This window comes from Paenibacillus sepulcri (assembly GCF_042647105.1).
In the GTDB taxonomy this organism is placed as follows: domain Bacteria; phylum Bacillota; class Bacilli; order Paenibacillales; family Paenibacillaceae; genus Paenibacillus_Z; species Paenibacillus_Z sepulcri.
Window position 1 is genome coordinate 4,652,672 of sequence record NZ_JBHRUP010000001.1, and the last position, 230,686, is coordinate 4,883,357.

184 protein-coding genes, 7 pseudogenes and 1 riboswitch (2 of these 192 cut by a window edge) are annotated in these 230,686 nt (G+C 50.7%); of the genes and pseudogenes, 151 read left to right on the plus strand and 40 right to left on the minus strand.

The window, feature by feature from the left end; translation table 11 throughout:
* Both ACFOLF_RS20670 and ACFOLF_RS20675 read left to right on the plus strand, forming a co-directional pair.
* Positions 1–496, plus strand: the 3' portion of a protein-coding gene (locus ACFOLF_RS20670; protein WP_210046982.1) for an HD domain-containing protein. Its footprint begins 143 nt before the window's first position; 496 of the gene's 639 nt are visible here — the last part of the coding sequence; its start codon lies off the left edge, out of view; it ends in the stop codon at positions 494–496.
* A gap of 759 nt (positions 497–1,255) precedes the next feature.
* Positions 1,256–2,134, plus strand: coding sequence for a hypothetical protein (locus ACFOLF_RS20675; protein WP_210046981.1), 879 nt, complete (start codon positions 1,256–1,258; stop codon positions 2,132–2,134).
* A 102-nt stretch (positions 2,135–2,236) separates the two neighbouring features.
* Here the strand turns inward: ACFOLF_RS20675 and ACFOLF_RS20680 are convergent.
* Both ACFOLF_RS20680 and ACFOLF_RS20685 read right to left on the minus strand, forming a co-directional pair.
* Positions 2,237–2,302: pseudogene (locus tag ACFOLF_RS20680) on the minus strand (hypothetical protein); the annotation flags it as partial.
* A 13-nt stretch (positions 2,303–2,315) separates the two neighbouring features.
* The gene (locus tag ACFOLF_RS20685) at positions 2,316–3,005 is read right to left on the minus strand and encodes a response regulator (protein ID WP_210046980.1); all 690 of its coding nucleotides are present in this window, start codon (positions 3,003–3,005) and stop codon (positions 2,316–2,318) included.
* 409 nt (positions 3,006–3,414) lie between these two features.
* Between ACFOLF_RS20685 and ACFOLF_RS20690 the strand changes: the two genes are divergently transcribed.
* From ACFOLF_RS20690 to ACFOLF_RS20740, 11 genes are all read left to right on the plus strand, one after another.
* Positions 3,415–4,515 carry an SIS domain-containing protein gene (locus tag ACFOLF_RS20690; RefSeq protein ID WP_210046979.1) on the plus strand — a complete coding sequence of 367 codons (1,101 nt, stop codon included), beginning with the start codon at positions 3,415–3,417 and terminating at the stop codon, positions 4,513–4,515.
* Positions 4,516–4,524: 9 nt separating this feature from the next.
* On the plus strand, positions 4,525–5,481 hold the full coding sequence (locus ACFOLF_RS20695; RefSeq protein WP_210046978.1) for a BadF/BadG/BcrA/BcrD ATPase family protein: 957 nt from the start codon (positions 4,525–4,527) through the stop codon (positions 5,479–5,481).
* A 22-nt stretch (positions 5,482–5,503) separates the two neighbouring features.
* A complete protein-coding gene (locus ACFOLF_RS20700) occupies positions 5,504–6,451 on the plus strand; it encodes an ABC transporter permease (protein WP_379114603.1) in 948 nt (315 codons plus the stop codon).
* An 18-nt stretch (positions 6,452–6,469) separates the two neighbouring features.
* A complete protein-coding gene (locus ACFOLF_RS20705) occupies positions 6,470–7,354 on the plus strand; it encodes a carbohydrate ABC transporter permease (RefSeq protein WP_210046977.1) in 885 nt (294 codons plus the stop codon).
* 50 nt (positions 7,355–7,404) lie between these two features.
* Complete coding sequence (locus ACFOLF_RS20710) at positions 7,405–9,030, plus strand: ABC transporter substrate-binding protein (protein ID WP_210046976.1); 1,626 nt, start codon at positions 7,405–7,407, stop codon at positions 9,028–9,030.
* Between the two features lie 174 nt (positions 9,031–9,204).
* Positions 9,205–10,650 carry an aldehyde dehydrogenase family protein gene (locus ACFOLF_RS20715; RefSeq protein ID WP_379114605.1) on the plus strand — a complete coding sequence of 482 codons (1,446 nt, stop codon included), beginning with the start codon at positions 9,205–9,207 and terminating at the stop codon, positions 10,648–10,650.
* 13 nt (positions 10,651–10,663) lie between these two features.
* Positions 10,664–11,788, plus strand: a complete 1,125-nt coding sequence (ald, locus tag ACFOLF_RS20720; RefSeq protein ID WP_210046974.1) for an alanine dehydrogenase — start codon at positions 10,664–10,666, stop codon at positions 11,786–11,788.
* Positions 11,789–11,833: 45 nt separating this feature from the next.
* Entirely contained in the window at positions 11,834–12,895 is a 1,062-nt protein-coding gene (locus ACFOLF_RS20725) for a tartrate dehydrogenase (RefSeq protein ID WP_210046973.1), read from the plus strand.
* A gap of 63 nt (positions 12,896–12,958) precedes the next feature.
* Entirely contained in the window at positions 12,959–14,338 is a 1,380-nt protein-coding gene (locus ACFOLF_RS20730) for an aminotransferase family protein (protein ID WP_210046972.1), read from the plus strand.
* Positions 14,339–14,709: 371 nt separating this feature from the next.
* The gene (locus ACFOLF_RS20735) at positions 14,710–15,648 is read left to right on the plus strand and encodes a 3-hydroxyacyl-CoA dehydrogenase family protein (protein WP_379114607.1); all 939 of its coding nucleotides are present in this window, start codon (positions 14,710–14,712) and stop codon (positions 15,646–15,648) included.
* 181 nt (positions 15,649–15,829) lie between these two features.
* Positions 15,830–18,157: a glycoside hydrolase family 9 protein gene (locus tag ACFOLF_RS20740; protein ID WP_210046971.1), complete on the plus strand. Its 2,328-nt coding sequence runs from the start codon at positions 15,830–15,832 to the stop codon at positions 18,155–18,157.
* Between the two features lie 91 nt (positions 18,158–18,248).
* On the opposite strand, the gene ACFOLF_RS20745 is transcribed toward ACFOLF_RS20740, so the two are convergent.
* On the minus strand, positions 18,249–19,208 hold the full coding sequence (locus tag ACFOLF_RS20745) for a D-2-hydroxyacid dehydrogenase (RefSeq protein WP_210046970.1): 960 nt from the start codon (positions 19,206–19,208) through the stop codon (positions 18,249–18,251).
* A gap of 290 nt (positions 19,209–19,498) precedes the next feature.
* On the opposite strand from ACFOLF_RS20745, the gene ACFOLF_RS20750 reads away from it, so the two are divergent.
* The 20 genes and pseudogenes from ACFOLF_RS20750 (at position 19,499) to ACFOLF_RS20845 (ending at position 38,698) form a co-directional block, all read left to right on the plus strand.
* A complete protein-coding gene (locus tag ACFOLF_RS20750; RefSeq protein ID WP_210046969.1) occupies positions 19,499–20,044 on the plus strand; it encodes a DUF4364 family protein in 546 nt (181 codons plus the stop codon).
* Positions 20,041–21,141: a sialidase family protein gene (locus tag ACFOLF_RS20755; RefSeq protein ID WP_210046968.1), complete on the plus strand. Its 1,101-nt coding sequence runs from the start codon at positions 20,041–20,043 to the stop codon at positions 21,139–21,141. The genes ACFOLF_RS20750 and ACFOLF_RS20755 overlap by 4 nt, the downstream gene beginning before the upstream one ends.
* A gap of 216 nt (positions 21,142–21,357) precedes the next feature.
* Positions 21,358–22,392, plus strand: a complete 1,035-nt coding sequence (locus ACFOLF_RS20760) for an N-acetylglucosamine kinase (protein WP_210046967.1) — start codon at positions 21,358–21,360, stop codon at positions 22,390–22,392.
* Between the two features lie 791 nt (positions 22,393–23,183).
* Positions 23,184–23,822, plus strand: coding sequence for an FMN-dependent NADH-azoreductase (locus tag ACFOLF_RS20765; RefSeq protein ID WP_210046966.1), 639 nt, complete (start codon positions 23,184–23,186; stop codon positions 23,820–23,822).
* 48 nt (positions 23,823–23,870) lie between these two features.
* Positions 23,871–24,008, plus strand: a pseudogene (locus tag ACFOLF_RS20770) (phosphohydrolase); the annotation flags it as partial.
* A 409-nt stretch (positions 24,009–24,417) separates the two neighbouring features.
* Complete coding sequence (locus tag ACFOLF_RS20775; protein ID WP_210046965.1) at positions 24,418–26,427, plus strand: S-layer homology domain-containing protein; 2,010 nt, start codon at positions 24,418–24,420, stop codon at positions 26,425–26,427.
* Between the two features lie 395 nt (positions 26,428–26,822).
* The gene (locus ACFOLF_RS20780; protein WP_210046964.1) at positions 26,823–27,776 is read left to right on the plus strand and encodes a phosphotransferase enzyme family protein; all 954 of its coding nucleotides are present in this window, start codon (positions 26,823–26,825) and stop codon (positions 27,774–27,776) included.
* A gap of 368 nt (positions 27,777–28,144) precedes the next feature.
* The gene (locus ACFOLF_RS20785; protein WP_210046963.1) at positions 28,145–28,735 is read left to right on the plus strand and encodes a hypothetical protein; all 591 of its coding nucleotides are present in this window, start codon (positions 28,145–28,147) and stop codon (positions 28,733–28,735) included.
* Between the two features lie 130 nt (positions 28,736–28,865).
* Complete coding sequence (locus ACFOLF_RS20790) at positions 28,866–29,450, plus strand: hypothetical protein (protein ID WP_210046962.1); 585 nt, start codon at positions 28,866–28,868, stop codon at positions 29,448–29,450.
* A gap of 1,163 nt (positions 29,451–30,613) precedes the next feature.
* A complete protein-coding gene (locus tag ACFOLF_RS20795) occupies positions 30,614–30,859 on the plus strand; it encodes a hypothetical protein (RefSeq protein ID WP_379219494.1) in 246 nt (81 codons plus the stop codon).
* A 59-nt stretch (positions 30,860–30,918) separates the two neighbouring features.
* Complete coding sequence (locus ACFOLF_RS20800) at positions 30,919–32,247, plus strand: hypothetical protein (RefSeq protein WP_379219496.1); 1,329 nt, start codon at positions 30,919–30,921, stop codon at positions 32,245–32,247.
* Between the two features lie 773 nt (positions 32,248–33,020).
* The gene (locus ACFOLF_RS20805; protein ID WP_210046960.1) at positions 33,021–33,356 is read left to right on the plus strand and encodes a DUF1801 domain-containing protein; all 336 of its coding nucleotides are present in this window, start codon (positions 33,021–33,023) and stop codon (positions 33,354–33,356) included.
* A 27-nt stretch (positions 33,357–33,383) separates the two neighbouring features.
* Positions 33,384–33,707 (plus strand): ArsR/SmtB family transcription factor, encoded by a 324-nt coding sequence (locus ACFOLF_RS20810; RefSeq protein WP_210046959.1) that lies wholly within the window; start codon positions 33,384–33,386, stop codon positions 33,705–33,707.
* Between the two features lie 19 nt (positions 33,708–33,726).
* Positions 33,727–34,230 carry an SRPBCC family protein gene (locus ACFOLF_RS20815; RefSeq protein ID WP_210046958.1) on the plus strand — a complete coding sequence of 168 codons (504 nt, stop codon included), beginning with the start codon at positions 33,727–33,729 and terminating at the stop codon, positions 34,228–34,230.
* 844 nt (positions 34,231–35,074) lie between these two features.
* Positions 35,075–35,292: pseudogene (locus ACFOLF_RS20820) on the plus strand (TetR/AcrR family transcriptional regulator); the annotation flags it as partial.
* A complete protein-coding gene (locus ACFOLF_RS20825; RefSeq protein WP_379114615.1) occupies positions 35,290–35,508 on the plus strand; it encodes an SDR family oxidoreductase in 219 nt (72 codons plus the stop codon). The pseudogene ACFOLF_RS20820 and the gene ACFOLF_RS20825, both read left to right, overlap by 3 nt.
* Positions 35,509–35,855: 347 nt before the next feature.
* Positions 35,856–36,872, plus strand: coding sequence for an erythromycin esterase family protein (locus ACFOLF_RS20830; protein ID WP_210046955.1), 1,017 nt, complete (start codon positions 35,856–35,858; stop codon positions 36,870–36,872).
* Positions 36,873–37,158: 286 nt separating this feature from the next.
* Positions 37,159–37,482: a hypothetical protein gene (locus tag ACFOLF_RS20835; protein WP_210046954.1), complete on the plus strand. Its 324-nt coding sequence runs from the start codon at positions 37,159–37,161 to the stop codon at positions 37,480–37,482.
* A gap of 220 nt (positions 37,483–37,702) precedes the next feature.
* Positions 37,703–38,254, plus strand: a complete 552-nt coding sequence (locus ACFOLF_RS20840) for a DUF4367 domain-containing protein (RefSeq protein WP_210046953.1) — start codon at positions 37,703–37,705, stop codon at positions 38,252–38,254.
* 228 nt (positions 38,255–38,482) lie between these two features.
* On the plus strand, positions 38,483–38,698 hold the full coding sequence (locus ACFOLF_RS20845) for an NAD(P)-binding domain-containing protein (RefSeq protein ID WP_379114611.1): 216 nt from the start codon (positions 38,483–38,485) through the stop codon (positions 38,696–38,698).
* 111 nt (positions 38,699–38,809) lie between these two features.
* Here ACFOLF_RS20845 and ACFOLF_RS20850 read toward each other — a convergent pair whose 3' ends face one another.
* Positions 38,810–39,022, minus strand: a complete 213-nt coding sequence (locus tag ACFOLF_RS20850; protein WP_210046952.1) for a MerR family DNA-binding transcriptional regulator — start codon at positions 39,020–39,022, stop codon at positions 38,810–38,812.
* Between the two features lie 104 nt (positions 39,023–39,126).
* Positions 39,127–39,267 (minus strand): annotated as a pseudogene (locus ACFOLF_RS20855) (peptide-methionine (S)-S-oxide reductase); the annotation flags it as partial.
* A 162-nt stretch (positions 39,268–39,429) separates the two neighbouring features.
* Here ACFOLF_RS20855 and ACFOLF_RS20860 point away from each other — a divergent pair.
* From ACFOLF_RS20860 to ACFOLF_RS20875, 4 genes are all read left to right on the plus strand, one after another.
* Complete coding sequence (locus ACFOLF_RS20860) at positions 39,430–40,080, plus strand: peroxiredoxin-like family protein (protein ID WP_210046951.1); 651 nt, start codon at positions 39,430–39,432, stop codon at positions 40,078–40,080.
* A 491-nt stretch (positions 40,081–40,571) separates the two neighbouring features.
* Positions 40,572–41,234 (plus strand): NAD(P)H-dependent oxidoreductase, encoded by a 663-nt coding sequence (locus ACFOLF_RS20865; RefSeq protein ID WP_210046950.1) that lies wholly within the window; start codon positions 40,572–40,574, stop codon positions 41,232–41,234.
* Positions 41,235–41,550: 316 nt separating this feature from the next.
* Positions 41,551–41,817 carry an arylamine N-acetyltransferase gene (locus tag ACFOLF_RS20870; RefSeq protein WP_379114613.1) on the plus strand — a complete coding sequence of 89 codons (267 nt, stop codon included), beginning with the start codon at positions 41,551–41,553 and terminating at the stop codon, positions 41,815–41,817.
* Between the two features lie 50 nt (positions 41,818–41,867).
* On the plus strand, positions 41,868–42,506 hold the full coding sequence (locus ACFOLF_RS20875) for an FMN-dependent NADH-azoreductase (protein ID WP_210046949.1): 639 nt from the start codon (positions 41,868–41,870) through the stop codon (positions 42,504–42,506).
* A gap of 264 nt (positions 42,507–42,770) precedes the next feature.
* Here the strand turns inward: ACFOLF_RS20875 and pdxR are convergent, their stop codons facing one another.
* Positions 42,771–44,189, minus strand: a complete 1,419-nt coding sequence (gene pdxR, locus ACFOLF_RS20880) for a MocR-like pyridoxine biosynthesis transcription factor PdxR (protein ID WP_210046948.1) — start codon at positions 44,187–44,189, stop codon at positions 42,771–42,773.
* An 827-nt stretch (positions 44,190–45,016) separates the two neighbouring features.
* Here pdxR and ACFOLF_RS20885 point away from each other — a divergent pair.
* Together ACFOLF_RS20885 and ACFOLF_RS20890 are read left to right on the plus strand one after the other, a co-directional pair.
* Complete coding sequence (locus ACFOLF_RS20885; RefSeq protein ID WP_210046947.1) at positions 45,017–45,415, plus strand: hypothetical protein; 399 nt, start codon at positions 45,017–45,019, stop codon at positions 45,413–45,415.
* 89 nt (positions 45,416–45,504) lie between these two features.
* Entirely contained in the window at positions 45,505–46,206 is a 702-nt protein-coding gene (locus tag ACFOLF_RS20890; RefSeq protein ID WP_210046946.1) for a Crp/Fnr family transcriptional regulator, read from the plus strand.
* A 185-nt stretch (positions 46,207–46,391) separates the two neighbouring features.
* Here ACFOLF_RS20890 and ACFOLF_RS20895 read toward each other — a convergent pair whose 3' ends face one another.
* The gene (locus ACFOLF_RS20895) at positions 46,392–46,580 is read right to left on the minus strand and encodes a hypothetical protein (protein ID WP_379219498.1); all 189 of its coding nucleotides are present in this window, start codon (positions 46,578–46,580) and stop codon (positions 46,392–46,394) included.
* Positions 46,581–46,733: 153 nt separating this feature from the next.
* On the opposite strand from ACFOLF_RS20895, the gene ACFOLF_RS20900 reads away from it, so the two are divergent.
* The gene (locus ACFOLF_RS20900) at positions 46,734–47,075 is read left to right on the plus strand and encodes an MmcQ/YjbR family DNA-binding protein (protein ID WP_210046944.1); all 342 of its coding nucleotides are present in this window, start codon (positions 46,734–46,736) and stop codon (positions 47,073–47,075) included.
* A gap of 354 nt (positions 47,076–47,429) precedes the next feature.
* Here the strand turns inward: ACFOLF_RS20900 and ACFOLF_RS38000 are convergent.
* Positions 47,430–47,609: pseudogene (locus ACFOLF_RS38000) on the minus strand (hypothetical protein); the annotation flags it as partial.
* Between the two features lie 216 nt (positions 47,610–47,825).
* Here ACFOLF_RS38000 and ACFOLF_RS20905 point away from each other — a divergent pair.
* Complete coding sequence (locus tag ACFOLF_RS20905) at positions 47,826–48,446, plus strand: NAD(P)-dependent oxidoreductase (protein ID WP_210046943.1); 621 nt, start codon at positions 47,826–47,828, stop codon at positions 48,444–48,446.
* 244 nt (positions 48,447–48,690) lie between these two features.
* Here the strand turns inward: ACFOLF_RS20905 and ACFOLF_RS20910 are convergent, their stop codons facing one another.
* On the minus strand, positions 48,691–49,893 hold the full coding sequence (locus tag ACFOLF_RS20910; RefSeq protein ID WP_379219501.1) for an IS110 family transposase: 1,203 nt from the start codon (positions 49,891–49,893) through the stop codon (positions 48,691–48,693).
* 512 nt (positions 49,894–50,405) lie between these two features.
* On the opposite strand from ACFOLF_RS20910, the gene ACFOLF_RS20915 reads away from it, so the two are divergent.
* The 7 genes from ACFOLF_RS20915 (at position 50,406) to ACFOLF_RS20945 (ending at position 56,869) form a co-directional block, all read left to right on the plus strand.
* The gene (locus ACFOLF_RS20915) at positions 50,406–50,942 is read left to right on the plus strand and encodes a dihydrofolate reductase family protein (protein ID WP_210047216.1); all 537 of its coding nucleotides are present in this window, start codon (positions 50,406–50,408) and stop codon (positions 50,940–50,942) included.
* Positions 50,943–51,238: 296 nt separating this feature from the next.
* Positions 51,239–51,316: riboswitch (ZMP/ZTP riboswitch) on the plus strand.
* Positions 51,317–51,366: 50 nt separating this feature from the next.
* Positions 51,367–51,648: an IMP cyclohydrolase gene (locus ACFOLF_RS20920; RefSeq protein ID WP_210047215.1), complete on the plus strand. Its 282-nt coding sequence runs from the start codon at positions 51,367–51,369 to the stop codon at positions 51,646–51,648.
* A 63-nt stretch (positions 51,649–51,711) separates the two neighbouring features.
* A protein-coding gene (locus tag ACFOLF_RS20925) for an IS3 family transposase (RefSeq protein WP_210047218.1) occupies positions 51,712–52,832 on the plus strand; the annotation gives its coding sequence in 2 pieces (ribosomal slippage) (positions 51,712–51,961 and positions 51,961–52,832; 1,122 coding nt in all).
* Between the two features lie 36 nt (positions 52,833–52,868).
* Positions 52,869–53,267: a DUF3888 domain-containing protein gene (locus ACFOLF_RS20930; RefSeq protein ID WP_379114511.1), complete on the plus strand. Its 399-nt coding sequence runs from the start codon at positions 52,869–52,871 to the stop codon at positions 53,265–53,267.
* 647 nt (positions 53,268–53,914) lie between these two features.
* On the plus strand, positions 53,915–55,207 hold the full coding sequence (ltrA, locus tag ACFOLF_RS20935) for a group II intron reverse transcriptase/maturase (RefSeq protein WP_379219503.1): 1,293 nt from the start codon (positions 53,915–53,917) through the stop codon (positions 55,205–55,207).
* A gap of 440 nt (positions 55,208–55,647) precedes the next feature.
* On the plus strand, positions 55,648–56,223 hold the full coding sequence (locus tag ACFOLF_RS20940; protein WP_210046782.1) for a hypothetical protein: 576 nt from the start codon (positions 55,648–55,650) through the stop codon (positions 56,221–56,223).
* A gap of 298 nt (positions 56,224–56,521) precedes the next feature.
* Positions 56,522–56,869, plus strand: a complete 348-nt coding sequence (locus ACFOLF_RS20945) for a hypothetical protein (protein ID WP_210046781.1) — start codon at positions 56,522–56,524, stop codon at positions 56,867–56,869.
* A gap of 516 nt (positions 56,870–57,385) precedes the next feature.
* Here ACFOLF_RS20945 and ACFOLF_RS20950 read toward each other — a convergent pair.
* Positions 57,386–57,772: a hypothetical protein gene (locus tag ACFOLF_RS20950; protein WP_379219505.1), complete on the minus strand. Its 387-nt coding sequence runs from the start codon at positions 57,770–57,772 to the stop codon at positions 57,386–57,388.
* Between the two features lie 309 nt (positions 57,773–58,081).
* Between ACFOLF_RS20950 and ACFOLF_RS20955 the strand changes: the two genes are divergently transcribed.
* Genes ACFOLF_RS20955 through ACFOLF_RS20965 form a run of 3 tightly spaced genes read left to right on the plus strand, consistent with a single transcriptional unit; the run spans position 58,082 to position 59,947 of the window.
* Complete coding sequence (locus tag ACFOLF_RS20955) at positions 58,082–58,936, plus strand: ABC transporter ATP-binding protein (protein WP_210046780.1); 855 nt, start codon at positions 58,082–58,084, stop codon at positions 58,934–58,936.
* Entirely contained in the window at positions 58,929–59,585 is a 657-nt protein-coding gene (locus tag ACFOLF_RS20960) for an ABC-2 transporter permease (RefSeq protein WP_210046779.1), read from the plus strand. The genes ACFOLF_RS20955 and ACFOLF_RS20960 overlap by 8 nt, the downstream gene beginning before the upstream one ends.
* Positions 59,582–59,947, plus strand: coding sequence for a GntR family transcriptional regulator (locus tag ACFOLF_RS20965; RefSeq protein ID WP_210046778.1), 366 nt, complete (start codon positions 59,582–59,584; stop codon positions 59,945–59,947). The genes ACFOLF_RS20960 and ACFOLF_RS20965 overlap by 4 nt, the downstream gene beginning before the upstream one ends.
* A 137-nt stretch (positions 59,948–60,084) precedes the next feature.
* Here ACFOLF_RS20965 and ACFOLF_RS20970 read toward each other — a convergent pair whose 3' ends face one another.
* Complete coding sequence (locus ACFOLF_RS20970) at positions 60,085–60,972, minus strand: ketopantoate reductase family protein (protein ID WP_210046777.1); 888 nt, start codon at positions 60,970–60,972, stop codon at positions 60,085–60,087.
* A 315-nt stretch (positions 60,973–61,287) separates the two neighbouring features.
* Between ACFOLF_RS20970 and ACFOLF_RS20975 the strand changes: the two genes are divergently transcribed.
* A complete protein-coding gene (locus ACFOLF_RS20975; protein ID WP_210046776.1) occupies positions 61,288–61,773 on the plus strand; it encodes a DinB family protein in 486 nt (161 codons plus the stop codon).
* 66 nt (positions 61,774–61,839) lie between these two features.
* Here the strand turns inward: ACFOLF_RS20975 and ACFOLF_RS20980 are convergent, their stop codons facing one another.
* The gene (locus ACFOLF_RS20980; RefSeq protein WP_210046775.1) at positions 61,840–62,289 is read right to left on the minus strand and encodes a DUF1569 domain-containing protein; all 450 of its coding nucleotides are present in this window, start codon (positions 62,287–62,289) and stop codon (positions 61,840–61,842) included.
* A 234-nt stretch (positions 62,290–62,523) separates the two neighbouring features.
* Between ACFOLF_RS20980 and ACFOLF_RS20985 the strand changes: the two genes are divergently transcribed.
* The 5 genes from ACFOLF_RS20985 (at position 62,524) to ACFOLF_RS21005 (ending at position 66,226) form a co-directional block, all read left to right on the plus strand.
* Positions 62,524–62,694 (plus strand): hypothetical protein, encoded by a 171-nt coding sequence (locus ACFOLF_RS20985; RefSeq protein WP_210046774.1) that lies wholly within the window; start codon positions 62,524–62,526, stop codon positions 62,692–62,694.
* Positions 62,695–62,793: 99 nt separating this feature from the next.
* Positions 62,794–62,985, plus strand: a complete 192-nt coding sequence (locus ACFOLF_RS20990; RefSeq protein WP_210046773.1) for a hypothetical protein — start codon at positions 62,794–62,796, stop codon at positions 62,983–62,985.
* A gap of 239 nt (positions 62,986–63,224) precedes the next feature.
* Positions 63,225–63,872, plus strand: coding sequence for a pyroglutamyl-peptidase I (gene pcp / locus ACFOLF_RS20995; RefSeq protein ID WP_210046772.1), 648 nt, complete (start codon positions 63,225–63,227; stop codon positions 63,870–63,872).
* A 49-nt stretch (positions 63,873–63,921) separates the two neighbouring features.
* On the plus strand, positions 63,922–64,728 hold the full coding sequence (locus ACFOLF_RS21000; protein ID WP_210046771.1) for a DUF6597 domain-containing transcriptional factor: 807 nt from the start codon (positions 63,922–63,924) through the stop codon (positions 64,726–64,728).
* 88 nt (positions 64,729–64,816) lie between these two features.
* On the plus strand, positions 64,817–66,226 hold the full coding sequence (locus tag ACFOLF_RS21005; protein WP_210046770.1) for an MFS transporter: 1,410 nt from the start codon (positions 64,817–64,819) through the stop codon (positions 66,224–66,226).
* A 218-nt stretch (positions 66,227–66,444) separates the two neighbouring features.
* Here ACFOLF_RS21005 and ACFOLF_RS21010 read toward each other — a convergent pair whose 3' ends face one another.
* Positions 66,445–67,257 carry a DUF6492 family protein gene (locus ACFOLF_RS21010; protein WP_210046769.1) on the minus strand — a complete coding sequence of 271 codons (813 nt, stop codon included), beginning with the start codon at positions 67,255–67,257 and terminating at the stop codon, positions 66,445–66,447.
* A 498-nt stretch (positions 67,258–67,755) separates the two neighbouring features.
* On the opposite strand from ACFOLF_RS21010, the gene ACFOLF_RS21015 reads away from it, so the two are divergent.
* The 8 genes from ACFOLF_RS21015 to ACFOLF_RS21050 all read left to right on the plus strand — a co-directional run bounded on the left by ACFOLF_RS21015 (position 67,756) and on the right by ACFOLF_RS21050 (position 79,501).
* Entirely contained in the window at positions 67,756–68,670 is a 915-nt protein-coding gene (locus tag ACFOLF_RS21015) for an ABC transporter permease (protein ID WP_210046787.1), read from the plus strand.
* 13 nt (positions 68,671–68,683) lie between these two features.
* Complete coding sequence (locus ACFOLF_RS21020; protein ID WP_210046768.1) at positions 68,684–69,559, plus strand: carbohydrate ABC transporter permease; 876 nt, start codon at positions 68,684–68,686, stop codon at positions 69,557–69,559.
* 76 nt (positions 69,560–69,635) lie between these two features.
* Positions 69,636–71,195, plus strand: a complete 1,560-nt coding sequence (locus ACFOLF_RS21025; RefSeq protein WP_210046767.1) for an extracellular solute-binding protein — start codon at positions 69,636–69,638, stop codon at positions 71,193–71,195.
* A 63-nt stretch (positions 71,196–71,258) separates the two neighbouring features.
* A complete protein-coding gene (locus tag ACFOLF_RS21030) occupies positions 71,259–72,512 on the plus strand; it encodes an FAD-dependent oxidoreductase (RefSeq protein ID WP_210046766.1) in 1,254 nt (417 codons plus the stop codon).
* A 58-nt stretch (positions 72,513–72,570) separates the two neighbouring features.
* Positions 72,571–74,208: a response regulator gene (locus tag ACFOLF_RS21035; RefSeq protein ID WP_210046765.1), complete on the plus strand. Its 1,638-nt coding sequence runs from the start codon at positions 72,571–72,573 to the stop codon at positions 74,206–74,208.
* Positions 74,201–76,069, plus strand: coding sequence for a cache domain-containing sensor histidine kinase (locus ACFOLF_RS21040; protein WP_210046764.1), 1,869 nt, complete (start codon positions 74,201–74,203; stop codon positions 76,067–76,069). The genes ACFOLF_RS21035 and ACFOLF_RS21040 overlap by 8 nt, the downstream gene beginning before the upstream one ends.
* Before the next feature lie 1,196 nt (positions 76,070–77,265).
* Positions 77,266–78,210, plus strand: a complete 945-nt coding sequence (locus ACFOLF_RS21045) for a helix-turn-helix transcriptional regulator (protein WP_210046763.1) — start codon at positions 77,266–77,268, stop codon at positions 78,208–78,210.
* A 103-nt stretch (positions 78,211–78,313) separates the two neighbouring features.
* Positions 78,314–79,501: an epoxide hydrolase family protein gene (locus tag ACFOLF_RS21050; RefSeq protein ID WP_210046762.1), complete on the plus strand. Its 1,188-nt coding sequence runs from the start codon at positions 78,314–78,316 to the stop codon at positions 79,499–79,501.
* A 264-nt stretch (positions 79,502–79,765) separates the two neighbouring features.
* Here ACFOLF_RS21050 and ACFOLF_RS21055 read toward each other — a convergent pair whose 3' ends face one another.
* Positions 79,766–80,281: a sensor histidine kinase gene (locus ACFOLF_RS21055; RefSeq protein ID WP_210046761.1), complete on the minus strand. Its 516-nt coding sequence runs from the start codon at positions 80,279–80,281 to the stop codon at positions 79,766–79,768.
* 77 nt (positions 80,282–80,358) lie between these two features.
* Complete coding sequence (locus ACFOLF_RS21060; RefSeq protein WP_379114389.1) at positions 80,359–80,484, minus strand: histidine kinase dimerization/phospho-acceptor domain-containing protein; 126 nt, start codon at positions 80,482–80,484, stop codon at positions 80,359–80,361.
* Between the two features lie 81 nt (positions 80,485–80,565).
* On the opposite strand from ACFOLF_RS21060, the gene ACFOLF_RS21065 reads away from it, so the two are divergent.
* Positions 80,566–81,255, plus strand: coding sequence for an S-layer homology domain-containing protein (locus tag ACFOLF_RS21065; protein ID WP_210046760.1), 690 nt, complete (start codon positions 80,566–80,568; stop codon positions 81,253–81,255).
* Positions 81,256–81,330: 75 nt separating this feature from the next.
* Here ACFOLF_RS21065 and ACFOLF_RS21070 read toward each other — a convergent pair whose 3' ends face one another.
* Entirely contained in the window at positions 81,331–82,224 is an 894-nt protein-coding gene (locus ACFOLF_RS21070; RefSeq protein WP_210046759.1) for a carbohydrate ABC transporter permease, read from the minus strand.
* A 20-nt stretch (positions 82,225–82,244) separates the two neighbouring features.
* Positions 82,245–83,126 (minus strand): ABC transporter permease, encoded by an 882-nt coding sequence (locus ACFOLF_RS21075; protein WP_379114394.1) that lies wholly within the window; start codon positions 83,124–83,126, stop codon positions 82,245–82,247.
* Positions 83,127–83,399: 273 nt separating this feature from the next.
* Here ACFOLF_RS21075 and ACFOLF_RS21080 point away from each other — a divergent pair, with 273 nt between their 5' ends.
* The 5 genes from ACFOLF_RS21080 (at position 83,400) to ACFOLF_RS21100 (ending at position 93,004) form a co-directional block, all read left to right on the plus strand.
* Positions 83,400–84,956, plus strand: a complete 1,557-nt coding sequence (locus ACFOLF_RS21080; protein WP_210046757.1) for a response regulator transcription factor — start codon at positions 83,400–83,402, stop codon at positions 84,954–84,956.
* Positions 84,931–86,706 (plus strand): sensor histidine kinase, encoded by a 1,776-nt coding sequence (locus ACFOLF_RS21085; RefSeq protein WP_210046756.1) that lies wholly within the window; start codon positions 84,931–84,933, stop codon positions 86,704–86,706. Before ACFOLF_RS21080 ends, ACFOLF_RS21085 begins: the two co-directional genes overlap by 26 nt.
* A 160-nt stretch (positions 86,707–86,866) precedes the next feature.
* Positions 86,867–88,507, plus strand: a complete 1,641-nt coding sequence (locus ACFOLF_RS21090; protein WP_379114385.1) for an ABC transporter substrate-binding protein — start codon at positions 86,867–86,869, stop codon at positions 88,505–88,507.
* Positions 88,508–88,555: 48 nt separating this feature from the next.
* Positions 88,556–91,642, plus strand: coding sequence for a discoidin domain-containing protein (locus ACFOLF_RS21095; RefSeq protein ID WP_210046755.1), 3,087 nt, complete (start codon positions 88,556–88,558; stop codon positions 91,640–91,642).
* Between the two features lie 393 nt (positions 91,643–92,035).
* Positions 92,036–93,004, plus strand: coding sequence for a DUF1835 domain-containing protein (locus ACFOLF_RS21100; RefSeq protein WP_379114383.1), 969 nt, complete (start codon positions 92,036–92,038; stop codon positions 93,002–93,004).
* An 89-nt stretch (positions 93,005–93,093) separates the two neighbouring features.
* Here ACFOLF_RS21100 and ACFOLF_RS21105 read toward each other — a convergent pair whose 3' ends face one another.
* The gene (locus ACFOLF_RS21105; protein ID WP_210046754.1) at positions 93,094–94,521 is read right to left on the minus strand and encodes an aldehyde dehydrogenase family protein; all 1,428 of its coding nucleotides are present in this window, start codon (positions 94,519–94,521) and stop codon (positions 93,094–93,096) included.
* A gap of 64 nt (positions 94,522–94,585) precedes the next feature.
* Positions 94,586–95,764 carry an MFS transporter gene (locus ACFOLF_RS21110; RefSeq protein WP_210046753.1) on the minus strand — a complete coding sequence of 393 codons (1,179 nt, stop codon included), beginning with the start codon at positions 95,762–95,764 and terminating at the stop codon, positions 94,586–94,588.
* Between the two features lie 232 nt (positions 95,765–95,996).
* On the opposite strand from ACFOLF_RS21110, the gene ACFOLF_RS21115 reads away from it, so the two are divergent.
* The 4 genes from ACFOLF_RS21115 to ACFOLF_RS21130 all read left to right on the plus strand — a co-directional run bounded on the left by ACFOLF_RS21115 (position 95,997) and on the right by ACFOLF_RS21130 (position 99,994).
* Positions 95,997–96,665: a TetR/AcrR family transcriptional regulator gene (locus ACFOLF_RS21115; protein WP_210046752.1), complete on the plus strand. Its 669-nt coding sequence runs from the start codon at positions 95,997–95,999 to the stop codon at positions 96,663–96,665.
* A gap of 94 nt (positions 96,666–96,759) precedes the next feature.
* Positions 96,760–97,116, plus strand: coding sequence for a hypothetical protein (locus tag ACFOLF_RS21120; protein ID WP_210046751.1), 357 nt, complete (start codon positions 96,760–96,762; stop codon positions 97,114–97,116).
* Positions 97,117–97,142: 26 nt separating this feature from the next.
* On the plus strand, positions 97,143–99,272 hold the full coding sequence (gene secD / locus ACFOLF_RS21125) for a protein translocase subunit SecD (RefSeq protein ID WP_210046750.1): 2,130 nt from the start codon (positions 97,143–97,145) through the stop codon (positions 99,270–99,272).
* A gap of 209 nt (positions 99,273–99,481) precedes the next feature.
* Positions 99,482–99,994 (plus strand): CBO0543 family protein, encoded by a 513-nt coding sequence (locus tag ACFOLF_RS21130; RefSeq protein WP_210046749.1) that lies wholly within the window; start codon positions 99,482–99,484, stop codon positions 99,992–99,994.
* 265 nt (positions 99,995–100,259) lie between these two features.
* On the opposite strand, the gene ACFOLF_RS21135 is transcribed toward ACFOLF_RS21130, so the two are convergent.
* Positions 100,260–101,132: an aldo/keto reductase gene (locus ACFOLF_RS21135; protein ID WP_210046748.1), complete on the minus strand. Its 873-nt coding sequence runs from the start codon at positions 101,130–101,132 to the stop codon at positions 100,260–100,262.
* Between the two features lie 168 nt (positions 101,133–101,300).
* Between ACFOLF_RS21135 and ACFOLF_RS21140 the strand changes: the two genes are divergently transcribed.
* The 3 genes from ACFOLF_RS21140 (at position 101,301) to ACFOLF_RS21150 (ending at position 106,447) form a co-directional block, all read left to right on the plus strand.
* Positions 101,301–102,572, plus strand: a complete 1,272-nt coding sequence (locus ACFOLF_RS21140; RefSeq protein ID WP_210046747.1) for an ATP-binding protein — start codon at positions 101,301–101,303, stop codon at positions 102,570–102,572.
* Between the two features lie 216 nt (positions 102,573–102,788).
* A complete protein-coding gene (locus ACFOLF_RS21145) occupies positions 102,789–104,903 on the plus strand; it encodes an alpha-galactosidase (RefSeq protein ID WP_210046746.1) in 2,115 nt (704 codons plus the stop codon).
* 641 nt (positions 104,904–105,544) lie between these two features.
* Complete coding sequence (locus ACFOLF_RS21150; protein WP_210046745.1) at positions 105,545–106,447, plus strand: DUF4380 domain-containing protein; 903 nt, start codon at positions 105,545–105,547, stop codon at positions 106,445–106,447.
* 4 nt (positions 106,448–106,451) lie between these two features.
* On the opposite strand, the gene ACFOLF_RS21155 is transcribed toward ACFOLF_RS21150, so the two are convergent.
* The gene (locus ACFOLF_RS21155) at positions 106,452–107,333 is read right to left on the minus strand and encodes a helix-turn-helix domain-containing protein (protein WP_210046744.1); all 882 of its coding nucleotides are present in this window, start codon (positions 107,331–107,333) and stop codon (positions 106,452–106,454) included.
* Between the two features lie 260 nt (positions 107,334–107,593).
* On the opposite strand from ACFOLF_RS21155, the gene ACFOLF_RS21160 reads away from it, so the two are divergent.
* Both ACFOLF_RS21160 and ACFOLF_RS21165 read left to right on the plus strand, forming a co-directional pair.
* On the plus strand, positions 107,594–108,982 hold the full coding sequence (locus ACFOLF_RS21160) for a sialate O-acetylesterase (protein WP_210046743.1): 1,389 nt from the start codon (positions 107,594–107,596) through the stop codon (positions 108,980–108,982).
* A 200-nt stretch (positions 108,983–109,182) separates the two neighbouring features.
* Complete coding sequence (locus ACFOLF_RS21165; RefSeq protein WP_379219629.1) at positions 109,183–109,320, plus strand: transposase domain-containing protein; 138 nt, start codon at positions 109,183–109,185, stop codon at positions 109,318–109,320.
* Positions 109,321–109,510: 190 nt separating this feature from the next.
* Here the strand turns inward: ACFOLF_RS21165 and ACFOLF_RS21170 are convergent, their stop codons facing one another.
* Positions 109,511–110,425, minus strand: a complete 915-nt coding sequence (locus ACFOLF_RS21170; protein WP_210046742.1) for an AraC family transcriptional regulator — start codon at positions 110,423–110,425, stop codon at positions 109,511–109,513.
* 196 nt (positions 110,426–110,621) lie between these two features.
* On the opposite strand from ACFOLF_RS21170, the gene ACFOLF_RS21175 reads away from it, so the two are divergent.
* From ACFOLF_RS21175 to ACFOLF_RS21315, 29 genes are all read left to right on the plus strand, one after another.
* Complete coding sequence (locus ACFOLF_RS21175; protein ID WP_210046741.1) at positions 110,622–111,635, plus strand: aldo/keto reductase; 1,014 nt, start codon at positions 110,622–110,624, stop codon at positions 111,633–111,635.
* A gap of 144 nt (positions 111,636–111,779) precedes the next feature.
* Positions 111,780–113,051: an IS110 family transposase gene (locus ACFOLF_RS21180; RefSeq protein ID WP_379219508.1), complete on the plus strand. Its 1,272-nt coding sequence runs from the start codon at positions 111,780–111,782 to the stop codon at positions 113,049–113,051.
* A 740-nt stretch (positions 113,052–113,791) separates the two neighbouring features.
* Positions 113,792–115,492, plus strand: coding sequence for a sensor histidine kinase (locus tag ACFOLF_RS21185; protein WP_210046276.1), 1,701 nt, complete (start codon positions 113,792–113,794; stop codon positions 115,490–115,492).
* A complete protein-coding gene (locus ACFOLF_RS21190) occupies positions 115,489–116,901 on the plus strand; it encodes a response regulator transcription factor (RefSeq protein ID WP_210046270.1) in 1,413 nt (470 codons plus the stop codon). The genes ACFOLF_RS21185 and ACFOLF_RS21190 overlap by 4 nt, the downstream gene beginning before the upstream one ends.
* Before the next feature lie 244 nt (positions 116,902–117,145).
* On the plus strand, positions 117,146–118,855 hold the full coding sequence (locus tag ACFOLF_RS21195; RefSeq protein ID WP_379114499.1) for an extracellular solute-binding protein: 1,710 nt from the start codon (positions 117,146–117,148) through the stop codon (positions 118,853–118,855).
* A 77-nt stretch (positions 118,856–118,932) separates the two neighbouring features.
* Positions 118,933–119,823: an ABC transporter permease gene (locus ACFOLF_RS21200; protein WP_210046269.1), complete on the plus strand. Its 891-nt coding sequence runs from the start codon at positions 118,933–118,935 to the stop codon at positions 119,821–119,823.
* 18 nt (positions 119,824–119,841) lie between these two features.
* On the plus strand, positions 119,842–120,732 hold the full coding sequence (locus ACFOLF_RS21205) for a carbohydrate ABC transporter permease (RefSeq protein ID WP_210046268.1): 891 nt from the start codon (positions 119,842–119,844) through the stop codon (positions 120,730–120,732).
* Between the two features lie 38 nt (positions 120,733–120,770).
* Positions 120,771–121,652: a sugar phosphate isomerase/epimerase family protein gene (locus ACFOLF_RS21210; RefSeq protein ID WP_210046267.1), complete on the plus strand. Its 882-nt coding sequence runs from the start codon at positions 120,771–120,773 to the stop codon at positions 121,650–121,652.
* Between the two features lie 41 nt (positions 121,653–121,693).
* Positions 121,694–122,704, plus strand: coding sequence for a Gfo/Idh/MocA family protein (locus ACFOLF_RS21215; RefSeq protein ID WP_210046266.1), 1,011 nt, complete (start codon positions 121,694–121,696; stop codon positions 122,702–122,704).
* 54 nt (positions 122,705–122,758) lie between these two features.
* Positions 122,759–123,925, plus strand: a complete 1,167-nt coding sequence (locus tag ACFOLF_RS21220; protein WP_210046265.1) for a Gfo/Idh/MocA family protein — start codon at positions 122,759–122,761, stop codon at positions 123,923–123,925.
* Between the two features lie 48 nt (positions 123,926–123,973).
* Positions 123,974–124,429: a VOC family protein gene (locus tag ACFOLF_RS21225; RefSeq protein WP_210046264.1), complete on the plus strand. Its 456-nt coding sequence runs from the start codon at positions 123,974–123,976 to the stop codon at positions 124,427–124,429.
* Positions 124,430–124,457: 28 nt separating this feature from the next.
* Complete coding sequence (locus tag ACFOLF_RS21230; protein WP_210046263.1) at positions 124,458–124,934, plus strand: VOC family protein; 477 nt, start codon at positions 124,458–124,460, stop codon at positions 124,932–124,934.
* A gap of 57 nt (positions 124,935–124,991) precedes the next feature.
* Positions 124,992–125,657 carry a ThuA domain-containing protein gene (locus ACFOLF_RS21235; protein ID WP_210046262.1) on the plus strand — a complete coding sequence of 222 codons (666 nt, stop codon included), beginning with the start codon at positions 124,992–124,994 and terminating at the stop codon, positions 125,655–125,657.
* A 311-nt stretch (positions 125,658–125,968) separates the two neighbouring features.
* Positions 125,969–126,280, plus strand: coding sequence for a tetratricopeptide repeat protein (locus ACFOLF_RS21240; protein ID WP_379114501.1), 312 nt, complete (start codon positions 125,969–125,971; stop codon positions 126,278–126,280).
* Between the two features lie 421 nt (positions 126,281–126,701).
* A protein-coding gene (locus tag ACFOLF_RS21245; RefSeq protein ID WP_379219510.1) for an IS3 family transposase occupies positions 126,702–127,848 on the plus strand; the annotation gives its coding sequence in 2 pieces (ribosomal slippage) (positions 126,702–126,971 and positions 126,973–127,848; 1,146 coding nt in all).
* Positions 127,849–128,531: 683 nt separating this feature from the next.
* Complete coding sequence (locus tag ACFOLF_RS21250; RefSeq protein WP_210046259.1) at positions 128,532–130,439, plus strand: fibronectin type III domain-containing protein; 1,908 nt, start codon at positions 128,532–128,534, stop codon at positions 130,437–130,439.
* Between the two features lie 61 nt (positions 130,440–130,500).
* Complete coding sequence (locus ACFOLF_RS21255) at positions 130,501–131,268, plus strand: hypothetical protein (protein ID WP_210046258.1); 768 nt, start codon at positions 130,501–130,503, stop codon at positions 131,266–131,268.
* Positions 131,269–136,659 (plus strand): polymorphic toxin-type HINT domain-containing protein, encoded by a 5,391-nt coding sequence (locus ACFOLF_RS21260; RefSeq protein WP_379114622.1) that lies wholly within the window; start codon positions 131,269–131,271, stop codon positions 136,657–136,659.
* A 10-nt stretch (positions 136,660–136,669) separates the two neighbouring features.
* Positions 136,670–136,933 carry a hypothetical protein gene (locus ACFOLF_RS21265; protein ID WP_210046257.1) on the plus strand — a complete coding sequence of 88 codons (264 nt, stop codon included), beginning with the start codon at positions 136,670–136,672 and terminating at the stop codon, positions 136,931–136,933.
* Positions 136,934–137,212: 279 nt separating this feature from the next.
* Complete coding sequence (locus tag ACFOLF_RS21270; RefSeq protein WP_210046256.1) at positions 137,213–137,500, plus strand: hypothetical protein; 288 nt, start codon at positions 137,213–137,215, stop codon at positions 137,498–137,500.
* Positions 137,501–137,893: 393 nt separating this feature from the next.
* Positions 137,894–138,412 carry an RHS repeat-associated core domain-containing protein gene (locus ACFOLF_RS21275; protein ID WP_379114634.1) on the plus strand — a complete coding sequence of 173 codons (519 nt, stop codon included), beginning with the start codon at positions 137,894–137,896 and terminating at the stop codon, positions 138,410–138,412.
* A 65-nt stretch (positions 138,413–138,477) separates the two neighbouring features.
* A complete protein-coding gene (locus ACFOLF_RS21280) occupies positions 138,478–139,269 on the plus strand; it encodes a polymorphic toxin-type HINT domain-containing protein (RefSeq protein WP_210046254.1) in 792 nt (263 codons plus the stop codon).
* An 11-nt stretch (positions 139,270–139,280) separates the two neighbouring features.
* Positions 139,281–139,712, plus strand: coding sequence for a hypothetical protein (locus ACFOLF_RS21285; protein ID WP_210046253.1), 432 nt, complete (start codon positions 139,281–139,283; stop codon positions 139,710–139,712).
* 255 nt (positions 139,713–139,967) lie between these two features.
* Positions 139,968–140,408, plus strand: a complete 441-nt coding sequence (locus ACFOLF_RS21290) for a hypothetical protein (RefSeq protein ID WP_210046252.1) — start codon at positions 139,968–139,970, stop codon at positions 140,406–140,408.
* Positions 140,374–140,637 carry an RHS repeat-associated core domain-containing protein gene (locus tag ACFOLF_RS21295; RefSeq protein ID WP_210046251.1) on the plus strand — a complete coding sequence of 88 codons (264 nt, stop codon included), beginning with the start codon at positions 140,374–140,376 and terminating at the stop codon, positions 140,635–140,637. Before ACFOLF_RS21290 ends, ACFOLF_RS21295 begins: the two co-directional genes overlap by 35 nt.
* A gap of 325 nt (positions 140,638–140,962) precedes the next feature.
* Positions 140,963–144,052: a hybrid sensor histidine kinase/response regulator gene (locus ACFOLF_RS21300; protein ID WP_210046250.1), complete on the plus strand. Its 3,090-nt coding sequence runs from the start codon at positions 140,963–140,965 to the stop codon at positions 144,050–144,052.
* A 34-nt stretch (positions 144,053–144,086) separates the two neighbouring features.
* Positions 144,087–145,229, plus strand: coding sequence for a response regulator (locus ACFOLF_RS21305; RefSeq protein ID WP_210046249.1), 1,143 nt, complete (start codon positions 144,087–144,089; stop codon positions 145,227–145,229).
* A gap of 135 nt (positions 145,230–145,364) precedes the next feature.
* On the plus strand, positions 145,365–145,769 hold the full coding sequence (locus ACFOLF_RS21310; RefSeq protein ID WP_379114624.1) for a VOC family protein: 405 nt from the start codon (positions 145,365–145,367) through the stop codon (positions 145,767–145,769).
* 51 nt (positions 145,770–145,820) lie between these two features.
* Complete coding sequence (locus tag ACFOLF_RS21315) at positions 145,821–146,561, plus strand: aminoglycoside adenylyltransferase domain-containing protein (RefSeq protein ID WP_379114626.1); 741 nt, start codon at positions 145,821–145,823, stop codon at positions 146,559–146,561.
* A 93-nt stretch (positions 146,562–146,654) separates the two neighbouring features.
* On the opposite strand, the gene ACFOLF_RS21320 is transcribed toward ACFOLF_RS21315, so the two are convergent.
* Positions 146,655–147,269 (minus strand): M15 family metallopeptidase, encoded by a 615-nt coding sequence (locus tag ACFOLF_RS21320; protein WP_379114628.1) that lies wholly within the window; start codon positions 147,267–147,269, stop codon positions 146,655–146,657.
* 241 nt (positions 147,270–147,510) lie between these two features.
* Here ACFOLF_RS21320 and ACFOLF_RS21325 point away from each other — a divergent pair, with 241 nt between their 5' ends.
* A complete protein-coding gene (locus tag ACFOLF_RS21325) occupies positions 147,511–148,605 on the plus strand; it encodes an AbrB family transcriptional regulator (RefSeq protein WP_210046248.1) in 1,095 nt (364 codons plus the stop codon).
* A 329-nt stretch (positions 148,606–148,934) separates the two neighbouring features.
* Positions 148,935–151,571 carry a PAS domain S-box protein gene (locus ACFOLF_RS21330; RefSeq protein WP_210046247.1) on the plus strand — a complete coding sequence of 879 codons (2,637 nt, stop codon included), beginning with the start codon at positions 148,935–148,937 and terminating at the stop codon, positions 151,569–151,571.
* A gap of 67 nt (positions 151,572–151,638) precedes the next feature.
* Here the strand turns inward: ACFOLF_RS21330 and ACFOLF_RS21335 are convergent, their stop codons facing one another.
* The 6 genes from ACFOLF_RS21335 to ACFOLF_RS21360 all read right to left on the minus strand — a co-directional run bounded on the left by ACFOLF_RS21335 (position 151,639) and on the right by ACFOLF_RS21360 (position 159,585).
* Positions 151,639–152,517, minus strand: a complete 879-nt coding sequence (locus ACFOLF_RS21335) for a tetratricopeptide repeat protein (RefSeq protein WP_210046246.1) — start codon at positions 152,515–152,517, stop codon at positions 151,639–151,641.
* Positions 152,518–152,534: 17 nt separating this feature from the next.
* Entirely contained in the window at positions 152,535–153,485 is a 951-nt protein-coding gene (locus ACFOLF_RS21340) for an ATP-binding protein (protein ID WP_210046245.1), read from the minus strand.
* Between the two features lie 36 nt (positions 153,486–153,521).
* Entirely contained in the window at positions 153,522–155,270 is a 1,749-nt protein-coding gene (locus ACFOLF_RS21345; protein ID WP_210046244.1) for a SulP family inorganic anion transporter, read from the minus strand.
* A 179-nt stretch (positions 155,271–155,449) separates the two neighbouring features.
* Positions 155,450–155,785, minus strand: a complete 336-nt coding sequence (locus ACFOLF_RS21350; RefSeq protein WP_210046243.1) for an ArsR/SmtB family transcription factor — start codon at positions 155,783–155,785, stop codon at positions 155,450–155,452.
* 418 nt (positions 155,786–156,203) lie between these two features.
* On the minus strand, positions 156,204–158,003 hold the full coding sequence (locus tag ACFOLF_RS21355) for a sensor histidine kinase (RefSeq protein WP_210046242.1): 1,800 nt from the start codon (positions 158,001–158,003) through the stop codon (positions 156,204–156,206).
* A gap of 13 nt (positions 158,004–158,016) precedes the next feature.
* On the minus strand, positions 158,017–159,585 hold the full coding sequence (locus tag ACFOLF_RS21360; protein ID WP_210046241.1) for a response regulator: 1,569 nt from the start codon (positions 159,583–159,585) through the stop codon (positions 158,017–158,019).
* A 208-nt stretch (positions 159,586–159,793) separates the two neighbouring features.
* Here ACFOLF_RS21360 and ACFOLF_RS21365 point away from each other — a divergent pair, with 208 nt between their 5' ends.
* The 7 genes from ACFOLF_RS21365 (at position 159,794) to ACFOLF_RS21395 (ending at position 171,956) form a co-directional block, all read left to right on the plus strand.
* Positions 159,794–160,765 (plus strand): ABC transporter permease, encoded by a 972-nt coding sequence (locus ACFOLF_RS21365; RefSeq protein ID WP_210046240.1) that lies wholly within the window; start codon positions 159,794–159,796, stop codon positions 160,763–160,765.
* Positions 160,766–160,857: 92 nt separating this feature from the next.
* Entirely contained in the window at positions 160,858–161,748 is an 891-nt protein-coding gene (locus ACFOLF_RS21370) for a carbohydrate ABC transporter permease (RefSeq protein WP_210046239.1), read from the plus strand.
* A gap of 250 nt (positions 161,749–161,998) precedes the next feature.
* Positions 161,999–163,636: an extracellular solute-binding protein gene (locus ACFOLF_RS21375; RefSeq protein WP_210046238.1), complete on the plus strand. Its 1,638-nt coding sequence runs from the start codon at positions 161,999–162,001 to the stop codon at positions 163,634–163,636.
* Between the two features lie 103 nt (positions 163,637–163,739).
* Positions 163,740–165,806, plus strand: a complete 2,067-nt coding sequence (locus ACFOLF_RS21380; protein ID WP_210046237.1) for an alpha-galactosidase — start codon at positions 163,740–163,742, stop codon at positions 165,804–165,806.
* 270 nt (positions 165,807–166,076) lie between these two features.
* Complete coding sequence (locus tag ACFOLF_RS21385; RefSeq protein WP_210046236.1) at positions 166,077–170,615, plus strand: S-layer homology domain-containing protein; 4,539 nt, start codon at positions 166,077–166,079, stop codon at positions 170,613–170,615.
* Between the two features lie 156 nt (positions 170,616–170,771).
* Positions 170,772–171,194: a VOC family protein gene (locus ACFOLF_RS21390; RefSeq protein ID WP_210046235.1), complete on the plus strand. Its 423-nt coding sequence runs from the start codon at positions 170,772–170,774 to the stop codon at positions 171,192–171,194.
* Between the two features lie 189 nt (positions 171,195–171,383).
* Positions 171,384–171,956, plus strand: a complete 573-nt coding sequence (locus tag ACFOLF_RS21395; RefSeq protein ID WP_210046234.1) for a TetR/AcrR family transcriptional regulator — start codon at positions 171,384–171,386, stop codon at positions 171,954–171,956.
* A gap of 468 nt (positions 171,957–172,424) precedes the next feature.
* Here ACFOLF_RS21395 and ACFOLF_RS21400 read toward each other — a convergent pair whose 3' ends face one another.
* A complete protein-coding gene (locus ACFOLF_RS21400) occupies positions 172,425–172,604 on the minus strand; it encodes a hypothetical protein (RefSeq protein WP_210046233.1) in 180 nt (59 codons plus the stop codon).
* Between the two features lie 254 nt (positions 172,605–172,858).
* Between ACFOLF_RS21400 and ACFOLF_RS21405 the strand changes: the two genes are divergently transcribed.
* Positions 172,859–174,010, plus strand: a complete 1,152-nt coding sequence (locus tag ACFOLF_RS21405; RefSeq protein ID WP_210046232.1) for an acyltransferase — start codon at positions 172,859–172,861, stop codon at positions 174,008–174,010.
* Positions 174,011–174,125: 115 nt separating this feature from the next.
* Here ACFOLF_RS21405 and ACFOLF_RS21410 read toward each other — a convergent pair whose 3' ends face one another.
* Positions 174,126–175,025, minus strand: a complete 900-nt coding sequence (locus ACFOLF_RS21410) for a helix-turn-helix domain-containing protein (protein WP_210046231.1) — start codon at positions 175,023–175,025, stop codon at positions 174,126–174,128.
* A gap of 163 nt (positions 175,026–175,188) precedes the next feature.
* On the opposite strand from ACFOLF_RS21410, the gene ACFOLF_RS21415 reads away from it, so the two are divergent.
* From ACFOLF_RS21415 to ACFOLF_RS21450, 8 genes are all read left to right on the plus strand, one after another.
* Positions 175,189–176,796 carry a hypothetical protein gene (locus ACFOLF_RS21415; protein ID WP_210046230.1) on the plus strand — a complete coding sequence of 536 codons (1,608 nt, stop codon included), beginning with the start codon at positions 175,189–175,191 and terminating at the stop codon, positions 176,794–176,796.
* Between the two features lie 380 nt (positions 176,797–177,176).
* Positions 177,177–178,628 carry an MDR family MFS transporter gene (locus ACFOLF_RS21420; protein WP_379114636.1) on the plus strand — a complete coding sequence of 484 codons (1,452 nt, stop codon included), beginning with the start codon at positions 177,177–177,179 and terminating at the stop codon, positions 178,626–178,628.
* 708 nt (positions 178,629–179,336) lie between these two features.
* Positions 179,337–181,070 carry a hypothetical protein gene (locus ACFOLF_RS21425; RefSeq protein ID WP_210046228.1) on the plus strand — a complete coding sequence of 578 codons (1,734 nt, stop codon included), beginning with the start codon at positions 179,337–179,339 and terminating at the stop codon, positions 181,068–181,070.
* A complete protein-coding gene (locus ACFOLF_RS21430) occupies positions 181,064–183,331 on the plus strand; it encodes a four-carbon acid sugar kinase family protein (RefSeq protein ID WP_210046227.1) in 2,268 nt (755 codons plus the stop codon). The genes ACFOLF_RS21425 and ACFOLF_RS21430 overlap by 7 nt, the downstream gene beginning before the upstream one ends.
* Positions 183,328–186,537 carry a glycoside hydrolase family 2 TIM barrel-domain containing protein gene (locus ACFOLF_RS21435; RefSeq protein WP_210046226.1) on the plus strand — a complete coding sequence of 1,070 codons (3,210 nt, stop codon included), beginning with the start codon at positions 183,328–183,330 and terminating at the stop codon, positions 186,535–186,537. The genes ACFOLF_RS21430 and ACFOLF_RS21435 overlap by 4 nt, the downstream gene beginning before the upstream one ends.
* A 35-nt stretch (positions 186,538–186,572) precedes the next feature.
* Positions 186,573–188,621: a beta-galactosidase gene (locus ACFOLF_RS21440; RefSeq protein WP_210046225.1), complete on the plus strand. Its 2,049-nt coding sequence runs from the start codon at positions 186,573–186,575 to the stop codon at positions 188,619–188,621.
* A 41-nt stretch (positions 188,622–188,662) separates the two neighbouring features.
* Complete coding sequence (locus ACFOLF_RS21445; RefSeq protein ID WP_379114630.1) at positions 188,663–191,338, plus strand: glycoside hydrolase family 95 protein; 2,676 nt, start codon at positions 188,663–188,665, stop codon at positions 191,336–191,338.
* 268 nt (positions 191,339–191,606) lie between these two features.
* Positions 191,607–194,411, plus strand: coding sequence for an alpha-L-rhamnosidase (locus ACFOLF_RS21450; protein WP_210046223.1), 2,805 nt, complete (start codon positions 191,607–191,609; stop codon positions 194,409–194,411).
* Positions 194,412–194,633: 222 nt separating this feature from the next.
* Here ACFOLF_RS21450 and ACFOLF_RS21455 read toward each other — a convergent pair whose 3' ends face one another.
* Positions 194,634–195,281: a hypothetical protein gene (locus ACFOLF_RS21455; protein WP_210046222.1), complete on the minus strand. Its 648-nt coding sequence runs from the start codon at positions 195,279–195,281 to the stop codon at positions 194,634–194,636.
* 314 nt (positions 195,282–195,595) lie between these two features.
* Between ACFOLF_RS21455 and ACFOLF_RS21460 the strand changes: the two genes are divergently transcribed.
* Together ACFOLF_RS21460 and fosB are read left to right on the plus strand one after the other, a co-directional pair.
* Entirely contained in the window at positions 195,596–196,357 is a 762-nt protein-coding gene (locus tag ACFOLF_RS21460) for a GNAT family N-acetyltransferase (RefSeq protein ID WP_210046221.1), read from the plus strand.
* Between the two features lie 73 nt (positions 196,358–196,430).
* Entirely contained in the window at positions 196,431–196,841 is a 411-nt protein-coding gene (fosB, locus tag ACFOLF_RS21465) for a metallothiol transferase FosB (protein ID WP_379114638.1), read from the plus strand.
* 89 nt (positions 196,842–196,930) lie between these two features.
* On the opposite strand, the gene ACFOLF_RS21470 is transcribed toward fosB, so the two are convergent.
* Both ACFOLF_RS21470 and ACFOLF_RS21475 read right to left on the minus strand, forming a co-directional pair.
* Positions 196,931–197,386 (minus strand): GNAT family N-acetyltransferase, encoded by a 456-nt coding sequence (locus tag ACFOLF_RS21470; protein WP_210046219.1) that lies wholly within the window; start codon positions 197,384–197,386, stop codon positions 196,931–196,933.
* Positions 197,387–197,451: 65 nt separating this feature from the next.
* On the minus strand, positions 197,452–197,610 hold the full coding sequence (locus ACFOLF_RS21475; RefSeq protein ID WP_210046218.1) for a hypothetical protein: 159 nt from the start codon (positions 197,608–197,610) through the stop codon (positions 197,452–197,454).
* 266 nt (positions 197,611–197,876) lie between these two features.
* Here ACFOLF_RS21475 and ACFOLF_RS21480 point away from each other — a divergent pair.
* From ACFOLF_RS21480 to ACFOLF_RS21540, 13 genes and pseudogenes are all read left to right on the plus strand, one after another.
* A pseudogene (locus tag ACFOLF_RS21480) lies at positions 197,877–198,206 on the plus strand (DUF6262 family protein).
* A gap of 85 nt (positions 198,207–198,291) precedes the next feature.
* Positions 198,292–198,738 (plus strand): MarR family transcriptional regulator, encoded by a 447-nt coding sequence (locus tag ACFOLF_RS21485; protein ID WP_379114632.1) that lies wholly within the window; start codon positions 198,292–198,294, stop codon positions 198,736–198,738.
* A 75-nt stretch (positions 198,739–198,813) separates the two neighbouring features.
* Entirely contained in the window at positions 198,814–200,040 is a 1,227-nt protein-coding gene (locus ACFOLF_RS21490) for an epoxide hydrolase family protein (RefSeq protein WP_210046217.1), read from the plus strand.
* A gap of 243 nt (positions 200,041–200,283) precedes the next feature.
* A protein-coding gene (locus ACFOLF_RS21495; protein WP_379114518.1) for an IS3 family transposase occupies positions 200,284–201,434 on the plus strand; the annotation gives its coding sequence in 2 pieces (ribosomal slippage) (positions 200,284–200,536 and positions 200,536–201,434; 1,152 coding nt in all).
* Between the two features lie 130 nt (positions 201,435–201,564).
* Positions 201,565–201,735 (plus strand): hypothetical protein, encoded by a 171-nt coding sequence (locus tag ACFOLF_RS21500; protein ID WP_210045844.1) that lies wholly within the window; start codon positions 201,565–201,567, stop codon positions 201,733–201,735.
* A 226-nt stretch (positions 201,736–201,961) separates the two neighbouring features.
* A complete protein-coding gene (locus tag ACFOLF_RS21505) occupies positions 201,962–205,816 on the plus strand; it encodes a hypothetical protein (protein ID WP_210045843.1) in 3,855 nt (1,284 codons plus the stop codon).
* An 83-nt stretch (positions 205,817–205,899) separates the two neighbouring features.
* On the plus strand, positions 205,900–207,168 hold the full coding sequence (locus ACFOLF_RS21510) for a ribulose-bisphosphate carboxylase large subunit family protein (protein WP_210045842.1): 1,269 nt from the start codon (positions 205,900–205,902) through the stop codon (positions 207,166–207,168).
* A 449-nt stretch (positions 207,169–207,617) separates the two neighbouring features.
* Positions 207,618–208,610, plus strand: coding sequence for an ABC transporter permease (locus ACFOLF_RS21515; protein ID WP_379113715.1), 993 nt, complete (start codon positions 207,618–207,620; stop codon positions 208,608–208,610).
* 27 nt (positions 208,611–208,637) lie between these two features.
* Positions 208,638–209,519: a carbohydrate ABC transporter permease gene (locus ACFOLF_RS21520; RefSeq protein ID WP_379113713.1), complete on the plus strand. Its 882-nt coding sequence runs from the start codon at positions 208,638–208,640 to the stop codon at positions 209,517–209,519.
* A gap of 194 nt (positions 209,520–209,713) precedes the next feature.
* Positions 209,714–211,309 carry an extracellular solute-binding protein gene (locus ACFOLF_RS21525; protein ID WP_210045840.1) on the plus strand — a complete coding sequence of 532 codons (1,596 nt, stop codon included), beginning with the start codon at positions 209,714–209,716 and terminating at the stop codon, positions 211,307–211,309.
* Between the two features lie 131 nt (positions 211,310–211,440).
* Positions 211,441–213,294: a sensor histidine kinase gene (locus tag ACFOLF_RS21530; RefSeq protein ID WP_210045839.1), complete on the plus strand. Its 1,854-nt coding sequence runs from the start codon at positions 211,441–211,443 to the stop codon at positions 213,292–213,294.
* Positions 213,266–214,060 (plus strand): response regulator transcription factor, encoded by a 795-nt coding sequence (locus tag ACFOLF_RS21535; protein WP_210045838.1) that lies wholly within the window; start codon positions 213,266–213,268, stop codon positions 214,058–214,060. The genes ACFOLF_RS21530 and ACFOLF_RS21535 overlap by 29 nt, the downstream gene beginning before the upstream one ends.
* A gap of 115 nt (positions 214,061–214,175) precedes the next feature.
* Positions 214,176–215,054: an ROK family protein gene (locus ACFOLF_RS21540; protein ID WP_210045837.1), complete on the plus strand. Its 879-nt coding sequence runs from the start codon at positions 214,176–214,178 to the stop codon at positions 215,052–215,054.
* Positions 215,055–215,271: 217 nt separating this feature from the next.
* Here ACFOLF_RS21540 and ACFOLF_RS21545 read toward each other — a convergent pair whose 3' ends face one another.
* Positions 215,272–215,700 carry an SRPBCC family protein gene (locus ACFOLF_RS21545; RefSeq protein WP_210045836.1) on the minus strand — a complete coding sequence of 143 codons (429 nt, stop codon included), beginning with the start codon at positions 215,698–215,700 and terminating at the stop codon, positions 215,272–215,274.
* 245 nt (positions 215,701–215,945) lie between these two features.
* Complete coding sequence (locus ACFOLF_RS21550) at positions 215,946–216,140, minus strand: hypothetical protein (protein WP_379113709.1); 195 nt, start codon at positions 216,138–216,140, stop codon at positions 215,946–215,948.
* Positions 216,141–216,330: 190 nt separating this feature from the next.
* On the opposite strand from ACFOLF_RS21550, the pseudogene ACFOLF_RS21555 reads away from it, so the two are divergent.
* Positions 216,331–216,462 (plus strand): annotated as a pseudogene (locus tag ACFOLF_RS21555) (IS110 family transposase); the annotation flags it as partial.
* Positions 216,463–216,615: 153 nt separating this feature from the next.
* Here ACFOLF_RS21555 and ACFOLF_RS21560 read toward each other — a convergent pair.
* Both ACFOLF_RS21560 and ACFOLF_RS21565 read right to left on the minus strand, forming a co-directional pair.
* Positions 216,616–217,083, minus strand: a complete 468-nt coding sequence (locus ACFOLF_RS21560) for a phage tail protein (RefSeq protein WP_210045850.1) — start codon at positions 217,081–217,083, stop codon at positions 216,616–216,618.
* 198 nt (positions 217,084–217,281) lie between these two features.
* A complete protein-coding gene (locus ACFOLF_RS21565; RefSeq protein ID WP_210045849.1) occupies positions 217,282–217,611 on the minus strand; it encodes an ArsR/SmtB family transcription factor in 330 nt (109 codons plus the stop codon).
* 214 nt (positions 217,612–217,825) lie between these two features.
* Between ACFOLF_RS21565 and ACFOLF_RS21570 the strand changes: the two genes are divergently transcribed.
* From ACFOLF_RS21570 to ACFOLF_RS21585, 4 genes are all read left to right on the plus strand, one after another.
* Complete coding sequence (locus ACFOLF_RS21570) at positions 217,826–218,248, plus strand: DoxX family protein (protein WP_210045835.1); 423 nt, start codon at positions 217,826–217,828, stop codon at positions 218,246–218,248.
* Positions 218,249–218,467: 219 nt separating this feature from the next.
* A complete protein-coding gene (locus ACFOLF_RS21575) occupies positions 218,468–218,923 on the plus strand; it encodes a carboxymuconolactone decarboxylase family protein (RefSeq protein WP_210045834.1) in 456 nt (151 codons plus the stop codon).
* Between the two features lie 98 nt (positions 218,924–219,021).
* Positions 219,022–219,351 carry an ArsR/SmtB family transcription factor gene (locus ACFOLF_RS21580; protein WP_210045833.1) on the plus strand — a complete coding sequence of 110 codons (330 nt, stop codon included), beginning with the start codon at positions 219,022–219,024 and terminating at the stop codon, positions 219,349–219,351.
* Positions 219,348–219,746, plus strand: a complete 399-nt coding sequence (locus ACFOLF_RS21585) for an SRPBCC family protein (RefSeq protein ID WP_210045832.1) — start codon at positions 219,348–219,350, stop codon at positions 219,744–219,746. Before ACFOLF_RS21580 ends, ACFOLF_RS21585 begins: the two co-directional genes overlap by 4 nt.
* A 205-nt stretch (positions 219,747–219,951) precedes the next feature.
* Here ACFOLF_RS21585 and ACFOLF_RS21590 read toward each other — a convergent pair whose 3' ends face one another.
* Together ACFOLF_RS21590 and ACFOLF_RS21595 are read right to left on the minus strand one after the other, a co-directional pair.
* A complete protein-coding gene (locus ACFOLF_RS21590; protein WP_210045831.1) occupies positions 219,952–223,266 on the minus strand; it encodes a fibronectin type III domain-containing protein in 3,315 nt (1,104 codons plus the stop codon).
* Positions 223,267–223,699: 433 nt separating this feature from the next.
* Positions 223,700–224,245, minus strand: coding sequence for a superoxide dismutase family protein (locus tag ACFOLF_RS21595; protein ID WP_210045830.1), 546 nt, complete (start codon positions 224,243–224,245; stop codon positions 223,700–223,702).
* Between the two features lie 543 nt (positions 224,246–224,788).
* Between ACFOLF_RS21595 and ACFOLF_RS21600 the strand changes: the two genes are divergently transcribed.
* The 4 genes from ACFOLF_RS21600 to ACFOLF_RS21615 form a co-directional block, all read left to right on the plus strand.
* Positions 224,789–225,907 (plus strand): sensor histidine kinase, encoded by a 1,119-nt coding sequence (locus ACFOLF_RS21600; RefSeq protein WP_210045829.1) that lies wholly within the window; start codon positions 224,789–224,791, stop codon positions 225,905–225,907.
* A 377-nt stretch (positions 225,908–226,284) separates the two neighbouring features.
* Complete coding sequence (locus tag ACFOLF_RS21605) at positions 226,285–227,658, plus strand: aspartate aminotransferase family protein (RefSeq protein WP_210045828.1); 1,374 nt, start codon at positions 226,285–226,287, stop codon at positions 227,656–227,658.
* A 15-nt stretch (positions 227,659–227,673) separates the two neighbouring features.
* The gene (locus tag ACFOLF_RS21610) at positions 227,674–229,107 is read left to right on the plus strand and encodes an MDR family MFS transporter (RefSeq protein ID WP_210045827.1); all 1,434 of its coding nucleotides are present in this window, start codon (positions 227,674–227,676) and stop codon (positions 229,105–229,107) included.
* Positions 229,108–229,128: 21 nt separating this feature from the next.
* A protein-coding gene (locus ACFOLF_RS21615) for an IucA/IucC family protein (protein WP_210045826.1) crosses the window boundary here: on the plus strand, positions 229,129–230,686 show its 5' portion. 269 nt of this gene lie beyond the right edge of the window; the window shows 1,558 of its 1,827 coding nt (coding positions 1–1,558); it begins with the start codon at positions 229,129–229,131; the stop codon falls past the right edge of the window.

Genomic DNA, 230,686 nt, shown 5'->3' on the forward strand with positions numbered 1-230,686 from the left:
TAATCAAATGAAATACGATTCTGAATTGCTTTATATCAGTTCGCTTTTCCACGATCTCGGCCTTACCCCCGCATTCCGAAGCACGGACAAACGCTTTGAGGTCGACGGGGCTAATGCTGCCCGCGATTTTCTTAAAAGTCGCGGCGTCCCGGAAGATTCCATTCGGCTTGTATGGGACGCTGTTGCCCTGCATACATCCATCGGAATCGTCGAATATAAGGAAACCGAAGCGGCGCTTATGAATTTTGGCGTCGGTTATGATGTGGTCGGGAAGAACTTCGATTTCATCTCAGCAGAAGCGCGGCAGCAAGTCGTCGAGGCTTTTCCTCGCAACCAGTTCAAACACGACATCTTACATGCATTCTTGGAAGGCTTCAAGCACAAACCGGAAACCACCTACGGAACGATTAACGCCGACGTGTGCGAACTGCTTCTTCCGGGATTTGAGCGTCCCAACTTTTGCCATCATGTCCTTCATTCCCCATGGGATGAGTAATTGACTTGAATGATCGGTTGCCTTTTTTTGTTCAATAAAACAGCAGCAGTCCAGGACTTTTTTTCTCGTCCATGGCTGCTGCTGTTTCGTTTTTTGAGTCAGTCTAATACTTATTTTCGGAGTCTCACGGTGTTGTAATTAGAAGAACGCGCGGATTCAATACGTTCAGTCTCGATAATATATCTGTTCCTTACTGCCCATAGGTCAGCGATCCGGGTTGTTGGATTGCTTCCGAAATATATCCAGCTCATATTCCATAACGTTTTCCATCTCCTTTCAATTGCAATGAGGTGTGTTGTGGTTTAACACCCGCGCACTTCAAACGCCTCCTCAAATATGTACCGGAAAATATCTGATTACAGTAAAGTGAACCTGCCAGTGTCAAGCATATAAAAAAAATTCTTATTCACAATCCTAAACACAGCGAAAATAATCATCCTCGACATTATGGGTTATGTCGTGTTATTTTTTTCAAATTACTGTACATTTTGTTATGTACACTTCGCAATTAATATTTCTTTAAGGCTCGAAAGGAGAAAAGAATATGGGCAAGAGAACAGAATTCCTTTATATGTCCGAACCAGATGTCATCAAAGCTGGTGTCTGGATGCGAAAATGGCATTCCGTGTTGATATGGATGGTCACCACAACCCCATTTTGACTCGGATGGAGAGTCCGATTTCATGGTAACCCTGTATTCTACTATCTTATGCAAAGAAGGTTTTATCACAAAAGTAAGAATAAAAAGGAGCAGAAGTGATGTTTGAAATAAAATCAGATCGTTTGCGTGTTGAGATTGCGCACCCGAATGAAGCTCCAAATATAACTACGCGTTTCGACCGGGCGGGATTTATAACCGAAATCGTGCTTGATGAAGTGCATCGTTTTTGCGCCACGGAGCCTAATAATCTCTCCCATCCGTCTTCCGGTGGACGCGGGCTTTGCAGCGAATATTTATTCGATGTCAGCGCAGAGGCAAAGATAGGTGAGCCTTTTCCCAAATTCGGCGTCGGTCTTTTGAAGAAGTTCGAAAACGCACCGTATAAGTTCTGGGAAAGATACGAAGTCGAGCAGTACCGCGTTCGTGTTGAGGAAAGTAAGGCCAGCGCCAGATTCATAACGGAACCGCGACTTTGTATTGGCTATGCAATAAGCCAAAAGAAAGATATATGGGTTAAGGATAACATGCTCATCATGCAAATCACGGTTAAGAACGAAGGAGAAAAGCCGATAAGCATCCGCGAATATTGCCATAATTTCCTTTCAATAAACTCAATGGCTCTTGGGCCGGATTACAAGATACGAATGGATTCGATCAAAGATATGGGGAAAGACGTGCTAAACGGGCATATAAAAGGTGATGGACATGGATTTACCTTTGCGCAATATTCACCTTCACCTGCCTCTGCAAAGGTGACGCTGGAAGAGATACAAATAGGCAGCCCCAAAATATTTGAATGGTCGATGATAAATGAAGCCTCCGGCGCCCGTGTAGACGTAAAGGACGAGATTGATATCTGCGGCATGACGATGTGGTGCGCAGATCATATAGTAAGCGTAGAAACCTTTCACAAGCTGGAGCTTGCGCCGGGTCAAAGCAATACATGGCAGCGCACCTGGATTTTTGACAACATATAAAAGAACTATTGCCCTTTATCGGTTTTCATTGGTCCACCTCTCTTGTTACTGGGATTCTGAACTGTACCCCGTCAAGTAGACAGTACAAAAAATAAAGAACGCTTAAGCGGCCTTGGTCCTGAATTCCATGGGACTGAGGCCGTTTAATTTTGCTTGTAATCGCTCGTAATTTGCCCTGCTTCTATTTGTCTATCAGCAAAAAGAACCCTGTATGCTCAATGGTTTCCAGCAACTCTACAACACTCTTTTTGTCAAATTTCCTTAAAAGGTTTGAAATATGGGTCTTCAATGTCGTCATTTCAGTAAAACGGACTTCGGCTATTTCCTTATACTTCATGCCGGATCGCAACAAGTGCAGTATATCCATTTCTGACGGGGTGAGTTTCAGAATTACCTGAATAGTATATGAAAGGTTCTCTTGGGCGTTTTTCAACTGGATATATTCCTTCCTCAAATACTCTGCGGCTTCCGGGTGTATGATAGAGCGGTTTTGCGCAGCCCGTATTATGGTGTCGGGTAAGTCGGGTTCAGAGACGCCTTTTATGAGGTAGTCGGACGCGCCGAATAGAAACGCATTGGAGATGTAATAGTCGGAATTCTGGACTGTATAGATGATAACTTTGGTATTTGGCCGCAGCTTGATTATCTCGCGCATAGCATAAAGCCCCGCGAGTCTGGACTCTATTTCAATATCCATTACCGCAACGTCAGGGGCGTTATTGGCGGCGAAAGCCACCGCTTCATACCCGTTACCAACAGAACCAACCAAAACAATAGCCGGATTGTTAGCCATAATGCGTGTTAGCTTATTCCGCGTTTGTTCCGAGCCGTCCACAATTAGAACTTTTATAGGGTTAACAGTCGTCTTCATGAGATCACCTCCTGACGAAGTTGTGTAGGCAGCAGGTTGCGCTAGATAAAGAGAGTAAACGAATCTGGAAGCGTTTACAGGAAGGATGGACGATTTGAAGGCGGGATGGCTCCAAAATAAATTCTATTCTATTAATATAGATCCAAAAAGTCTAATGAAAATTCATACTTGACAAGTAGAAGTTAGCATAAAATTCCAATTAATAATGCTTTAATTAGGCCAAATGCACAAAACATGCTCAATATTATCAGTCTATTAACATCAAAGCCAGTGAAAAACTTAACCAGTGAAAAACTTAATAGTTCTTGGAGATAAGGGTATGATCGCAAGTTTTTTCATCCTTTACAATAAAGTCGGTTGAAAATTAAGATGAAATCATGAAATTCAACCAATCGAAAGGACGATTCTTATGGAACAGGCAATGCAGCAGTATCATGATATGTTGCGGGAGATGTACAGATATTATCGCAGCCAGCCTTCATATATGGAGAGACTGCTTTCTGGAAGAAAGGAAATAGTTGGGGGTTTCGCACATTTTTATAACGAACAGAAACCGGATCGGATTTACCTGATTGGAAGCGGTTCCAGCCTGAATGCCTGCAAAGCGGCAAGTGAATATATGGAAACTATCCTGGGGGTGGAAATAACCTGCGCGCCGCCCAGCAATCCGCCGGTCATCCGAGGTTCGCGCCCGCTTGTTCTGGCGGTCTCTCAGGGCGGCAAGTCGTCTAACACCGTGGCTTTGCTGGAAGAGCTGCGAGGCGGAGTCCAGACCGTATCGTTTACAGCGGGCGTTGACAATCCCGTTGCGCGCATAGCAGATTTTTCTGTAGACATCTCGGTGGGCGACGAGACTGTGGGCCCCAAAACCAGAGGGGTTACAGGAACGGTGCTTTGCCTATACCTTGCCACGCTCGAAGCTGCGCTGTTATGCGGGAATTTAAGCGAGGCGGGGTATGGCAAAGAAATCGGACTGCTGGAAGAAACGATAGGATATGGCGAGCAAAACTTGGAGGCGTGCGAGGACTTTTACCGCGCTCATCTAGACGATCTGAAAACAGCTCGGCATTTCCTGTTTGTGGGTAAGGGACCGGCGGCGGCCGTGGGCGAGGAAGACGCGCTGAAAGTGTTGGAAACCCTTTGCTTACCCAGCGCCGGATATGAGTTTGAGGAATTCTTGCATGGCCCGCCTATTTGTATAAATGAGGAAACTGCCTTATTCCTCTTTAATTCTGGAGACAAAGACAGCGTCCGGATGAAAAAAATGGCGGACATCACTCGCAAGGCCAGCAAAAACAGTTACATTATTGATCGAACCGGTTCCATGCAGGGAGATCATATACTTCGGTTGAACGCGGGAGACAGTAAATTCATGTCGCCGTTCGTGGATATTTATTTTGGACAGCTTATATCGTCGCTGCTAACCCAGGAACTGGGGATAGTCCGCCACCCTGCCATACGTTCAATAACTTCTGATATGGACACTAAGACATCGGATTCGGGGAAGTGATGGTTCTGTATGAAATACGTAATCGGCGTAGATGACGGAATGACAAAATATGTAATTAAAGCAATGGATTTGGAAGGGAGGACGCTGGCGGAAAAATCGAGAGGCGCGATCAACCGCAAAATAGTAGGAGAGAAAAAAGCCGAACGCTTAGTATCCGAAGTGACCGAAGCTCTTTTGAATGATTTCGGCGCTAAAATAGAAGACTGCAAATGCGTTGTTGTCGGCGCGGTGGGCATTGATTCGTCCGGAGACCTTTTAGTCGTAGAGAGTTTTTACGCAGCACTGGGCTTTCCTTGTCCCATCTTCTGTATGAACGACGGAAAGGTAGCGCTATACGGGGCGACGGGAGGCGTCGGCGTCGTGGCAATTTCAAGCGCGGGTTCTATTGTGGTCGGTCGGAATGAAACGGGAAAAATAACGCGCTCAGGAGGATATCCTCTCACCATTATGGGCAACGAAGGCTCCGCTCAGTGGCTCGCCGTTATGGCCCTTAAGCATATGTCAAGGTGGGTGGATGAAAGCGTTCCCACGACAAAATTGGTTATGAATATGATCGAACACTTCCACGGATTTGACTCAAACAAACTGATTAAGTGCGCAAACAGCCTCCGACGCAATCTGATTAAGCCTGAAATGGCTTCTCTGGTATATAGCGCGGCAATCGATGGCGACGAGGCTGCCGTGGATATTTTGCGCAAAGGTGCCATGGAACTCGTCAATGTGTCGCGGGAGGTGGTTCAGAAGCTGGAATTTGAAAAAGAATCCGCTTTTGTGTGTGGAATGTGGGGTAGCGTATTTCATGATTCGGCGATCTTTGCGGATGAGTACAGGCGGCTCTTTTTGCAGGAATACCCTAATTCCAGCCTGGTATGTCCACAGGTTGACGGCGCGGACAGCGCGGCCCAGATGGCTTTGGATTATTTAGGCGGCGGAATACCGTTTATAACTGAGCTAGAGGAAAAATAACCAATAGGAGGAGGCCAGAGTATTGAGCACCTCATTTACGGAAAGAACGCAAACGCAAAAATTCAGAAACCTTTTGAGATTGATTTGGAAGTACAGGATGGTTTACACCTTATTGGCTCCGGGCCTTATCTGGTACATCATTTTTGTTTACGGACCCATGGGTGGACTTACCTTAGCTTTCAAAAGCTATCGGGTGAGCGGCGGAATATGGGGCAGTCCGTGGGTTGGCATGGAGAACTTCAAATATATATTTGTGGATCAGGCGTTTATACGTTCAGTAGTTCGTACCTTGGAAATCAACTTGGGAAGAATGGTCTTTCAGTTCCCGATGGCAATTGTGATTGCCCTTCTTTTAAATGAAGTGATTTTCCTAAGGATGAAAAAAAGTTTGCAAACGATACTCACGTTTCCGCATTTTTTATCATGGGTGGTACTATCAAGCGTCCTGATTACTGTTTTGTCTTACGACGGGTTTGTTAACGGCATGATTAAGACGTTTGGCCTTAAATCTTTTAATTTTTTAGGAAATGAATCCATTTTTGTCCCCTTGCTGTACATTACTGAGATCTGGAAGAGTTCAGGCTGGGGGGCAATCATCTACCTGGCGGCCATATCTGGCATTGATGCAGAGCAATACGAGGCCGCGGCCATTGATGGGGTAAACCGGTTTCAAAGAATGTTCCACATTACGCTGCCCGGTATTATGCCCACGATCATTGTTATGTTTATCCTCACCATGGGCGGTCTGATGTCCACGGGATTCGATCAGATTTTCAATCTGAGCAATGACGCGGTACGCGGCGTAGCTGAAACTTTGGATATGTATATTTATAAAATCTCATTCCAAAGCGCGCCGGATTTTTCTTACTCAACGGCGGTAAGCCTTTTCCGTTCCGTAATTAATATGGCATTATTATTGGCGGCTGACCGCATCGCAAAGCTGATGGGTAAAGATGGCTTAATGGGCTAGAGAGGAGGCGAGGGTCATATGAAATCAACTAAAAGCTTGAAAAGAAAGACGATAGGCGATTATCTTATTCCTGCTATTTTGATTATATGGGGATTAATAGTTTTGTTTCCGTTTTTCAGCGTTGTCGTCATTTCCTTTACATCAGAGGCCGAATACATTAAAACCCCGTTGCTTCTCTTCCCAATGGAACCGACGCTGGAATCGTATAAACGGATATTTGAGGATGGGCGTATCGCGAGCGGTTATTTTACTACATTTAAGCTCCTGGCAATGTCGTTGCCGCTCAGTTTATTTCTTACCACAAGTTTTGCTTACGGGATGAGCCGCAAAAATTTTCCCGGGCGCAAATTCATCTTCTACTTTGTGTTGATCGCTATGATTTTTGACGGCGGAATCATCCCTTTGTATATGCTAATGAAGGATCTGCACCTGGTGCCCAATAATTTATGGGCTGTTGTTCTGGCAAACACAGTGAGTACCTTTTACATGATTCTCATGCACAATTTTTTCAAAGCCCTGCCTGATTCGCTTATGGAATCAGCGAGGATAGACGGAGCGGGGGAATGGCGGATTCTTGCCAATATTGTTTTGCCGCTGTCCGCGCCCGTACTTGCCACAATAACCTTGTTCTACACAGTGGACCGCTGGAATGAATGGTTTCACCCTATGCTTTTTTTGCAAAGAGGGGAGCTTCAACCGCTGCAACTGGTGCTGCGAAGCATTGTAATCGATGCGCAAATGGACATGGTGAAAACCGGCGGGAACACGATCGAGCTGGCGTCAAATTTCGCTATGGGAGTAAAAACGGCCGCTATCATATGTACCATGCTTCCGGTTATGCTGTTCTTCCCGTTCCTGCAAAAATACTTTGTGAAGGGTATTATGGTCGGCGCGGTAAAATAACAATATTGCGCCGAATTGTAATATATAAAAAAAAGGGAGGATAATTTTTTATGAAAAAAACAAAAACACTCACGTCTCTGCTTGTGACGGTCATGCTGGCCGGTGTTGTTTCAGCATGTTCGTCAAATGAGACCGCATCCCCGGCCGCATCCGCACCGGCGCCGTCGGGAGCCACGGGGCAAGAACAAAATAAGTATGCCGAGCATATGACAATTTCGTATGCCGTCGGCAGTAATAACCTTGACGTAAACGACGATGATTTTTCAAAAATTTGGAAGGATAAGTTCAACTTTGACTGGGAAATCAGGCCGGTAGCATCCAATAACAACAGTGAAACATTTCGCATCTGGATCAATTCCGGCGATATGGCCGATATCGGGAGCTGGAACTATAATCATTCAGAGTATGTATCCTATGTAAAGCAGGGACTGCTTAAGGAATTGCCTGAAGGCTGGCGTGAGAAGTGGCCGAACCTCGCCGCGTCCCAAGATGCGACAGGAATTGCCAAATATGTTTCGGATCAAGTGGGCAGTGACAATATTCTGTTTAAGCCTATCATGGGTGACAACTATCCGCTTGACACGCTGATCGACAACTCGGGAATGTGGTACCGCGCAGATTGGTTCCGTGCCGTTGGCGCCGAAGTAAAGGATTCTTACAGCATTACTGAACTCATGGATATCGCGATGAAGGTCAAGCAACAGGATCCCGGCAAAGTAGGCAAGGCGCTGATTCCTATTATCTTTCCCACATCGGACCTTCCTCATCTCTTCATACACCCCAACGCTACACACTACCGGGATGTCTCTCAGTTCTACCAGGACGCTGACGGAGTGTTTCATTGGGGACTCGCCGATCCAGATATCCTGGTAGGATTGAAGCTGTGGCGGCAGGCCTATGACGAGGGGCTGTTGCATCCTGAATTCTACAATCTGCCAGGCGGAAGGGAAACGGAAGCGCAACTGAGTACCGCCGGCGTTGCTGCGATGAATGCCTCCTCGGGTATGGGCTCCGTGGGCACCCGGCAGGCCAGCTTTATGAGCACGAATTTAGACGTTGATCCTGACGAGGCGTTGAACTTTGCGTTTATTACGGATGACAAGGGCGCTTATCGGGGCAGTGAAGCCCCCAACTTCGCCGGTAGTCTTATATTCAACCCGAAACTGGATGATGCCAAGTTTGAACGGATACTCGACATTCTCGACGAGTCCGCTTCCGAGGAAGGGCAGAAACTCATTAACATGGGTATTGAAGGCACTGACTGGGAAACAAAGCCCGACGGCACGATTACTAACTTGAACGGGGACATCCAAATTTCCGACAAATACAAGAGTATCCAGGACTTATGGCCCAACCTGGTCCGTCTGCGCGACGATTATCAGTTGGTTAATCCGACATTGCCGCAGATTTGGCGCGATAAAGGCCTCAATCAGTATATGGAGAAAGCCAAGGTCATTGATTTCAATAATCCCGAGATTTTTGCGAAACTCGACCCGGACGTATACTTTTATAATTCACCCGCGCGTACCCGCGCTGTCATGGACCTCAATGCAGAATTAGCGGGAATTGTTCTGAAGGGACCTGATGTAGAGGCCAACTGGAAAGCTTGGGTCAAAGCAAAGATGCCACTGATTCAGCCTGTTCTGGATGAGCTTACCGCGATGAAGAAAAAATAGGAGGTAAAGAGAAAGGTCAAAAACACCATCCCATTTGATTGATCCGGTAAAACAGACAATAAACAAGAAGCCCCCGGTTGCAGGATAATAAACCTGCAACTGGGGGTAATGTTGGCATGAAAATTGTTGCTATGTATGGTGGAACGGCCAACTACCCCGAAGGGACGATGTGGAGTGAGCGGAAGAAAGAAGTTATTCATTGATGGCAGGTGGGTTGAAGCTCAAAACTACGAGAGTCTCAAGTCGCCCTACTCAGAGGAGACGATCGCTGAAATTCCTCAAGCTACGATACTGGAGACCGAATCTGCTATCGCCGCCGCCGATCGTGCCGCTAAGGTCATGGCTGCGATGTCGAGCCATCAGAGAGCCGAAATTTTGGGTAAAGTTACATCGCTCCTGACCGAGCGAGCCGAGGAGGCAGCCCGGCTGATCGCCGCGGAAGCCGCCAAACCGCTTGCCATGGCCCGCGCGGAAGTGCAGCGTACCATCATGACCTATAAGTTTTCCTCGGAGGAAGCAAGGCGCATTCACGGTGAGCAATTCGCGGTTGACGCCGCGCCTGGCGGGGAAAACCGGACAGCCTACACCGTCAGGGAGCCGCTGGGAGCCGTCGGCGCCATTACGCCATTCAACTTTCCGATGAATCTTGTCGCCCATAAGGTCGGGCCTGCGATTGCAGCCGGCAATTCGGTCGTTTTGAAACCCGCTTCGCAAACCCCGTTAAGTTCGTTTTTCGTGGCGGAATTGTTTGCTGAAGCCGGTCTTCCCGACGGAGCATTAAATGTTGTGACGGGGAGTGGAAGGACAGTTGGCGACAAGATCGTGACGGACCCGCGTATCAAAGCCGTGACGTTTACGGGAAGTCCGGAAGTCGGAATGGAAATTCGCAGCAGAGCGGGGTTAAAGCGGGCGACCTTGGAACTCGGCTCGAATTCGGCGTTGATCGTCGATCGGGACGTTGACATCGACGAAATTATTGCCCGTTGCGTCATCAGCTCGTTCAGTTTCCAGGGGCAGGTGTGCATTTCGCTGCAGCGGATTTACGTTCATGAAGCGATTTACGACACGTTTGTCAACAAGTTCGTAGAAACGACACACAAGCTGACCATCGGAGACCCGCTGGACGAAAGGACCGATCTTTCCGCCTTGATCAGCCGGAAAGACGTCGAGCGAACGTTGAGCTGGATTGAGGAAGCCAAACAGAACGGTGCGGTGATCGCCACAGGGGGAACCGCTGAACGCAATATTGTTCTGCCTACGGTTTTGCTCGGAGTCGATCCGAAGACGAAAGTTTCCTGCCAGGAAGCTTTTGCGCCTGTCGTGCTAATCAATAAGGTGAAATCCGTTGAGGAGGCCGTGAATTACATCAACGACTCGCGCTTCGGACTGCAAGCCGGCATTTATACCTCGAACATGCATAATGCTTTCAGCGCGGCAAAAACACTGCATGTCGGAGGTGTGATGCTCAACGATACACCTTCTTTTCGGGTGGACCAAATGCCCTACGGCGGCGTGAAAGACAGCGGCATGGGCCGCGAGGGAGTCAAATATGCCGTTGAGGAATTGACGGAAATGAAGTTGATCGTGATTAACCATAATATAACGCACGCCCGTCAATGAGAGGGGATTCACCATGATTATCGGGATTCCAAAAGAAATCAAAAATAATGAGAACCGTGTCGCCATTACGCCATCCGGAGTGTTGAGCTTGGTCGGACGAGGTCATCAGGTATTCGTCGAGTCGGGCGCCGGAGCGGGCAGTGGTTTTGCGGATGAGGATTATTCGAAGGCCGGAGCGCAGATCGCGGCGGCGTCCGATGTTTGGTCGCAGGCGGAGATGATTCTCAAGGTCAAGGAGCCGCTGCCGTCGGAGTACATGTATTTTCGAAAAGGGCTGATTCTGTTCACGTATTTGCATTTGGCAGCCGAGCGCAAGCTTGCCCAAGCTCTCGTGGATAGCGGCGTTACCGCTGTTGCGTATGAAACGGTGGAGACAGGCGGGAGGTTGCCGCTGCTTACCCCAATGAGCGAAGTGGCCGGCAGAATGTCGGTGCAGATCGGCGCGCAATTTTTGGAAAAGCCGCACGGAGGAATCGGAATTTTATTGTCCGGCATCCCGGGAGTCAAACGCGGCAAGGTGACAATTGTCGGCGGCGGCGTCGTCGGAACGAATGCGGCCAAAATCGCGATCGGGCTCGGCGGAGACGTCACAATTATCGATTCCAATCCTGATCGGCTTCGCGCGTTGGATGATCTGTTCGGAAAATCCGTGAACACGGTGATCTCGAATCCGGCGAACATCGCGGAATGCGTGAAGGAGTCGGATCTGGTCATCGGAGCGGTACTCATTCCCGGTGCGAAAGCTCCCAGACTCGTCTCGGAAGAAATGGTCAAGACGATGAAACCCGGCTCCGTCATCGTCGACGTCGCCGTAGACCAGGGAGGTATTTTTGAAACGGTCGACAGCGTGACGACGCATGACAATCCTACTTATATCAAGCACGGCGTTGTTCATTACGCGGTCGCCAACATGCCGGGTGCGGTGTCGCGGACTTCCACCATCGGACTTACCAACGTTACGATGCCTTATGTCCTGGAAATCGCGGACAAGGGATTGGCAAGCGCGGTGAACGGGAATCCTGCCTTGGCCAAAGGCTTGAATGTAACGGAAGGACAGGTCACCTGCGCTCCGGTCGCAAGAGAGCTCGGCTTCCCTTACGTTCCTTACGAGAAGATACTGCTGGTAAACACCAAATAAACCGGATCCCAGGGAAATAGGGAGCGGGAGTGGAGGGTTAACAACGTGAACGTTTTAGAAATCGCCGTCCTGCCGGGCGACGGCATCGGCAAGGAAGTGATGCCGGAAGCGCTCGAAGTGCTGCGCTGCATCGCACAGATTCACGGCGGTATTCGTTTCGATTTTGTCGAGTTTCCGTGGAACTGCGAATACTACTGCGAGACGGGCAAAATGATGCCGGATGACGGGTTGGACACACTTGCGGGCTTCAATGGCATTTTTCTCGGTGCGGTCGGCGATCCTCGGCTCGTGCCGGATCACATCTCGCTCTGGGGATTGCTGCTCAAAATCCGCAAAGGCTTCCGCCAGACGATCAATCTCCGCCCGGCCAAGCAATTAAAAGGCGTCGCATCGCCGCTGGTGAACCCCAAAAACTTCGACCTGATTGTCGTTCGGGAGAACAGCGAAGGAGAATACAGCGAGATTGGCGGGAGGATTCATCAAGGCGAGGATGAAGTCGCGATCCAGAACGCAGTATTTACACGCAAAGGGTCCGAAGCGGCGATGCGCTATGCCTTCGAGTTGGCGCAGAAAAGAAGCGGACATGTGACGAGTGCAACCAAGTCGAACGGGATTTATCATACGATGCCGTTCTGGGATCAGATTTTCAAGGAAGTGCAAACCGACTATCCTGAAGTGAAAACCAGCTCGTATCATATCGATGCGCTTGCCGCGTTTTTTGTCAGCCGTCCGCAGCTGTTCGATGTGGTGGTGGCCAGCAACTTGTTCGGCGATATTTTGACCGATCTTGGGGGAGCCATTATGGGAAGCATCGGAATCGCCCCTTCCATCAATATCAATTTGGACGGCAAATATCCGTCCATGTTCGAGCCGGTACACGGTTCCGCGCCTGATATATACGGCAAAGGCATCGCAAATCCCGTCGGCCAGATTTGGACGGCGAAGATGATGCTCGATTATTTTGGCGAAGAGGAACTCGGAACCGCGCTTCTTCAGGTCATCGAAGATGTCATGGAAAGCGGGATTCGTACGGCGGATGTCGGCGGAACGGCATCGACGCAAGAGGTCGGGGACGCGATTCGGGAAAGACTTCATCGTTTGAATTAAAGAGAGCAGCAATGGGTTAAATTGTACCCTTTTCATTATAAATTCGGCGTGAGGAGAAGAAAGATGGCTGATAATCAACGATTGATGGAACTGGATCGTAAGCATATTTTGCATCCGACCAGCCCGATTAAGGATCATTACGAACAGGGACCGTCTGTCATCATGCAGCGGGGCGAAGGCATTTATGTGTACGATACCGAAGGAAAACAGTATCTCGACGGGTTATCCTCCCTATGGAACGTCAATGTGGGCCACGGGAGGCAGGAACTGGCGCAAGCGGCTATGGAGCAAATGAGCAAGTTGGCCTACAGCCACTCCTTCAACCGGTTTTCCCATGAGCCAGCCATCCTGCTGGCCGAGAAAATAGCGTCTCTCGCGCCCGCCGACTTGAACGTCTGCCATTTCACATCGGGCGGCTCGGAATCGAACGATACTGTATTTAAATTGATTCGCCATTATTTCAAATTGAAGGGCGAGACGAACCGCTATAAAATCATCGCCCGCTATCGCGCCTACCATGGCGTGACGATGGGCGCGACGAGCGCAACCGGCATCCCGGTATTCCGCCAGATGGGCGGACCGCTCGCCGATGGATTCGTGCAAGCGGGCGCTCCATACAGCTATCGCTGCGACAAGTGCGAATCTTGCGCCGAAGGCGGCGCCGCCTGCGCGGTGCAAAGTATGGAGGAGGCGATTCTCCGGGAAGGTCCTGACACAGTGGCGGCGGTTATTGTCGAACCGATTCAGGGAGCAGGCGGGGTCATCGTTCCGCCGCCCGGCTACATGAAAGAAATCCGCCGTCTTTGCGACAAGTACGGCATTCTGATGATCGCCGACGAGGTCATTACCGGCTTCGGACGAACCGGGAAATGGTTCGGCATGGAGCACGAGGGTGTGGTTGCCGACCTGATGACGTTCGCGAAAGGGATTACGAGCGGGTACGTTCCGCTTGGCGGCGTGATTTTGAACGACGGCTTGCATAAGGAACTTGCGGAGCTGTCCACCGCGGTATTGCCTCATGGATATACCTATAGCGGACATCCGACCGCTTGCGCAGTGGCGCTTAAAAATCTGGAGATCATCGAACGGGAAAATCTGGTCGCGAATGCTGCCGCCATGGGCCAAGTTCTTAGCGCCGGGCTGGAGCAGTTGAAGCGGGATTCGGATATTGTAGGCAACGTCACGTACCGGGGGCTGCTCGCTTCGGTTGAGCTCGTCGAAGACAAGGCGGACAAACGGGCGTTTCCGGCAGCCAAGAAGGCTGCGCAGCTCGTATTCGACAAGGCGAAGGAAAAAGGTCTGATCACGCGCGCGATCACGATCGATAATACGGACATCATAGCCCTATGTCCTCCTTTGACCATTCAGAAGGATCAGGTGGAGTCGCTCATAGACATCCTGGCGACATCGATAGCGGATGCACGGAAGGAATTGTTGGGTTGATAGCCGAAATCCCATGCGCATGATTCGTACAAAATCTATTACATGCGCGCCGGGGAACGGACGGGCTTGGCTTTCAGCCGCTCGTCCTGTTCGCCAGGAGAAAAACATTTTGGCACGATTTCTTGAAATATAAGAGAGTATAAAATTCCGTCATACTTTGCTTCTATTTTTGATGAAGAAACTAACTCTTTCGCCAGAGGACGGCAGAGCCGTTTCTTCTTAACCTTATAGAATTTATAAGTTTCACATTTATTCATTTCTATAAGGTCTGAGGGAAGAAACTTACTGTGCCACCAAAGGACGGCGACAGCCGTTTCTTCTTGCGTACTTGAACATGTAGTATTTGGAAGAAGCAAGGAGGGGGAACGGACTTGGGAGAAACCTTAAGCGTGCTGGGCGCAGGGCTGATGGGCCATTCCATCGCGCTGACGGCGGCATGGGCCGGTTTTTCGGTCGTTTTGCAGGGGAACAGTGAAGCCGGGCTGGCGCGCGCGGACAAAGGAATTTGCGACAAGCTGGCGTTGCTGGCCGACAACGGTCTGATCAAGCAGGAGGACATTGCGACGATGCGCGGGCGCATCCGCACAACGGTTTCGGTGCCGGACGCTGTAGCGAACGCGAGCTTCGTTATCGAGTCGATTCCCGAGCAGCTGGAGCTGAAGCGGCAGCTTTACGAGCAGCTGGATGCGTTGTGCGATGAAAGCGTTGTATTGGCGAGCAATACGTCCGGGCTGAGCCCGACGGCGATTGCCGAGCGGATGAAGCGGCCGGAGCGGATGGTCGTCACACACTTTTGGAATCCTGCGCATTTGCTGCCTCTCGTCGAGGTCGTACGCGGGGAGAAAACCGACGACAAGACGGCGGATCGGGCGATGCAGCTGCTGCGGGCTATGGACAAAAAACCGATTCTCGTGAAAAAGGATGTGCTCGGATCGGTCGGTAACCGGCTTCAGTATGCGCTGTTCCGGGAGGCGCAGTATATTTTGGAGCAGGGCATCGCCAGCATGGAGGATATCGACGCCGCCGTGACGTACAGCCTCGGGCGCCGGCTCCCCATAACCGGTCCATTCATGACGGCCGACATGGGCGGTCTTGAAGTGTTTGACGCCATTTCGGGCTATTTGTTCGCCGATTTGAGCAAGGCCGATCAATCGCTCGACGCTATGCGCGCGCTGGTTGACAGCGGCAAGTACGGGCTAAAAACCGGCGCCGGCTTTTACGAGTGGGACGAAGCGTTTTCCGCGCAAATGACCAAGGCCCGGGAGCAGGAGCTCATTCGGTACTTGAAGCGGGATATGGGGCTGGAATAGCCTGAATTTCGAATGAATCATTCTAACCACTGAAACCCGATTAACGTTGTTGTTGTGCAACAATACCGCAATGATCCGATTTCGCCGAATCAATGGGCCGTTTTTCTCACGAACGGCCCGATTGATCGCCCTTTTGAAACGTATGACCGGATTTAACAAAAAAAGGAAGGTGGTTTTACAAATGTATCAACCCCTACTCGATCAGCTCAAGGAGAGTCGGTACATCCGCAGGTCCATGAAAGTGGACGAATCGGATTCCGCTTATGAACGCTGGCGCAAGAAGCCCATTTTGAAGTCCCGTGAGCTTCAACTGTGCGAAAATTTTGATACCCTGATCCAAAAGGGCCCAGGCACCATACACAGGGATTTTACAAACACCATATCCGGCAAGGGAAGCGTCCGGCTGGACACACCCACTTCAACCGCCGTCAAAAGACCAAACAACCGCAGATATGATGAACCCGGCATATTATTTCCGCTGCAGCACGAAAACCTCTATGAGTACAACCGCATCTCACTGTGGGTCTATGTGGACTCTCCCGGCTTTTCCAACCAATTTGTCCTGGTGGCACTGCACAATGAGGGTGAGCACATCATGCCCGTGCCCGGCCGTTTTGAGGGCATGCATCACGCTGACATGACGCCCGGCCAGTGGACACAGATTATCTGGGAGCTCCCCGATATCTACCGCGACAATGTCACCGGCATCTCGGTATACACTTTCCTGCCCGGCTCACCCATGAATGCCTCGGACAGCATGTCCCTTTATATTGACGATTTGCGGATTGAAATGGTAGAGCCCGAAAAGAGCCGCGGCTGGGACCTTCCATCAGGTACCATAGCATACTGTCACAGCGGCTACCTGAGTGATGCGCGCAAACAGGCGCTGGTACAGGGCTCCGATGCAGAAACCTTTTCATTGGCCGATGACAAGGGTAAAACCGTGTATACCGGCAAAGTAACGGCTTGCGAAAACGGCTTTGGCCTTGTGGATTTCTCCGGTTTTAAAACACCCGGCTTCTATACTATTACTGCAGGGGATTTCACTTCCAAAGCCTTTCCCATCGGTCCGGACGCATTTCTCGCCGCCGCCTGGAAAAGCCTTAGCTTCTTCTTCACCGAGCGCTGCGGCTTCGAAGTACCGGAGCTTCACATCGAATGCCACCTCGATACCTTCTGCAAACACCCCGACGGGCGCACTATACCTGTACATGGCGGCTGGCACGATGCTGCAGATTTATCGCAGGCTATAGATAAAACCGCAGATGTCATTGTCGCCATGCTGGACCTCGGCGACGCCACCCGTGAAACGCAGCCGGACCTTTCCGAGCGCGTACTGGAGGAAGCCCGCTGGGGACTGAACTGGGCGATGCGCACCCGTTTTGGCGACGGCTACCGTCATACCAGCCTCACTAAGGGCATCTGGACCAAGAATTACCGCGGCGATAAGGACGACATGACGGGGGAGGCAAAGAATACCGCCATTCATAACTACACCGCCGCCTATACCTGCGCCTACGGCGCACCGTTTTACAAATGGGACAGGAATTTCTACGACTGGTGTGTCAAGTGCGCCAGTGAAGACTTTTTCTTTGCCGAAGATACGATTGCAGCTTCGAACGATAACAGTTTGATGTCTGAGCGTATCGCAGTGGCCACTTCCGCCGCTGCCATGCTCTACCGCGTGACTGGTGAGACACGCTTTCTTGACGCGGCGGCGAACCGTGCGCGACAGCTGGCCCAATGCCAGCAGCTGGAGCGCAGGACGGACTTTTCCCTGCCGCTGCACGGCTACTTCTACGAAGATCGTGATAAAACAAGGCCCATCAGCTTTTACCACCGCAGTTATGAGCATTTCTTCATGAAGGGCTTCACACTGCTGCTCGTCGACGCGCCGGATCACCCGGATGCGGGGTTGTGGAGGCAGTGCGTGGATGCTTACACCGACTACATCAAGGAAACCGCACACGTAATGGAGCCCTACGGCATATTGCCGGCAGGCGTATACGAAGTCGGCAACACCGATTATTCCAAGATGTCGCACGAGGGGTCAAAGGACATTGGCGGTCCGACGATCGAAGAATATAATGCGCAGGTGAAAAACGGGATCAAGCTGAACGAAAACACATATCTGCGCAGATTCCCGGTGTCCTACCAGTTCCGTGGCTTTCATGCGACCTTACTGAGCAAGGCCAAAAACGTTTTCACCCTGGCAAGGTTCCTTGGCGACCGCGAGCTTTATGACATAGCGGCCAGGCAACTGGAATATGTTCTGGGCTTCAACCCCTTCGCCATGAGCACCATGTATGGAGAAGGCTATGATTATCCTCTGCTCTACGGCGGCTTTGCAGGCCAACCTGTGGGCGCAGTGCCTGTCGGCTTCGAGACTTTCGAAAACGAAGACGAGCCATACATGCCCATGCAAAACAACTGCACCTATAAAGAAGTATGGGTGTGTAGCACTGCGCGCGTGATGTGGAGTATTGCAGAGGTTTACAAGGGCATCTGATTCTTTATTTCCGCCATAAGCGTCAAATCCGGCACACGGGATCTATTCGACTTCCAGCGCGTGCTTCCGGGCGGCAAGGGTCGGCTCGCCATTACACGCGATATCCCGTTTCAGTGTCAACACGGTTAAGCAGGGGTTCGCCCGCCTGCAGATGGAGCAGGTTTTCAAACCAGACCTCGATGATGGAAGGATAGATTTCACCGAATTCGTCACCGCCGGCGCAATGGGGAGTGATCATCGCTGTTTTGATATTCCACAAGCGATGGCTTTTAGGAAGAGGCTCCGGCTCCACCACGTCGAGGCCAGCGCCCGCCAGCGCGCCGCTTTCCAAGGCGTCGCAGAGCGCCTCGGTGTCGACGGCTGAACCCCGTCCCACATTGAGCAGGAAAGCCCCTTGCTTCATCTTCGCGATGCGCTCGCGGCTGAATAAGCGCTCCGTGTCCGGGTGATTCGGCAGACACAGAGCTACAATGTCGCATTGCGGCAGGATGTCGTCAATCTGATCCATACGATACAGAGCTTCCAGATAATCGGGTTTTTTGTCGACTTGCCGGCGAATGCCGAAAACCCTCGCGCCCAGCGCGTGCATTTTTTGAGCATAGCGGGCGCCGATATCGCCGATGCCGACGACCAGCGCGGAAGAGCGCGCTACGATCCCGATGCGTCCCAGATGACTCCAACTGCGCTCATGCTGGTGATCGCGGTACAGGTGAAGCTTGCGCATGAGGACGAGCGTATGGGCAAGCAGAAATTCGGAGATGGCAAGCCCGTAAGCGCCGGAGCAGTTGCACAGCAAAGCGCCCTTCGGCAACACGCCCGGCTGCATATACTGGTCATGCCCGGCTGTCTGGAGCTGCAGCCATTCCAATCTCTCACATAGGGAAAGCTGCTCTTCGTTGGGGTTCCCCCAGATATAGGAGGCTCGTTTGAGCGCTTCTTCCGAAGGAGGCTGCTTCTCGCAGTAAACGATATCGAGCCCGGGCGCTTGCGCCTCCAGTTTAGCGCGAAATTCAGGTAAAAAGGTCATCATGACAAGCAGGGTCTTTTTCATCCGTACATTCCTCCCATGCTGTTGCTAATGGAGCGAGCTTTGTCCGGCAATTCCGGAAAAGGGCATATCTCATTTTTTACACTTTAACTAAAAATTTTCAGATAATAAAGAATGATAAAATTTCCTACCAAATCGGTTTTTTTTTCGATGGGAGTGAATTTATTCATCCTCGACTGAGCGGGCGTGTATGCCTATAATTGCGGCAAGGCCAATATGCCTATGATTACAACCATAGGGGAGGAATGCTATGCGTGCCCCAACCGTTGTCAACAAAGAAAGGATGGATCGTCATGTCGAGCCAAGAATCGTATGTCCTGTGCGCATTGGCGCAGATGGATCAGCTGAGTGTGGGAGAGCTTTCACGTTTTTTATTTGAAACAAGCCTTGTCGCGGAAACCGATCTCAAGCTGCCGCTTACCTCTCTCAAGGAGCAGGGACTTGTTTGCCAGGCCGTGAATTTGCGTGGCGTCGTCTACGAAATCACGGACGCCGGCCGGACCTTGGTGAGCGGCGACGCGGCGCTTGCGCGGATAAAAGCGGACGTAGCCGCCAAAAGCGCGGAGTACAAGCGCGTCTTTGAGCAGGAGAAAGACTATATTGCCCAGTACACCGAGTCGTCCACCGGGGTTGTTCCCGTGTTCCTTTCCATCCGCGACGGCTCAAGGATTGTCCTTAAAATTAATATTATCGTCAGGGATATCGACACCGCGAAAAAAATATGTTCCGGATGGATGAGCAACTCTGGGCGCGCATTTGACGCCGTATGGCAGGCCATCGCCGGGGATGAGCCGGATCCGGGCTTTTGGACAAGTCGGCCGGAGGAGGGGAAGGCATGAAACTACCCGTCTGGAAGGAGGAGCTCCCTTACCCCCAACCATCCGAAATGCCTTATCCCAGCGGCATGACAAGGATACTCGCGCACGATGGACGGCGCGATCTGTTGCCCTTTCTTCACGATTGCACGATCACCTCGCACGGCGGCAAATTGTATTTGGGCTGGTATAACTCCACCGACGCGGAAATCTGCGGTTCTTCCCTGATCCGGGGGCGCTATTCCGAGGACGGAGGGGAAAGCTGGTCGGAGGTATTCAACGTGGTGGGTGAGATCGGCAGCGCCGAAGAGCACTTTGTGCCGGCGAGCTTTTTTGTGCACGAAGACAAACTGTTTTCTCTGATCACCGAGATGGGCGGCAAGAATCTGTCGATTTCCCTTGACCTGTTCGAGGCTCCGCAGTCTTCTCTTGACGATTGGCGAAGAATCTCCGTCATATCCGGGGGGTTCCTTAGCAATTCTCCCCCAATCCTGATGGATACGGGCGATTACATTGCCGGCGTCTGGATGCCGCTGAAGGGGGAAACTCCCGCTTTTCCGGCAGTGCTCATCAGCCAGGGCTCGGATATCGCGAAGCCGTGGCGTTGCTCTTTCTTGTATGATCCGCTCGCTCCAGGCGCCGTGAAGATCAGGTGCCCCGAAATTACTTTGGTCGTGCAAGGAAGCACTGTCACCGCTTATGTCCGAAATGACGAGGGCAAGCATGGCGATCCCACAAGCGGAGCGTCTTTTGTCTTTACGAGCGGGGATTACGGTGAGAGCTGGTCAAAGCCGGCCAAAATTACCATGCCGGTCGGAAACTGCAAAATGTTCGCAGGCATCCTGTCCGATGGCAGGCGCTACATGATTTACAACAACGATCAGGGCTACTTTAAACGCGGTCTGCTCTGCATGGCTCTCACCGAACCGGGAGAGGTGGAATACACAAAAGTCTATAAGTTATTCGAAGGCGGGGCTGCGGAATTCGATGGCCGGGGGGGGATTTGGTTTTATCCCTGCGCCTGCGAGCAGGAAGGATTCCTGTATATCGCCTGTACCATGCAGGAGCATGATGGCGTAAGAAGCGCCGTCATCGCTAAAATCCCATTGGACTCGATGTAAGCGCCCAGCCTGAATTCGATAAAAAAACGCCCTCAAAAACCGTCTTGGGCGGTTTGGGGGCTTGTCTCTATAGTTAAGAAACCGCCGTACTGGCTTTGTCGCATCATCCGCTTATCTGCAGACTATGATGTGGCGGAAGAACTGTTAAAGCGTGTGTTGGAGGCTAACCGCGCATACCTGCCGAACTTTTTCAGTAAATAAAATGGAGTGTTAATCATGTCATTGATATTAGCTGTTGATCTAGGTGGAACGAAAGCCCATGCTATCATCGCCGACCACCAGGGCAATATTTTGGGCTTTGGAGACGACAAGGAATGGATATATCAAGCGCTGGAAAGGCGGATATTTAAAATGGTACGTATCCGTTTCGCCGCGGACAAAGCTCTCGCCGACGCAGGATTGCCCATGTCAAAAATAGATCGGGTATCCGCCAACTGTTCCGGAGCGGACTGGTCGTTTGAATTTCCCCTTGGAGTCAGACATCTTCGCGAGACTTTGGGCGTCCAGAATGTTTCTTACTTTAATGACTGCATAGGCGCGCTTAGGGGCGGCACTGAGATTATCGGGCGCGATTGCGCAGTCATCTGCTTGGGCTCAGGCGCCAACTGCGCGGTCTATAACAAGGACGGTCAGAGTTATGAGTATGCCTATTACTTAAAGAACATACATCAGGGCGGCGACGCCATAGGCCGCTTCATTGTGGACGCTGTGGTGGACGCCAGCGCCGGCCTTGCGCCGGAAACCGAACTAACGCGCCTTTTGCTGGATTTTACGGGTTTTTCCTCCGTAGAGGAGTTTTATATGCTCTGTACGACGGGCCGAACCGAAGACGAGCCTCCCAAACAGCCGGTGTATAAGGAATTCTGCCCGTTGCTTTTTGAGGCCATACGTCTCGGAGACGCCGTGTCGCTGCAGTACATTGATCAATTTTGCGCCGCTTTGGCTAATTATGTGGTGGTTGCCGCAAAAAAACTGAATATCGTTGACAGGCCGCTGCCTGTGGTCATTTCGGGAGGCGTGTGTAAGGGCGACAACATCATTCAGGAACTTATTGAAAAACACCTCAAGGGAAAAATACCCGGGGCATACTGTATAAACGCACGGTTCGAACCGGTAGTCGGGGCGCTGTTAATGGATCTGGATCGCATTTATCCGCAGGGTATACCCGAAGACGTTATGAAAACGCTTGAGCATTGCTGCACCGAACGGAAGCTATTCCGGGATATCGGATATGCGGAGTCGGTAGGATAAAATAGAATCGAGAATCAATCATTGGGTAATAAGAAGAGCAGGGCAGTTTTTTCATATTCTGCCCTGCTTCTATTTCGAATTGTCTATCAGCTGGAGCACCGACATCTTCCTTACGTGTTGCCGGTCCCCAGCAGTTTCAGCGTTCGTCGTTTGGAATGGCTTGCACTGTCATCTGATATGGGCGAGTCATTTTTGTTGGTTTGAATAAAGAAGGTGGCAATTGGAAATCCAATTGCCACCTTCTTTATTCTTAAGTTTAAGATTACAACATAGGGTACGGATAAAGTTCAGAGCGGGGGTGCCGATTTCGCCATTAAAACCTGAATTCCAGGGACTTAGTGCATCGTTCAGCGCAGCTTTTCGCGCTGGAGATATCGCCGCCATTGTTGAATTACTTAGAGTGAAGACGCCATCTTGCTGACAGACGGCGGCGGCAAAGTAAGAGCTGCCTTTAACCCGATTATTGGCCGGAATCGCGTCCAGGCTTTGCTGACCTATTCCATTTCTAACTATCTCCGGGATGGGACTATCAAGAAGGTAGTGGTCCAACGGCCATGACAGTTTTATGGTGATGTTTGATGGTAAACCGTTCGCCGTTTACTCCCTCGCTTTAAATCCTGACGGTTCGGCCATTTCTCGTGTATATGTCATGATGAATCCGGACAAACTTCAAGGTGCTGTCCGTTTGCTTGAAAGGCAATCCTAAATTTTTTATAGATCATTGTCACAGATATGTTCCTTCAGTTGTCTTCTTTGATGTACAAACTAAAAACAAAGGGAGAAACCATTCAATGAGCAAACTGCTAGTCATTAATGCACACCCAGAAGTGGACTCTACTTCTTCATTTAGTCTAAATGTATTAAATTACTTCTTGAAAATCTATAAAGAGCATCATTCTAATGACGAGGTTATTGAACAAATAAACGTATATAATGACGTTATACCCATGATAGACCAAACTGTTTTAAGCGCATGGGGACAAAGAAATGGAGAAGAGTTAACAATCGAAGAGCAAGAAGTAACCGGGCGTATGAACGAGGTATTGCAACAATTTAAAAGCGCAAATAAATATGTAATCGCATATCCAATGCATAACTTTAATATTCCGTCAAAATTAAAAGATTATATGGATAATATTATGATTGCAAGGGAAACATTCAAGTACACCGAAAATGGGTCAGTGGGTCTTCTTAAGGATGGACGCAGTATGATTGTCATACAAGGAAGTGGAGCAATTTATACCAATAATGACTGGTATACCGAAGTTGAATACTCACATAAGTACTTGAAGTCGATGTTTAATTTTCTTGGTATTGAGGATTATGAAATACTTCGGGTTCAAGGAACCTCTATATTAGATAAAGATGAAGTCTTACAGAAAGCATATAAAGAAGCCGAAGAAGCAGCTTCAAAATTTGCAATCAAATGACAAAATCAAATTTTAGTAGTTAACGAATGAATAAGGGGGAAGTTGTCGATGACGAATTTAATCGCTGAAATAAAGATTCCTGATAGTAAACTAGCCGTTGAAGCGGCTGAATTATTGCGTGAGCATGGCGACGACCTTCTGTGGAACCACTCGAACCGGGTATTTCTATTTGCGGCTTTGAAGGGTTGAAAGATCGGCTGCCTTTGTTAACGGGCAGAATTGTCGAAAAAAGCCCCGATTGAACTGTGAAGAGACTGGCGATGGGGACTCGTTGAATGAACCAGGCCAACGATGAAACGACGTTAAATGTTCTTGTCGTTAAACATTGGACTGGTCATCGAAACAGAGAGAAGGCAGACCCTCTGAGGGTCTGCCTTTTGATTTCAGCTGACCGTTACGCGCTCCAAAAGGATCACTCCGAAAATGCTGGAAGAGATCGATCATTATTTATACGGCTTGAAACGCTTTTGAAGCGCTCCCTCCTTTAGGATGAATCAAAAGGGGGATTTTTTATTTAGTCCGAATACAATCGCCAAGCTTGATGTCGTTGTCTGTACGGTCGGCTGTTCAATACATGACGGAAGGATGAATCTGCATGAAGGTCAAGCGGTTAAGATGGCTGCTCTTCTTGTCGGCTGCGGCATCGATTTCCGGATCGCTCCCCTCAGCTGCGGCGGCGGAGGAGGGGAAGCTCCAGGTAAAGTCTGAACGGGCTGAACCCAATTTGATCGAATCCATCACTAAACCGTATCCTTCCTTGTTAAACGGCAATCCTCAGGGCATCGTCAGATGGGAAAAGAAAATGGGCAGCAACCTGACCGCTTCTCCGGTCATCGGTCCGGACAAAACGATCTATGCGGGCACGAAAGACTATAAATTGTACGCGATCGGCCCGGACGGAACGCAAAAGTGGGAGATTCAACTGGAGGATTATCCGAAAGACATCTCCGTCTCCGAATCGGACAGCACTATCTACGTGAATGCAAACAATATTCATAAATTGTACGCCATTGATCCCGCCGGGACGAAGAAATGGGAATTCATAAGAGGAGGATCGGGTCTTGTTCCCCTACTTTCAAGATCGTTTTCCGCGCCGGCAATCGGGGCGGATGGGACGGTCTTTGTAGGCGGATCCGATGATACGAAGCTGTATGCCGTCAATCCGGATGGGACGAAGAAATGGGAATTTGTTACGGGAGGCTCCGTAGCCTCCCCCGCGGTAGGGCCGGACGGCACGATTTATGCGGGAACGACCGACGGCAATCTTTATGCGATCAAACCGAATGGCTTGAAGAAATGGAGCTATCAAACAAATCAGCCCATATATCAAGGTCCTGTAATCGGAGACGACGGAACGATTTATGTGAATTCGTTTAAAAATTTTTACGGAGCTATGCTTTACAGCATCAGTCCCAACGGTACGAAAAATTGGAGCTACAATTACGAGCTGTACAGCTCTCCGGCCATCGGAACGGACGGCACGCTTTATGCCGGCAACTACAAGCAGCTGATGGCCATCCATTCGGACGGGACGATCAAATGGGCGTTGGGGACCGGAAATAATAAAGTCAGAACGACTCCGGCGATCGGCGCGGACGGCACGATTTATGCGGGAGCCGACAACTCGATGCTGTACGCGGTGGATTCTTCGGGGAAATTAAAGTGGGAAAAAAATGCGAACGGTTTCGGGGCGTTCGATCCTACTGTCGGAAGCGACAACACGGTTTATACGGCATCGTTTGATTCTTTGTTCGCGCTCGGTACCGTCGCCGCAAGCAGCGTAGGACTAAGCGAGCGGACTATGACTCTGCAGGCGGGCGACAGCGCGACGTTGACGGCAAACGTCGTCCCGGAAGACGCCGTAAACAAGCGGGTGCGATGGAGCAGCAGCGACGATACGGTGGCTGCGGTGGATCAAGCGGGGAAGGTGACGGGAATCGGACCGGGCACGGCCAAAATAACCGTCAAGACGGAGGATGGAGGATTCACCTTCGACTGCATCGTGACGGTAACCGCAAGACCGGAAAGTAAGCCTCCGGCTGGGGAAGAACCTGTCGTCGTTCCGGGATTTATCGATATTTCGGGCCATTGGGCGAGTACGGAAATCGCCGAAGCGGCGGCGCTCGGAATCGTGAACGGGTATCCGGACGACACGTTCCGGCCGGATAACCGCGTAACCCGTGCCGAATTTGCGGTCATGCTTATGAATGGGTTGATGCCGGCAGCGGAAGGTTCGCCGCTTTTCTTTGCGGATAAGGAGGATATCGGAGTCTGGGCAGCCCGACCGGTCGCTCAGGCGGTGCAGCTCGGCATCATAAGCGGCTATGAGGACGGCACGTTCCGGCCGAACGCGAACATTACGCACGCGGAGATGATTGCAATGGTCATGCGCGGATCCGGACTCCCAATGAGCCCTTCGCAGCACACCGGCTACGCCGACGATGCGGATATTCCGGATTGGGCGAAAGCCGCTGCAGCCACGGCCGGAGAAAACGGCATCATCGCTGCCGGGAGCATTGCGGACAACAATTTCGCGCCGCAGGTTTTGTCCACCCGAGCGGAAGCTGCATCGGCTATTGTCCGGATGCTCAGGATCAGAGCCTAGTACTTAATCTCTAACCAGCCGTCGCAAGATGACAGTTGCATATTGACCGGAGAGCCGCCGAAAGAGGCGGCTTTTTTGTGCGCAGAAAGCCCGCCTCCGTCAGGTATTTAAAAATGTCTTGACAGATCGAACGCCGAAACTCTAATTATGTTGTATACAACAACCAAATCGAAGGAGTCGTCCGAGAATGCCTGATTTGCCTAAACTGGATAATTCCATATTTATGGGATAAAGTTGAATAAAACAGCGGCAATCTAAAACCTTATTTTCCTCGAACAACAGGGATCGGAGCGGCTATTTGCCGCTTACTTGCCAATCATGGAGTTTTTTAGACTAATGATATAAGTGCTATGAGATATTTAAATTTAACTATACAGTAAGGGATGAATGGAGCTATGCGTAATTCACCGAGGATTTCAGAGGAACACCTTCGATCCTGTCTAAAGGAGCAGTATGATTTGACTCCCGCCACACTTGAGTTTCTTCCGCTGGGACTTGATTACAGCTCCGCAGTTTATCATGTGGTTAGCGAGCAGGGAACTGCCTATCTGCTCAAAGTCACGTCCAGGCCTTTATACGAACCACAATATCTGGTTCCCCGATATCTCAACGAACAAGGGATTACATGTGTCGTGGCTCCCATTTCTACCAGGAGCGGTACCCTGTGGACTCATTCAGAGGATTGGACTGTCGTTATCTATCCCTTTATCAATGGGGAGTCGAGCTTCAAAGGGATGTCAGCCGAGCAGTGGAATAAGTTGGGGACCATCTTTAAACGGATTCACCAGATCATTTTGCCTCCTGAAGGATTTAAGTCGCTCCGGCAGGAGACCTTTGATCCGACGGAATATGTTCGATGGATACGAACCTTTGAGGATCAACTTGCACTCTTTGAAGGCGGAAGTACATTGGAGCGTACACTTCATGCTTCTTGGGTAGAGCATAGGTTGATGATACACACGAAGTTGACCTCATTGGAAAAGCTGGCAGGGTTGCTCCAATCGCGAACAATCCCGTATGTAATATGTCACGCGGATCTGCATCCGGCCAATTTGATCCGAGATCAGTCTGGGCAAGTGTTTGTAATCGATTGGGACGAGGTGATGTTCGCTCCCAAAGAGCGTGATTTCATCTTTGTCAGTCATCCACATGACCAGGCATTTTTTCGGGGGTACGGAGCCGTAGAGGTTGATGAGAAGGCGCTCACCTACTACCGCTTGGAAAGGGTCCTTCAGGATCTAATTGAGTGTGCTCGAAACGTGTGGATCAGGGATGATTTAGGGGAAGAAACCAAGGCGGATGCCATCAAGTTGTTTCAAGGTATCTTGGCGGAGGAAGCAGCTTGGTAGACCGTAGTATTCATGCCGGTCAGTGATCGGCAGCCGCGTTACGCAAGAGGGCAGATTTGCTCAACAAGATTTTTAATATAGCCACCAATTAATGCATATTGGTTCTTTTGGAAATTTACGGGCGAACAAGGCGACAAATCGGGATTGGGATAAAGTTATTGTCAACCAGTAAATAAGGTGCGAGTGGGTGCGAGTTGTTACGTGCTGAAGGGTCGAGTGGGGCTAAGTTGTTGCGGCAAAGTTACACTTTTGGGAGAAGTAATTCGCGACCCTCCATCAGGTCCTGACTAATCTCCTATCCCCCAAAATCCTTCATATGGTAAAATGGGGCGGTGCTGTAAAATGGGCCGGATAGGAGTGTGCCAGCCATGGACACGAGTAGACTTAAATCCTTGCGCGTGAAACAAATCATTTTCATCAATGCATGTGTTTGCATCCTCATCCCATTATCCGGCGGTCTCTTACTTGTTCTGGAGCCGTCGCCTTCGGACATTTTTCTTGTAGGCGCTTTTTTGTATGGGGCCTTGTTGCTTTTTGAATTTTGGAGCCTCTTTTTTCCGAAGCATCTGCTCTTCATGCACGGCCCCCGGTTTATGCGTGAAATTGCAGAATATGAACGGGAAAAGTTAGGCAAGAAGCAAGATCGAAAAGGGCGGATTGTGAGACTATTTGCCTTTACGTTCTTACTAGGGAATCAATTAGTGGCCTTTACCCGCATAAGGAATGACAATCCCATGCAAATTCGGGATGCGTCCGGGTTTTGGATGATTATGGCTATTCTAGTTTTAACCTTTACCTTATTGGGTAACGCTGCCATCCTATACCGCATTCACAAAATCGATAAAACAGAGCCGGGGCAATTCCGCTGGTTTACGCTTAAATCGTTGGCACTGGGAGTTATCTTAGGTCTGGTCTCCGTGGTCCTTTTGAGTGTGGGGTTCGGAATCGTGTTGAATTAGCGGAGAGTTATTACGACGGATACGATAGTACAATGCTGAAGGACTGCCGCGCGCAGCCCTTCGCTACGATAACGGGCAGTAGAGCGTGGTGGAAAGACTATTTATCATTATTGTGATAAGGGTCACCGTAATGTATCTAAGCACAAAGTTTATTTTGACCAGAATATTTATATCAGCATATAAAGACAAAGCCACTCTTGCCAATGGAGTGGTTTCTTTGGATAGAACTTCTCTCTTATTTCATATTACTCTGGTGGAGCAGGCAAAATATAAGAGCCTATCACTACAAGTAAGAGATGAAAAAATTATTATCGATGGGAGCTTATTTATGACAGTTTATGAGCAAGTGGTCTATTGCTGGCCTTTTTGGCGTTATAACGAACCAAATAGGCTACGAGTGATATTCAACCGCTATGTCGGCAAACAGCTAATGAGGCAAACCGCCTGCGCGCTCAAACATATTGGAGTGCATAAGACAGCGAAGATGCCGCATGCAGCCCGGCAAGAGTTTCCAATACGAATACATCTTGCATTGCATTCGGGATCAGCGGTCGCGCCTTTGCCTCTCTGCGGAGTTAGCTTTTTTAATACACGCTCAAGTTTAGTAAATAGTCGTTTAAGGGCAAGTTGGAGCGATTTATCGATGCTGATCTTTAATGTTGTGCCGTCTTTGAATCTTATTTTTTTTGTACGGGTGCAAGAGCAACCACATTGACAGCCGCTTTCAAGTCTAACGGGAACGATTGCTTTCTTATTAATGAATCCTCTAGCAGTGATATTGCTGTTCTTATCTTGGAGAATGATGTTGGCACTGGAGACGCCGTTCACTTGTTTACCAAAGGAAGCAGTGAGTCTGCTGCTTGTGCGATTCAGAGATTGTATTTTGAATGTTACTAAGTTACATGCATTCTGCGTAATGTTTAGGATGATGTCGGAGACACCTCGACTGGCGTTTAAAACCAATTCGATGTTCGCGCTTAAGATGCCTTCTTGCTTGGATTTTATGCTTGCTGTTGCAAAAAGGGTGGTCGTTCCGTTGACTGTGCGTAGCAGTCCGGGCATAGCTATCACTCCCTCAATTCGATTGGTGTGTACTCTCACAACATATGTGGAACCAAAAGAATCGGTGTGGGTGAATAACTAGAAAGCCCTAGCCACTAATAGCAATAGGATCAGACGTCCCAATAAGTAGAATAGCAATTCTAATGAAATTTATCGCAAATTGTGAAGTGATTGTATATGGAACAATAAGCGAAAGAAAAGGGAGTTGAAGTATCTCATCATTGATACCTTTTATCTTTGTGAAGATCTAAAAAGAGCAGCTCGCTGCGCGGACGCTTGCTTGGTGGGATCAGCAGCATGCTCGAGCTCGGACATCTTGAATATTGTTTACAAACGCCTAATCTTTTCTAGAAATAGTTTTTAGTCTAGCCCAATAGCCAGTTATTTGTCCATACCTAAATTAAACAACTCACGTACACTGAACCATCTTATAGGGAGGTGTAGTTATTGGGTTGTCCCGATAAAAAAAAACGTTGTAAAAAGAAAACCATAATTGTGTATCATCCAAAAGAAAAAAAAAGAAACGTCGTCTTCGAGTAATTAAAAAGATAGTTTGTAAAAAGTGTCCTCCGCCTAAAGGACGGCAATTACTTCGAGGACTTGCGGGAGCAATTGCAGAAGCTGGGCCTCAAGGACTCGCAGGAGCACTTGGACCTGAAGGACTAGCAGGACTTGCAGGAGCAATTGGCGCACTTGGACCCGAAGGACTTGCAGGAGCACTTGGACCTGAAGGACTAGCAGGACTTGCAGGAGCAATTGGCGCACTTGGACCCGGAGGACTTGCAGGAGCACTTGGACCTGAAGGACTAGCAGGACTTGCAGGAGCAATTGGTGCAGATGGACTGGCAGGACCAGCAGGACCAGCAGGACCAGCAGGGATTCAGGGAGAAGCAGGGCCAGCAGGGACTCAGGGAGAAGCAGGGCCAGCAGGGATTCAGGGAGAGCAAGGGCCAGCAGGGCCGGCTGGACCTCAAGGGTCGCAGGGAGAGCAAGGACCGTCTGGAGTGGGCTCTAGTTTATTCTCAGCACAAGCGAACGATACAATCTCCCTCCTTCCAGTAAATACGGTAGTCTCTCTCGAGCTCCCGCCTTTATCGACGGTTGAAGGGGAGAGCATCAAATTGGATTCCACATTCAGATTGTTCTTCATCACTTCAAACTCTACTGCCCATACACTTGATGTTTCCTATATTTTACGACGATTAGGTACTTTACCGACCTTGCTTACAAGTGCACCTATCAATCGTGTCAGACAATTTAGTACTGCTACCACAACGAGTGATACCTATTTTCCCAATATCACATGGCTGGATAGTCCTCCTCCCGGAATTCACAATTACCGAATTGAAATAATGGCGACCGCTTCTGTTAATATAACGACCTTACAAGTGACGAACCGGGCTTTGAATGCTGTTGCTCAAATCACTTCGGATCCTTTTAATATTTATGTAAGAGCGGGTTCCTTTGGGGGTAATGGAAGCCTGGAAGCTCCTTTCGGAACCATCGAGGAAGGAATCACTGCTGTGGCACAAGGTGGTACCGTATATGTCCTAGAGGGTATTTACAACATAGCCACTCAGCTCATCATTTCCAAGTCATTATCTTTAAACGGAACTTTAGCAGCTTCCACTCCACAGATCGTATTCGATCCCTCAACGAACCTGAATGGACTCGTCATCCAAGCTGATCAGGTTATGATCGACAGCTTGCATATTATAAGCAATAGGGCAGTAACAGGAGATAACGCAGTGTTTAGAGTCCCGCTCAGGACGCTGGCGCAGCTATACAATAATATAACGATTCGGAATAGTATAATCGAAGGGACAACACGTAGTGGATATATTTGGGCGGAAAATATGACATTGGATAACAATGAATTCATTCATAATGCTGTTAATACCCAAGGGTTGAGATTTCAAATGGTAAGAGGGACAACGAATATCCTCAATAATACGTTTAGGGGAGGAAGTACCAGTATAGGAGCTATCGTATTTGAACCTAATATAGCTTCATATACGGTATCAGGCATAATAAATGTAACAGGCAACACGATGACCAGATTTACTCAGTTCGTAAACTTTTTCTGTATTATTGAAGGTCCGACTAGTTTAATTATTCAGAACAACAGCGTAGATCATGAAGATCGTTCGGGTAGCTCCATTATTTTATTTGCTAGAGTGAATTACGCTCTAATGAATAATATTCTGATCCAAAACAATTCCATTGTGAATATCTTTCCAACAAGACTTGCTGTATATTTTGCAGGAGGGGGAACGTTTATTCCTTCGGCAAATCAAATAAAAGTATACACGAATACTTTTAACTTTCCCAACGGGTACGGAAGTCCGACCGACACAGTAGATCCGGTATTTCCGGTAGGCTATAGTAATGCTTCTCCACCGGGCATGAGCTTAGGTGCATTTGATTTGCAAGGAAACGTGAATGTTTGAAAGTGGCTAGCTGCCTTAATTTAATTGGTAAAATATTGATACATTACTCATAAAATGAACTCTCCAGACATGGGGAGTTCTTATATTTTTATTCATGTGTTTGCGGGTGGTGAAAGAGCGCCATTTCTGACCTTGAAACAAGCGGAATCGACTTCAATAATTCGCTTAAAGGTACTGCTATTGACACAAAGATAATTCGTTCCTTGTCTATACAACTAAAACTTCCAGCAGCAAGCAGCAACTCCAAAATTGCTAAAATGACCGTTAAAGCTCAGAGTTTATCCGGGAAAGATATGTCTGAAAGGTACTGAAGATCTGCATCCTACTTTACCTGTTTTAAAATCCTAACAGAGCTAGAACTGCTGTAAAAGCCGGTGCAACATTTGAATGTGCTTGGAACAATATAGATTTGTCGGGAGGGTCCCTTGAATATATTTTTGCCGCCGGAAAACCACAGGCTGATCTTTAATAAAAAAGAAGGTTTTCGCATAAAAGTGAGAACCTTCTTTTTAGATGTTACTGGAAATTAATTCCCATAGATATGGTAAAAAAGTTCCTGTAAAATCGTAGTCCAATATTTACTAAGCCAACGGACACGATAATGGAGTGGCTGCCGCGGCAGCCTTTCAGAAGTCCGGGCACTACGCGGGGGAGAAGTTCAGGTTGAATCAGCATAAATAAGGAAAAATTTATATATTCCTTGACAGGAATATTCCGGAAGTGGTATATTTACTCCATAAGCAATGAACTATCCAATAGGAGGAAAAAACAAAATGAATCAGGAAGTTACGGCCTACATCGAAAATCTGCCGAAATGGCAGGGTGGATTCAGTTCGACCCTGAGGGACATGGTTCATGAGACGATTCCGGAAGCCGAGGAACGCATTCAGTACAAGAAACCTCATTTTCTGAAAAACGGACAGTATGCAGCGGTTATTTCGCCTTCAAAGGACGCCATTGCGTTCATGATCATGAATGCAAACGGCATCGACTTTCCGAAGGGATTTGAAGGGCCTGCCGAACGGAAGTGGATCAAATTGCGTGAAGGCGACACTCCGGATCTTGCCTTGCTGTCGGGGCTTCTGAAGCAAGCCTCCAGCACACTGTAACAGAAATCATCTCATCGGGAGGGGCCAATGAATACGACAACCTTGAACGCGCTCGCGGAACCCAACCGATTGCAGATCATCGAACTGTTGCGCGAAGGTTCGCTTACGGTCGGGGAAATAGCGGATCGGTTGCAACTTCGGCAACCTCAGGCCTCCAAACATCTGAAAATCTTGAGCGAAGCAGGTCTTGTTGAAGTACGGGTGGACGCCAACCGGCGAATCTACCGACTGCGCCCGGAACCCTTAATAGAGATGGATGATTGGCTTGAATCATTTCGCGGCATGTGGGAAGAACGCTTTGAACGTCTATCCGATTATCTCATTCATTTGAAAAGAACGAATCATCCCTAAATCCCAAGGAGGAAATCTAATGAACAACCAACAACAAGGACTTTTATTAAAACGTGAGTTTAACGCCCCTCGTGAACTGGTATTTAAGGTGTGGACCGATCCGGCGCATTTTGGCAATTGGTGGGGACCCAAGGGTTTCTCGCTTGAAGTGGGAAAGATGGACGTCCGTCCCGGCGGTATGTTCCTTGGCTGCCAGAAGTCTCCAGATGGGCAGCACGCCATGTGGGGCAAGTTCGTTTACCAGGAAGTGCAGGCGCCGGAGAAACTGGTATGGGTCCAATCCTTTTCCGATGAAGAGGGGAACACCGTTCGCGCCCCGTTCAATCCGAACTGGCCGCTTGAGATTCTGAATATTCTAACGCTCGAAGAAAGCGAGGGAATGACGGTTTTGACGCTGCAGGGCGGACCGCTCAATGCCTCTGCTGAGGAACAGGAAGCATTCGACGCGATGGCACCGATGGTTGCACAAGGGTTCGAAGGCACGTTCGAGCAACTTGCCAATTACCTGGCTAGTCAACAGTAAGCAGATACAAATTGGTGAGACGGAAGCCTCGGGGGAATTACTCCGAGGCTTTTTCATTTGCCTCTTCTCAATTTATCTTCAGGAAAGTGAGTTTACAGGTATTGAAGATGGTTTTATTAATAAGTGGGTCCATATGGATGAATTAGATAATTATCATATAGTCCCTGAATTCGTTATGCCAGAGTTGAGAGTTTTAGATATAAGCGAAGGTATTAAACACATAACAAATAGAGGAGTAAGAACTTAGTTTAAATAATGGGGAACCAAGTAGAGTCACGTTTACTATGAACTTGGTTAAATAAACAAACTGGGCACGATAGCGTAGCGAAGGGCTGCCGCGCGGCAGCCCTTCGCTACGCTATCGCCGAATACTGTAAATTATTAATCTACATTAAAGGATTTTGCGATTGAGACGTAAGGAAGCAGCCATCAAATCGAGGCTGCAGCGCGCAAAGTGCCGAGTTGCCCGCCTATCGTTCACTGCGAAGGGCTAGCTGAGGCAGTAGCGCAGTCCTGTTTCGATTCTCATTGTGTCCATTATTGTAAATGTAATTGGTGCACTTATTTACAGTAAATTACGGCAAAAAACCGCTAGACCTGTTATTTATTACAGTATGATCACCATCGGGACTGCACTATTGCTTTCATGGTATGATTGGGCAAATCCTATAGAACCGCAAATCACAGGTGTAGCTAACACGATTCATGCACTCGTCACTGGAATTTCCATCGCTTGGATTCCTACATGGGTAAACAAAAATTCCCATAAAAAATAAATTGGTGGTCAAAACATGAATAGAAGAAAAACCAAATGGTTTATCTTTTTACCTTTTATTCTCCCAAACTTTTTCGCCACTTCAGCAGCAAGCAGAATCTTCTCGAAACTGCATTTGACCGGTTATCATGAAATTATGAATCGCAATCGAAAAAATGATTCTGATCAGCATCAAGGAAGAGGGTAATATGCCCGGGTTTCGAGAAAGAACACAGCAGCACCGACGACAATTAATCGAAGTCTTAACGAATTATTTTACGATTATGTCCGAGAAGGGCAAAATGATGGCCAACGTCATTGCGCCCGGAAAGACCGAAACAGATGCATCAGCACACATACCGGAGACGAAGCAAATGAAACAAGCTTTGGTTAACATGACCCCGCTTGGTCGGATCGCTCAACCGGAGGATGTCGGGAATGTGATTTCATTCTTTGCTGGGGAAGCTAGCGGTTTTGTTACAGGTTCTTACACGCCAGTTAATGGAGGCATGTTGATGGAATAGCTTTTATCCGATCCTATTTATTTCTGGTGAATGATTTCAAAAAAATGATCCCTTGCGTATTTCTTACCCGTATAACTTAACTACTATGAAGGATAATATCATGAAGCGAAAGCACACATTTATAGCACGATAAAATTGAGAGGATGATCTCCATTGGGAAAGTACGAGCCAACGCAGACGCGGCTGGGGAAGCGGTGACCCAGTGGATCAGGAGTCACGCCCACCCTATCACCACAATTGATCCCCAGGCGCCGCTCACCGATCTGGAGCCACATGCCCAAATGCTACGTGGCGCTACAGTCGTCGGTTTTGGAGAGTCGACACGTGGCGCCCGTAGCGCTCACCAAATGTATTTTATCAAACACCGATTCCTGAGATTCCTAGTCGAACACCTGGGCTTCCGCTCGCTGGTTCTGGAAACGGACTGGACTATAGGCATCCATCTTGATGAGTACCTATGCACGGGCAGGGGCGACCCACAAGCGTTGCTTGCCGCTACCTGGGGACCTTTACAGACCAATGAGATTCTCGATGCCATTCGGTGGATGCGCTTTTACAACCTACAACACCCGACCGATACTATCCGAGTTGTCGGGGGGTACTTCGGTGCTGGGCATACGCAGGCCTACGACGCCGTAGCTGACTACGTAAGGTGTACCATGCCAGAACGGCTGGACGAGCTCGAGACCTACTTTTCGGTGCTTCGCCCCACTGTTGGAATAGACGAGCATATCGAGTGGTACTCCAGCCAGCGGGACAAACAGCTGTTCATCGACCACGCCCAACTGGCCTACCAGCTAGTAGCCGATCTTCCGACCCAAGCTGGCCACGCACTCGCGCTCCAGCATGCCCGATTCATCGTTGGATTCTATGAGTACCAGGGCCTCGTCAGCCTCGACCTCGACCTCGACCAGCGAATTGCGAAGAGCGTCATCTGGTGGCATGAACACACAGGGGATAAGGTTGTTTATTGGGGAGGGATCGCACACACAGCCAACGGCAGCCTACTTGCGACGGGGCATAGCGCTGGTAGCTATCTGCGAGGACACTTCGGATCGGGTTACGCATCCATCGGTCTGACATTCCATCATGGCTCGGGGGCGGATCCCATCCCGTTCCCGTCCTCAGAGTTTGCAGAAGCAGTCCTGGGTGAGGTGGGTCTGGATACGTACCTCCTGGATCTGCACGCCGGTCAGCCGGACTCTGTCCAGGACTGGCTAAACGCCCCAACCAAGACGCGTGTGATAGGTCCCTACTACGATCCTGAGAAGGACTCTTTATTCCACATGTACGGGTCACTCGCCAACTGGTTCGATATCATCATTCATACTCAGGAGATTACACCCGCCCGTCCACTTGCATAGATGAACAGACAGCACGGTAAAGTATTTAAAAATGGGGAGGTAGCTTATACTGACTGATACCACTGATATCATCCGGTTTATTAAATGGGCAGTTGAAAGAAATCGTAATGTGATCCTAATTACGAAGAGACAAGACGAGGCGATCAGGGGAATAGCAGGAGAGTTGATTGGTAATATATTATCACTTAATTTCGAGGGTAAAGAAATAAAGATTAATATTGATGAGGTTTCAGAAATTTTTATTCCTAACTGAGGGCAGGAAAGCGTTGAAAGAAGGAGATGCTTGATGAGGAAATACGCCTTTCCAATACCTAGCGCTAATCATAAAATTCAAAAGGTCATGATTTATGAAACAACAAAAAATGGAGTGTATCTGTATCTATATCTAACACAAAAAGATCTGCCATCGCATAATGATTTCTGGTTTGATGATTTGCAAGATGCTGAAAATTTTAGCAAGGCATCTTTTCACACTGATGACTCCGACTGGATTATGATTGACGATCCCAATGAAGGCTGCCAAGACGATCTAATTAGACCAATTCGGCGGCATAAAGATAATTCTTATGAATTACTTGAGGATGGCGTTTGGAAAAAAATCGAGTTATAAAATACAACAAGTTCCCAATGAGCATGAGACATTATTGAACTAACGGGTACGATAGCTCAATCAGGGAGGACCATTTTGGTCCTCCCTATTTTCCATTCCAACCCGAAAAAGATGTCATAAGGAGGGCGGAGAAAACAGGTATCATTAAGCTAACAGGCAGGAGAGTGAATATGGGATTGTCTGGTAATAATACACCTAATCAAAATTTAGGTGGGATAATATGAGAAGGATTTTTTGTGCGTTGTTTGTAGTGGTAATGTGTTTAACCAGTTTTGGGGTATATGCACAGGAAAGTCCTCTTCACACATCGAAATACCACAAACTAGATAAGGCTACATTAAACAAAGTTAAACAGAAATCTGCTTTCATATTACTAGTTCCTGAAAACATCCCTAACGATTGGACAGTAGAACTTAAATATCCTTATCCGTTGGACATCACCAAGCCAATCCAAAGCGTCAGGTTACATTACTTTGATAAAAAAGAAAACTTTATGTTTGGGATTGAACAACACAAAGCGATGGGATACAAAATTAAAAAAGAAACCTTAGATATACGTAATAACACAAGGACAATTGTCGAAGAAGATTTCAGATTTGATGTGAGTGGCGAAATTATTAATTTTGGGGGCATGGAAGCACGGTTTACCCCTTGGGCGAATCACTCAATTGGCGGATTTTTACGATGGGTTCAAGAAGGTACTTATATTGAAATGGAAAGCCTTGAATTGACCAAAGAGCATATGATTGAAGTAGCCAAGTCGGTAAAATGACAAAGGCTCCATCATTCAGCTAACGGATCACGATAGCGAGCATTCGTGAGAAAACTTAATCGTACCGAGGGAGCTAAATGATGACATAACGGCAGCCGGCCAGAAGGACCGGCTGCCGTTTCTCAAATAATGGGCAGAAAATTTCTCATTAATTCATCAAAAGAATAAGTTGACTTTGACTCAGTGTCAATCTTTTAAGATAAGGGGGAAAGGAGATGAGATATCAGAATGAAAGAGATTGAACAAAGTGAGATTAAGGAAAGCTATGATTCGAACACAGCGATAGTTAACCTCCAGCCAGTGAGCGTCATCGGATTAGGCATGATGGGCTCGGCTCTTGCCCAAACGTTCCTTAAGGAAGGACATCAGACGACCGTCTGGAATCGTACGCAATCGTGGTGTCGCGGAAGGCTACGGTACCGATGGACTTTCAAGGTTAGTTGAGCTTATCCGCAATCCAGTTTCGGTTTAACCGATTACCAACATCTTGTCTGAATTTTACGAAAAAGAACAGGTCCACAAAATGGACCTGTTCTTTTTCGTAACCTTTTTCGCTTATATAGTTTTGCTTAATTGTTCGGCGGAACCGATCGCCGTGCTTATCATCGTTCTCTTTACTCTCATTTGTTCAATGCGTTGTTCCAGAACCTCGTCGAATTCTCGATAATCATTATCTAAACGCCTTGCAGTCAGCAACTTTTTCTTTTCGTAATATCGGATAGATCGGGCACTGACACCAGTCTCTTTCGAAAGCTGGCTTATTTTCATTGGATAGCCCCTTCCATTATGATGTTACCAATCTTATTATATAGAAGCTCTTGTCGTCCGACAGCGGGCAACACTCGCGAAGAAGGCGACGCTCGCCGTTTTATATAAGTCGGGTTCAGCTTGTGGCCTCCCGTATAGCCGGAGACGACCGAAACGATGCACGGCATTTCCTCGAACGGAGATACCATACACCAAAAGCAGCCGCCGGCAAAAATCGCGCGTTCCTGCTCGAGGTTAAAATATATCGCTCAACGCGGTCGCCAAACGCTTCCACGGCGATGTTGGCGTCTTGTTCTTCTTTATTCCGTATTTCAAAATATGATGGAGAACTGTAATCTACTTCACAGAACTCCGATTTTTTTAGAATTATAATCAAGCTATCATTCAATATTGGAGGTTTCAGAACGATGAGCAACCAAAATTTAACCGAACAGCTGGAGGCGGCCACACAGCAGTTTAAGGCCAATTCTCCGATTGAAGCGCAGATCAAGCTCAGTCAAATGATCGAGGAACTTCAGAAATCGGGGATCGCTTCCGGGAAGCAACCAGGCGAGAAGGCGGTGGACTTTAAATTAACAAACGCACTAGGCCGGGATGTGATTTTATTTGAAGAACTCGCGAAAGGACCGGTTGTGCTGGTCTTCTATCGCGGCGGATGGTGTCCTTTTTGCAATATGCAATTAAAGGCTTACCAGCAGATATTGCCGGAAATCCAGGCGATGGGAGCGCAGCTTATAGCGATTAGCCCGCAAAAACCGGATCATTCGTTATCCCTTCAGGAAAAGGAAGGATTGGAATTTCAAGTCCTTAGCGATCCGAACGGCTTGGTAACGGCCAAGTACAATCTGCTCTTCGATGTTCCGCCGGGAGTAAGGGAACTCATGGAAGGTATCGGACTCGATCTTGCGGAGTACAACAATACCTCGAAATGGGTTTTGCCGGTTCCGGCTACTTTCATGATTGATGAGAGCGCCATTATTCGCTCCTCCTATGTCAATCCGAATTTCATGCAGCGTCAAAGCCCGGAGGAAATTTTGCGAGAGCTAAAAAAGCTGTAACGATTTTTGCATCATTCATTTGTGAGCAGAATAATCGATTATGGTAAAAACAAGTCTGAAGAAGCGAGGCTTTAAATTGGATATCACATGTATGATTATCTTGCCGTACGAAAAGACTTGACATCTCCATATATGCTGGTGATACAAGCGTTGTCGAAAAGCTTGTTCAGGGACCGGTAGAGGACGCGACCAGCCATATCGGCCAATTGACGCTGCTTCGCAGATTGGCAGGAAGTCCGGTTGCGTACATCAATTATTTGCAAGCAACGATTTAAAGGATGGATGGCTAAGGCAGACGGACATAGATTCCTGTGTTGGCTCTTAAAAAGCGTATACGATTCGTGAAGCCTGCAACAAAACGGCTTGAAGAGATCAATGCGTGGGCGGAGCGAGCGGCTGAAGCGGATTAATGAGGCAGACGCAGGCGGCTGTTGTACATGGGGAAGCTGTGCATCTGTATTAAATGTTAGTTAAGAAGGAGAGAATATATCATGACAATGACCAAGAAAGAAATTTTGGAAGTTCATCGTTTTCGGCATGCAACCAAAGAATTCGATCCTAGCAAAACCATCTCCGACGACGACTTTGAATTTATTTTGGAAACGGGCCGGCTCTCGCCCAGCTCGTTTAGCACTGAGCCGTGGAGATTTGTTGTTGTTCAAAACGAACAGCTTCGGAACAAAATAAAAAACTCTTCGTATGGAGCGGCAAGCAAACTGCCGGAGGCCAGTCATTTCGTCATTATTCTGGCCCGGACGCCACTGGATATAAGATATGACTCCGCCTACCTGAAGGAGCAGCAGTCCAAAGACCTTCCGAAGGAACACCTGACAAGGCTGCTTGAAATACTTGAAGAGTTCCAGAGACATGATTTCAAGCTCCTGGATCATGAACGCTTTCTTACCGATTGGGCCGTCAAGCAGACGTATATACCGCTTGCGAACATGATGACGGCTGCGGCGCAAATCGGCATTGACTCATGTCCGATCGAAGGCTTTGACATTGAGAAAATGAATCAGCTGTTGGACGAGGAAGGGCTGCTGGAGAACGGACACTTTACCATCTCGGTCATGATTGCCTTCGGTTACCGCAAAAAAGAGCCGGGACCGAAAACACGCAGACCGTTTGATGATGTTGTGAAGTGGGTCAAATAAATATAATATGGCGGCATGTGTATGGTTCGCAAGCATGTCCGACAAGACCGATTTCGGTAAGGACTCAGGGATAGTGACCGGGCCTCGTGGATCATCGTCAGCCGCGAGGCCCTTGTTATTCGCAGGATCGTTATTTACTTGCATAATACACGAACACATGTAATCAAAATCTGTATTTTATATAATAGTCTTCATATATGATGTTCCACATTATATAAGTTAGTTAGTTAGTGTCTAACGACACAAATCCTCAGACATAAATGACACAAATGTTGGGACATTCCAACAATCATCCTTTTTAAAAACCCTTCGCGTGGTGCTCACGAGAGGGGGCAATTACGACCGGGACGCGCAGCGTTATTTGACCCTGGGACGAAGTCATATCTCCTTTCTCCTCGTCTACGAAGGGCGGCTCTACCTGCTCGACACGGGATTCGGAGCGTATTTGCCGCTGATGCCGGTTCCGTTAATCGGAGACACCGTCGACGGCCCGCGTTATCGCGATTACTCCGTTCGCGCTTCGGCCTGCAGCCGTGATGCCGCGTGCTGGAAACTTTCGCTTCCTTCCTCTCGCTTACGATGACGCACTCGGCCATTACCGCTCATCCCATTACAAACCTAGGAGGCAGCAACATGACGCAATTATTGTATATTACCGCTACCCCCAAGTCGCCGGACCATTCGGTCGGCCTGCAGGTCGGGCGGGCGTTTCTTCAAGCCTATCGGGAAGCTCAGCCGGACGACGACGTACGCGTATTCGATGTCTACCAAGAAGCGTTCCAGACGGTCGACGGCGATGTCGTGCGGGCATGGGAGAAATTGAGAAAAGAACGCCTTGACTTCTCCGAGCTGAGTCCCGTGGAACGGCAGAAAGTTAATGCCCTTAACGACATTACCGAAATGGCGATGCGCGCCGATAAATACGTGTTCGTCTCCCCCATGTGGAATTGGGGCATTCCCCCTCGGCTCAAGGCGTTCATCGACGCCTTCGTCATCGTCGGCAAAACGTTCCATTACACGGAACGCGGGCCGGTCGGCCTGCTGCGCGACAAAAAAGCGCTGCACATCCAGTCTAGCGGCGGGATTTACTCCGCAGGGCCGGCAGCGGCCATGGATCACAGCCATCCCTATCTGCGCCTGGTGCTCGGCATCGTCGGGATTCGCGACATACATGCGCTGTACGTGGAAGGCCATGATTTTCAACCTGAGCGCGCGAAAGAGATCGTCCGGGCAGCAATGGAACAGGCCGTCAAGCTTGCCAAGGCCTGGTAACGCGCCGGACGCGAAAAATCCCCCTCGAGGGGATTTTTTGTCCTTTGGCGTCACATCGAGCCCAGCCATCTCGTCTTGTTTGCAAAGAAGCAGAAAAGAGGTAATAACTTCTTTACCTTCTCAATAAAAGATTCCCAATTCCCTGAATTCGAAAACCCAATCCCCCATTCTACATCTCGTAGTGCCTTTCTTAATTGAATAAGTTTATCGATTTCGGTCTGTTTAAGATTGTTTAGCGGTTTGGTCATATCATCATGTGGAAAATCATTTAGGCTGTCTTAAGACACTCGCAATCGCCTTGGTGCCCTCTAAAATGTTGATTTCTTCCACATTGCCAAATCCCATAATAAGTCGATCTTCGTACCTTCCTTTAACGATGGTGTATTTTTCTGCTGGATATACTTTAATATGAAGTTCCTCAAGTTGAGCGACTACTTGGGAGTCGCATAGGCTTCCGGCCATTTCCGCAACCAAATGCAGGCCTGCGGCATCCCCGGATATTTTCACTCTGCTGCCGAAAATGTTGGACAAACCGGCGATGAGACATTTTCGTCTTTTGCTGTAAATGCGCTTCATACGGGCGATGTGGTGTTCCAGGTGGCGTTCGGTGATAAATCTCGCCAAAGTGATTTGCGGCAAGATCGGACAGTGCATGTCTGTCAGCTGCTTTAAACGAAGAAGCGGAGTTAGCAGCTCATGCGGAACTACCATATAACCAATACGCAACGCAGGAAACAAGTTTTTACTGAAAGTCCCGACATAGACGATACGTTCCGAGTCGAGCTCTCGTAGGGCATGTACCGGCATTCCTGTATAACGGAATTCGCTGTCGTAATCATCTTCGATAATATAACATCCGGTTTGTCGGGCGTAATCTATAAGCTGAATGCGCCGCCCGATGGAAAGAATGCTGCCTAAAGGAAATTGATGTGAAGGAGTGACGAACACGCATTTGGGGTGCCGATGAGTCGGCATGTCGTCAACGCGCAGGCCATGCTCATCTACGGGAACCGGTATAATATCAGCACCTGTCGATGCAAAAATATTTTGAATGAAGGTGGCGCTAGGATCTTCTATGACTACTGCGTCCCCCGGTTTCAATAAAAGCCGGGACAGCATGGATATGGCTTGAGTCGCTCCGGCGGTTATGATCACCTGTGAAGGCTGACACCGAATCCCCTTGGTATGCAGCAAAAGCCGACAAATATTCGTGCGAAGCTGCCAATGGCCTGCAGGATCATCGTCATAGCCAAATTCTCCTGAATGAGTATTTGCATATGCGGCAATGGCGGTTTCTTTCCATCTCTTGAAAGGGATGTGCTCCAAAGCCGGAAAACTTGGACGAAAATCAATGCCTTGGAAGCGAGCCGGGGGTTCCGCAACAGTCCCTTCACCGGAAGAATCGATTCCTTGGAGCTGAGAAGGGAATTGTCGTTTACTTCCGCCCAAATCAACGACATAGCTGCCAGAGCCTTGACGGCCCTCCAAGTACCCTTCGGCGATTAGCTGTTCAAACACGTCCACGATGAGTGCCCGCGATACTCCGAATTCGTTTGCCAAATCCCGCGTCGATGGGAGCTTAACGCCGGCTGCATAGACACCTTGAAATATCTGTTCGCGCAGTAAGGAATAGATTTGTTTGGTTTTCGATTCATTTGTAGCAGACAACGTGCGTCGGGGCATAAAGCAAGCCTCCTTCATTTCAAAATAAGTGGTATGCTGATTTTCGAATAAAAGTGGATCTGATTGAGTCCAATTTTTCATGCTAAGATGGATATTGTCAATACAAAGTTCAGAAAGAAGACGAAACCGATGAACCTTCGAACCTTGTTTATTCGGACCCGTGAACGGAATGTTCGAAACAGTGAAGCAAACTCACAGCCTCAGGGAATACCGTCGAAGGCGGCCGACTGGCTTCCGATCGCAGCCCTCTTTATGGCATCTCTGAATCTGAGGCTACGTTTAGTTCAATCGCGCCCATACTAGAGGTCATTCGAAGAGATCTGGGCATGAATGCATTTGCAGCCAGTTTATTAACCTCTATCCCGGTTCTTTGCATGGTCTTTCTTTCGCCGCTATCCATTCGACTCGGCAAACATATTGGCTTTGAACGGGGGATGCCTGTTCACTGGTTATGATAACGGGAGGCACGCTTTTGCGTATGGTCGCGCATTCCGCTTCTTACCACCGTTTTGACAGGTGTTGGCGTAGCTGTGATGGGGCCTCTAATATCCGGATTTATCAAAAAGCATTTTTTCCGCAACATTCCAATGATGATCGCCTTATACTCTATGGCCTTGTTGCTGGGGGCCGGCTCTGGGCGCCAGCTTGTCCGCTCCTATTCAAATGAAATTACACTCATGGCAAACGGCGTTTGCTTTTTGGGCGCTGCTCGCGGTCGCGGCTGTTCCGGTGTGGTATGCAGTAGTTAAATAGCAAGTCTATTCTCCAATCGTGGGGGCTGCGGAATCGTCTCAAACGTCGGCGTTGCCGTGAGGCAATAAAAAGGCATGGCTGTTAACCTTCCATTCTGGACTTATGACTTTGGTTTTTTATTCCTTGATGGGATGGTTGCCGCCTATGATGGAAAGTGCGGGGTACTCACGCTTTTACGCGGGAATGCTACTGACGATGTTTGCCTTGATTCAAATACCGGGCGGGCTGGTGGTTCAGATGCTGCTGAAACGCTTCCCTTCCCGCTTGGTCTGGCTTCTTTCAGCCTCATTTCTGCAGCTAATCGGGCTGATCATAACTTCTCCCCTTATGCCATGCCTTATACATGGAAGCTGTCGAATACCAGAGCGGCGTCTACCGGGTTTGCATTTTCGAATATTCGGAAGTCGATTGCCGGAATGGTCCAGGAAAGCATGGCGCGACTGGGCATTGGAATAAACGGCTGCAACATTTAAATATTTACGAAACAACCTATGGGAGAAGCATGGCAACTTATCAAGAATCCGTATCCGTTGGCTAACACCATTTGGAGGCTCGATATTCAATGAACAAGCTCTGGTATTTATCGCAAATCAGCATTTTTGAAGAAATGTCGCAAGAAGAGATGAGAGAGATCGATCAGTTAGATACCATCCATCATTTCAATTGGATCACAAAAAACACATTGGTCCAAACCCCGGAGTCCACCCGCGAGGGACTCTATTTCGTCAAGGAGGGCAAGCTTAGACTCTATAAACTGAACGACAGCGGAAAACAGTTCACGCTTGGCATTCTCACAAAAGGAAATATATTCGGAGAGTTAAATTCATTCTCGTTCGGAACCAGCCGGGTTTATATTGAAACACTGGAATCGTCACTTCTTTGCACCATGTTCGAGCCTCAGTTCGAACGGCTGATGATCAATCGGCCTCAGCTCGCGCTCAAATTTCTTAAAGCACTCAGTGACCGGTTAAAGGAGCGGGAGGATCAATTGGAACAGCTTGCGCTTCATGGTCTTAGAAAACGCGTGATCCATCTCCTTTCCACACTGAGCGAAAAATTCGGCGTCATTCAAGACGGATATGCGCTGATCGATCTGCCTCTTTCCCATCAAGAGATTGCCAATATGCTCGGTGCTAGCCGCGAAGCGGTCAGTGGCGTGATGAGCGAGCTTGCCAAGGAGGGCGTCGTTAAGACTTCACGCCTGTCTGTTCAACTTGCTGTTACAATACTTGAAGAAAATATTCCTCAAAACTCTACACATTGACATGCAAAGACCACCGGTGGTCTTTGCTTTTACTTTAAGGACATATGTCGTAAATTGCCATTTTAGTTCCCATGTCCGAAGCCGGAAATAAACGGGCCTCGCGGCTGACGATGATCCACGAGGCCTGGTCACTGTCCCTGAGCCCTTACGGACGAACGCGGATGATCGTCTTTCCCTTGATCCGCTCATTCGGGTTGAAAAGCAGCGACGGCATCGTCGAGGGTCGCGATTTTGCCGATGTTTGTCCACATCCGACCATCCCGGACCCGCTGGACGATATCACCCAGTTGCGCGCGATCGGCCTCGACGACGAAATCAACCGCCAAGCACTCGGCCGGCTGTGCCTCGGGCGGGCCGGCGATGGTCACCAGCATTCCGCCGGCGCAAACCAGACCCGCGGACCTCTTCCCGATTTCGCCACCAGATCACGTCGAAAACCAGATCGACGCCGCCGGACGTCTTCCAGCGATGCTTGCCGACGGTTGGCGTGGACTATACGATCTCATTTACGAAGGAGATGATCCGGTTTGAATAATAATATCATCGAATACTGTCTTAACAAAAAAGGTGCGATTAAGGATTATCCCTTGGGGGGACCCGATCCATTCGCGATAAAAATTGCAGGTAAAATATTCGCTCTTTTTTATGAGGAAAAAGGGTACTTGAACCTAAAATGCGACCCGGTGATTGCGGAAAACTTGAGAGAGCAGCATGAGGAGGTTCGACCGGCGTATCATATGAACAAACAGCACTGGAATACGATTATTCTCGAGGGTTCTTTGCCAGAGTCGGATATCTTTGCAATGATTGACCAATCTTACGATTTGGTTGTTAACAGCCTTCCTAAGAGCATCCGGGAGTCTATTTAGTTTTACAATTGTTGGATATCTATCATACAAATGTGTTTCCTCATTTTTACATGACGAAGGCTGCGCTCCCGTTTCTCAAGGCAGGAAGGGGCAGATCCGTGTAAACCGCGGATTTCTTCATTTTCACGATACAAGTTTTTGTCCAATGCGCTCGACAAGAACTTGCATATCGTTAACCGAAAGGACAAAAACTGCGCCGAAACGAAAGATTTTTATATTTATCCACGTCGCAGTATAGCGTGACTTACTTTCCCTCTCATCTTGCTTATTGCGACAGACCGATCCGGATGGATCGCCACCTTTTGATGTGCGAGAAGCCTCTCCCTGCGCTCCTGGCAGGGAGAGGAGAGACACCTAACAATAACTAAAAAATTTATCATAAAAATGAACCTCCACTGCCTTTGTCAATTCCTTGCTTGTGTCCCAATCCACAAACTCCCCTGTACGGAATGGATTACAGTAGCCTTTACGATGACCATCGAAGTTTTGCTGTTCGTTCGAAATCCCGGATAGCGTTCCCCTAACGACTGCATAGACAGCCTTTCGTGTTCAGTGAAAATAAAGTATTAGACTGGGAAAATAAAGTTGTAGACTGAAAAATAAAGTATTAGACTCAAGGGACGGCGCTCAACTAACGGGCAGCATTCGTTAAACCTTATTGAACAAAAGCTCCCATTAGTTGAAAAAGACGATATAATAACTTTTAAAGTATAGAGTAATATTTGTATTTGCAAGAGGAGGTTCGTTCTCATGAATATTTTAATTTTAGGTGCAACTGGACGAGTTGGAGGTCAAATAGTTACTTATGCCCTTCATGACAGACATCATGTTACTGTATTAGTTCGTACTCCAGAGAAGATTCAAATAAATAATGGAAATTTAACGATTATTCAAGGTAATGTTTTAAATAAAGATGATATCATACGTGCAACACATGGGATTGATGTAGTTATTAGTGCACTAAATACTGATGGGACAACTACTCTATCAGAAAGTATGCCTCTAATTATCGAAGCAATGCAAAACGAAGGTATACAACGAATTATAACTATAGGAACTGCTGGTATCCTGCAAAGTAGAACCACCCCAGATTCACTGCGTTATCAGTCAAGTGAATCAAAGCGTAAGTTAGTCCGTGCAGCAAAAGAACATCATAAAGTTTACGATATGCTAAAACAATCAACACTCGAATGGACTATTGTCTGTCCTACGTATTTGCCGGATGGAGAAAGTGTAGGTAAATATCGTGTAGACCGTAATTTTTTGCCGGAAGGTGGTATTGAAATATCCGTGTCGGATACAGCAGAATTTACATATAGCCAGATAAAAAGTAGCGATTTTATAAAATCACGTGTGGGTATCGCCTACTAATACTATAAAAGAAAGACTTTCTTTGGTGGAGTGATCAAGGGAGAGTATGTACTACAGAAGGTTATAAGAGAAGATTACTTAATGAAAAACAGGCCAAATTTGATTAAGCTAAAACCAGCTAATAGCTTGTCAAGATTTCTCTCTTAAGTTTTAGAAGAAAAAGCACTATACTGAAAAATGGGCATGGTTAAGAGCCCTCCTTATGAGCATTGGAAGGTTTTGGTCTTAATGGAAAGTGTGGTTCTTAAGCTAAATCAAGGAAGGACTCTTTCTTGGTTAAAATGGCATAGATCCAGTGAAGGAGCTTGTTTATACAGGCAACAACGGCGACTCGGTATGGTTTTCCTTCTTCACGCTTCTTATCGTAGTATTCACGAAGCTTTTTATTCCGGGAATTCTTTAACCCACATATGACCGCAAGATACAGGCTATGCCTCAGCTGCTTGGAGCCACGTTTCGTGATGCGATTGGTGGTGGCGGTAAACTTCCCTGACGAAAAGACACTAGGGTCTACACCTGCAAAGGCAACTACTTTCTTGGCGTGATTAAACCGGTTGATCTCCCCGATTTCAGACAAAACCGTTGCCGCGATGTTGCTGCCGATCCCGGGTATTGACTGGATAATTCTAAATTCCTCAACTTCTTTAGCGAGAGCATCGATCTTCTTTTCAAGGTGGGACAGATGCTCTTGGTATTGAAGGAGGAGGTTGATGTATAACCCAATGCTAACGAGATGGCTGCTGTAGGCTGTCTCCTGGAAAGGGTTATTCACCGCTGCTTTTAGAATGGTCTTGGCCTTTTCGCTAGCCCAGTTCTCGGAGCGTCTAGGGCAAAGACACGCGATTCTGTCCGTGAGTTTCGTTAATCCGGCCCCAAGAATCATTTTGGATGTTGGAAACTCCCTTAGGACAGATAAGGAAACAGTGGAGTACAAGTCCCCGAAAATCCCTCTATAATCGGGGAAGACTTGGTCTAATACGGCCTGAAAGTGAAGCTTAGCCTGAACATACATATGGGTAATGGATTCGTGCTGACGTGTCAGGTGACGAAGGTTGAGCAGCCCAATACCTCTTTGTTTTTGGGTTTCAAACTCCTCTTTGTAATAAAGCTCGCACAGTTGGTAGGCATCCACAGCATCAGTTTTCACCTTGCGAAGACTGGATTTCTTCGCTTGATGAGAAATAAGCGGATTGATCACAAGGTACAAGAACTCGTTTGACTCGAGAAACTGTACGACAGCTTGATGATAATGCCCCGTTGATTCCAATATGAAAACAGGGGTAGAGCCCGTTTTATTACGGACATCTTGGATGGTGCCCAGCAAATCTTTAAACCCTTCAAGCGTATGGAGGAACCGAAAGCTCCTGCCATAGGGTTGCCCTTTACTTAAAAATGCTTGTCCTTCACTTTGCCCTTTTGAAATATCCAGGCCAATTACTGGATTCATGATATTCTCCTTTCAGAAGTGGAATGGCCGGTAACCCCTATACGGCTTGCAGTTCCACAGCATCGCTTGTTATGCGAGATCCAAGTCTCAACCAGCCTAAACATGGTTTCCACAAGTAGGGGGCGAACAGTTTTAGCGACGGGATTTCCTCCCACGGATACGATCGTTCTGCCCCGGCTACCGATACATACACCGAGTAAAGCAAAGTGGTCAACCAGTAAAAACTGGCTGATCTCATAATACGACGGGTACGATAGTTCAACGCATTTTGGAGCAGTCTGCCAGTGGCAGCTGCTCCATTTTTCATTACGCAAACGGGCAGAATTGTTTAATTTACCATCCTTCGTTAAATTAAATTTGTATTCGGTCAGGCCAGAACTGTGCACATTAGCAATCCATGAGAAACCGGACATGCTGTTGGATGATAAAATGTAGACATAGAGGAGGCTGCATATGGAACGTGTAATCTTGATGATGAATGTGCGAGAAAACCAGGGAGGAGAGTCAGTCGCATGGCAAAGATCGTTTTCGCATTGAACCAGTCTCTGGACGGATTCGTCGACCACGACCACACGGCATTTCAGCCCGACCCCGTGCTATTCCGTCATTTCATCGACGACGTGCGCGGCCTGGCGGGCAGCCTGTACGGGCGCCGCATGTACGAGACCATGCGGTATTGGGACGGAGACCATTTTGAATGGGATGCGCCGGAACGGGAATACGCAGCGGCGTGGCAAAGCAAACCGAAGTGGGTGGTGTCGAGGACGTTAAAGTCCGTCGGTCCGAACGCTTCTCTGATCGAGGGCGACCTCGCAGCGGCCATACGTGGGCTGAAGGCTCAGCATGAAGGGGAGATTGAAGTTGCCGGGCCGGAGTTGGCCCACAGTCTAACGGAGCTCGGTCTCGTTGATGAGTATCGACTCTATCTCCATCCAGTCGTGCTGGGTCACGGCAAGCCGTTCTTCGCCGGTCCGAGGCCGCAGCTGCGCCTTGTGGCAAGCGATCGAATTGGCGAGAAGGTGATCAGGTTGACCTACGTTCCAGCTTAGTTGTGCGTTTGACCCAGCGGCCTAAAGGGCACGTTACTTTAATAGGGATTCTCCGGCTGTAGCGGCAGTCAGAGGATCCCTTATTCTTTAAAATTTGTTCAGTTATGCGAAATGACATAGTTATTTATGGAATTGACGATTGACCTAACTGGGTACGATAGTTGAACACCAAAAGGGCTGTCATGTGACAGCCCCTCGCTCATAACTGGCAGTAGACTTGGTAGCCGTTGGTGTTGGTTAAGCCATTATCATAATTGATTTTAATAGCAGTAATTGCTAATATAGGAAGTAATTTAGAACTTATATGTGACTGGCGAAGCATGGGGACCCATGAGGAAGCATATAAGTTGGAGTCGTACGCCTGGGCAGAGGTAAGGGGAATTTCCCCTTACCTCTTTATGTTTACTCGAGAGGAGCAAGGGCAGTGAAAACAGTTCAACACGATTTGTTTGATAAGCCTTATCCCGGAAGAACGCTTATCGTAGGAATGACTCCTTCCAGGTCGCATTATGTACAGGTGTATTGGATTATGGGGAGAAGCGTAAACAGCCGAAACCGCGGTTTTGAAATAGATGGATGGAGCGTAAAGAACAAAGCATTTGATCCCGCCCAAATGGAAGATCCATCACTTATTATTTATTATCCTATTCGACATTGGGAGAACGTGCACATTGTCTCGAATGGTGATTGGATCGTCTACACTTAGTTGGACAGAAAAAATAAGGGCTTGTAGAATGAACCTATCATTATGAAGGAGCGGATCTCTACAATGCCAAAACAAGAACGACGTACCTTTACTCCAGCATTCAAAAAACAACTGGTGGAGCTCTATAAAAATGGGAAGTCCAGAGCGGCGATTGTGGAGGAATATGACCTCACAGCCTCTGCTTTAGACCGCTGGATCAAACAAGATGAGACAAGCGGTTCCTTCAAGGAGAAGGACAATCGCTCGTCAGACGAGAACGAATTGATCGCTTTACGAAAAGAGAACCAGCGTCTGAAAATGGAAGTGGATATTTTAAAGCAAGCAGCGCTGATCATGGGACGAAAGTAGCTATCATCCGGAATAACCGTGATAAATACTCGGTATCAGCAATGTGCGACGTCCTGCAAATTGCAAGAAGTACGTATTACTACGACGCGAAAGAACAATTGAACGAAGACGATATAACCGAAGCGATTGTAGAGATATTCCACAATAACCGAAAAGCTTACGGTACACGAAAGATTAAGGTTAAGCTCCAGGAACGCGGAATCGTCGTTTCCAGACGTAGAATTGGAAGGATTATGAAAGAGCAAGGGCTAGTCTCGACCTACACAGTGGCTCAATATAAGCCCCATAAAACCACTCCTAATGAAGCAACAACAGAGAATGTTTTGGGCCGCGAATTCGAGCAGGAGGAAGCAAAGCGCTTCGTTGTCAGTGATCTGACTTATGTGAAGGTTCAGAACAGGTGGCATTACATCTGTGTGCTGCTCGACTTGTTCAATCGAGAGATCATTGGCCACAGTGCAGGTCCGAATAAAGACGCTGCTCTGATTTCCCGCGCCTTTGCGAGCGTCCAGGGCGATTTGCGTTATATTCAATGGTTTCATACGGACCGTGGCAGCGAGTTTAAAAATCAAAAGATAGACGAGCTTCTAGGTACCTTTGAAATCGGCCGATCTCTAAGTGCGAAAGGCTGTCCATACGACAATGCTGTAGCCGAAGCCACCTACAAAATCATGAAAACAGAGTTCGTAAACCAGATGAACTTCCAGAGCCTTCGTCACTTGGAACTGGAATTAAACGATTATGTTAATTGGTTCAACAAGCATCGCATTCATGGAACATTAGGCTATATGACGCCTATTCAGTATCGCCAAGAAGCCCTTAAAAAGGTTGTCTGATTTACTGTTGACAATCCAACCATGAGGTATAAAACCATGACAAAAAGAAATTTAGTTTTCGGAATTTTACTGATTTCGCTCATTTCATTTGGATATTCAACCTATGCATTCCAGTTTGACGATCCATGTCAACGGACGATCCTTACTGTTTTGGCCCCAAAAATTCAAGAAGAAATAAATAAATACTACAAAAACAAGCTTACAGTATCTCCAACATTTGCTCCTTATCTTGGTGGTAATCGTGTTGAATTCAAAACGTTCACTTCACATATTGATGTGAACGTAACACTGATCCCTTATGTTGGTCCACATCTTGACGTTGGCAAGGACATGATTAAATTTCAAATAGATAATAATGGAAACGTTGAAGTTATAAATTATAATCATATTGAGGACTATAAACTATTACCTAACTGGCAACACATAATTAAGTAAGAAGTTGAGCTGAAGGGTACTACGTTAGTAAAGGAGGAGCTTTTCATGCAGACACAGCTCATCTTCGTTAAAGTTACGGGCACGTTAGTGAGGAGCTTGCCATGTGGCAGCTCCTTTTTCGTTTGGCGTGCCCAGAAGCACGCATTATCTAGTTGGTGAAAGTCCAACCAAGGGAGGGACCAAGCCACCCTTGTAGCTAGGATGCTTGCGCATGGCGAAATCTGTGCGTAAAAGCGCATCGACAAAGTACTTGTCGGAGACAAGGCGAGCAACATACCAGGCCGTAACATGAAGTGAATCCTGCCGCATCGTCAAAAAGGCCTCGCGAGAGGAAAAAGGGGAAGCCGAGTCTTGCAAACGTAGACGAAGGCCAAGGAAGCTGTGCAGAACTTGGAACAACAGCGAAGGATCTCCCGGTGTAATGGGATCGGCATGGTAGGAAAGATAATGCAGTGAACTGGGGAGACCCTCCCCTGCACGAAAGTTTTTTTTTCGTAGCGAGAGACTCTATAAGTCAAAAAGACGAAGTGAGCCATCTGCAGGAAGGGAGTCCGAGGGGTGCATAGTACCGAAGAATGCAGGACAACACAACCTGCGGGAGGGAAGGCGCCCTGCTTTGTTCAAGCTTTTCAAGGAGGTACGAGTGAGTGATTGCCAAATGGCTAACGACACCTAGGGAAAAAGTTCAACAACTCCAAGAGAAGCTAGGTCATGCTGCCAAGATCAGCAAGCGTAGAAAATTTCATGCACTGTACGACAAGGTTCATCGACTGGATGTCCTTCAGGAAGCGTGGCGAAGAGTGAGGGCAAATAAGGGTGCGGCAGGCGTAGACGGTGAGACCATGGCTGATATTGCAAAGATAGGTGAAGATCAATTCGTCGCACAATGCCAAGAACAACTGTTGAAGAATAGCTACCGTCCCCAGCCCGTTCGTCGCCACTACATTCCGAAGAAAGATGGACGAAAACGTCCGCTGGGCATTCCGACGGTGAGAGACCGCGTCGTACAAATGGCAACGAAACGGATTGTCGAACCGATCTTTGAAGCCGATTTTCAGGAATGCTCGTATGGCTTTCGACCAAAGCGCGGCGCAAAACAAGCGCTCGAGCGAATCCGCAAAGCATGCAACCGTAAAGGCAATTGGGTGGTCGACGTGGACATCCAAGGCTACTTCGACAACATGAACCAAGAGAAACGGATGAAGCTGGTGGAAATGAGAATCAGCGACAGACGTATACTCAAGCTGATCCGGCAATGGCTCGGAGCAGGCGTGATGGAGGAAGGGCAAGTAAGACGGACCGACCTTGGCACGCCGCAAGGCGGCGTGATATCGCCGTTACTTGCGAACATCTACCTGAACTACTTCGATCTATTGTGGGAGAAACATGGCAAAGGAGTCGGAGAATTGACGCGGTATGCAGACGATTTCGTCGTGGTATGCAAGACAAGGAAGGACGCGCAACATGCGTTTAAGCTTATACAAACGATTATGGCGCGATTGGAACTGACCTTGCATCCGGAGAAAACGCGGATTGTGGGGCTATGGACGGGAGAAGAAGGCTTTGACTTCCTCGGCATGCACCACCGGAAGACAAAAGCGGAAACGGGACAGAAACGTGTGTATTACACGACCCAACAATGGCTCTGCGTAAAAGCAGAGAAGCATGTACGGGAAGTCGTAAAAGAACGACTCGCTCCGCCTAAGATGCGGCACGTTTCGTTCGAAGAACACGTGAGATGGCTCAACCTGAGAATACAAGGCTGGAAGAACTATTATGCGACGCCGTACAGCACGAAGTGGATGACGAAGCTAGATTGGTACATTCGGCAACGGCTAACGAAGTGGTACGCTAAGAAGCGCCAGCGTAGCAACTGGCGCAGTTCCGGACAAGAAGTGAAGTTACTTAGCCACATGCATAGATTAAAGGCGCTTGCGTAAATTGCATGCACATGAATGACGAACATCGGAAAGCCGTATGAGGGAAAACCTCACGTACGGTTTGATGAGGAGGGGCAGAAATTATTCAGTCCCTTACTCTAGTTGAAGTAATGGGCAGGATAAGGTAACAAATCGTCGAATACACCTACAAACAAAAAGAAAGGATGAGTCGGATAAGCATTCATCATTTCGAAGTCTTAATGGCACGCTTTAAGAATAAAGAATTTGGAATCGAAGAACTACAAAGTAGAAATTCATTAAAAGAAGCTTAACTAGAATGTCAGGATGATAGCACGCTGCCGCGCGACAGCGCTTCACTAAGTAACGGGACACGAGAGTTTAACAATACTTTAAGACGAGGCTGCTACAATCGATCGGCAGCCTCGTTTTGATTATGGGAAGGATCGTTATCAGCATACCAAAATACTGGAGTGGATTCTATGAACACACAAGAACGGGTTGTTCCCGTGCTGAATATCATTGGACCTGTTGGCATAGGAAAGTCGAGTACCGCAGAGGCCATATCAGAAATTCTGGGGCATGACTATACTCTTCCGCATGCGGTAGTCGACCTTGATTATGTAAGGCATGCATATCCTGCGCCAAGAGAAGATCCTTTCAACATGGAGCTTGGGTTTAAGAATCTTGCTGCTGTCTGGAATAACTATCGCTCTATTGGGGCCAAGTGTCTAATCATCCCAAGTGTCATGGAAAGCAGAGAACATCTGGACAAACTGCGAATGTCAGTACCAGGAGCGGATCTATTCGTAGTTCGCCTTGTTGCATCACTTGAAGTCAACCATGCTCGGATACGTGGTAGGGAAAAGACCATCGATTCACTAAATTGGCATCTACAACGTTCAACCCAACTCAATAAGGAACTCGCCCAAAAGAAATTGGAGCATGTGATTGTAGACACTGAGAGTAAGCTGCCATCTGACATTGGTCGAGAAATCATCCGCAAATGGGGGATCGTTGAGTGGCATGGTTCAACGTTTGCGCAAGAAGAGGAATAGTCGGACAATCGTTTATCTGGTAACGGTAGGTAGAAACTGGACTATCGAGAGATTTTACGATAACGAAACCGTTCAATCAACTGGTATGTTGATAATTGAAGTAATGAGGCAGATTACGTTAACGAAAAAACCGGCACAATATGTGCCGGTTAACCAATAATGCCAGATAGGATGCTCCCAATAAAAGTCATAAATACATAATAGTCTAAAAAAAGATCCCTTCGGACTATAGTAATATAAAGGAAATGAGATCGGAGTAATATATTGGAAAATACGGCCGATTCGAGGAGACGGATACATGGGTGCTAAGAATGAGGTTATTGCGGGAGATTACGAGAAAAAGAAAGTGATGGTTACAGCGAAAGGTGCAATAATCGTCCTTGGATTTACAACAAGGGTTTACTTAGACAAGACAACTATTGAAGAATATGAAGTAATGGATGAATCGCATACGACTAGTGCAGTAAGTGCTGTCGGGCGTGGACTTGTGGGTTCATTCCTGCTGGGTCCAGTGGGATTATTGGTAGGACTATCCGCCAAGAAGAAAGGAACTCATGTCCTGGCGGTAAAGTTTAAAGATGGTAAAAAAAGCATGATTGAAGTCGATGAAAAGATTTACAAAAAAATTATGACTGTAATGTTTTGATTTGATAAACGAAACGCCCCGTAAAGGGGCGTTTTTGTTTGGTTATAGGACATGGTTTTTCGGTAGAGGCAAGAAGCCCAGCAAAATGTTGCAAGGCTTATAGAAGAAGTAATCTTTCAACTTTATTCTCGTATTGGGATCTGCATACAATTTCATCCACATGATTTGGAAAAAACTGAAGGCTTCCCATAGTTAGTCAGCTGAATAATGACTGCCGTTAATCAACTATCGGGCAGGTCGATAAACTAATTTGAATTAAATTTTGATTGAATATCAGGTCGATGATGATATAAATGTGATCACGTTAGTATAGCAGATTTATTCTCCTTTTCAGGAAAAATTTCGTCTCAATAGATGTCCATAATGAAGAAGAAACTCCAAAGCGGTGAGGGAGGAAAGTTTTATGAGGGGCAATTATTAGGTTCTGTGTTTTTTGCTGACACTGTCTTTAAAGAGCGAGGGTGATCAACCCAAATAACGGCACGATAGCGAACGGGTTCAGATGAACAGAGAACGTCACAGGGTTATCACAGCTTCCTTCCGGACGTCAACGAAATTAAGTTTTTTAGCTCCTTCAGTTCCGATTAGACTTCCTATAGTTGCAATTATCGTGCTTGAGATAACTATCTTTAAAAGATAATATATTCCAGTACCAACAAAAATGTCAAAAATAATAATTTTTTTAATTGTTGAACCTTTAATCGTATAAAATACAATTAGTTTTTTGTTTATTTTCAATTTTAATATCACTGTAATAATAATTTTTTTAATTGTTGAATCTTTGATTGTATAAAATAAAATTAGTTTTTTATTTAGGTTCAATTTTATCATCACCTTCATTCTTTTTCTTAAGTTATGATAATAAAAGGTTGTCTTATTCTTGAGTCGAGATGGTTTATTCATTCCTCCTTAGCTTTTTCAGTTAACGAAAACTTCTTGTTCGGGCTGGAAAAAGCAGCCGAAATAAATTGCCCCCCTTTTCTTGGCTATCCACCTGGTTGATAGAGTCCCTCATGAAAAAATCGAGCAGCACAAGCAAGAGGCTCATCAGAAAAAAGCATCTTCACTGATGCTAAACCCCATCCTAAAAAGTTGTACATATATTCACGATCATTGCCGTAGGCAAAGTTCGGTTAGGGTGCATTGACTTAACAAACCTCTCGTGATATATTGTGCATGAACAACATACACAATATAACAAGGAGGTACTGTATGCTGGCATTAGACATTCGAAATTTAAATAAGAAGTATCAAAATTTTCAGTTAAAAGATGTATCGTTTCAGCTTGAAAAGGGTTATATTATGGGATTTATCGGTGCCAATGGCGCAGGAAAAACAACCACAATCAAATCGATCTTGAATATGGTTCATATTGATAGCGGTGAGGTCCGTATTCTGGGCAAGAATATGGCCGAACACGAATTGGAATTGAAACAGGAAATCGGCTGGGCATTTGGCGGCATCGATTTTTATATGCGAAGCAAAATGAAAACACTGACCGATGTGATTAAGAAATTTTTTAAAAATTGGGATGATGAAACGTATTACAACTATCTGAGAAGATTCAAATTGGATGAAAACAAAAAAATTGCCGATTTGTCGACGGGAATGAAAGTAAAGTACACTTTGGCCCTAGCCTTATCCCATGGCGCGAAGCTGCTCATCCTCGATGAACCAACAAGCGGACTCGATCCGGTCGCAAGAGATGATCTGTTGGATATTTTTCAAGAGCTCGTCATAGATGGCGAAATCAGTATTCTTTTCTCCACTCACATTACATCCGACTTGGAAAAATGCGCGGACTTTATTACCTTTATCGAAAGCGGGCAAATCATCAACAGTTCTGAGAAAGACGAATTTATGGAGTCCTATCGCTTGCTGAACGGTGAAGAGAGCCAACTGAACCAGGTGAAGGAAAAGTTGATTTCCTACAAAACAAATTCGTTCGGCTTTACGGGATTGCTTCACTCCCGAGACTTCGATCCCTCTTCCGGCATTAAAGCAACCACGCCGAGTCTCGAGGAAATCATGATTTATTTCGCGAAAAAGGAGGATATGTATGGTTAACTTGGTGATGAAGGATTTAAAATTAGGCGTAAATCCTATGTTTTTCGTATTCCCGTTTCTCATAGGCGCATTAATGCTTGTTCCCGGTTGGTTATATTTTCTCGTTCCTCTGTATTTTTGCTGGATCACGATACCGAATATGTTTGGTGGATTTCGGATTCAGAACGATTTGATCTTTACCTCGATGATGCCTGTAACCAAAAAAGACATGGTGAAAGCAAGGGTGTCCGTTATCGTCATCCTGGAATTATTGCATATTGTGATTGCCATGATCTATGGCTTGATAACGATTCGCTTATACCCGAATCTGACCTACTATTTCTTCGGACCATACATGGGTTTTTGGGGACTATGTTTTGTCATGCTTGCGATCTTCAACATTATCTTTATCTCCATGTATTACAGGACAGCGTATAAATATGGTGCGGCAACGACCGCATCAATTGCGTCCGCTATGCTTTTTGCCGGAATTGCACAATGGTTGGGAATCCAGAATTCTTATTTAGCTGACATTTTCTATGGTGCCGGTGTTGACAATATGGCCCTTCAAACTTCCATCCTGATCGCGGGAATCGTGATATTTATTGCATTCACCATGCTTGCTTATCGAATTGCGATTAAACGGTTCCTAAAAGTGGAAATACAATGAACGTAGCTATTTCGAACACATCTGAGAAACCGATTTATCAGCAGCTTTTCGAACAAATCAGTGCCCAAATTCTGAAAGGCGAGTTAGAAAGCGGCTATTGCTTACCGCCAATTCGTCAAGCGGCCCAGGAGCTTCGTATTAGTGTCATCACCGTAAAGAAAGCTTGGGAAGAACTCGAACGACGTGGTTTGATCAATACAGTAACGGGTAAAGGGTGTTTTGTAGCCGAATTCTCATCCAATGAGATGCTGCAAATACGCAACGACATGATCTTGAAGCAAATGGTTAGCGACACTTCATACTACAAATCCTTTGGCCTCACCATAGATGAAGTTTTTGAGCTGTTGAAGAAGATTTATTAACAGCCTCCCCGATGCATAGCTGAAAGATAAGTTATATAAAAGACTAGAAGCATCCCTCTAAATAAGTATCAGACTCCCCCAAAAAATGTAACTGCGGCGGACTAGGACTTGAAAAAAGTCTTAGACTGCCGCTGTTTCTATTGTGTGTATTTGCTATGAAACATCTCATCCAATAACAGTATTTCTGTTTTTTTGCTGACAGCATGGTTTCCAAGCTTAACATCAATCACAAAGTCATTGCTCAGCATCTGGCGGTACCGGGAAATAATATCTTTCTCAGGCAATTCTCCCATCGACTTCGTCTCGGGCGGGATTACCGGGATTCCGGCTTGCTCGACCAGGCGAAGATTTTGTTTAAGATCTGCGGCGACCTTGCTTAGAATGCTTTCACTTCTTGCTGTCTCTATATCCACCATTCCGTCATTCGTATAGAAATGCTTGTTGACTGCAGCGAGCGCAGCATGTGAAACATGGAATGCTTGAATGTCCTTCTGTATTTCATAATGCAAATCCGCTGTTTCAAATATTTTGGCAAGCTCCTTCACTCTTTCGGTCGTTTGTCCATTTATTTCACCAAAATAGGTTCCTTGGTGAGTTTTGGAACCGAATTGGGCGTATAGAACATCTTCTTTGATATCTCCGCCTGCACCCGGGAATCCTGGAAGTAACCGATCACCCACGATTTCAAGCCAGGGGTCATACCCAATGGTGTTGGTCAAGGTGATTATGGTTTGGCTCTGATTATTCTTGATCGCAGACAGGGCAGATTCTGTCTGATCATATCGCACAGGAACAAAGATGAAATCATAGATGTCGTCGTTTGCAAGCTTCTCTATTGTCTTGATCGATATTTGCTTTATCATTCCATTATCGTTGTATCGCAGTCCGTTCCTTTTAAGTGCATCCAGCCTCTTTCCTCGGGCCAGCATTGTGACGTCCAGTCCCGACTGTGCAAATCTGAGTGCGTATACACTGCCAATCACACCGGCGCCAACTATCAAAAGTCTATGTTGTTTGATGTTCAATTTTGTCCTTCCTTTCAACTAACTAGTCACAGTTGTTTAAGCAACATCTGTCTGATACGATAATAGTACGGCATGGTGAGGATTTCAACCGGCAGAGTAAGTAAAACGTTGCATAGACAACAAATTTTGATATTTGATGTTTAAGAAGGGAGATAGATATGGTAAATCAGGAAGATCAATTTCGGCCATGACAGGCTCAGCGATCTATGGCGCTGCCCATTATTGGTTAATTGTTGGAGAAAATGATCGAGCCGATTTACTGAATAATCAGCGTGGGGCAGGAGTTAATTTCTACATTAGAAAGGAAGATGCAGGGTGGAGCTATTATTCAAGCAATACGATTATGTAAGACGTACACGGGGGATCCTGTTTAGCTACTGTGAGAAAATGACAGACGGTGAATACATAACGGAAATTGAGCAGTTCGGGCGTGGGTCGATTCGTGAAACACATTTCCATGTTGCGGAATGCTACGCTTTTTGGCTCGGTGAGTTCGGTATGGGGCGCTCTTGCGATTGGAGATTGGAAACGGTTGTGGATGTGGCCGCGATGCGAAGTGTATTTGCGGATGTCGATCAATTGGTTATCGAATTTCTGGAACGCTTCGCGCTTGAATCGGATTTGCAAATTGAAGGTCAGTTCAATGGACAAAAGTTTACGGCTACACCGATCTGGCTTTTCACACAAACCGTGACACACGAGTTTCATCACAAGGGGCAAATTGCCACAATGGGACGGATGAAAGGATATATCCCGCCGGACCTGGATTTGATCATGACGGATGGATTGGCGGATAACTAAAGACCAGCCAAGCATATTAATTAACGGGTACGATAGCTCAGAGATGAAAATTTTATATCTAAATGACTAAACGCCAAACTGTTTTAAATGATGATCCAGGTGCTTGTAAATTCCGATTCCCCATTGCTCGGGAGTAAGTTTTCCGAAAAAGGGATGGGGATGAGTGGAACACCTTTCCGGCCCATTATTCTGGAATGCTATAATATTTTGTTTCAGTATTTCTTTTTCTTGTTCAAACTCTTTTTCTTCTGCAATCAAAATAGTTGGAATAGTGGACATATTGCGGGGTAGTGGCTTGTCGTTATAAAAAAGTGGTTTCACAAACCCTCCTATTAATACCCCTAACCAACCTCTCGGTGGAAAAGAATTTCCCATTGGAATGTCTTGGAATGATGTGCAGTGAGCCAGCATTTGGGCAACATTCATTTGTCCCCATTGCGATTGTGATTGCGGGCTTAATTTATCGATACGGGTTAAAATTTCCATTGAATGTGTATGATTAAAAATATTCCTCATTATTGTAAATCCCCTTATTTAGAGTATTTCACTCCGTATTTTAAGTACTATAATCCCATTATATCTTATGCTTTTTCTGTGATTTCTTTTCGATTGCTTTCTTTTGAAAAATGAAGTGAGAGGTGTGAGGACTCTAGAAAACACCGTATCTTTTCCAGATTGCTGTTCGTTTATAAGTTATAGGGTTTGATCCATTGATTCATCAAAATATTTTGATTAATGAGGTGAACGAATATGATCAATATATTTTCTGCCGAGTATCTGATGTTCCAGAATCAATTGGAGATTGAAAAAGAGGCGAAGCAAGCCTGGAAATGGATGAACGGAAAAGAAAAAGACTTGCAGCCCGTCGTTCCCGGGAGCGTCCCGTTGGAAAATATGACTAGACGCTCCCCCCATGGTTGATGTGACAATTGTCATGCCATATTCATGATAACTGCTACTAATCTGCGAATAGGCGATGCGTTAAGATAAGTACATAAGAAAAACGAGGGAGTGTTCAGAATGATCGGAAAAGCAGGCATGATTTGCGGACTATGTATGATTGCAGTGGGAGAAATCGGCGGACTATTGGGAGCAAGAGAACAAGGTTACGAAATAGGCTCTGCCGCATGCGTAATCATTATGGGGGTTGCGGTCCTGCTGAATCAGAAGCAGCGTCATGGCAGTCGCAACCGTAATCGTAACCGCGTTTAAAAATGGACATCAAACCCGATTCAAGAGATCCGATTCATGTCCATTTACTTGGCAAAGGAGCAGCTGTGCTGCTCCTTTGTCTTGCTCCTATTGTTTATGATTGGTCTGTCCGCAGAGAAAATAGTGTATGATTGAGGTACTATGAACATGTATCCTGCTGATGCTTGGTGGTCCCGCAATATGCTGCGAGATGCGCAGAGATAAGTATAACATTGAAGCCAGACTGTGGAGGGAATGGGATGAGTAGAGTGCTGCTAACCGGCTTTGATCCGTTTGGCGGGGAAGCGATTAACCCTGCTTGGGAAGCGGTCAGCCATTTTCACCTTAAGATGTACGAAGGATTTGAGGTGGAGGTCAGGCAAATACCGACGGTGTTCAAAAAATCAATTTATGCACTCAGGCAGATGCTTCTGGATGTAAAGCCGGATGTTGTCATCTGTATCGGACAAGCCGGCGGTCGAAGCGATATCGCGGTCGAACGAGTGGCGATCAATATTGACGATGCCCGCATCCCGGACAACGAGGGAAATCAACCGATCGATGAGCAAATTGTCGTAGACGGTCCGGCAGCGTATTGGTCATCCCTGCCGGTAAAGGCGATTGCAGCACATATACGCCAAGCCGGAATACCAGCCTCTGTATCTCAAAGCGCGGGTACTTTTGTATGCAACCATCTATTTTATGGACTCCAGCATATGATCGCAACGGAATTTGCTAATATTCGAGGCGGCTTCATTCATATACCTTATCTGCCTGTCCAAACTGTCGCACGGCCGCAATTGCCAAGCATGAGCCTGGACGTTATGGTGAAAGCAATTGAAATTGCCGCAAGCATAAGTGTGCAGTACGATAGCGATATTGCCGCTGCTGATGGTCAGCTTTATTAAATTAACGGATTCATATCTAGTGGTTAGTCAGGGAGGTGCTTCAGCGGAGATGACGAGTGATTATCGTCCTATTCAATCGCCTATATTTCAGCAGGAGCCGGAGCACCCCGGTTACAGGTACCGGGAATATGCTCCGTGCGAGCAACTGGCATCGCATGTCAGTTGCTATTGGACCATTGACTTTCATGCTGATGTCGATAATCAATTACACCGGATCATTCCGGATGGCTGCGTGGATATTATTGTGGACCGCCGGTCGCCGGCCCCCCGGAAGGCCGCCTTTGTCGAAGGACTGATGGATCAATTTGAAGTCTTGCATATTTCCGATGCCAGATCTTTGTTTGGCATTCGTTTTTTTTCGGAATCCGCGCAGTCCATTCTGAAATTCCCCGTCTCCGCATTTATCGGACAGCATGTCTTCCTGGAGGAGATATGGGGAGTTGAAGGGCTGTATGTGGTTGAGGAGATATTAGCTGCCGGTACAGCCTCAGACATGATTGAAATCATGGAACGCAAGCTGCGATATTTATTAGGCTCCAGCAGCATTTCACCTAATTCCCTGCTGCTCGCAAGTATGAAATATATGTATGCTTTTAAGGGGAGTATTTCAACATCGGAGCTGGCGGACAAGCTTAGCTTCAGCGAACGGCATCTAAGAAGGACCTTTGCTCAGGAGCTTGGACTCAGCCCGAAGGAAATGCTGGGAATTGTTCGATTTCAAAGCATCCTGCAGGAGCTTTGCACCGGCGCATATTCAAGCTTTTCGGACATTGCAGTCAAATACGGCTACTATGATCAATCGCATTTTATTAAAAGCTTCAAGCGTTATTACGGGATACTGCCCAAACAAGTGTAGAAAGGACTGAGGAAGTCCGTTTTTTACTATTTTGACGGCCTGGAAAAGTCTAAGATAGGCATTGAAACCAGTCCAAAGGGGGCATTCAATGTCGATATCCACGATTACATCTCAACCGGGTGAAGCTGACATAAGGCGGATTATGCCTTGGCTCCTCTATGTCATCTTTTTCTCCGTTTTGAATGAAACGGTATTTAATGTGTCTACACCGAGTATTGCAGCGCAGTTTCATTTACTTCCTTCCCAAGTCAGTTGGGTAGTGACCATCTTTATTCTTTTCTTTGGGATCGGCTCTATTGTGTTTGGCAGGCTTAGCGACATGTTCAGCCCGAAGCATCTTATGGTGATTGGAATCGCCATTTATGTCGCGAGTTCTGTTCTCGGTTTTATTTTTCATGACAATTACAGCACGGTTATTCTCTTTCGTGCCATTCAGGGACTGGGGGCCTCAGCCATCCCGGCAATAAACAACACGATCATTACCCGCTATTTTACGGCCACAGGCCGCAAGAAAATGTTCGGTTTGGTGACATCGGCATTCTCCTTCGGCGTTGCGGCAGGACCTGTACTCGGCGGATACATTACCGGTCTCGTACACTGGGCGTACTTATTTTTAATTCCGGTATTTACGCTTGCGGCCATCCCCTTTTTCTTGAAAATTCTTCCCGTCGAGGAGAAGAAGCAAGGGAAATTCGATCTTCTTGGCGCTGTTCTTATGAGTTTGACGGTCTCAGGATTAATGTTGTTTTTGACACGATTGAATGTGGCGTACCTTGCGGGTAGTCTCGCTGCAGGCATTTGGTTTGCCATTCATGTCCGGGTACGAGCGAATCCATTTCTTGAGACTGCGCTCTTTAGAAATCCCTTGTACAGAATCGGTGTTATTATCGGATTTCTAATGTTCAGCGCCATTATGACGATGATGTTCCTACTGCCGTTGATGCTGTCCCAGATATACGCTTTAAGTGCCGAGACAATAGGCGTGATCATGTTTCCTGGCGCAATCTGCGCAGCGTTGTGCGGGAAAATAGCTGGCGATATCGTTGTGAAAAGAGGGGCCAGGTATGTTACGTTCACCGGTTTGGGGCTGATCTCTCTGGGCTTCGCACTGATTTGGATTAGCATTGATCAATGGGTATGGTGGATAGCGGCGGCCTTGGTGGTCATGAACACGGGGTATGCTTTTGCTCAAACGTCCATAACCGAAAGCGTGTCCTCAACGCTTCACAGGGATCAGATTGGAATCGGCATGGGAATATTCAGTCTCGGCATGTTTATTGCGCAAGCGCTGGGAACAGCTGTCGCGGCTAAACTGCTGGATGGCTCCTTTCTGACATTTCAGCTTCACCCGTTCGTTGTGGGAAAACAGCCGTTGTTGTTTGTCAATTTAACGCTATTAATGATTTTGGTTATACTCTGCAATTCGTTTATGTATTTCTTATTTTCACGGCGTGCAAGTCAAACCTCCTCTCTAGGAGCTGAGAGTCACGGCAATTAAATTCGATAAGACCGGCATCGCGCTGGAGCCCGGATATGATCAAGGCTGGCCTGATTTTCCATGGTTGATCAGGCCAGCCTTTGTCACATATTCCTTTGAAATAGCCACTGATCTCTCAAGCAACAACTTCGCAAATCCTCTTACTTACCGTCGGATAACCCGAGGTTCGGCATGCACCGGCGGCTTGATTCCTGAACGCCCTTGCTTTACAGCACGGCCTAATTTTTCGCAGGCTGCTTGCTTTCCGTCCGGATATAGTCTTTTCTTTTATGAAAAGAAAGCGAACGGTAGCTGCCTGCCAGCTTGCTGATTTTCGATTGGGACAGGTCTGACGGGCTGGAGAACAGACTTCTGTTCAGCGCGCTCTTCAAACGGACTTTCCCGGGATTGAGCGAATACACATAGTTGCCGTAAGTCTCGAACTCGGAAAACCCGAATTGCTTTTTGCGGTTGATGCTTGCGATGATCGCTTTGTACCACTTCTTTCCGTGCCTTTCCTCGATCCTGTTCTTCAGCGACTCGAGCTTCTCCTTGTCAAACATCATATAGTGCGTCACGAAGGAGCGGGGACGGGGAGCCTTCTTCCCAAGGAGCTTGCGGTAGGTGACGAAATACTCCGGCTGGCTCCACCCCCGGCAATAAAACACTTGTTTGCTGTCCACGTAGAATCGGTGAGGCCTGATAAGCACAGTGTCGGCATCCATGACCAAATAATGCTGTTGACCTACGAAGGAGCTGCTCCCCAGCTTTAATAGCTGCTGGTACAACCAACCGGACCTTTCCCATTTCTTGGAGTGATAAACGATATGTTTTTTTCGAAGGGGGAGGACGGTGTCTTCATGAACAAAAGTGCAGCCTTTGCGCTTGCAGACAGCTTTGATCTTTTTGTTTTCGGGCGCCACGACGAAGATCTGGCCGATAGGATGCGCCACATGCTTCCTTACGCCCTCGATCACGTGAGGAAGAGTACCCAAATCTTTGGCAATAGCCGGAATGACGACGTCGATTTTGATTCCATCGCCCGATGGCACCTGAGAATCCGCTCCTTTTCATTTGTCCGATGTGTTTGTTCTCCATTTATATATGCCGGAGGCAACCATTCTGGAAGGGGCTAATGAGGGGATTTCGGATCGTAAGCTATCTTCTCGGGGGCCATTTATAAGCAGACGAAAAACCACCTGCCTAATGGATTATGAATACCTGAACCTGCTGTCTGTGCTTGAAACGATTAAATGAAGGGCGAATAAACAGGATAAATGAAAGCCGACTTTTCTCCAGCAGAAGAGCGGCTTTTTCTTAACCCTACAGAATGTATAAGTTTCACTTGCTGCGCCGCCAAAAAACGGTTTCAGCCGTTTCTTCTTACCCTATAAAGATCTATAAAACACTATACAATACCACCAGAAATCGATGGATTGCCTTCTACTCAGGCGGGAGCCGGTTATTTAAAATAAAGACATAACAGACAGAAGAAGGTGATGGATTTGAGTAAGGCCGACATCTCGATCGATAGCAAGCCTGCCGTCAGCATGGGAAAGAGAGGCGGCCGCCTGCGGCTGATCCGCGGGAATCTCGACATGTATGCGCTGCTGCTTCCGGGAATTATCTTTTTGCTATTGTTTAAATACGCGCCTATGTATGGGATTGTGATCGCCTTTCAGGATTTCAATATTTTTAGCGGCATTTCGGGCAGCGAGTGGGTGGGACTTGCGCAATTCGAGAAGCTGATTCATTCGGATGAGTTTCTGCAGGTGCTTGCCAATACGCTGCTGATCAGTCTGTACAAGATCGTAATCCTGTTTCCGATTCCGATCGTGATCGCACTGCTTCTGAATGAAGTAAGGCGGATGTTCTTCAAGCGCACGATCCAGACCATTATTTATTTGCCGCATTTTCTGTCGTGGGTTATTATTTCGGGCTTGTTCATCAACATTCTTTCGCCTTCGGGGGGATTCGTCAACGAGATTATCCGTTCGCTCGGCGGACAGCCCATTTCCTTCATGACCGACAATCAATTATTCCGCAGCGTGGTTGTATTCACGGCAGGCTGGAAGGAAATCGGGTGGAACGCTATTGTCTTCATAGCCGCCATCGCGGGCATCGAGCAGGAACAATACGAGGCGGCTGCCATCGATGGCGCGGGCCGGATCAGACAGATGCTGTCCATCACCCTGCCGGGCATCATGCCGATTATTATACTCATGCTCATTCTTCGCATCGGCAGCCTGCTGGAAGCCGGGACCGAACAAATTTTGACCATGTACAACCCTCTCGTCTACAAGAGCGGGGACGTAATCGGAACGTACGTATACCGCATGGGTCTGGGGCAGCAGGATTACAGCTTCAGCACGGCCGTTGGCCTGTTCAATTCCGCAGTCGGCTTCCTGCTGATTATGGGCGGGAATATGCTCAGTCGAAAATTTCTTCAGCGAAGCATCTGGTAGGGGGTTAGATACTGTGCACAGCAAAAAAATCGGAGACTATGCGCTGGATGGCGGGATTTATATCATCCTGATCGTCATGGGGCTCGCGACACTGCTCCCCTTCGCGAATGTGCTGTCAAAGTCGATAAGCGAAGAGTGGGCAATCGTGTCAGGCAAAGTCGGGATTATTCCGGTGGGGTTTCAGCTCGATACGCTGCATTATGTCGCAACCTCCGGTCAATTCCTTCATTCATTGCTCATTTCGGCGCTTATTACCGTGATCGGAACGCTGTCGTCCCTGCTGATCACGGCGCTGACGGCCTATCCGCTGTCGAAACGGGAGCTTCCCGGTATGGGTGTTCTCATTGTCTTGTTTATCTTCACGATGATGTTCAACGGAGGCATCATTCCGAATTATTTGCTCATCCGCCAATTGGGCTTGATTAACAATCTGGGTGCGCTTATTCTGCCGGCCTTGATCAGCGTATTCAATTTGCTTGTCATCAAAAGCTACTTCGAGAATCTTCCTTCGAGCCTGGAGGAATCCGCCAAGCTGGAAGGAGCGCGGAATTATACCATCCTGTTCCGGATTATCCTTCCGCTGAGCGGACCTGTGCTGGCGACGATCGGACTCTTCTACGCCGTTTATTTCTGGAATGATTATTTCAATCCGATGCTCTATATCAACAGCTCTTCGCTCAAGCCGCTGCAGTTATATCTGCAGGACATCGTCATGAATGCCGATACATCCTCGGCCTTGAACAAGAGCGCCGATGATATGATGAACGTTCCGGCGGAAGGGATCAGATCGGCGACGGTCATTGCGTCGACCATTCCCATTCTGCTGGTCTATCCTTTCCTGCAGAAATATTTTATCAAAGGCGTATTAATCGGTTCTGTCAAAGGGTAAGCGCACTTTTGCATTAACGCTTTCAGGGATTTTGTGAAAGTTTAATGATATATAATAAATTCAGGGGGGTTTTACAATGCGAAAAGGATCCAGGTTAATCATGGTTATGGTCATGGCTGCATTTATCATTGCGGCTATGGCAGCCTGCTCGTCGAACAACGGCGGGGGGAACGCTTCGGGGGATTCGAATACGGGGGCAGATGCGGGCAGTGAAGGAAGCACAGCCGGTAATGACAAGGAGTCCAAGCCAACGTTGAAGCGGTTGGACGTCTGGCAGAACGAAGACTACAACACCTATCCCGTTGCCAAAATGCTGGAGGAGAAGACGGGATATAAAGTGCAATACGACATGCTGCCGCAGGATAAGCCATCCGAGAAGCTTAATCTGCTTATGGCTTCAGGCGAACCGTACGATCTTGTCACCACTTCCAGCGATATGGCGCTCTACTCGGATTATGCCCAGAAGGGGGCGCTGGTCGATCTGACCCCGCTCATCGAGCAATTCGGTCCTAATATCAAAACATCGATTTCGCAGCAATCCATAGATGCCCTCAAGGTCGACGGCAAGTTATACGCGATTCCGACGTCGATCACCTATCCCGTAAACAGCAGCATTCTGATCCGTACGGACTGGCTGGAGAAGCTGGGCCTGCAGATGCCGACAACGACAGACGAGCTGGTCACCGTTCTTAAGGCTTTCAAGGAGAAGGATCCGGGGGGCAACGGAGATCAGAATGTGCCGCTTACGATCAGGGGGGACCTTCCGATGCTCGATAATATCGTAGGCGCGTTCGGCATGCCGAATACCTGGAACGATGTGGACGGACAGCTGGTTCCAAGGCTCCTCGACCCGGCTTACAAGGATTATATCGCCTATACGTCCGATCTTTACAAGCAAGGCCTGCTTGACAAGGAGTTCGTCGCCAACAAAGATGCAACCGCCAAAGAGAAGTTCTCAAGCGGCAAAGCCGGCGCCATTATTGTCCATTGGGCCGACATTCCGACGATCTCCGATGCGATGATCAAGAATCTTCCGGATGCGAAATTCGCTTATGTTCCGGCTTTGAAGGGACCGGCAGGAAAAGCGGGCTTCGCGGCTAATGCGGGCTTCGACCGGCTGACCTTCATTCCGAAAGCCTCCAAGCATCCGGAGGACGCGATCAAATGGATCAACGCAGGTCTGGATGCAGAGACGTTCAAGGATATGGCTATCGGGGAAGAAGGCAAGCACTATACGTTTGAGAACGGCGCTTATACGCCAATCCTGCCGATCTTCACTGATGAACGCAATCTGGCGAACAACTATATGGCGGGAACGGACGAGACCAATTATCCCTTGTACTGGCAGGCCCGCGTCCGCAAAAATCCGGTTATGTTCGAGGCATTCGATTTCCTGAACAACCAGCAGCCTGATGAGGTCAAGATCCCGAATAAGCTTGGTCTTGCGCCGTTTATGCCGGAATACGCCAAGAACAATCTTCAATTGGAATCCATGGTCGGCGATTACACGGTGAAGCTTATCGCGGGTGCCGAATCCTTGTCCGGACTGGAAGCATTCCAGGCCAAATATAAAGCGGCCGGAGAAGAAGCAAGCGCGAAAGAAATCAACGATTGGTACGCGACTCTACAAAAATAACAGAATAGGCGGCGGCAGGTGGTTAGCAGCTTGCCGCTTCCTTTCATTGGAGGAGACTTGGCTATGAATAACACGGAATATTCATTCAAGCGTCAAATTGATACGTATCTGCATGCGGAGGTCATTGTAATCGGCGGCGGTCCTGCGGGCACGGCTGCGGCGATCAGCGCGGCGCGATGCGGCAAGAAGGTCGTACTGCTGGAGAAATCGGCGCAGCTTGGCGGCATGGGGACGCTCGCCAATGTCAGCATATTTATGCCTGTAGGCAATGTAACCGGAATTTACCGGGAGATTATCTCGGAGACGATGGCGGAATATCTGCCGCCGGATCATGATCAGTCCATTGCGCCGCAGTATTCGCCATTCCTGCTCCGGCAGTATTTGAACGGGAAAATGAAAAAGGAACAGGTGCAGGTCTTTTACCATTGCGAATTCATCGGAATGATTCAGGAGGGCAGCCGGATCCGGGCGGTTATCGTATCGACCAGGGAAGGATTGAAGGCTTTCGAGGGAGATTGCTTCATCGATTGTACAGGCGACGCCAGGGCAGCGATCGATGCGGGTGTCCCCTATCACGCCGGCCGGGAAGAAGACGGCTTGACGCAGCCGATGACTTTGATGTTCACCATGCAAAATACCGGCAAGCCCGTCACGCCCGTATTGCCGGAAGGATGCTATGATTACGGGGATGTGTCGGATCTGCCGCAGGGACGAAGATTGTATTGGGAGCAAAATAACGATGGCACGCTGCTGGTCAATATGTCGCGTGTCAAAGCGAACGGCGCCAAAATCGAGGATGTCAATTATGCGGAGACCGAAGCGCTGAAGCAGGTGTTCTCCATTGCGTATTACTTGCAGAAAACCGGATTCGAAACCTATGCCTTATCCCATATTGCCCCGCAGACCGGAGTCCGGGAAACGAATCAAATCGAGGGACTCTATACGCTGACCGAGTATGATGTGGTGAGCGGAGCCCGCTTCCCGGATGTGGTCGCGCAGACCAATTACGAGATCGATATTCATAGTCCCGATGCGAAGAAAACAACGGATGAGCGTAAAGTCAGCGGATATGATATACCCTATCGGTGCATGGTACCCGACGCAATCGACAATCTGCTCGTGGCGGGAAGAGCGATCTCCGCAACGCATGTTGCCATGTCCTCCATGCGCGTACAAGCGACTTGTTATGCGCTGGGGCAGGCTGCAGGCGCTGCGGCTGCCGTTTCGCTGGACGAATCCAGCTCGATGAGAAATATTTCAATAGACAAATTGCATGAAATATTAGAACATCAAGGAGTCAGATTTTTGCGGAAATAAGAGTCCGAACGAGTGACGGGAGCGGAAGCGCAAATGAGCGGGAAAGGAGGACAGAGCGTTGTACAAATTGCTGATCGTGGATGACGAGCCGACGGTGAGATCCGGCTTGCAGACCTATTTCAACTGGTCCTCCTTCGGTATTGAAGTGATGGGCGAAGCGGACGATGGGGACGTTGCGCTGGAAATGATCGGGATGGAGCAGCCCGATCTTATCTTGACGGACGTTCGCATGCCGAACATGGATGGGATCACGTTGTCCCGGCAAATCTCCGCGCATTATCCCCAGTGTAAAATTATTTTTGTCAGCGGTCATGATGATGCCGATTATTTGAAATCCGCTTTGAAAGTAAGCGCGGTCGATTACATCTTCAAACCGGTCAATCTGCAGGAGCTCAGCGCGGTGATGAAGCGGGTCGTCGCGGATCTGGATGCGGAGCGGGCGGAGCAGCGGCTTAAACAGGACCTGCAGGTCAAGCTGAAGGAGGGCATGCCGCTGCTGCGGGAGAAGTTTCTGCTGTCGCTGATCGATAACAGCGTGCCGAAGCTGGAGCTTGGCGAGCGGCTTGAATTTCTCGGGCTGGACTTGCCCGTCGAGGCTTCCTATTGGGTAATCGTCATCTCCGTCGATGACTTGGCCGAAGTGATGGCGAGCCGTTCGGAGCGGGATCGCCAGCTGCTTTGGTATTCGGTGCTGAACATATGCCAGGAGCTGATCGCTACCCACCTCGGCGGGTATGCCTTCGAACACCGAAACGGCGAATTCGTCGGTGTTTTGCGGATGGACATGGAAGGCGATAACGCTCCGGATGCGGCGGAAGCGTTGTTCGCGTTAGCCGGAGATATCCGCGATAACCTGGAACGCTGGCTTAAAATCAGCGTTACGATCGGGATTAGCGACAGGGTGGCCGCTCTGTCCCACCTGGCTCACTCCTACAAGCAGGCCCGCGAGGCGGCTGACCATAAATGGTATCTGGGCAAAAACCGGATTATCACGATGGACAGCCTGGAAATCCCCGAGACGGATGCCAGCAGTATCAACAGGTATGATCTGGCTCATAATGAGCTGCTCATTTCGGCATTGAAGGCTGCCGATCCGGACAAGCTGCGGGAGGTTCTCGACCATATATTCACGGACTTGAGCCGCAACCGGCGGGACGGATTGAAATACGGACGCAATGTATGTCTGCAGATCGTGCTTGCGGTAGGGCAGCTTCTGCTGGAGCTCAATGCGCAATCCTCCGAGCTGGAAGGGGCCGAATCCCTGCTGTGGGAAGCGTTGTTCGAGCAGGAGACGCTTGGCGAGATGCGGCAGCTGATTGAATCGCATTTGTCCGCGGTTTGCGAACGTATCCGTGAGAAGCGGACGGGCAAAGTGGCTAATCTGGTTGAACGGGTACGGACAATTATTGAACAAAGCTATGCGGACGGCGGTTTGACCGTGGCCGATATCGGCAAGGCGGTGTATTTGACGCCAACCTATGTCAGCCTGTTGTTTAAACAGGAGACCGGACAGACCGTTAACGAATATTTGACTCAGGTCAGGGTGGATAAAGCGAAGGAGCTGCTGCGCGATCCCCAGTACAAGTTTTACGATATCTGCTATGCGATCGGGTATACGGATCCGAGCTACTTCACCAAGCTGTTCAAGAAAGCAACGGGAGTAACGCCGAGCGTTTACCGGGACAATTATGTATAAAGCCGTCAAAACCATCCTGCGTCTGCTGGCAGGCGCAGCCGCTCTGCTCCGCCGCCTCGTCCGCCGCTTCACGATTCCCCGCCAATGGCTGCTGGCTTATCTGCTGCTGATCGTGGTTCCGGCGGCCGTCTTCCTGTACGGCTATTACGAGCGCTCGGCCATGATTCTGAAGGGCGAAGTGGTGCGGACGATGCAGCAGGCGCTGAAGCAGGCGGGCAGCAATCTCTCTTACCGGCTGGAGCATATTCAGGATTTGAGCGACGCCGCATTCATGAATTCCAATCTCCATTCCTACCTGTCTGTTGGAGCCGATGACCAATCGATTGCCATTCAACTGCAGGTCATCAAGGACTTGAGGTATCTGGTCGATACGGTACAGCTGAATACCGACGTGTTCCATGTTCGGCTGTTTGTCGACAAATCAAAGCTTTATGCGGGAGAGAAGATCAATTTTTTCGCACTGGACAGCTTGAAGGGAAGACCTTGGTACTCCGACATCATCGAGGCCAATGGAGGAATCGTGTGGACGGGCGATTACAAGGAAACCTACCTGGATGTGGGCGATGTGAATATATTTTCCTCTGCCCGCATGCTCCGGGACCCCAATCACTACGATAAGGTATCTGGCGTGCTGATGGTCGATGTGAAGGAGAATCTGGTGTCGGATATTCTATCGGCTCTCCAGTTCTCGCCGGGCACGCAGGTATATCTTGTGGATTCCAGCGGTTCCGTGGTCTATCACCCTGACAAGACACGGATTGGCACGGTCATTGACCGGTCCATATTGGACCTGTTGAAGCAGGGAAGCGAAGGCATCGGCTCGCTCAAGCTGGATGCGGAGGTCAATGACGTGATGTATACGACACTTCCTTCAACCGGCTGGAAGCTGGTTGCCCAAGGAACCGAATCCCAGCTGTCGCAGCGCGCGGTCAAGCTGACGCAAAGGTCGGAATGGACTTCGCTTCTGGAGTATATCGCGTTGTTTCTCCTGCTGCCTTTTGTCCTGCTGACTATCATCGTGCGGGGAATGAACCGCAGGGTGAATCATGTCATTACCGTCATCCGCAAGGAGGGGACGGAAAGTCTGAAGGATCTCTCGCCCGTAAACGGCGATTTTCACATGCTCGAACGAAGCGTCGATCATCTGATCATCCGGGTGCGTACGCTTGTCGAAGAGAAGTACAAGGCTCAAATTCATGAACGCGAGGCGCAGCTGCAGGCGCTGCAGGCCCAGATCAATCCTCATTTTCTCTACAATACGCTCGATACGATCAACTGGATCGCGATCGGCAAGGGAGCAGCGGACATCAGCCAGATGATCGACAGCCTGGCCAAATATTTCCGGCTCAGTCTGAACAAGGGCAAGAATATCGTCAGCGTGGAGGACGAGCTCCGACTGGCCCAGGTGTATCTGGAAATTCAGCAGAGCCGGTTTCCGGATACGTTCGATTTTCAGCTGGAGATCCAGCCGGGGCTGGATGCTTATCTGATGCCGAAGCTGATCCTTCAGCCTATCGTCGAGAATGCGCTGCTGCACGGGATCCGCAAAGCCAAGGGAAAACGCGGCGCCATCGTTATCTCCGTCAGAGAGGATAGCGGGGATCTCCTCTTTACCGTGTCCGACAACGGTATCGGTATGGACGAGCGGCTGTCGCGGCAGCTTCTAATGGAGGCGATGCCCGAAGCCAGGAACGACGGTTCCGGAAGCGGCAGCTCCTATGGTCTGTTTAATGTTAATGAGCGTATTAAGCTGTATGCCGGAGATCATTATGGGATCAGCATCTCTTCGCAGCCTGGCGCAGGGACTACGGTTACTGTTCGTTTGAAGGCTGAGTGTGAAGAACTGACGAGACAGAGCTGAAGGTCAATTGGAACGGGAAGATGGATTAGATTCCTTTTCCAATTCAGCAAATGTTTTGGAAGGATAGGGTAATAAAAAAACAGATCACCCATGATTTGAACTGCACCCGTCAGTAGACAGCACAAAAAATAAATTCAGTTAAGCGGCCTGGGTCCTGAATTCCATCGGACCTCTTCCGGTGCTTTCTTTCTTCCGTCCTCGACCGTCCTTTAATGCATCCTGACCGCCTGCTTCAAACTTCTTGACCACTGGTACACTTTGCTGGTAGGAGACCTGGAGCTGGCCCGCCGCCCGAATGCCAATTTCACGGCGTTCTAGTCTTCAAGGATCGCGAGTTTCTCTGACGCACTGGATATCCCGTTACTCATGAAAAAAACTCCCCCTGCCATAGCAGGTTTTGATTATTTCACCTGTCTACCGTACGGGGAGCATATCAACGTTGTGGGTGTCCTTTTTCTTTTTTCATGGGCACTTGCTCGAACGCTTGCAAGATATAACTTAAGACTTGCCGTTACAGACAGCGCGGAGGAGCATATCAGAGTGAAATGTAGGTATTTCGCTTACTGGGCATGATAGCACAATGGTGAAGGGCAGCCGCACGGCTGCCCTTCACCACGCTAACGAGCAGAATAATGCAATAAATTAAAGCCTAAAAGAGTATAATATTGGTAGATAAATGACTTGAAAATTGGGGTCTTTAAGCGTTCAACAAATATTAAAAAGATAGATATGCAGCGATTAGTTAATTTATAATTAGCGTAATAAAGACCCACAACGAGGCAACCGACATTAACCGGCTGCCTTTTCCACGTTAAGCGCTCCCAGAAGCACGCGTCTTCTAGCCGGTGAAAGTCCGGCGCGGGAAGGACCAAGCCCCCGCGTAGCTAGGATACTTATGTACGGCGAAATCTGTACGTAAAAGCGTATCGACGAAAGTACCTGTCAGAGACAGGGCGAGCAACCAGCCAAGCCGTAACATGAAGTGAATCCCTGCCGCATTGTCAGAAAAGCCTCGCAAGAGGGAAAAGAGGAAGCCGAATCCCGTTAATGTGGATGAAAGCCACGGAAGCTGTTTGAACTAGCGGTCAGTACTGGCTGATAACGTGCCTTTTTCAATAAAACTTATTGGCTGTGTCTTGATCATTTAAGATGATATTTGAATTCATGGTTTCTACTCGGCAGGAGGGGGGATAACAGTGAAACTTGAACGACTTATGGCCATTACTATCCTTCTATTAAACCGCAAACGCGTACAGGCCCAGGAATTGGCTGATCGTCTGGAGGTTTCATTGCGTACGATTTACCGCGATTTGGAATCATTGAATCTAGCAGGAATTCCAATTGTTTCGTACACGGGAGCGGAAGGCGGATTCGAAATCATGGAAAACTTTCGCTTGGATCGGCAGATGCTTTCATTCGATGAGCTTATAGCCCTCTCTACAGCTTTGCGGGGTCTTCATTCCTCGCAAGCATTTGGCAAGCAAAATTTGGACGGACTGCTCGATAAAGTTGGCGCATTGGTCTCGAAGGCAGAACAAGGTCGTATGGTTGATGCTGATCAGGTCATCATAGACCTAAATCCGTGGAAAAGCAGCTCTTCCGAACGAAATAAGTATGACAAGCTACATAAAGCCATAAGTGATAAAAGGCTGATCCGTTTTACTTATACCGACGGACAAGGGAAAGAAACAGAACGTTGTATTGAACCTATGGGGCTAGTGCTCAAGGGATACACGTGGTATCTTCACGGTTATTGCTTAAACCGAGACGATTACCGCATGTTCAGGCTTTCGCGGATCCGGAATCTGCTAGTTCTTCAGGATACGTTCCAGCGTCGATTGGCGACGCAGTCTGAATTGAATGAAAATTGGGGTCCGGAGCGCCATTCCAAGATGGTCGATCTGGTGCTTAGGTTTAGAAGATCAGCTAAGGTTCTAGCACAGGATCATTTTGATGCGGATGAAATTGAACGACAACCCGATGGCTCGCTTATCGTTCGGGTCAGATACCCGGATAATGATTGGCTAATCGGCTTTTTACTTCATTTTAGAACGGATTTGTTCATTCTTGAGCCCTCGTATATAGCTGCAGCTGTACGGGAAGGTGCTTTGGAGATATCGAAACTTTATACCGATCGTTGACATACAGTTGTCAACAAGCATGGTTTATTATGAGTTTAAAGAGAGAGAACACATGAGTCAGTACACTGACAAATACAAAGAAGTTAGAGGAGGCTTTCCAAAAATGACTCATTCAGAACAACAAGGTGTGCGCAGCAGTGCCCACCAAGGCACCGAGATCACGCCTTTCCGCATCGATGTTCCACAGGCTGACCTTAATGAATTGCGAGACCGTTTAACCCGCACCCGTTGGCCGGATGCTTTGCCCGGTGTGGGCTGGGAATATGGTGTTCCGGTTGATTATCTCAAGGAACTTGCGGAATACTGGAGATCCCAATATGACTGGCGTAAGCATGAAGAATCTCTGAATCAATTTCCGCAGTTCACCACCACTATCGATGGACAGAATATCCACTTCCTGCATGTACGTTCCCCGGAACCTGATGCATTGCCGCTGATCATAACGCATGGTTGGCCTGGTTCGATCGTAGAGTTCATGAACATTATCGGACCACTCGCGGATCCCCGTGCTCATGGGGGTATCCCGACAGACGCTTTCCATGTAGTTGTACCTTCGCTACCCGGCTTTGGTTTTTCTGGTCCGACAACCGATGGTGGATGGAACATAAGCCGCGTTGCCAAAGCATGGGCCGAACTGATGCGTCGTCTGGGATACGAACGTTATGGGGCCCAAGGCGGGGACACCGGATCGCTCGTCTCTCCAGAGCTCGGGCGATTTGTGCCTGACTGTGTCATTGGGGTACATGCAAACGGGCTTACAACATTCCCGTCCGGAGATCCTGCAGAGTCGATTGACCTAACTGAAATCGAACAAGCGCGCTTCAATACGTTGACAGAACAAAGCAATGAGACAGCGGGTTATGCGATTATACAATCTACACGACCTCAGACGCTTGCCTATGGTCTGACTGACTCGCCCGTCGGTCAGCTTGCTTGGATAGTTGAGAAGTTCAAGGAATGGACAGATCCAGCAGCAAATCTTCCGGAAGATGCCGTTGATCTCGACCTTTTGCTAACTAATGTCACATTGTATTGGTTGACCGGAACTGCAGGGTCATCAGCACGGATTTATAAAGAGGAGGCGAAATCCTGGGGCAAGCCTGCTCAGCGTTCTACGGTTCCTACCGGTGTTGCGGTTTTTCCGAACGACTCATCGATCCGAGGTATTGTCGAACGCGAGCATAATGTCGTGTACTGGTCGGAATTCGATCGTGGCGGTCACTTTGCGGCAATGGAAGCACCTGATCTTCTAGTTAATGACATTCGAAGGTTTTTTGGTCAATTTCGCTAAGACTACCCGGAATGTGGTCATGCAGCTCGAATCTGACATTTGAACATTCGAAATTAATTATTAGGGCGAAAGGATAAATAATATGAATCTCAGGGGAAAGCTGCTGTCGATACCGGTGATGCTAGAGGAATTGGAAGTGCTGAAAGAGGTTTTGCTAAAAAGAGACTTGTATTATGTGTAAAAAATACGATATACGATATTTTAAATTCTTATCGCAAGTGGAATGAACTGTATGCGGAGCACATGAAGCACTATTATCCAAATTCATCTTTCTAGGGCGCCTGATGGCGCTATTCTTTTGTCCAAGTCCGAAGCTAGCCCAAGCATGCCATGGTGTGATTCCGTTATTTCCTTGACGATCGAGAGCCCAATGCCGAGCCCTTCACCTTTTCTTCCGCCGTCGGCACGATAGAATCGCTCAAAGATACGCTCGTATTCCTCCTGGGGGATGCCTTTCCCCCGGTCTTTGACTGTCAGGAGCACATCCTCTCCTTCCTCTGCCAGTCCAATCCCCAGGTAATGTCCCTCTTCACCGTAACGGATGGCATTGTCCAGCAAGTTACGCAAAGCGCGTTCGATCAACTGCGCGTCAATTACAGCCACAACATCCACTTCTTCGATATCCGCCTCCAACACGACGTTTTTGCCGTCCAGGAACAAGAGATAATCGGTAGCGACCTTTCGCATAAGTTCCGACAGGATATGCGGGGCCAACTGAAGCGGAGGCATATGCTGCTCATGCCGGGCGATGTTCAACAGCTGATCAAGCAGCTTGTCCATGCAGCGGGAGCGCTGCAGGACGATTCTAGCCCCGGACTGAAGCTCTTTTCGTCGTTGTATGAGCCGGTGCGGATCGTTTAGGCATAACCCAGAATCATGGTCAAAGGCGTCCGCAAATCGTGTGACAAGTTTGACAGCAGCAGTCTTCGCCGGTTTTCAAACTGTTCGATTTGGGCAGCCTGGCTCCGTACGCGCTTGGCCATCGAATTGTAGTGACGGGTCAGCTGGCCGGTTTCGTCCTTCGATTTATCCTCCAGAACGATGACGTCACTTCGGATTCCGACTTGGTTCAGCGCGTTGTTCAGTTTCCGGATGCGCCGGTCGGTCGAAGAGAAGAACCACAGGGAGAGAAGATAGGGCAGCGGTACTTCGACAAACCAGTAGTGCTGACTGTTGTTATTGAGCCTAGCAGCTTACAGCCAAACCAACAGCCCGCAATATTCTGTTTTGACGAAACGAAGCGGACTTGGATTGAAGCCGGTGGCAAAGTAACCGGTAACGAGATCAGCGCAGAGCTGGATGATGTTGCGAAATTCGCGGTCTTCGTCGTCGACAACGAGAAGGTTAAGCCAACTCTGGAAACGGATTTCAGCGATATTGCGGGAAATTGGGCTGAATCAAACATTAAATATGCATCAAGCATCGGTTTGGTCAAAGGCTATGCCGACGGCATATTTAAACCGGGCAAAACCGCAACGCGGGCGGAATTCGCAGTCATGCTCATGAATGCGTTGAAGCTTCCGCAAGCAGACGGTGAGCCGGCCTTTACCGATAGGGCACAAATCGGATCCTGGGCGCGGGAAGAAGTTGCTCAGGCGCTTGGAGCGGGTATCATAAAGGGATACATGGATGGCTCCTTCCGTCCGAATGTCGAGATTGCACGTACCGAGCGCGTTTATTGTGGATCGCTTTTGCACCAAAGATATCCAAATTCAAAAATTCAAACAGCTTCCTCGATAAGTGACAAGCGGTAAATATGCTTGTAACACTTACGAGTATCGAAAGACGTTTTCGCATGCGCAGCTTGTCTTTTTCACCGGACTTTTTAATCAGCTTTTAATAGCCCCCATCATGATCCCCTTGACAAAAAACCGCTGGATAAATGGATAGACAAGCACGATCGGCAGGGTTGCCACCATCGTGACGGCCATCCGGATGCTTTCACCGGAAACGGGAATCCGCTTGGTGCTGTTGGCCATCTGCTCCGCTTCCGAGACCATGGAGCCGGTCTGGAACTGGTTCAGGATTTTGACCAGGATGGCCTGCAGCGTTTTTAACTCGGGCTTGTACGTATAGATGTAGGAATCATACCAGGCGTTCCAATGGCCGATCCCGATAAACAGGGCAATGGTCGCAAGTACGGGAACGCAGAGCGGAAGGATGATGCGGACGAAGATTTGCAGGTCGTTGGCGCCGTCGATTTTGGCGGACTCTTCAAGCTCGGAAGGCAGCTGCTCGATATAGGTGCGCACCAGAATCATCAGGAACACACCAATCAGTCCGGGGAATATGAACACCCAGAAGGAATCGATCAGCCCGAGCGACTTGATGATCATATAGGTAGGAATCAGGCCCCCGCCGAAGTACATGGTGAAGATAAACAGAAGCGTGAAGAAGCGCCAGCCGATCAGCTCGCGTTTGCTGAGCGAATAGGCCATCATGCAGATGCAAAGGACGGAAAGCGGCGTACCGACAACGGTCCGCAGCACAGTCACCTTCACGGAGCTGATCAGCTCCGAGTTCCGGAATATGGTCTGATAGCTGTCCAGGGTAAACACCCGCGGCCACAGATATAATCCCCCGCGAACGGAATCGGTCGCATCGTTCAGGGACACCACAAGGATGTTCCAGAAGGGGTAGAACGTAATCAGGAAAATAACCAGCATATAGGCGTAAACCGAAATATCGAAGAGCTTATCCGGGATTGTCTTTTTTTCTGTCATGCGGCTGTACCTGCTTTCTGTTAAAATAGCGACTGGTTATTGAGCTTCTTGGAAGAGAAATTCACGATGACCACAAGGATGAAAGCAACGACAGAGCTGAACAGGCCGACCGCCGAGGCATAGGAGAACATGGAATTCTGAAGACCATACCGGAAGGAATAGGTCGAGAGCACATCGGAGTACTCCTGATTGAGTCCGTTCCCCAGCAGATAATGCTGATCGAATCCCGCATTGAGCACGCCGCCCAGCGAGAGGATGAGCAGAATGACAATCGTCGGCTTCAAGTGCGGCAGAGTCACATAAATAATCTGTTTGAACCGTCCGGCTCCGTCTACCTTGGCGGCTTCATAAAGCTCCAGATTAATGGAGGAGATAGCGGCGAGATAGATGATGGAGCTGTAGCCCATCTCCTTCCACGTATTCCCGAAGGCTACGATCCACCAGAAATATTTGCCCTCCTGCAGAAACAGGATGCTCTTGTCGGTCAAATGCAGCAGCTGGAGCAGCTTGTTGACGATTCCGTCCGAGGACAGCACAGTCACGACGATATTGGCGGCGATAACCCACGAGATAAAATGCGGGAGGTAGGATACAGTCTGCATCGTTTTCTTGAACATGGCGTTCTTGATTTCATTCAGGGCGATGGCAATAATGATCGGTGCCGGAAAGGACACCAGCAGCGTTAGCAGCGTGGAGGCCAGCGTATTTCGCATGATGATATAGAAATCGCCGTTATTGAAGAAATAATCAAACCAGTACATGCCAACGAATTCACTGTGAAACAGCGAGCTCCAGAAGTTTCCCAGCGATGGCTGATAATTGACGAACGCCATATAAAGCCCCGCCATCGGCAGATAAGCGAAGAGGACGGCCCAGATCAGGGCCGGAAGCAGCATGATCATGAGGTATCTTTGCTCGATCAGCCGGCGTTTCACGGTTTTTTTTGAGACGTATTCTTTTGAGCCAACCTTGACGGCTGTTTCCATGTGCGCACCCCGTTCTATCGTAATGTGAAAATTATACGGGCTGGTTGTTGCCGCCTCAATATAACAATGTGCAGATCTATGCGGGAAAACGTCTTACATAAGGGGAAATGGCAGGTTATGGCTTCAAGGCGTGAAGGGGCAATAGTATAATAGGAGAGCTTTTAATTGATTCACGAGGAGGGATGCGAATTGTTGACCATATTTCTTGTGGATGACGAAACGATTGAGCTGGACCTGATGGAGAATCACATCGACTGGGCAAGCATGGGCATTCAAGTTGTTGGCACAGCAAGGAACGGCAGGAAAGCCTGGGAGCAGATTCAGCGCCTGCAGCCGGATATTGTGCTGACGGATGTCAGGATGCCGGTTATGGACGGGCTCCGTCTCGCTGCATTGATTCAGGAGAAGCTGGGTTGGATTCAGCTTGTTTTTCTAAGCGGGCATGATGAATTTACCTATGTGAAGTCTGCGATTGAGTCCGGCGCGGTCGGGTATCTTCTGAAGCCGATTGACCGGAAGGAGCTGTTTGCCGTCATGGACAGGAGCAGACAGGAGGTGGAGAAAATAAAGCTGCTCCGCCGCTCCCGGCAGCTGCTTGCCGCACAGCAGCTGTCGGAGGTGTTGACCGCTGGGGACAGCGAAATCCGGGAGCAGGCCTGGCGTGCGCTGTCCGGCATGGATGCGGAATATCGGGACCGGATTTATGTAACCGCTCTTATCAGCCTGGACGGCTATCCCCTTTATCCGGAAGCTCCTGCGCCGCTGCAGAAGGCGGTCAGCATGGCGGACCAGACGATTCAATCGCTGTTGGACAGCCGCCAGATGGGAGGAATGGCCGTCAGGAAGCAGGAGCATGAATGGCTGCTGATCATCGAATATAGGGAGGGTGTGAATAATGAACCATTCTGGCAGGACATGTCGTCCGCCATTCGCGGGGCAATGGATTGGACGGCGACCATCGGCATTTGTGATACGGCAGCCCTGCTGAATCAGGGTTACCGCATGTTCAAGGAAGCGGAGAAAGCGGTGGGAGAACGGTTCTATCGGGGGTATGGCGGCATTATCCGTGCCGGTCAGGTTCAGAGTGGGCTTGATGCGGATATGGATATCGAAGATGAGCCGAGTCTGCAAAAGATGAATCTCGCTGACGGAGAGCCGCTGCGGGAGGACATCGGTCAATATTTTGACAGGATGGCCAGAGTGCGTCTGAGCAAAAACGGGGTTCTCCGCGCCGCTGCGGCTCTGCTCGACAAGATTGCCTGGGAGCTCGCCAAATATGGGGCGGCAGCCGGCCTGGAGGTTGGCGATTTGAACAGCTGGAACCAACGGGTCAGGAATATGGATACCATTAATGGGATTAAGGAGTTTATTCAGGGGCTGACCGGCAGAATCTCCGGGTACCTTGCTGACAGGCAGCAGGACCGGCATGCGCTGCTGGTGCAGAAAGTGGTGCATGTGATCGAAACGGAATATTTCGAATCGCTGACGATCGAGTATTTGGCGGGCAAGGTGTATCTGTCCCCCAACTATTTGAGAGTGCTGTTCAAGGAAAAGAAGGGATGCACGATCCATGAATATTTGACCCGGATCCGGCTTCAGAAGGCGGTGGAGCTGCTGGGGGACAAAACGCTGAGGATTCATGATGTCGCCCGCAAAGTCGGCTATGACAATACCTCGTATTTTTGTTCGTTTTTCTATAAAACGCAAGGGGTCACACCGAATGAATATCGTAAAAAGTTTCTATAGGCTTGCATCCACCCTGTACCTGAGCCTGGTTAACAAACGCTTCAGAAGCAAGCTGTTTCTCGTCTTTCTGCTCGTTACGATCGTGCCGATTTCCTTTTTTGTAATCTATTCCTATCTCACGATCAAGGAGCAGCTGGTTCATCAGGCGGTTGAGAATGTTGGAAGCACCATTGACCAGATCAACAATAATATCGAAAACAAGCTTGATCTGTACTACCAGATATCCACCTTAATTTATATGGACACCGATCTGCGCAATTATTTGCTTTACCGGTATAAGAAGAACGATTTATCCTATCTGGACGCCTACGATTATATCAACAAGCTGCTGTACAAGGTCATGGCCATGAATCCAAGCCTGAAGGCAATCACCATCTACACGGACAATGAAACCCTTCATTCCGACGGTTATTTCATCAAGCATATGGATGAGCTGCCGGAGACGCTGACTACGCAGTCGATGCAGGCGGAGGGGCGGATTACCAACTTCTATCCCGATCAGAAATCAGCCAAGGAAAGAGTCGTCACTCTGGCGCGCTCCCTGAATTACTTGAGCCTGAATTTCCCTTACGGCATCCTCACGATGGAGATTACAGAGCGGGAATTCTTCTCGCTTATCGAGAAGGAGAACAAGAACAAAACGATCTTAGTGGCCGACGAACAAGGCAATTTGATTACCACGAATACCAAGCCGTCGAAGATCCTGAACATCGCGGAAGTGATCCCCCAAGCGCTGTCCCACACAGCCAGCAGTACCCTGAATAGTGAAATGAGCGGCGGCAAAAAGGCCATGGTTATTCAAAAACCGCTGATGAACGGGTGGAGGACGGTTGTCCTGCTTCCTTATGACGAGCTGCTGGAGCAGGCCCGGAATGCCTCCCGGAAAATGCTGTACATCTCGCTGGGCTGCATTATTGCCGCTGCTCTCCTGATCTATGGGACCAGCCAGCTCATGACCAAGCGCTTTGAAGCGCTGCTTCACCAAATCCGCAAGGTGGAGCGGGGGAATTTCGATCTGTCCTTCCGGTCCATGGGCCATGACGAGGTCGGACAGCTGTCTTTTGCCTTGAACAAAATGGCCATGACCATACAGGATTTGATCAATGACGTCTACAAGAAGGAAATTGCGCAGAAGGAAGCGGAGATGGACAGCCTCCAGGCGCAGATCACCCCCCATTTTCTCTATAACACACTAGCTTCCATATCGGCGCTCGCGGTTACCAACAACAATATGCAGGGGCATCTCATGGCGGATGATCTGGCCAAGTTCTACCGGATCTCGCTCAACAAAGGCAAGAAGCGGATTACGATCGAACAGGAAATTATGCTCACCCGGCATTATCTGTCCATTCAGAAGACCCGGTTCGATGGCTTGTTCACGGTCCATTATTTGCTGGATGAATCACTCCTGCGTTTTACCACGGTCAAATTAATTCTGCAGCCTTTTATCGAGAACTGCATCAATCACGCGATCTGGGATGATGAGTCCGGCATTACAATCATTATCAGGCTGATGCCCGACGGAGATGATCTGGTATTCTCTGTTATCGACGATGGTATGGGCATGCCCGCGCATGTCCTGCAGAGGCTCGCGCAGAAAACCGATCAGCCCGCGGGCTACGGTATTTATAATGTGGATAAAAGAATCAAGCTTGCCTACGGGGAGCGCTATGGCGTGGACATCTACAGCAGGCTCGGGATTGGCACCGCGGTGAGCATTCGCCTGCCGAAGACAGTCACGTTTACATGAAAGGCGTTTTCCGTTACGTTTCATCACTTTGTTATATAGAAAGCGGAGGATCGGCTGTCTACAATTAAGCTAAGTTATAGCGCAATTCATGATGGGCCAGGGATACTGCTCATGGGAAAATTGAAATCGCTATCATATCTTAAGGGGGAACTGATCAGCAATGAAGAAGAAAGAGTATTACCGGTTGACTGTCATGATTCTTGTATTATTCTCGTTACTGGTAGGATGCGGCAGCAACAGCACGCCGCTTACAGAAGCAACGGATGCGCAGGGCACGAATGAAGAGGCGGCCGGGGCAGGCGGAGAACAACCGGCCGTTACCTTCACGTTCTTCGACCGGAATGTCGGAGATGCGTTCGATAATCCGGTCGCCCAGGAAATCACGAAGAAAACCGGCGTTTCCCTGGAAATTCAGCAGCCGACCGGCAATCCTGCGGAGAAGCTGAACCTGATGCTGGCGAGCAATGATCTGCCGGACCTCATGTCGATTGCGCGCGGCGATGTGCTCGACAAATATATTGTGGCCGGCGCCCTTGTTCCGCTCGACGATCTTATCGAAAAGTATGGACCCAACATCAAGAAAATGTACGGCGACATGCTCAACAAGACCCGGCATACCGATGGTAAAAACTATTATCTGGCTAACTGGTACGGACTTGAGCAGTACCCGGTATTCGGCTTTCTGATGAGAATGGATGTGATGAAGGAGCTTGGAGCCGGAGCCAAGGCCGACAACGGGGAGCCCTTCACCACGGAAGAGTTCGTGGACCTGCTCAGGAAATTCAAGGAGAAATACCCGAATGTGAATGGCAAGCCATCAACGGCGATGACCTTGAACGGGGAGAATATGGGAGCCATCACCGGAACCTTCAAGGGGATGTTCGGGATTATGCCGTTCTATGAAACCGATGGCCAGCTCAAAAGCGATGTGAAGGATCCGAAATACCTGGACATGATTAAATTTATGAATGCCTTGTACAGGGAGGGCTTGATCGATACCGAGTGGGCGACAAACAAGACGCAGCAGTACGAACAGAAATTGTCCTCGGGCGCCGTGTTTGCGACAGCCGACGCATTCTGGAATCTGGGCAAGCCCAACACGATATTGAAGGAGGCGGCAGCAGATCCGTCCAAAGCGGAAGAGAGCCAGTTCTATCCGTATAAAGTGGTTGCTCCGGGCGTGGATCCCGCCAAAACAACCTACGGACCCAAAAACTCGCTTGGCTGGGACGGCATTGCTATTTCCAAAAGCAATAAAGATCCCGTCAGCGCCATCAAGTTCCTGGATTATTTGGCAAGCGAAGAAGGCCAGTACCTGTTGATGTGGGGAGTGGAGGGCACGCATTGGGATATGAAGGACGGCAAGCATGTGCCAAGACCCGAGGTTCTGGAAGGCTTCAAGAAGGATTGGGCCGGATATTCGACGGATACCGGAATCCGGAAGTGGACATGGGCAATCAAGAATGGTCCAGGCGAGGATGGAACGCCATATGACCTGATTGGCCGTTATGAGACGGATGCTGTAGCAAAGCTGGCAATCAAGAACCTGGCTGACACTTCGTTCGACACCGCCCTGTACGACAATCTGGGTCCGAGCGGCGGCACGCCGGAGGTGATCAAGCAGCAGAAGGTGAACGAAACCGTCTCGAAGTATTTCCCGCGAATGGTGATGGCTCCTTCCGAAGCGGAGGCAGCGTCCCTGTACGACAAAATGATGAAAGAACTGGAGACGGCGGGGCTGTCGGCCATTGAGAAGATATACACGGATAATTACAACAAGCGTAAAGAGCTGTGGAAATAATCTGATATTAAAGATGTAATGATTTCAATAAATCCTGGGAGGGTACTCATGCATAGAATGGGTCTGGTCAAAGCAATTGTGGTCGTCCTGCTATTTGTGACAGGAATTACGATAATGCCTGAAGTCAATTTGGCCAAGTCCAAAATGGCAATCGAGCAGAAGAATGGAATTGTAAAAGCTACAAATGGGCAATACACGCTCACCTATGACTTGTCGACTGGCCTTGGGAATGTGGCTTGGGGAGACAGGACAGTCATACGGGATTTCAACTCCAATTATCAGCTCATAGGCAAAGAGACCAGAATCCGCTCCAGCGATCCGGGCAAACGCACAGCCGAGTGGGGGAAGATCCCAAGCGACGGCTACGGCCGAAATGGCATGCAATTAACGCTCCGCAACGCGCTGGATTCCGGTTCTACAATCGCGCTGACGGTTTATCTCTATCCGGATAGCTCCTATTTTCTGACCGATATGAATGTAACTGGTCCGGCTGCCCAGAGCATTGATATTCTAGAGCCTGTGTCTTCCTCCTACCTGGATATTGGAGCAGGGATGGATAAGCGCATATTTACCACTCCATATACGAATAACTTTGATTTTGGAGTAGCGCCGGTTAATGACTTTGGCGGCAGCCAGAACGGCGCAGACCGCTTCGAGGGTGAGCAGCTGAAGTGGGAACCCTTCAACGGGGTCAGCCACTGGGTATCCGCCGTTTTCGACAATAATGCCAAACAGGGATTTATCGGTGGCGCAGCGACCGTCAAGAATTGGAAAAGCAGTCAGCGCCTCGGGCAGGCAGCGGCAGCAAACGGACCGCTCACCTCTTACAGCCTCTATAATTGGGGCGGCTCTCAAAGCGGAGAAATTGTTTCCTCGGACCGATTCTTTCTGGGCTTTTACGGTGATTATCAAGCCGGCTTGGAAGAATACGGAACCGTATACGATATCGGAGAGCCTCGCATGAAATGGAACGGCGATGTGCCGATGGGATATAACACCTATTATTCCCACTATAATTATGCGTCTGCGGAAGCATTGGAAGGTATGGTGGATTATATGGCGGAGCATCTGAAGCCGCTCGGTTATGAATATTTTAATTTGGACGGGGGGTTCCAGCCTTCCTCCGAGGTTCCTTTCGATGAAGGGATGCAGCAGTTTGCCGATTATGTACACAGCAAGGGGCTCAAGGTAGGCGGCTATCAGACGCCGTTCACCATTTATGACGCCTGGCTGGATTTGCCCGTTGAAGGGACCTCGTATACTCACCGGGATATTTGCCTCAGGGATGAGAACGGGCAGTTGATCAGAACCTATCTGGGCACATATGCGATGGATGTTTCGCATCCTGCCGCTCAAACGGCAATACGTAATGCCATTCAGAAATATATCGACTGGGGCTTCGACTACCTCAAGTTGGATTTTATCGATATGGGTATGTATGAAGGTAAACATTATGACGAAACGGTAAATGGCGTTCAGGCTTACCGGATCGGTATGGGGATAATCCGTGATACCGTCCTCGCGGCCAAACGGCCCATTTACATCAATGAGTCCATTGCTCCACTGCTTCCTGCGGCGTTCGCACATGGAAGAAGATCTGCTTGCGATACGACGATCGGCGTCGATGGTTATTCGGGAATTGAACGCCAGGCGTTCAACACGGCCGCTTCCTGGTGGACCAACGGAACGCTTTATGAGTATAACGATCCCGATATGATCATTCCGGAGAACTTTGCCCAAGGCTTCTGGAATAAGTATGGCCAGAATGACGGGAAGCTGCTGGCGACGACTGTTGCGCTTGGCGGTGGGCATTGGCTGATTGGCGATAATATTCCTTTTCTGTCGGAAGAGAGATTGGGTATTCTGGAAAATAAGGAGCTTTTGAGGATTGTGGGCAAAGGTCAAGCGGCCAAACCGGTTAAGATGACCAATGTGTATCATAAAGGAGAGCATTCCCCATCGGCTGTTTATGTGAAGGATGACCGGGGTGGCATCCTTGTCGGTCTATCCAATTGGAACAGTAAGGAAGAGGCGCAAATCCAGGTTGATTTTGCCGATCTGGGCCTGCGAGGGAATGAGAAATACACGTTAAACGAGGTCTATTCCGGAAGAACGCTGGGCAAGGCGTCCGGGAAGCTCTCTTACACGCTTCCGCCTGGCGGTACGGCGATTATTAGAATAGAGAAAGGCGGATCCGGCAGGGACGAAGATGATGCGCCTGTGAATCTTGCTTTGGGCAAACAGGTCAACGTGTCCTCTACCTGGAGTGATGCGGGATATGAAGCGGCTAATATGACCGACGGACAAGTGTCGACGAGATGGAGCGCCGCCGACGGGCATAAGAACGATGAATGGTCAGAGATCGATTTTGGCAGGGCAACTTCCGTGAACCAGGTTGTGATCAAGGAATACCGGGATACCAATTTTCAGATTGCTAATTACGCATTGCAGTACTGGGACGGCGAGAAGTACGTTGATCTGACGAAAGGCTATACGGTCGGTGATAATAAGGTGATTACTTTCAAGACCGTATCCACAAGCAAACTTAGATTGTACATAACGACCAGTTACATTATCCCGTCGATTAATGAAATTGAAGCCTATTACATCAAAGGAGGCAGCGGCTCTGTCATTGATCAGGACAACAGCAATGCGGGATATGAAAGTTATTCGGACGTCCGTGCCGGTGTTCAGCGGATGCAGGTGTTCGAGCTGAATAAGAGCGATCTGCCGAAGCTCGATGTATACATTTATGAGAGCTACGTGAATGCCGTTCCGGCGGATGCGTATTACTTCGATATTGTCACCCTGGATGAGAACGATAACCCGGAGAAGACCCTGTTCTCCGCTTCGCTTCCGGCGTATAACATCCCTGGGAGCGTAAGTCCGTATTCGATCTATCCCAAGCTGGATAATTTGGATACCACAAGGAAATACGGGCTTATCTTGAAATCGCCAAAATCCGTGAACACACCATCCACGGACAACAACTACGGCTTTGCGTACACCGACGATGATACGTATCCGGATGGATATGAGAAGCTCTCACTGGATGGCGGCCTTACCTGGGCAGCCGAAAATGACGGGAAGCGGGATTTGATCTTTACGCTCTACTCGAACGGTAAAGGCAATTAAGCAGCGTGCTTAAACGTTGTGCAGATTTATAAGACAAAAGACAGGCGGCGGATGTTGGACATCGGCCGCCTGTCTTTGTTAACTTTTCTTTGACCGGGCAAGCCTCATAAAGAATAGACTTCATTCAACCGCACGCAGAGTTTAAAGTTAATGAAAAGAATTTTGAGGTGCTTCCAGGCCAGGTTCAGAAGAAGTTGTTATTGTGCATATTATTATGTGAGGCAGGTTCAGCTCGCAATAGAGGAATTGGCAGAACCGTTAGAGAATAAGAAATCTGGTCCGCATTGGCGACACCCGGTTAATGGCTCTGCACGAGGTTCGTCCCCTGGGACAACATTGGACGATGCTTGAGTTAAATCATAAATTAGAATACGGGGGAAGGTGAACAAGAAGATGATTCCGTCAAGGCGCATGCTGCATATTGTGAACGGAGATGCCACAGCGGATAAGCTGAAACAGGGTGTCGTGCAGGGAGATATCCTCGTATGGCGGGAGTTGTATACGTTCGGACCCGTGTTCCGCGATATGAGCGAACGGGGGAACCGGGCGGAACGTGCCGGATATTTGGAACGGACGCTGGGAATCCCTCGGGAGGAATATATCCGGAGCAGCGAGGAGCAGGAGGCGGCTTTGCAGGAATTCCACAGATACGACGAGGTGATCCTGTGGTTCGAGCACGATCTGTTCGACCAGACGATGCTTGGCTGCTTGCTGCATTGGTTCGCCCGGCAGGCACAGGCAGCAACGAAAATCAGTTTGCTGTGCGTAGGCTCATTTCCGGGTATTGAGGTGTTCCGGGGACTCGGGCAGCTGTCGCCTTCCCAATTAGCAGCCTTATCGGGCACATGGCAGCCGGTCGGACCAAGGGAGCTGGAGCTGGGCAGCCGGTTATGGGAAGCCTACGCTTCGCCGGAGCTTACGGAACATACCCGGTTTCTGGAGGAGGATACGTCTGCACTGCCTTTCTCCCGGGCGGCGTTCGAGGCACATTTGTCCAGGCTGCCATCTGCCGGCAACGGGCTTGGAATTGTGGAGCAAACCACGCTGGAATATATTGAAAAGGGGATCCATTCCCCATACGAGCTGTTTCGTGAGGTCGGCGATAGGTTGAATTTTCTCGGGATGGGCGATCTGGAATACTGGCATCGCCTTGCGGTTATGGCGGAGGAGCCTGGTCCCCTGCTGCATATTGAGGGGAAGGCGGTATTTCCAAAATACCGGCAGGAGAATCCGGATTTCGGTGAATGTATGCTGCTGCTGACGGAACGGGGACGGCGTGTACGGGCTGGTGAACAGCATTGGTCTTCGCCGGGAGACGAGTGGTATGGCGGTCTGCATCTGCAGAGGAATTCACTCTTGTGACTGCGGGATATTAGAGAAGCAGAACCGGATTCAAATAAACAAGCAGCCGGAACCTCAGGAAACAGGTTCCGGCTGCTTATCGTTCACCTTTATACGAGATCGTAACCCGTGATGGATTTGGGCTCCAGGCACTCTTCCAGTCCGTACACGCCATATTCCCTGCCGATCCCGGATTGCTTGGAGCCGCCGAACGGAGCCTTCATCTCGGGGCCGGCTCCATTGATCATGACGATGCCTGATGAAATCCGGGAAGCGATTTGATTGGCTTTATCCAGGCTGGAGGAGCTGATATAAGCCGCCAGTCCATAGCTGGTATCATTGGCCATTTCTATCGCTTCTTCTTCTGTTGTATACGTTAAAATAGAAAGCACCGGTCCGAATATTTCCTCTCTGGCAATGGTCATGTCCATGGTGACATTAGCAAAAACGGTCGGTTTTACAAAGTAACCCTGCTCAAGCCCCTCCGGATGCCCTTCGCCGCCGATAACAAGTTCCGCTCCTTCTTCCATGCCAAGCTTGATATACCGCTGCACATTGTTGTACTGCTTCCCGGTTACCATGGGGCCGATTACCGTATCCTTCTCCCGGGGGTCGCCTACCTTGATCGCTTCAACAGCCGCCTTGGCGAGCCTCTTCACTTCTTCAAGGCGGTGCCGGGGAACAATCAGCCGGGAGCCGGCAATACAGGATTGTCCGCTGTTGCCGTAAGCGATCTTGACGGCAAGCGGAACGGCTTTGTTGAAATCAGCGTCATCCAGGATGATATTCGGCGATTTGCCGCCCAGCTCCAGCGTCAATCTTTTCATCGTATCGATGACGCCATGCCGAATGATTTTCCCGACATGGGTGGACCCTGTGAAAGAGATCATTGCAATATCCGGATGGCGGGTTAGTTCTGCCCCCACCACATCGCCTGTTCCGTTAATGATATTAATGACACCGGCCGGAATATCCGCTTGGTCCAAAGATTCCATTAACAGCTGTGTCTGAATCGCGCTAAGCTCGCTCGGCTTGATGACCACCGTACAGCCGGCAGCGATGGCGGAGGCCAGCTTGGCGGCAATCTGGGAGTAGCTCGCATTCCATGGCGTAATGATGCCGATGACGCCCACCGGCTCAAGAACGACCTTCGCCTTGCCCATATATTGAACGAATTCAAACTCCTCCAGCGCCTCCTTCGTACGAAGAAAATCCGCCGCGGCGAGATTGACGCGTCCGATGGCCGCATTCAGCGGGGCGCCGTATTCTTCGATATTGCCTTGAATCAGTGCCTCCGAATTGGCCATTACCGCATCATGCAATCTTTGCAGCATCTGACTGCGTTCTTCCACGCTTGTTCTTGAAAAGCTCTTAAAGGCCTGCTTCGCAGCTGCAATCGCGTCCTGTGTATCCTTCACATTGCCCAAGGTTACGCGGCCGATCATTTCTTTGGTTGAGGGATTGATGAGGTCCAGTACATCCGTGCCCTGAGGGCTCACGAATTGTCCATTTATATAGAATTGATTGAGTGTTTTCATTTGATCATGCTCCCTTATGCTTGATTCTTATTGTTTGGTGGAGTGCCTGCCGTATCCATAATAATTAATTTTCTAATGAAGCAGCCGGCTGCTGGTCCCGTCTTGCTCTTACGAACAGCAGGGAAATGATCATGGATACGCCCATTGCGGCTGCCAATAGCATGAACGTTCCTCTGGTCGAAGAAAGATGGAACAGCGATTGAACGCCCTTCATGAACAGCGGACACATAAACTGGAGAAAATAATTGCAGGCCAGCAGTATGGAAAAAGCGCTCGTCATCCGCTCTTTGGGCACTATCTCGGCTGTCTTGTTGAACATCATCGGGAAGAACAATCCTTCCGCAAAGCCGATCAATAATACCGCAATCGCGGCCGTCAACACGGAATGCGCCAGGCTTTCCACCAGGAAGCCAAGCCCAAATACGACAAAAGCGAACGGAACAAGGACTCTGCCTAACAGCTGGGTCAGCGAAGTAATGGCAAGTCCGGCACCAAAGGTTCCGATTAGGGAAAGCGCGGATAAATATCCGACCGTCGATGCGGTTCCGATCCCATTCTCAGCCAGGTACAGCGACAAGCTCGTCGGAATGGTGAAGTACAGCATAATGTGAAGTCCGCTGCCCAGCGCAATGGCGTAGAACAGACGCGGAAGCTTCACCGCAGGCCGGCCGCTGCCCTGTGCGGGCCTCTGAACCGGAGGGAATTTGGGAATGAACAGCAGCACCAGAATAAGGAGCAGAACGGCATAGGAATAGCTGAAAAATACGCTTCTCCATCCATACGCTGCGATGAAGCCGCCGATCGTAAGGAAGATCGCGCCGCCGATTCCGTTCACCGCCGTAACCAATCCGTTCATTCTGGAACGTTCCTTGCCCTGAAAATTCTCGGCAATCAGGGCATTGAACGTCGGAGAGATCAATCCGATGCTCAGACCGAGAAGCGCCCGGAAGACCAGAATGCCGGTAATTGAATTCAGGAAGGCCGGTCCCACACCGCCAATGAGATACAGGACCAGGCCGAATATAAGAATGTTTTTCCTGGAAAACCTTCTGGATAAATAACCGGCCATGAATAAGGTCGGCAAGATAAATAAGGAAGACAACGTGACGACCCATTGAATGAGCAGCGCGCTGGTATCCGGAAAATCAACCTTGAGCAGTTTGATCGCCGGTGCCGCGAGCATGGGGGCGAACGCTGCCGTTATGGACAAGCTGAGCAAAGCCATTCGGGTGCTTGGTTTCACTTTTATCCTTCTTTCCATGATTTTGTTTTCTCATGATGCAGACATGAACCGGATTCCCTTCATCCCGCCATGAATATCACTCCTCAGCTTTGAACTTCGTAATGAGGATAACATTATTTTATTATAAAGTAAACAAAAAGAATCTAAATTGTCTATTATGTAATTGTTGTATATACTATAGCAGGGGATTGTGTATAATATAAGGATAGGAATCAGAGGAGGATAAACGAATATGGATGAAACGGAAAATCATCAAAGTAAAACGAGGACCAAAATGCTGAAGAAGCTGAATGCGGTCATTGTCAAAGAGGGCTTTCAACAACTAAAGATGGATGATATTGCGAAAAGCATGGACGTAAGCCGGGCTACCATGTACAAATATTTTTCTTCCAAAGAGGAAGTCATCGAGGGTGTCGTAGGCACTTATGAGGATTATATAAACAAACTGTTGATTCCGGCTTCCGAGGTTGCGGAGCCGTCGTTCGGCACCCGGTTTCAGCAGCAGTTCGAGCAATCCGTCATGCTGGCCGGTAACATTACGGATGTGTTTCTGAAGGAGCTGCAGGCCATCTACCCCGATCTGTACGATCGTCTTAAGGATGTCATGCATCAGCGCGAACAGAAGATTCTGGAGTTTTATGAGGATGGCATGACGCAGGGGATATTTAACCGGATGAATCCGAAATTTATTTTGCTTCAGGATAATGTTCTGCTTCGGGAAATAATCGATTTCAAATACCTGCTGATCAACCAGGTGTCGCTGCAGCAGGTTCTTCATGACTACTACATGTTCAAGAAAGTTCAATTATTTCAGGCGGACAAACTGTCCACGGTGGATGATTCACAGATCAGCCCGATTATTGATTATATCGTTCAGAAGTTCAACCGTGCTTTGTTCTGACGCTTTACCAGAAGGATGAGGGGGAAATCCAAAATAGACAACCGGATATCCCCATGATATAATCCCCCTTAACCCAAATGAAGGAGGTGAGCCTATGATCAGAAAAAGATTAATGCTGTTTATTTTACTTGCCGCCTTCATCGCTGCTGTCTTTCTAAGTCCGCCCCGGCATGAAGCAACCGCCCATCTGGACAATTCCCCTCAGTTCGAGTGGGCTATGGATACCTATTCCAACGGCGCCATTGAAGCGCCGGCAGTCAAGAATGTTCTCCCCCTGCTTCCGACCATCCCCTTCATGATCATGATGATGGTATTATTCGCTGTCTTTGCCCTCCGCATCGGTCTCAAATCCCACATACGTTCGGCAGTCCCCATTCTTCGGCTTCTCTACATCCTTAACCCCATTAAATTTAAATCCAACTATTTAGCATCCATCCCTGTTCTTCTATAACTATAGAATGAAAGGGAGTATTTGATTTGCGCAAAAATAGAAGATCGTTTGTACCGTTTGCCATGGCGGTATTGTTTTTGGTGACGTTTATGGGCTGGGCAGCCCCCAAGGCGGCGGGAAATATCAAGCTGGGTCTCGATCTGAAAGGCGGCTTCGAAATCCTGTATCAGGTCGAGCCTCTTGACGCCCATCAGAAGGTAACGAAGGAATTGCTGCTGGCAACCGAGCGCATGGTAGAGAAGCGGATCAATATAAGTAAGGTTGCCGAGCCGGAAATCACCATCGAAGGTACGGACCGCATCCGGGCCAGAATAGCCGGAGTCGCAGACCAAACGAAGCTGCGCGAGCTGATCGGCCAGCCGGCATATCTGACGTTCAAGGACGGCCAGGACCGGATCGTGCTGGATGGCGGCGACTTGGCCCCGAATGGCGCAAGCATCGGGCATGATCAGCTGAACCGTCCCGTGGTCAATGTGAAATTCAGCGACCCTGCCAAGCTGAGGACCGTAACGAAGGACAATCTGGGCAAGCCGCTGTCGATTCTATTGGATGACAAAGTCGTCTCCACGGCGGTTGTTCAAGCGGTAATCAGCGGCGGCAGCTCCTCGATTTCAAGTGAGGACCTGGATTCTGCGACAGAGCTGAAGGATCTGCTGAACGCTGGTTCCCTGCCGGCGAAGCTTATCGAGAAGCAGGTCAATTCCGTTTCGGCAAGTCTTGGGGAGGAAGCGCTGCACCGAACGTTAGTTGCGGGATATGCGGCTTCCGCGATCATCGTCATCTTCATGCTGATCGTATACCGTTTGGCCGGTATCATTGCCAATCTTACGCTGCTGCTGTTTGCCTTTATCTGCCTCGTGCTTCTTGATTGGATGAATGCGGCGATGACGCTGTCCGGTATCGCCGGGTTCATATTGGCCGTCGGCATGGCTGTCGATGCCAATATCATTACGTACGAGAGGATCAAGGAAGAGTTAAGAGAGGGCAAAAGTATCCGCTCGGCCAGCCGCAGCGGGGCGAAATCATCGTTCGCCACCATTCTGGATTCCCACGCCACCACCTTTATCGCCGCGTTGGTTCTGATGATGATCGGCACGAATGCGGTCAAAGGGTTTGCCATCGTTCTCATGATGACGATCCTGGTGAGTCTCGTTACGAATGTATTCGGTTCCCGTCTCCTGCTGTGGCTGCTCCTGAAGGACAATGCGATTAAGCGCACCGAGTGGTTTGGGGTCAGTCTGAAACGGGCGGCATACAAAGCGGTTAAGCCGCTGCCTGATCTCGTGAAGCGAAGAAACTGGTATCTGGGCTTCTCGACTGTGGTGCTTATTGTTGGCCTGATTGCCATAATGGGCAGAGGGCTTAATCCAGGAGTCGATTTTCAATCGGGGACAAGGCTGGATCTCTATATAGGCAGCCCCTTCCAGACAAGCGATATTGCAGCGGTTATTCACGAGGAAATCCCGTCCGCCACGATGAAGCCGGTCGTAAAATACGGAACGGACGGCCTTGCCGCAACAACCACCTTCAGCAAGCCGATTCCCGCCGGTCAGTTGAACGCGGTAGAGGACAAGCTGCAGGAAAGGTACGGCGCTCAAGTGAGCAAGCAGGAATCTACGGTCGATCCTGTCATTGCCGCCGAGATGGTGAAGAAGGCCTGCTACGCCATACTGATAGCCTCAGCGGGTATCGTATTGTACACGGGACTTCGCTTTCACTACTTATTCGGCATTGCGTGCATTATCGCGCTTGCCCATGATATTTTGATTCCGGTCGCGTTGTTTTCCGCCCTCCGGCTTGAGATCGATCTGACCTTCATAGCGGCGGTTCTGACGATTGTCGGCTATTCGCTCAACGATACGATCGTGATTTTCGACCGGATTCGAACGAATATGAAGCAGACGAAGCTCACATCGGCCCGCGAGCTGGAGGAGCTGGTGAACAGGAGCCTGTGGCAGACGATGAGGCGTTCCCTGTATACGGTCCTGACCGTGTTCATCGCCGCTGTCGGTTTGTTATGGCTCGGCGGGGAAAGCATTCACCTGTTCTCGCTTGCGCTTCTATTCGGATTGGTGAGCGGCGCTTACTCGTCCATTTTTATTGCCGCGCAGGTCTGGCTGATCTTGTATAAACGCAGATTTCTCCCAGCGGGTTAGCACCGATCCCCCGCGGCGCACCCCGCCGCGGGGGGCTTTTTGGAGTTTGGAATCAGGCGGCAATCAAAACCGAAGGGCTATTCTTTTATTGCTGCTGACTACTGTTTGACCCTTAGCAGCAAATTTTACATACCGCCTTGCAGATGACTTTTTCTTCATGCGGACTAAAAAAAAACCAGTATGGGAATGTTGATTACTAGGTGATATATATGATGCGAATCGTGTACGTTCTTGTGCTTTGGGTCGTGGCTTTTTACAAAAGCAATTGGAGGGATTGGAAAAAGTACCAACCCACCATTTTGTTCATGGTTGCATCAAGCTTCTTGGTTCATCTTTTAACCTATAGCTATCTGTTGTGGGACCTCAGCTCTGAATTGGGCAGCCATTTAATTAATGATTTGTTGTTGACCATTTTTGCATATCCGCCAATGGTGCTGATTTACCTGACCAACTTTCCATTCAACAAAAAAGTGATAACCAAAGGGATGTACGTTATTCTTTGGGTGTTTATATATACGGTAATGGAAGCCATACAATATGGGCTGGAGAATATCCGGTATCATCACGGATGGAACCTCTGGAAGTCCATATTGTTTGATTTCGTGTTATTTCCGATGCTGGTTATACATCATGTCAGGCCGCTGATAGCTTACGTTCTATTCCTTGTCGGAACGATCCTGTTTATATTGATTTATGGAATCCCCATTTCCTCGTTTAAATAAGGAAAGTAAGCTTGCTTCCCTGTCTGCAGTCTGTCGGAGCTATCCCTGACGGGTTTACCGAAAACAGAGAATTAATTAATCCCCCCAATTATTCATGCGTATAACAATGAATACTCTTAATCGTTAAAATGAAGCCTGTTCATGCTTCACCTCCCATTATGTTTTTCGCAGGCAGTCACAGTGAAGACAAATAAAACCGGTATCTGCGGGCGATAGCCGCGAATACCGGTCATTTTGGAGAATATGAAATACCCTGGGCAAAATGTTACGGCTTCACAATGTTTGATAACGTATTAAACTCTTCATCGCTCAGCGTGATAGCAGCGGCCGCAATGTTCTCCTCCACATGCGCGACTGTCGAAGTGCCTGGAATAGGCAGCATGACAGGCGAGCGCTTCAGCAGCCAGGCCAGAGCCAGCTGGGAAGGAAGGGCATTATGCTGCTTGGCGATAGCGTCGAGCGGTCCGCCTTCTCTGGCTAATGCGCCTGTTGCCAGCGGAAACCAAGGGATGAATGCAATGTTGTTTGCCTCTGCGTAGTCCAGTACAGCCTCGGAATCCCGTTTGGCCAGGTTGTACAGATTTTGCACGGAAGTGATTTTGGCGAACTCGCTGGCTGCCTTGATCTGCTCGACGCTCACTTCGCTCAGACCGATGTGGCGGATCTTGCCTTCCTGCTGCAGCAGGGCCAGCTCGCCGATTTGTTCAGCTAATGGAACCTTGGCGTCTATGCGGTGCAATTGAAACAGGTCGATCCGCTCAAGACCCAGATGGCGCAGACTCAGCTCAACCTGCTGCCGCAAATATTCGGGACGCCCTACCGGACGCCAATCGCCGGGGCCTGACCGCGTGAGGCCTGCCTTGGTAGCAATGATTACGCCGTCCGCATAAGGATGGAGGGCTTTCTTGATGAGCATTTCGGAAACGAAGGGACCGTAGGAGTCGGCTGTGTCAATGAAATTCACTCCGAGCTCCACAGCGCGCTGAAGAACGCGTACGGCTTCGGCCGGATCCTTCGGATCTCCCCATACTCCGGGGCCGGTTATCTGCATCGCTCCATACCCCAAACGGTTGACCGGCAGATCGCCTCCAATGGCATAGGCGCCGGACGCAGCAGCTGAAACATTCAGATCAGACATGAACCATCCTCCTCAAATTTAAAAATAATAGTACCTATACTTGGTATAGCTTATATAGTCATTTTTTGCAAATTTTTTTCGCGAAAAATCGGGGCAGAGACTCCTGATTTAAGCAAGATTTCTTGCCTGTTTATGTTACACTGTCTAGTAGAAGGGGGTTGAACAGCTGTGGTAAAAATTCGAATCACATCCAGAGGCATCAAAAAAACACTGCAAAAATTTGACTATTTACAAGCGATCGCGGAATATGTCTGGAACGGATTTGACGCGAGGGCGACGATTGTCGAAATTAAAGCTGTATGGAACGCTTTGGGCGGTATGGAGAGATTGATCATATCGGATAACGGAGAGGGCATCGACAGAACCGTTTTGGAACGGAAATTCACGCCTTTCTATGAATCCGAGAAGCAGATCGATCCGAACAACAGGGTGCGGATGAGCTCTGCGATGCATGGCAAGAATGGAATCGGCCGATTGACCTTCCACAGCTTCTGCTCCCAGGCGACATGGAATACGACTTATAAAGCAGGTCCAGTCAATCAGACCTACTCCATTCATATAGCATCTGAAAGTCTGGATTCCTATACGCTGACCGGCAATGCAGAGGGCAAGGCGAAAACAGGAACCTCGGTCACATTCGACCATATCCACAAGGAAATCGACTTGACGGAGTTGAAACAATTTCTGAGCAAGGAGTTCGGCTGGTTTCTTGAGCTTCATGCGGGCAAGAAGTTCGGTATCATCATGGAAACGGGCGAATACCTGGATTATTCCGGCATTATCGGCGCGAAGGAGAATATCGAGCTTGCGCATCCCGCGACCAAAACCAAATTCGCCGTCAAATATATCCGCTGGACAGAGAGAATCAACAACGAATATTCCAGACTCTATTTTCTGGACTCCAGGAAGAGGGAGAAGTACAAGCAGCCCACCAGCTTCAACAATAAAGGGGACTCCTTCTATCACAGCGTCTACATCCAAAGCAAGCTGTTTGACGACTTCGACTTTATGAGCGAAGAACAATACGGGCAGCAGGAAATGGCATTTGGTTTAAGCCGGAAAAGCGAGGCCTTCCAATATCTGCTGGAGGAAATCAACCATTTGATCAGCGGAAAGCGCAAGCCGTTCCTCAAAAGCCATTCCGATCTGATCATTTCCGAACTGATCGCGTCGGACGCATTTCCCGCCTTCAAGGATACGCCGGAGGACAGCGCGCGCCAAGAAGAGCTGAAGCATGTCATTCAAGAGCTTTACCGGGTAGAACCCCGAATCTTCGCCCGCTTGAATCCGGAGCAAAAAAAGGTGATCGTCCATATGTTGAATTTGATTATGGAGACCGCAGACCGCGAACGGTTCTATCATGTTCTGAATGACATTATTAAATTGGAAGGCCCGGAGCGGCAGGAACTGGCCGAGCTGTTGAAGTCCAATATCGGTTAATGCTGCAGGAGTCCAACAAGCAGAACCGTCCCAGGCAGATCCCGGGCGGCTCTGCTTTTATTTATACCGGGACCTCAGCCGAGAATAATCCATCCTGAACCGAACATTGTGAATTGCCCCGGAGGCCGCTCTATTCTATGGTGTACTTGTGGGACAATGTCAGCAAGCCAAACGACAAATCTATGTCTATCATAATCCAAAATTGAGGTGAAAGCGTTGCCGATATCCGTTCATGAAGGTTTATTTGAAATTCAAACCCGGCAGACCTCCTATGTATTCGGGGTCAACGAGCAGGGAATCCTCCAGCATTTGTATTGGGGAAAGACGATTGCAGCGCAGGAATGCGCTTACCGTCTCCGTTCCAGATCGCACAGCTCGTTTGACGCTCAGGTGGAACGGGAGTACGAGGAATACAGCTTCTGGGGCGGCGTCGGTTATGTCGAGCCGACGCTGAAGGTACGTTTCTCCGATCACGTCAGAGATTTGAAAATGGTATACGAGGGCTATCGCATTGTAACCGATAATGGGGTCGAGGAGCTGATCCTGACCCTGAAAGACGCTCATTACGATCTGCTGGTCCATCTCCATTACAAGGTAATAGCGGAATGGGATATGATCGAACGCTATGCGGAAGCGGTTAATGCCGGCAAAACGGCGATTGTCATCGAAAATATGCAATCGGCCGCGTGGGCTGTGCCTTATTTGCCGCAATACCGGATGACCCATGTTACCGGAAGATGGTCGGGCGAGTATCAGCTCAGAGACACCGTTCTCTCCGAAGGCAAGAAAACGATTGAATCCAGAAGGGGCTTCACGGGCCCGCATGCCAATCCATGGTTTGCTATCGACGACGGCACCGCCACAGAGACGGCAGGCAATGTCTGGTTCGGCGCGCTCGGCTGGAGCGGCAACTGGAAAATAGTCGCGGAGAAGAGCAGCTTCAATCATGTAAGGGTGACGGGCGGCATTAATGATTTTGACAGTGAATGGCTGCTCCAGCCTGGAGAGACGTTCACGGCGCCGGTGTTCGTTGGCGGGTATACGCCATCGGGCTTCGGGGAGATGAGCCGCAGCTTTCACCGGTATCAGCGGGAATATGTCCTGCCTGGAGCCGCGACACGCAAGGTGCTGTACAACTCATGGGAAGCGACGACCTTCGATGTGAATGTGAAGGAGCAAATTGAGCTTGCGCAAAAAGCGGCGAAGATGGGCGTCGAGCGCTTTGTCGTCGATGACGGCTGGTTCGGCAAGCGCGACAGCGACCGGGCGGGTCTGGGCGACTGGTATGTTAATCCGCAGAAGTTTCCTGAAGGATTGGGCGCCTTGATTGAGAAGGTCAAGGAATTGGGAATGGATTTCGGTATCTGGGTGGAGCCCGAGTCCGTCAATCCGGACAGCGAGCTGTACCGGCAGCATCCGGAGTGGGTATACCATTTTCCGACACGGACCGGCTCGCAGCTTCGCAACCAGCTGCTTCTGAATATAGCCAAGCCCGAGGTAAAGCAGTTCATTATCGGTTTCATGACGGAGCTGCTCAGCTCTCATCCGATCTCCTTCATCAAATGGGATATGAACCGGACCATTACGGAGCCGGGACTTCACGGCTTCCCGGCCGGGCAGCAGAAGGAAATCTGGATCAGACATGTGCAAAGCCTGTATGAGATCTGGGCGGAGCTGCGGGAGAAATTCCCTCACGTCGAATTTGAGACCTGCGCCGGAGGCGGGGCCCGGATTGATTTTGGCATGCTGCGATTTGCCGATCAGGCATGGCCGAGCGATAACACCGATGCGTTCGACAGGCTGAGCATTCAGGAGGGTTTCTCCTACGTCTACAGCCCTCAGGTCATGATGTGCTGGGTAACGGATTCGCCCAATGGCATGAACGGCCGCAAGCTTCCGCTCTCATTCCGGTTCCACAGCGCCATGACAGGCTCGCTTGGCATCGGCGGCAATCTGAAGGAATGGTCGGAGGAGGAAATTGAGGAGGCCGGCGGTCATATCCAGCGGTACAAGGAGATCAGGCATCTCGTTCAAAAAGGCAGGCAGTACCGTCTGGCTTCATTACGCAAGTCCCCGCAAGCGGCTGTACAGTACGTGAGCGACGACCGGACGGAAAGCATTGTTTTTGCATTTCTGCATGCTCAGAATTTCGGCGGACGGCTTCCGGATCTGAAGCTGGATGGCCTTGCGGAGCATAAAATCTACGACATCGAGGGTATCGGCGATGAAGTCCTGCAATTGCACGGGAGCACCTTGATGAATGCGGGCCTTCCGCTTCCCCTGCGCGGCGATTTCGACAGTGTGCTGATCTCGCTGAAAGCGCGGGAGTAAGCTTGCAGGAGCCGGCGTGTAGTCGACGGATCGCCGTCATGCAAACGAAACGCGGCGCACTGGGAGCTGCGTGCAGCCCGGCGGTAATGGCTGCTGCATTCGGCACTTTCGCAAAGAGCCACACACTGCGTGCTTCGCGTATTGCATGACAAGCCGACCAGACCATATGGATTGACGTTTAGGGCCGGAAATGGCGCTGCCGCTTTTATCAGTCTCCCCTGGCGTGAGCTGAGGGACTACCCAGGTTTAGAGGCAGACAATTGTATACTGGAAGAAGGTTATTCCGTGCTGGAGCGCATAAACGGTGGATACCGGCCGCTGCAGCACGGTTTTTCCTTGTTATAGAGGAAATGGAGAGCTGGCGGGGGATGGAAGTTATCTGGAGGAAGGTTATTCCGTGCTGGAGCGCATAAACGGTGGGTACTGGCCGCTGCAGTACGGTTTTTCCCTGTTATAGAGGAAATGGGCCGCTCCCGCGCCGATCTCAGAAGAACGCCGGACTGCGGAAGGTTTTCTGCGCCGGAACAGCGAAATGTTAGAGAAGCGTATGCATATGGAACGGACATCTGGAAAACACGCGGCGCATGCAGCGGCACTTATATGATTGCAGCAGCTATATCTGCAGAGAGGCGGTTCATTCCATGATTATTGTGATGGAAAGGGAAAGCATGGGTTTTCTTTCAATCTCCATTCAAACGGAACATTATGATTTGGCGATCGTACCCGGCATCGGCGGGCGTATCATGGAATTTGGCTCGGATGGCGTCAATCTGCTCTATCAGAACGGGAGTCTGGCGGGTTACCGCCCCCGCTATGAAGCTGAGAATGCGGAAGAAATGCATGAACTGCGCGAGAGGAGCCCGCAGCTGCTTTATGGCGGAGAGAAAACATGGCTTGCTCCCCAAAGCGACTGGGTTGGCGTCCCGTATGCGGATTTGGATCACGGCGAGTACAGCTGGGAAGTGCAGCGGAATGAACAGGCTGTCCGGATCGTTCTGACGAGCCCCATATGCCGTGAGACGCAGCTGCAAATTATCCGCACTGTCACATGCGTGAACGGCATGCCGTCGATCGGCATCGAGCAGAAGCTGATCAACCATGGAACGGTTCCGGTAACCAAAGGCTTGTGGCAGGTGACCATGCTGAATCGCAGCGGAATTGTGGATATCCCGGACGGGCCACTGCTCGGTTCGAGGCAGCCGCTGCCCTTGTTGGACGAACACAATGCGGCAGCCGTTCATGGCACGGATGGCTGGAGGATGGTCATGGACAATGACCGGCTGTATAAGCTCGGCTTTATGACGGATGGGGGGCGGGCAGCCGCACGGCATCAGGCCGCGAACGGCAAAACATATACTTTGACCAAAACCTATGCGGTTGAGCCGGAGCAAGTTTACCCCCATCATACGGTCGTCGAAGTGTATAATGCCAGCGACTATCCATATTATGAGCTCGAGATTCACAGCCCGGCGTACACCCTCCAGCCAGGGGAGAGCGAATCATTCACGATAAACTGGGAGCTTGCCGTCGATACCCTGCACTGAACGCTTAGCCTTTTAGCTTGTTCCGATATTCCGTTGGCGACAAGCCGATCATTTTTTTGAACAGACGGGAGAAGTAGTAGGGGTCCTGGAAGCCAAGCGACAGGCCTATATCCTTTATGCTTCTGTCCGTCAGGTCGAGCAGCTGTCCGGCACGCTGAATCTTCATCCGCAAATAATAGTCGATCGGCGCAAAGCCGGTCGATTGTTTGAATAAATGGTTCAAATGCTGCTTGGAAATCCGGGTATGGGCAACCAATTCTTCGAGCGACAAATTGGATTCCAGCTGCTCCTTCATATATTGAATGGCCTGCTCGATATACCGCTCCGATTTCTCCTCGCCTGCCCCTGCCTTCATTAATCCGACAAAGCTGAGATAATATCTGACCGTTTGCGAAACATGGACCTGATGGTCCATGGAATACGGCTTGGATGACAGGATATCGTAGCATTGCCCGAATAAATCCAGCAGCTTGACGGAATGGCTTAGCCCAAGCCGCAGCGGCCCTGCTTCCATACTGAAGTTGGAGAAGAAGGCCCCGGCATCCTCCCCCATCAGATGAAACCAGTAAATGCTCCATGGATTGTTTTCATCTGCCCCATAGGAATGAGGCGTATCGGCAGGGATGACGGTGAGCGTCTGCTCGGTGACCCGCATCGCCTTGTGTGATCCGCTTTGGATCCATCCTTCGCCGCCCGCGCAGTAGATCAGAATATGCATGCTGCAGCCGGAGGGCCTGTCCCGGTAATGGTGGCGCGCCCGCGGGAAGTAGCCGATATCCGTTATATACAGCTGCCTGATCAAGGGATGAGCCACCATCTCTTTCAGGATATAAGGGGGCAGGACAATGATTTTCTCCGCTTCAAATCCATCCGCCTTCCTCAGCATCTTAGCAGAAAGCCTCCCTTCGATACATAAGCTTTGTTTGAATTTTACCGAATATAATCCATCATGTACAGGGGCCTGCCATTCGGCAGGCTGTTTCTTTAATCTTTAGAGAGGTTAACATTTGGTTTCACCTTTACTGATATTCCGAAGTGAAGAACCTAGCGGCAGGATTAACAAAAATCATGCGGAATATAGATCTTTAACAGCATGAGATATTGACACAGCTAATGGTTGAACAGGGGAAGGGGAGAGCTTGGAAGATGGCCATTCAATTGGAAATTTCGGGACCGAATGCGCACCGGGTATACCAGCGTGACGATCAGGACCAGGCGGATATTGCTTTCTCGGTCAAGGTGCCGCAGGGAGTGGAGGGGCTTGTGGAAGGCCGGATATCTGCCGGTCCATGGAGGAGTCTGGGGTCGGCCAGCCAGCCGGAATTCTCAGCTGCTCTGGAACGGGTGCCGGCAGGCGAGCATGAGATCTATGTTCGTATCGTATCTCCCGAGACAGGAGAACTGCTCGTAGAAGGAGATATTGGTCCGGTCTATGTAGGTGATCTGTGGGTATTGGCGGGGCAATCGAATATGGAAGGCTGCGGAAGATTGATACATGTAGAGGAGCCTCAGCCGGGCGTCAGCTGTTTCTATATGGGAGACCGCTGGGATCTGGCTGTGGAGCCGCTTTGCTGGCTGCTGGAATCGCCCGACCCTGTACATTGGACGCCATTGCCTGAGGGAATGGGTGTTTCCGAAGAGAAGCGCAAAGAATATATCAGGATGGCCCGCAGAGACAGAGTGCATGGAAGCGGACTTGGACTGCCGTTCGGCAAAATGATGCTGCGTCACACCGGCGTTCCCGTTGGGCTGCTCATGGTAGCGCATGGCGGAACCTCAATGAGCCAATGGGATGCCGCGCTCGCAGGCGAAGGCGGCCGTTCCTTATATGGCGCCATGCTGCGGGTCATTCGCGAGGCCGGAGGCAAGGTGCGGGGATGCCTGTGGTATCAGGGAGAGAGCGACGCTACTGAAGCGGATTCAGAGCTTTACTACGACCGGATGACGGAATGGGTGGCCAGCCTTAGACGCGATCTGGGAGATCCGGAGCTGCCGTTCATCTACGCACAGATATCTGTTGTGACCAATTGGTCCTTCGAGCAGGGATGGAACCGGGTACAGGACGATCAGGTCCGTCTTGAATCTGTGCTGGGCCGCGCAGCGGTTGTTCCGACCATCGACGCTTCGCTGGCTGACTTTATTCATCCGGATGCCGCCTCCCTGCGGGATATTGGGCACCGTATGGCGTGGGCGGCTCTCCGGCTCGTTGATGGCCGGAGCCCGGCCGAACCGGGTCCACGGTTTGCGTGGGCGGATTGGAATGAGCAGCGCACGGAGCTGACGATTACGTTCAGCGGAGTCAATGGAAGGCTGCAGAAGGTTGAACGCGTTTTTTCCTTCCAGCTGACAAACGGTGAAGAGCGGCTGCCGCTGGAGGGGCATCTGGATGAAGCTGCAGAGCGGGTCATCCTCACGCTGGAGCGGCCTGCACCGGATTCCTGCCAATTATGGCATGGCCGCGGCACCAACCCTGCGGTTAATGTGCGGGATGAAAAGGGAATACCGCTGCTTGTTTTTGGGCCGCTGCCTGTCTAGATTTACGACTGTCAAGTCTACAGCGCTTCTATCTATCCCGGCAGCCGCAGCGCAGAGCGCAGACTGCTGCCGGGAGATGCATGTGTGCAATGCGGCCGTTTGTCCACATGTTTCCACGCCGCTCCAAGCTTCAGCATGAGCATTTAAGATGACATGACGGGAGTTGTTCCGCAAGCAGTCGAACCCCGATATACAGCATTATCAAGACGGCGAAGGAAAACGGACTGCATCCGTTCCGGTACCTCAAGTATCTGTTCGGGCAATTTCCGAGAGCTTCCGGATTCCCGGGCTCCGAGCGCACTGGTACCCTATATGCCCTGCTCCTCAATTTTCTTTAATCCATATGCATCATTCACTGGCTTCCATTTGACTACGGATGGGGCTTATTTGACGCTTACCTGCTTAATCTTCTTGATTTAATAACGGTCATGTGGAATTCATTCCCATGGGAAAACGTTTTATTATTAAAACTTGAATATGATTCCTAGTCGGAGAACAAGATCTTCTATCTTTTGCTGTAATAAAATCCTACTCCTTTCGCAGCCGCTTAATATCGCTGATCGGGGGGAGGCCGAACAGGCGGGCATACTCGCGGCTGAATTGGGAGGGGCTTTCGTAGCCGACTTGAAAGGCGACGTCCGCGGCGTCCGCAGATTCGGACAATAAAAGGCGGCGTGCTTCCTGCAGCTGCAATTGCTTCTGATATTGCAGCGGGCTCATGGCGGTGACCTCTTTGAAATGCCGATGCAGAGAGGAAGGCGCCATGTTGGCGATTGAGGCGAGCTCTTCGATACGCAAAGGAGCGGTGTAATTCTGCTTAATCCGCTGCACGACGCTTGCAATCCGGTTTGAGCTGCTGCCGCTCATGGCGATCTGTTTCAGCGCATTTCCCTGCCCTCCGCTTAAGACCCGATATAAAATTTCTCGTATAATAAGCGGCGAGAGTACCGGTACATCCTCCGGATTGTCTAACAGACGGACAAGCCGGATAGCGGCATCCAAGAGGGAAGCGCTCATTTTGTCTACAAACAAAGCTCGCTGTGAATCTCCCTTGGCAGGAACCTGCTGATCCGAATCGTTCATCAAGTCAAGGACATCTTTCGGGTCAAATTTGAGCTGGACGCATAAATAGGGAGCTTCCGGCGTTGCCTGAATGACTTGTGCGGAAACAGGTAAAACCAAGGATACAACCAAATAGCTGGAGGGACCATACGTATAGCTCTCTCCCCCCAGTATGACAACTTTGGTGCCTTGGGCGACGAAGCAGATGGTCGGCTCATGGACGGAGAACGAAGGGAATGTCGTAACCGAGTTGCGTATCACGGAAAGCGAAGGAATGACTGTCGGGTGAACCCCGTCCCTACCTGTATTATTTTCGATAAGCTGGGCCAACTCTGTCTGATATGGAACCAGGGGATCTTGGTGAGCAGATGGACTCGGCATGACTTTCCCTCCTTATTTCTTTATCGGCATTATACCCCCTTTGGGAGGCGGAACAAAGCTGATTGAGAGGATCAGGCAATGATTTGCGATCATTTGGCTATCTTCCCGCACCTCAACTGACTCATAATCAAGTTGTAAGGAAGGAGGAATCTTCAACACAGAGATTCCAGGTTCGCAAATAAAGGAGGCCAAACATATGAAATACAGAATTCTCGGGGCAACCAGCATGTCGGTTAGCGAGTACGCTCTTGGAACGATGATGCTCGGAGCAATGGGTAACAGCGACCATGACGAATCGGTGCGCATGATCCACACGGCCATGGATGCCGGTATCAACTTTATTGACACAGCTGACGTATACTCCAAGGGCGAGTCCGAGGAGATTGTCGGCAAGGCGCTTAAGGGAAAGCGCGATAAGGTGGTGCTGGCAACGAAGTTCGGCTTACCGATGGGGCAGGATGCCAACCAGAGCGGGGGCGCGCGGCGTTGGATCATCCGCGCGGTCGAGGATAGTTTGCGGCGGCTCGGCACTGACTACATCGACCTCTACCAGATGCATCGTCCAGATCCGAATACGGACATCGGTGAGACTCTCTCAGCTCTCTCCGATCTAATTCGTTCAGGCAAGGTGCGCGCTATTGGTTCTTCCACTTTTCCGGCAGAACAGATCGTCGAGGCACAATGGGCCGCAGATAAGCACGGACATCACCGCTTCCTCACGGAGCAGCCGAGGTACTCAATCCTCAATAGAACGAATGAATCGGCTGTGCTCCCCTCGACGCAGTGCTATGGAATGGGTGTCCTGTCCTACGGGCCGCTGGGAAGCGGCTGGTTGTCAGGACGGGTGGACCCAACTACGGGCAACCGCGCATCGCTGCAAACGCGTGCCTTCGACCTCTCGATACCGGGAAATCAAGTGAAATTGGCCGCTGTCCGGCAGCTCACTCAACTTGCCGCAGAGACGGAAATGCCGTTAGCACACCTGGCAATCGCGTTTGTCCTGTCACATCCGGCTATAACGTCCGTTCTTATTGGCCCACGGACGCTAGAGCAGCTCGAGGATCTTTTGGCGGGCGCGGACGCGGTACTGAACGAGGATATCCTTGATCGGATTGACGAAATCGTTCCACCCGGCACCGATCTCAACGTAGCAGACAATACCTTCTTGATGAATCCGGCCATAGAAGACAAGCGTCTGCGCCGCAGATAAACGAATTCTTGAGGTCATTACAACGATAGCATTCCTGTAGAGCATTAAATTACTGCTTTGCAAAAAAACGAGCGCCTCGGTACGATGGGAGTACGCAACGGGTCATAGCCCTTTAAATCCCATCATCCAGGAGGACGCTCTACTATGAAGTTTAAATCGCAGGACAAACAAAATCAACTCCTTGAAAAAATGACGGCCCAACATCTAGTCGTTGGGATTGACATCGCCCAGCAAACGCATGTCGCACGAGCTGTGAACTTTCGAGGTATTGTGCTTGGTAATCCCCTATCCTTCTCGAATGATGAGGAAGGTTTTCACAATCTTCTTCGGTGGATCCAGACGCTACAATCTGCCCATGCTTTAACGGCGGCCATTGTTGGCATGGAGCCTACCGGACACTACTGGCTTAACGTATCCAAGTGGCTTGCCGAACGTCAGTTTGAGGTCGTTCTCGTCAATCCGCATCTTGTAAAGAAGAACAAAGAAAACCGCGACAACACGCCCTCAAAGAGCGATAAAAAGGATGCTCTGGTCATCGCCGACATGGTCAAAAACGGATACTACTCCTTCATTCGTACAACACCAGCAGCCTTTGAAGAACGACGTGTCTTTCTCTCCAATCGCGACTTTGTCGTGAAGAGACTCGTTAGTGCGAAGAACCAAATTCATCGCTGGGTCGACGTGGTTTTCCCTGAGCTGCGGCAAGTCTTCACGAACATCATGTGCACCGGTTCATTGGCCACACTTCGTCTTTTTCCAACGCCCGATGACATGTGTACCTTACAGCCCCAAGATGTCATACAAGGTTGGAAATCACTCATGAAACGGCATGCTGGTGAGCGAAAAGCCCGAACCCTTATCGCTCTTGCTAGCCGTTCTGTGGGTTCTAAGCAGGCCTTGCATGCCTACAAGCTTCACTTGAAGCAGCTTCTCGATGAGTACGATCTTGCTTGCCTGCAGCTAGAAACGGTAGAGACGGAGATTGTTGCCGTTTTAGAACGGATTCCATTTGCGAAATTTATGCTTGCTGTCAAAGGGATCAGCGCCATTTCACTGGCTGGTATTCTAGGCGAGGCGGGGGATTTAAGTGGCTTTGTTCACGGGAATGCCTTACTGCGACATGCCGGTCTCAACCTCGCAGAAGCAAGTTCAGGCAAATGGACCGGACAAATGAAGATTAGTAAACGAGGACGATCCCGACTCCGACGTTTCATCTTCATGATGACGATGAGTTTAGTTGCGAACAATCCGGAGTTTAAAGCGATGCATGCCTACAATGTGCAGGTGAAGAAGATGAAGAAAATGAGGTCCATTATGAAGTTGTGTGGCAAGTTAGCGAGAATATTAGTTGGAATGGCTCGCAGCGGCGAAGCCTACAACCCTCCTAAAACCATGCCAATCCAGCTAGCAGCTTAATCGATACCTACCGTTTCGTTGCACGAATTTTGGCTTATTCGCGGGATTTCAAAGAAAGCACGGCGTACCGGATACATTGAACCAAAGGGCACCGACCCGTAACGATAGCAAGACCGGCCTCCACCCCTTGGATAGGCGTAACGAAGGAATGAAAGGGCATCGACCCGTTGAGGCATGGGAGTGAGAACCTCCAGGGACGGCGTGGAGAATACGTGCAGGATATGGAAGAACATGGGGGGAATAGTCTCCCCCTCTATTTCCTCACGCCTCCATGTTGTCCAGGTCTATGAAGTGGTCACCCGAGCGTCCTTCATACATATCTATCAAGGGTGAAATCCTGCGAATAAGCGAGCATTCGTGAGAAAACTTAATCGTACCGAGGGAGTTCAATTAGCCGCCCTATCATGGGCGGTTTTTTTGAGGTTAAAATCAACAAACAAACGACGATCCCGATCTACCCAACCAGATACTTTTAGAACAGATTCGAAAATGCATTCTGCATAAATTGGGAACCATCTAATGCAGGGGCACTTCTTTAGCGGCAGACCCGGGAGAATCTCTTTTTTTATACCAGCATCATCAACGATTATTTCTATCCATGGGGGCCGGCACAACTGTAAGGATCATCCATCCTGTGTTGCGCGGTTTGTCGAATCGTGACATGATTAAGAAAAAGCGACAGAGCCAAAGCGAGGGCACAAGCCATGAAACGAACGATGAAACGTATCACCAGCGGATCCATGACGCTAAAAAAAAGAATAATCATTCTCTTCCTGATCAGCTCCCTGCTCCCCTTCATTTTTGTGTTTTTTATCTCCTACCACACGATATACTCCATTCTTACCAATAAAATCCAGGATGGCATTCAAAGCAATCTCAGGCAGGTCGAATACTCTCTGGAGAATGCGATCGGGAACTTGAATTCCGTATCCGAGCAGCTCGCGTTCAAGGGAACGATCGGCAGGGAGCTGGAAATTTTGTTAACCTCGGGCAACGCGTATGAGCGGTCGCAAATGACTACTCAAATCAACAGCGAGCTTAATCTGATTACCTTCACGAATACGAATGTCGGTCTCACGATGTATTACTTTCAAAAGGACGGGCTCCATCAGTTTGAAACTTCTGGCGTCAAGCCGGATTTTGATCCGAAGCGTCTGCCGCTCTTGGCCGAATATTACGGCATCACCTATTACGGCCCGCATGTCAGCTACGACCGCTTTAATAATAAATATGTGCTGTCTGCTATGCGGAAGGTGGATCTGCCAAGCCGGAATGACGTTTATGTTTATATCGAGAGCAATTTTAAATTGACGGAAAGCATTCTGGATAACGGGGAAAATGCCCAGCATGCTTTTTATCTCTTTTTAGATAATAACCATAAAATTACATATAGCGAGATTCCTGAGGAATTTCCGATAAACTCTGTATTCACCAGTGATACAGCTGTCAAATCGCATGGTCTGCATAACGAGTATTATTGGTTTGATGAAACCAGCAACCAGGGCTGGAGCATCGTGTCGGTTATTTCCAATGCGGACTACAACAAAGAAATGAACAAATGGTTTCTGCAAACCATCGTTTCTTCCCTTTTCTTCCTGGGGGTCAGTGTGCTCATGGCGTGGCTGCTGTGGAAAATGGTCTATCGTCCGTTATCGAATTTCAACAAGGAAATCAAGCTGATGACGAGCAACAAGACGCCGTCTCTCCTTGTTCGGACGAGAATTCCGGAATTTGACCAGCTGTTGGATCAGTTCCGCGATATGAAGACGCAGATCTGGGATTTGTTCGTGGAGGTTCAGCAGAAGGAGAAAAGGAGAGCCGATCTGGAGGTGGAAAAGCTGCTCTATCAGATTAATCCGCATTTTCTGATGAACACCCTCGATACGGTGCACTGGCTTGCCGTTATGAACGGGCAGAACGAAATCGACCGGATTATTTCTTCCCTGAATAAGCTGCTGCATTATAATCTCGGCAAGCTGGGGCAGTCCTCCACGATACGCGATGAAGTCGATGCGCTTAAGCAATATTTGATCCTGCAGAAAATCCGCTATGATTTTGAATTCCAGGTTGATATCGAGGTGGATCAAAGCCTGCTCGACATGCCGATACCGCGCTTCATTCTGCAGCCGCTTGTGGAAAATTCCCTCTACCATGGCTTCAGCGACAACGGGGTTATCCAGGTCCGCGTAAAGGCGCAGGAAATGATTGAGATTTCCATCCAGGACAACGGGTCAGGGATGACCCAGGAGGCCATCAACAAGCTGCTCCACAGTGAACAGATGGAACGGGAGAAGGTAGGCATGGGCATCGGCATGAATTACGTGAAGCGGATGCTTGAGGTTTATTACAACGGCAAAGCGCGGATACATATCGAGAGCGCGCCTGGACAAGGGACGAGCATTTACTTGAGTTTGCCGATATTGAAGGAGGATACGCTGTGATCCGGATATTAGTCGTAGACGACGAAAAATTGGTAAGACAGGGCATTATAACGTCATTGCCGTGGGCGGAGTTTGGAATGCAGGTAGTGGGTGAAGCCAAAAACGGCGAGAAGGCCATCGAATTTCTGGAGCAGAACGAGGTGGATTTGATGCTCACGGACCTCGCCATGCCCGTTATGTCGGGAATTGAGCTGATGCGGATTGTCCGCAAGCGCTATCCGAATCTGTATATTATTGTCCTGACGCTGCATCAGGATTTTGAATATATCCAGGAGGCGCTGCGGCTTGGTGCAATCGACTATATTGCCAAAGTGGAGCTGGCGCAGGACCGGTTCTCCGAGATACTGGCGCGTATTCATGCGCGGATCAAAGAGGAACAGCAGAAAGGCAAACAGTCCGCCGCGGGGCCGGCTTCCGATGAAACCATCGGGGTGGATTTGGGTTATGCGCTGCTTTCCCCGGAGGCGCAGGCAGACCTGGCTTGGATCCATTCGCTTTATCCGGAGCTCTCAGGCAGCAGCCCGGACGAGCAGCAGTGGATCCGGTATCCGGCCGATAAACGGGAGAATGACGCGATGTTCGCCGTATTGACGGAGGCTGTTCAGAACCGGGAGAACTGGGTGCTTCTATGTCTGGAAGGATTGCGGGGCATCGAGAAGACGGAGGTGCAGCGGGCGCTGCTCGCATACAGGAAGCATCTCTTATTTTACGATTATCATCCGGAGGACAAGCTGATCCGGCGGTCCCTTCGTGAGCTGCAGGAGAAGGAGAGGCTGCCGGACGGTTATGATCGCGAAATCGCAGAAGCAGCCGAGCAGTGGTCGGCGCTTGGCTGGATACACAATGATGAGCGGTTTGCCGTGCTTCTGGACAGGCTCAAATCGATGAAGCTGCCTCCATCCAGGCTCATGCTTTTTCTGCGCAAGCTGACGGATGAATGGAATGAATTGTACAGCTCGATCCTCCCGTCCGGACTGGTGCTTCCGGAGGGATTTTATTCCTGGCATGAAGCCAATGAATGGTTCAGGCAAATTCGGAAAACGATAAGTAGGACATTGGGCGCACCTCATTATTCCCAGGAGGTCCAGGATGCGGTTATGAGAGCCGTGCAATTGATTCAGGAGCAGCTGAGCGGGCAGCTGTATGCCGCCGATATCGCCAAGCGGGTCAATATGAGCCGCAGCTATTTCAGCCAATGCTTCAGGGATATTATCGGGAAGACGTTCAATGAGTACGTGCGCCAAGCCAGAGTGGACAAGGCCAAAGAGTATTTGGTGCATACGAACATGCCGATTCTGTGGGTGGCGGAAAAAACGGGCTATCTGGACGGGAAATATTTCAGCACGGTGTTCCGCGAGCAGACCGGCGAGCTGCCAAGCGCCTTCCGCAAAACGCACCGCAAGGAATAGGGCTGAAAAAGGTGTCGATTTCACTCCTATACCGCATATCCATCCTTCAAACCTCTACCTGGGGGGACATTTGTCCGACAAGCAGGGTAGAGGTTTGTCCGAAAAGGGTGAAAAATGGCATCCGGCAGGGAGGGAAACCGTTCATTTCTCCCCCTTATCACACAACCGCTCCCTGTCTAAACTGGGGCTTTGGATGTGATACATTTATCATGCAAGTTGACGACTACTCGGAAAGAAGGGGAGCATGTTGAGAAACAAAAGAAAAGGCATAGCTACGCTGACGCTGCTTTTGGCATTTGTACTGGTGATCAGCGCCTGCAGTCAGTCGAATTCGAACACATCTTCGAACAACGGTGGAAATCAGACGGGGAATGCACCGGCTGCACCGGCGGATCCATTCGGAAAATACACAGAGCCGGTTACCCTGGCTGTCGGACAAAAGGTAGATCCGGCGGACAAATCGCTGCCGGCCGGCGACACGCCGGATAATAACCAGTTCACCCGATACATCAAAGACAACTTGAATATCGACGTGTCCAATGCCTTTACGGCATCGCCAACCAACTATGATCAGAAAGTCAGCCTTTCCATCTCAAGCAACGACCTGCCGGACGCCATGGTGGTCAATGCCCAGCAAATGCGCCTTATGTACGATAACGGTCAGCTGGCTGACTTGACGGAGGCTTTTAATTCGAATGCATCGCCGGCACTGAAGCGCGTTCTGGAAGAATCGAACAAGCGCGCGATGGATACCGTTACATTTGACGGCAAAATCATGGCGCTGCCACAGGCGGAGGATGCCGGTATCCACGAGATGTGGATCCGTAAGGATTGGCTCGACAAGCTCGGCCTTGAGCCTCCCAAAACGATGGCGGATCTGGAGAAAGTGGCAGACGCTTTCACCAACCAGGATCCTGACGGCAATGGCAAAAAAGATACGATCGGCATCGCCGGACCATCCAGCAGCGGTAAAATGTATGCGAACTTCCTGGATTCCGCGAACAATCTCTACGGCTTCGATCCGATTTTCTCGGCCTATGGCGCATACCCCGGTTACTGGGTAAAAGATGCGGACGGCAATCCGGCCTATGGCTCGACGCTGCCGCAAACGAAAGAAGCGCTCGGCAAGCTTAGAGATCTGTATTCCAAAGGATTGATCGATCCGCAAATGGCGATCCGCACCGATTCCGGCGAGTCGATCGTCAGCGGTCAAACGGGTATGTTCTTCGCTCCTTGGTGGATGGGTTACGGTCCGCTCACGGATGCCGTTAAACAAAATCCGAAAGCGAACTGGCAAGCTTACGCGCTGCCGCTTGATGCGCAAGGACAATTCAGCCCGCATCTGAGCGCGCCGGCCGGTCAATTCGTAGTCGTGTCCAAAGATTATAAAAATCCCGAAGCCGTCATCAAGCTGCAAAATCTGCTGCTTCGCGACGAAAGCAAATTTGATTTGACCAAAGGTTCAATCGGCTTCTACCCTGTCCGTCTTGCTCTTGGACCTTCCGACGAATCGGAATTTACCGTTCAAGCGGTACGCGATGTGCTTTCCGGAGCGAAAACGCCGGAGGACTTTGCGGACAAACCGGAGTACAAGCTGCTGCAGGGAGATTTGACGAATATCAAAAAAGTAAAAATCGAGCCTTACGACAAGATGGATATCCAATACTGGAATCCAACGGCCGATATGGGCGCCTGGACCCGTCTGTATTCGATCATGGTCGGCGTTGCGCCTAACGTGGACGTGCAGATGAACCGGGTAAGCAGTCTGCTCTACTCGCAGACGAACTCGATGGAGACCAAATGGGTCAACCTGAAGAAAATGGAAGATGAAACCTTCCTGAAAATCGTCGTCGGCGGAGCTCCGCTCGACACCTTCGATAAATTCGTAACCGATTGGAAAAAACAAGGCGGAGATCAAATTACCGCCGAGGTTGCCGAAGCAGTCAAGGAATAAAGAGGATGACCAGGGGGGCTTGAGTCACAAGCCCCCCTATATTCCCGGCCATATGAATACTTGGGGAGGGATAACCAGTGAATACCAAAGGGTTTGCCAAGCATTATTACGCTATGCTTCTGCCGGGATTTATATGGCTTGGAGTATTCAGTATTTTTCCCATGTTCGGGATTATCATCGCTTTTGAGCATTACAATCCCGTCAAGGGAATGCTCGGCTCGGAATGGGTCGGTCTGGAAAATTTCCGTTACATGTTTACGCTCAGCGACACCAGAAGCATCTTTTTCAACACGATCTTCATTGCTTTTATGAAGATAATAGCCAATCTGATTGTCCCGCTTGTTTTTGCTTTGCTGCTTAATGAGCTGCGTATTACCGTGCTTAAAAAATGGGTGCAGACCATTGTTTATCTGCCTCACTTTCTGTCATGGGTTATTCTTGGAGGCATTGTATTGGATTTGTTCTCCTTTGACGGTCCCATCAATGGCATATTGTCTGTCTTCGGTCTGAAAGCAACCAATTTCTTCGCCAGTGCGCCGCTGTTCCCTTTTCTCGCGGTAGGCACAGATGTCTGGAAGGAATTCGGCTTCAATATGATTATTTATTTGGCAGCCCTGACCGGCATCAATCCCTCTTTGTATGAAGCAGCGGGGATCGACGGAGCGTCGCGGATGCGCCGTTTGTGGCATGTGACGCTGCCGGGCATACGCACAACCGCTGCCCTGCTTGCTGTACTGGGCCTCGGGAATGTTCTGAATGCGGGGTTTGACCAAATTTTCAACTTATATAATCCTCTTGTGTATTCGTCGGGGGACATCATCGATACCTGGGTTTACCGCACAGGGCTGCTGAATTTGCAGTATGAGCTTGCGACCGCCGTAGGGCTGCTCAAATCCCTGATCGGGTTCATTCTTATTGCCATCTCGTATGTAGCGGCCTACAAGTGGGCCAATTACCGGATTTTCTAAGAGAGGAGGCTGGCGGAAATGGTCAAAGATACGACAGCCGGTTCAAAAATATTCGATGTGCTGATTGTGATTATTCTTGTCGTAGTCGCTCTCACCTGCATACTCCCGCTATGGTATACGCTGGCGATATCGTTCAGTACCAAATCCGCTGCGGCGGGAGGGCAAGTCTCATTATGGCCGGTCGGCTTTAATTTGAACTCCTACAAGCAGCTGCTGCAGGACAACCAGTTCTTCGTTTCCTTCTGGACGTCGATCAAGCGTGTCGTGCTGGGGGCGGGCCTGAATTTACTGGTCGTGCCGTTGATGGCTTATCCGCTGTCGAAGACAATCAAGGATTTCAGGCTGCGGAACTTTCTCATGTGGGCCATGATCTTCACCATGCTGTTCAACGGCGGCTTGATTCCGCTGTACCTGACGATCAAGCAGCTCGGTCTGTTCAACAGCATCTGGTCGCTGGTTCTCGTCGGAGGGGCGCAAACCCTGGTGTTCAACGTGATTCTGGCCATGAACTTCTTCCGCAATCTGCCCAAGGAACTGGACGAGGCGGCTCTTGTGGACGGAGCGGGCCCCTGGTATATCCTGCTCAAAGTATATGTTCCGCTGTCCGCGCCTGTACTGGCTACCGTATCGCTGTTCAGCATCGTGTATCACTGGAATGAGTTTTTATACGGACTGGTCTTCATGACGCGCGAGCAGTATTATCCGCTGCAGACGTATATCCAGCAGGTCGTTGTCATGCTGGATCCGTCGACCATGTCCACGGATCAGCTGCAGCGGTTGAGCCAGCTGTCCAACAAGACCTTGAACGCGGCAAAAATTTTCATCGCGATGATCCCGGTTCTGGTCGTTTACCCGTTCCTGCAGCGCTTCTTCATTCACGGCATCACGCTGGGCTCAGTCAAGGAATAAGCCGGCGCTATCAAATTACTTAAAGGAGTCTTATTCATATGAAACAAATTCGGATCGGCACCCTTGTTGGCGGCGGGGACGCAGTTCGCGTCCTGCCGCAAATTCTTCCTCATGGCTTTGAATCATTCAGTCTTACCTTCTGGCAGTCGACCAATGGTCTGGACTTGTCCGAGACCGCCAAGCGGGTTAAGGAAATTCTGGCGGAGAAGGGCGTTCCCATCTCCAGCCTCGGCATCTTCGGCAATCCGCTCACAGGCGAAGGAGACAACGCCGATACGCTGGCCAGCTGGGAACGGCTGATCGACCATGCGCATGAATTCGGAACGGATCTGGTAGCGGGCTTCACCGGGCGTATGCCGGGTACGATCGACGACTCTCTTCCGCGTTACACGGAAGTGTTCGGGGAATTGGCGAAACGCGCGGCGGACAAGGGAGTCAAGCTGGCTTTTGAAAACTGCGATATGGGCGGCACATGGGAAAGCGGAGACTGGAATATCGCGCATAATCCGACGGCATGGGAAAGAATGTTCAACGCCCTTCCTGCGGAAAATATCGGACTTCAATGGGAACCGACCCATCAAATGGTCAGCCTGATCGATCCGATCCCGCAGCTGCGGAAATGGGTAGGGAAAATCTTCAATGTGCACGGCAAGGATGCCACAATCGCTTGGGATGTCGTACGCGAATACGGCATTCATGGACCGAAACCGTTCGTATGGCACCGTACGCCAGGCTTCGGCGACACCAATTGGACGGATGTCATTTCGATTCTCCGGCAGCACGGATACGAGGGCAGCATTGATATCGAAGGCTGGCATGATCCGGTGTACCGCGATGATTGGGAGATGACGGGACAGGTACACGCGCTTAACTATCTGAAAAACTGCCGTGGCGGCGACTTTATTCCAAATCCGTCATAGACATCATACCTGAATATTATGAATAGAAAGAGGTGAGCGGTATGGCGCTTCATAAAGTTGTGGTTGCCGGCTGTGGTGGAATGGCCAACGAGTGGCTTGACTACGCCGCACAGCGGGAAAATGTTGAAATTGTAGGGCTTGTGGACCTCTTCGAGGAAGCAGCCAAGAAAATGGCGCAGAAGCGCGGATTGAATGTTCCGACATTCACGGATTTATCCACGGCTCTCAGCCAAACGGGTGCGAATCTGGTATTTGACGTCACGATTCCTGCCAGCCACAAGCAGATTGCGACAACTGCGCTGCAGGCTGGCGCCCATGTATTCGGAGAGAAGCCGATGGCGGAAACATTGGCAGACGCACAGGAAGTTCTGGCTGTGGCGAGCGGGTCCGGCAAGCGGTATTCCGTTATGCAGAACCGCCGTTATTTGAAGCATATCCGCGCCTTGTCCAGCTTTCTGGCATCCGGTGCGATCGGAACAGTCGGCTCGCTTCACGCTGATTTCTTTCTCGGACCGCATTTCGGCGGCTTCCGTGAGACGATGGCAAGCCCACTGATCCTGGATATGGCGATTCATACGTTCGACCAGGCACGCTTCCTGAGCGGAGCTGATCCGGTGTCGGTCTACTGCCACGAATATAATCCGGCAGGTTCATGGTACGCAGGCAATGCTTCGGCCATCTGCATCTTCGAAATGAGCGACGGTTCGGTATTCTCGTACCGCGGTTCATGGAGCGCTCAAGGCGCAGGAACCTCATGGGAGTCCGATTGGCGCGTTACAGGAAGCCAAGGGACGGCCAAATGGGATGGGGACAATCGTCCTGTCGCAGAGGTTGTCGAGGGCGAAGAAGGCTTTATCCGTCCGGGCAAACTAGTGGAAGTGCCGGATATCTGGACGGGCCGGGAAGGCCATTTTGGCTGCCTGGACAATATGTTCGAGGCGCTGGAGCAGGATCGTCCTGCCGAAACGGATTGTACGGACAACATCAAGAGCGTATCGATGGTCTTCGGCGCGCTGGAAAGCGCAAGAACCGGCCAGAAGGTTATGCTTTAATTAACGATAGAAGACGAGAGAGATTTATAGATAGGCGGAATGGAGGCATGAAGCATGAAATCGATACGAGTTGGAATGATCGGTTATAAATTTATGGGTAAGGCGCACAGCCATGCGTATCGCGATTTGCCGATGTTTTTTCCGGATTCTCCGGCTCCGGTCATGAAGGCGATCTGCGGCAGGGACGAGCAGGGCGTACAGCAGGCGGCGAAGCAGTTCGGCTGGGAGCATGCGGTTACGGATTGGCGCGAGCTGGTCAAGCGGGAGGATATCGACCTGGTCGATATCAATGCCCCGAGCGACGCGCACAAGGAAATTGCCATTGCGGCAGCGCAGGCTGGCAAGCATCTGTTCTGCGAGAAGCCGCTCGCACTGACACTGTCCGACGCGAGAGAGATGCTGCAGGCGGCGGAAGCGGCCGGCGTCAAGCATATGGTTGGCTTCAATTACCGCTTTGCACCGGCTATCCGCTTGGCGAAGAAGCTGATTGCCGAAGGCAGAATCGGCAAAATTCATCATTTTCGCGCGACCTTCCTGCAGGATTGGCTGGTTGATCCGGCGTTCCCGCTCGTTTGGCGGCTGAAGAAGGAAGTGGCGGGCTCCGGCTCGCACGGCGATCTCGGCGCGCATCTAATTGATCTGGCCCGGTACCTGGTAGGCGAGATTAACGAGGTGGTCGGAATGAACGAGACCTTCGTCAAGGAGCGTCCAATCGCCGAGTCCATGACCGGCCTGAGCGCGCAAGGAAATACGGATGGCCCCATGGGCGAAGTCACGGTGGATGACGCCACGCTGTTTATGGCCCGGTTTGCAAGCGGAGCTCTGGGCAGCTTTGAAGCAAGCCGCTTTGCCGCAGGTCACCGCTGCACGAATGCGTTTGAAATCAACGGCAGCAAAGGAAGCGTTCGTTTCGACTTTGAGCGCATGAATGAGCTGGAGGTTTATTTTACCGACGATGCGGATGATGTGCAGGGCTTCCGGCGCGTGCTTGCAACTGACCCCGCCCATGATTATATGGACGCCTGGTGGCCGCCCGGCCATACGATCGGCTTCGAGCATACGTTCATTCATGAAATCCTGGAGCTGATGGACGCCATTCATGATGACCGCCAGCCAGAACCGAATTTCGTGGACGGCATTAAATGTCAGGAAATTCTTGAAGCTGTTGACGTATCCATCGCAGAGCGGCGCTGGGTATCCATCAGCGAGCTTCAGGTGTGACAGGCTGCCTGCCTGCCGCAAATTCGATCAACCTAAAGGAGATCTATCATGGATAAAAATATATTGGGCACGAATGTGGTTGCGCAAATCGGAATCCTGGTCCATGACATTGAAGCGACTTCCAAGGCGTATGCCGACTTCCTCGGCATCGAGACGCCGAAGTGGTTCTGGACGGATACGGTTGATGTGGCGCAGACGGAATATAACGGCGTTTCTTCGGAAGCCCGTTCGAAGCTGGCATTTTTCGATATGGGTTCGCTGCAGCTGGAGCTGATCGAGCCCGATCACAATCCGAGCACCTGGCGCGATTACCTGAATGAGCATGGCGAAGGCGCCCATCATATCGCTTTTGTCGTCAAGGGCATGAAGGAAAAGATTGCGGTCATGGAGAAAAACGGCATGCCGCTGCAGCAGAAGGGCGAATATACAGGCGGACGCTACGCCTATATGGATACGTCGAAGCAATTGAAAATCCTGCTGGAGCTGCTCGAGAACGATAACTAAACCTGACGCCCGGAAAAGAGGATTAGTCATGGAACATATCGAAAATAATAACTTGTTGAAAGTCGGCATCGTAGTCGACGATATCGAGAAGGCGCTCAAAGCCTACTGCGGGCTGTTCGGATTGGCAATGCCGGAGATTCAGACGCCCGATCCGAATTCGGTTCAGGAGCACACGGATAACTCCTACACCTGGTACAGAGGCGAATATATTACAGCCAGAACGAAATTCGCCAATCTGCAAATGGGTCCTGTAACCGTCGAATTGATGGAGCCATTCGATGAGCCGAACCCCTGGAACGAATTCAAACAAAAGCATGGTCCCGGCGTTCACTTTATCACCTTTACGGTCAACGGCTTCCAGCAGCATATCAACTTCCTTGAAGGACAAGGAATCCCGCTGGCCCACAAAGGCGAATATGGCTCGGGGCGGTACGGCTACTTCGATACGGAATCGCTTCTTGGCGTAGTGCTGGGACTGCAGGAGCTTGGACCGAAGCAGGATTAAACATTCCGCAAAGGCGGGTCTTCCGGCGATCCGGCCGTGAAAGGTTGTGTCTTGAGTATGACGAAACGAATAACGGCAATCGTCGGCGACTTTTATCATGATGAGGCGCTCGCCAGGGAATCACTGGAGAAAGCGTTTGGAGCGGCTGCATCAAGTGGAGAGTGGACGCTTGATTTTACGGGAACGGACCGGATCCTGCAGGTGCTGGAAGAGGGCCCTGCGGTGATCGTCCTGTTCAAGGAAAACCGTCTCAATCCGCAGGATGAACAGGTTGATATGTGGATGGACGGGGCGGTATCGGCGGCAATCGAGCGCTACGTCCAGGGCGGCGGAGCATGGCTGGCCTGGCATGCGGGGCTTGCTTCCTATGCTGAGGATTCCGAATATATCCGGATGTTGAGGGGATACTTCATCTCCCACCCGCCGCAAAACAAGGAAGTGCGTTACATACCGGTGAATACAGCCGATACCGGCTGGTCGGCGGAAGGCTTCCAATTTCTCGATGAGCATTATTTTGTGAGCTGCGCCGAGGAGAGCACCGGGGTATTCCTGCGCTCGGAGTCCGAGGACGGTTCGTCAATCGGCGGCTGGCGTCATCTGCACGGCGAAGGAAAAGTATGCTGCCTCGCGCCTGCGCACCGGCGGGAAGGTCTGCTGGCAGCGCCATTTCTGGAGCTTCTGGGGAACTGCCTGAAATGGTGCGCGGAGCCGGGAAAAGAATAATAGATTTGAATGCGATAAGAAATCGCTTCGGGTACACGGCAGTTAAAAGCCTTCGTGTGTCCGTGGCGTTTTTTTTAATTATCAGGCGATAGTGAAGGCAGTCCGCGAACCCCTTGGAAGAGAGGTACGTCAAACCATGCGAAGTTATGAAGATGTTTATAATGATGCAGAGAATAATTATGTCTGTAGAAATTACCAAATTTCACTAAAGCTATTTGAAGAGGCCTTGGCTATAAGAAACACTGGAGATTGTTTGAATTATATGGGCTGCTGCTACTTAAAAGCTAGGAGACTTAAATTATGCAAAAGATATATTTGAGAAACTAATTGTTCAGAATCCAAATTGGGAACGACCGTTATTTAATTTGGGTAGAGTGGAATTAAAGCAGGGGAACCACAAAGCAGCATTGGAAAGTTTTCAAGTTGCAGCTAAAATTGACCCTGTCAGCGAGGATGCTTTTTACTATTTGGGTGTGTATTATTTCCAAATATCCGACTATAAAATGGAAAAAACCTATTATGAGAAATCCTTAGCTATAAATAACGAGCAGTCGGAGACGCATTTAAACTTGGGTCTTAGTTATTTCAGGTTAAAGGATTATGATAGCGTTAAAAGAATTTGATATTGCTTATGCAATGGATTCTGACTAGAGATATGGTCGATCTGGAGATCATGTATGACATCGCCCATTGTTACTACAAACTTAACGATATAAACAACTCTGCGCTTTGGGGAAATCGCGTACTTCTAATTGAGCCTGAGCATAAATATACAACCCGATTGATAAAACATATTAATCGTTTAAACACGAATCATAATTAAACACACCATTGAATTAGATCGAAACAAATCAGCCACATGCGAGTGAAATAATTACTCCGGTGGTTCTTTTCTGTGATAATGTCATCCCATACCGGGTTGTTCGTAGGATAACGATAGACAGAGGCATCCGCGTAAGTGTGGATGATGCAAAAGTGTGACCCGTATCAAGCAATATAATGCTACATAGAAACTAGACAGCGAAAAAGGAGTATCTTAGTTGTATGAAGCCAACAAGAAGGAAGTTCACTCCGGAAGAAAAAGCGCGTCTAGTGCTGGAAATTCTGAAAGAAGAAAAGTCTGTCTCTCAGCTTGCAACCGAGCATGGCATCCATGCCAATGTCCTCACCCGGTGGAAGACGGAAGCGATCCAGAACCTCGCTCAGTTGTTCGTAGACGATCGGAAAGGCATCACGAAAATGAAACTGGATTATGAACAGCAGATCAGTGAACTCTACGCCGAAGTTGGGAAACTCTCCACGCAATTGTCGTGGATTAAAAAAAAATCTGGTCTCTAACTGGTCACGAGAAGAGCGCCTCGAACTCCTGGACTGGCAGAACCCTGAGCTGGCCATTACCGTGCAAGCCGAGCTATTAGGCCTCAACCGTAGCAGCCTGTACGACAAGCCGGTACCTCCATCTACGGAGGAGATACGCCTCAAGCACCGGATTGACGAGCTTTACACTGCGCATTCGTTTCTGGGCTACCGAAAGATTGCTGCCATTATGAACCGGGAAGGAGATTGTATTCACGAGAACACCGTAAGATGCTACATGCGAGAAATGGGAATCATGGCGATCTTCCCTGGTCCAAACCTGAGTAAGCGCGATCTGCAGCATCGCATTTATCCCTATCTGCTGCGTAAGTTGAACATCACTCGACCTGACCACGTTTGGTCTGTGGATATCACTTACATACGCATGAAACAAGGCTGGCTGTATCTTTATGCCGTTATGGACTGGTATTCCAGATACATCGTTGACTGGCAACTTGATCAATCCCTAGAAATCGGTTTCGTGTTGGAGACCATGAGACGATCATTGGCGCGTCGTAAGCCTGAAATTATCAACAGCGATCAAGGGAGCCATTTTACCAGTCCCCCGTATATCGACTTGCTGAAGGAGAACGGCGTCAGGATCAGCATGGACGGCAAGGGCCGTGCCACCGATAACATTGTCATTGAGCGCTTCTGGCGTAGTTTGAAATACAATGAGATCTATATTCACGACTACAACAGCCCGCGAGAAACAAGGCGCGGCGTGGAACGTTACATCCAATTGCACAATCATTATCTGCCGCATCAATCGCTTCAAAATCATACGCCGGAAGCTGTGTACAACCGAGCGGTCGTTTTCAAATCCAACAAGTGAATAAACAAAGCTCCCGCGCCTTCGCTTGGGCTGTGTCCTCCACCCATGGACATCTTCGCGCGGGGGATCTCATGATTACTATTTCCAGTTAAGAGCGATATCCAAACGATGAGGAAGAACGAAAGAGCGACACCTTGTGCATGATTTCACACCTTAAAAATCTAAAAAAGCTGTCTTGACATCTTGTAGCACCATACAAAGCTCCGGGTGGATGGGCATCAGTGTAAGCAGACAGGTTGGTTGTCAATTAGGCGGCGGGCATAGAGATTGGTGTCTGCTGCAGTTATGAAGATGGAGATTCTTTGTGCCATTATTGCATAAAAAGCTTAATTCCGGACCTCTGATCCATCTGAGGTCCGGTTTGTTTGCCATAAGCCGCCATAATTCCATGTTCTTTTTGTAAAAGATCAAAACCCTTTAAAGGGAGATTGAGAAAATAAAGTCGAATTCGACATAAAAATACAAAATAAACCATTGTTCGCTATTTATACGATTTGACAAGTGTGATATAGTCTGAATGGATTAATTATGTTAGATATTATAACATAAAAGGTTCGATTATAAGTGTATCTTGTGTCATACTATCTGACTGATAAAGGTGCCTATAGCACGTATGGAGGGTTGAAAAATTAGGTCCGGTCTTTTATAGTTAAAAATTTCTGAAACAGTGAGGGTGGAGAAAAATGAGAAAAAAGGTACTAGCTATTTGTTCTCTTATGCTTCTATTTAGTTCCGTAATGATTCCAAATACATATGCAAGTTTGGAACAATTAAGTGAATCTAAAAAAGTGAATCTCGCAAGTGCGACAACCACAACGGTTTCGAACAATAATACCGCCGCAAACAGCATTTCTTCCACTTCGGGGCAGTTCGCTAAATATGAAAAAATGCTTAACGGCAAAAAGATCAAAAAAGAAATTATTTCAAAAAGAGAATTAAACGAGAAGCAATTTGAACTGGAAGATGGAAGCTTGGTTGAAGTTGTATCCTCCCACGATATTCATTTTATTGACGCTCAGGGAAAGCTGGCGGAGATCGATCCGAGAATTACCAAAACTGACGTACTTCCGGATAATCAAAGCCAGGCGTCAAAAGCGAATTCGACAGGAAACATGAAAAAGACGGTTCCTTCTTTCAAGACAAAATCCCTGCCTTTCAATTTGAGCATTCCTTCTGATTTTCTGGAAGGATATTCAATTGGTTCCCAAGATGCCAAGTTGAAATTTATTCCCGTGGGTGCCAGATCATCCATCGGACAGTGGAATGAAGCTGCTCAAACAAAAGTCTCGTATACGAATGTTTGGCCAAGCACCAATGTGGAATTGGAGGCAACCGACTGGGGGATAAAAGAAAGCATCATTCTTAAAGATGGAAAATCGCCAACCCGTTTTACATTTGAGGTAATGGGACAGTTGGACCAAGAACTTAATGGGAAGAAAGCTACATTGCTCCCGGCCTGGCTCAAGGATGCAACCGGCAAAATGATAGATGTGGAGCAGACATTAAGAACCGAGAACGACAAGAAGTTTCTTGATATGTCGTTCGATCCCACTTCTTTGACCTACCCGATTCTTATTGATCCGAGTGTATACGAGCAAGAGGAAGAATTTTATGATAGTGGCTCATTTGAGGTTAACTTGGATCCAACAAAAACAGTGGGCAGTACGGACATCTTTATTCGTCCATTACTCGAATCTCTTTTCGACTTCCATCTTACTGCCGGAACGATAGAATTTTACTCTTATTCACTTGAACCTGGGCTTGAATATCATGCAGTTGGAGGCGTGAATTCGTTATCTCTGCCGTATTATAACATCGTTGATTTCTATTATAATCTCGGAAATCGGATGACCGGGCCAGTTGGTTCCTCTTTTGGGTTCGGGAGTAGAGGGCAGATTTATGTCGTGGTAACCTATTTGGACGCTAATCCTCCGGATACAACGCCTCCAACAACTCCTACTAACTTGGCAGTAACACGTAATGAATTACATTGGACAGCATCAAGCGATAATATAGGGGTAGCAGGGTATGAGATTTATAATGGAACCGAGCGGATAGGGAGTTCTGGCAGAAATACGTATATTTTGGCTGGCTTGTCTTCAAACACAGTCTATAATCTTACGGTCAAGGCGAGGGATGCGGCTGGGAATGTATCTGGTGCAAGTAACACGGTAACTTACATGATAGATACCCAACGGCCAACAGCCCCTGCCAACTTGGTAGTAAAGCCTCACTCCCCAACAAGCGTCACATTGCAATGGACAGCATCCACCGATAACGTCGGGGTAACAGGATACAACATCTATAGTTATAGTGGAAGCACGTTGGTAGGGGAATCCAGCACGAATACATATACGGTGACAGGGTTGAACCCCAACGCCTCGTATAACTTTTCCGTGAAAGCAAAGGATATGGCAGGGAATTTATCTCCTGAAAGTAATGTTGTTTCTGCCAGGCCTTACATGGAAGTGGCATATCATTACGATGAATCAAATCGACTAGACTTCATCGTATTATCAACTGGCGAAATTCTAGATTATACCTATGATGCTAATGGGAATTTAATTAGAATTCAGAAAACCACTCCATAATCTTCATAACGGCATATCACTGCCGGATATCTTATATTAATCATGATTGGGGAGATTGGGAATGAACAAAATAAAAAACATGAACCGCAAACTGATTACACTTATTTTGGTACTCATGATTGCGGCTTCAAACCTGGTGGGCTTAGCATTTGCAAAAAGTAATCAGGCAGGAGAAAAGACGGTGGAGTTAGCTGGAAACGGAATTCAAGAGGCTATGCCCATCGTTCCGGATCAGTCGGAGGATCTCGATTCTGTTGTCAATGTCGTATATGATCCACAGAATGAGGCTGTTATTAGCCAAAACAAATTTCAAAGCAACGAGAATCGAATGAAAAGATTACATCGCGAAGATCAATTCAATTACAGTAAAAAAGATATTGAAGAATTATTATTGGGAGGCGCAACAGTGGAAGACATCTACGCCTCGGATAAAATAGGAAATGAATGGTTAATCAATCCAAAAGATTTAATTGAGCTCAAAAAACAAGGAAACCAATCTTGGGAGGACATGGAAACAGAAGTGAAGAAAGAAAAGGAAAACCAACTTGCTGTTTTATTGACAAAAAACCCGAAATTAGAAATCGTATTAGGGCAATCGGCTATGAACACAGCTGAGAAGCTGGCACTCGTTCAGGCCGCAGATCAAAAAGGAGAGGCATCGATGAAGCAAATCATGGCTGCTTATGCGTCAGAAGGCTTGCAGGGACTCTCCCAACTTCACGATATAACGATTAATCCGGATCTTGATCATACGGGCAGCGTCCCGGATCATGTTTATCAGGAAAATCAATTTCCAGTAGTCGTTGGTCAACAGTCGGGAGGGAAATAAATGAAAACTTGGATTTCAGTCCTATATGCAAGTATTGTTTTTGTTCTGGCTGTCCTATTTTTCCCCAATCAAACACTGGCAGCCGTTAATGTTTCGGATGTCAATAGCGTATTGGATGGACTGATTACACAACAACAAATTAATCAAACCAATAAACCTCAATATTCTGATTTTAATGGTTCCAATGAGCTTGTTGATCCGAATACGGGTAAACTAACGTGGAAACGAACAGATATACAGCTACCCGGTCGGGACGGACTCGACCTCAATATTGGAATCATGTACGATTCTAACAACGCTTTTTCCTACATGAGGAACTCTAGTTCGAACGGATTTATAAAAAAGTATAACTATTTGAATTCTCGGTATGATTTAGGGATAGGGTGGTCCTTTCAATTTCCATCCATTCAACTTGCAGATGGTTATCTGTATTATCATAAAGGTGACGGTGCTGTATATCGCATTGAATTTAACTCCACTAATAGTCTTGAGATGTATACTCATTTGGTTGGGTATCAAGGAAAAGATATAAAATTAATGCAGGATCAAGGATCATTTAATAATGGTCAGGCAACATCGACGTATTATCTTGAGTACGCCGACAAGAAGAGAGAATACTTCGCATCTGATGGTCGTGTGCTCGGAATTGTGGATCGTTTTGGAAACAAGCTGGTATTTCAACATGCCGACCGTCAAATGTATGATGGCCAAACGTATAAAGTCATTTCCTCCATCACGGATACTTTGGGGCGAGTGGTTACGTTTACGTATGATAGCACCTTACAAACAACCGGTTCCTTTAATGGCGAGCAACTTGTTGTGGCTGTCAAAGATTTGAACGGAAACGTAAATCAATCCGTAACGTACATGAAATGGCGCAACCCCCTAATATTTAATGGTAACCCGGATGGGTTTTCTCCTTATTTATGGTCTGTTGAAAATCAGAATCATCAATTCACTTACTATAATTACGAACTGACATCAGGATCCTTTGATTATACATCGAAGTATTATAGTAACTATACCGCTTCCAATACCTATAAAAAATTAATCAAAGTGACCTCTCCACGTTCTACATCCACCTATGAGTACGAGAAAGCCACACGAAATATAGGCGGAAGCGGGATTGCAGAAGAATTCAGAGTGACCAAGCGCTATGACCAGTTATTTAAAAATGGTGCGGCTGTCGGAGATTACAATCATGTTAATTACACGTATGAAGGAGATTACACAGGATATCCTATTGTTACCATTACGGATAATGCTCTGTATTCCAGTACTTCAACCATACAAAGTGCATCTGAATCCAATGGGATTTCGAATAAAACAGTCTTTAATGGAAAAGGGCAGACACTATCAACAGAAGTAAGAGCAGCAAATGGTGAAAAAAAGGTGACCACCAATTATGAATTCCATTCCATTTTTACTTCATTACCGCTCAGGACTCAACTGGCGGATTATGGAATCGGGGATAACGACAGCTCGGCAAACAAGTTATTTATTCTGCGACAATATACGGACTGGGGTGAGTTACAAAGTGAAACACAGCCGTTAACGCAAGCGCAACTGGATGATAGCAATGTGAGGACAAAATACACAACCACCTATACGTATGAGCCGACGTATTACTTTCTCCAGAAGAAAACGTGGTATCAAAACCTTACTATGTCTACGCCGTTATCAGAAACGTATGATTACTACTCAAACGGCAGGCTTAAGAGTGTCGCCAACGCCAATAATGAAATCACTTCCTATTGTTATGATACCCTGGATGCCAATAACAATCTAATTTCTAATTGTTCGGATCCCAATATTCAAATCGCAGGCAAGGTTAATAAAGTAAAAATATCGAAAGCATTGGAAAATGGCAAAGTTTCGGTTAGTGAAACGAGTTTTGGACCCGAAACGCAGTACGCATATCCTAGTGAGGCGGTCAGCTATTTTACCACTGTTAATGGTTCCGGACAAAGTGTTACTCAGGCGGTTAAAACGATCACAAATTATGATCCCGCTACAGGACTACTTAAAGATGAATCGGATGGAAATGGACGCAAGACCTCCTATACGTATGATCTTTTAGGAAGAGAGCTGACCATTACCTATCCGACGTTTACCAATTTAAGTGGTGAACAGTATGACGTAACCGATTCCTATATTTATTTGGATAATCGCGTGAATACTAATTTTGATTCGGAAAACTTGGGTACAAGTTCCTTGTCTGTGCACTCCTACCGCGATTATACGCGCAAATCAACAGGAGCTTTAACAAGATTGTCAGAGGAATATTCCTATTATAACGGATTGGGCGCAATGATTTTTGGGCAACAATACGACTCTACTAAAGCGCAATGGTTAATTACCCAGTATCACTATGATGACATCGCTCGCCCTGTCTATTCGATTGATCCTATGTCCAATACAGCAACCGTATCCTACAACGTTTGGGGCGATCAGAAGGAAGGAACAGATTCGTACGGCAATTTATATATTTCGGAGAATAACCTAAAGGCACGTCGGAATATCAATTATTTGGTTGCCACTAATGATGTACAAGCGTATCGCAGCAATACGTCCCAAGCGAGTTTGAAGTCGAATTATGTGGAGCAGGAGTTTGACCCCCTGGGAAATCTTGTTTTGACCCGAGCCTATAAAGATTGGCCCAGTCAAGGTCAACCGGTTACCGAATTATATGCCTATGATATCGTTGGCAACTTAACAACGTATACCGACCCCAAGAGAAACCTGAACAATGAAGGCGTAACAAATAAAAATACGTACGATGCCCTGAATCGGTTATCGAAGGTGAAAGACGCCCTGGGACAAATCACAAATTATACGTATGATGGAAATAGTCAACTGACGAATATGACCGTACAAAGCAACGAATCGGACGCACCTAAAACCATTTCCACCAGGGTGTTTACGGAAAATGGGCTGCTGGCTTCCAAAACGGATCCGAATGCCAGCTCGACTTCCTATTCGTACAATAATTTAGGTCAGCTTCAGCAAAGCCGCGACCGGAACGGCTCCGTCTTTAGCTATGAATATGATGAGCAATACCGTCAAAAGCTTCTCACGGTGAGTAATAATGGAAATACGCAGCAGATGAGATCCATTATTGGAAGTAATGGCATTATGGCCGATACCTTCGAGAAGTATACGAATGGCACGAAAACCAGCTCCATGACCACGGGCATCGATAATTTGAAACGAATGAAATCGATTGCGATACAAGGGACAAACTATAGCGCCCAATTGGGGATCAGCTATGATGCGGATAGCCGAGTTTCCTCCCTCGTCGGCAATAATACGGCGGTCAACTACAAATACAATAAGTTGCGTCTTGACAGCGTGCAAACCGATGGACAAACCGTGATGAATGACGGAGTTTCCGCGAATGTGAAATACACCTATTATCCAAATGGCAAAATCGAAACCATCTCTTATCCGCCACTTGCCGACGGAAGCGTACTCGTGACGCGTTACACCTATGACGCGCTCAATAATCTGCGTACGATGACGAATAAAAAGGGAGACACTCTCCTATCGTCTTATACCTATGCATACGATGTAAATGGTAATGTCGTGAGTGCAGGTCAAACGGTGATCAACCAGGGGGCAACATTAAGTGAATATACGTATGATAAATTGAACCGGCTCGCTACGGTGTCGCGGACGGATCGGAGCATCGCAAACTACGCGTATGATCTCAAGGGGAACCGCCTTACCTTTAATAGCACCGAAATACCTGTCCTTAACGAGATGAATTACACCTATGATCTGTTCAATACCCTAACCAGTGTGAGCAAGGGTGGAGCGACGACGTCATTTGATTATAGTCCGGATGGGATGAGATATAAGAAATCAACGGGAACCAGTACGACCCAGTACCGCTATAATCAAAATGGAGAGGTGATAGCCGAAGCCAATGGAAGTAATCAGACGACCGCGACCTATGTAAGAGGCGATCGTTTGCTGGTGAAGAAGGAGATAGCCAGTGCGAAGGAGTATTACTATTTATATAATGGTCATGGCGATGTTGTCCAGATTATTGATCGAAATGGTACGGTCATGAACGCCTACACCTATGATGAGTGGGGCAATATGATGCAGCAATCGGAAACGATTCCTAATTCATTTAAATATGCGGGCGAAGTCTACGATAATGAAACTGGACTGTATTATTTGCGAGCCCGTTACTATGACCCGAGTATGGGGAGATTCATTAATGAAGATGCGTACGAGGGGCAGATAACGAACCCGCTGAGTTTGAATCTGTATACGTATGTGCAGAATAATCCGCTGGGCTTTGTCGATCCGAGCGGGAATGATCGCCGCGAAATCGAGCTTATGTTAAACCATGCGGATGAGTTTGAAAAAGATTTAAAGAAGACGTTCAAAGGAATATATAAAAATGATACGAATCAATATACGTATCTGTATAATATGGCAGCGGGGAAAAATGGAGTCAATGAGGGGCAACAAAAGTGGGCAAGGTCGCAATTATTAGGCTCATTAGATGCAGGGCAAGCGAACTTTGATAGAAAGATTGGCTACGCTAGCTTGGCGCTTGATTTGGTATCCGGTGTGAGCCCCGCAAAAGCTGGAGTAGCGACAACGAGCAAAGTATTGAGTAAGGCCGGAAAAGTAGTAGCCGCTTGTAATTGTTTTACGGCAGGAACAAAGGTTCTTACAGACGAAGGGGAGAAGAATATCGAAGACATTCAAGTCGGAGATAAGGTTCTTTCCAAGGATGAAGAGACTGGTGAGGTAGCGTACAAAGAGGTTACGGCTACGTTCAACCATGAGACGGACGAGATTTACAAGATTTCCGTGGGCGGTCAGACGATAGAATCGACCTTTAACCATCCGTTCTATGTGCAGGGCAAGGGATGGACGTTTGTTAAAGACCTCGAGGTTGGAAACTTGCTTGTACAGAGTGATGGGAATACACTCAAGATAGACAGTATTGAGCTGGAGCATAAGCAGGTTACGGTTTACAACATGACAGTGGATGAGTTCCATACTTACTTTGTTAGTGACCTTGGGATTTGGGTGCATAATACCAATTGCGATATACTTGATTGGAGTATAATTAGCAAAAAAGGAGAAACAAGAGTAGACCATGTTGGGAAACATTCCGTGGAGAATACTGCTCGGGATAACCACGGGGTATTTGTTGATAACCCTACATCTGTTTTAAATGAGGCTTGGAGTAAAAGAAGTGGCATAATACCAACTGTGGATGGTAACGTTGAAATATGGCGAATTCCTTATCCGAATGCAGGCTTAGCAGGTGGTAAAAATGATTATGGAGATATTCTAAATTATGTTGAAATAATCACTGAAAAGGGAACAAACAAAATCATTACGGGATATCCTGCCAAATAGGAGTTGAAAAATGTATCTACAACAGTATCCAATATCTACTTGTCCCATTTGTAAGCAAGGATGGGTAGTAATTGTAAAAGAAGTCGTTTCAAATAAATATTTTGTTAATTGCAATGATTGTGAAACAGAATGGGAAAATCCAGAGAGTTTTTTGATGAAAGAAAGTGGCACTCACTTTAAATTCGGCAGAGTAATTGAACCAGAGGAAGTAGAAGTTAAAGCCATTGGATGGGAAAAATATGTAAGTAAAGAGTTGAAAAGTAGAATCACATAAGCACTTAACCTTGAGGGCGGACATCCTCAAGGTTTTTCTTTTATCCCCAATGTAGAGTGAATCGGGCGGCTGAATCCAATGAAGCATAACCTACATTATACCAGTACAAAATTCTTCAATTCCTTAGTACGGCTCACGCCTCTCAAGTTTTTTTGTTTGCCGCTGTAGTGCAACAATACAAGTAACCACTAATAGGAGAGGCCAAAGTCTGCCAGACCCAAAAGGAACCAATATTACACATCTTGATACCAAGAAATAAAGTTTGGAGGTGAACTAAGTTTGTTAGATTTAGTAAAACAATTTATAGAGAAACTAATAGCTGGATTTGATAAAACCATTACAATTGAAAGCGAAGTTATGTACGGTAATTCAAAATTGGAATATGCATTGTCCACAGAACATTATATGGCATCTATTTCAGTATTGTCGGACTTTACTTATGATTTCTTTGCAATGGAAATAATTTCTGGTGAGGATCCTTTATTGCTAAATATGAAACAATTTGACAGTATCGAAAATTTATTTACAGAACTGACCAAAGATATTATCAGTTTTTCAGACTTATAAAATGATAACTCTGACTGGTGGCTGTCCCAAAAGTAAGTAACTCAACTTCCGGTGCGATCAAACATAGGTTGTGAAGTTTAGCAGGTGTTAAGCGTAGACAGCCAGGTAAGCAAAATAAGCGTCAAATAGCCCCCACTTGGTAGCATGGTAGGGGCTGTTTGACGCTTATTCTGGAACAGGGCAGACACGGTCGACCGAACTAAATACCTAACCAGTGTGAGCAAGGGTGGAGCGACGACGTCATTTGATTATAGTCCGGATGGGATGAGGTATAAGAAATCATCGGGATCTAGTACAACCCAGTACCGTTATAATCAAAATGGTGAGGTGATAGCAGAAGCCAATGGAAGTAATCAGACGACCACGACCTATGTAAGAGGCGATCGTTTGCTGGTGAAGAAGGATATAGCCAGTGCAAAAGAGTATTACTATTTATATAATGGTCATGGCGACGTTGTCCAGATCATCGATCGAAATGGTGCGGTCGTGAATGCCTACACGTATGATGAGTGGGGCAATATTACGCAGCAATCGGAAACGATTCCCAACTCATTTAAGTATGCGTGCGAAATCTACGATAATGAGACCGGGCTGTATTATTTGCGAGCCCGTTACTATGACCCAAGTATGGGGAGATTCATTAATGAAGCGTACGAGGGTCAGGTAACGAATCCGCTGAGTTTAAATCTTTACACGTATGTGCAGAATAATCCGCTGGGCTTTGTCGATCCGAGCGGAAATGACCGCTGCGAAATCGAGCTTATGTTAAAACATGCGAATGAGTTCGAAAAGGATTTAAAGAAGACGTTCAAAGGAATATATAAAAATGATACGAATCAATATACGTATCTGTATAATATGGCAGCTTGGAAAATGAGGGGCAACAGAAGTGGGCAAAGTCGCAATTATTAGGCTCATTAGATGCAGGGCAAGCGAACTAGGATAACAAGGTTGGCTACGTTAGCGCGGCGCTTGATATGGTATCCGGTGTGGGGGCTGCAAAAGCTGGAGCAGCTACAACGAGCAAAGTATTAAGTAAGGCCGGTAAAGTAGTAGCAGCTTGTAATTGTTTTACTGCAGGAACAAAAGTTCTTACAGACGAAGGGGAGAAACCTATTGAGCAAATCGAGGTAGGTGACAAAGTCCTAGCCAAAGACGATAAGACAGGCGAGATGGCTTACAAGGAAGTTGAATGGCTTTTCCAACGTGATGTTGAAGAAACGTATAATATTACTGTTGGAGGTGAAGTCATTACGACAACCGATGAGCATCCATTTTGCATTGTCGGCAAAGGCTGGGTGGAATCAAAAAACCTTAAGGTAGACGATGTTCTGACAAATTCGGATGGCAAAGAAATAGCCATTGAGAATATTCGGGTTAAGAAGGAACATAAGACCGTTTATAATTTTATGGTCAAAGACTTCCACACCTATTTTGTCTCCAACCTTGGAATATGGACTCATAATGCTTGTAAGCCTATAAATTTACCATCTTACAAGAGTGTTGTAATTGACATGGAACATATTATCTCTGGTCATACTAAGGACGGTTTTCGTGCAACACAAAGTAAATTAAAAGACTTATTTCCTGATAATATGAATGATTCACAAATCGAAAAGGCTGTTCGAGATGCTTACTCGAATTCGAGTAAATTACAAACACAAGGCGACCGTGTTCTTGTTAGAGGTCAGTCAAATGGTCTAACGATTGAGATATGGGTAAATAAAAGTACAAAAATAATTGAAACGGCTTACCCCGTTTTTAAGTAGGAGGTGGGAAGTTGATTAGCATTGTAGTTGATGAATCTAGTCTTGAAATAAACAACCGAAAATCAATTACTGGTGAAATTTATCTCCAATTTGGGGATTCGTTTTTTCCTGAATCTAACTGGAACGATTTTATAGTGGTTGTCTTGACATGGTGGAATAAGTCCATAAGAATTCTTGAAAATTCTTCAGTTGGTGTCTCACAGGATTTTAATTTTATGGATGGTCCATTTTATGTGAGAGGAGTAAAAAAAGATAGCAAGCAAATCTCACTAAGTTTTAATCGAAGAAATAAGGCTGGCTTGGAAGTAATTGCATCATTAGACACAGAAATTGATTCTTTGAAAAAAACAATTGCAGAGGCTTCAATAAAGGTACTAAAAGAAATGCATGCTAAAAACTGGGCAACTGATGATATTGAAGAGTTAAAAAAGCATATACAATAACAGCTTTTTCGATGTATGACCTTGAGGATGCAAAAATTACTCGAGGTCTTTTTTTATCCATCAGTGTCGGTTGAATCAGTGGGTAAGCCCAACAGAACGGAACCCTCATAAGCCCCCGTATGATATTTTCAATATTTTGTTTGTATGTAAAGAGTTTTGAAAAATGTCCCTCTTTGTAACAATACTCTGACGAATAAAAAGGGAGACACTCTCCTATCGTCCTATACCTATGCATACGATGTAAATGGTAATGTCGTGAGTGCGGCTCAAACGGTGATCAACCAGGGGACAAAATCAAGTGACTATACGTATGATAAATTGAACCGGCTCGCTACGGTGTCGCGGACGGATCGGAGCATCGCAAGCTATGTGTATGATCTCAGGGGGAACCGCCTTACCTTTAATAGCACCGAAATACCAGTTTATAACGAAGAGATGAATTACACCTATGATCTGTTCAACACCTTAACCCGTGTGAGCAAAGGTGGAGCGACGACATCATTTGATTATTGCCCGGATGGGATGAGGTATAAGAAATCAACGGGAACCAGTACGACCCAGTACCGTTATAATCAAAATGGTGAAGTGATTGCGGATGCCAATGGAAGTAATCAGACGACAGCAACCTATGTAAGAGGCGATCGTTTGCTGATGAAGAAGGATGCAGCAATCGGAAACGATTCCCAATTCATTTAAATATGCGGGAGAAATCTACGATAATGAAACCGGCTTATATTATTTGCGAGCCAGTTACTATGACCCAACTATGGGGAGATTCGTTAATGAGGATGCCTACGAGGGTCAGGTAACGAACCCGCTGAGTTTGAATCTGTGCACGTATGTGCAGAATAATCCGCTGAGCTTTGTCGATCCGAGCGGGAATGATCCCCGTGAAATCGAGCTTATGTTAAACCAAGGCGGATGAGTTCGAAAAAGATTTAAAGAAGACGTTCAAAGGAATCTATAAAAATGATTAAGGTTTGAATGATAGGAGGCCACATGCGAGCGAAGTAAATTCTCCATGTGGTTTTTGTTTGCTTAACCGGGATTAAAGCTGACGATTATATCCCTCATAAGTCAACGATTGTCTCAACCAATGCTTCGGATAAAAGGCAGTCAACCTCATAGCGTTTCCCGATTGTTTTGCAATCATATCTGGTGTGTCCACTAAGGCTGTGGTACCCTAAATATTAACACAAGCGGTATCTTTTACGGATGTGAACAATTGTGGTTATGGAGCTGCCTAAAGAATGAAGAATCAAATGATCGGCATCGTCACGGGCATCCTGTTCGTTCTCATATTACCCATATTCTGGTTTGTCCATCTGATGCTGGAGGAACAAGGACAGGTGCATGCGGAAGCAGGCATTATGGACCTTTCGAGTTGGCAGTTTGACAAGGACGGTCTGGTGAGTCTTGGCGGAGAATGGGAGTTTTACCGTGGACAGCTGCTGGAGCCGGCTGATTTTGAGGACGGGGTCAAGCCGGAAAATCCGGTCAAGGCGCAAATACCGGGAGCATGGAATGATTATCTGTCAGAGAACGGTGAAGAGGCCGCGACAGGCTACGGCACTTTCCGCCTGCGCATTCGTTTGCCGGACACGGAGACGGGAACGGATTTGTACGGCATACATACGACGAATATAAGGATGGCCAACCGGATCTTCATCAACAGCCGCGAGGTCGGAAACAGCGGCGATCCGGGGGCGCTGAACCGGAAGGGCGGGCAGGGCAATATTCCCTATGTAGGGTTTGCCGAGGTAGAGGGGAATATGGCGGATATCCTGGTTCAGGTATCCAACTACAGCTATGCGACGGGCGGTATGATCTATCCGATTCTCTTCGGCGACCAGACTGCCATCGTTGTGAGCAGAGAGTGGAAGATGACCGCCGATCTTGCCGCTGCTGTAGGCATGTCGATTCTGGCTTTATATTTTCTGGTCATCTATCGCGCACGGAGGGGAGAGGAGCAGGGACTGCTTTTTATCGGCGCATTTTGCGTCAGCGCGCTGGTCTATGTACTGACCCATGGGGAAAAGCTGGTGGCGAATCTGCTGCCCGGACTTTCCTATGAGCTCGTGATGAAGCTGCAGGCCACTTCCCCGGTAATCGCCTATTATTGCTTGTTCCGTTACGGTCTCGCATTCGGCACGGGGAAATTCCATGCCAGGTTTTATCTTGCCATCAACATCCTGATGGGGGTTCTGCTGCTCATCAATCTCGTCATTCCTATAGGGCTGTTTGCCGTTGGCAGTGTTATGATGACGGCATTCTCGCAAATTGTGCTTCTCTACGGCATCTATCACCTGATCCAGGGCATTCGCCACCGGAGAGAGGATGCGCATTATATTCTGCTCAGCATGGCGAGCATTCTGGTTCTTGTGTCCGTAAGCTGCCTGAATGTCCTTGGCCTGCTGGACGATCAGGTGTTTGTTCCCTATGAGATGCTGATGTTTATTATTTTACAGGCGTTTCTGATGGCCCGGCGATTTGAGAAAACCTTCATTGAGGTCAGACAGCTGTCCCGGAGACTGCTTACCATTGACGGCTTGCGCGATGAATTTCTGGCCAACACCTCGCATGAGCTTCGCACGCCGCTGCATGGCATCATCAACATGGCGGACTCCTTGCTGGAGGGAGCTGGAGGGGTGCTGAGCAGCAAACAGAGCCGGGACCTGGCTACGATCGCCGCAACGGGAAGAAGCCTGAGCTTCCTGATCAACGATATCCTCGATTTTGCGAAGCTGAAGAACGGGGAAGTCATTCTCTACCGCCAGGAAGTGGATTTGCCTTCTGTCGTTCAATCGGTGCTGGAGGTCATTGCGCATCTGGCCGGGGTCAAGGATGTCCGCTTCATTCAGGATTGGCCGGAGAATTTGATGCTTCTGGATACCGACGAGGAGAGGCTTCGGCAAATCCTCTACAACCTGCTGGGCAATGCGGTGAAATATACGCCAAGGGGAGAAATCCGCATCTCGGCGCGGGCGCAAGGAGCCTATGTGAGGGTGGAGGTGGCCGATACAGGCGCGGGAATTCCGAAGGAACGGCTTGAGGATATATTTCAAGCCTACGATCAGGGCAGCCATGCCGGGAGCCGGGAGTATGGAGGCACAGGGCTTGGACTGAGCATCACCAAAAGGCTGGTCGAGCTAGGAGGCGGTCAGATCGGCGTGGAATCGGATTCGGGGCAGGGCGCTGTATTCCATTTCACCCTGCCAGCCGCTTCCCGTACCAGATCCTCCCTCATGGCGGGAGATGCCCGTCAGGAAGCGGCGGCTTCCTTGTCACCGGACCTGGAGTCGGATGCCGCGCTGCCGGCCCCGGCCATGAGCAAGGTGAAAGAACCGGCGAACAACAAAGGCACCATTCTGGTTGTGGACGACAATCCGGTTAACCTGCAGGTGCTGGAAAATCTGCTGAGCATCACCGGCTACAAGGTCATTACGGCTTATGACGGGGAAGAAGCGCTGGCCGTGATCGCCGCCACTCCGCATCTGGATCTGGTCATCACGGACTGGATTATGCCGGGGATGTCGGGGATTGAGCTGTGCCGGGCGATCCGCATCCGCTGCTCGCTGTTCGAGCTGCCGGTGCTGATGCTCACGGCAAGGAGCCGGGCGGAGGATGTTCAGGCAGGCTTTCAGGCGGGGGCAAATGATTTTCTGAGCAAGCCGGTGGAAGCGGGCGAGCTCAGAGCCCGTGTCGGTACCCTGCTGAAGCTGCGCAAGTCGGTCCAGCAGGCCATTCGCACAGAGATGGCGTTTCTCCAGGCACAGATCAAGCCTCATTTTCTCTATAATGCGCTGAATACCACGATTGCCGTATGTCCCGACGATCCCGAAAAAGCCATGCAGCTGTTAATTGAGCTGAGCCGCTATCTGCGGGGCAGCTTCGACTTTCAGAATCGGGAACAGCTGGCACCGCTGCACAAGGAGCTGGAGCTGATTCAATCTTATCTGTATCTGGAGAAAGCCCGATTCGAGGAACGGCTTCAGGTCGAATACGATATCGATGAGCAGAGCCGGACCCTTGTCCCCCCTCTGAGCATCCAGCCGATTGTGGAGAATGCCGTCAGGCACGGCATTATGCAGCAGGCGGATGGTGGAACGATCAGGATTGCCATTCAAGAGACGGAGCATGCCTTGAAGGTGTCCGTCACTGATGACGGTGTCGGCATCGCGCCAGACAGACTCGGCTCCCTTCTGATGGAATCGAAGAAAGGTGGCGTTGGCTTGATCAATATTCACAGCCGCCTGCTGACGCTTTATGGCAAAGGACTGCGCATCGACAGTGAATGGGGGCGCGGCACGACGGTTTCATTTGAAGTGCCGAAACCGTAATCTGGCATATACATTACAGCAGGGAGTGAGACTCATGCGCGCGATATTGATTGATGATGAGAGGCCGGCTCTCATTCAACTGGAACGGCTGATCCGCAGCGACGGCCGCGTTGAAATGACGGGTGCTTACCTGACCGCACAGGCCGGGCTTGAGCATATAGGCAGGGAGAAAGTGGACATTGTCTTCCTGGATATCGGGATGCCGGAAATGAACGGACTGGATGCTGCGGAACGTATACAGGAGCTTGATCGCAGCATCCGGATTATTTACGTGACTGCGTATGCCGATTATGCCCTGGAGGCATTCGACCTGAATGCGCTGGATTATTTGTTGAAGCCGATAGATCCCAGCCGTTTTTCCAAGACCATGGATCGGATATGCGCGTATTTAAGCGGCAGGGAGAGCCATCAGGAGGATAAGCCCGCGATGGAGGGTCCCACAGTGCTGTGCTTTAAGCGCCTGGAATTGAGCAAAGGCCGGCAAGCAGGGGACAGGCTCAAATTCCGCACGCTGAAATCCCAGGAGCTGTTGGCCTATCTGCTGCACCGCAAAGGCGAGTGGATCCCCAAGCAGCAGCTCACGGAAACGCTCTGGGCAGGCTACGAGCAGGATAAGGCCGTGACTCATCTGCATACCTCCATCTATCGAATCCGCAAGCTGCTCAAGGAACAGGGAATCCAAGCCTCCGTGGAGTTCGCCCTCGAGAGCTATGCTCTGTTTGGGGAGGGGATCATTACGGATGTCGAGCAATTCGAAAGCATACTGGATGGACAGACGGGCATAGACAGGCAGAACCAGACTCAGTTCGATTACGCGCTGAAGCTGTACCGCGGCGAATATCTGGAGGAACACGACTATGAATGGGCCAAGACCAGGAGCAGCTGGCTGCAGATTCTGTTTATACAGGGCACATTGGATATGGCGCGTTACGAGCTCTCAACGGGGCAGGCGCTCCAGGCGCTTCACCGGCTGCAGGAGGCGAAGGAGAGGGAGCCTTATGACAGAGAGCTCTGTCTGCTTATCCTGAAGGCTTATTCCCAGCTCAAGGATTACAGGGAAATGAGAGACTATTACGAATCGTACAGACAGCTGCTCCGCCTGGATCTGGGCATCGAGCCGGATCAACAGGTTACCGAGCAGTACCAGCAGCTGCAGGTAGTCCACCATAGCCCCTGATAGAAGAGCTTTCCCGGCGAACTTGCAGGTTGGCACGATAACGGATATCCATGCGCAGGGAGCAGATCCAGTAAGCGATTGCGGTAATCTTTGTGATAAGATGATGATAAGCGAGATTACAAGGGGGATGAAATCATGAACCAGCAAATTTTCGGGATTGAAGGCATTCATCATGTCAGCTTGATTGTGACCGATCTTGAGCGGGCGAAGGCTTTCTATGAAGAAATCATCGGCTTGCAGGAAATGCAGCGGCCGCCGTTTGATTTTCCCGGTGCATGGTATTCGGTCGGAGAGACTGGCCAGCAGCTCCACCTGATTGTGCACGATGGCGAGACGCTGCGGACCCGCACCATCGATACGCGCGACGGTCATTTTGCCATCCGCGTTAATGATTATCAGCAGACAATCGACTGGCTCAAGCGCCAAAATATCGAGCATAAAGCCAACCCGAACAGCATTACCGGCTTTGCCCAGATCTTCCTGCTCGATCCGGACCGCAATATCATTGAACTCAACGCCGCGCGCCAGCCGGAATTGTGAGCTTCAGGACGAGGGCCAGGGAGGGGATCCAGGCTGGATATTCCGTATGATTTGAACAGGATCGCAGCGCTGTTTAAAGAAGCCATGAAAGATAATCTGACCGGCGTTTATTTGCACGGTTCACTGGCTATGGGATGCTTTAACCCGGGCCGCAGCGACATCGATCTGCTGGTGGTTGCCAGGAAGAAGCTTTCCGTGGAGAATCGCAAACAGATCGTCCGGAAGATATTAGCCCTTAACGATGAGCTGCCCGGTGCAGGCGGAATCGAGCTGAGTGTTGTCCTGGAATCGGAGCTGACAGACTTTGTTTACCCCACTCCCGTAGAACTCCATTACTCTGAATTCCACCGGGAAAAGTATCAAACGGATGAAAACTACAGCTGCAGCGATTACGTTGACTATGATCTGGCCGCACAGTATGCGGTTGCTTACGATCGGGGGACGGCATTGTACGGCCAGCCGCTTCGAGCGTTGTTCCAGCCTGTCGGGCGCCAGTATTATGCGGCATCCATTCTTTATGATATTGAGAACGCCTACGAACATATCGTGGAAAACCCGGTATACATGACCTTGAACCTCTGCAGAGTATTGTACTTTCTCCAGGAAGGCGTCATATCCTCCAAGAAAGAAGGCGGAGACTGGGGGATAAAGACGCTTACCGGCGCATATCACCCGTTAATTCAGCAATGCCTGGATGTTTATGCCGGATTAACGGACAGCATCGAAGCGGGAAGATCAGAATTAACGGAATTCGCTGCCTATATGAGCATCGAAATACAGAAAGCTGTCTGATGCTGAAGCGGGGCGCAGAATGATCATGTTCCGCCATGCGGGATCGTTGTATTCGTCACCATGGCGGCGATCATCGGTTTCAAGCAGCCTTATTCATTCCTGGGGCGGCCGCCCGCCCCTTCTCAGCTCCTGAATGGAGTAGCCGAAATCCATTTGCAGATGCGGATAATCCCGGAATTCCTCCCAATCTCCTCCCCAGGTGAAGCCAAGCCCCTTGGCGATGTCCACCACTTCCAGCCAATCAGGGCTGCCGCTGCCGTTCCCGTCATACTCCAGATCCCAGATTACGTCATTATCCTTGGTGCGCAGGGCAAAATCGATCGCCAGACCATAATTGTGGTAGGACTCCCCACCCTTCACATTCGTTACGACCTGTCCGCTGCTGCCCCGTCCCTGCCGGTACAGCGCATTCTGCTCCTCGTTTGTACGAAGGCCGTCCGTAATCAGAATCGCAATTCCGATTTTCGCGGCTGCCGCGATCAGGTCAGCCTGTTTGGCTGCAACGATGGGATGCAGCGAGGTCACATCCGGCGCTGGCGAGGGCCATAACCGCTCAATTATTTCAGTGCCCTTCCACAGGCTAACGGCAGTTACTGCCAAAATTAACCACATCAACATTCTGCGGCGTTTAGCTTTGTTTCTTGCTCTCACACCCGGCTTTCGGAGTCTCTCCGGCTGCCGGGTACGTGCGAGATCATTTTGCGGCATCTTTTCGGTTCTCCTGTCCCCATACTGCAACCGTTGGCCAGCGGGCTTGCCGCAGCCCGGTTGTCAGTAATCTTCTACTGCCTCATTCTATCATACTGGACGGATCAGCTGTCTCTTTGTTATGATGCCAGTAGGTTTTGAATCGTTTCGCAGTTTCTGGTATACGGACATATTTAAAACCATCGCGCAGGAACAGGCGGTGGTTTTTTGCATGATATTACAGACAGGCGGGGTACATAACATGAATAAAAGCAACCGTTCACGAATATTGACCGCATTCATTACCGCTGCTGCCGGAGGGCTGCTGTTCAAGCTGCTGCATATCCCGATCCCCTGGCTGCTCGGGCCGATGATCGCCGTCCTGATCGGCTCGAATCTGATGAAGGAGCGTTACGCATGGCCCGGCTTCTTCCGGAATACGGGGATGATTATCGTCGGCTACACGATCGGCTTGTCCCTGACCGCCGCAGCGCTGCGCCAGATGTACCATCAGCTTCCGATCATGCTGCTGATGACGGTGCTGCTTCTGGCTTTGTGCGCAGGCATTGCCTGGCTCGTATGCAAGCTGTCCGGCATTAATTACAAGACGGCGCTGCTGGGCTGCATCCCGGGAGGGCTGACGCAGGTTATCGCCCTGGCGGAGGAGACAGAGGGCGTCAACATTACGATCGTGACGGTCACGCAGGTTATCCGGCTGATGATGATTGTGCTGTGCATTCCGGTGATCATCTTCAGCTCCATCATGGGACAGACTCATGCAGCAGTTTCCGGCGGGGGGCCAGTGTCTGCTGCCTTTGCAAGCTGGAGCGGACTGTTTCCGAATCTGATTCTATTTGCGGCTGCCTGCACGGTATGCGCGATAGCGGGGAATAGAATTAAATTTCCGACAGCTTTCCTGCTGGGGCCGGCTATCGCAACAGCCATTCTCCAGTTCGCCGGCCTTGACGGCCCCCTGCTTCCTTCGCCGCTCATTAATGCCGCTCAGCTGCTGATCGGAACGTATGTCGGCCTGCTGCTGAAGCCGGGCCAGCTGCCGAGCAAGCTGCGGACATTGACCCTTGCTGTTGGAGGGGGCGTCCTGCTGTTGATCGGGGCCTGCGGACTCAGTTTTCTTCTCACCAAGCTTGAGCCCATCTCTATCTCGACGGGGCTGCTGAGCCTAGCTCCCGGGGGAATGGACCAGATGGGCATTATCGCCCACGAGATCAATGCTGATCTTTCGATGGTGGCCGGTTACCAGCTATTCCGCACATTTTTCATCTTTTTCGCGGTGCCGCCGCTAATCCGGATGATCTTTCATTACAGCGCGGAGAGACAGAAGCGGCTGAGCGAATAGGAAGCGGTAATGCGGCAAACAGCCTGTCCTTCGTGGACAGGTTTTTTTTGATGCAAGGAAGGTTGAAATCCCATCACACGCTGCTTGTATTTCAGAGATATGCTTCATCGCCACAGGATGGAAACAGCCGGGCCTGCAGGTGCGCTAATAGGAGAACAGGGAAATAAACCTGTCCATCAAATGTGCAAGGAATATAACCGTTTAAGATCGAATAAGAGAAATAGGCTGGGCTTTTTTTGCTGTTTTTCGTATGAGGCGATGGTTCTGTTTATAACAATATGGTGAAACGAAATTATAGAATGGAAATGGATCGCGGGGGGGAGCTTGGGATGCAGAAGGTGCAAATCGATCATGTTGCGTTATTCGAACAAATTCATACACATGCGCCAATAGGTGTAGCAGTGATGTCCATTGGTGGAAAGTGGCTCAAGGTCAATCCTGCCTTCTGCAGTCTCACCGGTTACACGGAAAACGAGTTGACAGGACTTACTTCTGCGGATATCGCCCATCCGGAAGACATAGAGACGGAAGCGTTGGGAATCCGGACGCTGCTCGAAGGGGATTCGACTGTATTCGAAATGGAGAAACGATATAGAACGCGCGGCGGCGGTTCGGTTTGGACCTCTACGCAGCTGTCGCTCGCAGGAGACGAGAGGGATAATAAGCCTTTATATATTTTATGCTATATTCAGGAAACATCCCGGAGTAAGGCCAACGCCGCTGAACAAGGAATGATGGAGGCCGGTGAGCTGTACAGGCTGATAACTGAACATGCATGGGATATTATCAGCTGCAGCAATTCGGACGGCATCATTCAATACTGTTCTCCATCGGTCCGTGAGCTGCTTGGCTACGAGCCGGAAGAAGTAATAGGACAAAGCAATATTGAACTCTATCACCCGCAGGATCTGGAATCGATTCAAGCCTCGGCTTTTGCGGATAATGGCATATTCACCTACCGGATCCGCCACAAGGACGGCCATTACCTATGGTTTGAAACCACAACGACCATAATCAGGGACGAGCAGGGCCGGATCCGGAATATTTTTGGAATCAGCCGGGACATCTCCGAGAGGAAGAACACCGAGGAAAATTTGGCGGAGGCTCAGCGCATTGCAGCTCTTGGCAGCTGGGACTGGGATATCATCCAGCAGGAAATCAGGTTTTCCGACCAGCTATACAGGATATTGAACCTGGACATCGGCGGTTTGCCTGACGACCTGTTATCGCTGTTTCATCCTGAGGATCGGGAGCTGATTCCCAGACATCTGCAGGAAGCTATGAAAAGCGACAGCTATAGTGCGGAGTTCCGCAGTCTGCAGCCTGACGGATCGGTCAAATACTTGAATACGCGCGTATCGGTTACTTTCGACGAGAGCGGCGCACCTGTCAAGATGAACGGGATTACCCAGGATATTACAGAGAGCAAAAAGATAGAACTGAAGCTGCAGGAAAGCATTGAACGATATACATCATTAAAGAAATATAACCATGATGCCGTGCTTTCTCTTGATTTGGAAGGCAATATTATCAATACCAATGCCATGGCCGAGAAGCTTACCGGGTACAGCATTCAAGAGATGATCGGCATGAAGGTGTCCGTCTTTATCGGCGCCGACAAATTAAGCCGCATCCTTTCTGACGAAATAATGGCCGAACGGCAAATTAATGCCTTTAATCATAAAGATGGCCACAGTACCGAGGTTCTGACGACATTGGCGCCGATCATCATCAATAAGAAGAATGTGGGCTGGTATATTATTGCGAAGGATATTACGGAGCAGAGGAAGCTGCTGATCGCCAAGGAGGCGGCAGAGAACACGAACAAAGCCAAAAGTGAATTTCTGGCCATGATGAGCCATGAAATCCGCACGCCGATGAACGGAGTGATCGGGATGACCGATCTTCTTCTGGAATCCACCAGCCTGGATGAGAAGCAGCAGGAGTATGTCCAAATCATCAGCAAAAGCGGCAATACCCTGCTCAATATTATCAATGATATTCTGGATTTTTCAAAAATTGAATCAGGCAGGACGGAAATGCTGGAGATCCCTTTCAATATTATGGACTGCCTGAATGAAACACTCGGCATCCTGCTGCCCAGAGCCCAGGAGAAGAATCTCGAAATCCACACCTACTTCAGGAACAAATGGCCTGAGACACTGATTGGCGATCCCGAGCGGCTCAAGCAGGTGCTGATGAATCTCATCGGGAATGCTGTTAAATTTACGGATAACGGCAGCATCGCGGTTTCCATTGAAAGATTGACGGACGATGACGATCAGGTCCGGCTTAAATTTGTGATCAAGGATACGGGGATCGGAATCCCGCAGGAGAAAATCAAGCATTTGTTCGAGCCCTTCTACAGGGTGGATGATTTCATGATCCGCAAAACCGAAGGAACGGGGCTGGGACTTGCGATCAGCAAGAAGCTTATCGGACTATTGGGCGGGGAAATCTGGGTCGAGCAGGCTGAGCCGCAGGGGACTGTTTTTGCTTTTACCGTACGGCTGCGCAAGGCCGGGCAGCAGACCTCCCTTCAGCTGCAGGGGTCCGAATCGGAGGGCAATGCGCAGGGAAGCAACCAGCAGGCTCTGAACATCCTGATTGCTGAAGACAATAAGGTCAATCAGCTGGTCCTGCAGAAAATGCTTGAATCGCAGGGTCACCTGACAAGCATAGCGGTTAATGGCAGCGAGGTTGTCCAAATGGCTGAGGCAGGCAGCTACGATATTATTTTTATGGATGTGCAGATGCCGGTCATGAACGGGCTGGAAGCGGCGGAAATGATCAAGAGAACGCTGCCGCCGGAGAGTTGCCCTTATATTATTGCGGTCACGGCAAACGCACTGAAGGGCGATCAGGAGAAGTGCCTGGCCGCCGGCATGGATGCCTATATGAGCAAACCGATCAAGAGCGCTACAATTGCGGAATTCATTGAAGTGGCGAGAAGGAAAACCTCATAACCAGAATGAAAGGCCCGGTCAAATGGCAGCTAATCCCTTTGACCGGGCCTTTCCATTTGCCTCAATATCATTTTCCCCGCTGCGAGGGAGACCGGCGGAAGCCAAACACCTTGAGATGAACAAGCCACTTGCTGGTCCAGTAAGAGAGAACATGCAGCAGGATGAGCAGCAGAATCAGCGGCTTGAACAGCACAAAAGCAATGAACCACAGAAGAAGCAGCTGCCATCTCTTCAATCGGGTCACAAACCGGGGCAGCAGCAGGATGCGGTAGAACCAATAGGATTTTTGCAGCATTTCCAGATACTCGGTGCGCGACTGTTTATTATCGGGATCAAGTCGGACGGCGGCATTCATCCGCTCTACCGCCTGTTTGTGCTCGCCGCGCCGATCCGCCGCCCAGCCCGTGTACAGAAGCACCTCGATATTCTCCGGTTCTTCCCGCAGAGCGGTCGTCTCTGAATCCCTCGAGGCATCATGCTTGCCTGTTAAGGCAAGGGTATAGGCATGAACGGCGTAGTTAATCGCCGAATGATGAAGGGCGATGGCCTGCTCCAGCAGGACGCGGGCCTCCTCATACTTGCCATGCATAATCAGATACTGCCCCTTCAGCCGGTAAATATAATCCTCCTCCGGAAACATCCGCAGCATCTCGGAGCTTACCTGCAGGAATTTCTTCCACTCCCTGCGTTCGTAGGCAATGACGAGCATGATCCGCCAAGGGAGCTCGAATTCGGGGTCGCGCTTCAAAGCCTCTTCGCACCAATGGAGAGCTTTGCCGGTATCGGTAAACTGGTAGACGAAGGCCAGCATGCCGAGCGCCACGGAATCATCCGGAGCACTCCGGACCCAATCCTCGGCTTCGGTCAGCGCTTCCTTATAGCGTTCCCAAGCGACCAGCTGATTGATTTTCTGAAGGGTTTGCGTTTGCATTCGATAAGGCTGCACAGCGTCTGCACCTCCCGTCAGCGAAGCCGGTGCTGCTTCATATAATCCAGGACGACCTGATAATCTTTGTTGGAATCGCTGAAGGTGGCGTAATTCTTGGCCGTCTGGAACCACTCCAGGGTGGTCGGCTTGCGGCTTTTCAGGCTTTGCGCCATATCCTCGTTGGTTATCGGCTGAATGCTGCCCGCCTTCAGGGACCGGTGCAGTGCAAGCTGCGTGGCATCGTCGACCAGCTGGTTCAGATCCGCGCCGGAGAAATGGGTCGTCTGCCCGGCAAGCTTGCGGATATCAAGCTCCTGCTGCGGCTTGCCGGCTGTCTTCAGCTGGAGAATGGTGGCGCGCTCTTCAGCGCCTGGCGGCGAGACGAAGGAAAGCTGGTTGAAGCGGCCGGGACGGCGGAGAGCGGTATCCAGATACCAGGGCGTGTTCGTCGCTCCAATAACGAATACCTGATCATTAAACGACTCCAGTCCATCCAGCTCCAGCAGCAGCTGATTGACCAGCATCCGCTCGTGATGCTGCCGCATCTGGTGCCGGCTGCCGCCGAGAGCGTCGAGCTCATCGATGAACAGCACGCAGGGCTTCTCCTGCCGGGCTCTCTCGAACAGATCATGCAGATTATGCTCGCTTTCGCCGATATACATGGATAAAATGGCTTGAAGCTCGAGATGGATGAAGTTCGCGTTGATTTCGCCGGCAACCGCGCGGGCCAGGAAGGTTTTGCCGCAGCCGGGAGGACCGTAGAGCAGCAGGCTTCCGCCGGCCTGCTTGCCGAAGGCCTCGAACATTTCGGGCTGCTGCAGCGGCAGCACAAAATTCATGCGGATATTCTGCTTGACCTCTTCCAGCCCGCCTACATCGTCGAATGTCGTCTTGGGCTGTTCGGTCTCAATGAGCGATTGCTTGTCTTTATCAAAATGAATCACTTTCAATTTGGGGCGTTCGCTTCGCTTTCCGTCATCAGACATGAGAAAATAGCTCCTCTCTTGGTGTGCGGCTACCCCTTATTTTAGCTCATGCGACCGCTCAATAACAGCCATGCCGCCTCCTTGCGATAATTTGCCGCATTCACGAAAAGCAAAATGGCTGCAGCCGACACATCTGCCAGCATCCAGTTGGGTCAAAGCATAATCAATCGCTTCGCCCGTATGCCGGAATAGATGAGTGGCGCCGATTCGCGCAGCCAGACCGGTCTTCTCCAATAGCTTCATAGGCTGCGGCCGGGTACCCGACAAAAGAACCCGGCCGCCTGAACGCTCGAACCGGCTCACCAGGCGGGCCAGATTATATTCGCCGGTCGTATCCATAAAAGGGACCTTGCCCATGCGCAGAAGCAGAATCCGGGGCCCTGCCTCCATACCCGCCATGAGCGACTCTTCGAATAAATGGGCGGCGCCGAAGAAGAGCGGACCATCTACCGTGTAGATGCTGATTTGGGGGCAGTCATGGCCATCCGACACCATATAGGCCTTCACCTTCCCGTGCCTGGCGAGCGGGTCTGGCAGCATCTTGGAAACGTCCAGATTCTGGCTCATCCGCTTCACGAAGAGAATGACGGCCAGCAGGAGCCCCACCTCAACGGCGGTTGTCAAATCCGTAAATACGGTCAGCGCAAAAGTAAGGGCAAGAACGAGGGAATCACTTGTTCTTGTCCGGAGGACATGGGCAAATTCATGCCGCTCGCTCATATTCCACGCCACCAGCATCAGAATGGGGGCCATGCTGGCCAGTGGAATTTCCGAGGCGTAGGGGGCGAATAAAACAAGCACCAGCAGCACGACAATGCCGTGCACAACGCCGGAGAAAGGGGATACGGCCCCGCTTCGGATATTGGTCGCCGTCCGGGCAATAGCCCCGGTTGCCGGAATGCCCCCGAACAGCGGGGTGATCATATTGGCGATTCCTTGCCCGATCAGCTCGCGATTGCTGTTATGGCGGCTGCCGGTCATGCCGTCGGCAACGACTGCCGACAGCAGCGACTCGATGCTTCCGAGCATCGCGATAATAAAGGCCGGCCGGAGCAGAGCTTCTATTCGATCCCATGTCATGTCCGGCAGATGAAACTGAGGCAGCGCACTTGGGATGGCCCCGAAGGAGGAGCCGATGGTCGCGACATGTCCGGGGAAGCATACAGCCGCAATGACCGTGGAGATAAGAATGCCCAACAGGGAAGCCGGAACCTTCGGCATCCATTTGGGCGCAAGCAGAAGCACCGCCAGGCAAATCGCCGCCGTCAGGACGCTGTAAAGATTGACAGTCCCCAAATGCAGGAGGATTTCCTTCATGTTCGGCACGAAATTCTCATGTTTTGCGATCCCGCTCAGGCCCAGAAAATTGGCAATCTGGCCGCTGAAAATAATAACGGCGATCCCCGAGGTAAAGCCGATGGTCACAGGGCGGGGGATGTAACGGATGAGCGCGCCAAGCTTGAATATTCCCATGAGCACAAGAATCATCCCGGCCATGAAACCGGCGAGGAGCAGATCCTCATAGCCATACTGCATGACAATGGCGAAAAGGATGGGGATAAAGGCGCCGGTTGGGCCTCCAATCTGAAATTTGGAGCCGCCGCACAAGGAAATGATGATACCGGCGACAATGGTCGTATAGATGCCGTACTCCGGCTTGACGCCAGCGGCAATAGCAAACGCCATCCCCAGCGGAATGGCGATTATGCCCACAATCAGACCTGAAACAAGATCCTTGCGGAGGGCGGCTGCATGATAGCCCTCGAACCTTCCTGACCATCTCATCCTGATACCTTCTTTTCTTCATATATTTGATTATTTGAATATATACAGGATGAATGGTACTCCTTGTGGAGAGATGCTGTCAAACATGAAATTCCGCTGCTTTTTACGAAAGCGCATGGAAAGAAACAAAAAAACAAGGGTATCCTGAATCATGCTCAGGAATGCCCTTGTTCTGTCGGTCAAGTCTCTTTTCGAATATCTTCCAGCAGCGAGATGGCATCCACAAGGTGGTTGTCAAAAATCCGCTTCGTCACGGCGAGCAGATCCTTGATCAGCGGATCTCTTAAGGAATAGATGACCGAGGTGCCATCCTTAATGCCATAAACCACATTTTTATTCCGCAGCACCGACAATTGCTGGGATACGGCGGAACCCTCCGAGCCCAGAATGCTCTGCAGCTCGTTTACGTTTTTATTTCCTTCGCACAAGGCTTCCAGAATCCGGATTCTCATGGGATGAGCCAGCGCTTTATAGAAATCGGCTTTAAATTGTTGGATATTCTGGTGGTGATTCATTGCAGCCCTGCCCCTTCACCCGATAAACTTTTGAAGATATGAATATAATAGCATAGTTTATCAAGGGGGAGCATCAAGAGAACCGGTTGGCGCTGTCTTCAGCGGCGATGCAGCAAGGTTTTTCCGGGATGGAGTGGCGAAACCCGAGGGGGTGGTGCTTGTAAGCAGGTTTTTACCTTGCTGGAGCTGTCGATTGGGCCAAGTTCGCCGTTGATTCAGCGTGCAGCAAGGTTTTTTCGGGTTGCAGTGGCGAAACCCGAGGATATGGTGCGTGTAAGCAGGTTTTTACCTTGCTGGAGCTGTCGATTGGGCCAAGTTCGCCGTTGATTCAGCGTGCAGCAAGGTTTTTCCGGGATGCGGATCTGCACGGTCATGCAGCGCCGCATCGCGCGCTGGAAGCTGTCAGCTCTGCCCGCTGCTACAACGGCCCGCTGACGGGAATGCGGATCTGCACGGTCGTGCCGATGCCGAGACGGCTGAAGATATGCACGCCGTAGTGTTCGCCGAACGTCATCCGGATGCGGCGGTCGACGTTGCGGATACCGTAACCGGATTTGTCCTCCTCATTCCCTCCGCCGCGCACGAAAGCAAGTCTCTCCGGGCGCATGCCCATGCCATCGTCTATCACCTCCAGCACAAGCGTGCCGCCCTGCGTCCTGGCCCGGATAATAATGTTGAGCGGCGCCTCGTCATCCCAAATGGCATGGTTGATGGAGTTCTCGATGAAGGGCTGCAGCGCGAGCTTGACAACCGGGTAAGGCGATACCGATTCGTCGATATCATAGTGAATATTGAGCATTCCCTCGAACCGCAGCTGCTGTATGGCTACATAGGCCTGGGTCAGCTTCAGCTCCTCGCCAAAGCTGATGATCGTCTTTCCTTTATTGAGGGAAATCCGGTAGAATTTGCCCAGATTCGTCACCATCTTGTGAATCCGGGCATCCTCGCTAAGCATCGCTAGAGCGGAAATGGAGGCCAGCGTGTTGTACAAAAAGTGGGGATTGATCTGCGCCTGCAGCATACTCATCTCCGCTTCCTTCTTGGCGATTTCCTTCTTGTAGACAACGGTGATCATTTCCTTCAGTCGGCGGGACATCTTCAGCATGGCGAAGGCCAGCTGTCCGACCTCGTCATGGCCCATGAACGTGTCAGGCATGCTGAAATCCTCACGCTCAATGCGGCGGGTCAGCTGGAGCAGCGTCTCGATGCGTTTGGTAATTAACCGCGCTGTCAGATAGATGAGCAGTATGGCGAGCCCGACGATGAATACAGCCAGCGTGAACAACCGGGAAAAAGCCAGTTTGACGTTTTTAATCAGGCTGTCGTAGGAGACGATAGAGACCGTCCTCCATCCGCTGCCGATGCTGTTGTAGACCACATATACGCGCTCCCCCTTGTAATGCCCCATGAAGCTTCCATCGGGCTCCGCGCTCCAATTCCCCTGAACAAGCCCGGCCAGCGGCTGATTGAGAAGCGTCTTGTCGCGGGCAGAGACAATTGCACCCTCCTCGGAGACGATGAACAGCTCCTTGTTCTTGTTTTCTTTCTCAATCAGCGCGTAAATATCGGCCTCCGGGATCTCCATGGTCAAATAGCCGTAGGGATAATTAAGGCTGTTGTTATCGAGCAGACGCGCGAGTACGACCCGGGCTGGCTTGCGCTCCTCGATTCCCTTTACAACCTGATCGTCAGGCGGATTGGTCGCTGTCATGACGGTGAATGTGACGCTTCCGTAGGATTTGCTGACAGGCTCGTACCACGGGCTGCGCCTCATCTTCTCATCCGCTTTGCGCAGGAACACATTATCTGCCGGAATGGTTTCATTATGCGTATAGATGGTCATGCTCATAATCTCGTTATTGGTGGTAAGTATATTCTTGAAGGTGCTGTTGATATAGGAATAGGCGTCGATAAGCGAGCTTTCGCTGGAATAGGTTTGAATCAGAATATCGCGCAGGCGCGGGTCCAGATATAAGGAAGAGGAGACCTTGGCGTAAGCGTCCAGCTTCGTTCTCAGGTTGGCGCTGATCTGGTCGGTCGTGACCGCCATGGAGGCATACGTCTGCCGGGTCAGCTCGGCTTTCATCGTTCCATAGGAATAGAAGGCGAAGAATAGGAGCGGCGCGACCGCAACCAGCGCGAAGACGGCGAACAGCTTGTTGCGAAAGCGAATATTCAGAAAAGGCCGGGTAAGGACGCGCTGAAGCCCGCGGAGCAAGAAGCATTCCTCCTCAAATTTGTTTACGGTAATGATTCGGCGTCATCCCGGTGGTCCGTTGGAAAACCGAGCAGAAATAGGAAACATTCTCATAGCCGACTCTGCCTGCGACTTCATGGATTTTGAGCGATTTGTCCGAGAGCAGCATGGAAGCCCGCTCCATTCTGCGGTCTGTAATCGCCTCGAGAATCGTCTTGCCGGTCTTGTCCTTGAAGATCGACCGGATATAATTCGGCGACAGATATACTTCTTTGGCAATCTCTTCGACGGTAAGGGAAGTCGAGTAGGAGCGGTCGATAATCTCCTGCACATGCCTGGCCACATGCTGGTGCCGGTCCTTGTCCTTGTCTGCCAGCGCCATAGCAAGCGTACTGCATACGTGGAGAATATGTGCTTCAATTTCTTCCAGCGTAGTACAGTCGTTCATGATGATCCACTCGCTGTTGAAGGGGCGGTGCTGCTCCTTGAAGGCTCCGGCAAAATGCTGCTCGACAGCCGTAACCAGCCGGACGGCGGCGCTGCGGGCAAGCTGGGGATGAATATGGCGCTCCCTCAGATCGGCGGTGAAGCGCTTAATTTCCAATTCCGCTTCATCCGGCAGCATCAGGCCGATCAGGCGCCGCAGCGTCTCGAGGCTGCCGCCGATCTCGACCTCCCCCATGACCGTGCCGCGGAGCTCCTCTGCAGACAGCAGCGCTCCGCTGCCATAATAGAAGCTTTGCCCTGATGCGCTGCGGGCTTCCTTCACCAGTTCCCCCGCATCCTCCAGCCGTTCGCCCGGACGGGACAGCCCGATGGTCAGGGCGAGCGGGAATTCCTCGCCGATTGTCTTCTGGAGCTGCCGCAGCGGCTCCGGATCACCGTCAAGCAAAGAAGCGGGGAGCAGGGCGACGAAAGCGCCATATCCCCAGTCGATCAGCTCGCCCGCAAATCCCATGGCCTGGAGCTGGCTGCGAATGGAAACACGGACGCTGCGCTCAAGCGGCCCCAGGACGTCCGGCCCTGTAGAGGGCGCCGCCAGTTCAGAGGGAGAGGCTCCGGCGGTTTGCATATAGACTGCCGCGTACCTCCACCTGAGCGGCAGCCTGCGGTCGAGCTCGGCAAGCTGGCGGGCAAGCTGCGCCCGGCCCTGCTCCGATTCCTCCAGCAGCAGCTCGCGCAGCAGCTTCTCCTTCGCCAGCGACTCCGAACGGGCGGCCAGCCTGGCCTCCTGGCATTTGAGCTTCACCTTCTCCATCAGTTGGGCGAGCTCATCGAGATCGACAGGCTTCAGCAAATAGCCGGTCGCTTCCACTGCAAGGGCGCTTTTAATATATTGAAACTCGTCATGCCCGCTTAAGAATACGATGGATATCTGCTTGTGCAGCCCTTTGGCGCGTCTGGCAAATTCCAGTCCGTCCATAATGGGCATCCGGACATCCGTCAGAATGATGTCAGGCAACAGCTGCTGCGTAAGCTCCAGAGCCTCGCGGCCGTTCTTTGCCGTTCCAACCACGCGGATATCCATATCAGACCAGGGAACACAGTCAGTAAGCGCTTGCAATTCCATTTTCTCATCGTCAACAAGCAGAATCTTATACAAGGGAAGACCACGTCCTTTGCCGCAGAAATAGGATAACAGCTGAATTTAATTGTAGTCGGTCTGACGCATTTCAACAATCATCCGGCTGGAATTCCGTTATTTTGGACTATGAATCGGAGAATTCTGGCATATAATCCTCCCCGCTGCTGAATTTATAATGAGGGTACTTCAAGGGCGAATGCGACTTGGCACAAAAGGAGGAATTGGCATGAGAGCCTACGCGGACGCACAAATGCCGGGTAAACCAACCCAAACGCGAGGACGTTCATGGAAGCGCTTGCGGCAGCAAAAGTGGCTGTGGCTGATGATTTTGCCCGCGTTTATCTGCACGCTGCTGTTCTCGTACGGCCCGATGTTCGGACTGTACATGGCGTTCATTAATTACCAGCCGGGAGGCGCTTCCTTCTTCGGCTCGTTCTTCCACAGCGACTTTGTGGGGCTGCAGTGGTTTGAATATTTTCTGAATAACGGCGACTTCCGCATTATTCTGCGAAATACGCTGGCCCAGAGCCTGCTCAGTCTGCTGCTCGGCTTTCCGGCACCGATTATTCTGGCGCTGGCAATCAACGAGGTGAGGCAGCGGGCTTTCAAACGGGTGGTGCAGACCGTATCCTATCTGCCGCATTTCATCTCCTGGGTCATCGCCGCGAATATTATCGTGACCCTGCTCGCCTCGGACGGTCTCCTGAACAAGGTGCTTGTGCTGCTCCATGTGACGAATGAGCCGATCGCTTTTTTCCAGAACGGGCATTATTTCTGGTGGATTATCGCTTCCTCCAACACCTGGAAGGATATGGGCTTCAACGCCATCATGTATTTGGCTGCGATTGCTTCCATCAATCCGGAGCTGTATGAGGCGGGCAGAGTGGACGGGGGAAGCAGGTGGCGCCTGATGCTGCATATTACGCTGCCGTCTTTGCGGCCGACCATCGTCATTCTGATGATTCTTGCGGTGGGCGGCGTGCTGAATGCGGGATTCGACCAGCAGTATCTGCTGCAGAACGATACGATCCTCCAGTATTCGGATGTTATCGATACCTACACGTACCGGTATGGATTGCAGAACAGCATGTTCTCCTATGGAGCGGCTGTGGGGCTGTTCAAATCCGTTGTCGCTTTTATGCTGGTGCTGATGGTGAACAATATCGCCAAGCGGGTCAACGATCAGTCGCTGTTTTAAATCTACGGGAATCACTTGAAAGATCCTCTTGAATACGAACGATATGGGGAGGACACCCGTACTTGCCGCCCGGCAGAGAAAGGAGTACAAGCATGGAAAGCAAAAGCATGGGAGACAGGGTCTATATCTCGGTTGTTTATCTCTTCTTGCTGGTTGTGCTGTTTGCGACCTTCTATCCGTTTTGGAACATATTGGTTTTGTCGGTCAACAGCGCGTCCGATACGATTAAAGGCGGCATCTATTTTTGGCCCAGAGAGTTCTCCTTCACCAGCTACAAGCAAATTCTGACCGATTCCGAGATTCTGAACGCCATCGTCGTGACGGTGGCGCGGACGGTCATCGGAACGCCGCTTACGGTGCTGGTCATCAGTCTGCTGTCTTACCCGTTAAGCAAGCGTGATCTGTTCATGCGCAGGCCCATTACGCTTTATTTTATCTTCACGATGTATTTTGGCGGCGGCCTTATTCCGTATTATATGGTTCTGAAAAGCCTGCATCTGATCGACACGTTCTGGGTCTATATCGCCCCGGGGCTGATGAATGTGTTCTATATGATTCTTGTGCGGACCTTCATCGAGCAGCTGCCCAAGGAACTGGACGAGTCGGCCAAAATCGACGGAGCCAACGACGTGCAGACGTTTATCAAAATCATTTTGCCGCTGACGATGCCGGTGCTGGCTACGATTGCCCTGTTCACAGCCATTGGACACTGGAATGCCTGGTTCGATTCCTATGTCTTCACGTACAAGTCCAGCCTGAAGACGCTGCAGGCCGTGCTGGTCAAGATTCTCAACCAATACCAGACCGGCAGCATGGTATCGGATGCGCAGAAGACGGCGGATTCCGCCAAACGGCTGGCGGTCTCCCCGGATACGATCCGGATGGCAGCCACCATGGTGGCAACGCTGCCCATCGTGCTTGTTTATCCCTTCCTGCAGCGGTATTTCGTGAAGGGCATGACGCTGGGCGCGGTGAAAAGCTGACGGTCCGCGTAATGAAAGCACGCAGCCGCAGGGAAGGAACTCACGCTGCCGCCAAAGGTCGGCACAGCCGTTTCTTCTTGCCCTTATAGAATGTATTAGCTTCCCTTTTATCCATTTCTATAAGGTTTATGGGAAGAAACTCACACTGCCGCCAAAGGTCGGCACAGCGTTTCTTCTTACCAGGCAGCACATTCCGGGCCTGGTGCACCGGATCTATGAAACTCACATTTGAATGTAGGGGGAAAAGAACATGAAGAAGAAAACAGCATCCATTCTGATGATGCTGGCGCTTGCCGGCTCACTGCTCGCAGGCTGCGGCAACAGCGGCAGCAACGGAGGAAGCAATGGCGAGGCCGCCAATAACGCAAATGCCGGAAGTCAAAACACAGGCGGGGATACCGCCAAAATTTCGGAGCCGCTTACGCTCACATTCTTTGACAAAAACACGGGCGATGCTTTTACGAATGAAGTCGCCAAGGAAATTACCAAGCGGACCGGCGTAACGGTGGAAATCCAGCAGCCGACCGGCAACCCGGCGGAGAAATTAAATCTCATGCTTGCCAGCAACGATCTGCCGGATATTGTGCTCCTGGACCGGGGCAGCGACATTGTGAACAAATATATCGCCGCTGGCGCGATCATTCCCCTGGATGATCTGATTAAGAAATTCGGTCCGGATGTGCAGTCGCAGTATGGCGATGTGCTCAAGAAAACCCGCTATACGGATGGCAAGAACTATTATCTCTCCAACTGGTACGGCATGGATACCGATCCCGTGCTCGGGATGAACATCCGCAAGGACGTCCTGACGGAGCTGGCCCCGGATAAGGCGGAGGGCGGACAGCCGTTCACAACGGATGAATTTACACAGCTGCTCAAGGATTATAAGGCCGCTCATCCGTCCGTCGACGGCAAACCGACGATTCCGCTTACCTTCAATGCCGAGAATATGGGAGCCGTGCTGGGAACCTTCAAAGGGATGTGGGGCTTGAAAACCTATTATGAGGACGCCGGCAAGCTGAGATTCGATGTCGAGGACCCGAAATACCGGGAACTGATTATGTACATGAATGATTTATACCGTCAAGGATTAGTCGACCGCGATTGGGCGGTCAGCAAGACGCAGACCTGGGAGCAGAAGCTGTCCAACGGCATCGTGTTCTCGACGCCTGGCGCTTATTGGGATGTGGGCAACGCCAATAATGCGCTGAAAAAAACCGGCGGCGAAGATATGCAGATGATGGCCTACAAGGTTGTAGCTCCGGGTGTGGACCCCGCCAAAACCACATTTGGGCCGCGCAGCCCCCTTGGTTGGGACGCCATCGCCATTACGAAGAACAACAAGCATCCGGAAGAGACGATGAAATTCATGAACTATCTGGCGAGCGACGAAGGACAGTACCTGCTGATGTGGGGAATCGAGGGCGTGCACTGGGATATGAAGGACGGCAAGCATACGCCGCGGCAGGAAACGCTTGAAGGTCTCCAGAACGATAACCCGGACGATCCAATGAAGAAAGCGGGCATCCGCAAATGGACCTGGTTCATCAAGAACGGCGCCGGCAGCGATGGTACGCCGTACGGCCTGGGACAATACAACCGCAATATAATCGATAAAATGGCGATCAAGAACCTGGCCGATACCGTATTTGACTCGTCGCCGTACGATAATCTGGGACCGCAGGGCGGAACGCCGGAATCGCTCAATTACCAGAAGGTTCAGGATGTCATCAAGCAAAGCATCACCAAGATCATTATCGCAGGCGATGCAGCGACGGCCAACTCCATGTACGATGCGATGCTGGACCAGATCAAGACGGCCGGCGGCGAGAAGGTCGAAGCGATCATCACGGATAATTACAACAAGCGCATGGAATTGTGGAAGTAAGCTGCTGTTTTAGAAGGGTCGGCGATGAACCGGCGGGGAACATTTTGTTCACCAGCTTCCAGGAAGCGGCAGAGATCAAACAAAGGCAGAGGAGGTACGCCAAATGAACACCCGGCTTATTCGGATAGAGACGGAAGCGGACAAAACGTCGGTATCGCTGGATAACGGCATCCTGACATTGACGGTTGATCTTGGGAGCGGAAAATATGGCATACGCTGGAGGGACGGCTCCAGGCTGATAGGAATAGACTCGGGCTTTAGTCTGGATGGATCCATCCGCCGCGCGTCGGAGTATGAATCCCGCCAACTGAATGCAGCGGCAGCTGATGAGGTTTCCGATGCCATCGGCACAGGGCGGTGCTTGACGGTTCTGCATACGGGGGAGGGCCTCCCCCTGCTTCGCCAGCAGTTCACGGTGTATGAGGAGCAAGCGTATATCACCGTGAAGCTGGAGGTCGATGCGGAATCCGGCGGCAATCTGGAATCGAACTATATGGCCCCCGTCCTTGCGGATGCCTCATCAGGACCGTTCATGTCGCTTGGGCTGCCGGAGGGTCACGCTCTGCAGGCGCTGCTTGTCCCTTTCGATAACGACAAATGGGTGCGTTATGAATCGGTTTCGATGCCGGGAGAGATGGAAGGCTATGAAGCGACGGCCCTCTATGATCCTGCATCGGGCAAAGGCATGGTGATGGGCTCGGTTACGCACGATACATGGAAGACGGGTCTGCGGGTAAGGAGCGCCGCCGCCGGATGCGTGGAGAGCCTGGAGATTTATGGCGGCGCGGCGGGCGAGCTTAGCCGGGACTCCATCCCGCATGGAGCCATTGCGGGAGCGATGCTTGAATCGCCGGTTATTCTGCTCGGCTCCTTCGGGAGCTACCGCGGCGGATTGGAGGCATTCGGGCATGCCAATGCCGCCTTTGCGCCTGCGCTTCCATGGGAGCATGGCGTGCCTTTCGGATGGAACAGCTGGTCCGCCGTCGGGGGAAAGCTGGATTACGATGTATACAGCAAAACGTCGGATTTTCTCCGGAAGCTGCAGGACAATGGATTTAATAAGGAAGGAACCGTCTATGTAAACTTCGATTCCTTCTGGAATAACCTGACGCCGGAGCAGCTGGAAGCCGCTGTGCGGCAGGTGAAGGATAACGGGCAGAAAGCCGGTATCTATTGGACTCCGTTCGCGTTCTGGGGCACCGGCTTCGAGCGCGAGGTGGAAGGAACGGAAGGCCGCTTTACGTATAACGATATGCTGCTGCGGGACAGGGAGGGAAATCTGCTGCCGAGCCTGGATGGCGGGCTGGCGATTGATCCGACCCATCCCGGCAACCGGCTGCGGACGGATTATCATTTGAAGCGCTTCGTGGAGTGGGGCTTCGACTATGTGAAGCTTGATTTTCTGGGACATGGCGCGCTGGAGGGCAGCCATCACAATCCGGATATCCGTACGGGAATTCAAGCCTATAATTTCGGAATGGATTATATCGTGCGAAGCCTCGACCCGCAGAAGATAGGCAGGCCCTTCCATATCAATCTGTCCATCGCGCCGATCTTTCCCCATATCTACGGCCACAGCCGGCGCATATCCTGCGATGCCTTCGGAACGCTGGCGGATACCGAATATATGCTCAATTCGCTGACCTACGGGTGGTGGATGAACGGAACCATTTACCGCTATAACGATCCGGACCATACGGTGCTGTATCAGAGCTTCAATCAGGAACCTACCTCGTACCACGAGGGGCGCAGCCGACTCAACGCTTCCGTCATAGCCGGCACCCTGATGATGATGGGGGATGATTTCCGCAAGGAGGAAGCCTGCCTCCGGGCGGAGGAATGGCTGGCGAATCAGGATATCGTGGCGCTCGCGGGCCTCGGCGAGACCTTCCTTCCGCTAGTGGAGGCAGAAGGCCCGGCAGCGGCGAACGTCTTCGGGCTGGTCCGGTCCGAGGGCGGGAAAGACTGCATCTATCTGGCTGTCTTTAACTTCCAGACCGATGCTGCGGCAGAGATTACGGTTCCGTCCGGCGGGATCGGGCGTTGGGAAGAAGATACGCCGTATACGCTCAAGGACTTATGGTCAGGCGCTGCCTGGGCTGCCCGGGGCGGAGTTCGCATTGAACTGGAGCCTGCCGAATCCCGGCTGGTCAAGCTGATGCTGGAGTAAGGGTTTCTCTCTGTTTGTATCGAAGGATCGAACGAATGGCCTTTTTTAAAGAATGGAGAGCAGACCGGCTAGAGGTCTGTTTCTCCTATTTCCGCCCCTATCCGGCTGTTGTATGCAGTTAGAGGCTGAAGGATGTGATTGGCCAAAATATCATTATTCGCATGGTTTGGTCTGAAACCATGTATGATTCGCGGGCTGCCTGACGGCGGGCGAAAACGCAAACGCACACAGCGAGTTCTATTTTATAGAAGCGAGGGAGAGGAATTAATAATGAAGAAAACGCTTTCGTGGATGCTTGTTCTGACGCTTATATTCGGCATTATGCAAACGGCTGCTGCTGCGGACAATGAACCGCTGGAGCAAGATCCGGCTATCGGCGCTGCAGACGGCACATCGGGGGAAGAAGCTGCCTTAATCATGGATACGCCGGCTCAGTCAGCCGCTGGTTCTGTTACACAGATGACCTATGAAGCGGAGGCTTCGGGCAATACGCTTGGAGGCAATGCGGGCGTAAGCAATTGCACGGCCTGCTCCGGCGGGAAGAAGGTAGGCAATCTGTATGGAGGCGGCAGCCTGCGTATCAACAATATTAACGTGTCGGAAGCGGGGCCTTATTATGTGGTTTTTACTTACATATCCGGAGATCCCAGAAGTGCGGATATCAGCGTGAACGATGGCGCGTCCCAGCATGTGGAGTTCCCAAAGACCGCGGATTGGGATACGACGGCCCAGATGCGGCTGACGCTTGATTTGGCCGCAGGCAGCAATCATATTGATTTGTCCGACGGAGGCGGCTACGCGCCCGATTTTGACAAAATCGATATTTCCCCGGCTTCGCTCGGCTATGAAGGCGAAGCGGCAGGAAATACCTTTGCGGGGAATGCCTCGATCTCAGACTGCGCAAGCTGCTCGGGCGGCAAGAAAGCAGGGAACCTGTATCAGGGAGCTTCTGTGCAGTTTAACGACATCGTCGTTCCGGAGGAGGGCGCCTATGATCTGACGTTCGCCTATATTTCCGGAGATCCGCGTTCTGCCGATGTGAGTGTGAACGGGGGGCCGGCCCAGACGATCTTGTTCGCCAGCACAGCGGATTGGAACACGGTTGGAACCCAGACGATTACGGTGACATTGGCAGCAGGAACGAATACGCTCCTGTTCTCGGACGGAGGGAGCTATGCCCCCGATTTGGACCGGATTATCGTCTCGCCAGGCACCGGAAGAGATGTATTGCCCTGTGAGAAAGCGCCGGAGACAAGCTTGCCGCTTGGCGCCCCTGTTGCCAGCAAAACGGAAGGGTCCATCGTCATTACCGAATATGCCGGCGCGGTCGTCGTGCAGAACGGCGATTATACGATGACGTATCGAACGGACAGCGGACTTGCGGAGTATGCATGGAACGGACGTGTGATCGTCCGGGGGGTATACAGCAAATCCGGGGATAATATCAGCAGCTGCTACAGCAGCCACAGCTTCTCCATGTCCGATGTGCAGCCGGTTCAGGACGGCTTCGGCAGCGGGGCGAAGATCAAGCTGGCCAACACGGAAGCCGGCAAGCCAACGCTTAATCAGTGGTATATGTTTTATCCCGATCAGCCCTTCTTCTTCGCACAGCTGGAAGCGGTCTCCGATTCGGCTATCGCGACCAATTACATGGCTCCTGTGATCACCAATACGACCGGCGGCGTGGATATTGGCAGCTATGGGGATGGCCGGGTGCTGGCTCTTCCTTATGACAATGATATGTGGATTCGTTCACAGGCCGTGCCGATCAATTCGGAGGACACCAGCTATGAGGTATCGGCCATCTATGATAACGAGACCCGCGAGGGGCTGGTCGTCGGCTCGGTGAAGCATGATGTCTGGAAGACGGGCATTCATTTTATCGGCAGCAATGACCGCCTGAACAGCCTTGAATTATTCGGCGGGGTCTCCTCGGCCAAGACGCATGATTCGCAGCCGCACGGCAGCTTGTCCGGCACGAGTCTGTGGTCGCCGCAAGCTTTCGTCGGTCTCTACGACGATTACCGGACGGGCATGGAGGAATACGGGAAGGCGAATGCCGTCATCACTCCGCCGCTTTCCTTCAGCAGCGCCGTTCCGGATGCCGTTCCGATGGGCTGGAACAGCTGGGCGGCGTATGCCGACAAGCTCAGCTATCAGGACGTGCTGGACACCTCGGATTATATCAAGCAGAATTTGCAGGATAAAGGCTTGTCCAACGACAATACCACTTATGTCAACATGGATTCCTATTGGGATAATCTGTCGGATGAGCAGTTGGCCGATGCGGTCGCCCATATCCGGGCCAACGGGCAGAAAGCCGGCATCTATTGGGGTCCGTTCGTTTATTGGGGCGACAATATGAGCCAAAAGGTCGAGGGATCCGATTATACCTACGGCGACATTCTGCTGCGCGATTCCTCCGGTCAGCTGCTGCCCAAGCTCGACGGCGCTTACGCGGTTGATCCGACCCATCCGGGGGCGAAGGAGCGGATGGATTATTATTTGAACAAATTCAAATCGCTGGGCTTTGAATATATCAAGCTGGATTTTCTGACCCATGGCTCATTGGAAGGCTCACATTATGATCCGCTGGTAGAGACGGGAACCCAGGCGTATAACATGGGCATGGCCTATGTCAACTCGCTGGTGGCGGACAGCATGTTCATCAGCACTTCGATTGCGCCGATGTTCCCGAGCCAGTACGCACACAGCCGGAGAATCGCTACCGATACCTTCGGCAGCATCTCGGATACGGAATTTGAGCTGAACGCGTTAACCTATGGCTGGTGGCAGAATGGAACCATTTATCCCTATATGGACCCCGATCATATGGCATTGACACGGGCCGGATCGCTGGAGGAAGCCCGTTCAAGAGTGAATTCCGCTGTTATTACAGGTACGGTATTCCTGGATTCGGACGATTTCCATGATGCCAAAGCGCAGGAGTACGGCGAAGCGCTGCTGACCAATACGGATGTGCTGAACCTGGCCAGGAAAGGAGAAGCGTTCCGTTCCGTGGAGGGAAATACGGGCTCCAAAGCCTCCGATACCTTCGTGCTGAATGATAACGGCACCTATTATCTTGCCGTATTCAACTACAGCGGCTCTGCGACGGAGAAGACGGTCGACCTGGCAAGGGCAGGTCTTGCGGGTGATGTGGCCTATGAAACGCTGAATCTCTGGAACGGCGAGACGTCGCAGACAGAAGGGACGCTTCTGGTGAATTTGGAAGCCATGGCCTCCAAGCTGTTCCGATTGTCGGCGCCGGATTCAGGCGATGATAACGGAGACGGTGACGGCGGAACTGGAGGTGACCCTGGAGATGGTGGAGATGGAGGGAACGGGGGTGACCCTGGAGATGGTGGAGATGGAGGGAACGGGGGGAACCCTGGAGATGGAGGAAATGGCGGGAACGGGGGGAACCCTGGAGATGGTGGAAATGGAGGGAACGGAGGTGACCCAGGAGATGGCGGAAATGGCGGAAATGGGGGGAACCCTGGAGATGGCGGAAATGGCGGAAATGAGGGGAACCCTGGAGATGGAGGGAACGGGGGTGACCCTGGAACTGGAGGGGGTGACGGGAACGGCGGCGGAATGACAGGAGCACCCGTCGTAACCGCCGGTGGTTTACCGGCTGGGGATATGTCGAATGCGGTGACGACCGATTCTGATAGCGGCGACATTCTTCGTATGTCGCTCTCCGAGGCCAAGGCCCTTGAGGCTCTCAAGGCGGCAGGGAGTATAAGCGCCTTTGTTATTTCGCTCCCATCTCAGGAAGACCGGCGCGGCTTGACAGCCGAGATTCCTGACGGTATTATACAAGCGGCCTTGGAGCAGGGAGGCGCTGACGCTTCCTTGCTCGTGAAGAGCATGTATGGAGACTATAAGCTGCCGCTCAAAGCGCTGCAGCTTCCGGATGGCGCAATACTGCAAATTAAAATCGCTTACGCAGACGAGACTGCCGCCGCGGCGATCCGCTCAGCGCTTCCGGCCGGTTTCAAGCTGGGGCATGCCGTCGATTTTGCCATTCTGGCTGTAGATGCCTCCGGCGGGATCATCGACGAGAATCCGTTGAAGGAAACGTATGTGGAGCATGTGATTCACGGGGGAAGCGGCAGCGGTGGAGCAGCCGTCAGGCTGTCAAGTGAAGGCGGACTGGTTCCTGTGCTTGCATCGTTCTCTTCACAGGCGGATGATAGCGGCGAAGTGACCGTGCGCAGCCGGGATAACGGCGTATATGCTGTCATATCGGGGACGAAGTCTTTTGCGGATATTCAAGGGCATTGGGCTCAAAGGGAAATCGAGAATTTGGCTTCGCGTCTGATTGCAAACGGGATCACAGAGAACTCTTATGCTCCGGCTGAAAATGTAAACCGTGCGGAGTTCGCGGCGCTGCTGGTCCGGGCCATTGGTCTCGGGGATCTGGAAGGAAGGGCTTCTTTCACGGATCTGCAGCAGGATGACTGGTTCGCCGCTGCTGCGGGAGCGGCAGCCTCTATGGGTCTGGTGAACGGTTATGAGGACGGTACATTCCGGCCCCAGGCACCGGTGACGCGGCAGGAGATGGCGGTTATGCTTGCCAGGGCCGCGGCCTTCATTGACCGAACCCTTCCTTCAGGAGATGGTCTTACCGGTTTCTCTGATGAACCTGCTGCGGCGGATTGGGCACGGGAGGCACTGTCAGCCATGGTAGAGTCCGGTGTTATGCAGGGAGACTTGGAGGGTCGGATTCTTCCTGAAGCTGCGGCGGCAAGAGCAGATACGGCTGTTATGCTGAAGCGCTTTCTGGATTTCATCAATAAGTAAATATAATGAAGCTATGAGGGGGGCGGCGGTGTGCTGCATCCCTCGTTTTCATTGAGAAAAAGTGTCAAAAGTACAATTGATGATGCACCGTAAATGATATAAGATGAGGTTATCAAACTTGCAAAACTAGCAATCCAAAAAAAAGGAGCTGGGCAAATGGCTGTTGATGTGTATTTGAATTTTAATGGTAATTGTCGGGAAGCAGCAGAGTTTTACTCGGAGGTTTTTGGAGCGGAAAAGCCTAAATTTATGACTTTCGGAGAAACGCCGCCGAGCCCGGAATATCCGCTTCCGGAGGAAGCCAAAAATTTGATCATGCATACGAGGCTTAATATTTATGGAAGCAATGTAATGTTCTCCGATGTATTTCCCGGCATGCCGTTTGTTCAAGGCAACAACATCAGTCTGGCCATCGTCGTCGACAGCCAGGAGAAACTCCAATCCGCGTTCGATCAACTCAAAGAAGGCGGCAAAGTGGAAATGGAGCTTCAAGAAACATTCTGGAGCAAATACTACGGCAGCGTGGTGGACAAGTTCGGCATCCACTGGCAATTTAATCTTGGAATAGGTGAATGGTAAAATAACGTTTTTATACAAGCTTTTTGGACAACCTCTGTGCTTCCGGCGCAGGGGTTTGTCTTTTATATAAGGTTGTTCTGCCTTTAATGGGCTTGAATTTTAACCATACTAAGGAATATGGCAGCATTGAGCATACCGCCATGTACAGCATGACTTGACTTTAATCAAACGGTCATTCACTATAAGAGCATGAGACACAAAGACGAGAACAAGAACGAAGCGATCTTTCAAGCCACAATTGAATTGTTGAACGAAATAGGGTTTTCAGACATTTCGATGTCCAAAATCGCCAAGCGGGCGAATGTCTCGTCTGCGACGATTTATGTTTATTTTGAGAATAAGGAGGATATGCTCGGCAAGCTTTATGTCAAAGTCAAAGAGAAGATGAGCAGGCAGCTGATTCATGATATTGATGACAGCATGCCCACACGGCAGATATGTGAGCAGTTCATGAGAAATTCCATGCGGTTCATTCTGGAGAACAGGGATTATTTCTTCTTTCTGGAGCAGTTCTCAACCTCGCCGCTTGTAGATAAATTATATCTTGATGATACGGCATCGATGTTCACAGCGATACACGAGTTTGTCGAGAAGGGGAAGCGAAACGGTGAGCTAAAGCCGCTGCCGACACTTTTTCTGCTGAGCTATTGCTATTTTCCTGTCACACAGCTGGCCAAAGCCCATTTTAAAGGGGAGTTTGAAGCGGATGAGGAAAATTTGCAGCAAATAGTACGCATGAGCTGGGATGCCATTAAAGCTTAATGGCATCTTTTTTTGTAAGAAAATAGCCGATCTGCCGACTGCCGCAGCTATGCTCGATACCTGTTTTTCGTATGTGGAATAACCTGAGTTAAAGAAAGAGTGCAGACGGCGCTGGGGAACACGCCATTACAAGTCCAGCTTACACTGCCTTTATTCCTTCATAGATATAAAAGACGGCTCGGGTGCAATGCCCCGAACCGTCTTTTGGCTTCTTTATGGGTTTGCTAGAAGACATCCCTACGAGCCGTACAATACAATTTCAGCTGTCTGTGAACGTTCCGAGCTGAGCGTAATGCGCAGGTAACGCGTCGAAATCGACACAGGATGTCTGCTCCATTCCCCGTACATCTTCATTTCATGCCGTTTGTGCCAACGGGAAGCAGCAAGGTCGTACCGCTTGCGGCATTGGAAATAGCGGAGACGAGATTCGCGTCGTCCTTTGTTTTCATGGCCAAGTAATACCTGGTATCACCGGGAAGCGGAACGGTCAGCGATTGGCTGGTTCCCGCTGCTGCAGGCAGGGGAATGTTCTTTAACCGGGATGGTGCTTGCAAAATTGGCGTCCGTGATGGGCGCGGTGCTGACACGAATGTCGTAAGAAGCCGCCGTGCCCGTCGTTCCGTCGTCGCCCGGCGCCGTCCAGATCACTGCAGGGACGACACCGTTGCCGAGCCGGCCTCCAGATTGCCGACCGCGGCAGGGGCGGTCACATCGTCATCGGCGTATTTGGCAGGCTGAATACAAGAATGTTTCGTGTTCGGCGCTACTATTTTATCTTTTTGCCTGATCGTAAAGACGGCGGGGGGCATGCTTCCATGGGGGAGCCCTGTCCGGAAAGGCCTAATATGTTAAACTGATAGAGGAATGGAAGTGCTTATGCAGTCCCCCTGGAAGGAGTTTACATGAAGAAACCAAGAATAGATGAAATCGAAATGCTGCGGGGAATGGCGTTTCTGGCGGTCGTGATGCAGCATGCCCTCGCCCACTATTTTCCCATGACGGACACGCGTCTGGAGGATGGAGTGATTCTCGGTCTGCTGCTGCTGCTGTCCAAGTTCGCCGTTCCGCTGTTCGTGTTCATTACCGGGCTCGTGCTCTTCTACAATTATGACGGAGACATTCGCTATGGCGCGTTTATCCGCAAGCGGTTCAAGGATGTCATCCTGCCTTATATTCCATGGGCCGTTCTATATGCCGTGACATTCCAGCGGCTCAATCTCTACGAGGCAGGCTCGCTGCCGAAGCTCGGGATGATGATTTTTACGGGAAAAGCGTCCTATCACCTATGGTATATCGTCATGATTGCCCAATTTTACTTGCTGTTTCCGCTTCTCCAGCGAATGGTCAGGAGGTGGAAGCCAAAGTCGGTCCGGACAGCCGCGATAATCGTTCTGGCTCTGGGACTGCTTTACGTGTGGCTGATGGATCAGGGCGGCGCTGTCTACCGCTCGGCGGATGCATGGGATATCCCTTTTCTGAGCGCGTTCTTCACTGCCTATCTCGATCGCAACGCACTGATGTTTTTCTTTTATTTTGCGCTTGGAGCGGCGGCGGGCCTGTATCTGGATCATTGGCGTGCATGGCTCATCCGCTGCCGTCACTACCTGACCGCCTTGTATGCGCTCATGGTTTGCTGGATGCTTTATGTGGTCGTATCTCATTTCAAGCTGTATCCGGACGTTATTATCCGCTATGATGACTTGTCGCTTCTAAGGCCAGAGATGGCCGTGTTCCTCACGGTTTCGGTGCTTGCCGTATATGCGGCCTCGATCAGCTTCATGAAGAATGCACCCGTCTGGCTGCGGCAGATGCTCACCCTGGCGGGCATCTACTCGTATATCGCGTATCTTGCGCATGCTTATATGCTGAGGTACACCGAGCGCGCGGCGGACTGGCTGCTTCCCGGCGGCTCCATTACGCTGCGGACGCTGACAGCCTTTGCGCTCAGCGCAGTCGTCTCGGTGGCGCTTGCTTACCTGCTGCGTCTGATCGTTCAGGGAATAAAAGCTTCCCGCCGGCATGGCAGGAAGGCAGGCCAGCCGTTATCCTTCTGAATAACGCAAGTATACGCCAAGAAGAGCAGCTTCCCCTCTCAGGGGAATGCTGCTCTTCTTGTACCGGGCTTTGGTGAAGGGATTCGGAAAGAATGCTCATGCCGGTCGATCAGCTTCATTTGACTTCGAGGGGAGTCAAATAGATCAAATCGTCCCGGCGCTTCCTGCGGAATTCGCCCGGAGGCGAGCCCGTCCATTTCGCGAACTGGCGGATGAAGCTCTGCACATTGTCATATCCGACGCGCCGTGCAATCTGCTCGATGGAGCCCTGCGTGTTCAGCAAAAGCTGCATGGCCTCCTGCTGGCGGAGGATGGAGAAGTAATCCCGCGGCGACATCTGGTACATCTGCTGAAAAACGCGGTAGCAGTGCCTGCGGGTAAAGCCCAGCTTGAGCGCAATTTCCTCCAGCCAATTGGCGGACCATGCATGCTCCTCATCCTGGGGGGAGGCAATCAGGGTCTCGATTTCCCTGGCAATTTGTACAGGCAGGTTGCCGGCGAGTTTTGCCGCGTGATCGCTGTTCAGCCTGGTGAAGGAATCCTCAAGCTGCTCCAGCAGCGTATAGAGTCTGTGAAATATGGAGATTCTGGAAGCACCGTCCAGCAGAAGCTGCAGAATCGCCTGTACATCCGGCAGAATCTGCCGGTTAAGCGTCCCGCCCTCCGGATAATAGATTTGGGATGAGCCGCCGAGCAGCTGCAGAAATACAGGATCATCGATCTGGATATGCATCACAAAATATTTTAAAGGAGCGGGCTCATCCGCGCTGAAGGCGTGCAGCTGCATAGGCGGAATAATCAGCAAATCGCCGCTGCGCTGCCTGTATTCCCCGTTTCTGGTATGAACGGTCTGGCAGCCTTCCAGCACGAGATTGATTTCGACCATCCGGTGATGAAGATGCCGCTGGCAGGACCAGGGTCTCGTTACTTCCCCCGTGTGGGCGCCGTACAGGTAAATCTCCGATTTGCTGTTGGGAAAGGCGTACGCGAATTTTTTGTCCCCGTCCGGATTCATAACGCACCCCCAAATGTCACAATTGGTTAACTATTCTCTCCCCGGCAGGCGGCCTTTCGTTATTACTTCCTCATGCAAAGGATTCTATACTACTTATAGGAACGATTACAAGAATACTGCCTTTCCTATGGGAAGGACAACGGGCAACGGGGAGCTGGAAGCTATGGCATTGGCAATAAGAAGAGAACCGGATATGATTCTGGTCGAAACGGATAACGGCTGGCAAACGGCTAATCGCAGCGGCGACGGGATCTGGAGCGGCGGCGGAGTTGAAATAACGCTGCACAGCAGGAATGATTCTTGCTCTGTCGGGCTGTCTGCGCCGCTGCTGGCGGTTAAGACGGTCAGGCTGTATTGGAAACAGAATGTGACAGGAAGGCTTGCCGTTCTGGGCGACCATTGGGAGCGGGCGTATGGCGATCTGGAGTGGAGAGGAATCGTGCCGGAGCGCGTCATGCCCTGGTATTTTCTTACGAATGACGGCATTGTGACTAACGGTTACGGCGTCAAGACCGGGACGGCATCCTTATGCTATTGGCAGTTTGATCAGGATGGCATTACGTTGTCGGCGGATGTCCGCTGCGGCAGCGAGGGGGTTCAGTTGGGCGTGCGCAAGCTTGTGGCGGCCGAAATCGTCGGTTATGAGGGAAAAGAAGGGGAAAGCGCATTTGCCGCGGCAAGCCGCTTCTGCTCCGTGATGTGCGAGAATCCTGTGCTGCCGGACCAGCCCGTATATGGCGGGAACAACTGGTATTACGCTTACGGGAACAGCTCCCACGCGGAGATTCTGGAGGATTCCAAATTCATGGCGTCCCTGTCTTCTTCCAGCATAAACCGTCCCTATATGGTCATTGATGACGGCTGGCAGCTGGCCAGCGGCGGCGGAGCCTGCAACGGCGGGCCGTGGAGAGGCAATTCCCTCTTCCCCGAGATGGACCGGCTCGCGCATGAAATGAAGGATGCCGGCGTGAAGCCGGGCATCTGGTTCCGTCCGCTGCTGACCAGTGAAACAGTCCCGGATGAATGGCTCCGGTACAGCGCCAATAACGGGTATGTGCTGGATCCCAGCGTGCCGGATGTGCTGAACGATATTGCCGAATCCGTCGCCAGGATGGTGTCATGGGGCTTTGAGCTGATCAAGCATGACTTCTCCACCTTCGACATGCTGGGCCAGTGGGGCTTCCAGATGAAGTCGAAGACAAATGCTCTGCCGCAGCCTTTTCACGACCGTTCCAGGACAACGGCCGAGATCATTCTGGAGCTGTACCGCGTTCTGGCCCGGGCCTCCGGCGGCAGCGTCGTCATCGGCTGCAATACGATCAGCCATCTGTCGGCGGGATTATTCGAAGTGCAGCGGACGGGGGATGACACGAGCGGGAAGCTGTGGGAGCGGACCCGGTATATGGGCATCAATACGCTGGCGTTCCGCATGCCGCAGCATGGAACATTCTACAGCCATGATGCGGATTGCATCGGCATTACCGAACAGGTGCCATGGGAGCTGAACCGCCAGTGGCTGGAGCTGCTGGCGGAAAGCGGCACGCCGCTGTTCGTCTCGGCATCGCCTTCCGCCGTAACGAAGCAGCAGCAGCTTGAGCTTCGCGCGGCCTTTGAGTTGGCCGCACGGCCTCTTGCACCTGGCGAGCCGCTGGACTGGATGGAGACGACCTGCCCGCGCCGCTGGCTGCTTGGCGGGAAGGAAACCCGTTTCCAGTGGAACCAGGTATCCGCTGAGCTGCAGTCCGACATCGACAATATCTGGTGGAAATAAGTACAAAAAAAGGACTGTGCGGGGTGCAGCTGGAACTCCTATCAGCAATGATAGCTATAGGACATCAAAGAGATTATTGAGCGCCAGCATGGAACGGTCGGGGTGGAGAGCGAGCAGGGGAGAGGGAGCTCTCTTACTTCATAATGCCTGTAACCGCGGATGAACAGCATAAAGGGCAAGAGGGCTGCGGTTCTCGTCTCCCCTAAAGCCCAAAAAGATCAAAAGGGAGCTTCTACAGCCGGAGGGAGGTCCGGACTTGTAAAACTTTATCAAATTAGCCCGGGGGCGGTTGTTGAGTAAATAATGGAAAGGTTATAATATTAAGGATTGGGTTGGATAGATGTATATATAGAGGAGGAACTGTATTGAACTCGTCAGGTTTGGAGTCAAAACCGGCTTCCGTGGATCTGAGCGGAATCAGGAGAGGGCCGATTATAACCGCCCTCATTATCGGTGCGTTTGTGGCGATTTTGAACGAGACGCTGCTCAGCAACGCCCTTCCCGATCTGATGCGGGAATTCGGCATTGAGCTGTCGACCATTCAATGGCTGTCCACGGCTTATATGCTCGTAATCGGCGTACTGGTACCGGTTACTGCGCTGCTGCAGCAGTGGTTTACGACCAGGCAGATGTTTTTGTCGGCGATGATTTTATTTCTTGTGGGTACCCTGGTTTGTTCAATATCGTCTACCTTCGGGGTGCTTCTGGTCGGGCGGGTTATTCAGGCGATGGGAACGGGCCTGCTGCTTCCGATTATGATGAATACGATTCTGGCGATCTATCCCCCGGATAAACGGGGAGGGGCGATGGGGCTCATGGGTCTTGTAATCATGTCAGCGCCCGCGATCGGACCGACACTGTCCGGGCTGATCATCGATTCTCTGGATTGGCGCTGGCTGTTCTATCTCGTCCTTCCATTGACGGCTTTCTCCATCGTGTTCGCTGCGGTGTATTTGAAGAATGTATCGGATATAACCAAGCCCAAGGTGGATATTCTCTCCATCATTATCTCCACCATCGGCTTCGGCGGACTTGTGTATGGCTTCAGTAAAGCGGGCGGGGGCTCATGGTCCGATCCTGAAGTCTACTGGACGATCATTATCGGATGTGTTGCGCTCGCGCTGTTCGTCTGGCGTCAGCTGACCATGAAGGAACCGCTGCTGGATCTGCGGGCTTTCAAATTTCCCATGTTTTCATTGGTTGTCGTCCTGCTGCTTGTGCTGATGATGACGATGTTCTCCACGCTGACGCTGCTGCCGCAGTTCCTGCAAAGCGTCCTATTAATGTCTGCCTTGACATCGGGGCTTGTGATGATGCCGGGAAGTATTCTCAATGGCATCATGGCGCCGGTCTCCGGAGTCCTGTTTGATAAATACGGACCAAGATTGCTTGTTGTGCCGGGTCTTGTGCTTGTTGTCGCGTCTCTGGCGCTGTTTATGGGCATCCACATGGGTACCTCGACAGGCTATATTATTTTGAGTCATATTATTATGCTGGTCGGCATTTCACTTGTGATGATGCCTGCACAGACAACGGGCCTCAACCAGCTGCCGCGCCACCTCTACCCTCACGGAACGGCAATTCTCAACACGCTGCAGCAGGTTGCCGGGGCTGTCGGTACGGCCTTATTTATCAGCATTCTGGCATCGGGAACGAAGAAGTATCTGAGCTCTCATGATGCGACCGCACCGGACGCAGCCGCTCTAGGTCTGGTTGCGGGTCTGCAGAATGCCTTTCTGATCGGCTTAATAGTCGCCGTAATCGCATTAGTCCTGGGGTTCTTCCTCAAGCGCACGAAAGCGCCGGAGGAAGACCAGCAGCAAGCGGCTTGACGAAGCAGAAGACTATGGCCGCCAATATGGGGCAGCCGGCTTCCAGGCCGGCATGAGCGGGACAGCGGTCCGCTTCGAATGCCCGCCATATTTCCGCAAGACGAGCGCCCCGGGTTCATGATCCCGGGGCGCTTTGTTATATTGTCCATTCCAACGCGGTAGAGGCGGAGCTTCATGAGCTGCCCTTCGGCTTTTGTACTGCTCGTTGGCTTCCGAGGCGCTGCTGGCGGTACGTGCGGGCTACCAAACCTATACCGGGCGAGCCCGAAATTTCCGGCTCGCCCGGTATGGCGAATAACCTTCAGTCCCGCGTTACAGCTGGGAATGGAGGTTTTTCTTTTACAGATAAGAGGATTAAAACGGAGACCGACAATGCCAAACTTGGACATTTGGGCGCAGCCTTCTTTATCCTTCAGGAATCGTGGTTCCTCCATTTGTGGATAAGTTGTGTATAAAATGGGGATAAGTTGCTTGATTTCTCTATTGATGGCGGCAGAGTATGCTGCCGGGATTCCCCGTGTTGCTCCCCGGCTGGGGCAGGCTCGTCCCAGATACCGTATTGCCTTCCCAATCCTGAACGCGAAGCATTCGCCGTATCGTTAAGAATGAGCATAAAAACCTTAATTTTGATCTATTTTTTTACGCTGCGGGTTGCGTTACGATTAAAATGTAATCGCTATCATCAAAAATGCGGAAGGGGCATGCGGGATGAGTCAACCAAGCCAACACCAAATACCGGACACGCTGCTGCTGGAAGAGCGGGCCAGGCATGTTTTGAACGCCATTATCGGAATGGCGGATGAAGATTATAACTATATTCCGTTCTTTAATGCGGATTTTGTGTCCAAACCGGCTTTTATGACCCATGGCGACTGGGACTACGGCTCCAGCCACGGGCGTCTGATCGATTCGGTTACGCTTGCGCGGCATATGACCGGAGAAATGTTCGGCGAGGACGTGGAGCGTCACTATAAAGAAAATCTGCTCAGCTTCTTCAAGGAGGACGGGCTGAGCTACCGTCAGGTCAGTAGGCAGGGGAACTGGGGAGAAGCGGCCAATCTGATCGACCAGCGGGCCGTCATTCTGTCCTTGACGACATGGTATATGGCGACAGGCGATCCAGCGGTGCAGGAAGCGGCGGACAAGCATGTTGCCGCTTTGAAACGGATTGCCGTCAAGGAGAAGGATGTCTGGTATTACCCGGCATCCGAGCACCTGGAGACCGGCTGGCCTTCGAGAAATGCGGTGCAGATCCGTCTTGCGCCGGACCCGGCTTCATTCTGCGGGCGGCTGATGATGCCCTTGCTGAAATACCACGAGATAACCGGAAATCCGGACGCCCTTGAGCTATGTGAATATTTCACGGCCTTAATCATTAAGCGCAGCGGCGTCTATAACGAGGACGGAAGCTTCAATTCTTCGCTGGCCTACCGCAGCGGGCATTTTCATACCCGGATCGGCACGCTTGACGCGCTGGCGCGCTTTGGCCGTTATACCGGGGATGCTTCGATCATCGCTTTTGTGAAGAAGAGCTATGATTGGGCCCTGACCAAATGCACGCGCTTCGGATGGACGCCGGGCGATTTGCAGGAGCAGGCCTATGAGCATGAAACCTGCTCGCTGGTTGATTTGATTTCCACCGGCATTACGCTTGCGCACTGCGGCTACACCCATTACTGGGGAGTGGTGGAGCGGTTCATCCGCAATCATCTGACGGAATCCCAGCTGCTTGACCTCGATTGGGTGGAGGAAGCGGACAACAAGGATGGCGACATACTTGGGAAAAAGACTTTCTACAAAGTCGCGCAGCGCACGCGCGGCGCGTTCGCCGGTTATTCGGCGCCCAACGATTTCTGCTGCGACGTGAATCACGGCCGGGGCCACACCAGCGATTTGCAGCTGTGCTGCATCGGATCGGGCACAAGAGGATTGTTCATGGGCTGGAGCAATATTATTACCGAGGATAAAGGCACCGTACGGGTCAATCTGCTGCTCAGCCGCGGGTCCCGTCTCCTTGATGTGAGCAGCTATCTTCCCCATGAAGGCAGGCTCGAGCTTAAGATTCATCAGGATATCGCCAATCTGGAAGTGCGGATTCCCGAATGGGCCGGCTACAACCAGGTGAAGGCGGAGTGGTCCGGAAGCGGGGAGGGGCGCATTACAGCCGGCAATCAGCCGGGGGTCTGGATCAAGGATTGCTTCTTCCGTCTGGGCAGGGCAAGCGCCGGGGATACCATCGTCATTACCTTCCCGCTCAGCCGCTATCGCACGACCGAGCACGCTGTAGGCCAGCAGTTTGAGGTGCAGTGGCAGGGAGACGATGTCATCCATATTTCGCCGGAGGGCAGCTACCACCCGCTGTATAATCACCGGAAAATCCATGACAAGGCCCCGATGCGGGAAGGCGACTACCGCCGGCCGGACACCGAATTGGTATGGTAAGTCCTGCGCGGGAGAAAGCGGTCAGGCTGGCCTATTACGGCGATGATTTTACCGGCTCGACCGACGCGCTGGAAGCGCTGACGCTGGCGGGATTGCGGACGGTGCTGTTTCTTGATCTTCCGACGCGTGAGATGCTGGACCAGGAATTTGCGGACATTGAGGCATTCGGCATTGCCGGTACCGCGCGTGCGCTCACTCCGGAGCAGATGGAGGCGGAGCTGCCGGATATATTCCGCTTCATGGCGGAATCGGGTGCCGCTGTCTGCCATTACAAGACCTGCTCGACCTTCGATTCCTCTCCAGGAATCGGCAGTATCGGCAAAGCGGTGGAGCTGGCTCGCCGGACCTTCTGCGCCCAGCGGTATGTGCCGCTTGTCGTCGGCGTTCCGGCATTGAAGCGGTATACCGTCTTCGGCCAGCATTTTGCCGCGGTGCATGGCATCGCGCATCGGCTGGACCGTCATCCCGTAATGTCCCGGCATCCGGTGACGCCGATGGATGAAGCCGATCTGCTCCGGCATCTCGCCGCGCAGACAACGGCGCGCAGCGCGCTCGTGGATATTCTGGAGCAAGGCGATTCTGCGGATGCCCTGGAGGAGGCTGTCGAAAGGAAGCTGGAAGAGCACCCGGAGATAATTTTGTTCGATGTGCTGGATCAGGAGCGTCTGGCCCGGGTCGGCGGGCTGATGTGGAAGGAAGCCGCCCGCGGACCGCTGTTTGCGGCTGGCTCGTCCGGCGTGGAATATGCGCTGTCCGCCTATTGGCAGGCTTCGGGACCGGCATCCGGGGAGAAAGCCTTCTCTGCCGGGTCGGCAGGCGGCTCCGTCCCCCATCAAGCGCCGCAATGTACGTCGGGCGCGGAGTCTGCCGGAGCGGCGGAATCGGCGCCTGTTGGAGCGGTCGACGGGACGTCCGCTGGACTTGCGGAACCGGTGGCTCCTGAAGCGGCGGAACCGATCCTCGTTGTCTCCGGCAGCTGCTCGTCGATGACGCAAATGCAGATCGATTATGCGCTGGCATCCGGCTTTGCCGGCATCAGGATCGATCCGGGCGAATGGATAGACGGCAGCGGAAGCGGGGCGGCATCCTCGCGCATTGCGTCAGAGGCGCTCCGTCTCCTGCGCAAGGGAACGAGCGTGATCGTCTATTCCGCCAAAGGCCCCGGCGATGCCAGCATCGCCCGGACGAAATCAGGCCTGCATGCCGCCGGCAGAAACAGCCGGGATACCGGGACGATGATCGGCGAGGCGCTGGGACGCATCTGCCGCGCCGTCATGATGGGGAAGCGGCTGCTGCGGCGTATCGCGGTGGCGGGAGGGGATACATCCGGTTATGTAATGAAGCAGCTCGACATCTGCGCGCTGGAAATGACGGGGCAGATCGCTCCGGGCGTGCCGCTCTGCCGGACCTATTCCCATAACTCCCCATTCGCCGGATTGGAGCTGGCCTTGAAGGGCGGCCAGATGGGCGGCGAGGATTTCTTCGTCAAGGTCAGGAAATGGGCGGGAATAACGGGAGTTGAATCGTATGAACCGGTACCAAATCATGCGGAATGCATGTCGTCCGCTGACCGTGAAGGACTTAAGGGAGGGACTATTTTGAAAACAGTGGTGGCGGTATATACCGGTCAGGGATTGGCCGAGCCGATGAAACGGATCTATGAGGAGCAGTTGCCGGGGTGCAGAGTCGTGACCATCGTTGATGACAGTCTGATCTACGATGTCGTCCAGGCGGGAGGAGTAACTCCTGCGGTCACCCGGCGGCTGATTCAATATTACCAGAACGGAGCGGAGATGGGCGCTGACGTCATTTTCAATACCTGCTCGTCCGTGGGGGAGGTGGCCGATCTCGCCCGCAGCATGATAAATGTGCCGATCGTCAAGATCGATGACGCGATGACGCTTGAAGCGGCGGCGAAGTATGAACGGATCGGCGTGCTCGCCACGCTGCCGACGACGCTTGAGCCGACGAAGCGGCTGATCCGCAGGCAGGCGGAGCTTCTGGGCAGAGAAGTCGCCATTATCGATGGTCTGGCGGACGGCGCTTATGACGCGCTGGTAAGCGGAGAGCCGGAGCGGCATGATGCCATTCTGCTGGATACCGCGAGATGGGTGGCAGGACAGGCGGACGTCCTGGTGCTGGCGCAGGGCTCGATGGCGCGGATGGAGAAGGAGCTTGGCGCAATCGGCATTCCGGTGCTGTCAAGCCCGCTGCGCGGCGTACTTGCGGTTAAGAAGCTTCTGGAGGTGCCAAAGCCATGACAACTGAACCGGCAGCGGCAAACAGGCAGCCCGACTGGTCCAATCTGAATGTCCTGGAACGAAATACGGTCGCTCCGCATGCTGATTTGCTTCCCTATGCCGACTGGGAGTCGGCGCTTGAGCCTGACCGCGGGACAACACCATATGTGCGGCTGCTTAACGGGAATTGGCAGTTCCATTATGCGGAATCGCCGCAGGCCGCGCCGGAAGGCTTCGAGGCCGACGGCTATGACGCGGCGGGATGGGATACGATTCCCGTGCCGGGCAACTGGCAGCTGCATGGGTATGGACACCCTCACTACAGCAGCTGCCCCTACCCGTTTCCGGTCGATCCGCCGCATGTGCCGCAGGAAAATCCCGTCGCCTGCTACCGCACGGGATTTATACGGCCGGACGGCTGGGACGGGCGGCGCATCCATCTGGTGTTCGAAGGCGTGGATTCCGCTTTTCACCTATGGGTGAACGGGGAGGAAGCCGGCTACAGCCAGGGGAGCCATCTGCACTCCGAATTCGATATCACGGATATGCTCCGTCAGGGGGAGAATGCGCTTGCGGTGCGCGTCTATCAATGGTCGGACGGCAGCTATCTGGAAAGTCAGGACAAGTGGCGGATGAGCGGGATTTTCCGCGATGTTTACCTGATGGCGCTGCCGGCTGTGCGCGTCTCGGACGTTTATGTGCAGACCCGGTTCGACGACCGTTACGAGGATGCCGTACTGGATATACGGATCGATGCGGAGAGCTTAACCGGCGTTTCCGCCGACGGTTATGAGCTGCGGGCGACCTTGCTTGATGCGGTCCGCGGGGTTGTTTTTGACCGCAGCAGTCCCCTGCCGCTGCCCTTATCCGGCGGCGGCCAGTGCCGGTTCCATATTGAGGAGACTGTGAAGTCGCCGCTGCAGTGGACGGCGGAGACACCGAATCTGTATACGCTGCTGCTCACGCTGTATGACGGGGAGAACCGGCTGCAGGAAGTGAAGCGGATTGCAGTTGGATTCCGGGATGTGCAGACCAGGGACGGCCGTCTGCTCGTCAACGGGAGGTCCGTTATTATTAAGGGCGTTAACCGCAATGAATTCGATCCCCGGCTAGGGTTCGTTACGACATGGGAAGCGATGGTGCAGGATATTACGCTGATGAAGCTCCACAACATCAATACCGTCCGCCTGTCCCATTACCCCAACGACCGGCGGTGGCTGGATCTGTGCGACCGCTACGGCATGTATGCAATTGACGAAACAGATCTGGAGACGCACGGCATCCGCTTCATCGAGAATACGGCCTATAAGGAATCGAGCGCCGCTGAATTTTTTGCCGGCGAGAGCTGGCTGTCGAAGCAGCCGGAGTGGCGGGAGGCGTATGTGCAGCGGGCCAGACGGATGGTGGAGAAGGACAAGAACCATCCTTCGGTCATCATCTGGTCGCTGGGCAATGAATCCGGCTACGGGCCGAACCATGATGCGATGGCCGAATGGGTCAGGCAGGCCGATCCTACCCGGCCGATTCACTATGAGCGGGCTTATGAAGCGCCGATGGTGGATATCGTAAGCTCCATGTATCCTTCCGTGGAGACGATCATCAAGGAAGGGCAAAAAAGCGACAAACGCCCTTTTCTGATGTGCGAGTTCGGTCACGCCATGGGCAATGCCGTCGGCAATATGCAGGAATATTGGGAGGCCATTTACGCCTATCCGCGACTGATCGGAGGTCTGATCTGGGAATGGCAGGACCATGGAATCGTCCGGCAGACGGAAACCGGCGGGGAGTGGACCGCCTACGGCGGAGATTTCGGAGAGGAGCCGCACAGCGGGCATTTCTGCATCGACGGTCTGGTCTTTCCGGACCGCGCGCTGAAGGCGTCGATTCTGGAGTACAAGAAGGCGATCGAGCCTGTGAAAATCAAAGCCGCCGACGCGGGGTCCGGTCAATTCAAGGTGATTAACCGTTATGACTTTCTGACCCTGGAGCATCTGCACGGTCAGTGGCAGCTGATGCGCGACGGCGAAATAATGGAACAGGGCTCGCTGCCTGTTCTCAAAACAGCGGCAGGAGAGGAAGAGGACGTATCCGTGCCGCTGAACCTGGCATCCATGGTAGCTGACGGCGAATACTGGCTGCATATCCGTTTCTCGCTTGCGGACAATACGGTGTGGGCGGAATCCGGCCATGAGGTGGCCTGGGCCGATCTGCCGATCGGAACAGTGAGCGCGGCCAAGTCGGATCATGCCCGGCATGCGGCGGCAGCAACGGACCAGGAGGCACGGCGGACAGCCGCACCGCCGCTGTCCGTTGGCCGTACGCCGCTGCGCCTGACATCGTCGGATCAAGGGGTGTCGGTGCAGGGAGCGGATTTCTCCCTCGTTTTCAACAAGCTGACAGGCGGATTGGATTCCTGGACCTTCCGAAATATGCCGCTGCTGCTGTCGGGACCCAGGATCAATCTGTGGCGCGCGCCGATTGACAACGACGTCAATCTCGCGAAGGCGTGGCGCAAAGCGGGCTACGACAGGCTCGTCACGATGTTCAGGAATATGACGGTGGAGACGACCGGCGGGCATACCGTTCGCATTGTGACGGATGCCGCGGCCGGGGCGAGAGGGGAGTTAGTCGCCTTTCGTACGCGCATGGTTTATACGATCCACGGCAGTGGCGACCTGCAGATCGAAGCGTCGATCGATCCGCGGGAGGGGCTTCCGCCACTGCCGCGCTTCGGCCTGGAGCTTGCCATGCCGGCCGGATTCGGGCAGTTCTCGTGGTTCGGAAGAGGCCCGCATGAATGCTATTCCGACCGCAAGGAGAGCGGCAAGCTTGGTGTTTACAGCGGAACGGTAGAGGAGCAGTACGTACCTTACATCAAGCCGCAGGAGAACGGCAACAAATCCGATGTCCGCTGGTCCGCCGTCACGGACAGGAGCGGCACGGGTCTGCTGTTCGCCGGCGGGAAACTGTTCGATACGAGCGTGCATCATTATTCGACCGGGGATCTCACCATGACGAAGCATCGGCATAAGCTGACCCGTCTGGATGAGACGATCGTAAAGCTGGACGCGGCGCAAAGCGGAATCGGCAATCACAGCTGCGGGTATGCGCCGACTCTGGAGCAGTACTTGATCAGACCGGAGCCTATGGCGTTCAAGCTCCGTCTGAAGCCTTTCTCCATGAATGAGTCGTCTCCCATGCGGCTGAGCAGGACAGAGCCCGTCTAAAGAGGGCAATCTCCAGATAAGGATGTGATCTGCGTTTGTTCAAGGGCAAAATAAACAAAATCCTCTATGGCGGGGATTATAATCCCGAGCAGTGGCCCAGGGAAGTATGGGATGAGGATATGCGGCTGTTCAAGCTGGCCGGTGTCGATATCGCTACGGTGAATGTCTTCTCCTGGGCGCTCAATCAGCCGGATGAGGAAACGTATTGCTTCGATTGGCTCGATGACGTGATGGATATGCTTCACCGCAATAGCGTATGGGCATGCCTGGCTACAGGCACGGCCGCCCATCCCGCCTGGATGGCCAAGCGCTACCCGGACGTGCTGCTGGTCGATTTTGAAGGCAGGAAGCGAAAATTCGGCAGACGCCACAATTCATGTCCGAACAGCCCCACTTACCGCCAATACTCCACGAGGATGGCGAGCAAGCTGGCCGAACGGTACAAGAATCATCCGGCGCTGCTGCTGTGGCATGTCAATAATGAATATGGGCTCCGCTGCTATTGCGACAACTGCGAGCAGGCGTTCCGCGTATGGCTCAAGCGGCGCTACGGCTCTCTTGATGCGCTGAACGCCGCATGGAATACCCGTTTCTGGGGCCACACCTTCTATGACTGGGACGAAATCGTACTGCCCAGCCTGCTGAGCGAGCATCTGAGCGCAAGGGATGTGGACCAAACGGCATTCCAGGGCATCTCGCTCGATTATGACCGATTCATGTCCGACAGCTTGCTGGGCACTTATCTGGATGAATATCATGCAATCAAAACGATCATTCCGGACGCGGTCGTGACGACGAATCTGCAGAGCAACGGGGCCTACAAGCCGCTGGATTATTTTAAATGGGCACCTCATCTGGATATCGCCGCGCTGGACTGCTATCCGACGAACGATATGCCGATGAGCGTCGTGGCGATGCGGCATGATCTGATGCGCGGCTTGAAGAACGGTGATTCTTATCTGCTGATGGAGCAGAGCCCGAGCCAATTGAACTGGAAGCCGTACAACGCGCTTAAGCGTCCCGGCGTCATGCGTCTGTGGAGCTATCAGGCGATTGCGCGCGGCGCGGACAGCGTGATGTTCTTCCAGATGCGCCGCTCGGCCGGCGCGTTCGAGAAGTTCCATGGCGCGGTGATCGATCATGCGGGCCATGAGCATACGCGCGTCTTCCGCGAATGCGCAGAGCTGGGCGGCGAGCTGCAGGAGCTCGGCGGCAAGCTGCTGGGGGCCCGTGTGGAAGCCGGGGTGGCTCTCCTGTTCGATTGGGAAAACTGGTGGGCGCTTGAGCATTCCAGCGGTCCGAGCGCCGGATTGAAATATTTGAGCGAAATGCAGAGCTATTATGATGCGTTCTATGGACAGAACATTCAGGTCGATCTGGTCGGCACGGATGCCGATTTGAGCCGGTACGGGCTCGTCATTGCGCCGGTGCTGTATATGGTCAAGCCGGGTGTCGCGGACAAGCTGAAGCGGTACACAGAGGGAGGCGGAATCTTCGTCACGACCTTCTTCAGCGGCATTGTCGGGGAAAGCGATCTGGTTGCCGCAGGCGGTTATCCCGGGGAGCTGCGGGAGCTGCTCGGCCTCTGGGTGGAGGAGATCGACGCCCTGTTCCCGGAGCAGCATAACCGGATCGTAATGAAAGAGCCGCTCGGCAGTCTCGGCGGAGATTATGCATGCGGTCTCTTATGCGATCTGCTGCATCCGGAAGGAGCCGAAGTATTGGCCGAATACGGAGAAGAATTTTACCGGGGGATGCCTGTCCTGACCCGCAACCGGTACGGGCAGGGAGAAGCCTGGTATGTGGCGAGCAGCCCGGATGCATCGTTCCTGCGGGACCTGGCGGGGAGCTTATGCGCGATGCGGGGAATCAAGCCGCTTCTGGAGGCGGCCGAGGGGATCGAGGTCAGCCGCAGGGTGAAGGATGGACGGGCATTTCTGTTCATTTTGAATCATAACCATGCCGCTGGCGCCGTTGATCTGGGCCCTCTGGAGCAAACTGAGCTGCTGAGCGGAACAACGATGAACGGCACAGTCACGCTTCAGCCGAAGGATGTGCTGATTCTGGAAGGTCCGGCTCTGTAAGTACCCGAAAGTGAGAGAATGATTAGGAGGCAATGGAACCGATGGACGCATTAAATTCGAAGCTCTGGTACCGCACGCCTGCGGGTGAGTGGGAAGAAGCGCTGCCGGTCGGCAACGGTCGGCTGGGCGGCATGGTATACGGCGGCATCAAACGGGAACGCATCCAGCTTAATGAGGACACATTATGGTCCGGCCATCCCACCGACGGCAACAATGCCGAAGCTTCGCGCTATCTGGACGAGGCCCGGCGATTGATCTTTGAGGAGCGGTATGCCGATGCGCAAACGCTGATCGAGGAGCATATGCTCGGCCCATGGGGCGAATCGTACCAGGCCATGGGCCATCTGGAGATTGAGCTGGGACACGGCGTCCAGGTGGAGGCATACAGGCGGGAGCTGGATTTGAAAGAAGCGGTCTGCCGCACCAGTTATGAATACAGCGGTGTCACTTACACCCGCGAAACCTTCGTGTCGGCCGACGATCAGGTTATGGTTGTGCGGCTTGAGGCGGATAAGCCGGGCAAGCTCAGCCTGGAGGCTTCGCTGAACAGTCCGCTGCCCTTCCGGGTGAGCAGGAGAAGCCAGGGCGGCATCCTGCTCGGGGGACAAGCCCCGGACCATGTGGAACCGAACTTCATCCAGGCGGATGAGGTGGTATTCGACCGCGGCGGCGATGGGATGACTTTCGAAATTCATCTGCAGGCATTGAACGAGGGCGGCAGGCTGGAGGTGCATGGCGGACGCATCTTCATCCGGGATGCCCATTGTGTCACGCTGCTGCTGACGGCGGATACGAGCTACAACGGCTTTGACAAGGACCCGGTAAGGGAGGGGCGGGACCCCGGCATCCGCTGCAGCCGGTGGCTGGACGCAGCTGCGCAGCTTTCCTATGCGGAGCTGCGCAGCCGCCACATCAGGGAGCACCGGCGTTATTACGACCGCGCCGACCTGACGCTGGATGCTCCCGGCCGGAGCGATCTGCCGACGGATGAGCGGATCAAGGCGCTACGGGCGGGGGGAGCAGATGAGCAGCTGGCCGCCTTGTTCTTCCGCTACGGGCGGTATCTGCTGATCGCAAGCTCCCGTCCCGGCACGCAGGCAGCCACGCTTCAGGGGATCTGGAACCCGATGACCCGCCCGCCCTGGACCTGCAATTACACGGTGAATATCAATGTGCAGATGAACTACTGGCTGGCCGAAACCGGCAATCTCAGCGAGTGCCACACACCGCTGTTCGATATGATCGGGGAGCTCGCTGTGACGGGAGGCAGAACGGCGCAGGTCCACTATAATTGCGGGGGCTGGGCATCCAATCACGGCATCGATTTGTGGCGGTCGGCTGCCCCTTCCGGCGGTCCGACCAAGGGCTCGGCAAGCTGGGCGTTCTGGCCGATGGCCGGTCCCTGGCTTTGTCAGCATCTGTGGGAGCATTACAAATTCGGCGGGGACCTTGCTTTTCTGGAGGACCGGGCTTATCCCCTTATGAAGGGCGCGGCCCGCTTCTGTCTGGATTGGCTTGTCGAGGACGGCGGAGGACATCTGGTGAGCAGCCCGTCCACCTCTCCGGAAAATTCCTTCATCGGTCCGGATGGCCGCAAGTCGGCGGTAAGCATGAGCTCGACGATGGATCGTTCGCTGATCCGGGAGCTGTTCACGAACTGCATCGAGGCCAGCATTGCGCTGGATACCGACGAAGACTTCCGCGAGTCGCTGAAGGAGGCCCGTGGCAGGCTTCATCCGCTGCGAATCGGCCGTCACGGCCAGCTCCAGGAATGGCTGGAGGATTTCGAGGAAGCGGAGCCGGGGCACCGCCACACGGCCCACCTGTACGGGTTTCATCCGGGAAGCGAGATTACGCCGCGCGTCCGGCCGGAGCTGGCGGAAGCCTGCCGCGTCGCCCTGGAGCGCCGCGCGGTTTATGAAGGGGAAGATACCATCGGCTGGTGCTTCGCCTGGCTGATTAATCAATATGCCCGTCTGGAGGACGGAGAGAAAGCGCACGGCTATCTGGTCAAGCTGCTGATGAACCCGTTTCCCAATCTGCTCAACGCCCACCGTCATCCGAAGCTGAGCTGGTATCCCACCACGCTGGAGGCCAATTACGGCGCGGCGGCCGGCATCGCCGAGCTGCTGCTGCAAAGCCATGACGGCAGCATTGATCTGCTTCCCGCGCTTCCGAAGGCATGGCCGGCAGGCCGGATCATCGGGCTTCGCGCCCGCGGCGGCTTCGAGCTGGACATCGAATGGACCGGCGGCCGCTTGACCCGGGCAGCGGTCCGTTCACGCTCCGGCGGAGAATGCCGCATCCGGGCGAATATGCCGCTCAGGCTGGCGGGAGCAGGACCGGCGGCCGAATCGGGAGGACCTGACCGGTCAGAAGGAGCTGCGGAATCAGGACAGCCCGCAGAGTCCGGGCAGTTTGCGGAGTCGGAACGCACCGTATTGTCAGAACAGTACACAGAGTCCGGACAGTCCGCGGAGTCGGGGCACATAGCACTGACTGGACAGCCCGCAGAGCCTGGGAAGTTCTCGGAGTCGGGACACATAGCAGAGCCCGGGCAGTCCGCGGAGTTGGGACACTCCGCATTGTCAGGTCAATATGCGGAATCGGAGCAGTCATGGGGCCGTAAACAGCCCTTAGAGGACGGCAGCCGTACGGGCGCCCTCCTTGTTTTTGATACCCGGGCCGGACAATCCTATGAAATTATGCCCGGCTAGAAGAAGGTAGGTCTGCGGATTCTTATGCAGGAGGAACGGCCGCTCGATTGGAAGGTCAAAATCGCTGAAGCTGAGTACCGGATCGCTGGTTAGTTCGTGAATAAACCGGGCGTGGAAACCACCGGTAAGAGACATGATCCGGGAGCGTTCCCATCAGGAGTTACGCTTCAATGTGGGCCATGCTTCCGGAACTATCAGTTGCTGCGGCCCGTGGACGCCGCCAGGGAAGCGCTGAAACGAAACGAATGACAGGGGAAGGAACGGGTCGATGAATATTGTGGGATTAAAGGTTGAGGGCAGGGAGCATCCGCTTGGCGTCGATTGTTTGACACCGGGCTTCGGGTGGTCTTACAGGAGCCAGGGAGAGCGTTCCGTGATTCAGTCGGCCTACCGGATACGCGTCTATAAGATTCAGGAGCAGGAAGAAGCCGAGGTCTGGGATTCGGGCAGGCAGCCCGGCCGCCGGCATACCTGTATTGCGTATTCGGGAGCTCCGCTGGAATCCGCAACACGGTACTATTGGCGGGTAAAGGTGTGGGACCGGGAGGGCAACCTGTGGGAGAGCGCCCTCTCCTGGTGGGAAACCGGCCTGCTTCACGCGCATGACTGGAAGGCCCGTTGGATCGGAGCGCCTGAGGGGATGACGGCACCAGACTCTCCGCTGCCTCTGCTGCGGCGGGAATTCGCCGTCCGCAAGCCGCTGAGAAGGGCAAGGGCTTATGTAAGCGGACTTGGACATTACGAGCTGCGGCTGAACGGTGCAAAGATTGGCGACCGCGAGCTGGAGCCGGGCTGGACGCATTACGACAGAACCTGCTTGTATTCGGTATACGATATTACCGACCAGCTCGCCATAGGCGTCAATGCGGCGGGGATGATGCTGGGGAATGGCTTCTACAACGTCAGCGGCGGACGTTACACGAAGTTCAAGAATTCGTTCGGCCTGCCCAAATGCCTCGTCCAGCTGGAGCTGTATTATACCGACGGCACGAACGATACCGTGGCAAGCGACGGGAGCTGGAGCGCATGCGAGGGACCAATCACCTTCGCCTGCATATACGGGGGTGAAGATTACGACGCCCGCCGCGAGCAGGCGGGCTGGGATCGTCCCGGCTTCGCCGCCGCCGCCGGGGGCAAGGGCTGGGCAGCGGCGGCGGAAACGGCTGCACCGCTCGGGACATTGCGGGTACAGCAGGCGCAGCCGCTGAAGGTCAAGTGCCGTTTTCGGCCTGAGAAGGCGACGCAGACAGCTCCCGGCGTGTGGCTGATCGATCTGGGCCAGAATTTCTCCGGCTGGACCGAGATTGCCGTCTCCGGCCCGGCCGGAGCAGAGATCATCTTGACGCCATGCGAACGTCTGAAGGGCAGCGGTCCGGATCAGCGGATGTCCGGAGCTCCTTACAGACTGACGTATACCCTGAAGGGGGAGGGCGTGGAAGTATGGCGGCCGCGTTTTACCTATTATGGGTTTCGTTATGTGCAGGTAGAAGGCGCAGAGCCGCTCCCGGACGGTCCCGAAGACACCGGCACCGTTACTGACTTGGCGGATGCCGCGGAGCCGGGCATGGATCAGGCATTGCGGCGCGGAGCGGCGCTGGCATCGGGGAGGGCTGTGCTGCTTGGAATCGAGGGCCAGATGATATATCCGGATGTCGCCGAAAAGGGCAGCTTCGAATGTTCAGATCATATGATCAACCGGATTCACGAGATTATCAATTGGGCTGTTCTAAGCAATATGAAGAGCGTATTTACGGATTGTCCACACCGCGAGAAGCTGGGCTGGCTGGAACAGCTGCACCTGATGGGGCCGTCTGTCATGTACAATTATGATGTGGAGACCATCTTCTCCAAGGTGATGGAGGATATTCGCGATGCGCAGCAGCCAAGCGGCATGATTCCGACCACCGCTCCCGAATATATCGTTTTTCAGCCGCCGTGGGATATGTTCAGAGATTCCGTCTCCTGGGGGGCGGCGTATATTATCTCGAACTGGGATCTGCTGCTTCAATACGGCAATCCGGGAAGCATGCGGACGCATTACCCCGGCATGAAGCGTTATGCCGAGTATATGGCTTCGAAAATGGTGGATGGCCTGATTATGCATGGCCTGGGCGATTGGTACGATGTCGGGGAGGACGGGCCGGGATTTGCCCAAAATACGCCGGTGCCGCTTGTCGAGACGGCCATTTTCTATCAAATGGCTGCGATCCTGGAGGAGATGGCGGGCATATTGGATCAGCAGGAGGATGGCGCATATTTCCAACAATTGAAGCTTGCGCTCGCGCAGGCATTCAATGCGGAATATTTTAATCCGGACACCGGTCATTATGCCGGCGGCAGCCAGACGGCGAATGCTCTGCCGCTTGTTCTCGGGCTGGCCGAAGCGGATAACCGCGAAGGGATACTGGGTGCTATTGTACGGGATATCGAGGAGAGGGGCTGGCATACCAATGCCGGGGATGTCGGCCACCGCTACGTGCTCAAGGCGCTGTCGGACAATGGGCGTTCCGATATTATCTACCGGATGACCAGGCAGACCGACCATCCGAGCTACGGCTATCAGATCGCGAACGGGGCGACGACGCTGACAGAGGCCTGGGACGGTCCGACGGTCGGCAAATCGCAGAACCATTTTATGCTCGGACATATTGAGGGATGGTTCTATCAAGGGCTGGCAGGAATCACGACCCGGTTCGACCGTGAGGAGCAAGCGTTCCGGATCACGGTGAAGCCTGCCGTAGTAGGAGATTTGAGCCATGTCAGCGGACACTGCTTTACGCCTGCCGGCCAGACTGCAGTACGGTGGGAACGCTGCGGAGAGAACGGATTCCGGATGACCGTGGACATCCCCGTGAACACGGATGCGCTGGTCTATGTGCCGGCTGTTTCCGCCGAATCCGCCAGGGAGACGGGAAGGGATGGTAATCCTGCTGCGCGGGAAGTTACGCAGGTCAGCTACGAAGACGGATACGCCTTGTATGCCGTCGGCTCGGGTACGTATATCTTCGAGAGCATCATAACAGCGGCACAGCCGCATCGGATGGAACAAAGCGGGCATTCATTTAGCCCATAAAATATTAACCGTCTGGGCCAGCATATTCGTTGCAAGCCGCCTTGGATGGAGAGCGTTTTCGCATCATGCGGGGACGCTTGTTTTTTGCCGGAGACAGCGATTTATTCGCTCCACGGGAATTCTTAACAGCTGGAATCCCGCAAGGATCGCATGACGGCGGTCGGCTTTATGTCATTTTCATTAGTCCCAAGGTACGGTCTGATCTCCTCTGGTTGTTTGAGATCATTCATCTTCATATCGCAAAGTAAAAATGAGTGCCCATTCGAGTTTGCTTAACGATTCCGGGGAGAGGTCCGCGGATTGTATTGCGTTGTTGCTCGATGCCTGCATGCCCCATAGATGAACAGGTTCACCGGCAATGAATGTACGCGGTTCATTATTAAAGATTAATCCCCGTGCAGTCAACTGCTTCTCCCGGGGAATGGTATAGGTTACGAGGCCTGAACCGGAGTCGTATAGAGTACCGACTTTAATCGTGCTAAATTCGTCCTGTCCCTCGATGGAAACGTTGTCGATTGAAATAATGACTTCGATCTCGCCGCTCTTTCGGGCATCCGAACTGAAGAACAAATCACCGATAGAGCCGGCTGAAGCGGCTATCCTGCCATTTTTCCATATATCGATATCCAGTTTTGCATGTGGTTTATTTCCTTCATAGCGTAATTTAAATGCTCCGGACATGTAGCCCAGAAAGGGCTGAAATTTTGCTCCGTCGCCCTTGAACAGATCAACAGGAGTCATTGTTAATTCAGCAGGTCCCGTGGGCTCGGGCGTTTCAGCTTCTACCCCTTGCGCACAGCCTGATATCGACAAGGCCAGTATGCTTATGATCATAACGATGCAGAAAGCTTTAAATTTGCTGATCATCATTGAACCTCCGCCCCCTGGATAACGTCAGTTTAATTTACCACGGAGGGGTATTCCTTACAATGGTAAAATTGGAATTTGGAGTTTTCGGGCTTCGTCCCAATAAACTGCTGCACGTCAGCTGTCGTATCCGGCACGAATTGCTGCGGAGCAATAAGAGCTTGCATGATTAATTTATGGTGTGTTCCATGACAGAATGGGAATAAAATGAAACCAATTGCATGGCACCAACTATGCATTCAACATTATTGAATTTACAATAAAAGCTATAGGCAACGAAGCTGCTATTGCGGAATGAAGATGAAAAGGGGTGCAATATGATCGCTTCCCACAGGGAATCAGCCATACAAACCATTCAAACTGTGCTGTCAGCAGATCTTTCTTGCAGCGAGTCTGATTTTCTTGCTGAAGGGGTATCCGTTCACAAAGCTGAGATAAGAGAGGGGAGGTTTCGTTTTCCGATTCGCGAACATGTGTTAAGCATTGTAACAATGGGCAGAGGAGTCGTTGTTTCATGTAATCCTGAACGATTAGAATGGGCAAGACAAAGTTTTATGCAGCTCGCACGCGGGCAGATATTTTCCACGCAATCCATTGCCAAAATGGGTGATTATGTGCAAAAAGATCATCAGCATATAGCCGGACCTGTTCAGAAATATGTTTGTTCCATCGATGATTTTACAGGCTTTAATATTCCGCAGGGAATAACCGTTTCAACTTATGACCGCAACGACGTCACAAATCTCTACGAGCATCAGAATTTTAGAAATGCGCTCTCCTATCAAGCGGACAGCTCCCGTCCTGATATGCTGGCGTCGATTGCCGAGTGTGACGGAAAGATTGTAGGCATCGCCGGAGCGTCCAGGGATTGTGAGCGAATGTGGCAGATCGGTGTGGATGTCGTACCCGAATACCAAGGTCTGGGGATTGGCAAAGCCATTGTCGGCACCCTGACTAAGGCGATATTAAATGAGGGTATACTACCCTATTATTCAACCGAGATTAGCAATCTCCAGTCCAGTCAGCTGGCAGTTAGTTTAGGTTACTGGCCAGCCTGGATTCACTTATATGCCCGGTAACAAACAAACATCATGATAGTGACTCCAACGAATACGAAGTGCGAAGGAGCGGACAATATTGAAAATTGGAAGCATGAATCATTTGCTTTTTTCTGTTGCCGATTTAGAGCAATCCATTCCATTTTATAAGGATGTATTTGGTGCAAAGTTATTGGTCAAAGGCAGCAAGCTGGCTTATTTTGATTTGAACGGACTATGGTTGGCATTAAATGTGGAGGACGATATTCCGCGAAATGAAATCCAGTACTCCTATACGCATGTAGCTTTTAGCGTGGAAAGCGAAGATTTTGATGCCGCGGTAAAAAAACTTGAAGATCTGGGTGTAAATATTCTCGCAGGCCGCAAACGGGATGAGAGGGATAAAAGGTCAGTTTATTTCACTGACCCTGATGGGCATAAATTTGAATTCCATACGGGAACGCTGCACGACAGGCTTTCCTATTACAAAAACGATAAATCGCACATGATTTTTTATGAGGAATAAACCTGGACTCCCTGCAGCAGACAGATTTAAGAATAATCGGATTGCAGGAGCAACTCGTCGATCACCACTGAGATTGCTCCACTTGGCGCTTATAATTCCTTTGTCATAAATACACTGTTCGGGTCTTCTATGTAATCCGAGAATGGCTCGCAATATTGAAATCCCAAACTTTCATAGAGTCTTCTGGCCGGGTCGAAAGCATCCATTGAGCCCGTTTCCAGACTTAGCCGCTGATAGCCGCGCTGCCTGGCTTCTTCCATGATACGTTCAAGGATTCTCCTTGCCACGCCCTTTCTCAGATGCGCCGCAGAGGTCCGCATTGATTTTATCTCTCCATGCCGGCCATCCAGCTCCTTAAGCGCCCCGCAGCCAAGCAATTCGTTGTCTTCCCATGCGCTCCAGAAGGTGATTTCCGGTTTCTTCAATCCTTCAAGATTCAGGGCATGGATGCTCTCCGGCGGGGAATGAAGCGTCATACTCTGAAGATGCTCCCCGATTAATGCAGCCACTTCGTACCCGGTCAGGTCATCCGGTTTAATCTCCATAAAAAATCACTCCGCAGTCTCTATGATTATTTGACAGGTAATCCGCATCTGCAAGCTCCATAACGCTAACGCTCTTCGGAAGACGGATTGATGGGGCGGAAGACCGTCCAGCCCGTATCCTGATGGCTAGAGCTTTGGCTGCTGTCCGGCTCCCTGTGGCCGCAGCCGGCAATGGCTGCCATGACGGTTATTACGGCTAAACCCATGAATATTCTTCGTTTCATAGTATCCACCTCAAATAAATTATCCCACAGATTTGAACGGTAAAGCAACAGAAATGCCGCTTTACTGCCCGTTCCTGGTACACGCCTGATGCCCCCAAGCATTAATGGACTTGTGCAGTAACCTTACATCCCAGCGATCTTTTTCCCATTCTTTACGGGTGTCTGTTAATTGCAAGAACTTTGAAAGAAACAATCGCAAATAGCCCGCCAAATGTGTTTTTCGTGTAACCTCGGCACGAAATGCATGTTTTTGAATCTGAGCCCATCTGAAGAGCATCCATGCCAAACGGAAGGCAAGCACCTTAGAGAAGGTAGATCAGGCGATTTCACGCCGCTAACGAGTTAACAAGAGCATCAATTTCAATAGCGTATCAGAAGAATCGGGTGTCTCGAAAGCGAGTTTATATAACCATTCAGATATCCGCCAGAGGATTAAATACTTACGCTGTCAACAATCACAAGCACCTACTCCGAAGCAAATAAAGCGTGAGATGAACGATGCGAATAAGGATGTACTCGTCGAAACGTTAAAACGCAAAATCAAAGCACTGGGTGACACAAGTAGAGAACATGATTTCGTTGAAATGGGGGCGTAAACCCAACGTCTTTAAGCTGGTTTGGAGTCTTGGCCAACTAAATTTACATTAGAAACTTATATAAATTTGTGATATAGTTTTATTCATGGAACCTAAAAATAACCTGACTGAGTTGAACGTTAGCGACTTCGCTATGGTGTTCGAGGATTTAACGAGGATTTTCATTCGGTTGCCGTCAATTGAAAAACTAAGCTTCACTACACTTTCCGTCCTGCACACGTTGTCCCTCAAGAGTCCCATGCGACTTACTGAGTTGACAGTTAATGAGCAAGTTACGCAGTCGGCAATCACACAGTTGGTGACCCGACTTGAACGAGCCGGGCTCGTCGAGCGCCGACCAGATCCAAATGATGGCCGAGTCGTTCAAGTGCATATTACCGCGCTGGGGGCAAATGTTATTGATTCGCGTCGTTTAAATCGCATGACGCAGCTCTCGAAATTCAGTGAAGGGCTCACTCAGGAGGAAAAACGGGCAATTGCATCCGCAATTCCCGCATTGAGGCGTCTGGTCGAACTGGGAACCGATTCGTAGTCTCAGTCGCGGTTGCATTTCCGTTGTTCATACCCGAGTGACGGACGAAACAAACGAATACAAGGAGGAACACTTATGACAACAGCTCCTTTCGTGCTTGAACCGAGTCCGATCTACGTATCGGATGAGTTACTTGCTGATCTTCAAAATCGTTTAAAGTCCACCAGATGGCCTCTCGATGCCGGTAATGATGACTGGTTTTACGGTGTTAGTCGGAACTACCTTGAGAAACTCGTCGACTACTGGATTAACGAGTTTGACTGGCGCAAATCCGAGAAGGCGATCAACGCCTACGAACACTATAAAGTAAATGTTGACGGAGTTCCTGTGCACTTTATGCGTAAACCTGGCGTGGGGCCTAAACCTGTACCATTGATCCTGTCCCATGGCTGGCCATGGACGTTCTGGCATTGGTCCAAGGTCATTGATCCACTAGCGGACCCTGGAGCATTCGGGGGCGATCCGGCTGAAGCATTCGACGTAATCGTGCCCTCACTTCCTGGCTTTGGATTCTCGACGCCACTGCCAAACAACCCAGACATGAACTTTTGGAAAATTGCCGATCTCTGGCATACGCTCATGACCGATACTCTCGGCTATGCGAAATACGCGGCAGGGGGATGCGATGTAGGTGCTCTCGTGACCGGTCAACTGGGACACAAATATAGTGACGAGCTCTACGCAATACATATCGGGTCTGCTCTAAAGCTGAATTTTTTTAACGGGGATCGCGCCTGGGATTTTGCCGGAGGACGTCCTCTACCTGATAATATCCCTGAGAGTATTCGATCTAAGATAATGGAATTTGATCGCCGCTTTGCATCGCACCTCGCCGTACACGTTCTTGATCCCGGCACACTCGCATTCGGACTGTGCGACTCGCCAGTTGGAATGCTTGCATGGATCTTGGAACGATGGGTGAAGTGGAGTGACAATAAAGGCAACGTCGAGAATGTCTTTACTAAGGACGACATCCTTACACACGCAACAATCTTCTGGGTAAACAACGCCATCGAAACCTCGATGCGCGTCTATGCGAACAATAACCGATATCCATGGACACCCGATCATAGTCGCTCGCCTGTCATTGAGGCACCAACCGGTATAACCTTTGTGGGCTACGAAAATCCGCCGGGAATTACGACCGACAATCGCGTTCAAAACTTTCTCGACAGCGATCGCGCTCCTTGGTACAACCACGTCAACATTTCCTCTCATGAGCAGGGAGGACACTTCATCCCTTGGGAAATTCCAGACAAGTGGGTTGAGGATTTGCGCCGCACCTTCCGAGGACGTCGATAAAAGATTCAACAGATCAAGCCTTCAATAACGGATCGCGGTTCTTTGGTCGTTTGCGATAATTAAACATAAAGGGTTCCTTATATTAGTCATGCATAATATGTAGAACCCTTTATGTTATTTACAAGCAAAAAGAAGTCGGTGCAGCCGTATGAATTATTCCCGCACTTGACGAAATGAAGTTAGACTGAGTAGTAGACACAGATTATACTAGATTCAAATAGATGAGCGGAGGACACTGTGTCTATGAAACAGATCAAGTATGATGAAGCGTACAAGAAGCAAACAGTTAAATATATAAAGGAGAGTGGGAAGTCGGTAGCAGAGATCGGTCGCGAGTTGAAGATTAATGCAAATACATTATATGGCTGGGAGAAAAGGTATGGCAGTGAGCCGGAAATCGTTGCTGTACAAGCCCTAGTCCCAGAAGATCAGAGAATAAAAGAGATGCAAAAATACATTCGTGATCTTCAAGAGGAGAACGAAATCTTAAAAAAGGCGATGCACTTCTTTGCGAAAGACCGTCGGTAAGATATACGTTCATCCACGAACACCGCTCCGAGTACCGATTGGAGAAGATGTGCTGCATAATGAAAGTCTCTCGTAGCGGCTATTACAAATGGCTAGGGCGCCCTGAGAGTGAACGTAAGCGTCAGCACAAGGAATGGACGGAACAAATCAAGGAAGTATACGATGAGAATAGGCAACTTTATGGAAGCCCGAAAATCACCGAACGGTTGCATCAACAGGGTGTCAAAATCTCTCGTCGTACCGTTACTCGTATCATGAAGGAGAATGGAATACGGTCCAAGACCGTAAAGAAATACAAAGCGACAACCAATTCTAAGCACTCCCTACCGGTTCAAGAAAATGTAATGAACCAAGAGTTTACTGCAAGTAAACCGAATGAGAAGTGGGTTACAGATATTACATATATCCCCACTGATGAGGGTTGGCTTTATTTGGCGAGCGTACTCGATCTATACTCACGTAAGATTGTCGGCTGGCACATGAGTGAACGGATGACGAAAGAGCTTGTACTACAGGCATTGAGACAGGCCCACGGTCGTCAACAGCCAAGTACAGGATTGTTGCACCACTCGGATCGCGGAAGTCAGTACGCATCCCATGATTACCAGAAGCAACTCAACACATATGAAATGACCGGTAGCATGAGTCGCAAGGGAAACTGTTACGATAACGCCTGCATCGAGTCATTTCACAGCGTTCTAAAGAAAGAACTGATTTATCTCAATAAATACCAAACGCGCGAAGAAGCGAAAAAGAGTATCTTTGAATACATCGAAGTTTTTTACAACAACCAACGTATCCATTCTACGATAGGGTATAACACGCCTTCTGACTACGAACGTATGTACCCCGGTCAGGCAGCGTAAGAAAAAAATCTGTGTCTACTATCTTGACAGAGGTCCAAAATGTACACGTCAGTATCGGCAGCTTATCGGGCCGCTGGAATAAAATGCAAGCCATCTTCTCATACTAAGGGAGAAAATGGAGGTGAATGATATGAATGAAAATAACGCCGATCCAAAAACACAGCGAGCAGATAATCGTACGGATAAGCATGACAATCAACAGAATGACGATAATGCCACTGAAGATAATCAGACGCTGACAAGCGATAATGCTGCCGATAAAGTGCCAAGCCTGAATGGTGTTTTCAAAAATAAAGTTTAATCTTCAGCAGGCTTCAAAATGGCTGATCAGGGTGTTAGAGACCTGATCAGCCATTTTTTTTTGCAGTTATTCTCCCTTTTAGTTTGTAAGATAGGATTTCCACCAATTCAATACCGGCCTCCTCATTAAAAATCAGCATGAGAATATGAAAATCGTTCTCTATAATCTCCTTTCGGGAAGCGCTAACATAATAAATAGTTAACTATGGAAAGCGAGGCTTTTATCGATGAGTTTAGAGCAGATGCAGCAGCGTTTTGCCAAGGCTGATCCCCGTTATGGGCCTGTGCCGTTCTGGTGGTGGAGCGGCGAGGAGGTAACCGAGGAGAGAGTGCGCTGGCAGCTTCAGAAATTTCATGCCGGGGGCATGCGGAATATCGGGATTATTCAGCTTGCCCCGACAGGCCCGCAGTACGGCTCCGTCGGCGATCAGCCGGTGTTCTTCAGCGAAGATTGGTGGAGGTTGTTCGAGGTGGCGCTGCGGGAAGCGGAGCGCCTGGGCATGTATTTGTGGTTCTATGATCAGATCGGGTTCTCCGGCGCCAATCTGCTGGCCCGCATCGTAGCCGATCAGCCGCAGCTTGCCGGCTATCAGCTGCGCCGGTTTCAGTCGGCCGATGAGATTCCCGAAGGCTCCATGCAATTGACCGAGCAGGGCGGCTATATTTATGCGGCGGTCAGGCAGGGCTTCAACTGGCTCGATCCGGAGGCGGCGGGCCTGCTCATTGACCGCATTCACGGGGAATTCGAGCGGCGTTTCCCGCATGACCTCGGCAGGACGCTGGCCGGCAGCTTTCAGGATGAACTGCCGCCGCTGCCGCTGTGGACGCCGGAAGTATCCGAAGCCTACCGCAAGCGGTATGGAGAAGAGCTTACGCCTTTTATTCCGGCGTTGTTCGAAGACGCACCAGGCGCGGAAACGGTGCGCAGAAGGGTCTACCGCCTGGCCGCGGAGCTTGCGGAGCAATCGTTCTTCATCCCGGTCGGTTCCTGGCATGAGAAGCATAATATGCTCATTGGCTGCGATCAGGCGGGCCCGGCCAGACGCGTCGAGGTCCACGGAGCGCAGCGGCTGTACCTCGATTATTTTCGGACGCACCGCTGGTACAACTCGGCCGGAGCGGATATGGACGGCGAGATCAAGCCGCATTCCTCGATGGTTCACCTGCATGGCGGCAAGCGGGTATGGCTGGAGGCGTTTCATTCCAGCGGATGGGGCGGCACGCTCGAAGAGACGATGCATTGGCTTGTCCCCTGGTTCCAGGCTGGCGCTACGCTGTACAGCCCGCATGCTGTGTATTACAGTACGCGGGGCGGCTGGTGGGAATGGGCGCCGCCGGATACGGGCTGGAGGCAGCCGTATTATGAGCATTATCCGGTATTCGCCGATACTGTCAGCCGGGTATGCGGCCTGCTCAGTGAAGGAACGCATATAGCGGATGTGGCGGTCCACTATCCTTCCTATGCGGTATGCGGGCTGATGACGCTGGAGGATGGCGGCAGGGATGAGCATCCGATGGCTGTATCCAACCGGGTTCCGAATGATGCGGTCGGCCGCATCGATCAGGTGTACAAGAAGCTGACCGGCAGGTGGAACCGCAAGGAGCTTGACGATGTGGGTGAGCTTCGCAGAATCCGCCGGGATTACGATATCGTCGACGATTCCGCGCTTGCCAAGGGAACCTGCGACGGGAATCAGCTTGCCATAGCCGGAGAACGCTTCTCGGTCGTCATGCTGTGCGGAACGACCGTAATGGATGAAGAAGCCAAGCGGAAGCTGGAGGAATGGATCGTCCAGGGCGGCTGGGTCGTTGCGGTTGACGTCCCCGAAGGGGAGAGGCAGCTTGCGGGCGCAGATTATGTGGATACGCCGGAAGAGGCGGCTTTGCTGATCGATGAGCGACTGCCCAAGCGGATTATAGGGGACGGCATGACGCTGCAGCGGCAAACGGACGATGCGGATATTTTCCTGCTGCTGCCGCCGGAAGGCCTGCTGGCGATGCATCAACCGGCCGGGCCGGACGCGGTCATGCCGGGTACGGCGCCATATCGGCTGCGCACAGCCGGTGAGCCAGAGCTGTGGGATCCGGTGACCGGCAGACGCAGGCCGCTTCCCCATAAACGTGCCGGAGAATGGGTCGAGCTGGATATTCCATTCACTGATTGGCCTGCTGCTCTGATTGTTTCGATGCTGGAGAAGGGTTCCCGGACGGTTCTGGAAAATCGTGCGGAATCGGGCGGCCAGCCGGCCCGTTCCGTGAGCCTGAGGGCCGCTGATCCCGACGAAGCGATACCGGATGGAACAGGCCGGGAGCTGGACGGCCCTTGGAATGTTACGGCCGTACCGACGCTGGATAACCGCTATGGCGATTTCGACCTGCATGACGGGCAGACGGCACTTCTTGGCATTGAGCGCCGGCAGTTCAGGGTTAGTCTGGAGCGCGGCGGATCTGAAGGCGAGCAGGCGGGCTGGCAGCGGCCGGAATACGACGACTCGGCATGGCTCGACAGGCTGTGGAGCGAATCGGCCTACTGGCTGGCCTGCAAAGGAGACCGCTTCCGGGAGGATTCCGCCTGGCCTGTGGTCTATAGCCAAACATTCGGCGATCTGTCCTTCCGTACCTGGGCCGGAAGAATGGGCAGAGTTCCGCGCCGCTATCTGAATCTTGGACGGGCCGGGAAGGGCGAGATCGTCTGGGCGCGGACGCATGTCATTGCGCTGGAAGCCGGACGGTACTGGATTCGGGCGGAGAGCAATGCGGAATTGACCTGCGGCGTGAACGGCCTGGTCATTGAATTTGCCGGCGGCCCCGAGGAGCAGACGGCCTGGGTTGAGCTGGATTCAGGCAGCAATGAGCTGCTGATCCGGGCAGCGGCGCTTTCCTCAGGATTGATCCGGGCCGGAATTGAAGTGAACAGGCAGGCGGGGCAGCCATTGCCCAAATATGTCTATGTGCAGAGCCCGAATTTGAAATCGGCGCTGGCCACCCAATTGAACTGCCCGCCTGATCGTCCAGTGCGGCAGGTCCGGATCGAGTTCGCGGCACGGGGCCGGGCCGCTCTCTATGTGAACGGCAGCATCATTACCGAGCATGGCGACTTCAATCCGTATATCCGCCAGGGACAGGAAGAATTGGATGTCACCCGGTGGTGGCGCAGCGGACTCAATGGGGTCGGAATAACGCTGCCCGAGGGCCGCGGGGAAGTGCTGATAGACGGCATTATCGATTATGAGGACGGGGGAAGGACGGTATTCTGCACCGGGCCGGACTGGCGCGACGAACAAGGACAGCCGCCGCTTGTCTACCATGAAGCGGTGCTGCAGTTCGCCGAGACGGAGACGCTCTGGATCGCGCCGCGTCCCCATCCGCTTAAAGGCGTGGGTTGGCTGATGCCGGATTCCGTTCCGGTGAGCGAGCCCCTGCCGTTTCATGCCGATTCCTCCGCGATCGGCAGACCGGTGTGGATCCGCTTCCCTCTTCCGGCGGGAGCGGACCAAATGGAGCTGCGCCATACCGGACGGGCGCGGATTTGGCTGAACGGCTCAGAGATTGCGCTGCGCGGCGGCAAAGCGGTTTTCCCTCCGCAGTCTGCCGGAGCATGCGTTGCCGTCCGCATCGAGCCGGACGGCGCCGAATCCGAAGCGGCGGTGCTGACAGCGCCGATCCGCTTCCGCACCTCGCAGGTGCGCGGCGAGCTGGGGGACTGGCGCACAGCGCTTTGTTTGCCGCATCATAGCGGCGTAGTGGAATATGAGCATGCCTTCCACACGGACAAGCAGGGCGTATTCACCCTTGACCTCGGACATGTCCGGGGGACGGCGGAGGTGTGGGTTGACGGCAGGACTGCCGGCGTTCGTTTATGGCGGCCATACCGGTATGCCTGCGGCAGTCTGGAAGCGGGTCCGCACCGGCTGCGCATACGCGTGACCAACACCCTTGGCACCTACTATGAAACCGGCCGGCCATCCAGCGTAGTCGGAGCGAACAACGCCATCATGTACTGGACCCGTAAGGATGAATCCGCATGGCAGCCGATCTTCCCATCCGGAGGATTGTATGGACCGGTGAGAATCAGTGAGTAGCGGTCTGACTTGAGATGCCCCGGGAGCGGTGCCTGCTTTACGCCGCTCCCATCCAACGATTATGAAGAGAGGAGAGTCCATCATTGAAGCAAAGTCGGGAACGCGTAGTCGCGGTGTATCTGGTGGAAACGCCGTATTCCCTGGAGCACACCGCCGGGATATTGGCAGGCGAGCAGTCGACGGGCACCTTCACGGCGGTGCCGGGAGAAACGGATGATCTGAAGCGCGAGTTTGGCGCAGTAGTGGAAGGCATACGTCCGCTCGAAATTGTGGATGTGCCGTCACTGCCGGGCGCGAGTGTTCCGGCCGGTCACAGCGGCGGCTACCGCAGGGGAGAAGTGAGGATTTCCTTCCCACTCCATAATTTCGGCCCGTCCATCCCCAATCTGATGACGGCGGTGGCCGGAAACCTGTATGAGCTGCAGGAATTGTCCGGGCTTCGTCTTCTCGATCTCGAGCTGCCCGAAGCCTTCGTCCGTGCCTACCGCGGACCCCGGTTCGGCATTGAAGGGACAAGGGAATTGTGCGGCGTATCCGGCAGGCCGATTATCGGGACCATCGTCAAGCCTTCTGTCGGGCTGCCGATGGAGGCGCTCGGCCGGCTGATTACGGAGCTTGCCTTATCCGGACTGGATTTCATCAAGGACGATGAGCTGAACGCGGACCCTCCTTATGCGCCGTTCGCGCTGAAGGTGGAGACGGTGATGGATGCGGTCCGGCGCGCGGCGGACCGGACGGGCAAGCAGGTCATGTACGCCTTCAACATTACGGGGGATATGGACCAGATGCGCCGCAATCACGACCAGGTGGTTCAATCGGGAGGCAGCTGCGTGATGGCAAGCATCAACAGCATCGGTTTCACAGCCCTGACCGAGCTGAGCCGGTACAGCGAGGTGCCCATTCATGGGCACCGCAACCAGTGGGGAATGCTGACCCGCTGTCCTCAGCTGGGTATGGATTTTCGCGTTTACCAGAAGCTGGCCCGCCTTGCCGGAGCCGATCATATCCATGTGAACGGCTTGCGCAGCAAGTTTTACGAGAGCGACCAGTCCGTCATTCATTCGATCCGCTCCTGTCTGACGCCGCTTGGGGATAGCCGGCTGCCAATGCCGGTTATTTCTTCCGGGCAGTGGGCCGGGACGGCGGTTGATACTTACGCTGCGACCGGCACCGTCGATGTAATGCATCTGGCGGGTGGAGGCATTCTGGCGCATCCGGACGGACCGACGGCGGGAGTGAAAAGCATGAAGCTCGGGTGGGAGGCGGCTGTAAAGGGAGAGTCGTTGGCTGAGTATGCGGCCAGACATCCCGTTCTGCAGCGCGCCGTCGACAAATTCGGCGCCAAATCATGAAGGAGCGGCGCCCCAGCAAGGAAAATCCTGCTTCTAAGCACGCTGTCTTCGGGATTTGCCCCTGTAAGCGGGAAAAATCGTGCTGCGGCCCTGGGCCAGGGCCAGTCAGGCTGCAAGCGGCACTCCAGCAAGGAAAATCCTGCTTCTAAGCACGCTGCTCTCGGGATTTGACCTGTAAGCGGGAAAAACCGTGCTGCGGCCCTGAGCCCGGGCCAGTCAGGCTGCAAACGGCACTCCAGCAGTGATCCTTAAACTAGTCAGAGGGCAGCCTATTTACCGGCTCGCTTCACTCCTTGCGCAGGTCATCTCATGCTGGAAGCGGTTTCTTAGAAATCGACATGCTTTTCTTATTTTTCTTCAATTTCGCATCAAAGCCAGCCTCTGTAAGATAGAGGTACAGCATGGCAGCGGTTTCAAATTATTGTGGCTTCGGAAAGGAGAGGAAGGCCTTGAGCGCAGAATTAAAACAATCCCCCTTGATAACCGCCTCCTCGCAATCGGCTTCCTCCGGTTCGGTCTGGAGGCGTTTGAAAAAAGAGAAATATCCGCAGATCTTCGTTTGGATCGGGATTCTCCTGCTTGTCATTTTTCATTTCCTGCCTCTATTCGGGATTCTGATGGCCTTCAAGGATTATTCGGTCACGGATGGCATCCGCGGCATTTTCACAAGTCCGTGGGTCGGGTTCAAATATTTCGAGGAGTTTTATAACGACTACCAGTTTCACAATATCGTACGCAACACATTGGCGCTTAGCCTGCTTAAATTGGTTTTTACCTTCCCGGTCCCGATCCTGTTTGCGCTGATGCTCAATGAGGTCAGAATTCACTGGTTCAAGCGGGCCGTACAGACTGTCAGCTATTTGCCGCATTTTATTTCCTGGGTTGTCGTATACGGGTTTATCGTCGTTTTCCTTTCCGGAGAATCCGGCATGGTCAATCATTTTCTCATGTCGGTGGGCATTATCGATGAACCGATCGGCTTCCTGACCAACCCGGATCATTTCTGGGGCTTGGCGGTGGGAAGCGCGATCTGGAAGGAAATGGGCTGGTGGACGATTATTTTTCTCGCTGCGGTATCGGGAATCGATCCCTCCCTGTACGAGGCGGCGCAGATTGACGGGGCTGGCCGGTTATCGCGGATTTGGCATGTAACCCTCCCCGGCATTAAGGGAACGATTGTCGTCGTCCTGATTCTTGCCCTGGGAAGTCTGCTTGGCGGAGGGCTGGTCGGTTCGAATTTCGAACAGGCGTTTCTGCTGGGGAATCCGCTTAATGCCGACAAATCGGAAATTTTGCAAACGTACGCGTTTCGGATGGGGCTTGCGCAGGGGCGTTATTCCTTCGCAACCGCCATTGATCTGATCCAATCCGTTATTTCAATAGTATTGATTCTCTCAAGCAACTTCATCGCGAAGAAAACGACGCAATCGGGTCTGTTCTGACCGCTTAACGAGAAAGGAGGCAGCATCTTGGCTAAACGCACCTTGGAGGACTGGCTGGTTGACAGCGTTAACTATATATTGATGGTCCTTGTTTTTCTCATCACCTTCTACCCGTTTTTCTACCTGCTTGTCGTTTCCTTCAACAAGGGGATGGATACGGCCCTCGGCGGCGTTTATTTTTGGCCGCGGGCCTTTACCCTGGAGAATTACAGCACATTTTTGAATGATCCGGACTGGATCAAGGCATTCTTCGTCAGCGCAGCAAGAACGGTCGTCGGCGCGGCTCTCGGGTTATTCGTCACCTCGCTGGTCGCTTACGGCTTGTCCGCCAGGCAGCTGCTGTTCAAAAAATTCTACTACATGCTGTTTATCGTCGGGATGTACGTATCGGGAGGCTTGATTCCCTACTACGTGGTTCTCCGCCAGCTCCATCTGCTCAATACGTTCTATGTCTTTGTGATCCCGACGATGCTGAACATCTTCTTCCTGATTATCGCCGTTTCGTTCTTCAGGGATCTGCCGCCCGAGATGGAGGAATCGGCCAAAATCGACGGAGCCAGCGAATGGACGATTTTCAACCGGATTATTTTGCCGGTATCGAAGCCGCTCCTGGCCACGATGGCCTTGTTTCTGGGCGTGTCGCAATGGAACTCATGGCTGGATTCGGCCTACTTTGTATCGAGCGACAATTTGCGGACGCTGACCTTCCGGATGATTGAAATCATCAACAAGGGCAATATTCCGCTGGACAGCCGCAGTGCGGAATATGCGTCCCAGGTAGCCCAGGTTACCCCGTTTTCCCTGCAGGTCACGGCGATGGTCATCGCGGTCGCGCCCATCATATGCGTATATCCGTTCCTGCAGAAATATTTTGTGAAAGGCACGACAATCGGAGCCGTCAAGGGTTGAACGAACTAAGCTGGTATATTAAATGGAATGGCATTCACTGATTCATTCATTCCATCGATATAGATTTTTAACTTTATAGAGATAATAAAGGTTTACGCCATTAAATCTCTATAAAGGTTGAGGGAAGAAACCTGCCTCTGCCGCCGGAAGACGGCGGAGCCGGTTCTTCTTAACCGATAAAGGGAGGAAATAAAATGTTTACCACAAAGAGATGGCTTGGCGTTCTCGTTGTACTCTGTCTGTCACTATCGCTCGCCGCTTGCGGCGGCGGCAATAATGGCGCTGGCAATGCCGGCAGCGGCAATGAGCCGCCGGTGAGCGGCAATGCGCCGGCATCCGATAATGGGGAAGGCAGCCCGCAGGCTCAGAAGACATTAACCATGTTTGTCGATTTTCCGTGGTGGCCGATGAGCGATTGGAGCGGAAAAATTCCGGAAGCCATCACGACGGCAACGGGCGTCACAATCCATGTTCAGGTGGCCTCCGACGCCAATCAGCTGCCGCTGATGATCGCATCCGGCGAGCTGCCGGATCTGGTGTTTACGTACGACCATATTTCCAAAATGTCGGATTCCAAGGTTTCCTACCCCTGGCAGGAGCTGATCGACAAGTATACGCCTGATTTCAAGATCGACGACCTGACCAAGGCCGTCAACACGGTGTCCGACGGCAATTATTATACGGTGCGCGATGGATTCTCTCCGCCAGGCGAACTGGCCAAATATCCCAAAGCTCTGTTCCGGGGAGGCGGCATGGCGCTGCGTACGGACATCATGGAGGAAATCGGCAATCCCGAGATCAAGACGCTGGATGATTTTCTGAATGTGCTCGGCACGGTCAAGGAGAAATACCCGGATATGACGCCGCTTGCGCTGACGCCCGGACAGATTGATTCTTATTTCCGTCTGCAGCTCGGACTGCCGCGTTTCGGCTTCACGGAAGTCGAAGGCAAACCGGCTTATTTCATTGGCGAGCCCCGCCAGCTGGAATACTATCAATTTATGAATGAATTATATACGAGAGGATTCATTACCGCCGACCAGTATACCTGGAAGGATCCGAATCAGTCCAAGCAGCTGGCGCTGACCGGGAAGGCGTTTGCCTGGGAATATACCGAAACGGCGGCAGAAACGCTTAACGCCGAGCTTGCGAAGAACGGGGCGGCGTTCACGTTTACGCAGCTTACGCCCATGCTTACAAACAAGGCCGCGCTGATTAACAATAATCCCGGCTGGGCAGGAGTATTCGTGACGAAGAGCAGCAAGGATCCGGAAGCGGCGATCAAGTTCATTGAATACATGCGCAGCGACGAGGGCACGCGTCTTGGCGACTGGGGCATCGAAGGCGAGGATTACAAGATGGCGGATGGCGGCTATCCGGTATTCAGCTACAATACCAACGATTTGGATGTTGTGAAGAAGAACGGATTTGTGTATTGGGGTCTCCTGGCGGATACCTACATTACGCAAGGGCTGGCCCGTTACCAGCCGGAGAATCAGCCGCAATCCACCGCCGCGATGGAAGCGATGACCAAGGTGTATCAATCCGATCCGCTGCTCGGTACGCTTGTGCCTGAAGTCGGGTCGGCGGAAGCGGTCATTCAATCCAATATCGACAATATGATCAAGACGGCGGAAGCGAAAATTTATCTGGCCAAATCCAAGGATGAGGCGGTTAAGGCCTATAATGAAATGATGGATCAAGCCCGTAAAATCGGTTTGGACAAACTGAACGAATGGGCGGTCAAGCGTTACGGGGAAGCCCAGAGCAGAATCAATACGAATCAATAAGAACCATTAATAAAGGCGGAGACAAGCATGCCATGCTTGAGCTCTGCCCTTTATTGCTTTTTGTTCTCCAGGTCAAGGAATAACTTTCCTTCGGCCATTTGCGATTGTTTCGACTGTGAAAACCATGTAAGATGAAAATCACAGCTAGTCAATTCAAGGGAAAAGTAGTGAGAGATTTGACGCTTTTTCATAAAATGGTGCAGCGCTTCCGCGATATGCGGATCGCCAGCAAAATGTTTGCCGGTTATTTCGTGCTCGTCCTGCTGCCGACGATCGCCTTCAGCTCGATTTTTTACAATCAGTTTTACACCAATATTTTCAAGGATTATTCTCAAAGCAAGCAGCATCTGATCGAGCAGGCGGGGGGCAGCCTTGAGGTCAGCCTTGCGCAGACGGAATCCATTTATAATTTGTTTCAATACAATCCGGAGGTTATCGATTATATCGGCGGTCACTATATGTCCGAAGCGGATCAGGTGTACAATTATCTCAAAAGCATCCGTCCCGTATTCAACTTCGCTTATTCCGGCAATTCCTCCATCAACTCGGTGCGGCTCTATATGTATAACGAGCATGTGCTGCCGGTTGCAAGCGAGGTGGGGTACTACAGCGATTTGAAAAATACCGACGTGATCAGCAGACTGAAAACGCTTCCCATGAACAAGGGCTTATGGATCGTCGAAACCCATCAGACGGATACGATCCCGTCCATGACGTATTACCAGAAAATTTACGACAGCAGCTTCTCTATTGAGCTTGGCATTATGGAAGTCAATGTGAAACCCGGCATTACACAGGATTTCTTCAATTCGGTCTCCTCGGTTCCGGACCGCAATATTATGTTTTTCCAGGAGGACCGGATTCTTTACCGCGACATGAATATGAAGCTTTCCGAGGGGCAGACGACCGCGATTCTGGATCGCCTGCAGAAGCAGCCGGGGTTTTATTACTGGAGCGAACACAAGCTCTTCGTCAATTCGGTAGCCGTACAGGGTCTGCCCTTCCGCATTTTGCTGATTAATGGAATTGACGAGGCTTTCTCGGATATGAGGGAGAAGACGGTCGGATTTGCCGTCATCATTATCGGGCTCTTGGCGCTCTTGTCTCTTATTTACTATCTGACCGTGTCGATGCTGACCAAGCGGATCGTTCGTCTGGCCAAGCATATGCGCAGGGTCGATCAGAATAATTTGATGGAGTATGCGGGAAGAGTGGATCAGGATGAGGTCGGCCTGCTCACGGTTTCGTATAATTCGATGATCCGGCGGATCGACGATCTGCTCAACCGGGTCCACCGCGCCGAGCTGATGAAGAAGGAAGCCGACTATCAGGTGCTTCAGGCGCAAATCAAGCCGCATTTTCTCTACAACACACTGGAATCGATCCGGATGCTGGCCGAGCTGAACGATGACGAGGAAGTCGTGGAGGCCATCTATACATTCGGGCGGCTGCTGCGCTACAGCCTGTCCTCCGGCGAGAACGACACGCCGCTGGAGGAGGAGATCGAGAACATCAAGCATTATTTGCAGGTGCACAAGATACGCATGGAGGATAAGCTGCATTTCCGGTTCCGGGTGGAAGCGGAAGTCCTGACGGTGCGCTGTCCGCGGTTTATTTTGCAGCCTCTCGTCGAGGATTGCATTGTGCACGGCTTGAGCAAAACCCGCAGGGGCGGAACGATCGATGTCCATATATGGCAGGAGAATGAACGCATTCATATCACCATTGCCGACGACGGGGCGGGGATGCCGCATGAACGGCTGGAGATGATTCGCGGCGTGCTGGCAAGGCGCATAAACAAGGACCTGCTGCAGTCGACCGGGTCGGGTATGGGACTGTATAACGTAAGCGAGCGGATGAAGGCCTATTTCGGCGAGGACAGCATCTTCGAGATTGAGAGCAGGACCAGCGAAGGTACGTGCTTCACGCTTATTTTCCAAATCAGGAGGGATTCCCATGCTGAATCTCATGATCGTGGACGATGAACCGATTATCATCAAGGGACTCACCAATATCGTGGAGAAATCCAATATCCCGTTCAAGGAAATCGTCAATGCCTGCGACGGGCTGGATGCGCTGGAGAAAATGGCCGCGTTCAAGCCCGATCTGATCATTACGGATATCGAGATGGCCGAAATGAACGGGCTCGACCTGATCCGCGAGGCGCAGGACAAGCAGCTGTGCAAGCGCTTCATTATCCTCACGGGATATGAAGAGAAAATTTATTTGCGGGAAGCGATCCGGCGCAAGGTGATCGACTATCTGCTCAAGCCGATCAATAAAGCGGAGTTTCTTAATCTGCTGTCGGAGGTGTGCCTGGAAATTGTGCATGAGCAGAGCGCGAACCGTCCGAAGGCGGCTCTGGCCGAGGAGAGCCCGTTGCTCCCGGAAGGAAAAAGATGCCAGATGTCGCGCAATATCCGCAGAGTCGTCGAATACATTGACCGGCACTTCACTCAGGACCTGTCCCTCGATATGATCGCGGTTCATGTCGAGCTGCATCCGAACTATATCAGCGGCCTGTTCAGGAAGGAAACGGGTCTTACCTTCATTCATTACCTGCATTTATGCCGGATCAGGAAGGCCAAGCAGCTGATGCTCTCCGACGAGGATATCTCTTTTCAGACGATTTCGGAGGAAGTCGGGTATGAAAATGTCCGCCATTTTTTTACCGTGTTCAAGAAATATGCGGGCGTGACGCCCGGCGAGTTCCGCGAGCTGTACCGTCAGACGCTGCGCGAGATCCATTAGCCGGATTTTCAAAAAGCTCCGCCTCATTGTCAAAGGGTAGCTTGTCCTTTATTATGGTACTTGTGCATCGAACCTGTGAAGAATCTATCCTTACCCTATAATGGAGGACAATTGAATGCGTATCGGAGCAATAGAAGCGGGCGGAACCAAATTTGTATGCGGAATCGGCAATGAGCATGGCGATGTTGAGGATCGGGTCAGCTTTCCGACGGAGCAGCCTGAGGTTACGCTTGCTAATGTCATTAATTATTTCCGCGATAAACAGGTTGAGGCGATCGGAGTCGGCACATTCGGGCCGATCGATATCGATCCATCCAGCCCGACATACGGCCATGTAACGACTACCCCCAAGCCAGGCTGGGGAGGCTATGATTTTCTGGGAACGCTGAAGAAGGAGTTCGACGTTCCGTTCGGCTGGGACACAGATGTGAACGCCGCGGCGCTTGGAGAGGCCACCTGGGGCGCTGCCAAAGGCCTTGACAGCTGTATCTACTACACGATCGGAACTGGCGTGGGCGTAGGCGTCTATACGGAGGGCCGCCTGGTGCATGGACTTGTGCATCCGGAAGGCGGTCATGTGCTGGTGCGCCGTCACCCGGAGGATGCTTACGAGGGCTTCTGCCCGTACCACGGCGATTGTCTGGAAGGCATGGCGGCAGGTCCGGCCATTGAGAAGCGCTGGAAGGTGAAGGCGAGCGAACTTCCGGTGGATCACCCGGCATGGGCGATGGAGGCATTCTATATCGGACAAGCCGTAGCAGGCGCGATACTCCTGTTATCGCCCAAGAAGATCATTCTGGGCGGCGGCGTCATGCATCAGCTGCAGCTGTTCCCGCTCATTTACGCGGAAGTGCAGCGCAATTTGAACGGCTATGTGAATCACCCCAGCGTCAAGGAAGGCATCGCGGAATATATCGTGCCGCCAGGACTTGGCGACAATGCCGGATTATGCGGCTCGGTGGCGCTTGGTCTTGAGGCGCTTAAGCGGGGCTAATCCATATTTCAGGCTTATGAGGAGCCGGTTCCTGTTGTACAGGAGCCGGCTTTTCATTATTTATAGCTTATAGAATTATTCTGATTCAATATTGGGGTGAATTAAGAATGAGTAAAGTATTGAAGCAAACAATTTCGCTGCTCCATCCTATTTTATAAAAATGGCTCTGTTTATTGTTGGTTTTAAAGCCAAAAGGAAACATTGAAATAGCGGATTATTAAAACTTACGTTTATGATAGGGGAGACCATACCCCTCTTCACAGTAGGATTTGAGACTATAAAGGAAAATAGCCCAGTTGTAGTTACAAGAGCGAAAAAATGGCGTTACTTCTCTCCAGTTCATATGACGTAAAGTAATAAAAGACTTCCCGTTCTTTTCTTCAATATCAAAGGAAATAATCGTACCAATCCATTCTGGGTCTGAATCTATACACTGCCACATGACTTTTTTATTTGGGATCAATTCCTCTATTCTCATCTTAGTTATGTCATTGCTACCGAATCGAAATTCATTAATAAAGCCAATTTGATTATTGATAATGAGTTCATTGGTCCATATTTCCGACAGTCCCTCAGCGGTGGTTAAAGTTTCATACACCTTCGACGCTGGAACATGTACGGTTTGCAAGTGCTCGATATTTGCCATGTCTTACCCCTTTCTATACCTTTGATATTGTTATTAGCAGTTGATATTTACCATGTCTGCAATAATTTATGTTTCATGCCTTATGATAACATGTAATGAATATAATAGTTTCTTTTGGATTGCTATGTCGGCAATTAGGCACATCATCTCCAATCACGATATTACCCGTAATTATAGATCGAATGTTATCTATCAAATAAAAAAAAGACACATGCTCCTTGGAGCACATGTCTTAACCGATCCTGTCATCGTTTTCGCATAGCCTTGCCGTACACATAGATGACCGGGGAGAGCAACACGGCAGCTACAACCAGAGACGCCCGAATGGAGATGCGATTTCCGATCCATCCGACCACCGGACCTCCGGCAGTCTGTCCCAGTGCATTGGATTGGCTCAGCATGGAAAGAACGGTTGCCCGCACGCTGCTCGGGATGTTCATGTTCAGCCACGTATCGTACAATGGACTGAACTACATTTATGGGTTCATCAATTCCCATTTCCATCACCTCATCCCAAAGTAGACATTAATTTTTTGTTATCCTTAAATCAGTTCTAATTGAACAAAACTGCACATTAGCATTCCTGTAGATGGATTAATTTCGTCTTTGAAAAAAGAAAAGCGCCTCATCGACATTGTGGGCATGGAACCAACCGGGCATTACTGGCATAATCTCTCTAACTGGCTCTCAGATCATTAATTTGAAGTTGTTCTCGTTAACCCTCATCTTGTGAAAAAGAATAAAGAGAACCGCGACAATACCCTCTACAAATTTATTTTCACAGTCTAATACTTTTTTTTTCACAGAACAGAAGGGACTACGGGTACGTTAGCGCAATGCGGTGCAGCGCAGTGTTGCAAAAACAAAATAGCGATGGATCGGATCCACCGCTATGCTTGCGCTTTTTGCTTACTTTTAATACTCGCCTTTAATTACAAAAAACGAGCCTCGAATTGTCCCGGCTAGTTTAGACTTCTGTCTAGCAAACTTAAACTTCTTCTCTTCTAACTCCTTTGGTACCCCCATCCCCTCAGAAAGCTTAAAACCAACGGCCCGTTTCTTAGGATCATCAACCGTATACATGACATTGACCGCTAGACCATCCTCATAAAAAACGAAGGCCCATTTGATATTTTCCACTTGAAAACGTGACGTTTCTAAAGGTTTGGCTGCAAACTCAATATCACGTTCTTCTTTCAAAATTCGGTTCACATAATCAAGTGTCTCCTGGCTTTCGCTAGCTGGTACTACCGTAAACTCATGCTTGTATTTGTTCATAAAGTAACGGGCTTCATTAGCACGTAAACCAGCAAGCGCTTCTGCTACTGGTGAAGATTCTAAATCAATCGTAGACACATTTTTAAAATCAACGATATGGGACATTTCCATCCTCCTCGTATTATAGATGATGCCGTCCCATCCTTCGACCGGTTCCCTTCGGAACTGATAATGATGGCCGACAATCGGTTTGAAATCGTTGTCCATGACCCATTTCGCCAGCTTACTATAGTCGGTCAAGGCGTCCTACACCTGCTTGATAGAACTTTCGAACTTAAAATCGAGCGATAGATCGATCTTGCTTTAGTCCTGTTCCTCCTTAAGAAGCTGATCCAGGCGAACCATATTTTGTTTCCAAAATTTCTCGTAGTACGACAACCAGTCCTGAAGTTCCTTCAGCGGTGCGGGATTGAGACGGTTTCGCGTCTCACGGCCGACTTTACGCTCGGTCACAAGGCCGACTTCCTTCAAAATCGTCAAATGCCCGGAGACTGCGGTGCGGCCCATCGCAAAATACGGAGTCAACCGATGGAGCGGCAATTCATCCGCATCCGCCAGCAGTCGAATGATTTCGCGCCGGGTCGGATCGGCCACGGCATAATAGACATCCCGTTTCTGTGCAACTGCGCTCATCATCACCGACTCCCTCGTATGAAATGAAATTAAACAGATTAGTGCTTTGATTATAGGACAGTAAATAGTGTCTAGTCAATAGGTCCACCTTCTTTCCAAGAAAACCAACTGTTTCATGTGAAGATGAAAAAACATCGTTGACAAGACAGTAAATGGTGTCCTATAGTTGAATTAGACAGTAAATGGTGTCTAATAGACTTTGAGGAGGAAACAAATGAGCAAGATTGTCGATGCGGTAACAACCTCAAAAGAAGAAACCTATCCCCGGGGAAAAGTTGTCACCTATTGGGTTACAACGGCGCTGCTTGCATTCGTTGAGGGGAGCGGAGGAATTGGGGAACTAAGCCATCAATGGGGAACGCTAGATACAGTGGAGATAGTAGAGTATCCGGTGTACTTTCTGACCATTCTCGGGAGTTGGAAGGTGCTTGGGACGATAGCCATCCTCGTGCCGGGCTTTCCGCGGCTTAAGGAATGGGCGTATGCAGGCATTTTCTTTGGAATGACCGGCGCAGCTGCATCACATGCATTCGTGGGGGACTACGGGGCTTATGCGTACCATATTTGGAGCACTCTTGGTCTTGCAATCCTAGCTCTCGCCTCGTGGGCGCTGCGTCCGAAGAGCCGCAAACTTTAAGGAGGTGATGAAATGATCAACCGTCTATCTTGAAAATACGCTACCTTAAACTATCCATTCAAAGCGGGGAGAAGGTGATGTGAACCAGAAAATCCTATCAAGAGGACCATGAAGAATTAGCTTTGAGACCGTTGTGGGATTCAAATCTTAGTATCTAATCACACCGAGTAACCAACAGTGTGGTTCTGTGCAAAACTTATCTGACAAGGAGATGACATCATGCAAGCACGCATGAAAAACCCTGCAATGATCATATCTGACGCAATGAAGTCAATTCAGTCTTTAAATGCCGCAGTGCACAAGGGCTCAATATCAGAGACAACTCTGCATCTGGCTCACTTACGCGCGAGTCAAATAAACGGCTGCAGTTCTTGCGTTGAATCAGGTGCATTGTATGCCAAGAAGGCTGGCGAGTCTGATGAGCGCTTATTTGCGGTTGCAGCCTGGCGGGATTCTCCGCACTTTACGGATGCCGAACGTGCTGCTTTGGCGTTAACGGAAGCAATAACCAGGCTCAGTGATCGGGAAGACCCGGTACCAGATGAAATTTGGGATGAAGCCACCCGGCATTACGACGAAACCGCCTTGGCTGCCCTGATTCTCTCGATTGCTACAACCAACCTTTTTAATCGCCTCAACGTCACAACCAGACAAGTTGCGGGATCTTGGGGTTGAGTGTGTATTATAAGAAGCAGTTGACACGACACCAAAGCGTCATTTAATTAATAAAATCACCAAAGGATGTACGATTTGGATTTCTAGGAGGGGGTGTTGTGAACGATAACAACTGCTTCCGGGATGTGTTTGATGCGATCGCGAATCCAACAAGACGTCGATTGATTCGTCTGTTGGCAGAATCTGAGGAGTTGCCTCTCCATGAATTAACGACAAAGTTTCAAATGGGCCGCACAGCGGTATCAAAGCATTTGACAATCCTTAAAGAGGCCGGGTTGGTACTTGACCGGAAGGTAGGCAGAGAAACGCGATATAGGCTATACGCCTTTCCACTGAGTGAAATTCAAGATTGGGCTGCAAACTACAACATGTTCTGGAGTCACGTTCTGCTGGGTTTGAAACGTCAATTAGAGGAGGAAGAAGAATGAGTGAAACGTTAACCTTGGATTTTCAGTACAAGACCTCGATCGAGAAGCTTTGGACCGCCTTGACGGATTCAGGTAAGCTTGCCAAGTGGATCACGGAGAATGACTTCAAGCCCGAAGTAAGCCACAGATTTCAGTTCCGCTTGCAGCCCGTCGGAAATTGGGATGGCGTTGTTGAGGGCGAAGTGCTCGCCGTTGAACCGCCAAACCGGTTGTCGTATACCTGGGTAAGCGGACAGGAGAAGCAAACGGTCACCTGGACACTAAAGGATCTGGGGGACGGCAAGGTTAATCTTCATCTTGAACAAACTGGAATCTCGACTGTCCAAGGACTCGAGGGCGCCAAGTGGGGCTGGACGAACTGGTGCGGCGAGCTTGAAAAGGTGTTGGAACAATAATCGCCTGTTTGTCCCGAAAACAAAACCGGCTGCATGCTGTGTGCAGCCGGTTTATATTTTACACATTAATATGATCAGAAGGATGATGGGTTGTCTGAAAACCAATTAATTTTAGTCAACAAGACAGAGGGGCGGATCTGCCCAAACGATTTTGTTCCAAAATCGCGACAATCAGAACCGCCAGTGTTGGTAATAAGCCGATAGATCAACCTGCGGTTGCTTTCCATCTAGCGGAATTTATGACCGAGCCAATGGACGGGATCAGCGCAGCGGTGTCCGCAGATACGACGGACGCTCCGAATAAAGCCAGGCCAGGGTGATGTGCCAGGCTCAGCCCGCTCGCCATATTGACATCGCATGTTTTGTAATAGCCGACGGCTGGATCCGTGCCGAAATCATGATTGGAGCACATGACGGTATTCGTAAATGTACCGTAGACATAGCTGCCGTTCGCGCCGTAGCGGACTTCCTTCGTGCCTGTAAAGTTGCACGGATTGTTCTCGCCTGCGCAGTTGACCCAGTTGGCTGCTGCTGAGCCCGTGGTCGTCACGTTCAATGCATTGCTCGCCGCCGACACATTTCCTGCCGCGTCTTTGGCTTTCACCGTGAAGCTGTACGGCGTGCTCGCCGTCAAACCTGACACCGTGAAGGTCAATGCGCCGGTGGTGGAGCCGTCCAGCGTCCCGTCTTTATAAATGTCATAGCCGGTGACGGCGATATTGTCGGTCGAGGCCGTCCAGGACAGGCTGACGCTCGTATTCGTTTTCGATGGCGAGGTCAGGCTTGCCGGCGCGGAAGGAGCTTGCATATCTGCTGATGAATTCGTCGTGACGTTAAGCGTATTGCTCGCTGTCGACAGATTGTTCGCGGCATCCTTGGCCTTGACGGTGAAGCTGTAGGCGGTGTTTGCCGTAAGGCCGGACACGGTGAACGTCAGCGCGCCTGTCGTGGAACCGGCCAGCGTGCCGCCGTTATAGATGTTGTAGCCTGTTACGCCGACATTGTCGGTCGAGGCCGACCAGGACAGATTGACGCTTGTCGTGGTCTTCGAAGGCGATGTCAGACTTGCCGGAGCTGCAGGCGCCTGCGTGTCGCTGCTTCCGCTGCCCGCCAGATTCACATCGCAGGTTTTGTATTGTCCGGGTGCCGGATCGACGCCGAAGGCGTTGTTGGAGCACATGACGGTATTCGTATAAGTGCCGTAAACATAGCTGCCTGGCGCGCCGTAGCGCACTTCTTTGGTGCCAGTGAAGCTGCACGGATTGTTTTCGCCCGCGCAATTGACCCAGTTGGCGGCTGGATTGGTCGTTACGCTCACTGAATTGCTGGCCGCCGACAGGTTGTTCGACGCATCCTTCGCTTTTACGGTGAAGGTAAAGGCTGTGCTTGGCGCAAGCCCGGTGACGTTGAAGGTCGTCGCCCCCGCTCCTGCCGTGGAGCCGGCCAGATTGGATCCGTTGTAGATGTTATAGCCCGTTACGCCGACATTATCCGACGATGCTGACCAGGACAAGCTTATGCTGGTATCCGTCTTCGACGGGGAGGCCAGGCCGGACGGTGCCGTAGGCGGCTGTGTATCACCGGCGTCGGTTGTCACGTTCAGCGTGTTGCTGGCGGCTGATATATTGCCGGAGGCATCCTTCGCCTTGACCGTGAAGCTGTATGCCGTGCTTGGCGTCAGGCCCGTGATGGGGAAGGTGGTGGCGCCTGCTCCGGGTGTTGATCCGGCCAGCACGCCGTTCTTATAAACATCGTAGCCGATCACAGCGACATTGTCGGTCGAGGCCGACCAGGACAGATCGACCGTAACGTTCGACTTCGTCGGCGCGGACAGATTCGTCGGCGCGGAAGGAGCAGTCGTGTCCGGCGGGCCTGTAAAGACGGTAATCGTCTGCTCCTTGACGCTTGCCCGTCCGCCGTTATCCCATACGCCCAGAATGACATGGTACGTACCCGGCTTCTGATACGTATAGGTCGGACTTGCGGCCGTAACGGGAAGGCCTTCCCCGAGATCCCACAGGTTCTCGACGATCGAGCCGTTATCGGTCGAGGTGTTCGTGAACGTAACAGGCTGCCCGAGCTGTACGGTAAGCGGTGCCGTGAAATTCGCAACCGGCTTCGCGTCGCTGAAGCCGCGGCTCGTAAGCTGCGTATTCGTGCCGTTGCCGCTTACGGTGTTGCCGCTCCACTCGAGATCAGCAGCAGAGGACGGATATTGGTCGATTGACGGTCCGCCGTTTCCTGTGATCGTGTTGTTGATGAAGCTCAGACGGTCGGTACCGCTTGCCGTCGTGATCTCGATCGCTTTCCGGCCGTTATTGATGATCTGGTTGCTGTCGAACACGATGTTTCTGGTATCGCCGTGAATCCGGACCGCGTTGCCGTCATAACCCGGGTAAGCGGCGGCCGGATTGCCGATCGGACCGTTCTGCCAGATGTTTTTGTAGAAATACTGATACTGTTCGATTTCTCCTGTGCCTGTGCCCTGGAGCTGCATGCCCCACATGACGATGTTCTTGACCGTGTTGTAGTTCCACAGCTGATAGCCCGTACCGGGCGACTGCTGCATGCCTACCTGCTGGCCGCCGTCGACCAGGTTGCCCGATGTAATGCCATGGTCAACCATGACCTCAAGGCCCATGTTGCCGACAGAGCCGTCGGTCGCCTTGACGGTGTTATTGCGCACTGCGATGTATGCCGAGCGTACGGCGCTGATCCAATGGTCTACATTGTTGTTCTCCACAATGGAATAGTCTACACCGGTGTGCAGCTCAATGCCGAGTCCTTCCATCTTCTTGCCGGTGCCGGTAACCGTATTGCCGCGGACAATGGCGTAGGGGCTGTCGTCATTGACAAAAATCCCGCCGCGTCCGGTATCTGCGATCGTATTGTTCTCAATCAATGCATGATCGGATCCCCAGCCCACGCGGACACCGCCGCCCCAATCGGAATTTACGCCGGTATTTGTCACGATGTTGTCGGAGATCTCAAGGTTGGTGGTCGTAATTCCGTAGAGGGCAAAAGGGCCGAAGCCGGATGAAGCGGCCAAATCCTTGACTCTCAGATGCCGCATTTTGTTGCCGTCACCGAATTCGGATGTGACCGCGGACAAAGCAATCGTACTGTTATTGCCGTCGAGCGTCATGTCTGACACTTCCGCGTTCGTTACATTATATAAGTGAAAGAACGTGGTATCCGAAGTGGACGTGAATTTGACGGTCGTTGAATCGCGTCCTGCGCCGGCGATCCTGACGCCGGATTTGCCGTTTACCTTCCCGGACAGATAATAGGTTCCGGCCGGGAGGCTTACGGTATCGCCGCTCGCGGCCGCATTGACGGCGTTCTGGATCGCCGTTTTGTCATCCGCCGTGTCGCTGCCGTTTGCGCCGTAAGCGGTTACATTAATGGTGGCGGCTGAAGCAATCTGCACCGGTATGACCGGCAGAATTACCGATAACGCACAAAAAACACTGAGCACCCTCATCTTCAGTTTGCGGGGTTTAATAGCCTTGCTCCTCATCTTCATTGATCCCTCGCTTTCGTTATTTGCTGCTCACTTAAAACTGTCATGCGCCTTATACTCTTTGTATTTCGCCAACCGCACATCCGTTCTTCCGTGCTTCTTGACCGCCCTCCTCTCAAATCGATCATGTCATTCTTTGGAAAAATCGTAAACTGTACAAAAACATACAAACTGTACAAAACCTGCAATCCGGACTATCAAAATTTCGATTTCCAGTACATTTCGGTGTCTGGATTACGGTCATCGGACATACCCTCCAAACAATAAAGGGAGCATAAGACGGATCTCTCGACCGAATTCGAATATTTTACAGCTGGAATATTTCATTCCTTTGTTTGAGCAGCGCCGGAGTCCCAGCTTCCCAAATAAGAACGGAAACAGTAAAAAAGCCAAATCCCCAAAAGGAATTTGGCTTCACATGCTGTATATGCTATTGGATAGGCCCGCAAGCAATCCGGTTGCCGGAATTGCCGGAAGGATCGGTCACATAGTCATCGGCCTTCTCGTGAATGATGATCGCTGTCCCGCCCGGTTTGCGCAGAGAGTTGGCTGCGTCCTTGGCCAGGGTAACGTTTTTGCTCTCCATATCGGCCTTGACCGTTCCATCTGCTCCAACTGTTATGTTCAGCAGGTCGCCGTCATGAAATCCTTTGGGATTATTAAATCCATGCTCCTTATTCCGCGGGTTCAGATGTGCGCCTGAGGAAGTGAAGTCCGGGGTCTCGCATTTTCCGGTTTCATGGAAGTGAATGCCATGGACGCCCGGCGGGAGATTCTTGGCTTCAATATGAAACAGGACTCCTTCGTCTTTCTGGGTAAGTATGGCGGTGCCGACGGCTTCTCCCTTGGTGTTGATCAATTGTACGGTCACTTTCGCTTCCATGTGATCTGCATTGGCCTCCGGGACAAGGATTACGGATCCGATCAGAAGGAAGCCAAGCAAATTCATACAGACTGACACGATGATTTTTTTCATTGATTTTGTCCTCCTGGATGCTGGTTTTTTTGAAAATATAAGAAAGTATAAAACTCCTCCATACTTTGCTTATATTTCTGAGGGAAGAAACTTGCTGCGCCACCGGATGACGGCGACAGCCGTTTCTTCTTGAAATATAAGAAAGTATAAAACTCCTCCATACTTTGCTTATATTTCTGAGGGAAGAAACTTGCTGCGCCACCGGATGACGGGGCCGTCAAAGAGATTGGCGCATGTCAAATTCTTCTTACGGATTAGCATTTCCTTTTCCCTGGCAAACAAAACGTGGGAGCCCTGTTTTAAACTTTTAGCGTCATTAAGTTTCACGCTTTTATAGGTCGATAAATTTGGGGGGAGATGCTTGCTGTTCTGCCAATGGATGGCGACATTCCTTACCTTTTGTCGGAAAAGCTTGCCCATTGCACTATTTTTAATCTCTCGGAAATTAAACTGTAAGATTATGCAACATTTGGGTACTTCATAGTTATGCAGTCTGATATAATGAAAAAAAAGGTGATTATACGGGCGGGAGAAGGGTTTAACATGAGTTTTGAGAAGGAGTTAGCCTATCTCTTCGAGCAAAAGGAAAAATTATTTTCCAACTGGTTCGCTTCCATTCACGAGAATTGTCCGGATTTTTATTCTTTTTCCGATCTGCATACGCAGGTGAATTTATTTTTTCAATTCAGCACGGAGCTTGAGCATCCTATTGAAAACCATGCTTTGTTCGATACGATCCCGGAGTGGTGCAGGAAATCCATTCACGAGGACCTTCCCATTTCCCATGTTCTGATCAGCTCCCACTGCTGGAGAAACGCGATTATCGAAATTTTATATACTTATGACGGTTCCAATGCTGCATTGGAGCTTATTATTTTGCTGCTGACCAGACAGGATGCCTTCGATAAGAAAGTAAGTGAAGAGTTCTGGCAGCTTTCCAAGAAAATCATCACGGACAAGGACGCCAAGATCAACGAAATTCATGAGGACCGGATTCAGCTGATCGGGAAGATGGCATCCAGCATGGCTCATGAAATAAGAAACCCTTTGACAGCTATCCGGGGGTTTCTGAAATTAATCCGGTCGAATATCTCGACGGAAATATCGAATAAAATAGGTCACTATATCGGCATTATCGAAAATGAATTTGAATCGATAAATATGCAAATTACAGGCTTCTTAAGCTTCTCGAGAAATCGCAAAATCGAAGAAGAGATGATGGACTTCCCCGTGTCTGCAGTAGTCGCAACAACCCTGTCTTTATTAAATCCCCGAATCATCAGTGAAGATATCAGCTTCACCACCTCGTATGAGAAGGACTTCATCTTCAACGTTCAGAAAACGGCCATCCAGCAGGTATTATCGAATATTATCAATAATGCGATCGATGCACTGTTTGCGATCGAGCAGGGCAAAGAAATAAGTATCGTATGCAGTGAGGATGCTGATCATTTTTATATGATTATCTGGAATAATGGTCCTGAAATACCGGAGAAAATGAAAAGTGAAATGTTCCTGCCCTTTGTAACGAATAAAGAATACGGGACAGGTCTTGGCCTGGCCATCTGCAAAGAAATCATGCTTCGCAACAACGGGGACATTATGTTCAGTTCAACGGAATTTGAGACAACATTCACCTTGTCCTTCCAAAAACCGCTATAGCCTCATCACAACCAAATGACAGAATAACGGCCAAAGCTGATTTCGTATCAGCTTTATTTTTGCGTTCAGGGCGGGGTAATTTTAATGGTCCCCGTATTCTCCCAACTGCCTGAAACGCGGGGCTTTAGAAATAAATCGGGCCTTCGATAGTCTGCTATTGTCCAAATAGAGGTCTTAAATGTCCATGGCTAATGGAGATTTATCCCATATAATAGGTAATGAGAATGAATCTCAATTGAAAGAAGAAATCAGGATAAATCAATTCCGGAGGGGAGTCGTGGCAAAACCATATTGATAATGATAATCAATATCAAAATTTACAGCTGCTGATGCTTTGCGCCTAATTCTAAGAATCATACAAATTGGAAGGAGAGATTATGATGGTTGAAGCATCCGTTATGGAACAATCGAAAAACAAGATGTATCTGGAAAGTCAGGAGGCCCGGGAATCCAGCGCCCGGTCCTACCCCCGGAGGCTTCCGATTGCCATTCTTGAAGCGGAGGGCATCCACATCAAGGATATGGACGGCAAAATCTATTACGATTGCCTTGCCGGAGCCGGGACGCTGGCGCTTGGCCACAATCACCCGGTCGTCATCGAGGCGATCAGACAGCTGATCGACAACAAGAGGCCGCTTCATACACTGGATCTGACGACGCCGCTGAAGGAGCATTTTGTGGACGAGCTGTTTGCGAGCCTGCCGGAGGAATTCGCCCGGTCCGCGCGCATTCAGTTCTGCGGACCGACCGGCGGGGATGCCATTGAAGCGGCAATCAAGCTGGTGAAGACCGCAACCGGGAGACGCAGCATCCTGTCCTTCCAGGGCGGATACCATGGTTCGACGCATGCGACCATGAGCCTGAGCGGCACGCCGGGACAGAAGGAGAAGGTGCAGGGCCTGATGCCGGATGTTCATTTTCTGCCGTATCCCTATGCCTACCGGTGCCCGTTCGGGGCCGGCGGCGATCAGACTCATCTGCTAAGCAGCCGCTACATCGAGAATTTGCTGAACGATCCGGAAAGCGGGATTTTGCCTCCATGCGCGATGATTTTTGAAGTGGTGCAGGGAGAAGGAGGCTCGATCCCGGCGCCGGTCGAATGGATCCGCGAGATGCGCCGGATAACCAGGGAGCATAATATTCCGCTCATTATAGACGAGGTGCAGACCGGAATCGGGAGAACGGGGAAGCTGTTTGCTTTTGAACACGCGGGCATCATTCCGGATGTGCTGGTCCTCTCCAAAGCGATTGGCGGAAGCCTGCCGCTGTCGGTGATGATTTACAATGATCAGCTGGATGTATGGAAGCCGGGGGCACATATCGGAACCTTCCGGGGCAACCAGATGGCCATGGCGGCAGGGCTGGCTACGCTGAAATATGTTAAGGAAAACGACATACCGGCCAAAGCGGAAGAACGGGGCAAGCAGCTGATGAGCCGGTTGAACGGGCTGAAGGAGCAGGCCGCCTGTATCGGCGATGTCCGCGGAAGAGGATTGATGGTCGGCGTGGAAGTGGTCAACGAGAACGGCGGGCTGGACCAGTTGGGCCATTATCCGGCCTATCCGAGGCTGGCAAGCCGCATTCAGCAGGAATGCCTCAAGCGGGGCCTGATCCTGGAGGTGGGAGGCAGGCATTCCTCGGTTATGCGCTTCCTGCCGCCGCTGATCGTAACGGAGGAGCAGATCGACGACATTACCCGCATCTTCGGGGAAGCCGTTCTGGAAGCCTCTGCGGCTCTCTCTGTGGAATGAGCGGGAGCGGATAGAATGGGAATCAGCCTGAAATCTGAACAAAGGAAGGTTCTGCTCGCTGTTCTGCTTGGAACCTTCACGGTTATTCTGAACAACAGCTCTCTGAATCCGGCAATACCCGAATTTATGGAGGTTTTCCATATTAATGCCGTATCAGCCAGCTGGATTATTACGATCTTCCTCCTCGCCATGGGCATCACGATGCCGCTCACGGGCTATCTGGGAGACCGGTTCGGCAAAAAAAGAATCTATCTGCTGGGGCTGGGTTTATTCGTGGCCGGCTCGCTGCTGGGGACATTATCCTGGGGACTTCTTCCCGTCATTATATCCCGGGGGATGCAGGGGATAGCGGGCGGGCTGATGATCCCCTTGTCGCTCGCGATGATTTTCGAGGCTTCCCCCAAAGAGGAACGGGGCAGGGTGACGGGTGTCTGGGGCATCGCCGTCATGGTCGCTCCGGTGATTGGACCGACAGTCGGCGGAATAGCGCTTGGATTTGGCAGCTGGCAGTGGCTTTTTCTGATGAATGTGCCGACGGGCCTGCTTGGCCTGCTGCTGGGAATGCGTTATTTGAAGCAAAAGCCGCCTGACCCGTCGCGCACGTTCGACCGGCTCGGCTTTGCCGCCGTCACTCTGGGCGTAGGCGCCGTCCTGCTGGCGCTTGGGAGGATTTCCGATCTGGCGGATTTGACGGCTCCCTTCCAGCTGATACTGCTGGCTGCCGGAGTGTGCCTGCTGATCCTGTTTGTCCGCATCGAGCTCAGCCAGCAGCAGCCGCTCTTGAATATACGGATATTCAAGGTGCCGATGTACAGCCTTAGCGTGATTGTGGCATGCGTCCAGGCGCTCGCCATGTTCGCAGGCATTTTCCTGATTCCTCTGCTTGTGCAAAATGTGTACGGGTATGACTCCATTATGACCGGTCTTGTTTTTCTGCCGTCGGCGATTACGACCGGCCTGTTCGTCAACGTCGGAGGCAAACGGCTCGACCTCAAGGGGCCCAGAGGCATTGCGCTCGCTGGCCTCGCGACAACATGCGCCGCGACGGCAATGCTCGGGATGCTGAAGCTGAGTTCACCGATTTGGGTGGTGTTTGTGCTCATGCTGCTGCGGGGCGTGGGGCTGGGCTTGTCCAATATGCCAATCACGACGGCAGGTCTGAGCGCGATTCCGGATCATCTGGTGTCGCAGGGCTCTGCGATCAATAATGTGTCGAGAAGAATGGTGTCTTCACTCGGGATCGTGCTGGTGTCGATCTATTACGAGGTGCGCAAGGCGCAGCTGCTGACCAGCGGCTATTCACCCGTGGAAGGCACGCTGCAGGCGATTAACGAGGGATTTATTGCGCTCAGCATTCTTGTTTTTCTGACCCTGCCGGCCGCCTTCTTCATGAGAAAGCCTGCCGCTGCGGAGGAGAAGCACTCTGCCGTATCCACAACGAAAACCTGACAGGAAGGGAGAGCACCAATAATGCCGCAATACTCAACACTTGCCTCAGCTGCCGCATCCGGTGCCGCATCCGCCTCATCGGTCAGCGAGGAGCTGGCGGAACGGACGGCGGTACGCGTGCTGCTGAACAGCTATTTGAGGGAGACCGGCGCCTATGATCCGCGGATAGCGGAACCGGTGCCGGAAGAGCAAGGCAGCAGACAGGCCGTCGAAGAAATGATGATACGACTTCCCGTATTGGGGAAGGGAATCAGGGGCTATTTGACGTACTTCTCCGTCATGGGGCAGCATGTCTACGGCTCGTCTTTCTATGAGGTGCAGGGGGATCGTACATCCAGAAGCCTCGATGCCAAAAGCCTGATCGCCTTATTGCTGGACGAAATGAGCCGTGATGCCTCAGGGCCGGAGCGCGGACAGATGAAGGCGCGGATTGATAACAGCATTCACAAAATGACAATCTATATCGAATATGCGATGAAGCATACGCCAGCCGAGCAGACAGCGGCAGCAAAATGGGATTTCATCCGCTCCGAGCAGTCGCTGCTGCTGGGCCATCCCTTCCATCCTTTCCCGAAAAGCTCGGAAGGCTTCGGAGATGATGAGCTTCTGTATTTCAGCCCTGAGATGGGCGCTTCCTTCCAGCTGAACTATATAGCACTGCGTTGCGATTATGTTCAGGAGCAGCGGCTTGCCGGAGAAGAGGAGATGGTGGACCCGGCGGTGATTCTTCATGCCAGGCAGTGGCTGGGCGCGGAATGGGACAGGTACAGGCTGCTGCCCATGCATCCCTGGCAGGCCAAATATTTGCTCCGGCAGCCGTTTGCGGAGCAATTGATGCAGCGGGGAGATTTGATTGATTTTGGCGTGCTGGGCCCTGCCGTATATCCGACTTCATCGGTAAGAACAGTATGGGATAAGAACAGCGGCAGAGGCTTCAAGCTGCCTCTACATGTCCGGATTACCAATCTGGTCCGGGACAATACACAGGAGCAGTGCATGCGGACGATGGACGCTGCGCGGGTGATTCGTTCTATCCGCGGGAGGATAGAGTCGGACGGCTTCAAGGTGCTGACGGAAACCGGATACAGCAGCGTGCTGCTCGATGAGTCCCTGTTCGAACAATCGGAGCAGGGAGCCGCGATGCGGGCGCAAGCGGAAGCGGGCTTCAACGTCCTCTACCGACCGATGGAGCTTCAGCAGTCGCATACCTATGTTATGGCAGCGCTGCTTGAGACCTGTCCCGGCGAAGCCGAGCCCATGCTGATCGCCGCCATCCGGCAGACCGCGCATGGACAGCTGCCTGATCTGGGATTATGGCTGGAAGCCTGCTTGCGCATATCGATGCTGCCGCTGCTCCGGCTGCTTGCGGATCATGGCATCAGCTTTGAGGCGCATTTGCAAAATTCGCTGCTTGCGCTAGTGGACGGGATGCCGGCCTGCTATTACGTGCGGGATCTCGAAGGCGTGAGCATTCACCGCGCCAGGGCAGCGGAGGCAGGGTGGATCGGGACGCTTATCCCGGAGGAGAGTCCTGTGCTGTATGAACAATCCGAGGCCTGGATGAGAACCAAATATTATT

Coding starts and splice junctions, on each gene's coding strand:
- ACFOLF_RS20675 (WP_210046981.1), top strand. CDS start 1,256: ATGTTTGAAATAAAATCAGATCGTTTGCGTGTTGAGATTGCGCACCCG.
- ACFOLF_RS20685 (WP_210046980.1), bottom strand. CDS start 3,005: ATGAAGACGACTGTTAACCCTATAAAAGTTCTAATTGTGGACGGCTCG.
- ACFOLF_RS20690 (WP_210046979.1), top strand. CDS start 3,415: ATGGAACAGGCAATGCAGCAGTATCATGATATGTTGCGGGAGATGTAC.
- ACFOLF_RS20695 (WP_210046978.1), top strand. CDS start 4,525: ATGAAATACGTAATCGGCGTAGATGACGGAATGACAAAATATGTAATT.
- ACFOLF_RS20705 (WP_210046977.1), top strand. CDS start 6,470: ATGAAATCAACTAAAAGCTTGAAAAGAAAGACGATAGGCGATTATCTT.
- ACFOLF_RS20710 (WP_210046976.1), top strand. CDS start 7,405: ATGAAAAAAACAAAAACACTCACGTCTCTGCTTGTGACGGTCATGCTG.
- ald (WP_210046974.1), top strand. CDS start 10,664: ATGATTATCGGGATTCCAAAAGAAATCAAAAATAATGAGAACCGTGTC.
- ACFOLF_RS20730 (WP_210046972.1), top strand. CDS start 12,959: ATGGCTGATAATCAACGATTGATGGAACTGGATCGTAAGCATATTTTG.
- ACFOLF_RS20740 (WP_210046971.1), top strand. CDS start 15,830: ATGTATCAACCCCTACTCGATCAGCTCAAGGAGAGTCGGTACATCCGC.
- ACFOLF_RS20745 (WP_210046970.1), bottom strand. CDS start 19,208: ATGAAAAAGACCCTGCTTGTCATGATGACCTTTTTACCTGAATTTCGC.
- ACFOLF_RS20750 (WP_210046969.1), top strand. CDS start 19,499: ATGTCGAGCCAAGAATCGTATGTCCTGTGCGCATTGGCGCAGATGGAT.
- ACFOLF_RS20755 (WP_210046968.1), top strand. CDS start 20,041: ATGAAACTACCCGTCTGGAAGGAGGAGCTCCCTTACCCCCAACCATCC.
- ACFOLF_RS20760 (WP_210046967.1), top strand. CDS start 21,358: ATGTCATTGATATTAGCTGTTGATCTAGGTGGAACGAAAGCCCATGCT.
- ACFOLF_RS20765 (WP_210046966.1), top strand. CDS start 23,184: ATGAGCAAACTGCTAGTCATTAATGCACACCCAGAAGTGGACTCTACT.
- ACFOLF_RS20775 (WP_210046965.1), top strand. CDS start 24,418: ATGAAGGTCAAGCGGTTAAGATGGCTGCTCTTCTTGTCGGCTGCGGCA.
- ACFOLF_RS20780 (WP_210046964.1), top strand. CDS start 26,823: ATGCGTAATTCACCGAGGATTTCAGAGGAACACCTTCGATCCTGTCTA.
- ACFOLF_RS20785 (WP_210046963.1), top strand. CDS start 28,145: ATGGACACGAGTAGACTTAAATCCTTGCGCGTGAAACAAATCATTTTC.
- ACFOLF_RS20790 (WP_210046962.1), top strand. CDS start 28,866: ATGTATCTAAGCACAAAGTTTATTTTGACCAGAATATTTATATCAGCA.
- ACFOLF_RS20805 (WP_210046960.1), top strand. CDS start 33,021: ATGAATCAGGAAGTTACGGCCTACATCGAAAATCTGCCGAAATGGCAG.
- ACFOLF_RS20810 (WP_210046959.1), top strand. CDS start 33,384: ATGAATACGACAACCTTGAACGCGCTCGCGGAACCCAACCGATTGCAG.
- ACFOLF_RS20815 (WP_210046958.1), top strand. CDS start 33,727: ATGAACAACCAACAACAAGGACTTTTATTAAAACGTGAGTTTAACGCC.
- ACFOLF_RS20825 (WP_379114615.1), top strand. CDS start 35,290: ATGGCCAACGTCATTGCGCCCGGAAAGACCGAAACAGATGCATCAGCA.
- ACFOLF_RS20830 (WP_210046955.1), top strand. CDS start 35,856: ATGTATTTTATCAAACACCGATTCCTGAGATTCCTAGTCGAACACCTG.
- ACFOLF_RS20835 (WP_210046954.1), top strand. CDS start 37,159: ATGAGGAAATACGCCTTTCCAATACCTAGCGCTAATCATAAAATTCAA.
- ACFOLF_RS20840 (WP_210046953.1), top strand. CDS start 37,703: ATGAGAAGGATTTTTTGTGCGTTGTTTGTAGTGGTAATGTGTTTAACC.
- ACFOLF_RS20845 (WP_379114611.1), top strand. CDS start 38,483: ATGAAAGAGATTGAACAAAGTGAGATTAAGGAAAGCTATGATTCGAAC.
- ACFOLF_RS20850 (WP_210046952.1), bottom strand. CDS start 39,022: ATGAAAATAAGCCAGCTTTCGAAAGAGACTGGTGTCAGTGCCCGATCT.
- ACFOLF_RS20860 (WP_210046951.1), top strand. CDS start 39,430: ATGAGCAACCAAAATTTAACCGAACAGCTGGAGGCGGCCACACAGCAG.
- ACFOLF_RS20865 (WP_210046950.1), top strand. CDS start 40,572: ATGACAATGACCAAGAAAGAAATTTTGGAAGTTCATCGTTTTCGGCAT.
- ACFOLF_RS20875 (WP_210046949.1), top strand. CDS start 41,868: ATGACGCAATTATTGTATATTACCGCTACCCCCAAGTCGCCGGACCAT.
- pdxR (WP_210046948.1), bottom strand. CDS start 44,189: ATGCCCCGACGCACGTTGTCTGCTACAAATGAATCGAAAACCAAACAA.
- ACFOLF_RS20885 (WP_210046947.1), top strand. CDS start 45,017: ATGGCTGTTAACCTTCCATTCTGGACTTATGACTTTGGTTTTTTATTC.
- ACFOLF_RS20890 (WP_210046946.1), top strand. CDS start 45,505: ATGAACAAGCTCTGGTATTTATCGCAAATCAGCATTTTTGAAGAAATG.
- ACFOLF_RS20895 (WP_379219498.1), bottom strand. CDS start 46,580: ATGCTGGTGACCATCGCCGGCCCGCCCGAGGCACAGCCGGCCGAGTGC.
- ACFOLF_RS20905 (WP_210046943.1), top strand. CDS start 47,826: ATGAATATTTTAATTTTAGGTGCAACTGGACGAGTTGGAGGTCAAATA.
- ACFOLF_RS20910 (WP_379219501.1), bottom strand. CDS start 49,893: ATGAATCCAGTAATTGGCCTGGATATTTCAAAAGGGCAAAGTGAAGGA.
- ACFOLF_RS20915 (WP_210047216.1), top strand. CDS start 50,406: ATGGCAAAGATCGTTTTCGCATTGAACCAGTCTCTGGACGGATTCGTC.
- ACFOLF_RS20930 (WP_379114511.1), top strand. CDS start 52,869: ATGACAAAAAGAAATTTAGTTTTCGGAATTTTACTGATTTCGCTCATT.
- ACFOLF_RS20940 (WP_210046782.1), top strand. CDS start 55,648: ATGAACACACAAGAACGGGTTGTTCCCGTGCTGAATATCATTGGACCT.
- ACFOLF_RS20945 (WP_210046781.1), top strand. CDS start 56,522: ATGGGTGCTAAGAATGAGGTTATTGCGGGAGATTACGAGAAAAAGAAA.
- ACFOLF_RS20950 (WP_379219505.1), bottom strand. CDS start 57,772: ATGAATAAACCATCTCGACTCAAGAATAAGACAACCTTTTATTATCAT.
- ACFOLF_RS20955 (WP_210046780.1), top strand. CDS start 58,082: ATGCTGGCATTAGACATTCGAAATTTAAATAAGAAGTATCAAAATTTT.
- ACFOLF_RS20960 (WP_210046779.1), top strand. CDS start 58,929: ATGGTTAACTTGGTGATGAAGGATTTAAAATTAGGCGTAAATCCTATG.
- ACFOLF_RS20965 (WP_210046778.1), top strand. CDS start 59,582: ATGAACGTAGCTATTTCGAACACATCTGAGAAACCGATTTATCAGCAG.
- ACFOLF_RS20980 (WP_210046775.1), bottom strand. CDS start 62,289: ATGAGGAATATTTTTAATCATACACATTCAATGGAAATTTTAACCCGT.
- ACFOLF_RS20985 (WP_210046774.1), top strand. CDS start 62,524: ATGATCAATATATTTTCTGCCGAGTATCTGATGTTCCAGAATCAATTG.
- ACFOLF_RS20990 (WP_210046773.1), top strand. CDS start 62,794: ATGATCGGAAAAGCAGGCATGATTTGCGGACTATGTATGATTGCAGTG.
- pcp (WP_210046772.1), top strand. CDS start 63,225: ATGAGTAGAGTGCTGCTAACCGGCTTTGATCCGTTTGGCGGGGAAGCG.
- ACFOLF_RS21000 (WP_210046771.1), top strand. CDS start 63,922: ATGACGAGTGATTATCGTCCTATTCAATCGCCTATATTTCAGCAGGAG.
- ACFOLF_RS21005 (WP_210046770.1), top strand. CDS start 64,817: ATGTCGATATCCACGATTACATCTCAACCGGGTGAAGCTGACATAAGG.
- ACFOLF_RS21015 (WP_210046787.1), top strand. CDS start 67,756: ATGGGAAAGAGAGGCGGCCGCCTGCGGCTGATCCGCGGGAATCTCGAC.
- ACFOLF_RS21025 (WP_210046767.1), top strand. CDS start 69,636: ATGCGAAAAGGATCCAGGTTAATCATGGTTATGGTCATGGCTGCATTT.
- ACFOLF_RS21030 (WP_210046766.1), top strand. CDS start 71,259: ATGAATAACACGGAATATTCATTCAAGCGTCAAATTGATACGTATCTG.
- ACFOLF_RS21040 (WP_210046764.1), top strand. CDS start 74,201: ATGTATAAAGCCGTCAAAACCATCCTGCGTCTGCTGGCAGGCGCAGCC.
- ACFOLF_RS21050 (WP_210046762.1), top strand. CDS start 78,314: ATGACTCATTCAGAACAACAAGGTGTGCGCAGCAGTGCCCACCAAGGC.
- ACFOLF_RS21055 (WP_210046761.1), bottom strand. CDS start 80,281: ATGGACAAGCTGCTTGATCAGCTGTTGAACATCGCCCGGCATGAGCAG.
- ACFOLF_RS21060 (WP_379114389.1), bottom strand. CDS start 80,484: ATGGCCAAGCGCGTACGGAGCCAGGCTGCCCAAATCGAACAGTTTGAA.
- ACFOLF_RS21070 (WP_210046759.1), bottom strand. CDS start 82,224: ATGACAGAAAAAAAGACAATCCCGGATAAGCTCTTCGATATTTCGGTT.
- ACFOLF_RS21075 (WP_379114394.1), bottom strand. CDS start 83,126: ATGATCATGCTGCTTCCGGCCCTGATCTGGGCCGTCCTCTTCGCTTAT.
- ACFOLF_RS21085 (WP_210046756.1), top strand. CDS start 84,931: ATGAATATCGTAAAAAGTTTCTATAGGCTTGCATCCACCCTGTACCTG.
- ACFOLF_RS21090 (WP_379114385.1), top strand. CDS start 86,867: ATGAAGAAGAAAGAGTATTACCGGTTGACTGTCATGATTCTTGTATTA.
- ACFOLF_RS21095 (WP_210046755.1), top strand. CDS start 88,556: ATGCATAGAATGGGTCTGGTCAAAGCAATTGTGGTCGTCCTGCTATTT.
- ACFOLF_RS21100 (WP_379114383.1), top strand. CDS start 92,036: ATGATTCCGTCAAGGCGCATGCTGCATATTGTGAACGGAGATGCCACA.
- ACFOLF_RS21105 (WP_210046754.1), bottom strand. CDS start 94,521: ATGAAAACACTCAATCAATTCTATATAAATGGACAATTCGTGAGCCCT.
- ACFOLF_RS21115 (WP_210046752.1), top strand. CDS start 95,997: ATGGATGAAACGGAAAATCATCAAAGTAAAACGAGGACCAAAATGCTG.
- ACFOLF_RS21120 (WP_210046751.1), top strand. CDS start 96,760: ATGATCAGAAAAAGATTAATGCTGTTTATTTTACTTGCCGCCTTCATC.
- ACFOLF_RS21130 (WP_210046749.1), top strand. CDS start 99,482: ATGATGCGAATCGTGTACGTTCTTGTGCTTTGGGTCGTGGCTTTTTAC.
- ACFOLF_RS21135 (WP_210046748.1), bottom strand. CDS start 101,132: ATGTCTGATCTGAATGTTTCAGCTGCTGCGTCCGGCGCCTATGCCATT.
- ACFOLF_RS21150 (WP_210046745.1), top strand. CDS start 105,545: ATGATTATTGTGATGGAAAGGGAAAGCATGGGTTTTCTTTCAATCTCC.
- ACFOLF_RS21155 (WP_210046744.1), bottom strand. CDS start 107,333: ATGCTGAGGAAGGCGGATGGATTTGAAGCGGAGAAAATCATTGTCCTG.
- ACFOLF_RS21160 (WP_210046743.1), top strand. CDS start 107,594: ATGGCCATTCAATTGGAAATTTCGGGACCGAATGCGCACCGGGTATAC.
- ACFOLF_RS21170 (WP_210046742.1), bottom strand. CDS start 110,425: ATGCCGAGTCCATCTGCTCACCAAGATCCCCTGGTTCCATATCAGACA.
- ACFOLF_RS21175 (WP_210046741.1), top strand. CDS start 110,622: ATGAAATACAGAATTCTCGGGGCAACCAGCATGTCGGTTAGCGAGTAC.
- ACFOLF_RS21180 (WP_379219508.1), top strand. CDS start 111,780: ATGAAGTTTAAATCGCAGGACAAACAAAATCAACTCCTTGAAAAAATG.
- ACFOLF_RS21185 (WP_210046276.1), top strand. CDS start 113,792: ATGACGCTAAAAAAAAGAATAATCATTCTCTTCCTGATCAGCTCCCTG.
- ACFOLF_RS21195 (WP_379114499.1), top strand. CDS start 117,146: ATGTTGAGAAACAAAAGAAAAGGCATAGCTACGCTGACGCTGCTTTTG.
- ACFOLF_RS21205 (WP_210046268.1), top strand. CDS start 119,842: ATGGTCAAAGATACGACAGCCGGTTCAAAAATATTCGATGTGCTGATT.
- ACFOLF_RS21210 (WP_210046267.1), top strand. CDS start 120,771: ATGAAACAAATTCGGATCGGCACCCTTGTTGGCGGCGGGGACGCAGTT.
- ACFOLF_RS21215 (WP_210046266.1), top strand. CDS start 121,694: ATGGCGCTTCATAAAGTTGTGGTTGCCGGCTGTGGTGGAATGGCCAAC.
- ACFOLF_RS21220 (WP_210046265.1), top strand. CDS start 122,759: ATGAAATCGATACGAGTTGGAATGATCGGTTATAAATTTATGGGTAAG.
- ACFOLF_RS21225 (WP_210046264.1), top strand. CDS start 123,974: ATGGATAAAAATATATTGGGCACGAATGTGGTTGCGCAAATCGGAATC.
- ACFOLF_RS21230 (WP_210046263.1), top strand. CDS start 124,458: ATGGAACATATCGAAAATAATAACTTGTTGAAAGTCGGCATCGTAGTC.
- ACFOLF_RS21235 (WP_210046262.1), top strand. CDS start 124,992: ATGACGAAACGAATAACGGCAATCGTCGGCGACTTTTATCATGATGAG.
- ACFOLF_RS21250 (WP_210046259.1), top strand. CDS start 128,532: ATGAGAAAAAAGGTACTAGCTATTTGTTCTCTTATGCTTCTATTTAGT.
- ACFOLF_RS21255 (WP_210046258.1), top strand. CDS start 130,501: ATGAACAAAATAAAAAACATGAACCGCAAACTGATTACACTTATTTTG.
- ACFOLF_RS21260 (WP_379114622.1), top strand. CDS start 131,269: ATGAAAACTTGGATTTCAGTCCTATATGCAAGTATTGTTTTTGTTCTG.
- ACFOLF_RS21265 (WP_210046257.1), top strand. CDS start 136,670: ATGTATCTACAACAGTATCCAATATCTACTTGTCCCATTTGTAAGCAA.
- ACFOLF_RS21280 (WP_210046254.1), top strand. CDS start 138,478: ATGGTATCCGGTGTGGGGGCTGCAAAAGCTGGAGCAGCTACAACGAGC.
- ACFOLF_RS21295 (WP_210046251.1), top strand. CDS start 140,374: ATGCAGCAATCGGAAACGATTCCCAATTCATTTAAATATGCGGGAGAA.
- ACFOLF_RS21300 (WP_210046250.1), top strand. CDS start 140,963: ATGAAGAATCAAATGATCGGCATCGTCACGGGCATCCTGTTCGTTCTC.
- ACFOLF_RS21305 (WP_210046249.1), top strand. CDS start 144,087: ATGCGCGCGATATTGATTGATGATGAGAGGCCGGCTCTCATTCAACTG.
- ACFOLF_RS21310 (WP_379114624.1), top strand. CDS start 145,365: ATGAACCAGCAAATTTTCGGGATTGAAGGCATTCATCATGTCAGCTTG.
- ACFOLF_RS21320 (WP_379114628.1), bottom strand. CDS start 147,269: ATGCCGCAAAATGATCTCGCACGTACCCGGCAGCCGGAGAGACTCCGA.
- ACFOLF_RS21325 (WP_210046248.1), top strand. CDS start 147,511: ATGAATAAAAGCAACCGTTCACGAATATTGACCGCATTCATTACCGCT.
- ACFOLF_RS21330 (WP_210046247.1), top strand. CDS start 148,935: ATGCAGAAGGTGCAAATCGATCATGTTGCGTTATTCGAACAAATTCAT.
- ACFOLF_RS21340 (WP_210046245.1), bottom strand. CDS start 153,485: ATGTCTGATGACGGAAAGCGAAGCGAACGCCCCAAATTGAAAGTGATT.
- ACFOLF_RS21345 (WP_210046244.1), bottom strand. CDS start 155,270: ATGAGATGGTCAGGAAGGTTCGAGGGCTATCATGCAGCCGCCCTCCGC.
- ACFOLF_RS21350 (WP_210046243.1), bottom strand. CDS start 155,785: ATGAATCACCACCAGAATATCCAACAATTTAAAGCCGATTTCTATAAA.
- ACFOLF_RS21365 (WP_210046240.1), top strand. CDS start 159,794: ATGAGAGCCTACGCGGACGCACAAATGCCGGGTAAACCAACCCAAACG.
- ACFOLF_RS21370 (WP_210046239.1), top strand. CDS start 160,858: ATGGAAAGCAAAAGCATGGGAGACAGGGTCTATATCTCGGTTGTTTAT.
- ACFOLF_RS21375 (WP_210046238.1), top strand. CDS start 161,999: ATGAAGAAGAAAACAGCATCCATTCTGATGATGCTGGCGCTTGCCGGC.
- ACFOLF_RS21380 (WP_210046237.1), top strand. CDS start 163,740: ATGAACACCCGGCTTATTCGGATAGAGACGGAAGCGGACAAAACGTCG.
- ACFOLF_RS21385 (WP_210046236.1), top strand. CDS start 166,077: ATGAAGAAAACGCTTTCGTGGATGCTTGTTCTGACGCTTATATTCGGC.
- ACFOLF_RS21390 (WP_210046235.1), top strand. CDS start 170,772: ATGGCTGTTGATGTGTATTTGAATTTTAATGGTAATTGTCGGGAAGCA.
- ACFOLF_RS21395 (WP_210046234.1), top strand. CDS start 171,384: ATGAGACACAAAGACGAGAACAAGAACGAAGCGATCTTTCAAGCCACA.
- ACFOLF_RS21405 (WP_210046232.1), top strand. CDS start 172,859: ATGAAGAAACCAAGAATAGATGAAATCGAAATGCTGCGGGGAATGGCG.
- ACFOLF_RS21410 (WP_210046231.1), bottom strand. CDS start 175,025: ATGAATCCGGACGGGGACAAAAAATTCGCGTACGCCTTTCCCAACAGC.
- ACFOLF_RS21415 (WP_210046230.1), top strand. CDS start 175,189: ATGGCATTGGCAATAAGAAGAGAACCGGATATGATTCTGGTCGAAACG.
- ACFOLF_RS21425 (WP_210046228.1), top strand. CDS start 179,337: ATGAGTCAACCAAGCCAACACCAAATACCGGACACGCTGCTGCTGGAA.
- ACFOLF_RS21430 (WP_210046227.1), top strand. CDS start 181,064: ATGGTAAGTCCTGCGCGGGAGAAAGCGGTCAGGCTGGCCTATTACGGC.
- ACFOLF_RS21435 (WP_210046226.1), top strand. CDS start 183,328: ATGACAACTGAACCGGCAGCGGCAAACAGGCAGCCCGACTGGTCCAAT.
- ACFOLF_RS21445 (WP_379114630.1), top strand. CDS start 188,663: ATGGACGCATTAAATTCGAAGCTCTGGTACCGCACGCCTGCGGGTGAG.
- ACFOLF_RS21450 (WP_210046223.1), top strand. CDS start 191,607: ATGAATATTGTGGGATTAAAGGTTGAGGGCAGGGAGCATCCGCTTGGC.
- ACFOLF_RS21455 (WP_210046222.1), bottom strand. CDS start 195,281: ATGATGATCAGCAAATTTAAAGCTTTCTGCATCGTTATGATCATAAGC.
- ACFOLF_RS21460 (WP_210046221.1), top strand. CDS start 195,596: ATGATCGCTTCCCACAGGGAATCAGCCATACAAACCATTCAAACTGTG.
- fosB (WP_379114638.1), top strand. CDS start 196,431: ATGAATCATTTGCTTTTTTCTGTTGCCGATTTAGAGCAATCCATTCCA.
- ACFOLF_RS21470 (WP_210046219.1), bottom strand. CDS start 197,386: ATGGAGATTAAACCGGATGACCTGACCGGGTACGAAGTGGCTGCATTA.
- ACFOLF_RS21475 (WP_210046218.1), bottom strand. CDS start 197,610: ATGAAACGAAGAATATTCATGGGTTTAGCCGTAATAACCGTCATGGCA.
- ACFOLF_RS21485 (WP_379114632.1), top strand. CDS start 198,292: ATGGAACCTAAAAATAACCTGACTGAGTTGAACGTTAGCGACTTCGCT.
- ACFOLF_RS21490 (WP_210046217.1), top strand. CDS start 198,814: ATGACAACAGCTCCTTTCGTGCTTGAACCGAGTCCGATCTACGTATCG.
- ACFOLF_RS21500 (WP_210045844.1), top strand. CDS start 201,565: ATGAATGAAAATAACGCCGATCCAAAAACACAGCGAGCAGATAATCGT.
- ACFOLF_RS21505 (WP_210045843.1), top strand. CDS start 201,962: ATGAGTTTAGAGCAGATGCAGCAGCGTTTTGCCAAGGCTGATCCCCGT.
- ACFOLF_RS21525 (WP_210045840.1), top strand. CDS start 209,714: ATGTTTACCACAAAGAGATGGCTTGGCGTTCTCGTTGTACTCTGTCTG.
- ACFOLF_RS21530 (WP_210045839.1), top strand. CDS start 211,441: ATGAAAATCACAGCTAGTCAATTCAAGGGAAAAGTAGTGAGAGATTTG.
- ACFOLF_RS21535 (WP_210045838.1), top strand. CDS start 213,266: ATGCTGAATCTCATGATCGTGGACGATGAACCGATTATCATCAAGGGA.
- ACFOLF_RS21540 (WP_210045837.1), top strand. CDS start 214,176: ATGCGTATCGGAGCAATAGAAGCGGGCGGAACCAAATTTGTATGCGGA.
- ACFOLF_RS21545 (WP_210045836.1), bottom strand. CDS start 215,700: ATGGCAAATATCGAGCACTTGCAAACCGTACATGTTCCAGCGTCGAAG.
- ACFOLF_RS21550 (WP_379113709.1), bottom strand. CDS start 216,140: ATGAACATCCCGAGCAGCGTGCGGGCAACCGTTCTTTCCATGCTGAGC.
- ACFOLF_RS21560 (WP_210045850.1), bottom strand. CDS start 217,083: ATGTCCCATATCGTTGATTTTAAAAATGTGTCTACGATTGATTTAGAA.
- ACFOLF_RS21565 (WP_210045849.1), bottom strand. CDS start 217,611: ATGAGCGCAGTTGCACAGAAACGGGATGTCTATTATGCCGTGGCCGAT.
- ACFOLF_RS21570 (WP_210045835.1), top strand. CDS start 217,826: ATGAGCAAGATTGTCGATGCGGTAACAACCTCAAAAGAAGAAACCTAT.
- ACFOLF_RS21575 (WP_210045834.1), top strand. CDS start 218,468: ATGCAAGCACGCATGAAAAACCCTGCAATGATCATATCTGACGCAATG.
- ACFOLF_RS21585 (WP_210045832.1), top strand. CDS start 219,348: ATGAGTGAAACGTTAACCTTGGATTTTCAGTACAAGACCTCGATCGAG.
- ACFOLF_RS21590 (WP_210045831.1), bottom strand. CDS start 223,266: ATGAGGAGCAAGGCTATTAAACCCCGCAAACTGAAGATGAGGGTGCTC.
- ACFOLF_RS21595 (WP_210045830.1), bottom strand. CDS start 224,245: ATGAAAAAAATCATCGTGTCAGTCTGTATGAATTTGCTTGGCTTCCTT.
- ACFOLF_RS21600 (WP_210045829.1), top strand. CDS start 224,789: ATGAGTTTTGAGAAGGAGTTAGCCTATCTCTTCGAGCAAAAGGAAAAA.
- ACFOLF_RS21605 (WP_210045828.1), top strand. CDS start 226,285: ATGATGGTTGAAGCATCCGTTATGGAACAATCGAAAAACAAGATGTAT.
- ACFOLF_RS21610 (WP_210045827.1), top strand. CDS start 227,674: ATGGGAATCAGCCTGAAATCTGAACAAAGGAAGGTTCTGCTCGCTGTT.